The sequence below is a fragment of the Streptomyces sp. bgisy100 genome (assembly GCF_057709105.1).
In genome coordinates, this window is the sequence record NZ_JBYITE010000008.1 from 1 (window position 1) to 191,493 (window position 191,493).

Genomic DNA, 191,493 nt, shown 5'->3' on the forward strand with positions numbered 1-191,493 from the left:
GCGTGCCGACTGGTCGCCAGGAGCCGGATGCGATCGTTCAGATAGCTGTTGAGGACCCGTTTGCACTCGGCGATCAGCTGGGGGTCGCCCTGCGGATCGGCGCGGAAGGCCAGTTGCAGCCCGCCGTCCGCGCACTCAAGGGCCACCCGCACGGCGATCTCGAGTTCGGCGTCGTCCTGGACACCGGCCAGGGAGGCGGTCAGTGCGCGCAGCGATCCGGCAACCGCGGTGTTGTTGTCCCGGTTCGGCTCCAGGATGTGGTCCTGCCCCACCATGCCGAAGTCGACCGCACCGAACCCGGTGATCGTCCGGCGCATGGCGACGAACTCGTCGACGGTCACATCCACGATGCCCGGGATGCCGTCGGGCGCCTCGCGCTCCAGCCGGTCCGCGACCCGCGCCAGGAAGGACTCCAGATTGCGGGCGGCGAGCGCGCCGATCAGCCCTTCCCTGTCGGAGAAGAACTGGTAGAGGGTGCCGATGGGCACCTCGGCTCTGCGCGCCACCTCCTTGGTGGTCAGCGCGGCATAGCCGACCTCGTCCAGGAGTTCGGCGCAGGCATCCAGCAGCCGTTCGAAGCGTTCGACGCTGCGCTTCTGGACCGGCAGCCGGCGCAGCGTCCCTGCGGTGCGGTCTTGATCCATGCTTTCCATCATCCCACCGGAACGACTAACGTGAGCATGACTCATGTTTCGGGGGAGGCGTACGTGACACTGGACCATCTGCCCGCGGACTTCATCTGGGGCGCCTCGACGGCGTCGTATCAGATCGAGGGCGCCACCGAGGAGGACGGTCGCGGACCGTCGGTATGGGACACCTTCACCGCCCGCCCCGGCACGATCCGCGACGGGCACACCGGTGACATGGCCTGCGACCACTACCACCGGTACGAGGATGACCTCGCGCTGATGGCCGAGGCGGGCCTCACCGGCTACCGCTTCTCCATCGCCTGGCCCCGGATCCAGCCGACCGGCAAGGGCGAGGTCAACCTCCGGGGCCTGGACTTCTACGACCGGCTGGTCGACGGCCTGCTGGCACGCGGCATCGAACCCGTCCCGACCCTGTTCCACTGGGACCTCCCACAGGGCCTCGAGGACGACGGCGGCTGGCTGAACCGCGACACCGCGCACCGCTTCTCCGAGTACGCCGCCGTCATGGCCGACAGGCTGGGAGACCGCGTCCAGACTTGGATCACGCTCAACGAGCCGTTCATCCACATGGTTTGGGGCTACGGCCTCGGCACCCACGCACCGGGCCGCACCCTGTTCCTGGACTGCCTGCCGGTCGCCCACCATCAGCTGCTCGGTCACGGCCTGGCACTGAGAGAGCTGCGGGCGCGCGGCCTTCAGATGATGATCTCCAACAACTGCACCCCGGTCCGGCCCGCCTCGGACACCCCCGCCGACCGCGCCGCCGCGCGGGCCTATGACAACCTGCACAACCGCCTGTTCAACGATCCGATCCTCACAGGCGCCTACCCCGACCTGTCGGCCTTCGGCTCGGACGCCACTCTCGGCGGCTCCGTCCGGGACGGCGATCTCGAACTGATCTCGGCCCCCCTGGACGCGCTCGGCATCAACTACTACAACCCGACCCGCATCCAGACGCCGACGTCCGAGGGGCTGCCGTTCGAAGAGGCCCCCATCGAGGGCTACCGCCGCACCGCCTTCGGCTGGCCCGTCGTCCCCGATGGCCTACGGGAACTGCTCGTCGGCCTCAAGGAGCGCTACCCGGCACTCCCGCCGGTCTACATCACGGAGAACGGCTGCTCGACCGAGGACGTCGTCGCTGCGGACGGCACCGTCGTGGACCTCGACCGCATCGACTACCTCGACACCCACCTCCGGGCCGTCGACGCCGCCGTGGCCCAGGGCGTGGACGTGCGCGGCTACTTCACCTGGACCCTGCTGGACAACTTCGAATGGGCCGAGGGTTTCCACCAGCGCTTCGGACTCGTCCATGTCGACCACGACACCCAGGTGCGCACCCCGAAGGCGTCCTTCGCGTGGTACCGCGACCTCATCCGCGCGCAGCGCAGTTGAGCTCCCGGAATTCCGTCCGGCAGGAAGCTGCGGGTGACACCCGCGCTGGGCCGTCCTGCCACTGACGCAGATCACGCACGGCACGGTGGACCGTGCGCATACGCCTGGACGGCCGACGGCGAGGGGAAGCCGACGGTCAAGAACACCCCGGCCGTCCTGGTGCGGGTCATGGACCCGGCCCTCCGGGACGGCCCCCTGCGGGCACTGTAAGAAGCGCACAAAATCACCGCACTCGGACATGATCTTGCCCCCCGGAGAACATGCCCTGATCTGCGGTTCTTCATGACCGTGGTCCCAGAGCACCCCCGGCACATGACGATGCGTCAAGAATGAGGCGCACCCACACAAGCAAAAGGCCCGCTGACCTGGAGTTTTCCAGATCAGCGGACCTCTTTGCACCGTCGGGACGACAGGATTTGAACCTGCGACCCCTTGACCCCCAGTCAAGTGCGCTACCAAGCTGCGCCACGTCCCGGTGCCCGTGCGGCCTGGGGTTTCCCCCTGCCGACCGCGCACGAGAACAATACCGCACTTCACCGGGTGCTTGCTCACCCCAGGCTCGGACAGAAGCGTCGGACCGACCCAGGGCGGGGATGCCGACGGTCACGGTCGGGCGGAAGCAACCCTCTCGCTCTGCGGCTCCGGGCTCTCCCCATGCCCACCTGCGGGAATCGCGGGCACGGCACCTCAGCGGCCCCGAGCCGACGCCTCCCCGGCGAACCTCTCCCCCCTCCCCGCGAAGCACCCCTCGGCGAGGCCGGCGTGCGGCCCACCGGGCACCCCTGAGCCAGGGCTCAAGCACTCATATTTCACCTCATAGCAGACATGGCACCTTCGACATCGCTGCAGTCGGCTCCGGCGGCATACCGAGACCGAGACCGCGGGCCTCTGAGCGCGACCCCGGCCTTCACTGATGGAACATGCGCCGTCACTCGTAGCGATGAATTCCGCGCGAAGGAGCCGTCAGGCCGCCGGGACGTGCCCGTCCAGCCAGGTCAGCAGGTCGTGCTGCACCTCGTCGCGGTTGGTCTCGTTGAGGATCTCGTGGCGGGCGTTCGGGTACGCGCGCCAGGTCAGGTCCTCCGTGCCGAGGTAGCGGAAGTCCTCCAGCAGCTCGTAGACCAAGGTCAGCCCCTGATGACAGGGGTCCTCCGAGCCCACAGCGAGGTGGACCGGCAGCCTGGTCGGGATGCGGGCGAGGTTCCACGGCGCGTTGATCTTGCGTACGGCCCGCACCCACTCCAGGGCGAGGCCGGCGCTGAACGCGAAGCCGCAGCGCTCGTCGGCGGCATACAGGTCCACCTCCGCCTCGTCGCGCGACAGCCATTCGAACCCGGTGCGATGTGGGTACGGATCGTTGAACGCCGCGAAGAGGTCCGGGATGAAGTCGGAGGGGGCGCTGCCACCACGGTCCGCGATCTCCCGCTCCAGCGCGGCGGCCGCCCCCTCGGTCTCGGCACCGGGGAGGGAACGGAAGACGCCCGACAGGATCAGACCGTGCAGCTCGGATCCGTACTCCTGGGCACAGTCGCGGGCCAGCATGGCCCCGAGACTGTGGCCGAGGAGGACGAGGGGCGCCCCCGCGTGTTCGGCTCGCGCCCGGTCGCCGACGGCTTTCAGGTCGGTGACGATCGCCGGCCAGGCTCCGTCGCCCGCGACGCCGTAACCGCCGGTCGAGGCGGCCGTCGCGCCGTGCCCGCGGTGATCGGAGGCGACGACGGCGAAGCCGTGACCGGCGAGGAAGCGGGCGAACCGGTCGTAGCGCAGTCCGTGTTCGGCCGCCCCGTGCACGATCTGCACGACGGCCCGAGGGCGATCGCCCACCGGTGTCCAGGTGTAGGTCGCCACGCGCGTTCCGTCCGGACGGTCGAGGTGACCGGCGCGGTACGGGTGGGGTGGGCGGCCGGCGCCACCGCTCCCGTCACGGCCGACCTCGCCGGGGCTGCCGAGATGGCGGTCGCGGTTGACGTCGGAGCTGCCCTGGTCGGTGATTCCCTGATCGGCGTTTCCCTGCTTGGTGCCGCTCGGGTCTGCGATGCCCTGGTCGATACTTCCCCGCTTGGTGCCGCTCGGGTCGGCGGTGCCCTGGTCGACACTTCCCTGCTTGGTGCGGCGCGCGCCGGAGCCGCCCTGCTCGGCGTTCCCCTGCTTGGTGCCTCTCGGGTCGGTGGTGCCGCGTTCGGCGCTTCCCTGCTCGGTGCCGCTCCGGCCGGTGGTGCCCTCGTCGGTGCTTCCGTTGCTGATGGCGTGCTCCGCCATGCGGCTCGCCCTCCGTGTCGGGTGCGTCGGGTCGTCGGCTGGGACGGGCCGCCGTGGCGGCCCGGGTTTCCGTCCCGCCATGACCGTCCCCCGGCACACGGACGTCATGCACGCCCCTCACAGAGGAAGACCCCCGCACGGCCTGCTCGGCGCGCGGCGCCCCAGGCCCGGCGCCCCGTTCCGGCATCGGAGCGCGCCGGACGGCCCGTGCGGTGGGCGCGGCCGAGACACATGTCCCGGTACCTCGACCGCGCCCGCCGTACGGGCCGTGATGACGAGGATGGGCTGCTGCGCCCAGCCCCGGTCCCCCGCAGCGGACCGACTTCCCGTCAGTTCCCCCGCGTCAGTACGGGTGGTGGTTCGGCTTGTCCGCCCACGCCTTGTACGACTGGGCGCCCAGCTCCGGGTGGATCTGTTCGAGGGGCAGGCTGCGCTGCTCCGGAGGCTTGGCGAAGTCCTCGTACTGGAACGCGTCGTCGAAGCCGATCTCCTGGGTGGCCTTCCAGTCACAGCTGTAGTAGACGGCGTCGAGCCGGGACCAGTAGATGGCGCTCATGCACATCGGGCAGGGCGCGCCGCTGGTGTAGATCAGGCAGCCCTGGAGCATGCAGGCGCGTTCCGGTACGACGTCCTGGGAGCCCTCGGGGCGGGGGATCAACTGCAGCGTGTACTGGTTCTGGTGCTCCTCGGCGATGCTGGGCGCTTCCGGGTTGAGGAGCTGTACCGCCTTGCGGATGGCTTCCACTTCGCCGTGGGCGGTCGGATCGGCCGTCAGCAGGACGCGGTTCTGCCCGCGGGCGATGATCTCGCCGTCCCTGGTGATCACCGAACCGAAGGGGCCGCCCCATCCCTTCTCCACGGACTCGGTCGCCAGCCGGACAGCTTCCGCCATGAACTCCTTGTGCCCCATCGCCGCACCTCCACCGAGCCGTTACCGTCAGGCCGAGCAGCTCTCGTAAACCGGTCAATCGGTCAACCATCCACCGCCGACTGAGCAGTCAACTGAGCATCACCAGACACCATTTGTCCGATATCCACCTTTCCGCCTAGACTACTCCGTATGACTGTCGGTGCAAGCCGCAACCTCAGCGGCAACAGCGCGACCGTGGTGACCTCGCAACGGGTCCGGGACGGCCATGACGACGCGTATCAGTCGTGGCAGGAACGCATGAACCGGGCCGTGCGGCACTTCGAGGGCTTCGAGGGCACCGAGCTGTATCCGCCGGCCAACGGTGACGAGAACGAGTGGGTCGTCGTCTTCCGCTTCTCCTCGATCGAGCAGCTGACCGCCTGGCTGGAGTCGGGTGCGCGGCAGCAACTGCTGGACGAGGGGCGCCCGCTGTTCGACGGCCCCGCCACCCAGGAGGTCCTGGCCGGCGGAACGCCCGCGGCGCCCGACCGGGAAGCCGTGACCGCGGTCATCTCCCACGATGTGCGGCCCGGCCGGGAGCAGGACTTCGAGCGATGGCAGAGCAAGATCCTCAAGGCGCAGGAGCAGCAACCCGGTTTCATGGGCTCGGAGTTGTTCCGGCCGTTGCAGGGCATTCAGGACCACTGGGTCGTGGCCTTCCGCTTCGACACCAGGGAGCACCTCGACGCCTGGCTGGACTCCGAGGTCCGCGAAGAGCTCCTGAAGGAGGGGCGCAACTACTTCTCCTCCTACGACGTCCGGAAGATCGGCTCCGCGTTCAGCGGCTGGTTCCGCTTCGGCGACGGCGGGGACGAGGGCGTCCCCGCCAACTGGAAGCAGGCCATGGCCGTCGTCCTGGCCCTGTATCCCACGGTGACGGTGCTCAATCTGGCGGTGAACGACGAGCTCGGCGACGCGGGCGTTCCCGGCTACCTGAATCTCTTCATCGGGAACCTGCTCAGCGTCAGCGTCCTGACGTGGCTTCTCATGCCGTTGGTCAACCGCGGTCTCGCCTTCTGGCTGCAGCCCAGCCGGGCGAAGTCGGCCCGTACGCACATCCTGGGGGCGCTCGTGGTCATCGTGTGCTGGGGCATTCTGCTCACGATCTTCGGGCTCACCCTGGACTGACGCCCTCGGCCGGTTCGGACCGGGCTGATTCACCGCGGACGACAACCCAGCCCGGCCTGCTTCGCCTCGGCCGTTTCGCCTGAGCCGATTCCCCTTCGGCCGGCCATTCCGCGGCCGCTGCATCGGTCGGGCGCGGCGGCCCGGCCCGGGCGGTATCGCGCCCGTGGGCGTGCCCGCGTATGAACCACTAAACTGGGACATGGCCCCAACCTCGTGGCAGTGCGGCCTGAAGCAGTACGGTCTCGTCGTCCATCGCGGCACACGGCTCAAGGGCTTTCCCCAACGGAACGGCCGCTTTCCCAACGGAGCGACCGATGGAGACCGCTTGCGAGCTCGTGTCCGGTCAGCGAGGAGTGCACCATGCGCGAACACCCGCAGGCCCACGGCGTCGAGGGGCAGGTCGAAGGGCAGATCGTCCGGCGGGGGGACGCCGCGTACGAGTCCATCCGGACGAGCATGGTGTGGAACGGGCTCATGCCGGGGCGCCGTCCCGAGGTGATCGTCCGGGTCGCGTCGGAGCGCGACGTGCCGGCGGCAGTCCGGTTGGCCCGCGCGGAGGGGCTGCGGATCGCCGTGCGCTCGGGTGGCCACAACTGGTCCGGGACCTCCCTCCGGGACGGGGGGATGCTGCTCGATCTGTCGCGGCTGCGCCGGTTCGAGATCGATACGGCGTCCGCCACGGCCACCGTGCAGCCGGCCGTCCGCGGGCAGGACCTGATGCCCGCACTCGCCCGGGAGTCCCTCGCCTTCCCCGGCGGCCACTGCCCGTCCGTCGCCCTCGGCGGGTATCTGCTGAGCGGCGGTCTCGGCTGGAACTCCGCGGCCTGGGGGCCGGCCTGCGCGAGCGTCCTGGAGATCGAGGCCGTGACCGCGGACGGCGAACTGCTGCGGTGCAGCGAGAAGGAGAACGCCGACCTGTTCTGGGCGGCGCGGGGTGCCGGGCCGGGCTTCTTCGCCGTCGTGACGGGATTCCGGATCGCGCTGTACCCGCTGCCCCGGGCCATCCGCACGACCACGCACGCCTTCCCGCTGTCGGACGTCGAGCGGGTGACGTCCTGGGTCACGGACACGGCCGAAGAGCTCGCCCCCACGGTCGAGTCGGTGCTCGTCCTGGCCACCGCGGCACCGGACATGACGAGCCGGACGCCGCGGCCCAAGGTGGTCATCGCCGGCGCCACCGTGTTCGCCGGGACGGACGAGGAGGCCGACGCGTCCCTCGCACCGCTGCGGGACTGCCCGTTCGCGGACCGGGCAGTCTTCTCGGACACCGACCGGCCCACCTCCTTCGACGCGCTGTACGCCGAGTCGGCGGCCGTCTGGCCCCCGGAGCACCGCTACGCGGCCGACACCCTGTGGTCGGACGAGGACTTCACCACGCTCCTGGCCAAGCTCAGCGAGTCGGCCGCCGCGAGCCCCTCCGACCAGTCCCTGGTCCTCGCGCCCGTGCTCCCGGTCTCCACCGACGAGCGGCTGCTGCGCGACATGGCGTTCTCGGTGCTCGGCCGGAGTTACGTCGTGCCGTACGCGGTGTGGGACGACCCGGCGGAGGACGCCGTCCAGATGCGCTGGCTGCGCGAGGCGATGCACGCCGTGGAGCCGTTGGGGACCGGGCACTACATCGCCGAGGCCGACCTCACGGCCGCCGCCTCACGGGCCGAGCGGTCGTTCAGTCCGGCCGACTGGCAGCGTCTGCGGGCGCTGCGGGCCGCCTACGACCCGGACGGGGCCTTCCACTCGTATCTGACCCCGGAGGAGGGCGGGGCGTCGTAGCCGACCCCGGAGGAGGGCGGGGCGTCGTAGCCGACCCCGGAGGAGGGACGGGGCGGTCTGACGCCGGAGGGCCCTCTGACGACGGAGGAGGGCGGCGCGCTCTGACCCCGGCCGGGGCGCGGCCGGGGCGGACGGCCCCGCGGCGCGGCTCGGGCCCGGAACGCCGTCCAGGCCGGAGCCCCGGGGCAGGCCCCGCCCGGCAGGCACCCCCGCAGACACCCGGTGGACACCCGGCAGACAACCCCGGCGGAGGACCCGGCAGACCCCGGGCGGAATCCCCGGCAGACACCCCGGCAGGGCGAAATCCCCTTCGTCCGCGCCGCGTTCCGTTCTCCTGCGGCAGCGGCTGGTGCAGGGTGTGGTCCAGGACCGCACCGGTGCGTACCGAGGAGCAGCATGAGCGACGCCATGAGCACTCCCGATTCTCCCCTCCCGACCGACCTCCCCTACTACGAGGCCCCCTCCCCCGGCCACGGCACCCTCCCGCCCCGTGCCTGGTTCCCGGCCTCCGACGCGGCCCGGCTGAGTCTCGACGGCACCTGGCGCTTCCGGCTGTCGCCCACCGCGGACGCCGAGGACGAGTCCTTCGCCCGCCGCTCGTTCGACGCCTCCGACTGGGACGAACTGCGCCTGCCCGCCCACTGGGTGCTCCACGGACACGGCGCCCCCGCCTACACCAACACCGCGTACCCGTTCCCCGTCGACCCGCCCCACCTGCCGGACGAGAACCCGACCGGCGACCACCGGTTCGTCTTCGACCTCCCCGAACGCTGGGACGGCGAGAGCGTCCTGCGCTTCGAGGGGGCCGAGTCCTGTGCCCGGGTGTGGCTCAACGGGGAGGAGCTGGGGACCTTCAAGGGCAGCCGGCTGCCGCACGAGTTCTCCGTGGGGGCGCTGCTGCGGCCGCGGGGGAACGTGCTGGCCGTGCGGGTGCACCAGTGGTCGTCGGGCAGCTATCTGGAGGACCAGGACCAGTGGTGGCTGCCCGGCATCTTCCGTGAGGTGACGCTGCTGCACCGGCCGCCGGGCGCGGTCCGGGACTTCTTCGTCCACGCCTCGTACGACCACCGGGACGGTACGGGCACCCTGCGGGTGGACGCCGAGCCGGGCGACGCCCGGATCACCGTGCCCGAGCTGGGGCTCGACCTGGCGGCGGGCGAGCAGGTGACCGTGCCGGTGGAGCCGTGGAGCGCGGAGATCCCGCGGCTGTACGAGGGCGTGCTGGCCACGGCCGGGGAACGCGTTCCGCTGCGCATCGGGTTCCGTACGGTCGCTGTGGAGGACGGTGTGCTCCGGGTCAACGGCCGCCGGATCCTGTTCCGCGGGGTGAACCGCCACGAGTTCCACCCGGAGCACGGCCGCGCGCTGGACCGGGAGACGATGCGCCGCGATGTGCTGCTGATGAAGCAGCACAACATCAACGCGGTGCGCACCAGCCACTATCCGCCGCACCCGGCCTTCCTCGACCTGTGCGACACGTACGGCCTGTGGGTGATCGACGAATGCGATCTGGAGACCCACGGCTTCCACGCCCTGGGGTGGCGGGGCAACCCGGTGGACGACGCCCGCTGGACCCCGGCCCTGCTGGACCGGGCGGAGCGGATGGTGGAGCGGGACAAGAACCATCCGTCCGTCGTCCTGTGGTCGCTGGGCAACGAGTGCGGCACCGGGCGCGGGCTGACCGCGATGGCCGGATGGATCCGCCGGCGGGACCCGTCGCGTCCGCTGCACTACGAGGGCGACCCGTCCTGCGCGGACGTGGACGTCCACTCCCGGATGTACGCGGACCACGCGGAGGTCGACCGCATCGGCCGGGGCGCCGCATCCCCGGACGACACCCCGGAGGCCACCGCCCGGCACCGCGAACTCCCGTTCCTCCTCTGCGAGTACGCGCACGCCATGGGCAACGGTCCGGGCGGGCTGAGCGACTACCAGCGGCTGTTCGAGACCCACGAGCGCTGCCAGGGCGGCTTCGTCTGGGAGTGGATCGACCACGGGATCGCCTGCCGCACCGGTGACGGCCGCCGGTGGTTCGCGTACGGCGGGGACTTCGGCGAGGAGCTGCACGACGGGAACTTCGTCTGCGACGGGCTGCTGTTCCCCGACCGCACCCCCTCCCCCGGTCTGATCGAGTACAAGAAGGTGATCGAGCCGGTCCGGATCGAGGGCGACGGCCGCGCGGGCACCGTCCGCATCGGCAACGGCCACGACGTCGCCGACCTGTCCGGGCTGGCGTTCCTCTGGTCCTACGAGGCCGAGGGGCGGCAGGTGGCCGAGGGGACGCTGTCCGTTCCGCCGCTCGGCCCCGGCGAGAGCACCGAGGTGAAGCTGCCCGCGCGCCCGGACACGGAGCACGCGGGCGAGGCCCTGTGGACGGTGCGGTCGGTGCTGGCCGCGGACACCGCCTGGGCGAAGGCCGGGCACGAGGTCGCCTGGGCCCAGCTCCCGGCCGTGCCGCGGCCCGCGGCGCCGCCCGTACGGCCCACGGCCGTCCCGCGGGCGGGCGAGGGCGGTGTGCTGCTGCTCGGGCCGGGCACCTTCGACGCGGCGACCGGCGCGCTGCGGTACCTGGACGGTTTCGAGGTCGCGGCGCCCCGGCTGGACGTGTGGCGGGCGCCGACCGACAACGACGAGGGCGCGCCCTGGCAGCCCGGCCTGCGGATGGGCACCCTCTGGCGGGGCCTCGGGCTGCACCGGATGCGGCACCGGACGGACTCCGTGCGGGCCGGGGAGACGGAGCTGGAGGTCCGCGGCCGGGTCGCCGCGGCGGGCAGCGGGCTGGGCCTGGCGACGGTGTTCCGGTGGACCGCGGACGGCGAGGAGCTGCGGCTCGGGGTCTCGGTGACACCGGAGGGCGACTGGCCGTGCGCCCTGCCCCGGCTCGGGGTGCGGCTGGGCGTGTGCGGGAGCCTGGGACTCGCCGAGTGGTACGGCGGCGGGCCGGGCGAGGCGTATCCGGACACCCGCGCGGCCTCCCGCACCGGCCGCTGGAGCCTGCCGGTGGACGCCCTGCAGACGCCGTACGTGCGCCCGCAGGAGAACGGCGCGCGGGCCGATGTGCGCTGGGCGGAGCTGCGCCGGGACGACGGGACGGGGCTGCGGATCTCCGGCTCCCCCACGTTCTGGTTCACGGCCCGGCGGTGGACGAGCGAGCAGCTGGACGCGGCGGCGCACACCACGGACCTGCGGCCGGGCGGCACGGTCTGGGTGAACCTGGACCACGGGCAGCAGGGCATCGGCAGCCAGTCCTGCGGCCCCGGGGTCCTGCCGCGGTACCAGCTGCGGCCCGGCCCGGCGGCGTTCTCGTTCACCTTCTCGACGGTCGCGGCGCCGTCCGCCGGGGCAGGGGCCGGCGGGAGCACCGGGACCGCGGGAGCGGCCGGCGCGGACTGAGAGCACGGCGACGGCCGGGGCGGACTGCGGGCGCGGGGCACGCGGATGCGGATGTTCCGGACCGGGCCGACGATTGAGGGGTCCTTGCACGACGAGCGCGCGACCCGGGCTGGCATCGTGCGAGCACCCCTCAGGCAGGTTCCGTACGGCGGACGAGGAGGTAGCGGGTGTGCCCCACCGCTCCGGGCCGGGGCGGCGCCGACCACTTCTCCGACGCGGCCGCCGTCGCCCTCTCCTCGGGCGGCACCGACCATGTGCTCCGGAACGTGCTGAGCGGGACGACCGCCGGGGTGGCCATTCTCGACCCCCAGCTGCGCTACCTCTACGTCAATCCCGCGTTCGCCCGGACGATCGGGGTGCCCGCCACCAGCCTGCTCGGGCGGACCATCAACGAGGTGCTGCCGGGGATCGAGAGCCGGTCGGACGTGCTGGAACAGGTGCTGCTGGACGGCCTGCCCCGGGAGGCGACCACGACCGGCGTCACCCACACCGACGCGTCCGGCGCCCCCGGGCAGCGCCGTTGGTGGCACGGCGCGTACCACCGGCTGGAGATCGGCGGCGAGGTGTTCGGGATCGCCGGGATCGTCGTGGAGGTCACCGCCTCCCAGGAGCAGCAGCGGGCCCTGGAGCAGGCCCAGGCGCGGCTGACCCTGCTGGACGCCGCCGCCACCCGGATCGGGACCACCCTGGACATGGACACCACGTCCGGGGAGCTGGCCGAATTCCTGGTGCCGCTGCTGGGCGACGTGGCGACCGTGGAGGTCTTCCCGGAGGAGACGGGCCAGGTCAGGGGGGTGACGGCCTCGGGCGGGCTGCGGCTGCGGCGGTCGGCCCTGGCGTCGCTGCCGGAGCTCCGCGAGGCGACCCGGCAGCTGGGCCTGACGGGTGAGTACGTGGACTACCCGGCGGGTTCCGCGGTCCCGCGCTGTCTGGCGACCGAGCGACCGATCATGCGGAATCTGCAGTCGGAGGAGGAGCTGACCCAGTGGGTCGCGAGTCCCGAGCGGCTGGCCGCCTACCGTGCGGTGGGCATCCATTCGACGCTGGTGGTGCCGCTCGCCGCGCGCGGCCACACCATCGGCACGGTGTCCCTGGCCCGGGCGGGTGACTCGCCCGCGTTCACCGACGAGGACGTGGTCAACACCCAGGACCTCTCCGGGCGCGCGGCCATCACCATCGACAACGCCCGCCGCTACACCCGGTCGCAGGGCATCGCCCTGGAGCTGCAGCGCGCCCTGCTCGCCGAGCCGGGCAGCCCGCACCCCAATGTGGAGCTGGCCTCCCGTTATCTGCCGTCGGGCAGCAGCGCCCTGGTGGGCGGCGACTGGTTCGAGACGGTCCGGCTGCCGTTCGGGCGGACCCTGCTGGTCATGGGCGATGTGATGGGGCACGGCGTGGAGGCGGCCGTCGACATGAGCAACTACCGCTCGATGATCCGCTACGTGTCGGCGTCCGACCTGCCGCCGCACCGGATCCTCCGGCAGCTCGACACCAACATCTCCGAGGGCGAGACGGGCCGCCCGGCGACCTGTCTGCTCGCGCTGGTCGATCCGGCGCGCGGCATCTGCTCGTATTCGAGCGCCGGGCATCTGCCCCCGGCCGTGCTGGGGGCGGACGGCCGTCCCCAGCTGGTGGAGGTCCCGCCCGGTCCCCCGCTGGGCACCGGCTTCGGCGGGTACGACATGGTCACCCGGGAGTTCGGGACCGGCGAGGTGCTGATCCTCTACACCGACGGCCTGGTGGAGCGGCGCGACGAGGACATCGACCGGTCCCTCGCCCGGCTCACCCGGCTGCGGCTGCCGGTGGCCGGGACGCTCGACGCGCTGCTGGACCAGGTGCTGCGCCACCTCACGGACCGGGTCGCGGAGGACGATGTCGCGGTGCTCGCGGCGCGGGTCCGTCCGCCGTCCGCGGCGGGGCCGGGCGCGGCCAGCCGGGCGGCTCCGGGCCCGCCCGGCCCGGGACCCGGCGGGGCGCCCGGCGCGCCGGGCGGCGGCAGCTGACCGCGCGTCTTCCGCACCGTCGTCCGCGGTCCGCGGGCGGCCTCAGGACGCCTGCGGGGCGGCCGCCCCGGCGCTGCCGCTGCTCGCCTCCGCCGTCCCGGCCCCGCCCGGGGAGGGGGCCGCGGCCGGACGGGGGCCGCTCGGCCAGCCGTGTGCGGGCGGCACGGCGATCGGACGCCACCAGGCGTCGACGACCTGCTCGGCCGCGGGCTCGAAGGGCTCCCCGGGACGGGGCATGGCCAGCTTCGCGCCGGCCTCCCGCGCGGCGGCCAGGGTGCGCTCGGCCGGCTCCGCCCACGGGTGCGGGGCGAGGTTGAACGTGCCCCAGTGGATCGGCAGCAGCGTCCCGGCCGGGGCCCCGCCCGACAGGTCCGCGTGCGTCAGCAGCCCCTCCTCCGGCGTCATGTGGATCTCGGACCAGAACTCGCTGTACGCCCCGATCTGGATCATGGTCGCGTCGAACGGCCCGTATGCCGCGCCCGTCTCGGCGAACCCCGGGTAGTAGCCGGTGTCACCGCTGTGGAAGATCCGGTGCTCGGGCCCGGCGACCACCCACGACGCCCAGAGGGTGCGCAGCCCGCCGCGCAGCCCCCGGCCGCAGAAGTGCCGCGCCGGGGTCGCGGTCAGGGTGAGGCTCCCGACCTGCGTGGACTCGTGCCAGTCCAGCTCGATGATCTGGTGCGCCGGCACGCCCCAGTGCTCCAGGTCCGCGCCCACTCCCAGCGGTACGGCGAAGAGCGTGCCGGTGCGGGCCAGGGCACGGATGGACGGCATGTCCAGGTGGTCGTAGTGGTCGTGGGAGATGACCACCGCGTCCACCGGGTCGAGGGCGGCCAGCGGGACGGGCATGGGGTGCAGCCGCCGCGGCCCGACGAAGGTGAAGGGCGAGCAGCGCTCGCCCCAGACCGGGTCGAAGAGGACCCGGTGCCCGTCGATCTCGGCGAGCACACTGGAGTGCCCCATCCAGGTGAGCCGCAGGCCGGACGCCGGGGGTCCGCCCCACTCGGCGGCGGTGGGCCGGTGCACCGGGACCGGGCCCGTCGGGTACCGGCGGGCCCGGTCGGCACGGCTCAGCTGGGTGCGCAGCATGGGCATCGTCGAGCCGGGGAGCATGGTGCGGGTGGGGACGGGGTTGCGGAACTGCCCGTCGGCGTACTGGGGCGAGCGCCGGATACGCTCCAGCCGCTCTCCGGCAGGGTCGGCACCGAAGGAAGCGGGGCGCAGCCGGCCGATGAGGGAGCGTCGGGGGCGGGATCCGGGCACGGCACCTCCAGGTGAGGACGGTGGGGAGCCCGCCTCGGGACGGAAGCGGACTCCGGTCGATCCATTATGGGCGCAGGTAAATAATCTTGGCGTACCGGCGAGGTGTCTCCGCTGGTCACAGGCGTCCGGACGGGTCAGGCCGCCGGCCGGCGGAGCCGTACGGCACCGTTTCCTTCCGTTGCGCCGCCTTCCACCACCGCAGCAACAGCTGCGGCAGACGATCCGGTGCCGCCACCGCGGGACTGCAGAGGACAGCCGCCGCGGGGCCCCGGATATTCCGCTCCCAGGAGCGTTCCGGGGCGGTCCATGGCGGTCCGTGGCATTCCTGAGCTTTTTCATGGCAGCCCATGGTGATCCGTGGCCATCCGGGGGTCACACCCTGCCCCCCACTCCCCACCGGGCCCGCTCCCGAACCATCGACACCACGCCTCCCGTCCGGTCCTCGGCGCCTGTCCCGACCTCCCCGGATCGGCCCCGCCGGCGGCCCGTCGGGTCACCCGTGAGTGGCCCGACGGGCGTGCCGTGCCGGGGCGACGCCCCGGTGGTGTCCGCCTACGGCACGAAGCGGATGTCGGGGTGCGCTGCCGACGGCCCGTCCAGCAGATGGCTGTCCCGGTCCCGCAGCCAGCGGTCGAAGAACGCGGTGAGATACGCGCGCTCGGCGGCTACGGCGCGGCGGGGCGGGACCGTGCCGATGTTCCGGGTCACGGTCCGCTCCGGGAGGCCCAGCTGCTCGGCGATCTGCGGGAGTGCCGACGCCGTGTCGGAGAAGGCCCCGTGCTCCGCGCCCCGCAGGGTCAGGTCACGGTGCCATCCGGTGCTGTGCCGCCAGGTCGCATCCCAGGACGCGACCGTGTGGTGGTCGTTGCCCTGCTTGCCCATGAGCAGGAACGGACGGTCGAGCCCGTCGGTGCCGACCGTGGAGGGGTTCGACGGGTCGGCGTCGTCCTGGGTGTAGCCGAGGACTCCGTCGAGGTTCGCCGCGGCCTTGATCCGCGGATCGTCGTGCATGGTCTGAGCCGCGGTGAAGCCACCGGCGGACGCCCCGAACATGCCGATCCGGTCCAGGTCCGGAGCCCCGAGCAGGCCCTCGGGCAGGCGCTGCGGCCCGCCGCCGGGACGGCTTGCGACGCCCTGACCGCCCCCAGCGCGGGAACGCTTCCCGGCATCGGAAGGGCTCGCGTCTCCGGAACGGCTCGCGTCTCCGGAGCGGCTCGCGTCTGCGGAACGGAGCCCGGCACCGGAGCCGTCCCCTGCGGCGAGACCGGCCAGTCGGTCGAGGACGAAGCGGGTGTCGGCGACCCGTACCCCGCTGACCTTCTTCAGCAGGTCGGTGACCCGGTCCTCCCGTTCGGCCCGCTCGTACTCCTCCAGCATCCGGCTCCGCTCGGTCCGGCCGCCCGGGAACTCGACCGCGGAGGCCTCATAGGTGTGGTCGACGGAGACCACGAGGTATCCGCGCGAGGCCAGTTCGTCGGTGAGAGTGGTGCCCAGTGAGCGGGGATCACCGGCGCCGGGCGAGTAGAGGACCACGGGAAGCCGTCGGCCTCCCGGCCGGTCCACGGGGGCACCCGTGTGGGCGTGGGTCCGCGTGGCCGCCCAGTCGACCGCGCCCCGCGGGACGCCACCGAGGTTGTTCATGACGTCGTACCCCGCGGCCGCACCCGGCAGCATCTGCGGAGCGCGCGGGAAGCCCCGGGTGTCCCGCGCGGGGTAGCGGATGTCGACCATCAGCTCCCGGTTCTCCCGCGAGTCCACCCAGGGGTCCCGCCGCTCGTGGTCGACCAGGTGCAGCGAGACCGTGCCGACGCGGTGCGGGCCGGTCGGTTCGGGCAGGTTCAGCCGGGCGGACTGCTGCTGGGCGGCGGGAGCGGACCGGGCGGCGGCGTGCGCCACGGACTGCCCGGACGGCTCTGACGCCCCGGTCGGCCCGGTCGGCCCGGTCACCCCGGTCAGGGCGAGGCCGGCGGTGACGGCGGCCGTGGCGGCGACGGCCGTGGCGAGCAGCCGCCGTCGGCGGGGACGGCGTACTGCGGAGGCGGGGACGGAGGCGGTTACGTCAGCGGTGACGGACGGGGTTCCGGCGTCCAATGCGGAGCCCGCCCGGCCCGTGGACCGGCGAAGAGGCATGGGCACTCCCGATGCGGCTGGGTCGATGGAACGGCACGACCGACAGTGCGTCGCGCCGTGCAGCCAGCATTCCGGGGTGGGGGAAGCCGATCGATCGTGCAGACCGGCCGGTTGACAGGTGGGGACAGCCACACCCCTCTGCGGGTGGGGTGAGTGTCGTACGGACCCATCGCGCCTGACCGCGGACATGCACATGCCCGGTCATCCTCCACAGTGGGAGGATGACCGGGGCGGTCCGCGCAGGGCCGTCTATCCGTCGCCCGACGACAGGCCCGCTTGCGGGTAGCAGAGCCGGACCGTCGACATGAACTCGTACGGGCCGACGGCGCGCGCCTCCACGCTGATCGTCGAGCCGTACCTCTCCGCGACGTCAAGCGCTCGCTGAAAGATCTCGCTCAGCGCCATGTCGGACGACATGGGGCCTGGTGTGGCTTCTCCGGTCACCAGCCGACCATCCCACAGTCCAAGCACTTCTGACGGCCGTCGGGCAGCGTGATCACGCTCTTGTGCCCCGTTCGAGTAGGTGTTGCATAACGGGTGTACCTGCGTCGGCTCGTTCATGGCGTCTCGTTCGCTCAGGCGTATTCATCCGGGTTCCCTCCGTGCTGGTCCTGGGGCCAGGCGACGCGGCAGTCGAGGCAGGTGAGCCGCCAGAACAGCACGCCTGTGTCGGGGTGCTTCGCCTTCGAAAGAATCACGCTGGTGCCCCAGCACTTAATGCACTTCACGGCGGGATTTCCCGGGATGCCCTGCCGAGAGGCGTCAGGCCACATACTGTCGTCCACGCCTGACAGTCTCTCAATTTTGAGCAGACTCAAGGCAGTTATTCGGTGGGGCACCCGACCGGGCCGGCCGCACCGGGGCCCGCCCATGTGCAGAGAGGTTCTTCGGGTCCTTTTCACCACCAGAGGAATCGCCCCGATCTTCTGGCCATGGCCAAGCGGGCTGGGCTGCGGGACTGATTTCCGTTTCAGCCACCCTTGGCCGCAGTCAATGACCGGCGGAGTCGTCCAGCCCGCTGACCCTCAGGGTGATGTTGAGGCGGCCGGTCAGCCCCAGGTCCGGCGGTGCGGTGCCCGGCCGGATGCGGGGCACCCCGTGGTAGGCGAGCCGGGAGGGGCCGCCGAAGACGAAGAGGTCGCCGCTCAGCAGCTCGACATCGGTCCAGGGCCGGGTGCGGGTCCCGGTGTTTCCGAAGCGGAAGACACAGGTGTCACCGAGGCTGAGGGAGACCACCGGTGCGTCCGAGCGCTCGTCGCTGTCCCGGTGCAGGCCCATCCGGGCGGTGGCGTCATAGAAGTTGATCAGCGCGATGTCGTACGGCGCGGTGCACGGGGCCCCGTACGCCGCCTGCGCCGCCCGGCGGGCCAGATCGCCCAGCACCGCGGGGAACGGCTTGACCGGAGCTCCGTCGCCGTCCACCACCGTCCGGGCGTAGCCGTACGGGTACCAGTGCCAGCCCAGACAGAAGCTGCGCACCGACATCTCGCCGCCCCGCGGCATCCGGACCGTCCGGAGCCCGGCAGGCGGCTTCGCCCAGGTGCGGCAGGACTCCACCAGCCGGCGCTGCTCGCCCGCGTCGAGCCACCCGGGCAGATGGACGGCGCCGGGGGCCACCTCGGCGGGAGGACGGGGGAAGAGCTCACCGGTCACCCCTCCATCGTGGCAGCGACGGGCCAGTAGGGGGCCGACGGGCTCCCGGCCCACAGGCCGGAGGGCGGCCTCCGACCCGTGACGAGGGGCAGCGGGTGGACGAGAAGACCCCCCGTACAGACGCACGCACCGCCACCCGCCCCGTGACCGGCCGCCGTGACCGGCCCCCGGGCCGCGGGCCTCAGGCGGCGGGCGGCGGGCGGCGGGCAGCAGGGACCAACTCACCGCCGCGTCAATCCCTTTGACAGCCGCTCCCCAGGCTCCGGATACTGAATCGCCGTTCAGCCAGAGCCTGCCGAGGAGCACACCCGTGGCCCCCTCCCGTCCCCTGCTGTCCACGACCTGGACCGACGACGTCACCGGGCGCCAGGGCTTCCTGGTCGTCGACCGCCTGGTGCGCGGGGTGTGCAGCGGCGGGCTGCGGATGCGTCCGGGCTGCACGCTCGACGAGGTCGCCGGGCTCGCCCGCGGCATGACGATGAAGGAAGCCCTCCACTACGACCCGCGGGCCCGGTACATCCCGCTCGGCGGCGCCAAGGGCGGCATCGACTGCGCCCCCGACGCCCCGGAGGCGTACGGCGTGCTGGTGCGCTATCTGCGGGCCATGCGCCCGTACATCGAACGGTTCTGGACGACCGGCGAGGACCTGGGACTCAGCCAGGACGTGGTCGACCGGGCGGCGGCCGAGGCCGGGCTCGTCTCCTCCGTCCAGGCGGTGTACCCGCTGCTGGACGACGAGCGGGCCGCCCGGCAGCGGCTGGCCGACGCCTTCGCCGTCGAGGTGGACGGCATCGGGCTGGACGAACTGGCCGGTGGCTGCGGGGTCGCCGAGGCCGTGCTGACCGCGCTGGACCGGGCGGCGGTCCCGCGCCGGGGCGCCCGGGTCTCCGTACAGGGCCTGGGCACCATGGGCGGGGCCACCGCGCGGTTCCTCGCCCGCGCGGGGCTGGACATCGTGGCGGTCGCCGACATCAAGGGGACGATTCTCAACCCGCGGGGCCTCGACGTCGAGGCGCTGCTGGCCGCCCGGGACTCCTTCGGCACCATCGACCGGGCCGCCCTGCGCCCGTCCGACACCGAACTCCCCAGCGCTGCCTGGCTGGAGACGGAGTGCGAGGTACTGGTCCCGGCCGCCGTCTCCTACAGCGTGGACGCCGGGAACCAGCGGGCCGTCACCGCCCGGCTGGTCGTCGAGGCCGCCAACATGCCGGTGCTGCCCGAGGCGGAGGAACTCCTGACGGCCCGGGGCGTGACGGTGCTGCCCGACGTGGTCGTCAACTCCGCCACCAACGCTTGGTGGTGGTGGACCCTCTTCGGGGACATCGGCCCCGGCGCCGACGCCGCCTTCGCCCACATCCGGCGCTCCATGCGCGAGCTGACCGGCCGGGTGCTGGACCGCGCCGCGGCCGACGGCAGCACGCCGCGGGCCGCGGCCCACGCCATCGTCGCCGACCGGCTCCCGCTGATCACCGAACGTTTCGGCAGCCACCGCCGGTGATGTGAGCCGGAGATGCGTCGGCAGTAGCCGGGACCAACTCGTCCTCGCCGTCGGCAGGATCCGGGACCGGCTCGTCACAGCCGTCGGTGCGGCCGGGACCGAGGAGGAGCCCGCTCACCCCCGTGCCGGAACCTCGCAGCTGTCCTTGAACCCCTGGCTGGTCATCCCGAGTGCGGTGTTGATCCGCGAGCGCATGTTCTCGACGGCCACCATCGCGGTCAGCTCCACCACGGCGGGCTCCCCGAGCTGCTCGCGGAGCCGGGCCACGAGGGCGTCGTCGACGGTCGGCGGCGTCGCGGTCATCGCCTCCGCGTACTCCATGACGTCCCGCTCCAGCGGGGTGTACACCTCGCTCTCCCGCCACGTCGGCACCTCGTGCAGCCGGCGGTGGTCCATGCCCTGCCGACGGCTCTCCCAGTAGCCGAAGTCCAGGCACCAGGCGCAGCCGATGGACGCCGCCGAGGCCATGAGGGCGAGCGCCTTGAGGCCCGGGTCGAGCTTGTTCCAGTGCGAGAGCGACTGCTCGAAGCGGGCGTAGCTCGTCATCAGCCGGGGGTGGTACCCCATGGCGAGGACCGGGTCGAGCACCTTGCCGTAGGTGCGCCGCGAGTACCACTGAGCGATGCGGACCAGGATGCCGCGCGGCGGGTCGAGCGGGATACGGGCCATGGCGGGCCTCCATCGTGTGCGGGGTCTGCGCTGTCACCCCTACGACGGACCGGCTCCCGGAAATGTGACACCGGTGCCGCGCAGTCCTTACCCGGGCACGTCCGCGGCATCGGGGAGCAGGCGTGGCCGTCCGCGGACGCCGGCCTCCCGCTCACCCCGCGGTGACCGGGAGGCCGGCGGCCCACGGAACCCGGCGAGCGACGGCAACGGACGGCATCAGCGGCCCGACGGAACCGGAGAGATCAGCAGTCCCCCGCCGGCCGGGCTCGCCCCAGGCCCAGCTCCGCGGCGAGGGCGTCGTCCACCCAGGTCTCCATCCGCCGCCGGCTGAGGGCGCCCGGGTAGGCCGTCATCTGCACCGCGAGGCCGTCCAGGAACGCGGTGAGCCGCCAGGCCGCGGACCGCGGATCGGCGCACACGTACTCCCCCGCGTCCGCGCCCTCCGCGATCAGCTCGGCCAGTGTCGACTTCCACTGCCGGTCCAGGCCCAGGGACACCTCGCGCAGCACCGGTTCGCGCAGCGCGGCCGCCCAGCCCTCGATCCACAGCTTCCAGCCCTTGGCCTGCCCGGTGGGCGAGTACCAGCGGACCACGGCGCGGAGCCGCTTGACCGCGCTGCCGCCCCGGCCGGCCAGGGCGCGCAGCCGGGCGAGATCCGCCTCGGCGGCGTGTGCGAACGCCGCCGCGACCAGCTTCTCCTTGGTCGAGAAGTGGTAGAGCACCAGCGCGTTGCTGACCCCGAGCGACGCCGCGACGTCCGAGATCCGGAAGTCCGCGACGCCGCGCGCCTCGATCTGTTCGACCGCGGCGCCCAGCAGTTCCTCGCGCCGTTCCTCGACCCGCAGCCGGACCCTCGTCACATCGTCCCTCTGATCGTCCGCCCGGTGCACACACCGGTCGCCGGTCCGGTGCGCATGCCGTACCCGTTCACTCCTTGACGCCCACCCCGCCGTAGAAGCCGATCCTGCCCAGTTCCTCGGCGGGTGGCGGCGGGCCGTCGGGCCGCCACAGCGGCACCTGGACCAGGCCCGGTTCCAGCAGCCGGAATCCGTCGAACAACGGGAGGACGTCGGCGTGCGGGCGCGGGTTGAGCGTGGCGGTGGCGTTCTTGTAGATCTTCAGCACCTCGGGCATGCCGTCGGGGTGGAAGTCCGAGGTGGCGTGGGAGAGCACCAGCCGGCTGCCCGGGGGAAGGGCCTCGGCGAGGGTGGCGACGATGCCGGCCGGCCCCTCGTCGTCCCGGACGAAGTGCAGGACGGCGACCAGCAGCAGCGCCACCGGCCGGTCGAAGTCGATCAGTTCCCGGACGGCCGGGTGCTCCAGGATCGTCTCCGGCTTGCGGATGTCGGCCAGGGCGAACCCGGTGTCCGGGGTGCCGGTGAGCCGGGCGCCCGCGTGCGACGCCACGATCGGGTCGTTGTCGACATAGGCGACCTTCACGTCGGGCGCGATCCCGCGGGCGATCTCGTGCGGGTTGGGCGAGGTGGGGATGCCCGTGCCGACGTCGATGATCTGCCGGACGCCGTCCTCCACCACGGAGCGGACGGCCCGTTCGAGGAAGGCGCGGTTCATCCGGGCCGCGGTGAGGATCTCGGGTATCTGCCGGACCACGCCCGCGGCGGCCTCCCGGTCCACCTGGTAGTTGTCCCGTCCCCCCAGGTAGTAGTCGTACATGCGGGCCGGGTGCGGCCTGCTGGTGTCTATCTCGTCGGCGGAGAAGCCCTGGTCGGTCACGCCGCTCTCCCTTCGGTGCACAGTCCCCGTCATGCGAGCAGGAAGTCGGCTTCGCCGGCCTTCGCGCCCTGGATGAACGTCTCGATCTCGTGGTGGGTGTAGATCAGCGCGGGTCCATCCGGGTCCGTCGACTGGCGCAGTGCCACCCGGCCGTCACTCAGCTTCATGGCCTCGAGACAGCTTCCCCCGTTGCCGCCGCTCCACGGCTTGTGCCAGCCCTCGGTACCGAGGTCCTTGGCCGGCATGCCGTTGTATATGCGACCCATCTGGTCTCAGATCTCCTTGCGAATGCCACCCAGGTACCCCTCGGTGGTGTGTGCGGGCAGGGCCTGCGCGCACATCCGGTCCAGAGCCTCCAGGAACGCCGAGACGTCGTCGCGTTGGTCGAAGTAGACGCCGCCCAGAAGGCTTTCCGTGTAGGCGATGTCCGGCAGTTCCTGGATCGGGAACCGGAAAATGTGGAACGGGCCGTACATCGCGGGGTGGGGGCCGGCGGCGAACGGCATCAGCTGCAGCCGTACGTTCGGCATCGACATGGCGTCGACCAGCCGGTCCACCTGCTCCCGCATCACGCCGGGTCCCCCGATGGGCCGGCGCAGCACCGTCTCGTCCATGACGACCCACAGCACCGGCGCGTCAGCCCTGGTCAACAGGCTCTGGCGCTCGATACGGAGGGCGACGAGGCGGTCGATCTCGTCGTCCGAGGCGTGCGGCTGTCCGGCGCGCAGCACGGCCCGGGCGTATGCCGGGGTCTGCAGCAGGCCGGGGATGTAGTGCGGTTCGTAGGCCCGGATGAGGTTGGCCTCACCCTCCAGGCTCACGAACGCGCTGAACCACTCCGGCAGGACATCGCGGAAGCGGTGCCACCAGCCGCGCCGGTTCGCCTCTCGTGCCAGGGACAGGAATCCCTCGATCTCCTCCTGTTCCGTGATGCCGTAGGTGAGAAGGAGTTTCTCGACATACGGGATTTTCAGCCCGACTTCGGCCTTCTCCATGCGGCGGACCGTGGCGTGCGTGACGTCGAGGGCGCGCCCCGCGTCCTCGTACGACAGGCCCGCCTTCTCCCGGAGGTCCTGCAAGCGCTTGCCGAGCACCATGCGCAGGACCGTGGGGGCACCGCCGGGACGTGCGTCGGCCACTACCGATCCCCTCCAACTGGCTTCACAGTCACGCAGTGTGTCATGGCGTCAGTTCAGCTGACAGGCTGTCCTTACGATTCTGCAATTTACAGATTGAACCTTGCCATAGGTGTTGTGGCACGCGCATAGTTACGGCGTGGCTTCCTTCCATGACGTCCTCCGGTTAATGGACCACGGCGGCACTCTCGCCGAGGGCCGCCAGGACGCGTTCCAGCTGCCGGCGCTGCGCACCTCCGTGGCCGAGGCACGACGGCGCGTCCTGGAACGGCTGAGCGCGTGGGGAGTCGACGACGAGTCCCGCTGCAGCATGGAGTTGGTGGTCTCCGAACTTGTCACCAACGTCGTGCGGCACACCGACAGCGAGAAACTCGGCTGCGAACTGCGGTCCGACGGGCGCCGGTTGCGCCTGGAGGTGACCGACGAGGGCTGTGCGGCGACCGAGCCGCACCCCGGGTCGGGCGACGTGGACGGGGAGAGCGGCCGGGGCCTGCTCCTGGTCGACGCGCTGTCCCGGACCTGGGGCGTGCACCCGGGGACCGGCGGGCGGGGGCATGTCGTCTGGGCCGAACTGGAGTGCACGGCCGAACTGGAGTGCAACGGGGACGCGGCGGGACGGGCCTGACCCGCCACCGCACCCGGCACACGTCCTGCGCCCGAACGCACCCCGGCGCCCGGGGGTGCCGTAGCGGCCCCGGCATCCCTCACCCGCGGTCGGCGGGTTCAGCCGCAGACCGGACACCGCTGCCGCCGGGCGGCCACCGCGGAAGCCCCGCGGACTCCCCCGGCCGGCCGCGTCGGGCCGCCCCGGACCGGAGTGGCCGCCCCGGACCGGAGTGGTGGCCCCGGATCCGGAGCGGTGGCCCCGGATCCGGACGACAGCCGCGGCTCAGAGCGGCAGCAGGTCCGGACGCTTGGGCTCGACGTGGTCCCCCGAGGACTCACCCCGCAGCCGGCGGCCGATCCACGGCACCAGGTGCTCGCGCGCCCACTGGATGTTGTCCCGGCGCACCTCGGCCGCGCCCCGCTCCGGCTCCGGCGGCCACGGCTGGTCCGGGTCCGCGGGCACCGGCAGGCCGAGGACCTGGGCCGCACGGAGCGCGACCCGGGTGTGCCCGTCCGGGGAGAGGTGCAGCCGGTCGCCGTCCCAGGCCCGCCGGTCCTGCACCGAGCGCAGCGACCACAGATCCAGCACCGGGCAGTCGTAGCGGTCGGCGATGGCCCGTACGTGGGCGGTGTAGGTGGCGATCTTCCCCCGGAGGTGACGGAGGACGGGTACGCCGCGGGTGTCGAAGCCGGTGCACACCATGACGGTGCCCACCGCGCCCGCCAGGTCGGCGACCGCCGCCTCGAAGCGCTCGGCCACGTCGTCGGGGTCGCTGCCCGGCCGGAGGATGTCGTTGCCACCGGCGCAGAAGCTCACGAGGTCGGGGCCGAGCTCCTTGGCCCGGGGCACCTGCTCGGCGACGATCTGGTCGAGCAGCCTGCCGCGGACGGCGAGGTTGGCGTACCGGAAGCCCTCGGGCGGGATGCCGTCCGGGTCGGCGGAACCGGAGTACACGTCGGAGAGGAGGACGGCGAGCCGGTCGGCCCAGCCGAGGAACGCGCCTCCCGGGCCGGGGTCGCCGACCCCTTCGGTGAAGCTGTCCCCGACGGCCGCGTACGACCCGATGAGCCCGCTGGTGATTGAAGTCGAATCGTCTGCCACGTCAGCAGATGATTCACCTCCAGGAGTGACCTACGCCACCGTAACCGGGGGTTGACGAGGCGTGATATTGGCCACCGGCTGATTTTCCCGCATCCCGGAAGAGAACCTCTTCCGTCGAAATGATTGCCCCGGCAACCAATACCGTAGGGTCGAGAAGTCACCTCGTCGGCGGAGAGCGTCGACGGCCGACAGCGAGGAGCGCCCGTGACGCAGACGCCTCAGGTCCCGCAGGCCCCGTCGACCGAACCCGAGCTCGCGGGGGTGCGCAACTTCCGTGACGTCGGCGGACTGCCGGCCGCGGACGGCCGGCGCGTACGGACCGGCGTGCTGTTCCGGAGCGGCCATCTGGCGAGCGCGACGTCCGAGGACGCCACGTTCCTGGCCTCGCTCGGCCTGCACACGATCTTCGACTTCCGGAACTCCGCCGATGTGGCCCTCGAAGGCCCGGATGTGGCGCTGCCGGGCGTGCGCCACCTCAACATCCCGCTGACCGACCCGGCGCACGGCGCCGAGTTCTGGAAGATGGTGCGCGACGGCGAGCTGGACCAGCTCCGGGGCGTGCTCGGCGACGGCAAGGCCGCCGCCCGGATGACCACCGTCTACCGCGAGATCATCCGGGACCGCACCGCCGAGCACAGCCGGGTGCTGCACGCCCTCGCCGACGACAGCGTCCCGGCACTGATGCACTGCGCCGCGGGCAAGGACCGGGCCGGGCTGTCGATCGCCGTGGCCCTGCTCGCGCTCGGCGTCGAGCGCGACGCCATCGAGACCGACTACCTGGCGAGCAACGCCGCGCACCGCCGCTACCGGATGCACCGCGAGGACAAGTCCGAGGCCCGCCTGTCGGACGAGGCCAGGGAGCTGCTGAGCCCGCTCTTCGACGCCCGCGCCGAGTACCTGGCCGCGGCGTTCGAGACGATCGCCGAGACCTGGGGCACGGTCGACACCTATCTGCGGGAGGGCCTGGAGTTCGGCCCGGCCGACCGTGAGCGGCTCCGCGAACGGTTCCTCACCGGCGCGTGACCTGCGTCAACAACCCTGCGGGTCAATACATCCAGTAGCGCCACCTTCTCCAGCCCCGCGGCATCACACCCAAGATCGCCCACAAAGGCACAGTCCGCGACTCCGGCCTGGGAATTACCCGCCGGGTCGTCGACCGGACTTCGCCTGGCTCCACGAGTTCAAGCGACTCCGCATCCGCTACGAGATGCGCACCGGTCTCCAACCGGGTCTCCTCCAACTCACCTGCAGCATCATCCGCTTGAGACGACTCCGAACCTCATTCTGAAACGATCAGTCAAGGATCGCCCGCAACCATGAGGAGCTCCACCTCCGACTCGCCGACTTGCATGGACGAATGAGCAGGGTTCGACTGGGGATGAGGAGTTCATGTCGGGTAGGGACTGGCTAGTGGTATCAAGCCACTCATCTGGCAAGGTGAATGAGAATGGTTGAATATGTAATCCCGCTCGCTGCCGCACTGGTGGGCGGAACAGCCGGATTTTGGCTGCTCTCCATTCGAGACCGCGTCCGGTTGAACCTCAACCTGATATCCATCACTAAAGGCCGCCACCCGGATGACATGGCTGATGTGGGCGACAGGATGGTGGAAATCTCCGAATCATTCAGACTTTCAGATCTCGACCTGGAAAAGCATGCAACCGACAGCAAGATCCAGTGCATCCGCAGCCGCGCGAAGGACGTTCAAGCGGAAGCGCCGGGGCAAGTCGATTTCGCCCGGGAGATGAGGAGGAGGATTTGGCATTGCAGGAGCACCGAGGACAAGATCGACTTCATGACCGAACTAATGAATGACGGCGAGCTCACCTTCCGGGAAATCACAACAGGAGTTCGCAGGAACGAGCTCGTTCTGTCAAAAGAGACAGACGGGAAGAGGGGCGAGGCGTCCGACATCTGCTCTGTCGAGACCCAAACCATTGATGGATCGAAGTCTGTGGCAATTATATTCCCGCCCGATCGCCGGCATAGCTTTACCATCGACTCACCTGCCCTGGAAGATCGTGTGCTACCGCTGGTCGAGGCTATCAAGATTTTCGACAAGGAAGCTCTGGACAAGTGCCTTGGGTTTGCCATAGACGCAATCAAATACGACCAGTCGCGGGCGGATATCCTGATGGGCGGCCTGAGGGAAATTGTAGATTCAGGGCCCTTCAGAGTGGATCTGATGATCGTAAACAAGGGGAACCGAGCCGCAGTATTGAGTCCCTACGCTGCACTGACGACGAGCGGGGCAACTTCATCCCTGCCCGTCGAAATTCTGAGAATAGAGACGATCCTGGACTCCGAGAACGAGCCCACGGAGGTCCCGGCGTCTTCCTTCGTTTCCATTGGGCCGCATGCTGCCGTAACGCTGATTCTGCGCTCAGACCCAATTGAGGCTTCCGCACCTCTTGCCGCCGCTTACGACAAGGGCATCCTTAGTTGCTCAATAGCCCTTGCGAGGTTGAAGAGCGGGATCTCGGGAAACCTTAAATACAAGGTGGAGAAGACGGTTCACAAAGACTTTGGGGCCGATTTCGACGAGAAGATGCGAGAAAAAGTGCTACAGCTGGCGGATCACCATTAAAGGGACGCCGGAGTGCGCCCGTGCCGATATACCTCCGCACCCAAAAAGCGCCCGTGGTGCACAAGTAGCCGCCGGCGCATCTCCGCTTCGAGCTGCACTTCACACCCACGTACTCATCCTGGATCAACCAGGTCGAGCGGTGGTTCGCCGAACTGCAACGGCGCTGCCTCGAACGCGGCGTGTCCTGCTCCGTGGACGAGCTGACAGCCACACTTGAGGACGGATCAAGGCCTGGAACGACCAGGCCCGGCCCTTCAGATGGACCAGGACCGCAGACCGGACCATCGACCGCATCTGCCGCTACTGCCGCTACTGCCGCTACTGCCGCTACTGCGACAGGATCTCCGGACCGGCTCACTAGCGGTCGGCCCCGATGGAGAAGAGCAGGTAGAGGAAGCCGGCGAAGAGATGGCCGGCCACCAGGTAGGCGAAGAGCCGGAGGACGAGTCCGCGGGGGAAGCGGCCGTCCTCGCGCTCGACGCCCGGTTCGTCCTTGGGTGGCATACGGGAGCCTTTCCGGACGGCCCCGGGGCGCACTCGGGCACACCGGGGACGCCCTGGGTGCGCAGGGAGCGTTCCGGGAGGGGAGCGGGCCCGGGATCCGGGGCCGCGGGTCAGGACGTGCGGCGGGGTCAGAAGGTGCGGCGGGGCTGCTCACCGCCGAGGCACAGCTCGGTGGCGCCGCTCCGCAGCAGGGTGTGGACGAAGAGCAGGTCCGCGCCGCCCGCCGAAACGGCCGCGATCCGGTGCGGGGTGAGCGAGTCGAAGTGCGCGGAGTCGCCGGGCTCCAGGATCTCCGCGCCGTCCCCCAGCGTCAGCCGGAGCCTGCCGCCGAGGACGTGGATCCACTCCTCGCCGGGGTGCACCCGCACCAGGTCGCCCTGCCGACCGCCGGCCGGCACATGCACCCGGAGCGCCTGCATGGCGCGGCCCGGAGCGCCGGCCTGCCAGTACGTCCAGCCCTCGGCCTCGGCCGGCTCCGCGCGGGAGGCCCGGATGACGGAGTCCGGGTCCGGGGGCCGCTCGCCGAGCAGCTCCGAGACCGTCGTACCGTAGGCGCGGGCGAGGGCGAGCAGCACCGGGAGCGAGGGCTGCCGGAGGCCCGTCTCCAGCCGCGACAGATGTGCGGGCGAGAGGCCGACCCGGCGGGCGGCCTCCTCCAGCGTCAGGGCGCCGGCCCGCCGCAGCTCCCGCAGCCGGGGCGCGACGGCCGGCAGCTCCTCCGGCGGCGGGCCGCCGGACCGCTGTCCGGTCTCGGGTGTCATACCCCGATTGAGCCAGAGCCCCTGCCTCCGAGGCAAGCACGTTGCCCCAGAGGCAAAAGCCCAGAAGCGGCGGTCAGCGCTCCACCACCGCCTGCTTCACCAGCGTGCGGCCGAAGTCCCAGAGCAGCCCGCCGCCGCTGTGGGCGTCGTCCATGACCTCGGTGAACGCCGTGACGAAGCGGTCCACCTCACGCTCCCCGATGATCAGCGGGGGAATCAGCTTGATCACTTCGAGCCGGTCGCCGGAGACCTGGGTGAGGATGCGGTGCCGCTGGAGCAGCGGGACCACCACCATCTGCGCGAACAGCCCCTTGCGGGCGGCCTGGAGCATCGTCCACCGGCTGCGCAGCACCAGCGACTTCGGCCGCCCGAACTCGATGCCGATCATCAGGCCCCGGCCGCGGACGTCGTGCAGCAGCTCGTACCGGTCGACCAGCGCCGCGAGCCGGGAGCGCAGCAGGTCGCCGGTGTGCCGGGCGTTGGCCACGATGCCCTCGTCCTCCAGCACCGCGAGGGTGGCCAGCCCCGCCGCCATGGCCTGGGCGTTGCCGCCGAAGCTGGCGGAGTGGATGAGCACCCGGTCCATGGAGGAGTAGACCCGCCGGAAGATCCAGTCCCGGCCGAGGGTGGCGCCGACCGGGACGTAGCCGCCGGAGAGCGCCTTGGCCACGCACACCAGGTCCGGTTCGACGCCCTCCTCGTGCTGGTAGGCGAAGAAGTCGCCGGTGCGGCCGAGACCGGTCTGCACCTCGTCGGAGATGAGCAGGGCCTTGTGGCGGCGCAGCAGGTGCTGGGCGGCGAGCAGGAAGCCGGGCGGGGCCGCGTGCACACCCTTGCCCTGGACCGGTTCGACGATGAACGCCGCGACGTCGCCGCGCCGCAGCTCCCGTTCCAGGGCCTCCAGGTCGCCCAGGGCGATGGCGGTGTCGGGCAGCAGCGGGGCGAAGCCGGCGCGGAAGCACTCCTCGCCGTTGACCGAGAGGGAGCCGGTGGTCAGCCCGTGGAAGCCGTGGGTGCAGTGGACGACGCGCGGCTTGCCGGTGGCGTAGCGGGCGAACTTGAGCGCGGTCTCCACCGCCTCCGCGCCGCTGTTGCCGAAGAATACCCGGTCCAGGTGGGGGGCGTGGCCGAGGAGCCGCTCGGCGAGCAGGCCGGGCAGCGGCTGGCAGTCGAAGCGGGTGAGGTCGGCGAGGGAGGCGTCGAGGACGTCGTGCAGGGCCTTGCGGACGACCGGGTGGTGCCGGCCCAGGCCCATCACGCCGAAGCCGGCGAGCATGTCGAGGTAGTCCAGGCCGTCCTCGTCCCAGAAGTACGCGCCCTCGGCCCGCTCGTAGACCTTGTCGAAACCGATGGTGTGCAGCATGCGCGGCAGTTGGTGGTTGAGGTACCGGGTGTGCAGGCCGTAGCGCTCGGCGCCGCGCTCGGCGAGCAGCCGTCCGAGGTCGAAGTCCTTGCTCCCCCGCCCGGCGGGCTCGGCGGGGCCGGTGGGCCCGACGGACTCAGCGGATGTCATGCACTCTCCTCACGGCCCGGACCGGCCGGGGCCGACGGCTGGACGGGGCGCCGCCCGGCGGGAGGTGCCCCGGTGGATCCGGCCCGGGGCACCGGTCCGGCCCCGGGGCCGGACCGGTCGCCTCCCGGGCACCCGGCTCACCCGTGATTTCCGCCCACGGTGTCGCGGGCGGCGCGCAGCGACTCCTTGAGGGAGCCCATGGTGGCGAGCACGGCCGTGGGCTCGTAGCCGCAGTGCGCCATGCAGTTCGCACAGCGCGGGTCCCTGCCCCGGCCGTAGGCCTCCCAGTCGGTGTCCTCGATCAGCTCCCGGTAGGTGGGCACATAGCCGTCGGCCATCAGGTAGCAGGGGCGCTGCCAGCCGAAGAGCGAGTAGTTGGGGATCGCCCACGCGGTGCAGGGGAAGTCGGCCTTGCCCTCGAGGAAGTCCAGGAAGAGCGGGCTGTGGTTGAGCCGCCAGCGGCGCCGGTTGCCGCCGGCGAAGGACTTCTTGAACAGCTCGCGGGTCTGTTCCACCCCGAGGAAGTGCTCCTGGTCGGGGGCCTTCTCGTAGGCGTAGGCGGGCGAGATCATCATCTGGTCGACGCGGAGGTCGTCATTGAGGTAGTTGAGCACCTCCACCACGGTCTGCGGGGTGTCGGTGTTGAAGAAGGTCGAGTTGGTGGTGACCCGGAAGCCGCGGCGCTTGGCCTCCTTGATCGCGGCCACCGCCTCGTCGAACACACCCTCCTTGGCCACGGACTCGTCGTGCCGCTCGCGCAGGCCGTCGATGTGCACGGCGAAGGCGAAGTAGGGGGAGGGGGTGAACTTGTCGATCTTCTTGCGGAGCAGCATCGCGTTGGTGCACAGGAAGACGTACTTCCGCTTGGCCACCAGCTGGTCGACGATCTCGTCGATCTGCGGGTGCATCAGCGGCTCGCCGCCCGCGATGGAGACCATCGGGGCACCGGACTCCAGCACGGCGCCGACCGCCTGAGCGACCGGCATGCGCTGGCGCAGCACCCCGGCGGGGTGCTGGATCTTCCCGCAGCCCTCGCACTTGAGATTGCAGGCGTACAGCGGTTCGAGCTCGACGATCAGGGGGAACTTCGCCCGCCGCCGTAGCTTCTGTTCCAGAAGGTACGTCCCGACCCGGATGGACTGGCGGAGCGGCATGGCCATCTAGCTCACCTCCAGGGGAGCAGCAGAGATCGGTGCCATTCGAAGAAAGCCGGAAGGACAGCGCGCAGTACGCGGAAGGCTGATATTCCACCGCGGAGCGTCCCCACGCGGACGAGCTCATGCTCTGGAGCGTCCACGACCACCCGTACGGCCGCAACCGGACGCGGCCCGGCCTGCCCGTCCGCGGCGTCGCGGGGCACCCGGGTGGCGCTGCGCAGGGTCGCGGCCGACTCCATGTCCACCGCGATGGCCCCGGTGGCGCGCAGCGTGGCCCGCTCGGCGCCGCGCACCACGTGGTCCGAGCCGGTCAGCGGGCCGCGGTGGAGGCCGACGCCGGGCCGGTCCCGGAGCAGCCGGGTGAGCGCCCCGGCCAGCACCTCCGTGCCGGAGCAGGGGATGCTCCCCTCGGCGTCCCGGGTCTCGTCGGCGAGGACCAGGTCCCCCGGGTGCATACCGGGGGCGAGGCCGGCGCAGAAGCCGGTGGCGATGACCGCCGCGCCCCGGTGGGCCGGATCGTCACGCAGCGTGCGCAGCACGGTGCGCTCCGCCGCGGCCGGGCCCATCCCGGTGCGCAGCACGGTCAGCGGGCCCGCCGCGCCGCTGCGGTCGCCGCTGCGCAGGGCGAAGCGCTCGATGCCCAGCGCGCAGGCGATGACCAGCGGTCCGGTGGCGGGGGCGGCCATCAGGGGGCCCGGTGGAGGTCGGTGCGCCGCGGGCCGCCGGGCTCCGGCCCCGCTCCGCGGACGTCGCCGGTGCCGTGCAGGTAGCGGCCGAGGGCGGTCAGCGGGAAGACCTGCCGGTAGAGGTGATAGTTGATCGAGAAGTCCCAGGGGAAGCCGGTGCCGGTGAAGTACGGCTCGTCCCAGGTGCCGTCCTCGCGCTGGGTCCGGGCCAGCCACTCCACTCCGCGGGTGACGGCCGTGCCGTCGCGCTCCCCCGCGGCGAGCAGGGCGAGCAGGGCCCAGCCGGTCTGCGAGGCCGTGGAGGCGCCGCGGCCGGCCCACTCGGGGTCGCTGTAGGAGCGCTGGTCCTCGCCCCAGCCGCCGTCCTCGTTCTGGACGCTCTCCAGCCAGCCGACGGCGCGGCGGACGGCGGGGTGCGAGGCGGGGACGCCAGCGGCGATCAGTGCGGGGACGACGGATCCGGTGCCGTAGACGTAGTTGGTGCCCCAGCGGCCGAACCAGGCGCCGCTCGGCTCCTGTTCGGCGAGCAGCCAGTGGACGCCGCGCCGGGTGCGCGGATCGGCGGCCCGGCCCTCCCCCACCAGCATCTCCACCATGTGCGCGGTGACGTCGGCGGACGGCGGGTCGGTGACCTCGCCGAAGTCGCAGAACGGCAGCCGGCCCGGCAGGGAGCTGGTGTTGTCGGCGTCGAAGGCCGCCCACGCGCCGTTCCGGGACTGCATCCCGGCGCTCCAGCGCACCCCGCGCCGGACCGCGTCCTCGACCCGGGCCGGGTCGGGGTGCCGGACCCGGCGGAGCGCGAGGACGACCTCGGCGGTGTCGTCGATGTCCGGGTAGACGTCGTTGTGGAATTCGAACGCCCAGCCCCCGGGCGGGAGTCCGGGCCGCCGCACCGCCCAGTCGCCGGGCCGGACGACCTGTTCGGCGAGCATCCAGTCGGCGGCCTTCACCAGCGCCGGGTCGTCGGCGGGCACCCCGGCGTCGGCCAGCGCGATGACGGCGAGGCAGGTGTCCCAGACCGGGGACTGGCAGGCCTCGATCATGCGGCTGCCGTCCTCCCGCCAGACGGCGAAGCGGTCCAGCGACTCCAGTCCCGCGCGCAGCACCGGGTGGTCCAGGTCGTAGCCGAGGAGGTGCAGGGCGATGACGGAGTAGACGGCGGGCGGCTGGATGCCGCCCCAGCAGCCGTCGTTCTCCTGGCGTTCGACGATCCACCGGGCGCAGCTGTTGAGGGCGGCCCGGCGGAGCGGGCGGACGGCGACCCTGCGGTAGGCGTGCAGGGCCCGGTCCAGCCCCTGGAAGAGGGCGTCCCAGCCGGTGGCGGGGGCCCGGCGGGCGGACGCGGCGGCGCCGGCCGGGGCGTGCAGCTCGTCCAGGGGGAACGGGGCGGGGCGCACCGGCCGCTTCGCGGAGACCACGGTGAGCGGCACGACGGTCTGCCGCGCCCAGCAGCCGAAGGCGTAGATGTTGAGCGGGAACCAGCGGGGCAGAGCGATGAGCTCGGGCGGCAGCTCGGGCAGGTCCTCCCAGCGCCACCAGCCGAAGAGGGCGAGCCAGATGCGGGTGAAGACGCGGGTGGCGGCGATGCCGCCCCGGTCGCGGACCCAGGCGGACGCCGCGGCCATGTGCGGGGCGTCGGGCGCGTCGCCCGCGAGCCGCAGCGCCACATAGGCCTCGACGGTGGCGGAGAGTTCGCCGGGGCCGCCGTGGAAGGTGGGCCAGGGGCCGTCGGCCCGCTGCTCGGAGCGGATGAAGCGGGCGGCGGCCTCGGTGGTCCGCGCGTCCCGGATCCCCAGGAACTGCCGGAGCATCAGGTCCTCGGCGTCCATGGTGACGTTGGTCTGGAGGTCGCCCTTCCACCAGCCCTGCGGGTCCTGCCGGCCGAGCAGGTCCCGTACGGCCCGGCCGGCCGCCCGCTCGGCCGCCTCCCGGACCGCGGGGGCCCCGGGAGCGGCCGCCGGGGCGGGTCCGACGGGCGCCGGCGCGGCGGGTGCGGACGCGGCCCCAGGAACTGGGGATACGGGTGCGGGCGTGGCCCCGGGTGTCGGGGATACGGGTGCGGACGCGGCCCCTGGAGCCGGGGCGGCGGGTGCGGGCGGCCGGGTGGCCGAGGGCGCGCCGGGCGGTACGGTCCCGCTGCCGCCGTCGGTCGTCGCAGTCATGGCTTCCCCTTCGTGCAGTGAGTCCGGTGGGTTCTCTGCTGTGCTGGGGCCTGCCGTCGGCCGGCGCCCGGCCCGCCTGCGAACAGGGCGGGAGGGGCGGCCGGCCGGCGACTGCGCGCTATATGAGGTTGTGGTGGATCTCCGTCGGGCGGCGGCTCATCGCTGCCGGACGACCACGAAGTCCGCGAGGGCCACGAGCTGCTCGCGGACGCGCGGGGGCATGTCCACGCCGTCGAGCGCCCCGACGGCGGTGGCGTGCTGCCGGCGGGCCTCCTGGGAGGTCCACTCCCGGCCGCCGGCCTCCTCGATGAGGGCGGCGCGGTTGGCGAACGCCTGCTCGTCGAAGTTGTCGAGGTCGGTGCTCTTGGCGTCGGCGGCGAGGAGCTCGGCGAGCCGGTCGGACGCGTGGCCGCCGGCGGCGAGTGCCGCCACGACCGGCAGGGACTTCTTCCGCTGCCGCAGGTCGCTCCAGGTCTGCTTGCCGGTGGCCTCCGGGTCGCCCCAGATGCCGAGCAGGTCGTCGATGGCCTGGAAGGCGAGCCCGAGGTGGTAGCCGTAGGCCTCCAGCGAGTCGGCCATCCGGTCGTCGGCGCCGCCGAGGACCGCGCCGATGGAGACCGCGCAGGCCAGCAGGGCGCCGGTCTTGTTGCCCTCCATCTCCAGGCACTCCTCGACGGTGACCCGCTCGCGGTGCTCGTAGGAGATGTCCTGGGCCTGGCCGTCGATCAGCTTGCGGGTGGCGGTGGTGAGCCGCCGGGTGGCGCGCCCCGCGTCGACCGTGCCGAGCTCCAGCAGGATCTCGTTGGCCAGCGCGAACAGCGCGTCACCGACCAGGATCGCCTGGGCGGGTCCGTGGACCTTCCAGACGGTGTCCCGGTGCCGGCGCTGCTCGTCGCCGTCCATCAGGTCGTCGTGCAGCAGCGAGAAGTTGTGCACCAGTTCCACGGCGACGGCGCCGGGGATGCCCGTCTCGGGCGGGGCGCCGGCCGCCTCGGCGGACAGCAGGGCGAGGGCGGGGCGTACGGCCTTGCCGCCGTCCCCCGCCGCGGCCTGGCCCGCGGCGTCGATCCAGCCGAAGTGATAGGCGGCGACCGTGTCCATGGGCGGCGCCAGCCGGTCCACGGCGGCACGCAGCACCGGGGTGGCGAGCGTCCGTCCGCGCTCCAGCAGGGCGGTGACGCCCGCGGTGTCGATCGCCGGGTTTTCCGAAGACACGGTCTCTCCTCTGTGTCCTGTGGTCCCGGGGGTGTGTCCCGTGGTCCCGGGGGTTCGGGGCTCCGCCCCCGTTACGAACGCGGTCATGCCGCCTCCTGCTGCGGGTTCCCCCGCCGGAAGGCGGGGGGAGGGTCGAGATGCGGGCGGCCCTGTTCCGAGAGTGCTGCCCGCGCCGCGGTGATCCCGCTGCGGACGGCGCCCTCCATGGTCGCGGGCCAGCCTGTGTCGGTCCACGCACCGGCCAGGTAGAGGCCGGGTGCCCGGGTCCGGGCCGCGGGGCGGAGCCGTCCGACGCCCGGAGCGGGGGCGAACGTCGCTGTTCGCTCCCGGGTCACGAAGAAGTCTCTCACCTGCGCACTCCGGGCTGCGGGCAGCAGCCGCGCCAGCTCCGGCAGGTAGCGTTCACGCAGGGCGCCGGCCGGGGTGTCGATCTCGTCGTGCGCGGCGGACTGGGACAGCGCCAGGTACTGGCCGCCGCCGGTGAGCCCGGAGGCGTCCGTCCGGTCGAAGACCCACTGGACCGGGGTGCCGAGCGCGGCGAAGAACGGGCGGCGCAGCACCGGACGGTCGTAGACGACATGGACGTTGAGGATCGGCGAGGTGCCGATCGCGCGGAGCCGGCCGGGGTCGTCGAGGGCGCCCTCGGGGAGCAGCGCGGCGGTCTCGTCCTGCGGGACGGCCAGCACCACCGCGTCGGCGTGTCGCCGCTCCTCCGGTTCGCCTCCGCGGCGCAGCCCGAGGTGCCAGCCGCCGTCCGGGGCCGGGGTGACGGAGCGGACGCGGCCCTGCAGCACGGTCCTCACACCGGCCGCGTCGAGCGCGGTGCGGGCGAGGGTGTCGTGCAGCGTGCCGAGCGGCACCCGGGCCCAGCCGATGTCCGCGGCGCCCGGCCGGGAGAGCAGCCCGGTCCGGAAGACCATGGCGGCGAGCCCGAGGGAGACCTCCGCGGCGCGGGCGTTGAGCGTGGCGACGCCGACGAGGTCCCAGAGCGCCTCGACGGCGCGCTCCGACTGGCCGTGGCGGCGCAGCCAGCTCGCGAAGTCGGTGCCGTCCAGGGCCGGATCGGCCGGATCGAGCCCCTTGAGGGCGAGCGCGGCCCGGGCCACGCCGACCCGCTCGGCCGGCGAGAGGTGCGGGTAGCGGGCGAGGCCGCCGGCCAGGTGCAGCGGGACCGGCAGCGCGGTGCGGCGCAGCCGTCCCAGCCGTGGGGCGCCCCCGGTCCCGGCGTCCAGGACGGGGACGTCCAGGCGGTCCTGGAGCGGCGCGAGCCGGCTGCCCTCGATGCGGTCGAGGAACCAGCGGTAGGCGGTGCAGCAGCGCAGGTAGACGTGCTGGCCGTTGTCGACGGTGAGCTCCCCGGCCGCGCCCTCGCGGCGGAAGGAGAACGCGAGTCCGCCGAGCCGCGGCCGGCCCTCGACCAGGGTCACCCGCATGCCGGCGTCGGCGAGTTGGAGCGCCGCGGTGATGCCGGCGAGTCCGCCGCCGACGACGACGGCGGTGCGCGCGGCGGCGTCCGGCGTGCCCTGGCGGGGCAGGCCGGACGGCGTGCTGTCCGGTGTCATCTGCCCTCCTGAGCCGGTGCGGTGCCGTGGTGGTTTCCGGCCACCGCCCTCCACGACGCAGTGGGCCGCCCGAGGGTTGCCCGGGGACGGACGGCGGCCGTCCGGCGGGCCGTCGGCAGGGTGCGGTCCGGGGCCATCAGGCGCGCCCCCGGACCGAATGCCGGGTGATGTGCCGCGCGTCCAGGCCGGACAGGCCGCGGACCGCGACGTACGCCTTCTCGCGCCCCGGCAGCGAGACCCGTCCGCGCAGCACGGCCTGCGGGTCGCGGGCGATGCGGTCCAGCAGCCGGCGGTAGATGCCCGCCATCGCCGCGACACAGGCCCCGCTGCGCCGGTCGAGCAGCGGCAGCAGCCGGAACCCCTCGGCGAAGAGGGCGCGGGCCCGCTCCACCTCGAACTGGACGAGGCCGGTGAAGTCGGCGCCGGCGGGGGGCCGCTCCTGGTGGAACCCCGCGGAACAGCCGAACTTGGCGAGGTCCTCGGCGGGCAGGTACGTCCGGCCGTTCCCGGCGTCCTCCCGGACGTCCCGCAGGATGTTGGTGAGCTGCAGGGCGAGGCCGAGCGTGTCCGCGTACTCGGCGGCGCGGTCCGCCTCGGGCGCGCCGCGGCCCGCCGTGCCGAACACCCCCAGGGACAGCCGGCCGATCGCCCCGGCCACGCACCGGCAGTAGACGCGCAGGTCCTCCCAGGTCTCGTACCGCTCGCCGCGCACGTCCATCAGGACGCCGTCGATGAGTTCGTCGAGCCCGCCGAGGGGGATGGGGAAGCGGGCGGCGGCATCGGCGAGGGCCACGGCGACGGGGTCGGTGTCGTCGGGCTCGATCCGGCCGTCCCGGACGCGGCCGAGCAGCGCGCGGGTGTCCTCCAGCCGCGCCTGCTTGACCTCGGGGGCCAGGCTGCCGTCACCGATGTCGTCGATCCGGCGCGAGAAGGCGTAGAGCGCCGACATGGCCTGCCGCTTGTCGGCCGGCAGCAGCCTGATGCCGTAGGCGAAGTTGCGGGCCTGCTGTCCGGTGACGGTCTCGCAGTAGCTGTACGCAGCGAGCACCGGGGCGGACGCGGGTACGGATCCGTTCACGGTTCCGGCTCACCCCTCTCTTCGCAGTGTCGCCCCCAGCTCGCGCACGAGGTCGAGCTTGGTGGGCCTGGGCGGGCCGGGGAGGACGTCGTACCGGGCCGCGGCAAGGGCCCGCAGCGCGGCGCGGCCGCCGGCCAGGAATCCGGCGAGCAGCAGCCTGAGCCGGCCGCGGACGCTGCCGACCAGCGGGGTGCCTTCGTCCAGCAGCTCCCGGGCGCGGGCCGCCTCGAAGGCGATCAGTTCGCGCACCGCGGTGCTCGCGTGGGCGGCGCCGAGGTCGGCCTCGGTGACGCCGAAGCGCTTCATGGCGTCGGCGGGCAGGTAGATGCGGTCGCGGCCGAGGTCCTCGGCGACGTCCTGGAGGTGTTCGACGATCTGCAGTCCGGTGCAGACCGCGTCCGAACGGCGCACCCGCTCGGGGGTGGTGGAGCCGGTGACGGCGAGGACGAGCCGGCCGACGGGGTTCGCGGACAGCTCGCAGTACCCGAGGAGGTCGTCGTGGGTGGCGTAGCGGCGGATCCGCTGGTCCTGCCGGTTCGCCTCCAGGAGGCCGCGGAACGGGTCGGGGGTGAGGCCGCAGCGCTCCACGGTCGGCCGGAGCGCGGCCAGCAGCGGGTGGCGCGGCTCCCCGCCGGCGGCGAAGACGCGGTTCAGGTCGGCTTCGAGGGCGTCCAGCAGGGCGAGGCGGTCGTCGGCGCGGGCGCGGCCGAGGCCGAGCAGGACCGCGTCCGTGCCGCCGGGGGCGAGGTCGCCGTCGCCGATGTCGTCGACGAGCCGGGCGTAGCCGTAGACGGCCATCAGGTCGCTGCGCCAGGCGCGGGGCAGGAACCGGGGCGCCACGGGGAAGTTCTCCCGGCGCGCCTTGTCGAGGACCGCGCGGGTGTGCTCGGCCGTGCCCGCCGTCATCGCCGCCCGCCGGGCGCCGTGCCGTCGGGGAAGGACGTGCAGTCGGAGGAGGCCGTGCCGCCCGGGAGGGGCGCCGGGGGACGGTGCGTGCCGGAGGCCGGGGCGGTGGTGCCGCCCGTACCGGCGGCGGTGGTGGCGCCCGTACCGGGGGCGGTGGCGGCGCCCGTGCCGGATGCCAGGGGTGAACCCGGGCGGGGGACGGCGCACGTACCCCGGAGCCGGAGAGTACCCGTAGCCATAGCCGTCACATCTCCCGTTCTACACTGCCGACCCAGAACATCCTATTTCGGACACGCCGCCCGCCCGCCTGCGACGATGCACACCACCCAACAACGACACCCCGGGCGTTACGCCCGACTTGCCGCAATTGCGCACCGGCACAGCTTACGCCGTACAGCAGTCCGTCGAACGGAGGGGGTCACTCCGGTGCCGCCGCAGGAGCGGTCCCGGACCGGTACCGGGCGTGCGGAGGCCCCCGCCAGTCGGTCGTGCTCCGGCAGGGGCCTTCACCACGGGCAGAGCGTCGGACGGGCTACTTCCCCGTCTCCTTCTCGTAGGCCTTGATGACCTCGTCGGTCGGGCCGTCCATGACCAGCTCGCCCTTCTCCAGCCACAGCACGCGGTCGCAGGTGTCCCGGATCGACTTGTTGTTGTGGCTGACCAGGAAGACCGTGCCGGCTTCCTTGCGCAGCTCCCGGATGCGGGCCTCGGAGCGCTTCTGGAACTTCCGGTCGCCGGTGGCCAGCGCCTCGTCGATCATCAGCACGTCGTGGTCCTTGGCCGCCGCGATCGAGAACCGCAGCCGGGCCGCCATGCCGGAGGAGTACGTGCGCATCGGCAGGGTGATGAAGTCGCCCTTCTCGTTGATCCCGGAGAAGTCGACGATGCCCTGGTACCGCTCGCGGATCTGCTCCCGGGTCATGCCCATGGCCAGGCCGCCGAGGATGACGTTCCGCTCACCGGTCAGGTCGTTCATCAGCGCCGCGTTCACGCCCAGCAGCGAGGGCTGGCCGTCGGTGTAGACCTTGCCGCTCTCCGGCGGCAGCAGGCCCGCGACGGCCCGCAGCAGGGTCGACTTCCCGGAGCCGTTCGACCCGATCAGACCGATCGCCTCGCCCCGGTACGCGGTGAAGGTCACCCCGCGCACCGCGTGCACCTTGCGGACGCCCGGCGACTCGCCGCCCCGCTTCACGATGCGGCTCAGCGCCGCGGTGGCGCTGCCCTTGCCCGTCCGGGCGCCGTTGACGCGGTAGACGATGTGCAGCTCGTCCGCGATGACGGTGGGGATCCGTGCCCCCGTCTCCTGCTCAGCCACGGCCGTACCGCTCCTCCGCCTTCCAGAAGTACACAAAGCCGCCGACGGCGACGAGCACGGCCCAGCCGAGCCCGAGGGCCCAGACGTGCGGCGGCAGGTTCTTTCCGCTGTAGCCGTCGATCAGTGCGAAGCGGATGAGGTCCATGTAGACGGCTGCCGGGTTCCACTGCAGGACGTCGGCGATCCAGGCGGGCTTGCCCTCCAGCACCAGCGGGATCGAGAACATCACGCCCGAGGCGTACATCCACGTCCGCATGACGAACGGCATCAGCTGGGCCAGGTCGGGGGTCTTGGCCCCCATCCGGGCCATGATCAGCGCGAGCCCCATGTTGAAGAGGAACTGCAGCGCCAGGGCCGGGACGATCAGCAGCCACGCCATGGAGGGGTAGCTGCCGAAGGCGACCGCCACGACGAAGAGGACGATCATCGAGAACAGCAGCTGCTGGAGCTGCTGCAGGGCGAACGAGATCGGCAGCGAGGCGCGCGGGAAGTGCAGCGCGCGGACCAGTCCGAGGTTGCCCGAGATCGCGCGGACACCGGCCATCACGGAGCTCTGGGTGAAGGTGAAGACGAAGACACCGGTGACCAGGAACGGGATGTAGACCTTGAGGTCCATGCCCCGGCCGGCCTCGAGGATCAGGCCGAAGATCAGGAAGTAGACGAGGGCGTTCAGCAGCGGAGTCGCCACCTGCCACAGCTGACCGAGCTTCGCCTGGCTGTACTGGGCCGTGAGCTTCGCCTGCGAGAAGGCCAGGATGAAGTGACGGCGCCCCCAGAGCTGGCCCACGTAGGCGCCGAGGCCCGGACGGGCACCGCTGACGGACAGCCCGTACTTGTCCGCCAGCTCCGCCGGGGACAGTCCCTCGTCAGGTGATGGCGGGGCGCTCACCGCGACCGCACCGTCATGCGTTGTCTCACTCACTAATGGAAACTTTCGTCTTCGAGATGCGCAGCCGGATCGGGCGTGGCACCGACGCCGGCGGCTGCCGGTCCCGGGGCACGCCCGATGCTCTCAGACCCGAGCTTGTCAGATCACGGGAGGTCGGCCCAGTCGGGTCAGACGCCACACCGTACGCCACCCCATGGGACGACGGGGGCCGCACGGAGTGGTCCAGCCCTCCTTGAAGCCGCCGAACCAGGCCCGCAGCGCGGGGCGGGAGGGCCGTCGCGCCAGGGTGAGCAGCAGCCAGACCCCGAGGTAGACGGGGACGAGCGGCGCGGGGAGGTTGCGGCGGGCCAGCCAGACCCGGTTGCGGGCGACCATCCGGTGGTAGACCGCGTGCCGGCTGGGGGCGGTGGTCGGGTGGAACAGCACCAGGTCGGAGCGGTAGTCGATCATCCAGCCCGCGTCGAGCGCCCGCCAGGCGAGGTCGGTCTCCTCATGGGCGTAGAAGAACTCGTCCGGCAGGCCGCCGACCTGCTGGAAGACGGTGGTGCGCACGGCGTTCGCACCGCCCAGGAAGGTGGTGACCCGGGAGGAGCGCATCGGGTCCGAGGCGCGCAGCCGCGGGACGTGCCGGCGCTGGGTCTCGCCGGTGTCCGGGTCCGCGATCCGGAAGCTGATGATGCCCAGCTCCGGGTCGGCGGCGAACGCCTCGCGGCAGAGCTCCGCGGTGTCCACACCCGGCAGCAGACCGTCGTCGTCCAGGAACAGCAGGATGTCGACGTCACCGCCGCCGGGGCCGAACGCCTCGATGCCGACGTTCCGGCCGGCCGGGATGCCCACGTTCTCCGGCAGCTCCACCGTCCGGACGCCGTCCGGGAGTTCGGGCAGCGGGGAACCGTTGCCGACGACGACCACCTCGACCCGGTCGCCGTTCTGCTTGGCGACCGAGTCGAGCAGGGCGCGCAGCTCCTCGGGGCGGTTGCCCATGGTGAGGACGACCGCTCCGACCTTCGCGGTCTGCGGGGAGCTCTCCCCCGGGTTCCGGTGCATCGGGGCCGCCTTCACTTGAGCCTGCTCGAGGCCAGGATCGACACGAGGTGCAGCACGGTCTGCAGCACCGCGATCGCGGCGAGCAGGACCACGGCGATCCGGGTGAACAGCAGGTCACCGTGGACGAAGTCCGCGATCCCCGCGACCAGGATCACCAGCGACGCCTCGACGCCGCCGACGAGCCGGTGGAACTTCAGCGCGGCCGCGGCCTTGCGGGCCAGGGCCAGGCCGGAGGAGCGCGGCACCGACGCCTCGTCCTTGACGGCCGGGAGGCCGCTGCGCGAACGGGCGACGTCGACCAGGTCCGTCTCCGCCTTGATCAGGATGGCGCCGAGCGCGGCGAGCGTGCCGAGGAACGCCCACAGCCACTCGGTGGCCGAACCGTCCCGGTGGAACAGGTCCGCGGCGCGCAGGCCGAAGCCGACCAGCAGCGCGGCCTCGCTCAGGTAGTGGCCCACCCGGTCGAGGTAGACCCCGGTGATCGAGGTCTGCTTGCGCCAGCGGGCCAGCTCTCCGTCCACGCAGTCGAGGAGCAGGTACACCTGGATCAGCAGTGCGCCGAGCACCGCCCCGGCCAGGCCGGGCACCAGCAGTGCCGCGCCCGCGGCCACACCGGCGACGATCATGAGGCCGGTGTACTGGTTGGGCGTGATCCGGGAGTTCACCAGGTGCCGGGTGCACCGCAGCGAGATCTCCCGCATGTAGATGCGCCCGGCCCAGTGCTCCCCGCTGCGCCGGTCCTTCAGCCCACCGGGGTGAACGACCGGACGGAGTTCAGCTAGTGACGGTTTTGGCATAGTCGGCGTATGCGTCCCTGATCTGGTCGGTGGACAGGTTCAGGTGCTCGAGGATCGTGTAGCGCCCGGGCCGGGTCTGCGGTGCGTACTCCACCACCTGGACGAACTCGTCCACGCTGAAGCCGATCTCCTCCGGCAGGACGGGCAGCCCGTGCCGGCGCAGGGCCTGCGCCATCAGACCGGACTCCTCCTGAGCGCCCCGCAGGTGCATGGCGAACGCGGCGGCGAGGCCGCACTGCTCGCCGTGGCTGGCGGCGCGCTTGGGGAAGAGCAGGTCGAAACCGTGGTTGATCTCGTGGCAGGCACCGGACGCCGGGCGGCTGTCGCCCGCCACGGACATCGAGATACCGGTGAGCACCAGACCCTCGGCCAGCACCTGGAGGAAGCCGTCGTCGCCGACGCCGCCCGGGTGCCGGAGCACGGCCTCGCCCGCCTGGCGCGCCATGGCGGCGGCCAGTCCGTCGATCTGCTCGCCGGTCTCGCGGTGGGCGAGCTCCCAGTCCGCCACGGCGGAGATGTTCGAGAGCGCGTCACCGATGCCGGAGCGGACGAAGCGGACCGGGGCCTCGCGGATCACATCGAGGTCGATGACGACCGCGATCGGGTTCGGCACACCGTACGAGCCGCGGCCCGCGTCGTTGTCCAGCGTCGCCACGGGCGAGCACAGGCCGTCGTGCGACAGGTTCGTCGCCACGGCGACCAGCGGCAGGCCGATGCGCGCGGCGGCGAACTTCGCACAGTCGATGATCTTGCCGCCGCCCAGGCCCACGACCGCGTCGTAGTGCCCGGACTTCATCTCATCGGCGAGCTTGATCGCGTCGTCGAGGGTGCCGCCGCCGACCTCGTACCAGGTCGCGCCGGGCAGCGCCGGGGTGAGCCGCTCGCGCAGCACCGCCCCGGAGCCGCCGCTGATGGCGATGGCCAGCTTCCCCGAGGAGGAGATGCGCTGGTCGGCGAGGACGCCCGCCAGATCGTCCAGTGCCCCGGCCCGGATGTCGACGACGAGCGGCGACGGGATGAGTCGGGTCAGTACTGGCACGCGATCTCACGGCCCTTCGCCAGGTCGTCATGGTTGTCGATCTCGACCCACTTGAGGTCGCCGATCGGCGCGATGTCGATCTTGAAGCCGCGGTTGACGAGCTCCTGGTAGCCGTCCTCGTAGTAGAGGTCGGGGTCCCGCTCGAAGGTGGTCTTCAGGGCGTCGCCGAGCTCCTCGGCGGCCTCGCCCTCGATGAGGGTGACACCGATGTACTCGCCGGTGGCCTCGGCGGGGTCCATCAGCTTGGTGATGCGCTGGACGCCCTTCTCCGGGTCCACGATGACCTTCATCTCCTCGTCGGCGAGCTGCTTCACCGTGTCGAGGGCGAGGATGATCTTCTGGCCCTTGCCGCGCTCGGCGAGCAGGGTCTTCTCGACGGAGACCGGGTGCACGGTGTCGCCGTTGGCGAGGATCACGCTGTGCTTGATCGCGTCACGGGCGCACCACAGGGAGTAGGCGTTGTTCCACTCCTCGGCCTTGTCGTTGTCGATCAGCGTGAGCTTGAGGCCGTACTTCTGCTCCAGGGCCTCCTTGCGCTCGTACACGGCCTCCTTGCGGTAGCCGACGACGATGGCGACCTCGGTCAGGCCCACCTCGGCGAAGTTGCCGAGAGTGAGGTCGAGGACGGTGGTGTCGCCGTCGACCGGCACCAGTGCCTTGGGCAGGGTGTCGGTGTAGGGGCGCAGACGCCGTCCGGCGCCGGCTGCCAGCACGAGGCCGATCATGCGGGTTCTCCTGATTCGTCGTGTACAGCGGGTGCCCCGGAGGACACCCAGAAACGGATGCTCTCGATGAGCACCGCCAGCGCCAGGGCCACTGCAAGGGCCGTCAGCGCGATGGTGAAACCTGTGTGGTGCAGCAGGACGGCGGCGATCGTAACCACCAGGACCCGCCCCTCGTGCCCGCCGATCGCCCGCACCAGCCAGTGCGGGGGCGCGCCGGTGCCGCCGCGGATGCGGTACACCGTGTCGTAGTGATGGTAGGCGACGGCGGCCACCAGCCCGAAAGCCGCAGGCAAGGCGCCCTGCTCCTCCGAACGGGCGGCAAGCATCAGGATGGCGGTGTATTCGGCGACCCGGAAGAGGGGCGGCACCAGCCAGTCGAGGGCGCCCTTGAGCGGCCGGGCCACGGCCCGGCCCGAGCAGAGCGCGTAGACGAGCGCGGCGAGCACGGTCGTCCAGTCACCGAAGGGGCGGAAGGCGAGTGTGGCCAGCAGGGCGGCCGTACCGACCGCGGCCCAGACGGGCGCGGCGAACGAGCCCACGCGTGCCGCGCCGCCCCGCTTCCCGGCGACCGCCTCGGCGATCGGACCGGAGTCGGCGAGTTCGGCCAGGGCCTGCGCGGCGCGGTCGGTCCGCTCGGCCCGGCGGGTCAGGGAGCGCAGCACCCGGCCCGCTGTGGTGTAGCAGGCGGCTATCGAGCAGCCGATGAGCAGCGCGAGGAAGACGATGCGCGGGGTGGTCAGCGCGGTGAGGACGGCGATCATCGCCCAGCGCTCGCCGATCGGGAGGACGATCATCCGGCGGAGCCAGACCGTCCAGCCGACGCTGTCGAGCCGGCTGGAGAGGGCTGCGGTGGGGCTGGTGTTCGCGGAGGCGTCGTGGTTCGCCTCGTTGAAGGAGAAGTCCACGATGTGCCGGCAGGACTGGAGCACCATCGCGCCGAGCGCGAGCGCCCAGACGTCGTCCCCGCCGCGCGCCGCGCCGAGGGCCAGCCCGGCGTAGTACGCGTACTCCTTGGCGCGGTCGAAGGTGGCGTCCAGCCAGGCGCCCATCGTGGAGTACTGCAGCGAGTAGCGGGCGAGCTGCCCGTCCGCGCAGTCGAGCACGAAGGAGGCGATGAGCAGCACACCCGCGGCGATGTAGCCGGGGCGGGTGCCGGTCGCCGCGCAGCCGGCCGCGATCAGCGCGGTGAGCAGCGAGGCGGTGGTGACCTGGTTGGGGGTGAGGCCGCGCCGGGCGCACCAGCGGGCCACGTACCGCGAGTACGGGCTGATGCAGTAGGTGGTGAAGAAGCCGTCGCGGGCCTTCACGGCGGTGCGCAGCCGCACCTGCTCGTCGTCGACCGCGTCCAGGGCGGCGCGGGTCTCGGCCAGCTCGGCGTCGTCGGCGGGCACCCGGGCCACGAGAACGCCCAGCTCGGGGCGGTGCACGGCGACGCCCGCGGCGTCCAGGGCGGCGGCGGTGCGCTCGGGCACGGCGCCGGGTCCGGCGGCCGGCTCCGCGGCGCCGGCGGTGTCCGCGCCCACGGTCGCGGGGGCGGCGGCCTCGGCGAGCGCGCGCAGCAGGGCCGGGCGGTCCTCCGGCTGGACGGTGACCGCGCCGGTCACCGCGGCGGCCGGGAAGCGGGGGTCGGTCAGCGCCATCCGCAGGGCGTGCCGGTGGGCGACCAGCCGGGAGTCCACCACGGCGACGCGCTCGGTGGCGGGCAGCGCGGCGGCCAGCGCCGCCAGGTCGTCACCGGCCGGGGCCGCGACCACGTCGAAGCCCAGCGACCGCAGGTCGCCCTCGAGCTGCGACCCGGCGACCGGCGGACCGGTGAGGATGGCGGTCGACAGACGAATTCACTCCTTGACTGCTGGCGTGGCCGCCGCGGAGCACCGGGGTGTCCGGACAGGCGGGTCGTGACACGCCCCGGCTCCGGTACGGGCGGGCGGCACGTCGGCAGAGGCTATCGGATCCTCGGAAGCGATCGTTCATCGCCCATTTACGCCCGCACAAGGCCGCAGAAGGGTTGGCGACGACCGATGAAGATCCGTCCGGAGCATCATGGTCGATCACGGCGCCCCACGACAAACGGCACCGGCGTTACGCTGCCGCGCATGACATGGCTGATCACCGGTGGAGCCGGTTACATCGGAGCACACGTGGCGCGCGCCATGACGGAGGCCGGTGAGAACGTCGTCGTCCTGGACGATCTCTCCTCGGGTCTCCCGGAGCGCCTGCCGGAGAGCGTCCCCCTGGTCCGCGGCAGCGTTCTGGACCGCGAACTGCTGGACCGGACCCTCGCCGGGCACCACGTCACCGGGGTGGTGCACCTCGCGGCCCGGAAGCAGGTCGGCGAGTCCGTCGAGCAGCCGCTGCGCTACTCCACGGAGAACGTGCACGGGCTGACGGTGCTGCTGGAGGCCGTGGTGGCGGCCGGGGTGAAGCGGTTCGCGTTCTCCTCCTCGGCCGCGGTGTACGGGATGCCGGATGTGGACCTCGTCACGGAGGACACCCCGTGCGTGCCGATCAACCCGTACGGCGAGACCAAGCTCACGGGTGAGTGGCTCGTGCGGGCCACCGGCCGGGCCCACGGCCTGGCCACCGTCTGTCTGCGCTACTTCAACGTGGCGGGCACGGCCCGTCCGGAGCTGTCGGACCTCGGCGTGTCCAACGTCATCCCGATGTTCTTCGACGCGCTGACCCGCGGCGAGGCCCCGCTGATCTTCGGCGGCGACTACCCGACCCCGGACGGCACCTGCATCCGCGACTACATCCATGTCGCCGACCTCGCCGACGCCCATCTGGTGGCCGCCCGCCGGCTGGCCGCACAGGAGGGGCCGGGCGACCTGACGGTCAACATCGGCACCGGCCACGGGGTATCCGTCCGCGAGCTGGCCGACCTGGTCGCGGAGGTCACCGGCCGTACGGAACCGGCCGCGCGGGTGGTGGAGCGCCGCGCGGGCGACCCGGCCCGGGTGGTCGCCGCCGCCGACCTGATCGCCAAGGAGCTCGGCTGGAGCGCCCGGCACGATGTGCGGGACATGGTCGAGTCGGCGTGGGAGGGCTGGTGCCTGCGGCACCCGGAGGCCCGCACCCGCTGACGGGGGCGCCGGACCGCTGGTGACGGGGGCGGAGGCGCCTGGCTGACGAGGTCGGGCCGGATCTCGCCGGCGGGCTCTCCCGCGCCGCTGACGGACCCGGGCCGCTCGTGACGGCCGCGTCGAGACCGCTCCCGTCCCGCTGCTCCCGTACCGCCCGTCCGATCGCTCGCCGCAGGCTCGCTCCCGCCGACGGCCTTCCCCCGCCGGCGGCGGCGACCCGCTTCCGACCCCCGGTGAGGGTCCCGGACTGCCCCCGGAAGGACGTTCCCGCAGGTCCTGCGCCGATGACATAACAGCAGGTCAGAGGCAATGACAACGGTGTTCAGTGCCGTGTTGCCGGGCACGGTGCACCAGTAGTTCACTGTGATCACGGCGGGCACTCGACCGGGCCACGCCGGCACCGCACACCACAGCGTCAGCGACCCTTGGAGGCAGCGGGTATGGGGGCAGGGCACGATCACGGACACACCCACGGGCCGCCGCCCGGCGCCACCGGCACCGCGGCCGCGGCATACCGCGGGAGGCTGCGCATCGCGCTGGGCCTGACCCTGACCGTGCTCCTGGCGGAGATCGCCGGCGCGGTCGTCACCGGCTCCCTGGCCCTGCTGGCCGACGCCGGGCACATGGCCACGGACGCCGTCGGGATCTCGATGGCGCTGCTCGCCATCCACTTCGCCAACCGGCCGCCGAGCGAACGCCGCACCTTCGGCTACGCCCGTGCGGAGGTGCTGGCGGCGGTCGCCAACTGCCTGCTGCTGTTCGGCGTGGGCGGCTACATCCTGTACGAGGCGGTCCGGCGGCTGATCACGCCCACCGAGGTCGAGGGCGGGCTGACCGTCGTCTTCGGTCTGGTGGGTCTGGTCGTGAACCTCATCTCGATGGCCGTCCTGCTGCGCGGCCAGCGGGAGAGCCTCAACGTCCGGGGGGCGTTCCTGGAGGTGGTGGCGGACGCCCTGGGGTCGTTCGCGGTCATCGTCTCGGCGGCGGTCGTCATGGCGACCGGCTGGCGCCAGGCCGACCCCGTCGCCTCGCTGCTCATCGGCCTCATGATCGTCCCCCGCACCTGGAAGCTGCTCCGCGAGGCGCTGGACGTGCTGCTGGAGGCGGCACCGAAGGACGTGGACATGGCGGCGGTCCGGCGGCACATCCTGGACCTCCCCGGGGTGGAGGGGCTGCACGACCTGCACGCCTGGACGATCACCTCCGGCCTGCCGGTGCTCTCCGCACATGTCGTGGTCAGCCAGGAGGCGCTCGACGCGGTCGGCCACGAGAAGCTGCTGCACGATCTCCGGAACTGTCTCGGGGAGCACTTCGACGTGGAGCACTGCACCTTCCAGCTGGAGCCCTCGGGACACGCCGTGCACGAGGCGCGGCTCTGCCACTGAGCCGGGGCCACTGAGCCGGGCCGCACCACCGAGTCGGCCCCGCCGGTGCGCCGGCCGCTGAGCCGGCCGCGTTCCTCAGTCGGCAACGCCCGTGAGCCGGCCGCGCCCCCGGAGCCCGCCGCTCCGCCGTGCCCGCCGCTCCGCCGTGCGCGACGCCCGGCGGGGCGCGCGGCGCCTCCCGGGCCACCGATCGCGCCGCGGATCGGGGAAACGCGAGGGCGGCGCTGGAGCCTTTCCCGGCCGGTACGGCAGACTTGGAGGTTCGCAGCCCAACCGAAGGATGGCCATGCCGACCACACCAGCCTCCGCGGCGGACGTCTCACCGAACGGCGTCGCAGAACCGATCATGCTCGAACTGGTCGACGAGAGCGGCACGACGATCGGCACCGCGGAGAAGCTCTCCGCGCACCTGCCGCCCGGCCGGCTGCACCGGGCCTTCTCGGTCTTCCTCTTCGACTCCTCCGGCCGGCTGCTGCTCCAGCAGCGGGCCGAGGGGAAGTACCACTCCCCCGGCGTCTGGTCCAACACCTGCTGCGGCCACCCGTACCCCGGGGAGGCGCCGTTCGCCGCCGCCGCCCGTCGCACGGCGGAGGAGCTGGGTGTCTCCCCGTCGCTGCTGTGCGAGGCCGGCACGGTCCGCTACAACCACCCGGACCCGGCGTCGGGGCTGGTGGAGCAGGAGTTCAACCACCTCTTCGTGGGGCTGGTCCAGGCGCCGCCGCAGCCCGACCCCGACGAGGTCGGCGGCACGGCCTTCGTGAGCGCGGAGGAGCTCGCGCGGCTGCACGCGGAGCGGCCGTTCTCCGCCTGGTTCATGACCGTGCTCGACGCGGCCCGTCCGGCGATCAGGGAGCTGACGGGGGCATCGGCCGGCTGGTGAGGCCGGAGAGCGGCTGGTGAGAAGCCGGAGCGCGCCGGAGAACGGCGGGTGAGAAGCCGGGGGCGCGGTGTGAAGCCGGAGGCCGGCTGGTGGAAGTCGGCGGGCGGCTGGTGGAACGGCGGGCGGCCGGCGAGCCCGTAGGTCACGACAGCGCGGGGCCCGGGCCCGCCAGCGGCAGCGCGGCCCACACCACCTTGCCGCCGCCCGCCGTGCGCTCCGCGTCGCAGACGCCGCCCGCCTCCGCGGTGATCACCTGGACGAGCAGCAGCCCCCGGCCGCCCGTTCCGCCCTGGTCGGCGTGGAGGGCCTTGGGCCGGTAGGGGTGGTCGTCCTCCACCGCCACCCGCACCCAGCCGGCGCCGACCGCGACCTCCACGCCCACCTCGGGGGAGAGCAGCGCGGCGTGCCGGACGGAGTTGGTGACCAGCTCGGAGACGATCAGCAGCAGGCCCTCGACGATGTCGTCCAGGGCCGGAACACGCTGGTCCTGGAGCAGATCGCGGACGGCGTGCCGGGCCTGCGGCACCGAGGAGTCCAGGGCGGGAACGGTGAAGCGCCAGATCCCCTCGTAGGGCGGCCGGCTCGGCGGCCCGTCCGTCACGGGGGTCGCGGTGGGCTGTCCCGGGTCGTGCGGAACGCTCCCGCGGAACTCCATGTCCGGCACCCACTCTCGACCCAGGCGACGATTCCGCAGCTCCGCCCACCGCTCCGGCGGGACCGGCCCGCCGCGACAGCGGTCGGTTCCGCCTCACGGGTCAAGTCTTGGTAATCCATTGGTCCGTACCGAAGTGCTGACAGGAAGTCGGCGGGTATCGACGGATACTGCGCGGCTGTGTGTGACGCTGCCGGATGGCTGACTGTTCCTGCCCGTCCGCTTCCGTTCCGTCGCCCCTCCGGAATCCGCTCGTCGGCCGAAGTGTGCGCAGAGGGGCCGGGCGGAAGCCGGGCCACCGAGCGCGGTGGTGTACTCCCGGTGGCGTACCCCCGGCGGCTGATCATCCGCTGAAGCGCTCCGGATAGCATCCGGCGCATGGAGCCCGGACTGCAGCTGGACGTCGCCGACGGTGTCGCGACCCTCGTCATAGACCACCCCGCCAAGCGGAACGCCATGACCACGGCCATGTGGCAGGAGCTGCCCCGGCTGCTGGCGCGGGTCGCGGACGACGGGGAGGTCCGCGCCCTGGTGCTGACCGGCGCCGGGGAGACCTTCTGCGCGGGCGCGGACATCGGCTCGCTGCGGCAGTCGGCGGGTGAGTCCCAGGGCCTCGCGGTGGCCGCCGAGGAGGCGCTCGCCGCCTTTCCGAAGCCGACCCTGGCGGCGATCCGGGGCTACTGCGTGGGTGGCGGCTGCCAGCTCGCCGCCGCCTGCGATCTGCGGTTCGCGGCCGAGGGCTCGTCCTTCGGCGTCACCCCGGCCAAACTCGGCATCGTCTACCCGGCCTCCGCCACGCGCCGGCTGACCGCCCTGGTCGGCCCCGCCACCGCCAAGTACCTGCTCTTCTCGGCGGAGTTGATCGACGGCGAGCGGGCGCTGCGGACCGGGCTGGTGGACGAACTGCTGCCGGCGGACGCCCTGGACCGGCGGGTCGCGGAGTTCACCCGGGTCCTCACCTCCCGGTCGCTGCTCACCCAGGCCGCGGCGAAGGAGTTCGCGAACGGGCCCGCGGACGCCGGGCGGGTGGCCCACTGGGCGGAGCAGGCGCGCGGCAGCGGCGACGCCGCGGAGGGCGTCGCCGCCTTCCTGGAACGGCGTGCACCGCGCTTCACCTGGACGGGCTGAGGACGTTCGGGCGGGGCCGCCCCGGCAGGCCGGGCCCAGCCGCGCCCGCCCGGCTCCCGGTCGCTGAATCAGGCCCGTTGGCGGCTCCCCCCGGTCACTCCCCCTGGAGCTCGGTCACTCCCCCTGAAGGACGAAGCGGCTGCGGGCGCGCAGGGCCTCGACGACCTCCGGCGGCGCGGTGTCCGGCGAGCCGGCGGCGTAGGGCGGCTGCGGGTCGTACTCGTGCCCCAGCTGGATCGCCTGGGCCACGGTGTCCCCGGCGATCCGCCCGGCCAGTGCCAGCGCCATGTCGATCCCGGCGGAGACACCGGCCGCGGTGGCGTACTTACCGTCGAAGACGTACCGCTCCCGCACCGGTTCGACGCCCAGCGCGGGGAGTTGGTCCAGCGCGAGCCAGTGTGAGGTGGCGCGGCGGCCCGTGAGCAGGCCCGCGGCGGCCAGGATCAGCGAGCCGGTGCACACCGTTGCCGTCCAGGTGCTGCCTCGGTCCGCCGACCGCAGCCAGTCGTGCACCGGCCCGTCCTCCATCTGCGCGGTCTGCCCCGGGCCGCCCGGCACCACGATGACGTCCGGCGCGGGCAACTCGCCCAGCAGGGCGTCGGCGACGAGACCGAGGCTGCCCGATTCGTTGCGTACGGGCCCGGTGCGCTCGCCGACGAAGACGGGTTCGGCTCCGGGGAGGCGGCTCAGCACCTCGTACGGGCCGACGGCGTCGAGAGCGGTGAGCCGGTCGAAGAGCAGGATGGCGATCTGCATGGTCACTGTCCCTGTTCAGTAGGGGGCTTGGGGCCGGTAGTGGCCTTGGGGCCGGTCGAGGTCTTGAGGCCGGTAGTGGCCTTGGGGCCGGTCGAGGTCTTGAGGCCGGCGAAAGGAGTCATGGGGCCGGCCGGGAGCATCGGCCGGAAGCGGCGCCGGTATTCGGCCGGTGCGGTGCCGAGGGTGCGGACGAAGGCCCGGCGCATCGCCTCCGGGGTGCCGTAGCCGCAGGCGCGGGAGATCCCTTCGACGCCGTCCACCGAGTCCTCCAGCAGCCGCCGGGCGGTCTCCAGCCGCACCCGGTCCACGTACCGGCCGGGCGTGCAGCCGACTTCGGTCTGGAAGGCGCGGGCGAAGTGCCGGGGCGAGAGTCCGGCCCGCTCCGCCAGCCGCTCCACGGACAGGTCGGCGCCCGGGTTCTCGGCGATCCACTGCTGGACGTCCCGGAGGGGGCGGCGCTGGGCGGTCTGTGCGGCGAGCTGGCTGCTGAACTGGCTCTGGTTGCCCGGGCGGCGCAGGAAGACCACCAGGTGGCGGGCGACGGTCAGCGCCGCGTCCCGCCCGAGGTCCTCCTCGACCAGGGCCAGCGCGAGGTCGATACCCGAGGTGACGCCCGCCGAGGTGGCCACGTGGCCGTCGCGGACGTAGATCGGCTCCGGCTCGACGTCCACCGCGGGGAAGCGCCCGGCCAGTTGGTCGCACATCGTCCAGTGCGTCGTGGCGCGGTGCCCGTCCAGCAGGCCGGCCTCGGCGAGCAGAAAGGCGCCGGTGCAGACGGAGACCACCCGGCGGGCGCGCGGCGCCGTCTCCCGCAGCCAGGCGATCAGCCCGGGGCCGGGGCTGCGGGTGCCGTCGCCGCCGGGCACCACCAGGGTGTGCGGCGCCGCGGTCCCGGTGAGCGAGGTGTCCGGGGTGATCAGCAGGCCGCTGGAGGTGCGGACCGGGGCGCCGTCGAGGGAGGCGGTGCGGACCCGGTAGAAGTCCGGGTTCCGGGCGGCCTTCGAGGCGCCGGTGAACACCTCCAGCGGGCCCGTGACGTCGAGGCTCTGCACGCCTTCGAAGAGGACGAGGAGCACGGTGTGGGGTGCCATGACTCCATCCTGCGACCGCCCCCGCGCGTCGGCAACGACGAATTTCCCACCTTTTCTGCCATGGGGACCGCCTCTTCCGGCGCCACCTACCTGTGGGTAGCGTGCGGGCATGACGACGACTCTGCCGCCGCGCGCCGGCCGCCACTGTCACAACGCCCTCAACCCGCTGCACTCGGCCGTGTACTTCTCCCCCGAGCACAAGGAGGAGATGGCCGCCATCGGGCTGGACGACCCGTCGGCCGTCTATTTCGCGTCCCGGTCCGCGGCGCTGGGGCCGGTGGGCGCGTCCGTGGTGACCGCGACGTTCTACAACTTCCGGCACGAGATCATCGCTCAGCACCTGCCGCAGGTATGGGAGACCGTCTCGCCGGAGCAGGTCCTCGCGGCCCGGCTGCGCGCCGTCGACTCGATGCTGCGCCGGCTGCTGGGCGAGGACACCGTCGCCTCGCCCGAGATGGCGGAGGCCGCGGAGCTGGCGGTGCGCGCCACCGAGGGCTGCGTCCGTCCCGCCCGGCCGCTCTACGCGGCCCACGCCGACCTGCCCGTGCCCGAGGAGCCGCACCTGGCGCTCTGGCACGCGGCGACCCTGCTGCGCGAACACCGCGGCGACGGGCATGTGGCGCTGCTGGCGGCGGCCGGGCTGGACGCGCTGGAGGCGGTCGTCAGCCACGCCGCGAGCGGCCACAGCATGTCGCCCTCCTGGCTGATGTTCACCCGCGGCTGGACGAAGGAGGACTGGGCCGCCGCCGAGGAGCGGCTGCGGACGCGCGGACTGCTCGACGCGCAGGGCGGGTTGACCGAGGAGGGCACCGGTCTGCGCAAGCAACTGGAGCGGGACACCGACCGGCTGGACCTGGCGCCGTACGAGCACCTCGGCGCGGCCGGCGTCGCCCGGCTCACCGAACTCGCGGGCGGCCTGATCAGCGCCGCGCTCGCCGCCGGCGCCTTCCCGAAGGACCTCTTCGGCGAGGGCTGACCGCCCGCGGGCACGCGCCGGGGCCGAGGGGAACCGGAAGCGGAACCGGAGGGGTGGCGGATGTTTGCGGGCGCCGTGCAGGGCAACGCGCCGGGACACGACACCGACCGTGACGCACTCCTGGAGGAACCGTGTTCCGTGCCATCGCAGACGTACTCCGTGCCATCGGCAGCACCCTCGCCGCCGTGGTGACCCTGCCCTTCCGTGCCGTCGCCCGGCTCTTCGGCGGAGTGTCCGACTCCGCCCGGTCCCGCCGCGTCTGACGGGAGGCTCCGCCGGCCGACGGAGAGCAGGTCGGCGGAGGGCCGGCGCCGTCCGGCCGGAACGTCCGATCCCGTCCGGCGGGGCGGGCTCCCCGGGCACACCCCGGAGTCCCGCCGCGTCCCGGAGGCCGCTCACCGGCGTCACCTGCCACAATGCAGAGACCAGCGCAACGACAAGGCGGAACGGGATCGTGACGACGTCGATCGAGAGCAGGATCGCCGAGGAGCTCGGCGTACGGGAGCGACAGGTGAAGGCAGCCGTCGAGCTGCTCGACGGCGGGTCGACCGTCCCCTTCATCGCGCGCTACCGCAAGGAAGCGACCGAGATGCTGGACGACGCGCAGTTGCGCTCGCTGGAGGAGCGGCTGCGCTATCTGCGGGAGCTGGAGGAGCGCCGCACGGCGATCATCGAGTCGGTCCGCAGCCAGGGCAAGCTCGACGAGGCGCTGGAGGCGCAGATCCGGGCCGCGGACTCCAAGGCCCGCCTGGAGGACATCTACCTCCCCTACAAGCCCAAGCGCCGCACCAAGGCGCAGATCGCCCGGGAGGCGGGGCTCGAACCGCTGGCCGACGGCCTGCTGACGGACCCGTCCGTCGAACCGCAGGCGGCGGCAGCGGCGTTCGTGGACGCCGACAAGGGGGTTGCGGACGCCTCCGCGGCCCTGGACGGTGCCCGCGCCATCCTCACCGAGCGGTTCGGTGAGGACGCCGACCTCATCGGCGAGCTGCGGGAACGGATGTGGACGAAGGGGCGGGTGGCCGCCACGGTCCGCGAGGGCAAGGAGGAGGCGGGCGCCAAGTTCGCCGACTACTTCGACTTCGCCGAGCCGTTCACCCAGCTCCCCTCGCACCGGGTGCTGGCGATGTTCCGCGGCGAGAAGGAGGAGGTCCTCGACCTCGTCCTGGAGCCGGAGGAGCCCACCGAGCGCGCCGGCCCCACCTCGTACGAGCAGGCCATCGCGCACCGCTTCGGCATCGTGGACCGGGGGCGGCCGGCGGACGGCTGGCTCGCGGACACCGTCCGCTGGGCCTGGCGCACCCGCGTCCTGGTGCACCTGGGCATCGACCTGCGGCTGCGGCTGCGGCAGGCCGCCGAGGACGAGGCCGTCCGGGTCTTCGCGGCGAACCTGCGGGATCTGCTGCTGGCGGCACCCGCGGGCACCCGCGCGACGATGGGCCTGGACCCGGGCTTCCGCACCGGGGTGAAGGTGGCCGTGGTCGACGCGACCGGCAAGGTCGCCGCCACCGACACCATCTACCCGCACGTGCCGCAGCAGAAGTGGGACGAGTCCCTCGCCAAGCTGGCGCGGCTCGCCCGGGAGCACTCGGTGGAGCTGATCGCCATCGGCAACGGCACCGCCTCCCGCGAGACCGACAAGCTGGCGGCCGATCTCATCGCGCGGCAGCCGGAGTTGAAGCTCACCAAGGTGATGGTCTCGGAGGCCGGGGCGTCGGTGTACTCGGCGTCCGCGTTCGCCTCCCAGGAGCTGCCGGAGCTCGATGTGTCGCTGCGCGGCGCGGTGTCGATCGCCCGCCGGCTCCAGGACCCGCTGGCCGAACTGGTGAAGATCGACCCCAAGTCGATCGGTGTCGGCCAGTACCAGCACGATCTGTCCGAGGTGAAGCTCTCCCGCTCGCTGGACGCGGTGGTGGAGGACTGTGTGAACGGCGTCGGCGTCGACGTCAACACCGCGTCCGCACCGCTGCTCGGCCGGGTCTCGGGCATCGGCGCGGGCCTGGCGGAGAACATCGTGGCGCACCGCGACGCCAACGGCCCGTTCCGCACCCGCAAGGCGCTCAAGGACGTGTCGCGGCTGGGCCCGAAGGCGTACGAGCAGTGCGCCGGCTTCCTCCGCATCCCCGCCGGGGACGACCCGCTGGACGCCTCCAGCGTGCACCCCGAGGCGTACCCGGTGGTGCGGCGCATGGTGTCCTCCGCGGGTGCGGACGTCGCCTCGCTGATCGGCAACACGGCGGTGCTGCGCGGGCTGCGGCCCCAGGAGTTCGTGGACGACTCCTTCGGTCTGCCCACCGTCACCGACATCCTGAAGGAGCTGGAGAAGCCGGGGCGCGACCCGCGGCCCGCCTTCAAGACCGCGTCCTTCAAGGACGGCGTGGAGAAGCTCGGCGACCTCGCCGCCGGGATGATCCTGGAGGGCGTGGTCACCAATGTGGCGGCGTTCGGCGCGTTCGTGGACGTCGGCGTCCACCAGGACGGGCTGGTGCACGTCTCGGCGATGTCCACGTCGTTCGTGAACGACCCGCGGGACGTGGTCAAGCCCGGCGACATCGTGCGGGTGAAGGTCATGGACGTGGACATCCCGCGCAAGCGCATCTCGCTGACCCTGCGGCTGGACGACGAGGCCGCGTCCGGCGAGGGCGGTGGCGGCCGCTCGGGCGGCGCCCGGGGCGAGCGTGGCCGCGGTGGTCAGGGTCAGGGCCGCGGTGGTCAGGGTCAGGGCGGTCAGGGGCAGGGCGGTCAGGGTCAGGGCCGGGGCGGCGAGCGCGGCCGGGGCGGCCAGGGCCGCCGGGCTCCGCAGCAGCGTCAGGGGCGCGGCGGGAACGGCGGCCGGGACGCGGCCCCCGCCAACGGCGCCATGGCGGACGCGCTGCGACGGGCCGGGCTGCTGGACCCGAAGAAGCGCTGAACGGGTGAACGACGGGGACCGGCGGTGGTGTTCGGCCGCCGGTCCCCCTCCAGCAGCCCTGGCCGCGTCGGCTCCTGCTCCGGCTCCTGACGGAACGCCGGAATGGCTCGGTCGGCCGTGTCATCGGGTCTTCCCCGTAGCCGAGCACGGCGGTGGACTCAGCGCCAGTCGTCGATCACGTAGGCATCGGGGTGGCTGTATCCGGGTTCGTTGGGCCTGTGCATGGTCACGCCTTGCAGCCAGGTACGGAAACCGCGGTCGACCATGTGCCGGTAGGCATCCTGGCGGGCCAGGTTCATTCCGGCGTCCAGTTGCCCCATTCCCCTCTCGGTGGCCAGCCGCTCGCACGCATTCAGCAGTCGTTCGAACCGGTCCGCAGCGTCCGGACCAGGGCGTACGGCGCCGAATTTGACGAAGCACACGTCCTCACCGGCCTCCGACCCCGCTCCGCAGTGGCAGACGGCCAGACCGTCGAGGCCGGAGCCGGCGCCTTCGAGGAGGATGGTGTCGCCGAGTCCCTGCGCCTGTGTGGCCATGATCTCGCGCTCCAAGCTCAGGCCCTCGTACACGGCCCCCGTCAGTGCGCGACTGAGGCTCAGTGCGTCCGGCCGCTCAGCGGCGGTCAGCTCGCTGTAGAGCACTCGGCCGGGGACTTCGGCACTGACGGCGACCTGTTTCCTCATGATGGCTGTAAGGAATCGGGGCCAGAAACCGTACCGGCGGTAGAGCTCGAGGTGCTTGGGACTGTGCGAGAAGGTGAACAGGCCGAGGTGGCGGTTCTCCCAGGTGTCGAAGCAGGCCATGACCGGTTCCATGAGGCGCCTGCCGACGCCCTGGTCCCACAGATCCGGACGTACGGTCAGCGGGCCGAAGAACCCGACGCTGCCCCAGTCGGCGGCGAAGTTCGATCCGACGACCTCGCCCTCGACGGTCGCTGCGAAGGCCGCGTGTGGATCTGCCGCCCAGCGGGTGCGGACATAGTCGGCGGTCCCGAAGAACGTCTCCGGCTCAGGAGCCCCGAGGAAGGTCCCGAAGGCGACCCTGAAGATCTCGTCGGCCCGGTCCAGGTCCGGCTCGACCAGCGGGCGGACCGACACCGAGGCGGCGGCACTCGTTCGCTTCGCTGCGGGCATGGTCGCTCTCCTTTCCGCCCCCGGTTCCATCGCACCACGGACGGGCGCCACGGGCGAAGCGACAGGTCCGGCGGTGCCTCAAGGATCGAGCGGCCGCCTTGCCCCGCCGTGGTTGTCACCGCCGTCGACAAGCTCGCCCAGCGAACTGTTGGAGCCCGCCATGGCTACTTGACCTTCAATGCGTGATGTCGTCATGGTGGCCGGCGTCTGAGACCGGTGCCGGTGAGGCAGCCGTCGAGGACGCCGTGGCGGTACTGGAGCCGGCGGAGGCCCGCGTCGGACGGCAGTGATCAAGCCATCGGGGTCGGCGGCCCCCTGCACACACCTCATGCAGTCGGAATACCGCAGAGATCACGAGACGTCAGCCCTACGACGCCACGCTTTTGGAGGTCGGTAGTTCATCGATCCGCCAACCGACGATCCCGGATGATCCGGCAAGGCCTTCGACGTCAATCTTGATCTGTTCCGGGGCATCCGAAATACGTAGGCGGACTGGGACGTTGTCGCACGCCACGGTCTGCTTCGCTGGGCGTTTCACCGTCACGGCGAGGCGGACCTGTCCTGCTCCCGAGCAGACGACTGACAGCGTGTAGGCCTTGCCATTCGAAAGGACCGAGTAGGTGTGGATGCCGTCGCTTGCACGCTCCAACCCCGACTCCACGAACAGGTCGCCGGTGTCATCCGCCTCCCCAATCCCCAGCGCCTCTTCTGCCTTTCTTTCCAGAGCCTTCGTCCGGTCACTCGTCTGAGACGGTGAAGCGCTCGGTTCGGGATCCATTGACAGCTTGCCCCTGTCCTCGGAGTCGCTACTGCATCCAACGATGAAAGCAGCGGACAGGATTGGGACGAGGAGGGTGGCACCACGGCGTGTGAGCCATAGGTCGTGAATCATGCCCGGGTTTCCCATTAGCGCCATCCGACCTCCTTGGTGGGAAGCTTCGCGGTGCCGGACCCCAGCTTCTTCTTGGCGCAGCGGTCGGCACTCGTTCCGTTCTTGGCTCATGTGATCACGTAACCCCAACGAATGGCTGTGACCAGCACCTTGACAACCGCCCCTGGGCGAGGTTGTCGGTGGCGCTGGAGCACGGAGACCGCAGTCGCGTACTCCTCCTCCGTGATGTCGCCGAGGAGCTCCGCGCACCCGGCTCATGTGTTTCCTTCGCCGTTGCCAGGCCCTCTCGGCCCTGTTCCGTGAGGGTCAGCCAGCCGTCCGTGCCTCTATCGAGCAGCCCCGGTGCACGAGGGCATCGGCGGCGTGGACCATCACCTGAGTGCCCATGCCGTAGGGCACGGCCCAGGCACGTTCTACTCGGCAAAGGAGGCCCGGAACGGGCTGCCTCCAGCAAGCCCGCTTTGGGCAAGCGTGGGTGACCACCGGCGACCCCCGAAGCTGTACGAGGAGGGGACACCCGAGCAGTCGGTGCGGCTCAGCGCGGCCAGGTCAAGAAGCTCGCCAAGGCGTGCGCGGAAACCGGCCGGGACCGGTGGTCCAGCAGTCGCATCGCTGGCAGCACGCGAAGTCGCGGTGGAATCACATGGGACCTACGGAGAGTCAGCTGCCACGTACTCTACGACGAGGGGGCTCGCCACTACACACCGAGAGGCAGCACGGGCACCCGGAAGAAGCCCAGTGACACGCGCGTACCCAGTCATCATCGCGGACATGTTGATGCTGTCGTCCTCATCGTCCAACACATCTAGCAGCTCCTGCACGCCCTGGCCGTGTAGGCGCACTGCTTCCCGGGATGGAGTCTGCTCCGATTGCAGCGGGTCGCGGTGTTTGGTGAGCGCCTCCACAACCTGCCCGACCCTGGTGACGAATGCAGTTCCCAGGCTGAAGGCCGAGTCCTCCATTTCCAGCGCGGGACCGTCTACTGCCATTGGTGCCCAGCCCCTGAGATGACGGACCGACCCATGCATGAGCAAACGACAGCCGTCGTCCGGCATGGAGTCTGCTCTCCCTCGACCTGCAGGGTCTACGAACAGTACAAGATCTTGGTGAGCGCCACCGAGCGTCACGCAACGAAGTGGCGCTTCGAACTGCACCCACTGACCAGGGCGCAGGTCAGGTTTCGCGTACCAATCCGCGATAAGCTCAACGTGCTTGGATACATCGCGAAGGTGCCGTAATTGCCCTTGCTCCGCGTTTGCCGTCGGCGCGTCCATGTCGATGCCGCCCAACGGCGTGGTCACACGGAGAGCACCCGCTCGCGGGACACGCCGTGGCTCAGGCACGAACTGCCGCAGTTTACTTTCCGACAGATAGACGATCTCACGCACCTGCGCTCCCGTTCGGTCGGTCTGGTCACGTGCCACGCCATACTGCCACCCCATACTGACAGTGGCTGAAACAGCTCAATTCTGGATCAAAACAAGCCAGTTACCCGCCAGGCATCCAGGTGGAGTCGACAATGAGCAGGCACGCACCGCAGGTGGTGATGACACCGGGGGATGTCATGGACGACGGACTTGATCTGGACTTGACCCTTCAGCGACTCAGTGAGCGGATCGAGGGCGTAGAGGAGGGGCAAGGGCGTCACGAGGAGAAGCTAGACGGCTTCAGGGACGGGCTGCATGACGTGGAAACGAACGTCGTGAGGCTCAGCAGCGAGGTTAGCGATGTGCGACAAGAGATCGCAGGACTGGAGAGCGCAGTCGTCAACACGCGTCAGACGCTCGACACCTTCATCGAACAGTACGGACGCGACAGAGAAGTCTCCAACGCTCAAGCTGAACTGTCGCGGCTGACTACCGAGTGGCACGCGAGCTTCGCACAACGCAAGCAGGCCCGCGCCCTGGCCCGCGGCCTAGTGCATACCCTCACCGCACAGGCCGTCTACAGAAACGTTGTGAACACAGCCACCGTTCGGGCATGCTCCGAGGAGCGGCTGCTCCTCGAACCGACGTACTGGCTTGCCCCTGCCACCATGGCAGTCGCAGCCAAGTTCCGCCATGAGGAGGAGCAGGGTGAGCGCGCTCGGGCGCACGCCTGCGCCTTGGACGCCGCAAAGGCGAACCTTTTCTTCTCGTTGACGTGTTCTCGCCTCGGAGATGAGACTGAAGCCGCTGCATGGATGGACCTCTACCTTCAGTCACTCGACCCCGATGAACTGGGCCAGGACTTTTTGGTCGTTCTGGACGCGATCGCCGGCAGAGAGTTGGGAGAGGAGGCGCTTGGATACACCCAGCAGGCCATGGCGCGATGGAACCGAGGCGATTCGCCCCTCTCAACCCACAGGCGCGGTGGCACCCAACTGGAGTCCCGGCTGCTGAACCTCCGCGGTCGCCTTCCCGAGAATCGGTACGCAGCACTTCGCAAGACATGCGGAGACCAGTGGGAGGCGCTCCGCGGCGGTTGGGAACTATCGACCGTGCCTGACAGGGCCTTGACCCATTTGGAACGCATGTTCCCGGATGGGTTCGACGGAGCCGACGGAACCGACACGCCGGTCGGTATCGGCGGCCATGTGGAGAGTGCCCTCGAACGCCTCATCGACCAACTTGAGCCGGACGAAGCAGACATGCGCGAGAAGATGCGGCGACTTGAGCGTGTCATCGAACATGGCGGAGACCTTGTGACAGCCGACAGGGCACGCGAATCATCAGTCGCCCCGGACGCCGCCCCGGTCGCACTCATGACGCTCCTCGATCAGGCTGTCTTCGAGCCGGACGAAGTGCGGCTCGGCCAGCCAGCTCGCCGCATGGCCCTGCAAGCCATCTGGCCGGATCTTGAGGAGGCTGCACAGCGCCTAGTCACCGCCTCCCGAGATCGCCTTCCGCATCACATCACGTTGAGCGTCGCAGACTGGGACTGCTCCGTTCCGACGGACCCGCGGTTGACGGTGCAGCCGCGCCGGCTTGTCAATGAACTCGCCACGCACATTGAGCGGCAGACTCAGGTCCGGTCGGACGCTGTAGTTCGCAGATGGCCACGCATGATCGCCGCCTTGGTGATCGGCACCTTCACCCTGGCGCTGGTGGTGCCGTTCGTCGACGGCGCGGCACGGTGGCTCTTCGCGCTGCTCACGATCGGCCTGTTCACTTGGGCGGGGTGGGAGTTCGGGAGCGTACCGTTCCGCAAGAGGCGCGTGCGTGATCAGGGAGACCGATTGCGCCACGAGGCTGTCGCGACGATGGACAAGGCACTCCGCCAGTGCGAGAACGTTCTCGAGGATTGGCACGATGCGGTGGAACAGTTGGATCTCCTCACTCGATGGGGAGAGAGCCATAAGCGGGGCTGATCGTCTGACGTGGGGATCCGGCCAGGGATCGGAAGGAACCAGATGGACACCTCCAAGCTGATCGGCGGCCATTTCAAGGTGAAGGACGGCCCGGTCAGCGGTGCTATGGGGGACGTCTGGCCGGCCGAGGACATCAGACTCGGCCGCACCGTGGCCCTCAAGTTCCTCGCAAGACGACGCCTCCGCCAGCAGGGTGCCGCTACGGCGTTCACTGATTGGACGGTGAAAAGGTTCGGGCGGGAGGGCGTTGCCATGGCGCGGGTCAGCCACGCCCACGTTGCTCAGATCTACGACACGGGTGAACACGAGGGTGAGCTCTACATCGTCATGGAGTACATCCAGGGCAGATCGCTCGCCAGCCTTTTGAAGGAAGGGCCCACTCTCACGCTGGAGCAAACCGTGCGATGGACACGGGAGATCTGCGAGGGCCTGGACGCCGCGCACTCACGCGAGGTGCTCCACCATGACATCAAGCCCGACAACATCATGATCACGAACGAGGGCGAGGTGAAGATCGTGGACTTCGGACTCGCGTCTTTCGCCGACGTCACCCAGTCCCAGACAGGTGTGGGCACCGCGCTGTACAAGGCGCCCGAGAGATGGGTCGGCAGTTCGGGCAGCGTGCGCAGCGACCTGTACTCCGTAGGCTGCGTCCTGTACGAGATGCTGACGGGGCGCCCTCCCTTCGGCAGCCCTCAGGACGACCCAATGGCCGTGGGCAGAATGCACCAGGACAACTCGCCGGCGCCACCCAGCGCCCACCGCCCAGGCGTGCCCGATCAACTAGACCTCATCGTCCGAATTCTCCTAGCCAAGGATCCGGGAGATCGCCCGCGAAACGCCGAAGCGGTTGCCGTGGTGATGAGCGACATCCAGCATTCCCTAGGCGCTGAGGACGTAGCCGTTGCGATGGGGCGGGCACACGCGCCTGACGCCATGGGGAGCAGCACTAGCCATTCGGAGCGTATTCAGGCATTGGATCGCCGCATATTCGAATTGCAGCTCCGGTTCGGGCCGTACGGCCAGCCCGTGATCGAAACGCGCATTGAGCATGCAGAACTTACCGGCCAGTCGGGTGACACACGAGGGGCGGCAGCCCTGTACAACCGCCTCGGCCGTGACTGTCAGGACCTCTTCGGACCGTATGACACGCGGGTACTCAACGCCTTCGAAGGTGTGGCCCGGTGGATCGCGAGATCGGGTGCCGAGTGACCAGCTCGGGTCTGAGGGCATGCCCAGCTCTGAGTTGCCACTCCCGGCAGAAGCGACCTGGGGCTTGATGCCGCGCTTGTGGAGGACAAGGGCGATGGGAAGGCCAGGGCGATCGGCCGCTAGTGGCGCGTGGTGGCGCCGTTCTGCGGGGTGCCTTCCAGCCGTCGTGATCGCAAAGCTAGGACCTCAAATGTAGTTGAGGTCAAGGTCCCATTCTGTTCCGTCAGGAGCCGCCTGTGCGGGACGGGGGGTTCGGATGCGGTGGCCCGGCGCCGGTCCGCGGCGACGGTGTGTCAGACCTCGGTGACCTTGCCGTTCACAACATCCAGCCGGCGCGTGGTGTGCACCGCGTCGAGCATCCTGCGGTCGTGGGTCACCAGCAGCAGCGTGCCCTCGTAGCCGGCGAGAGCGGACTCCAGCTGCTCGATGGCGGGCAGGTCCAGGTGGTTCGTGGGCTCGTCCAGCACCAGCAGGTTGACGCCGCGCCCCTGGAGCAGCGCCAGGCCGGCGCGGGTGCGCTCGCCCGGGGAGAGCGTCGACGCCGGGCGGAGCACATGGGCGGCCTTGAGCCCGAACTTGGCCAGCAGGGTGCGGACGTCCGCGGGCTCCATGTCCGGCACCGCCGCGCCGAACGCCTCCAGCAGCGGGGTGTCCGCGAGGAACAGCGCCCGCGCCTGGTCCACTTCGCCCACCACGACGCCGGGTCCGAGGGCGGCCCGGCCCGCGTCGAGCGGCAGCCGGCCGAGCAGGGCGGCGAGGAGGGTGGACTTGCCGGAACCGTTGGCCCCCGTGATCGCCACCCGGTCCGCCCAGTCGATCTGCAGGTCGACCGGGCCGAGCGCGAACGGACCGCGGTGCGCCACCGCCCCGTCCAGGGTCGCCACCACCGCGCCCGCCCGGGGCGCCGCGGCGATCTCCATCCGCAGCTCCCACTCCTTGCGCGGCTCCTCGACGACGTCGAGCCGTTCGATCATGCGCTGGGTCTGGCGGGCCTTCGCGGCCTGCTTCTCGCTCGCCTCGGAGCGGAACTTGCGGCCGATCTTGTCGTTGTCCCCGGCCTTGCGCCGGGCGTTCTTGACGCCCTTGTCCATCCAGCCGCGCTGCATCCGGGCGCGGGCCTCCAGCGAGGCGCGGTTGCCGGCGTACTCCTCGTACTCCTGGCGGGCGTGCTGTCGGGCGATCTCGCGTTCCTCCAGGTAGGCCGCGTAGCCACCGCCGTAGAGGTTCACCTGCTGCTGGGCCAGGTCGAGTTCGAGCACGTCCGTCACCGTGCGGGTGAGGAACTCGCGGTCGTGGCTGACGACGACGGTGCCCGCGCGGAGGCCGGTGACGAAGGCCTCCAGCCGTTCCAGGCCGTCCAGGTCCAGATCGTTGGTGGGCTCGTCCAGCAGGAAGACGTCGTACCGGCTGAGCAGCAGCGACGCCAGACCCGCGCGGGCGGCCTGGCCGCCGGAGAGGGAGGTCATCGCCTGGTCCGGGCCGATGGTGAGGTTCAGCTGCGCCATGACCTCCTCGGTGCGCTCCTCCAGGTCGGCCCCGCCGAGGCCGAGCCAGCGGTCCAGGCCCTCGGCGTACGCGTCGTCGGAGCCGGGCGCGCCGTCCATCAGGGCCTGGGTCGCGGCGTCGAGAGCGCGCTGCGCGGCGGCGACCCCGGTGCGCCGGGCGAGGAAGTCCCGTACGGTCTCGCCGGGCCGGCGCTCGGGCTCCTGGGGCAGATGGCCGACGGCGGCGGTCGGCGGGCTGAGCCGCAGGCTGCCGTGCTCGGGGGTGTCGAGCCCGGCGAGCAGGCGCAGCAGGGTCGACTTGCCGGCGCCGTTGACCCCGACGAGGCCGATCACATCACCGGGGGCGACGACCAGATCGAGGCCGGTGAACAGGGAGCGCTCCCCGTGGCCGGCGGCGAGGTCCTTGGCGACAAGCGTGGCAGTCATCAGGCGTCGATCCTACGGTGCGGTCCTGCGGTGCGGTCACGGTCCGGTGGGGCGGGGCACGGGGCCGGCGTCCCAGCCGGGCGGTACGGGGGTACGGGCCCGGCGGGGGCCCGCGACCAGGCTCTCCACCGGTGCGGTGAGGACGCCGCCTGCGGCGTGGGCGACCACGAAGGACCGGGCCCGCAGCAGCCCGCGGTCCGGGGTGATCACCTGGCGGCCCGGTTCCAGGATCCCGTCGAGGACGTCGTGGTCCCGGTTCCGGCCCAGCGTGCCGAGGCAGTGGACGACCAGCCGGACCCGGCAGGCCGAGGCCACGTCGAGCGTGATCTCCCGCTCGTCGGCGGACAGCGCCGTCAGGTTCCGCGGGGCCGCCGGGTCCGGGTCGAGGGCCTGGGTCAGCTGCGCGACGAGCACGGGGAGGACCGGGGCGAGCGGGTCGAGGAGGACGGCGGCGGAACCGGCGGCCTCGAAGGCCCGGCGGACGGCTGCGCGCTCGGCCGCGTCCACGGTGTCGCCGAAGAGCACGGCGCCGTAGCGGAGCAGTTCGGCGGGGTGCGCCCGGACCGCCTCGCGGGAGATCTCGGCGCCGATGCCGATGCCGCGCAGCGCGGCGGCGAGCCGGGCGAGGAGGGCGGCGCGGTGACCGACGAGGAGCACCTGAGGGGCGGGTTCAGGCTCGTTCCGGGCGAGTAATCGTTCGAGTTCATATCGGTATTGATCGCTGTTGAAGCGGAACGGCCCGATGTCCGGGTACCCGTGGCGCACGAAGTCGGGGACCTCGTCGCACTGCCAGGCGAAGTCCCGCCAGACGACGTCCGGGCCCTGCCGCTCGATGACGGCGGTGACCGCGCCGCAGTCGAGGGCGGTGCACTCCGCGCAGCCGTAGAGGACGTACCGGCTGCCGGCCAGCGGCGGCGCGGACTCCAGCAGCAACCGCCGGACCTGCGCGGTGAACCGGGCGGGGGCCATTCCCCGGACGAGCGGGGTGACGGTGTCACCGGCGGTGAGCCGGAGCAGCAGGGGCCGGCCGTCGACCGTGAAGTCCAGGAATTCCCGGTGGCGTCGGCGGCCACCGCCCGGCAGCAGGCCACCGGCGCGCATCGCCGGTTTCAGACCGAAGGTCGCATAGGACATGTCACGAGTATCGCTATGTCGTCCGGCTTTGGAGCACAGCAGCCCATATATACACACAGTTCGGTGAAGGAATGTTGTATTCCACTTGCTGGGGCGGCGGGAGGCTGACTACGCGGTCGGCAACTCCGCGAGCAGTGCCCGGACGTGGCGCTCGATGGCGTCGCGGATCGGGCGGATCGCCTGGAGGCCTTGCCCTGCCGGGTCCTGGAGTTGCCAGTCGAGGTATTTCTTGCCGGGGAAGACGGGGCAGGCGTCACCGCAGCCCATGGTGATCACGACGTCGGCCGCCTGCACTGCCTTGGTGGTCAGCACCTTGGGGGTCTCGGCGGAGATGTCGATACCCGCCTCGGCCATCACCTCCACGACGGCCGGATTCACCGCGTCGGCGGGGGCGGATCCGGCGGAGCGGACCTCGACGCGGCCGTGGCCGAGGTGAGTGAGGAAGGCGGCGGCCATCTGCGAGCGTCCGGCGTTGTGGACGCAGACGAACAGCACCGACGGCTTGGGGGTGTCAGTCATGGGAGGCACCTTCGGGGACGGCGGCCTGCGAGGCGGCCGGGGAGGGGGTGTCGGGGAAGAAGCGCCGGGCGGCAAGGGCGACATGGACCAGGCCGATCAGCACCGGCACCTCGATGAGGGGGCCGACGACTCCGGCCAGGGCCTGTCCGGAGGAGGCGCCGAAGGTCGCGATGGCGACCGCGATGGCGAGCTCGAAGTTGTTGCCCGCGGCGGTGAACGCCAGCGTCGTGGCCCTCGGATAGTCCAGGCCGACGGACTTGCCGATCGCCATGGACCCGGCCCACATCACGGCGAAGCAGACCAGCAGGGGCAGCGCGATCCGGGCGACGTCCCACGGCCGGGAGGTGATCGCGTCGCCCTGGAGGGCGAAGAGCACGACGATGGTGAACAGCAGGCCGTAGAGGGCGAACGGGCCGATCTTCGGGAGCAGCTCGGACTCGTACCAGGCCCGCCCCTTGATCCTCTCGCCCAGCTGTCGGGTGAGGAACCCGGCGGCCAGGGGGATGCCGAGGAAGATCAGCACGCTGCGGGCGATGTCCCACACCGACACATCCAGAGCGGCCTGGTCCAGGCCGAGCCACCCGGGCAGGACGGAGAGGTAGAACCAGCCCAGGGCGGAGAAGGCGATCACCTGGAACACGGAGTTCAGCGCGACGAGGACCGCGGCTGCTTCACGATCACCGCAGGCCAGGTCGTTCCAGATGATGACCATGGCGATGCAGCGGGCCAGCCCCACGATGATCAGCCCGGTCCGGTATTCCGGCAGGTCGGACAGGAAGATCCAGGCGAGGGCGAACATCACCGCTGGGCCGATCACCCAGTTGATCACCAGGGAGGGGATCAGCAGTCGCTTGTCGCGGGTGACGGTCTCCAGCCGGTCGTAGCGGACCTTCGCCAGGACCGGATACATCATCACCAGCAGGCCCAGCGCGATCGGCAGTGAGACACCGGTGACGGTGACCTTCGCCAGCGCGTCCCCGAGCCCTGACACCAGGCGCCCCAGCCCCAGACCGGCGGCCATCGCGACCAGAATCCACACGGCCAGGAACCGGTCCACCAGGGACAGCCGGCCCGCCACCGCCGGCTCCGCGGCGGTTCGCGGCCGGCTCACGAAACGGTCCCGGCAGGCTCGTCCAGGGGCTGGGAGGCCTCGGCCCCCGGGCGGGCGAGGACCGCGGCGAGCATGTCGGTCCTCTCAGGCAGCAGCCGGTAGTACACCCACGTCCCCCGCCGTTCCGACGCGATCAGCCCTGCCTGCTTCAGCAGCTTGAGGTGATGCGAGATCGTCGACTGGGACAGGCCGAAGGCCGGCGTGAGCTCGCAGACACAGATCTCCCCGCCCTCCCGCGAAGCGATCATCGACAGCAGTCGCAGCCGCACAGGATCACCCAGGGCCTTGAACACCTTGGCCAGGTCGTCGGCCCGGCCCTCATCCATCGGTGCGGCCAGCAGTGTCGGGCAGCACCCGCTCTCGTCCTGGCCGAGCACCGCCAGCTCTTGATTCGGCATGTTTCTATGTTGACGTTTTTCGATTCAAGGCGCAAGCTTGAATCGAAGAACATCAATTCAGTGAGATCAGGGAGGATGTCATGTCACGCGTTCAGCTCGCCCTCAACGTCGCCGACCTCGAAGCGTCGGTGGAGTTCTACTCCAAGCTCTTCGGTGCCGAGCCGGCCAAGCGCCGCCCCGGGTACGCCAACTTCGCCATCACCGAACCTCCGCTGAAGCTCGTGCTGATCGAGGGAGAGGCGGGTCAGGAGACCCTCCTGGACCACCTCGGCGTCGAGGTCACCTCCACCGACGAGGTCACCGCGGCCACCGGCCGTCTCCAGGGGGCGGGCCTTGCGACCTTCGAGGAGAACGACACGTCCTGTTGCTACGCCCTCCAGGACAAGGTCTGGGTCCACGGGCCCGGCAAGGAGCCCTGGGAGGTCTACGTCGTCAAGGCCGACGCCGACCAGCTGGGCAAGGCCCCCGCCCTGGGCGGCGACGCCTGCTGCGGCAGCGAAACCCAGGCGACCGAGCCCGTCGCGGCCACCACAGGCTGCACCTGCGGCGGCTGATCGTCGGGCCCGAGCGACGGCGACTCCGCGCGCCGCCCCCCCTTCTCCCGCCGGACACGGCGCGCGGACTGCCGTCGCACACGACCAGGTCCGGCGGCCGTCCGGCCCGGACGCACCTTGCCCCGTCGCAGTAGGGACTGCTCGCTGTACCGTGCTGATGTCGAGTCAACGGAGTTGCAGCATGCCACCGAGCAACGAGGAACACACCGGGACCCGGATCGCCCAGGCACGCCGCGAACGTGGCCTGACGCAGCAGGGGTTGGCCCTGCGAGCCACCGTCTCGAAGTCCCTGCTGTCCAAGGTCGAATGCGGCCAGAGACCTGCCTCGCCGTCCCTCGTGGCCGCCTGCGCACGCGCCCTTCGCGTGACACCCGCAGACCTGCTCGGCCAGCCCTACACCAAGGAGTTGCGCCGCGATCGGCTCGATGAGGTGATACAGCCCATCCGGGCCAGCATGGAGAACTGGGACATCGCCCTCGACTGGCAGGTACCGGCCCGCCCCGTCGCACTCATCCGTAGCGACATGGAACGGGTGCTGGAGCGACGCCGTCAGGCCGACTACCTGCCGATGGCCGTCGACCTCCCGGCCCTGATCGACGAGTGCGTACAGGCCGTCCACACCACCGGCGGGGAGGAGCAGCGGCAGGCCCACGAGTGTCTGGCCTGGGCGTTCCGCTGCGTCTTCACGCTGGCATGGTCCTTCGGATACTCCGATCTGGCGACCGTTGCCCTTCTCCGCCTGTCGTGGTCGGCTCCGCGAGCCGACGAACCGGGCCTCGCGGCCATGTACGGATACCTGCGGGCCCAGACCACCTTCGCCTCCGGCCGGTACGACCTGGGCATGCGGGTAGTGGACCAGACGCTGCACGACCTGGAGGGCCAGGACTCCCGGGACGCTGCCGGACTGTCCGCGATGGCCGGTGTTCTCCAGTTGCGGGCAGCTGTGATCGCGGGACGGTTGAAGGACTCCGGCCAGGTCGAAGCCCGCGTGTCCGAGGCCCGCGCCCTGGCCGAGCGGACCGGGGAGACCGCTTCCTACGGGGTGGGCTGGGGGCCGACGAATGTCGGTGTCCACGCCGTCGCCATCGCGTGCGATCTCGAAGACTACGACCGGGCGGTGCAGTTGGCGGACGAGGTCCGGTTCCCCCGGGGATGGGACAGGTCCCGGGCCGGGCGTCACTGGCTCGATCTGGGAAGGGCCAACGTCTGGACCGGCGACGCCAGTCGGGCACTCAGCTGCCTCCAGCGAGCACGGCGGACGGCACCGCAGCAGACGCGCTACCACCCGACAACGCGCGAAGCAGTGACCGCACTGCGGTCGCGTGAACGGTCTCGGAGCAGCGAACTTGCCGCTTTCGCGGACTGGGTCGGGCTGTAGTACAGGCGGGCGGCGTTCACGCGCGAAGAGGCACCGGTTGATGCCCATGGGCCCGGCAGGCCATGACCGCCAGAACGCCTATGCCTCACCCGAACCCCTCGCAACCATGGGCAGCCCTCCGGAAGTCGCCCGGGACGCATCCCCCCTACACACATCGCCCCCGTCGCAGCAGGGACCGTTCGCTGTACCGTGCTGATGTCGAGTCAGAACGGAGCTCCCCATGCCCGAGCACACCGACACGTCCATCGGCACTCGTCTCCGCGACATCCGCAAGCGCCGCGGAATGACGCAGAGCGAACTGGCCGCAGCCTCCTCGCTGTCCGTCTCCTTGATCCGGAAACTCGAACAGGGCGAGAAGGAGAGCATCCGGCTGGAGAGCGCGCATGCACTCGCCCGCGCCCTGGCCGTACCCACCACGCGCCTGCTCGTCGCCGAGCAGCCCCCTTGGTCGCCCCCCGTCCCGTCCACGACCTGGCAAGCCGTCGTCGACGCCCTGGCCACCACCCCCGCACAGCCGACGGAACTGCCCACGTCAGCGGGGGTGCAAGGTGTGCTCGCCGGCGGACGCGCGCTCTTCGCCCGGGAGGAGTACGACGATCTCGGCGCGATGCTCCCTGCGCTGATCCGGGACGCCCACGCTCTTGACGAGAACCCCGCCGGCCGCCGCCTGCGCTACCAGACCATGCAGCTCTGCGTCTCCTTCCTCGGGCAGGTTCGGCAGTACGAGGCCGCGGCGGACGCGGCCCAACGGGCACTGGACACCGCACCCGACGGGCTGGCCGGCGGCGCGGCCGTCGTCGCTCAGTGCCAGCAGATGCTCCGGCGCGGCAAGTTGTCCGAGGTAGCCGAGCTGGCCGATCGGTGGGCTGACGATCTGGAGCCGCGGATCTCGCGTGCCACGCCGGAGGAACTCACCGTTTGGGGTGGACTCCAGCTGCGCGTCGGTGCGGCAGCGGTGCGTGACAACAGGGCGTCCGAGGCAGCCGACGCGCTGAGCCTGGCCCGCATCGCCGCGATCAGGCTGGGACGCGAGGTGATCACCGGGCCCGATCACCTGCGGCACTTCGGTCCGGCCACGGTGACACAGCAGCGCGCCGAACACGCGGCGATCCAGCAGCGGCCCGACAAGGTGTTGCAGTTGCACGGGGCCGTTCGGGCGTGGCGTCCGGCACGGGGCGGCGGATCGTCCGGGCGGTTCCGTCACCTGCTCGACGTGGCAAGCGCGCACCTCAACCTTCGCGACGAGACACGGTGCACGGAGATCCTGCTCCGCATTCAGGACGATGCTCCGCAGTGGCTCCGGGCGCAGCGGTATGCGCAGGACATCGTGGGCCGCGTGGTCGCTCAGCGGCGCACGCTGACTCCGGAGATGCAGTCACTCGCCGATGCGGTGGGACTGCCGCTCTGACTCGTGTCAGTTCGCGCTGCAGCGGGGCGAAACTGCCATGGAGGCACAGACCACTCACCCCTTACGGTCACTGCATGAACACAGAAAGTGCCGGAGGGCGGAGTGGCGAGGGCACGCTCCCACCTTCGGCTTCCATCGACGGGGCCGCCGTCCATGACGCCATCGACCGCGCCTTACGCACCAGCACCGGCCGCATCGACACGGACGAACTGACCGACCTGGAAGTGCTGTTGCGTGGCCACATCACTTCCCTTCTCCCCGCCGCCGAAGCCGTCACCGACCGGCTCTGGCGCGGGAGTCTCGCGTGGTACACCCGGCGGGCCCGTCTCGACGGCATCCGGCGGCAGGCCGAACAGGGCCTCGGTGACGGTCCGCTCGCCGCGCACATCCAGGTGACCGCCCTCGCCCACGACTGCCAGTGGCTCCTGGCCGAGCACCGGGAGAGCCGATGACGGCACTCCAGTGGTGCACCTGGTGCACCGGATACACCCCGGAAACCACCCTCATCGCGGTCATCGAGACCGGCAGCGGACCCGGCGCGATCCAGTACGCCTGTCCGGACTGCATGCGCATCTACCGGCTCCGGCCCTTCGACCCCGCCATGAGCGGCTGCCCCGTGTACCAGCGGCACCGCACCTGAGACAGGGCCCGGCGGCACTCCCGCCGACAGCCCGCACATCCCCCGCCCCGGTGCCTCAACTCCGTGGACAGATCGCGAGCCCGGGCGGGTCCTAGTGAAGAAACACCATCCGAGCAAAGGAGACAACGTGATGCCGCACATCGTCACCACCACCACCGCCACCGACGGCGGGGAGGGCGACAAGCTCCCCGGCCAGCCGTACCCCGGACCGCACCCGCCGCCCACGCCCGACGGCGGGCCCGGCGTGCCCAACCCGCCCAAGAGCGCGTGAACACGATTACGGCTCAGGAGCGCCCCGGCCGCAAGGAGCTGGGGCGCGTCCTTCTGGACACCGGGGTGATGACGCCGGACTGGGCTCCGACGTTCGCCGCCGTGGACCGGACGGCGTTCCTGCCGGACCTCATGTGGCCGTTCGACGCCGAGCAACAGGCCTCCGTCCCCGTCGACAAGGCGCGGGAGCCGGACGCCTGGTACGCGGCGGCCGACCGCGACGCGCCCATCGTGACCCAGTGGGACGACGGCGAGCACACCGGCACCGAGCCGGGGCAGGTGTCGACGAGTTCCTCCTCCATGCCGTCCGTCGTCTACGGGCTGCTCCGGGACCTGGACGTGGACGAGGGCATGGCCGTCCTCGATGTCGGTACCGGCACGGGCGAGACGGCCGGTGCGCTGACCCACCGTTGCGGCGGCCGGACGGTGACCACGGTCGAGGTGGACCCCGCCGTGTCACGGCAGGCGGGCGAACGGCTGGGCGCGGCCGGGCTGCACCCGAGGATCGTGGTGGGCGACGGGTTCGCCGGGCACAAGGACGGCGCACCGTACGACCGGGTTCTGGCCACGGTCGGGCTCCGGACGATCCCCGGGGCATGGGTGGAACAGACGCGTCCGGGCGGCATCGTGGTGGTCCCGTGGGGAACGCACTTCACTCACGCGGACGCCGTGGCCCGCCTGGTGGTGCACGGAGAGACGGCCAGTGGCCGCTTCACCCGCCCGGTGGAGTTCATGAAGCTCCGCGCGCAGCGGCTGCGTCTGCCGGGGCACAGCGCGTATGTCCCGGCCGATGCGCAGGAGTCCGCCGACCGGTCCGGTACGGACCTCACGGCGGCGGAGTTCGTCACCGGCCCGTACACCGCACTCCCCTTCGTGCTCGGGCTTCGGGTGCGGGACTGCGTGCAGGTCGTGGCCGCCGCGGACGACGGGGCGCAGCCGGTGTGGTTCTACGGGCTGACGGACCGGTCGTGGGCCTGCGCGGTGTTCCGGGACGGCGGCACAGCGCGGGTCTGGCAGTCGGGGCCGCGCCGACTGTGGGACGAGGTGGAGGCGGCTTACCGGTGGTGGGCCGCCCGAGGTGAGCCGGACCACACCCGGTTCGGCCTCACGGTCACGCCGGAGGGGCACCGGGCCTGGCTGGACACCCCGGACGACTCCTGGCCGGTTTGAGGAAGCCGTCGGCCCGGCTGTTCCGCCCCGCTCAGCGGCGAGGACCGGGCCGTCGACCGTCCCGTTCGGCGATTGGCGGCCCCCGGCCGACGGGCACAGCCTCCGAGGGCCGTCAGACCCGAGGACCGTCACCCCGAGGGACGTCACCCGAAGTCCGTCAGACCCGTTCCAGCGGCCGGTGCGGCCGGGCAGGGAGTTCGATCTCGATGGTGTCGCCGGGGCGCACCGTGCCGCCGGCCGTCACGACGCTCATGATTCCGGCCTTGCGCACGACATTCCCCGCCTCGTCGCGGCCCACGACCTGCTTCAGCAGGCCCTCCCGGAAGATGTCGATCTGCAGGCAGGGGTTGCGCAGGCCGGTGACCTCCACCACCGCCTCGTCGCCGATGTGCAGCAGGGTGCCGGCGGGGAGGCCGAGCAGGTCGATACCGCTGGTGGTGACGTTCTCGCCGAGGTCGCCGGGCGCCACCGTGAAGCCGGCGGCCCGGAGCTCGGTGAAGAGCTCCTGGTGGATGAGGTGGACCTGCCGCAGGTTCGGCTGCGTGGGGTCCTGGGCGACGCGCGAGCGGTGCTTGACCGTCACGCCCGCGTGCACGTCCCCCTCCACGCCGAGCCCGGCCAGCAGCCGGATACTGCTCCGGTTCGGCTTGGTGAACGAGTAGGCGCTGTTGCTGCTGACCGCGGTGACCGATCCGCTCATCCCCGGTTCCCCCTCCTGAGTGGCGATGACTCACCAATGCCCCACTGGTGAGCACAGGTGAGTCACTGATGATCCACTGCTGAGCCTACGCCCGCCCCGTCGCGCCGGTCCCCCGCGTGGTCCACGACGCCACGGGCCGCCTGCGCCGCCGGGGTGCCCCGCACAACAACGGCGCCGCGGCCCCCGAGCGGGGACCGCGGCGCCGCAGAAGCGGGCGGCGGGGCGACGGACAGCGGTGGTCCGCCGGCCCCGGACGCGTCAGCCGTTCTTGACGGGCTCCTTCTCGGCCGGCCCTTCGTCCGTCGGCGCGGGGCCGATGCGGATCTCGAAGTCGCCGCCGAACTTCTCGTGTCCGGCTATGACCGCGGTCTCCACGGCTTCCTCGCCGATCTCGCCACGGACGATCAGCGGGTCCGTGCGCAGGTCGCGCAGCAGGGCCCAACAGAGTCCGATCATCACCAGGGTGAAGGGCGCGGCCACGAGAATCGTGAGGTTCTGCAGGCCCGTGAGGGCGTCGCCCTCACCACCGCCGATCAACAGCATGATCGCGGCGACGGCGCCGGTGAGCACACCCCAGAAGATGACGACCGGCTTGGTCGGCTCGAAGGAGCCCCGCTGGGAGAGCGTGCCCATGACGATGGAGGCGGCGTCGGCACCCGAGACGAAGAAGATCGCCACGAGGACCATCACCAGCAGGGACATCACGCTGGCCAGCGGGTACTGCTGGAGCACGCCGAACAGCTGGCCCTCGGGCGTCGACTCGTCCTTGAGCTTGCCGAGCTGCTGCAGCTTCATGGCCGAGCCGCCGAAGATGGCGAACCAGACCAGGCTGACGGCGCTGGGGACCAGGATCACGCCACCGATGAACTGCCGGATCGTGCGACCGCGGCTGATGCGCGCGATGAACATGCCGACGAACGGCGTCCAGGAGATCCACCAGGCCCAGTAGAAGACGGTCCAGCTGGACAGCCAGTCCGCGACGCCCTTGCCGCTGGAGGCCTCGGTGCGGCCGATGAGCTGCGGCAGGTCACCGAGGTAGGTGCCGATCGTGGTCGGCAGCAGGTCGAGCATCAGGATGGTCGGACCGGCCACGAAGACGAAGAGCGCGAGAACCAGCGCCAGCACCATGTTGATGTTGGACAGCCACTGGATGCCCTTGGCCACACCGGACACCGCGGACAGGATGAACGCGACGGTCAGGACGGCGATGACGGCCACGAGGACCCCGGTGCCGACCGTGCCCATCCAGTGGAGCTCCTTGAGACCACTGCCGATCTGCAGGGCACCGAGGCCCAGCGAGGCGGCGGAGCCGAAGAGCGTGGCGAAGATCGCCAGGATGTCGATGACCTGACCGACCCAGCCGTTCGCGTGGCGCTTGCCGAGGAGCGGCTCGAAGACCGAGCTGATCAGCTGGCGGCGGCCGCGGCGGAAGGTGCTGTACGCGATCGCCAGGCCCACCACGGCGTAGATCGCCCAGGGGTGGAGCGTCCAGTGGAAGAGCGTGGTGGCCATGGCGGTGTCCATGGCCTCGGCCGCGTCGGCCGGGTTGGTGCCCGGAGGCGGGTCGGTGAAGTGCGAGAGCGGCTCGCTCACGCCGTAGAACATCAGACCGATGCCCATGCCGGCGCTGAACATCATGGCGACCCAGGAGACGGTGCGGAACTCCGGCTCCTCGCCCTCCTTGCCCAGGGTGATCTTGCCGTAGCGGCTGACCGCCAGCCACAGCGCGAACACCACGAAACCGGAGGCGGCGAGGACGAAGGCCCAGCCGGCGTTGTGCATCAGCCCGTCGAGCATGGAGCTCGACGCGCTCTCCAGGGTGTCGCTGGCGAGCGCGCCCCAGAGGACGAAGGCCAGCGTCAGGGCAGCTGTGACACCGAACACAGTCCGGTCGGTGCGGGGGCGGTGGGTCTCGTGCGGACTACCGGGGAAGTCCTGCACCACCACCGCATCGGCAGTACTCCCCGCGTCATTTTCTTGATCCGGCACGTGGTGACCCTTTCATGGCTTGAAACTTTCCTGCTCGCTGCCCCTAACCCGATTGCAGAAAATCATTCCATTGCTATTGGTAACGTTTTGGCCACCACACCTCCGGGCATCCTCGCGCGACCCCTCAGCAGCTCGGCACGGGCCTCCCCGCGGCGAGGTGGTACGCGGCCCGTTCGTCGAGCAGCAGCGGGACCAGGGCGCGCAGCGGCTGGCGCAGCGGGACCACGGCCCCGTCGCCTGCCGGCCGTGAGCGCACCCCGTGCAGGGCGAGCTCGTCCCGGACCTCGGCGTACTGGGCTCCCGTGAGGCGGTAGCCGCACGGCGGGTCCCGGAGGATCTGCTCCTCGGCGGCCGGTTCGTTGTCCGCGCCACCCAGGTACACCGGCCCGCGGTCGGCGTATCCGGCGAGCCGTGCCGCCGTGGTGGCGGTCTCGATCCGGTGCCGCCGCTCACCGGTGAAGTCGAGCATCCCCGCGAGGGCGGCCTGCTGGGAGTGGACCCGGCGCCGGTTGTTGCGTGCCGGGTCGGCCTGCTCCTCCTCGGTGAGCGGATCGGTGCGGGTCTCGACCAGGAGACCGACGGAGTGCTTGATGCCGGCGGTGTTGCGGAGGATCCGTTCCTGGCCGTCTCCGGCGACCTGCTTCACCGGCTCGCCGGTCACCGGGTCCGTCCAGATGCCGTAGATGCCGGTGCTGAAGCCGGCCGCCCCGGCGGCCGGGCGGACGTAGCGCTCGGAGAGCGTGCGCGCCTCGTGGTGGACCGGCCCGGCGGTGTTGAGGTTGCGCGGCCAGAGGGACAGCAGGTCCTTGACGTAGTACGGCGCGGTCGGGCCGTACTCGTGCAGGTCGTAGACGAGGTCGGGGCGGTGGTCGCGGATCACGGCCGCGACGGCGCGGGCCTCCGGGGTCCGCAGGGCGATGTGGTCCCGGTTGATGTCGGTGCCGTCGGCGTTGCCGCGGGTGTCCGCCGCCCGCCCGTCGGGGTTGGCCGTGGGGACGACGAGGACGGAGGTGTGCCGCAGGAAGCGCAGCGTCGCCCGGTCCTGGGTGTAGGCGAGGTCGCGCACGGTGGACAGACAGGCGTCCCGACCTGACGGTTCGTCACCGTGCTGGCTGCACAACAGGAGCACGGAACTGCCGCGGGCGGTCTGCGCGGCGTCCGGCGGGGTGTCGGCGCCGATCCGGACGAGCTGGAGCGGACGGCCCTGCCCCGTACTGCCGATCCGGTCCACCGCCACCCGCCGGCTGTCCCGGTCCAGCCGGGCCAGCAACTCCTGTTCCTCCGGCTGGGTGGTCCAGCGGGCGCCGCCGCTGCGTTCGAAACCGGTACGGGGCGGTGCCGGGGTGGAGTCGGCCCGCGCCGGGGCGACGAGCATCGGTGCGGCGAGTACGGCGCCGAGGGCGCCGAGCAGAAGGGCGCGGGGTGTCACGAGGTCGTGCCTCCCTGGCTGTTTGCGAACGGGACCGGGCGGAGGGTGTGCGGGATGCGGATGCCGCGCGACGGGGCCTTCTCCGGAGCGGCGAAGGACCCGCCCGCGGTGGCCTGCTGGAAGGCCCTGCTGCCGCCGACGAGCGGGAGCCGGGCGGAGGTCCGGGCGAGGTCGATCTCCAGGCGGGGTGTGGTGTCCGGGGGTTCGATCAGTCCGGCGTCGGTGCCGGCGACGATCAGGGCGAGCCGGTGGCCCGCCGGTACGACGTGGTCGCTCGCGTGGAGGTCCAGGGTGATCGTGTACGTGCGCCCCGGTGTCAGCGGGCGGCCGGTGTGCTCCGAGGCGTGGTTGCCGAGGTCGGCCCAGCCGCGGCTGACGACGGTGTGGCCGACGTCCGCGGTCTTCGCCCGGGTCTCCTTGAAGCAGGCGCTGTCGCCGTCGGAGCTGCTGCCCCAGCAGGTGCGCTCGGGCAGGGTGCTGATGCCTTCGCCGGCACCGGCGTAGTCGCGGACGGTGTCCGGGCCCACGTCCACCAGCACGGCGGAGAGGTGGGCGCTGCGGGTCGACGGGGTCGCGGTGACGGTGACCTTGCCGGAGCCGGAGAGCCGCAGGTCCCGGCGGAGCGGTCCGGTGCTGAAGCCGGCCTTGGCGGGGGTCGAGGTGCCGAGCTGTTCCGCCCAGTCGGTCTCGCTCAGCTTCGGGTCGTCGGTGAAGGTCTCGGTGCTGCCGGGGCGGGCGGGGCGCAGCCCGAGGGTGCCGACGCCAGGGGCGCTGCCGGTGCGGGGCCGCAGGGTGGTGTTCCGGGTGCCGGGGGCGGGCCAGACCCGGTCGGTGGACCAGCGGTCGGGGGCGCGTTCGACGTCGGCCATCGGCTCGCGCTCGACGCCGTTGTCGATGCCCAGCAGGTAGTGGTCGAACCAGCGGTGCAGGGTCTTCACCCAGGTGGCGCGGCGGAAGTCGAACGGGTCGACGTGGCCGGTCTGGGAGAGCCAGATCTTCCGCTCGACGCCGTTGCGGGCGAGGGCCTGCCACCACGCTCCGAGGTGCCGGCTGCGGACGTTGAGGTCCTGCATGCCGTGGACGGCGAAGACGCTGGCGCGCACCCGGTCCGCGTCCGGGCGGTAGTCGCGTTCGCTCCACAGCCCGGTCCAGTCGCCGGAGCGCGGGGCCTCCTCGACGAGGCGTTTCTGGACGGCGGCGCAGCGGGCCTTGGCGTCGGGGCTCTCCACGTAGTCGGACAGCCAGTCGGGGCCGCCGTCGTAGAGCGGGGCGCCCTTGGCGAAGTAGTAGTCGTACCAGGAGCTGATGGCGCCGATCGGCACGATGGTTTTGAGGCCCCGGACGCCGGTGGCGGCGACGCCGTTGGCGACGGTGCCGTCGTAGCTCTTGCCGATCATGCCGACGGATCCGCTGGACCAGCGCGCGGTGACGGCCCGGCCGCCGGTCCGGGAGCTGTAGCCGCGGGCCCGGCCGTTCAGCCAGTCGACGACGGCGCGGGCGGAGAGGACGTCGGAGCGGCCGCCGACATCGACACAGCCGTCGGAGCGGTTGGTTCCGGCGAGGTCGACGAGCACGCTCGCATAGCCGCGGGGCACGAAGTAGTTGTCGTAGAAGAGCGGGAACTGCACCGGGCGGCCGGCGGCGTCGTAGGTCTTCTTCTGGCTCTCGTTGCCGCGCCCGCAGCAGGAGTAGTACGGACTGGCGTCCATGATGACCGGGATGCGGCGGCCCTGCCGGGCCGGTTCCCGGGGGCGGACGATGTCGACGGCGACCCGGTCGGTCCGGCCGTCCGCGTCGCCGTCGAGCCCGGTGTCCACCCAGACGGACTCGCGGATGGCGCGGTCGTAGGAGTAGACGGGCCGGCTCCGCTTCGTGCCGGCCTCGGCTCCGGACGGGATGGCCTCGGCCCTGGACGGGGCGGCTTGGCCCCCGGCCGGGGTGGCTTCGGCCCGGGACAGGGTGGTGGCTCCGTCTGGGGCCGGGGCGGTCTCGGCTCCAGCCGGCTGGACGAACACGGCCATCAGGGCGGCACAGACCGCCGCAACGAACGTTCTCCTCGGGATGCGGGTGACCCGCGCACGTATCGCCACGGGCGGACGGTACTCCGGTCAACTCCCGCGCAGAAGAGGGCGAGTCGATACCGGCGAGACGGGGTGGACACGCGCGACCATGTCCCCCGTATGGCGATCATGTGACAGGAATGACCATGGACACGTCCGGTGCTCATGGTGCCGAATAGTCTCGAACCGCTCCCCCGCTTCTACGAGTTGGAGGACTCGTGCACCGCAGACTCCTCGCCCCGAGCGCTCTCGCCTCCTGCCTGCTGCTGGCGATCCCGGCGTCGGCGGCCACCGCCGCCCCTGAGCCGGCCCGGCCCGGGGCCCCGGGCATCGGCGACCGCTACTACCCGGACTACGGCAATGGCGGCTACGACGTCTCGCACTACGACCTGCGTCTGAAGTACCGGCCGTCCAACGACCGGCTGGACGGCACCGCGACCCTGGTGGCCACCACCAAGCAGGCACTGTCGCGCTTCAACCTCGACTTCGCGCTCGATGTGAGCGAGGTGCGGGTGAACGGCAAGAAGGCCTCCTTCGCCCGCTCCGGGAAGCACGAGCTGCAGATCACCCCGGCCAAGGCCCTGGAGAAGGGGCAGCGGATCAGCGTCGTCGTGCGCTACTCCGGCACGCCGTCCAAGGTGAAGGTCGACGGCTACACCGCCTGGCACCGCACGCCCGACGGCGCCGTGGCGGCGAACGAGCCCGAGGCCGCCTGGTGGTGGTTCCCGAGCAACGACCACCCGCTCGACAAGGCGACGTTCGACGTCTCCGTCACAGTGCCGAAGGGCACCCAGGCGGTCAGCAACGGTGTCCGCACCTCGGAGAACACCCGGTCGGGCTGGACCCGGAGCACCTGGCGCTCCGACAAGCCGCAGGCCACCTACCTGACCACGCTCGGCGTCGGCAAGTTCGACATCACCACCGACAAGACCGCCGACGGCCTGCCGGTGCTCAACGCGTACAGCAAGGACCTCGGCGAGAACGCGGGCGCGGCCCGGGCGAGCGTCGAGCGGTCGGCCGAGGTCGTCGAGTGGGCGTCGACGGTCTTCGGCCCGTACCCGTTCAACGCGCTGGGCGGCTATGTGCCCAACACCAAGACCGGCTACGCGCTGGAGACCCAGACCCGGCCGTTCTACAGCCCCCGGCAGTTCTCCCGGGGCGCGAACCCCTCCCTGATCGTCCATGAGCTGGCCCACCAGTGGTGGGGCGACCACGTCTCGGTCCGCGGCTGGCAGGACATCTGGCTCAACGAGGGCTTCGCCAGCTATGCGGAGTGGCTCTGGTCCGAGAAGGAGGGCGAGGGCACCGCACAGGAGGTGGCCGACTACATCTACGCCCAGCACCCGGCCGACGACCCGTTCTGGACGGTCGCGCCGGGCGACCCGGGCCCGGACAAGCAGTTCGACGACGCCGTCTACGACCGCGGCGCCCTCGCGCTCCAGGCGCTGCGCACCGAGGTCGGCGACAAGACGTTCTTCAAGATCCTGAAGGGCTGGCAGAAGGACCGGGCGTACGGCAACGCCAAGGTCGGCGACTTCGTCCGGTACGCGGAGAAGGTGTCGCGCAAGCCGCTCGCGGACCTCTTCCAGACCTGGCTCTACGACGAGTCCAGGCCGGCCGCCCCCGCGGCGGCCCGGGCCGGGCTCACCACGAAGCGCCACCCGGCGGAGCCGAAGTCCTGGAAGCAGATCAGCGCCACCCACTCGGTCCACGACCACGCGCGGCCGGGGGGTCGTCACTGAGGTGGGGCCGCCGGTGGCGTCACTGAGGTGGGGCCGCCGGTGGCGTCACTGAGGTGGGGCCGCCGGTGGCCTGGGGCAGTGGCCTCAAGGCCCCGGACCTGGGGTCACCGGCCCGAGGGCCGATGACCTGGGGAGGTCACCGACCTCAGGTCCAGGCCCCTGCGCAGACCCTCACGGCCCGCCGCGCCGCACGGCGCGGCGGGCCCGGCGCGTATGTGGTCGTCTGGCGCTCTCGCGCCTCTCATACACCTCCCAGGGACTGAGCCTTCGGCGGGTGATTCCTGGCCCCTGGTGACTCCGATTCTTCCGGGGCTGTTCCCGCGTGACCATGAAGTGCCAGTGCAGTGGGAGTGCACTTTCGGCGCGCGGATTCCTGCACCGGGGCGGCGACGAGGGGGCAGTCTTGTGGACGTGATCGAACGCTGGAGCGGCCGGTACGCCTGCCTGCTGCAGTCCGCCCTACGGCTCGGCAACGAACAGTTCGCCGCTCACCTCGGCATCGCCGTGAGGACGGTGGCCACTTGGCACTCCGACGCGTCCGTCGTGCCTCGCAGGGAGATGCAGCAGCTCCTCGACACGGCCCACGAGCAGGCTCCTCTGGCTGCTCGACAGCGCTTCGCGCTCCTGCTGGCGAAGGAACAGACCCCAGCGGACTCGACACCGCCAGGCGCGCAGGCGCTACGGGTGGCCATCGCGGTGGTCGTCCGCGACAGCGATGTCCTCCTGGTGTGCCGGCGGGACGACGACGCCGCTGGAATCACGTGGCAGTTCCCGGCCGGCGTCATCAAGCCGGGCGGCAAGGCGGAGACCGCCACCGTGCGGGAGACCTTGGACGAGACGGGTGTCCACTGCGCGGTCCGGCAGCACCTTGGGAACCGCCTTCACCCCGTGACCGGCGTGCTGTGCGAGTACTTCCTCTGCGAGTACCTGGCCGGCGAGGCCACGAACAGCGACGCGGCCGAGAACATCGACGTCATGTGGGTCCCCAGAAACTCGGTGCCCCGCTTCATTCCCGTCGATACGATCTTCCCACCCATCCTGGCCGTCCTGGAGGAGCAGACGTGACGAACCAGAACACGGACGAGCGCCCGGGCGTCGCCGCCGCCATCGTCGTGAACGAGGGACGCGTGCTGATGGTGCGCCGCCGGGTCAGCGAGGGACAGCTCTCCTGGCAGTTCCCGGCCGGCGAGGTCGAGCCCGGCGAGTCGCGCGAAGACGCCGCTGTGCGGGAGACCCAGGAGGAGACCGGGCTGACCGTGGCGGCCGTGAAGCTGCTCGGCGAGCGCGTCCACCCGAAGACCGGCCGACAGATGTCGTACACCGCGTGCGAGGTGTTGAACGGTACGGCCCATGTCGCGGACACCGAGGAACTGGCCGAACTGGCTTGGGTCGCCCATAGGGAGATCTCGCAGTACGTGCCGTACGGTCTATTCGGGCCCGTCCAGGAGTACCTCGACGGCGCCTTGGACGCCTGAGCGCAGACCACTGGCGGGAACTGTCCGAGCGCGACGAGGCCGACTATTAGTCCGTGACTCTGCAGCCCAGAGGTCAGCTGCAGAGTCACACGTTGACACCCCACTGGATCAGTGCCGAGTCAGCGCTCGCCATAAGCATTACGCTTTCGCGCGGCAGCCTGCGTCACGAGGGCCGCTTCTCCGAGCGGGAGATGGCACTGTGAAGGTCGCCTCGTGGATTGAGTTCAGCCTTAGCATCACCTAGTACTAGGTGTCAGCGGCCCCGAAAGGGCCGCGTACGGCCCGCAGCAGGGAACGTGGACTCCCTGAATCCCGGAATCCACGGGAGTCGACCCGGCCGGCGCGCTATTGCGGCACCTGTGCGGGACACCGTGAGATCTGGTGCGACGGATGTTGCGGATTTTCCGGGTGTGCACTTTGCAGCGGGACATGCAAACGACCGTGCCCCACCTGCGCCGGCGGAGACGCGGAGCGGATTCGATGATGAACCCGCGGTCCGCGCCCGCCGGTACCGACCGGCCCGCCCTCGATCGGCTCCGCCCACGCGCCATCTCCCCCGAGGCGCGTGGGTGGGGTTTCCGCCTTCCAGCGGCTCACCCTGTCCTGAGGAACGCTGGAGAACCGCCCACTCTGAGCTGTCAGGCCCCGTCACGCCGCGCGGCGCGGCGGGCCCGGCGCGCGTAGGGGAGGTAGCGCAGCCGCTCGGGCAGCAGCGGCACCACGACGCTCACCACGCGCCCGAAGCGCCGCAGCCGGCGCTCCTGCCGGTCGGTCCATTCCAGTCCGAGCGCCTCCCGGGCGTCCGGCGGCATCAGCCCGATGGTGAGGAACCGGCGCAGCCGCAGGAACGGCGGCAGCAGCAGCGGCCAGAGGGCGCGCAGCAACAGACGGGCCACCCTCGGGCCCCGGTCGGGCGCGGGCACAGGCGCGTCGGTGTCCAGCAGCTCCCGGACCACGACGGTGGCCTCCAACTGCTTGTCCAGCACCCTGCGGTAGTACGGCCAGAACTCCTCGACCGTCTGCGGCATGTCCCGGTCGGCGATGCCCAGAATCCGCCCGACCTGGAGCCATTCGGCGTACAGCCGGTGCTCCTCCGCCTCGGTGTACGGGCGGCGGGCCAGCACGCTCTGCGCGTACCGGTAGACGGGGAAGCCGGTGGCGTGCACCCAGCCGTAGTTGGCGGGGGTGAGGGCGTGGTACTTGCGCCCGTGGGCGTCGGTTCCCTGGATGGTCCGGTGCAGGGCGCGCAGCCTGCGGCCCTCCTCGGCCGCTTCCGGACCGCCGTAGACCCAGAGCTGCACGGACGCCAGCGACCGCTCGCCGCGACCCCAGGGGTCGGTGCGGAAGACGGAGTGCTCGTCCACGCCCGCGCCGATGGCCGGGTGCGCGACCTGCATGGTGAGCGCGGCGGGCAGCGCCATCACCGAACGGATCTCCCCCGCCATCTCCCACAGCAGGCCACCCACGGGCGGCGGCTCGGGATCGGCGTCGCGGGCGGAGGAGGCGGAGGCGCGATGTGCGGTGGTCACGTGTCCATGATGGCTCCCGGGGGTGCGGGACGCCTCCGCGGGGTTGGGCGGCCCGCGTTACGCCCCGCGGCCGCTGCCCACGCCGACCGGTTCGCCGAGGATCCGGTCCGCGAGCTCGGTGGCCAGCTCGGTGACCGTGCCGTCCAGCGCCGCTTCGGCCGCCGCGACCTCCGCGGCGATCCGGGCCCGGCCCGCGGCCACCAGCTCGTCCCGTTCCCGTATGCCCTCGGCGCGGGCCGCGGCGATGAGCTCGGTGCCTTCCTCCTTCGCCTCCTGGCGGATCCGCGCGGCGTCGTGCCGGGCCTCGGCCAGGGCCTGCAGGTAGCGCTCACGCACTTGCTCGGCCTCGGCCTCCAGGTCTTCGGAACACCGCAGGACGCCCTCGGTGGCCTGTTCCCGTTCGTACAGCACCTTCCCGATGCGCGGCAGCAGCACCCGGGACAGGACGCCGTAGGCGACGCCGAAACACACCAGGCCGAAGACGACGTCGAGCAGTTCGGGGTTGAGCGGTCCGACATCCGTGGGGATCAGTTTCATACTCCAGCTCTACCCGACCGGATCCCCGCGTCGAACACATGAACGCGACAACTTTTCGGCCAGCAGGGGCAGTTGCCTCCCTGAATGCCGGCGTCCACCGGGGCCCCCGGGCGCGGGATGCACGTGGCGGCCGGACTTCCGAGCGTCCGGGCCCACGGAAACCCGCCCTCTCCCGGTGCCGGGCGGCCGCCTCCTCCTCCCGGAGTGCCGCACCGATCCGCCGCCACCGCCCCTCGGGGCCCCACCGCCACACCCACGCCGCCGCCCCACCCCATCCCCACCTGGACAGAAAATCCAGATTGGACATACGATCCAGCCATGACGACCGAGAGCAGACCACCGGACCCCGGCCCCGCGCACCACGACGCGTCCCCGGCCCCCGGCACCCCGGTCGGCCACGGTGACCCCACCGGCACCGCCCCCACCGACCACCCCGACCCCCGGGTCCGCATGTGGGCCCCCGTGTGCCAGGCCGTGGCCCTGCTGCTCGGCCCGTACGCGGAGGTGGTCCTGCACGACGCCGGGACCGACCGGGTGCTCGCCCTGTGGAACCCGATGGGCCCGCGCAAGCCCGGCGATCCGTCGCTGCTAGGCGAGCTCGACGCCCTCGACCCGTCGGCGCACGACGTCTACGGCCCGTACGAGAAGCTGCTGGCCGACGGACGGCGGCTGTCGTCCGTCAGCGCGGTCCTGCGCACCGCCGACGGCGAGCCGTCCGCCGTGCTCTGCGTCAATCTGGACCGGACGCCGCTGGACCGGGCGGCGGCCGTGCTCGCCGGCTTCGCCGCGCCCACCGCGCCCCGGCCGGAGCCGCTCTTCGAACAGGACTGGACCGAGCGCGTACAGCAGATCATCGGCACGTTCGTGCGCGAGCGCGGCCGGCCGGTGGAGCGCCTCGGGCGCGAGGACCGCCTCACCGTGCTCGCCGAACTCGACCGGGCCGGCGTCTTCGCCGTGCGCCGGGCGGTCCCGGTCGTCGCCCGGGAGCTGAAGGCCTCCCGGTCCACCGTCTATGCCCTGCTCGCCGACCTCAAGGCCCGGAAGGACTCCCCATGACCCGGCTGCCGGACTTCCGTCTGGAAACCTACTTCTCCCGCTGGGAGTTCACCGCCCGCCACCATCTGACCGCCTCCGACGTGCAGACGATGACGATGGCCGAGCTGCTGTCGCTGGCGGGCGAGGAGGACCGGCGCGCCTGGGAGACCCTGTCCCTGGGCTACACCGAGACCTTCGGCGACCCGGAGCTGCGCCGGGTGATCGCCGGGACGTACACCCATGCCGACGCCGACGACGTGATCTGCTTCGCCGGTGCCGAGGAAGCCCTCTACCTGGCGATGCAGGTGCTGCTGGAGCCCGGCGACCACGCCGTGGTGATCACGCCCAACTATCAGGCCGCGGAGACGGTCCCGCTGTCGCTGTGCGAGGTCACCGGAGTGGCCCTGGACCCGCAGGATGACTGGGCGCTGGACCTGGACCGGGTCGCGGCGGCCCTCCGCCCCACCACCAGGGTCGTCTCGGTCAACTTCCCCAACAACCCGACGGGAAAGGTGATCGGCGCCGAGGACTTCGCGCGACTGGCCGAGCTCTGCGACGAGCGCGGGATCCATCTCTTCAGCGACGAGGTCTACCGCGGTCTGGAGCGCGATACCGCCCGCACCCTTCCGCAGGCGGCCGACCTGTCGGAGCGGGCGCTGTCGCTGAACGTCACCTCGAAGTCGCTGGGCCTCCCCGGGCTGCGGGTCGGCTGGATCGCCTGCCGCGACCGGGAACTCCGCTCCCGGCTGGAACGCGCCAAGCACTACACCACCATCTGCAACTCCGCACCGAGCGAGCTCCTCGCCCGGATCGCCCTGCGCGCCCGCGACCGCATCCTGGACCGCAACCGGGCCCTGATCGCCGACAACCTCCCGGCCTTCGACGCCTTCTTCGCCGAGTTCGACGACCTGTTCCAGTGGCGGGCCCCGGACGGCGGCTGTGTGGCGTTCCCCCGCTACCTCGGCGCGGACGGCGTGGAGGCGTTCTGCACCGAGCTCGTCGAGCAGGCCGGTGTCCTGCTGCTGCCGGCGAGCATCTACCGGTCGGAGCTCACCGCCACACCCACCGACCGCTTCCGCATCGGCATCGGGCGCCGCGACCCGCAGCCGGCCCTGGACACCTTCGCGGAATGGCTGCGCGCCCGGCGGTGAGACCCGGCGACAGGGGATGGGCGGGTGCCGGTCGCGGGACGGTGCCGGTCGCGGGACAGTGCCGGTCGCGGACCGGTGCGGTCGCCGACCGGTGGCCCGGCCCGGGGCCGTCCCCCGCCGACCGGTTTCACATCGGTGGTGAGACAGCAATACTGTTGCACTCGTTCGGTGCAGCAGAAGAAGGGTACGTCCGATGACCCAGCAGACCACTCCGGACGTCGGCTCGGGGGAGCCCTCCCTCACCGTCGACGAACTGGCGGCCCGCGCGGGCGTCACCGTCCGCACCGTCCGCTTCTACAGCACCCGCGGTCTGCTGCCGCCGCCCGCGATAGGCCCGCGCCGGGTGGGCCGGTACGGGCCCGAGCACCTCTCCCGGCTCGCCCTGATCGAGGAGCTCCAGCACCAGGGCATGACGCTGGCCGCCATCGAACGTTATCTGGAGCAGCTGCCGCCGGACCTCAGCCCGCACGACCTCGCCATCCACCGGGCGCTCGTGGCGTCCTGGGTGCCGGACAGCGCGGAGCGGACCACCCGGGAGCAGCTGGAACGGCGGGCGGGACGCGCCCTGACGCAAGAGGACCTCGACCGGCTCATGGCGATGAGCATTCTCGTCCGGACCGAGGAACCGGACGTGTTCCAGGCCGACCCGGGCCTGCTCCACCTCGGCGTACAGCTGCTGGACGTACCGATATCGCCGGAGGCGATCCTGACCGCCCGGGCGGTCATGGTGGAGCACACCCGCTCCGCGGCACGCGAGTTGAGTCACCTCTTCCGGCAGGAGGTGTGGGGCCCGGCCCAGGACGGGGCGCCGGATCCGGAGCGGGTTGCCCGGACGAAGTCCCTGTCGGCACACATGCAGCCGCTGGTGGTCCAGGCGCTGGTCACGGCCTTCCAGCGCTCGATGAAGGAGGAACTCCGGGGCTGGCTGGGCGCGGAGGGCGCGGAGCGCAAGCACTGAGCCCCCCGGGTGCCCGCCCGGACGCCGGAGCACCGGGACCTCCGCCCGCTCCGCCCGGCCGTCGCACTCCCGCTCGGCGGGGCCCGCCGGAGCCCTCCGTGCCTTCCGCAGTGGAGTCGGCGGAAGGCACGGGAACCGCCGTCAGGAGGGGTTCTTCACGACCACCGTCGTCACGACCTTGTCGTGCAGGCACTGGCGGAACGGTTCGTCCCAGCAGCACCACAGGACGTTCAGCAGGGGCAGCAGCGGGACGAAGCCCATGGCGAAGGTGATCCCCCAGCGGCCCATGGCGCGGCCGAAGGATATGTTCTGGCCGTCCTCCAGGCGTGCCACCCGGATTCCGCAGATGCGCTTGCCCAGCGTCGCGCCGTACTTCCAGGTCATCACGGGCTCGTAGAAGAGCAGCGCCACCCAGCAGCAGATGCCGAGGACCGCGATGGTGATCATGTAGGCGTCGCTGTCGCGCCCGGGCAGCTGGAGCAGGACGACGACGCCGAGGACCACGGCGAACGCCACGATCAGGATGAGGCCGTCGAGCAGGCGCGCGCCGAGCCGGACTCCCTGGCTGGCGAGGGCTTCCTGGGGCGGGCCGCCCATCGGCGCTCCGGGGGGCGCGTAGTACCCGGCGTACGGGGGCTGCGGCGGCGGCGCGCCGTACGGGCCCTGCTGAGCCCCGCCGTATGGACCTTGCTGCGGACCTCCGTACGGACCCTGCTGCGGACCTCCGTAGGGACCGGGGGCTCCGTACGGCGCCCCGGGCGGCTGCTGCGGGTAGCCGTACGGCGGCTGCGGATGGCCGTGGGGCTGCTGCGGAGGCTGCGGAGGGCCGTAACCGCCGTGCGGCGGCGGGTGTTCACTCATGCAAGGATCCAAGCGGACCCTTCCCCACCGTCGCAAACTCGTTCGGGTGCCGGGCGGGGATCGATTATGAACGGTTACATTCGGCCTCTCACGGGCACAGCCCGGCCACAGAACCCCGCGGCCGGACCGCCCCTGGACGCCCGTTCCGTGCCCCGGCGGAAGCCGTTGCACGGGTACGCCACTCGCCACCCCACAGCCACCCCACCGCCGCATCCGCGAGCGCGGCACGAACGGCGGGGTGGCGCCCCGGGGTCAGGCGTCCTGGAACCGCTCGCCCCGCTCCGCCTTCTCCACCAGCAGCGCCGGGGGCGCGAACCGGTCGCCGTACGCGGCCTGGAGCTCCCGGGCGCGGGCCACGAAGCCGGGCAGACCGCCCTCGTAGCCGTTGATGTACTGGAGGACGCCGCCGGTCCAGCCGGGGAAGCCGATGCCGAGGATGGAGCCGATGTTGGCGTCGGCCACCGAGGTCAGCACGCCCTCCTCCAGGCAGCGGACGGTGTCGATGGCCTCGACGAACAGCATCCGCTCCTTCAGGTCCTCGAAGGGCACGGAGACCTCGGACCGGGTGAAGTGCTCGCGCAGCCCCGGCCACAGCCCGGCGCGACGGCCGTCGGTGTAGTCGTAGAAGCCGGCGCCGCCGCTGCGGCCCGGGCGGTCGAACTCGTCGACCAGGCGGTCGATGACGGCGTCGGCCGGGTGCGGCTCCCACACCCCGCCGGCCTCCTCCACCGCGCGCCGCGACTCATTGCGGATCCGGCGCGGGAGGGTGAGGGTGAGCTCGTCCATCAGCGACAGGACCTTGGCCGGGTAGCCGGCCTGGGCCGCGGCCTGTTCGACGGAGGCCGGGTCGACGCCCTCCCCCACCATCGCCACGCCCTCGTTGATGAAGTGGCCGATCACGCGGGAGGTGAAGAAGCCGCGCGAGTCGTTGACCACGATCGGGGTCTTCCGGATCTGCCGCACCAGGTCGAAGGCGCGGGCCAGGGCCTCGTCGCCGGTCCGCTCGCCCTTGATGATCTCCACCAGCGGCATCTTGTCGACGGGCGAGAAGAAGTGCAGGCCGATGAAGTCCTCGGCGCGCTGGACGTTCTCGGAGAGCAGGGTGATCGGCAGGGTGGAGGTGTTGGAGCAGAGCAGCGCGTCCGGCTCGATGATCTCCTCGATCTCCTGGAAGGCCTTGCGCTTCACCGCCGGGTCCTCGAACACCGCCTCGATCACGGCGTCGCAGCCCGCGAGGTCCTGCGGATTCGCGGTGGGGGTGATCCGGGCGAGCAGTTCGTCCCGCTTGGCCTCGGTGGTGCGGCCCCGCTCCAGGGCCTTGGCGAGCAGCCCAGCGGAGTACGCCTTGCCCTTCTCGGCCGCCTCCGCCGAGACGTCCTTGAGGACGACCTCGATGCCGGCCTTGGCGCAGGAGTAGGCGATACCCGCGCCCATCATGCCCGCGCCGAGCACCGCGACCTTGCGGACGGTGCGCGGCTCGATGCCCGAGGGCCGGTTGGCGCCGGAGTTGACGGCCTGCATGTCGAAGAAGAACGCCTGGATCATGTTCTTGGAGATCCGGCCGGTCACCAGCTCGGTGAAGTAGCGGGACTCGATGGTCTGGGCGGTCTCGAAGTCGACCTGGGCGCCCTCGACTGCGGCGGCGAGGATGTTGCGCGGCGCCGGGTAGGGCGCGCCGGCCAGTTGCTTCTGCAGATTGGCCGGGAAGGCGGGGAGGTTGGCGGCGAACTTGGGGTGCGCCGGAGTCCCGCCGGGGATCTTGTACCCCTTGACGTCCCAGGGCTGCTGCGACTCCGGGTGGGCGTCGATGAAGGCGCGGGCCCGGGCGAGCAGTTCCTCCCGGGAGTCCACGACCTCGTGGATGAGCCCGGCGTCCAGGGCGCGGCGCGGCGGGTACTGGGTGCCCTGGAGCAGCACCTTCAGCAGCGCGTCGGTGATGCCGAGCAGCCGTACCGTGCGGACGACACCGCCGCCGCCGGGGAGCAGGCCGAGGGTGACCTCGGGCAGGCCGATCTTGGAGCCGGGGGCGTCGAGGGCGACCCGGTGGTGACAGGCGAGGGCGATCTCGTAACCGCCGCCGAGCGCCGCCCCGTTGACGGCGGCGACCACGGGCTTGCCGAGGGTCTCCAGGCGGCGCAGGTCGCGCTTGATGCCCATGCCCATGTCGAACGCGGTCTGCGCGTGCTCGGGGCCGATCCGGCTCATGTCCTTGAGGTCGCCGCCCGCGAAGAAGGTCTTCTTGGCGGAGGTGACGATGACGCCGCGGATGGAGTCCTGCTCGGCCTCCAGGCGGTCGGCGACCGCGGTGAGGGAGGTCTTGAAGGCGGCGTTCATGGTGTTCGCCGACTGGTCGGGATCGTCGAGGACGAGGGTGACGACGCCGGTCTCGTCCTGTTCCCAGCGGATGGTGGTGGACTCGCTCATTTGGTGTTCTCCGTAAGGGGAAAGGGACGGGACGGTCAGAGGCGCTCGACGACGGTGGCGATGCCCATGCCGCCGCCCACGCAGAGGGTGACCAGGCCGTACCGCTGGTCGCGCCGCTCCAGTTCGTCGATGACGGTGCCGAGGATCATCGCCCCGGTCGCGCCGAGCGGGTGGCCCAGCGCGATGGCGCCGCCGTTGACGTTGACCTTGTCCAGGCTCAGGCCCATCTCCCGGACGAAGCGCAGCACGACCGCCGCGAAGGCTTCGTTGATCTCGACGAGGTCGATGTCGTCGATGGTCAGCCCGGCCTTGGCGAGCGCCTTGCGGGCGGCGGGCGCCGGGCCGGTGAGCATGATGGTCGGGTCGGCGCCGGAGACGGCGGCGGAGACGATCCGGGCGCGCGGCGTCAGCCCGTAGCGCTCGCCCACCTCGCGGTTGCCGATCGCGACCAGGGCGGCGCCGTCGACGATGCCCGAGGAGTTTCCGGCGTGGTGGACGTGGTCGATCTTCTCGACCCAGTGGTACTTCTGCAGGGCCACGGCGTCGAAGCCGCCCGCCTCACCGATCGTGGCGAAGGAGGGCTTCAGGCCGGCCAGGCTCTCGGCGGTGGTCCCGGGGCGCAGGAACTCGTCCTTGTCGAGGACGGTGAGGCCGTTGCGGTCGCGGACGGGGACCACGGAACGGTCGAAGCGGGCGTCCTTCCACGCCTCGGCGGCCCGCTCCTGGGAGCGGGCGGCGTAGCTGTCCACGTCGTGCCGGGTGAAGCCCTCGACGGTGGCGATGAGGTCGGCGCCGATGCCCTGGGGCACGAAGCCGGTCTCGAAGCTGGTCATCGGGTCCATGGCCCAGGCTCCGCCGTCGGAACCCATGGAGACGCGGGACATCGACTCGACGCCGCCGGCGAGGATCAGGTCCTCCCAGCCGGAGCGCACCTTGGCGGCGGCCAGGTTGACGGCCTCCAGCCCGGAGGCGCAGAACCGGTTCTCCTGGACACCGGCCACCGTGTCCGGCAGCCCGGCCGCGATGGCGGCGACCTTGGCGATGTCGGAGCCCTGGTCGCCCAGCGGGCTGACGACGCCGAGGACGATGTCGTCGATGGCGGCCGGGTCGAGGCCGGGGAACCGGCCGCGCAGCTCGTGGATCAGCCCGACGACGAGGTCGATGGGCTTGGTGCCGTGCAGGGAGCCGTTCGCCTTGCCGCGCCCCCGGGGGGTGCGGATGGCGTCGTACACATACGCTTCGGTGCTCACGTCAGGCCTTTCACAAGAGGGGGCGCGGACCGGTCCTGGGGTCCGGTCCGCGGGAGAGGTGCTGGGGTCAGTCGAGCAGGGAACGGCCGATGATCTCCTTCATGATCTCGGTGGTGCCGCCGTAGATCGTCTGGATACGGCCGTCCGTGAAGGCCCTGGCGACCCGGTACTCGGTCATGTAGCCGTACCCGCCGTGCAGCTGGAGGCACCGGTCCGCGACCCGTTTCTGCAGCTCGGTGGCCCACCACTTGGCCATCGAGGCGTGCGCGGCGTCGAGCTCGCCGCGGGTGTGGTCCTCGATGCAGCGGTCGAGGAAGGCCCGGGTCACCGCGCACTCGGTGGCCATCTCGGCCATCTCGAAGCGGATGTGCTGGAGCTTGGCGAGCGGCCGGCCGAACGCCTCGCGCTCCTTCACGTACTCCGTGGTGATCTCCACCAGGTGCTCGGCGCCGGCGGCTCCGGCGACGGCGATGACCAGCCGTTCCTGGGCGAGGTTGGTCATCAGGTGGAGGAACGCGCCGTTCAGCTCGCCGAGCAGGTTCTCCTTGGGCACCTTGACGTCGTGGAAGAAGAGTTCGGCGGTGTCCTGGGACTTCTGGCCGATCTTGTCGAGGTTGCGGCCGCGTTCGAAGCCCTCCGTTCCCCGCTCGACGACCAGCAGGCTCAGGCCCCGCGCGCCGCCCTCGGGGGTGGTCCGGGCGACGACGATCACGAGGTCGGCGAGGATGCCGTTGGAGATGAAGGTCTTGGAGCCGTTGAGCAGCCAGTGGTCGCCCTCGTCGGTGGCGGTGGTGCGGATGCCCTGGAGGTCGGAGCCGGCGCCGGGCTCGGTCATCGCTATCGCCGTGATCAGCTCGCCGCTGCAGAACCCGGGAAGCCAGCGGCGCCGCTGCTCCGGGGTGCCGAGCGAGGTCAGGTACGGGCCGATGATGTCGTTGTGCAGGCCGATCGCCAGACCGGCCGCCCCCGCCCGGGTGAACTCCTCGTGGAGCACGGCGGCGTAGCGGAAGTCCGCGGTGCCCCCGCCCCCGTACTCCTCGGGCACCGCGAGCCCGAGCAGCCCCTGGCGCCCGGCGGCGCGCCACACCGCGCGGTCGACGATGCCGTCCCGCTCCCACTGCTCGTAGTGCGGCTGCACCTCCTTGGTGAGGAAGGTGCGGACGGTGTCGCGGAAGGCGTCGTGCTCGGCGGTGAAGATCTGGCGCTTCAACGGTCCTCCTGAGGGGCCTGCACGGCCCTGCCGGTGAGGTGCGGGAGATCCCAGTCGCGGGCCACCTCGGCGGTGTCCGCGCCGGGCTGGGCGGGCGGGCGGTGGACGACGCCGGGGGTGACGGAGAACCGCGGTGCCGGAGCGGGCTGGGTGATGCCGCCGTGGTCGACGAAGGTGCCGCGGGCGGCGAGGTGCGGGTGGTGGGGCGCCTCGCTCAGCGAGAGGACGGGGGCGACACAGGCGTCGGAGTCCTCGAACACGGCCGTCCACTCCTCCCGGGTCCGGGTCCGGAAGCGGGCCGCGACCAGGGCGCGGAGCTCGCCCCAGCGTTCGAAGTCCTTGCGGGCGGGCGCTTGGTCCGCGATGCCCAGGAGCCGGACGAATTCGTCGTAGAACCGCTGTTCGAGGGCGCCGACCGCCATGTGGCCGCCGTCGGAGGTCTCGTAGGTGCCGTAGAAGGGGCAGCCGCCGTCGAGGAGGTTGGCGCCGCGGCGGTCCCGCCAGCCGCCGGCCGCCACCATGCCGTGGATCATCGAGGTGAGGTGGGCGGTGCCGTCGACGATCGCGGCGTCCACGACCTGGCCGGTGCCGCCGCCGCGGACGTGCTGGAGCGCCGCCAGGACGCCGATGACGAGGTAGAGCGAGCCGCCGGCGTAGTCGCCGAGGAGGTTCGCGGGCACCACGGGCGGTTCGCCGGCGCGCCCGATCATGCCGAGGGCGCCGGTGATGGCGATGTACCCCACGTCGTGGCCGGCCCGTTCGGCGAGCGGGCCCGCCTGGCCCCAGCCGGTCATCCGCCCGTAGACCAGGCGCGGATTGCGGGCCAGGCAGTCGTCGGGGCCGACGCCGAGGCGTTCGGCGACGCCGGGGCGGTTGCCCTCGATGAGGACGTCGGCCCGGTCCACCAGCTCCAGTACGGCCGCGGGGCCGTCCGGGGACTTCAGATCGAGCAGCACCGAGCGCTTGTTGCGGTTGGTGACGTCGTACGCCGGGTCGATGCTCAGCCCCGAGCCGCCGGGGCGGTCGACGCGGACGACGTCGGCGCCGAGGTCGGCGAGGAGCATGGCGGCGAAGGGGCCCGGCCCGATGCCGGCCAGCTCCACGACGCGCACCCCGGCCAGCGGGCCGTTCCCCGATGCTCCCATCAAGCCCCCAGGACTGTGACACATTTGATGTAACATCAACGATGCTAAGAACGTGTTCCACTTCGCACAAGCCCCGGCGGCCGCGAAACGCGGTGGTCCGGATCACCCCCGCCACCCGGCCGCGCGCCCCCGCCGCGGGCCCTGGTGTCCGAAGCGGGAGCGTCGACGGGGGCCGCGCCTACGCGCGGGCGTCCAGCTCGGCGACCAGCCGCTTGGGGGCGATCACCCGGTAGCTCTCCTCCACCCAGTCGCAGAGCAGCTCGGCCGCCGGAGCGCCCCGTTCGGCCAGCGGCACCGACACCCATCCGGCGCGGCCCAGGCCGTACCCCGCGGGTTCCGCGCCCGGCGAGGTCATCGCGTGCTCGTGCACCGCGTCGTCCCTGAGCTTGACCGTGATGCCCGGCGGCCAACTGCCGTCCCCGGTGCCCAGGAAGACGAACACCTTCCGGTTCACCTTGATGACGCTCTCGCCCCAGGGGAACTCCTCCCCCGCGCCGGGCAGCCCGAGAGCGAACTCCCTGACCTGCTCCCGCACCTCCAGCGCCGCTTCCACTCGGGTCTCGGCAGGGTCCTTCGCCGCGGCCATGTCGTCCTCCGGGGTCGGCCGGCCGGAGGCGTACCCGGTGGGCCGAGCGGCCGGCGGTCGTTGGGTCGCGGTCAGCCCGGCAGCTCGCCGGACCGGCCGGTACGGCCCAAGCTAACCCCGGGCACCGACATCGGCGCGGGCAGCAGATGGTCCGCCCGGGCCCCGCTGTCGGCCAGCCGGTGCAGCCGGTGCGGGACATCGCCGCCGATCAGCACGATCACCACGGCCGTCAGCCCGAACGTCAGCACCGCCAGCGCGCTGCCCAGGGGCATGCCCTCGGCCAGGCGCGCACCGAGCACCGGGGCCACGGCCCCGCCGAGCGCACCGACGTTGTAGACGAAGCCGAGCGACGCCGCCCGGGTCCGGGCCGGGAAGTGACCCGCGAGGTACCGGGGCAGGATGCCGGAGATGCCCTGACCGAGCCCCAGCAGACAGAACAGCAGCAGACCGAGCGCGGCGGGGCTGTCCCGGACCGCGAAGACGGGGAAGACGAAGGCGAGTGAGGCGGCCGGCGCGAGGGCGTAGGCGCGGCGCGTGCCGAGCAGGTCACCGGCGTACCCGGCGAGCCAGCAGCCCGCCATCGTGCCGAACCCCGCCCAGAAGAGGACACCGGTGACCTGGCCGGGCGAGTAGCCCAGCTCGGTCTTCAGATAGGTGGGCAGCAGGGCCTGGACGGGCCAGCTGTAGAGGAAGGCGCAGAAGACCGTCACCACCAGGGCCACGTACAGCACCCAGCCGCGCCGGCCGCCCAGCTGCACCGCGAAGGCCAGCAGACAGACGGCGGCCACCACCGACAGCACGGGCACGGCGGCTGCCCCGGCGGGCGTGAAGACCCCGAACAGCGCGGTCGCGGCGGTCACCGCGAGCAGGGAGTTGACGACGGCCCGGGTGCGCCCGGCGAACAGCGGCCGGAAGGGGCTCACCGGCGCTCCGGCGGCGGCCACCTCGGCGCTCCAGTCCGCGGCCTCGGGCAGCGAGCGCCGCATCCACAGGGCCACGAGCACCGGCAGCACACCGATCCAGAACAGCCAGCGCCAGCCGAGCGCCGGGACGACCCAGCGGTGGACCTCGGCGGCCAGCACCGTGCCGAAGGCGTAGCCGGAGATCAGGAACCCGGAGGCCCGGTTGCGCAGCCGGGGCGGCCAGCTCTCCAGGACGTAGGTGGCGCTGGCGCCGTACTCGCCGGCCATCCCGGTGCCGATCAGCAGCCGGGCGACGAAGAGGCTGGTGTAGTCCCAGGCGAAGCCCGAGGCGAAGGTCCCGAGCGAGTAGAGCAGAATGCTGACGACCATCGCGGGCCGGCGGCCGTACCGGTCCCCCAGCGCGCCGAGCGCCGCGCCCCCGAGCCAGCGGGTGACGAAGGCGCCGGAGACCAGACTGGCCGCCTGCACGGGGTCGAGGCCGAAGTCGTCGGCTATCTCGGTCAGTACCAGCGTGATCAGCACGAAGTCGAAGCCGTCCAGGACATAGCCCGCCCAGGCGGCGGCCATCGCCCGCCACTGGCGGCGCGACACCGAGCGGAGCCCGCGCCCGTCCCCCGGCCGCGAAGGGGCCGGGGCTCCGGCCGGCTGCCCGGTCATCGCAGGCCCGCCTCCTCGAGGAACCGGCACACGGCCTTGGTGGCGGCGTCCCCCAGCGGGACCTGCGGCGCGGCGGTGGCCGGGCAGTCGATGACGCCGAGCAGGTGCAGCGCCGCCTTGAACGCGCCGAGCGCGGAGGAGCTGCGGCCCATGACGGACTCCTCCCCCACGTCGGTGAGGGCGAAGAGGGCGGCGAGCCGGTCCTGTTCGGCGGCGGCCTCGGCCCAGCGGCCGGCCCGGGCATGGCCGTACAGCCGCACGTATCCGGCCGGGTCGACATTGCCCAAGCCTGGTACGACGCCGTGCGCCCCGGCGAGCAGCGCGCCGTCGACGGCCAGTTCGGAGCCGGTGAGCACGGTGAAGGTCCGGTCGAGTCCGCGGCGGCGCAGGGCGACGAGGAGGCGGCGCAGCGCTCCGTCGTCGCCGCTGCTGTCCTTCAGTCCGGCGAGGGTGCCGTCCGCGGCGAGGTCCAGCACCGTCGCGGCGGGGAGCTTGGTGTGCACGGCGACGGGGATGTCGTAGGCGAAGAGCGGCAGGCCGGCGCCGGCCCGGACGCGCCGGAAGTGGTCGGCGATCTCCACCGGGTGGGTGCGGGTGTAGAAGGGCGCGGTGGCCACCAGGCCGTCGGCGCCGAGCCCGGCCGCGGTCCGTGCGTGGTCCAGCACGCGGGCCGTCGTCGTGTCGATCGCTCCGGCGAGGACGGGGACCCGCCCGGCGGCGGCCTCGACGACGGTGGCGAGGGCGGTGCGCCGGTGACCGTCGCTCAGATAGGCGGCCTCGCCGCTGGAGCCGAGCGCGAACAGCCCGGCCACTCCGGCGCCGATGAGGTGCTCGACCAGCGCGCGCAGCGACCGGACATCGATCTCGCCGTCAGGGGTCAGCGGCGTGCACAGCGGCGGGACGACGCCGGACAGCGGGGCGGGGAGGGGCATGGTGGCTCCAACGGTCCGACAACCATCACCAGGTGCTGACATTACGGACGTTGGACGTCCCACGTCCTGCACTGACAGTGCCCGAGCCGTTACGCCTCGTCAAGCCCCGGCCGGACGCGGCTGTCCGGCGTGGTGGGTGGGGGCGCGCCGGGCGCGGTAGTCGGCCGGCGGGCCCGCCTCGCCCCTCAGCGGCGCCGACACAAGCCCCCACTCCCTGTTGACCGCACCCTCCGGGGTCCCTAGCGTTGCGTAGCTTGCCGCGGCGACAGGATCACGGCCCCGGCCGCCCCGCCCCGGAAGACGGACGGCAAGAGGCGACCGCCGCATCCCGCCCGCCGCGCTCCCCCGTTCGCGGGAGTGGCGTGGCGAGCGGCGCACGACGTTGGAGTGACGAGTGACGGACACCGGAACATCGGAGCGGCGGGCCCACGACATCGTGCTCTTCGGCGCGACCGGCTTCACCGGCGGGCTGACCGCCGAGTACCTGGCGCGGCACGCCCCCGCCGGCTGCCGCTGGGCCCTCGCCGGCCGCAGCACCGCCAAGCTGGAACGGCTCCGCGACCGGCTGGCCGCCGTCGACCCCGCCTGCGCCGGTCTGCCGCTGCTGCACGCCGACGCGGGTGACCCGGCCGCCCTGCGGGACGTCGCGGGCTCGGCCCGGGTGGTCGCCACCACGGTCGGCCCGTACAGCATCCACGGCGAACCGCTGGTCGCGGCCTGCGCCGAGTCCGGAACCGACTATGTCGACCTGGCCGGGGAGCCGGAGTTCGTCGACCGGATGTATCTGCGGTACGACGCGCGGGCCCGGGAGACCGGGGCCCGGCTGGTGCACGCCTGCGGCTTCGACTCCGTACCGCACGACCTGGGCGTGCACTTCACCGTCGGGCAACTGCCCGAGGGCGTGCCGATCCGGATCGACGGCTTCGTCCGCTCCAACGCGACCTTCTCCGGCGGAACCTTCGCCTCCGCGCTCACCGCGCTCTCCCGGCCGCGGGAGACCGCGCGGGCGGCCCGGGACCGGCGGCACTCCGAGCCCCGCCCGGCGGCCGGCCGCCGGGTGCGGGCGGCCCTGGCCCCGCCGCGGCGCAGCCGGAGCGTGCAGGCCTGGGCGCTGCCGCTGCCGACGATCGATCCGCAGATCGTGGCCCGTTCGGCGGCGGCGCTGGAACGGTACGGACCGGACTTCCGCTACCGGCACCACGCCGCGGTGGCCCGGCTGCCCGTCGCGGTGGCCGGTGTGGCGGCGGTCGGCGCGGTCGGGGCACTGGCGCAACTCCCGGCGGCGCGGCAGTGGCTGTCGGAGCGCCGGAAGCCGGGCGAGGGGCCGAGCCCGGCCCGCCGGGCGGGCAGCTGGTTCGCGGTCCGCTTCGTCGGGGAGGGCGGCGGGCGCTCCGTGGTCACGGAGGTCTCCGGCGGCGACCCGGGCTACGACGAGACGGCGAAGATGCTCGCGGAGTCGGCGCTGTGCCTGGCCTTCGACGACCTCCCCGACCTGGGCTCCCGGGGCCGGGGCCAGGTGACGACCGCCATGGTGATGGGCGAGGCGCTGACCGGCCGGCTGGTGGCGGCGGGGCTGACGTTCCGGGTCGTCCGGACGGGGTGAGGCGGACGGGGCCGCGGAGGGCGGCGAACCGGCCCCGGCGGGCCGGTCGTCCGACACGGCCGTCCGGCAGCCGGAACCGGCCGTCCGCACCCCGGTCCGACGGGCGATCACCTCACCGAAGGCGGCCGACAGGGCGCACGTTCCACAGGTACAGCCCGAGCGCCGCCGGCCTACCGGTAGTGGAGCCGGCGGTGGTCGCGCCGGGTCCACTCCGCGCCCCCGCCCCGCCCCTGGAAGAGGCGGTACGCAACACCCCGCCGCCGACGACCGTCACCGGGCCAGGCGCGCGATCCGCCCCTTCTCGCCCGCGGCCCAGCAGCCGCGGTGCGCCACCCGCCCGCGGTCCGCGGGAGCGTGCCGCGCCTCCGGGAGGCGCCGTGCCGTGGCGCCGTCCCGCCCCCGGTACGCGGCGGAGCGGGCCGGGGCGCAGTCGACCGTGTCGAAGGAGCCCGGGTCGAAAGTCCGCCAGCTGCGGCCGGAGTCGGTCGTCAGGTCGCTGCCGGTGGGGCCCACCGCGATGGCGGCGGTGCGCACGCCCGGGAGCCAGGTCACGCCGGAGCGGTAGGCCGTCGGGGGACGGCGGGACGGGTTCCAGCCGCGGCCGGAGTCGCGGCTGGTGGCGGCGGCTTGCGGGGACGGCTGACCGGGCCGGTAGTCGCCGCCGACGGCGATGCCGTGCCGGCCGCGGAAGGCCACCGCGAAGACGCCGCGGGCCGGATCGCCCGCCGGGACGGTCGACTCGGCCGGCTCGAAGGTGCGGCCGCGGTCCGCGGAGTGCAGGATGCGGGCGGTCGGCCCGCCCCCGGTGGCCAGCCACACGTCCCGGGATCCGGAGACGGTCAGGCACTGGCCGCTCGCCGCGAACGCGGCGTCGCCCGGCTGTGCTTCGGGCATGCCCGCGGAGGGGAGCACCGACCAGGACCGCCCGCCGTCGGCGGTGGAGAGCAGCCGGTACCGGCCGTCGACCGGGTCGCTGAGCGCCAGTCCGTGCCGCCGGTCGAAGAACGCCATGCAGTCGTAGAAGGCCCGGGCGTCGGTGTTCCGGAAGGTCTCGGTCCAGCTCGCCCCGCCGTCGTCCGTGCGGAGGATGCGGGAGGCCTCGCCCTCGCCGATGGCCAGGACCACGGCGCGCCGGGCGTCGAAGGCCTCGATGTCCCGGAACTCCAGTGCGGCGGCGCCCGGTGGTGAAACGTTGCGCCACTGCCGTCCGCCGTTGGTGGTGCGCAGAACGGTGCCCTGGGAGCCCGCCGCCCAGGCGGTGCGCGCGCCGACGGCGGCGAGGCCGCGGAAGCGGGCGGTGCTGCCGGTGTCGGTGAGCTGCCAGCCGCTCCCGGTCGTCGCGGAGGTCTCGGTGGCTCTTGTGGCGCCGGTGGCGTCGGCCTGTGCCGGGGAGGCCGCGAGCAGCAGCCCGCAGAGCCCGGCAGCGACGATGTGCCTCACCTCGCTGGGTAACCTCATGGCGCCGGAAGTTAGCCCACCCGGGGTGCCCCGTCCACCCCGCGACCGGGGCGGCTCAGCCGACCGGCTGGGTGTGCAACTCCTCGTATCCCGGCGCCACCCGGGTGACGACGACCTCGGTCACGCGGTAGGCGCAGACCTCCTCCTGGACGAACGGGTCGCTGGCCACCACGGCCTCGATCCGGTCCCGGTCCTCGCCCACCGCGATGATGAGCCCTCCGTCGCGCGGGTTCTTCCGCCCGGAGACGACGAACACGCCCGCCTCGTACTGCTCGTTCAGCCACTCCTTGTGGGCGGGGAGCAGGGCGTCGATTTCGTCGAGGGGTGCTGTGTAGGTCAGCTCGAGTACGAACATGATCCCGAGCCTACGCTCCGGCGGGCCACCGCCGGGCCACGCCCCTCGTCCGGACTCCGGTGACGGAGGACGGACCCCGGGTACCGGCCCACCGGCCCTGCGGAGGCCGCCCACGCGGTGCCCGCCGTCAGCCCGCGGCCGCCGTCAGCCCGAAGCCGCTGCCGCCAGCGAGCGGCGGCACAGACCGTCCGCCTGCCGGGTGGTCTCCGGGAGCCGGTGCCGGGACAGCCGCAGCGTGTGGGCGCAGGCGTGTTCGAGGCTGACGGCGTGTCCGACGGAGACGAAGACCGGCTTCACCCCGTCCTGGGTGCGCAGCGCCCGCCCGACCACCTCTCCGCCGTCCACCAGCGGCGACCAGGCGCCGCGCGGAGTGTCCGGCTGCTCGTAGGAGAAGGAGAACGGCGTCTTGGCGACCCCGAAGGACGGGATGCCGGTGAGGACGCCGAGATGGCTGGCGAGCCCGAGACGGCGCGGGTGCGCGATGCCGTAGCCGTCGCAGACGACCAGGTCGGGCAGGCTGCTCAGCTTCTCCAACGCCGCCAGGACGGACGGCAGCTCACGGAAGGCCAGCAGGCCGGGGACGTAGGGGAACTCGGTGCGGCCGGTCGCGGTGGCCCGGTCCACCACCGCGAGGGTCTCCAGGTCCAGGACCACCGCGGCGGCGGCCACCCGGCCGGAGTTCTCGTCGTAGGCCACGTCCACCCCGGCGACCCGGCCCGCGGCGCCCGGCACCGGGCCGGGGCTGTCCAGATCGACGAGCCCGCGCAGCCGGCGCTGCTCGGCGACCGCCTCGTCCTCGGTACGCGGCCAATCCCCCACAGTCCATCCCATGGGGCTGTCCTATCAGGCCGAACGGGTCCGCACCACGCGCGGGTAGGGCCCGGGCGGCGGCGGGGCACGGACCGGACCCGGATCGCGGTCCGGACCTCGATCACCTCTCCCCGACCGGCCAACCGGCCAACCGGCCAACCGATCGACCGACCGACGCGGCGCGGCGCGGCGCGGTCCAGGCTCGGACGACCTCTCCCCCACCGGCCCGCCGGACTCCCCCTGCGGACGCGCGTTCGAAGGGCTCCGGAGTCCCGCCCGGTCCGCTCCGCGGGACCCGGCCGGCGTCCTTGCGGCATGCGTTCGAAGGGGGGATCCGGTGCCGCTCGGCCCGGGGCGGCACCCCGGTCGGCGGTAACCTTTTTTCCTGATCTGTCGAAGGAAAGCGGGCCGTCCGTGAGAGCCAAGAAGTGGCCCCTGATCGCCGCCGCGCTGGTGCCGGTGCTGACCGCCGGATGCGCTGGCGCCGGTGACGACGCCCGGGCCGGGGCGATGGACGCCCCCGTGGTGAGCGCACCGGTCTCCGCTCCCGCCCACACCAACCGGGAGGGGACGGCGGTGGTGTACGGCAAGGCCGACGCCGCGCACGTCCTCGCGGTCTACCTCGACCTCCGCTGCCCGCACTGCGGCAAGGCGGAGACCGCGCTCGGCCCCACCATGCGGAAGCTCGCGGACCAGGGCATGTTCAAGATCGAGTACCACTTCGCGACGTTCCTGGACGGATCGCTCGGCGGCAGCGGATCCGCTCGCGCGCTGAACGCGCTGGGGGCCGCGGCCGACCGGGGCCAGCGGACCTTCGGGGACTATCTGCACGTCCTCTCCGCCCACCAACCGGCGCGGAACGACGACGCCTTCGGCTCCCCCCGCACCCTGCTGGAGCTCGCGGACCGGGTCGACGGCCTGCGGGCCCCCGGCTTCGACCGCGCGGTCGAGCGGGAGCACTGGATGCCCTGGGTGAAGAAGGTGTCCAAGGCCTTTTACACCAGCGGGGTCTCCAGCACCCCCACGGTGCAGCTCGACGGCGCCCCGCTCACGGTGCTGACGGGCCGTGGAGAAACCGTCGGACCTGCCCGTTTCGCCCGTGAGGTCCGCAACAGCCTCTGATTTTCCCGTGACCGAGGTCACGCCCCCCTCGAATGCACGGAATGGCTTCGTCCGGCGTCTCACCCGGTGCCGCGACACGGACCCGACACGAGCGCGAGGAGCCAGGCGTTGTCCCCTGTCATTGACCAAGCCGTCCAGGCCGGTCTGATCACCGCCGAAGCGCAGGTGCTCGACATCCCGGCGGTGCTGCGCTACCGGCGCGACGACCCTCTGGCCGTCCGGATCTGCTTCCCGCCGCGGGCCTCGCTGGCCGGTTCGGACGTGGCGTGGGTCTTCGCCCGCGACCTGCTGGCCGCCGGACTGAAGGAGCCGGCCGGCGACGGGGACGTCCATGTACGGCCGTTCGGCGCCGGCACCACGGTCCTGGAGTTCCACGCGACCGTCGGCACGGCCATGGTCCGGATGGACTCCGCCGACCTGCGCCGCTTCCTCCAGCGCTCCTATCTCGTGGTGCCCGCGGGCGAGGAGTCGGCGCAGTTCGACCTCGACCGCGAGCTGGCCGCCCTGCTGCGCGAGGCGTGACGGACCCCGGGGCGCCGCCGGTGGCTCCGGGCGGCGCCCCGGCAACGGGGGCACGGCAACGGGCCGCGGCACGGCTCCGGCGCGCTCACCGCGGCACCCGTACCGGAGCCGGCGGGCCCCCGGCGGTCTCGCCGAACCGCAGGCGGACGAAGCGCGGCCGGTAGAGGGAGACATTGCGGTTGACGTGGGCGAGGGCGGTGGAGTCCGGTCCGAGCCAGTTGACGTCATAGCTCAGCAGCAGCCTGCCGCCCGCCCCCACCTCGGGGTGCGCCTGCGGGCTGTAGGCCGCGGTCTTCGGGTCCGGCGCCGAGTCGGGCGGCAGCGGCGCGCGGAAGCCGCGGTCCGGGCCGCGCCACGGCCCCTGCGGTGAGCACGCCCAGTAGGTGGCGACGGTGGACAGCCCGGCCGCCCGCGGACCCCCCGCGTCCATGGTGAGGAGCACCCAGGTGCGGCCCCTGCGCACCACGCTGAAGGCGCTGCCCACTCCGTGGCGCGCGCCGTCCCCGAGCACCGGGTGCGCCCGCGCCGGATCCCGTCGCCAGCCCGAGCCGTCCCAGTAGCGCCACGCGGAGCGGTCGGCGAGGGAGCCCGTGGGCACCCGCGCCAGATAGGCGTACGAGGACGGCCGGGCCGGGGTGGCGCCGGGGCCCTCGTCACCGCCGTAGACATAGGTCGTGCCGCCGCGGCGGACGGCCGTGGTGCCGTAGAGGACCCGGCGGCCGGGATCCGGCCCGCCGGGCCCATGGATGCGCTCGATGCCCTCCAGCCGCAGGCCGGGGAGGGAGAGGGTGGCGACCTCGGTGGCCTCGGGCACCCCGTACAGCCAGGGCGGCGGCCCCTCGGTCCGGGTCCACAGCAGGACCCGGACGACCTGCTCCGCCGCGCCGGGCGTCCGCGGCTCGACGAGCGCCTGGACCGGCCAGCGCCAGTGCCGCGGCCGGGCCGACACATCCGGGAACAACGGCGCGGGGGCGGCGGCCGTACCGCCGGTGAGGGTGCGTTCCGGCCGGCCGGACGGCGTCGTCACCACGGCGGAGTTCCGCACCCAGGCGGGCCCGCCGGGCGGCGCCTCGCGCCAGGCGTGCGGCTGGCCCGCCGGGTTGGGCGGGCCGTGGACCCGGCCGAGGAAGGAGTCCGAGAACAGCCACAGGATCCGGCCGTCCGGGAGGCGCACCGAGTGGGTGCCGTCGCCCCCGGTCCAGTCGTCGAGGCGGCCGGGGTCGTCGCCGTAGCGGGCGAACGCCCCGGTGGTGCGGTCGTCGGCGGACCAGGAGGCGATCCGCAGGCCGGGGCACCGCGACGGCGCGCCGTCGCCCGTACCGCCCCCGGCGAGCGCGGCCAGGGCCCCGGCGGTGAGCAGCAGAGCGACGAGGATCACGGTACCGGCCCGGCCGCGGACCGGACCGGCCCGCGGTGCCGCACGCCCGGACCAAGGGCCCACACCGACCACCTCCATGACGAGACGTCAGTCCGCGGCAGGTTACCGACGGGTCACCCGGCCGGTCGACAGGGCGAGGTCCGGTATCCGAGGAATGCCGGGAATGATGTCCGCTGGGCGGATGAGGACGGTGGAGCCGGCGCCGGGTGACGTTCAGGATGGGGCCACCAGCAGTCGTCCGCCGACCCCAGGGAGCCCCTGTGCCCAGCAAGAAGGCGCTGATCCGCCGCCCCAGCCCCCGCCTCGCGGAAGGCCTGGTCACGCATATCGAGCGGTCGCCCGTCGATCCGGCCCTCGCGCTGCAGCAGTGGGACGGCTATGTGCAGGCGCTGATGGCGCACGGCTGGGAGCCGTTCGAGGTGGAGCCCGCCCACGACTGCCCGGACAGCGTCTTCATCGAGGACACGGTGGTGATCCACCGGAACGTCGCCCTGATCACCCGCCCGGGCGCCGACTCGCGGAAGCCGGAGACGGCGGCCGTGGAGGAGGCCGTGGCCCGGCTCGGCTGCTCGATCAACTGGGTGTGGGCGCCGGGGACGCTGGACGGCGGCGACGTCCTCAAGGTCGGCGAGACCATCTACGTGGGCCGGGGCGGCCGGACCAACGCGGCGGGGGTGCAGCAGCTGCGGGCCGCCTTCGAGCCGCTCGGGGCGCGGGTGGTCGCGGTGCCGGTGAGCAAGGTCCTCCATCTGAAGTCCGCGGTGACGGCGTTGCCGGACGGCACGGTCATCGGCCATCCCCCGCTGGTCGACGACCCCGCGGTGTTCCCGCACTTCCTCCCGGTCCCCGAGGAGTCCGGGGCGCACGTGGTGCTGCTCGGCGGCGGAAAGCTGCTGATGGCGGCGAGCGCGCCGAAGAGCGCGGAGCTGTTCGCGAGCCTCGGCTACGAACCGGTGCCGGTCGACATCTCGGAGTTCGAAAAGCTGGAGGGCTGCGTGACCTGTCTCTCCGTGCGGCTGCGAGATCTGTACGCATAGCGGGACGAAGCCGGGCGCCGCTCCACCGGCATTGGCCATCGCCTTACCGGGGCCTTAACCTACGGATTCGTAACCTACGGCTACGTAGGTGTAGTACCTGTCCCCGTACGCCAGGAGCCGCTTTGTCCATCAGCCCTGCCCCCCTCAACGGCTCCAGGGAATGGAGTGACGCCCGGCTGCTCTACGCGCTGGAGGAGGTCGTCGAGACCGAGCTCAACCGGCATCTGAAGGTCGCCAAGGACTGGATGCCCCACGAGTACGTGCCCTGGAGCGACGGCCGGAACTTCGGCGGCGTCATGGAGGGCGAGCCCTGGTCGCCGGAGCAGTCCAAGGTCAGCGACATCGGCCGGACCGCCCTGGTGGTGAACCTGCTCACCGAGGACAACCTCCCCAGCTACCACCACGAGATAGCCTCGCTCTTCGGCCGGGACGGCGCCTGGGGCACCTGGGTCCACCGCTGGACCGCCGAGGAGGGCCGGCACGGCATCGTCATGCGGGACTACCTGCTGACCTCCCGCGCCGTGGACCCGGACGAGCTGGAGCGCTTCCGGATGTCGCACATGTCGGAGGGCTTCGAGTCCGACAACCGGCACAGCATGCTGCACTCGGTCGCCTACGTCGCCTTTCAGGAGCTCGCGACCCGCATCTCGCACCGCAACACGGGCCACCACTCGGGCGACCCGGTGTGCGACCGGATGCTGTCGCGGATCGCCACCGACGAGAACCTGCACATGGTCTTCTACCGCAATCTGCTGGGGAAGGCGTTCGAGCTCGCCCCCGACCTGACGATGTGTGCCGTCCGGGACGTCGTCGTCAACTTCCGGATGCCCGGTCACGGCATGCCCGGCTTCGAGCGCGCGGCGGCCCGGATGGCGATCGGCGGGATCTACAACCTGCGGATCCACCACGACGACGTACTGCAGCCGGTGCTCCGCTTCCTGAAGGTGCTGGAGATCTCCGGCCTCGGGCCCGAGGGCCTGAAGGCCCAGGAGGAGCTCGGCCTGTTCATGGGCGGACTCGACGACCAGGCGACCAAGTTCGACGAGCGCCGGCAGGCCCTGCTGGCCCGGCGGGCCGCCCGCGCCTCCTGACGCCCGGCACGCCCCGCACCGCGACACGGCCGGCCCCGCTCCCCCACCGGAGCGGGGCCGAGCCGTCTCCGGCGGCCCTCATCCGGCAGGGCGCTTCACCCGACGTCGCGGCGAGTCGGCCACACACAGCAGCAGGCCCGGTGCAAAAGCACCGGGCCTGCTGTCGTAGTAGCGGGGACAGGATTTGAACCTGCGACCTCTGGGTTATGAGCCCAGCGAGCTACCGAGCTGCTCCACCCCGCGTCGGTGAACCCGACTCTACGCGCTCATGGCCGTGGCACCAAATCGTTCCGGCGTCAGCCGGCGCGGAGCCTGCGCCGCTCGTTCTCGGAGAGGCCGCCCCATACACCGAAGCGCTCGTCGTTCGCGAGCGCGTACTCCAGACACGGGACTCGCTCCTCGCACGCCAGGCAGACCCGCTTGGCCTCCCGCGTGGAGCCGCCCGCCTCGGGAAAGAAGAACTCGGGCCCGGTCTGGGCGCAGAGGGCCCGCTCCCGCCACTCGGGCTCGGTGCGGCCGTCCGGGCCGCTGATCTCGATCAACATGGCATCCACTGTGCTGAGCCCCGATCAACGGACACTCAACATCCGATCAACAGCTTCGCGCATATGTGACATCCACCACATACAATCTCCCGGGTACGCGTCGTCACGGCAGCCGGCCGAGCCCCGTCGGCCGGGGAACCGGGGCAGAGCCGGAGGAATCCTGAAATGCCGGAGCTCTTCATCGATGGCCGGTGGACGGCCGCCGTCGACGGGCAGGTACGCGAAATCCGCTGCCCGGCCGACGGCACGCCGGTCGCCACCGTGGACGAGGCGGGTCCCAAGGACGCCGCCGCCGCGGTGGCCGCGGCGCGGGACGCCTTCGACCGCGGCCCCTGGCCCCGTACCCCGGCCGCCGAGCGCGGCCGGCTGCTGCTCCGCGTGGCGGAGTTCCTGGAGCGGGACAAGGCCGACTTCGCCCGGGCCGAGTCCCTCGACACCGGGAAGCGGCTGGTGGAGAGCGAAATCGACATGGACGACATCGCGAACTGCTTCCGCTACTTCGGCAACCTGGTCTGCGCGGGCGGCACCGAGCGGGTCATCGACACCGGCGACCCGGCGGTGGACAGCCGGGTGGTGCACGAGCCGGTGGGCGTCTGTTCGCTGATCACCCCGTGGAACTACCCACTGCTGCAGACCGCCTGGAAGGTGGCGCCCGCCCTCGGCGCGGGCAACACCTTCGTCCTCAAGCCGAGCGAGCTCACCCCGCACACCGCGATCCTGCTGATGCGGCTGCTGGAGGAGGCCGGGTTGCCGCCGGGCGCCGGCAATCTGCTGCTGGGGTCCGGGGCCACCGTCGGCGCACCGATCACCACCGACGAACGGGTGGACCTGGTGTCGTTCACCGGCGGGCTCGTCACCGGACGCCGGATCATGGCGGCCGCCGCGCCCACCGTGAAGAAGATCGCGCTGGAGCTGGGCGGCAAGAACCCCAACATCGTCTTCGCCGACGCGGACTTCGACACCGCCGTCGACTACGCCCTGATGGCGGTCTTCCTGCACTCCGGGCAGGTCTGCTCGGCCGGTGCGCGGCTGCTCGTCCAGCAGGAGCTGCACGACGCGTTCGTGGACGAAGTCGTCGCGCGGGCGCGGGAGATCCCGCTCGGCGGCCCGTTCGACGAGAACGCCCGGACCGGCCCGCTGATCTCCGAACAACACCGCGCGAAGATCGAGTCCTATGTCGCGGCGGGCCTGGCCGAGGGCGCGGTGCTCCGCTGCGGCGGACGGCGCCCGGACGACGCCGCTCTGCAGAATGGTTTCTACTATCTGCCGACCGTGCTCGACGACTGCACACCGGGCATGTCGGTGGTGCGGGACGAGTCGTTCGGCCCGGTGATGACCGTGGAGCGGTTCCGCGACGAGGACGAGGCGGTGGCGCTGGCCAACGACACCGTCTACGGCCTGGCGGGCGGGCTGTGGACCCGGGACAGCGAGCTGGCCCAGCGGGTCTCCTCCCGGCTGCGCGCCGGGACGGTCTGGATCAACGACTTCCACCCGTACGTACCGCAGGCGGAATGGGGCGGCATGAAGCAGTCCGGCGTCGGCCGCGAACTCGGACCGGCCGGGCTGGCCGAGTACCAGGAACCCAAACACATCTGGCGGAACACCGCGCCGCGGCCCCAGAGGTGGTTCGCGTGACCGCCGCGGAGCCGGCCGGCTCCGGCGACCGGCCCGGCGGCCACGACCACGACCACGACCACGACCACGACGACTCCTCGCTCGCCGAACTCGGATACAAGCCGGAACTCAAGCGCACCCTCGGCAACTTCCACACCTTCGCCGCCGGGGTCAGCTACATCTCGATCCTGACCGGCACGTTCCAGCTGTTCTACTTCGGTGTGAGCCACGGCGGGCCCGCCTACTGGTGGTCCTGGCCCATGGTCTTCGTCGGCCAGCTCATGGTGGCGCTCTGCTTCTGCGAGCTGGCCGCCCGGTATCCGGTCGCCGGATCGGTCTACAACTGGTCCAAGACGATGGGCGGGCCGCACATCGGCTGGCTCGGCGGCTGGATGATGATGACGGCCACCATGGTGTCCCTGGCGGCCGTGGCGCTGGCCTACCAGATCACGCTGCCGCAGATCGACGACTTCTTCCAGTTCGTCGGTGACGGCACCGGGGAGAACGACGCGGCCGCCAACGCCGTGCTCCTCGGCTCCGTCCTCATCCTCTTCACCACCCTGGTCAACGCCTACGGGGTGAAGCTGATGGCCCGGATCAACTCGGCCGGTGTCTTCATCGAGCTGGTCGCCGCCATCGTCCTCATCCTCCTGCTGGCCGCGCACATCACCCGCGGCCCGGCCGAGACGCTCACCGACACCTACGGGCTGGGCGAGGGGCAGACCCTGGGCTACTTCGGCGCGTTCCTGACGGCGTCGCTGGCGTCGGCGTATGTGATGTACGGCTTCGACACGGCCTCCTCGCTCGGCGAGGAGTCCCTCGACCCGGGCCGGAACGCCCCCCGCGCCATCCTGCGGGCGCTGATCGCCTCGTTCCTCATCGGCGGCCTCATCCTGCTCTTCGCCCTGATGTCGGTGCCGAACCTGCAGGCCAAGCAGTTGTCCGTGGACGGCCTGCAGTACGTGGTCCTCGCCACGCTCGGCTCCACGATCGGGGAGATCGTGCTGTGGTGCGTGGTCATCGCGATCACGGTCTGCGAACTGGCCGTCCAGGCCGCCGGGATCCGGCTGATGTTCGCCATGGCGCGGGACAACAACCTGCCCGCCGGTTCGAAGCTCGCCCGGGTCAGCCCGCGTTTCCAGACCCCGGTCGTACCGGCCGTGGTCATCGGGATCATCGGAATCCTCATCCTGGTGCTGAACATCAATCAGCCGCAGATCTTCTCGGTGATCACCAGCATCGCGGTCATCATGATCTATCTGGCCTATCTGCTGGTCACCGCGCCTCTCCTGGTCCAGCGGCTGCGCGGCAAGTGGACGCCGGCGAAGGGCCGCTTCTCGCTCGGCCGCTGGGGGCTGCCGGTCAACATCCTGGCGGTGCTGTGGGGCGGCGCGATGGCCCTCAACCTCGCCTGGCCCCGCGCGGAGGTCTACAACGCCACCGGTCCGCAGCACTGGTACCTGCGCTGGGGTGCCTTCGTCTTCATCGGCATCGTGGCCGGCGGCGGCTTCCTCTACTACTGGTTCATCCAGCGGCACCGCACCGGCGTCCTGGCCGAGCACCGGGCGACGGGGCCGGGCGAACCGCAGAACCCCGCCACCTGACGGGCCTCGTCCCGGCCGCCCGACTCCGACCCGACGTACCCCCGCCCCGTACCTCGACACGACGCGCCCCCGTACCCGCGCCTCGTCCCTGTACCTCGCCACGACGCACCTCGCCGTGCGCCTCGACGCGCTGCCGGGCAACCCGATGCCAGGCCGCACGGCGCAAGGCAACCCGACGCACGGCCACCCAACACAAGGCCGCCACCCGACACACGGCCACCCCACGCAAGGCAACCCGACGCTAGGCAACCCGAACCGAACGCACTGAGCACCGAGCACCGAGCTGGAGAGCGCCATGCCCGAAGAAGCCCCCGTGGACACGTTCGACTACGTCGTCGTCGGCGGCGGGACCGCCGGATCCGTCGTGGCGGCCCGCCTGACGGAGGATCCGGAGGTCAGCGTCTGCCTGCTGGAGGCCGGTCCGTCGGACGTCGGCGACGACAACATCCTCCAGCTGACGAAGTGGATGGCGCTGCTGGAGTCTGGCTACGACTGGGACTACCCGATCGAGCCGCAGGTCAACGGCAACAGCTTCATGCGGCACGCCCGCGCCCGCGTCCTGGGCGGCTGTTCCTCGCACAACTCGGCCATCGCCTTCTGGGCCCCGGCCGAGGATCTCGACGAGTGGGCCGCCATGGGCTGCACCGGCTGGAGCGCCGCCGAGTGCTTCCCGCTCTACCAGCGGCTGGAGAACAACGACGAGCCCGGCGACCACCACGGGCGGTCCGGCCCGGTGCGCATCCGCAACGTTCCGCCGAACGACCCCTGCGGGCGCGCCCTCCTGGAGGCCTGCGCCGCCGCGGGCATCCCCACCACCCCGTTCAACACCGGCACCACGGTGATCCGGGGAGCGCACTGGTTCCAGATCAACGCCCGCGAGGACGGCACCCGCTCCTCGGCCTCCGTCTCCTACCTGCACCCGATCCTCGGCAAGCGGCCGAACCTGGAGGTCCGTACGGAGGTGCGGGCCAAGCGGGTGGTCTTCGACGGCAACGGCCGCGCCACGGGCGTCGAGTACCTGGACCCGGACCTGATCCACTCCCGTACCGTCGGCGCCCGCCGCGAGGTGGTCGTCTCGTGCGGCGCGATCGACTCCCCGAAGCTGCTGATGCTCTCCGGCATCGGACCGGCCGCCCACCTCCGCGAGACGGGGGTGGACGTCCGGGTCGACGCACCCGGGGTGGGCTCGCACCTGATCGACCACCCGGAGGGGTTGATCATGTGGGAGGCGAAGCAGCCGATGGTCACCTCCTCCACCCAGTGGTGGGAGATCGGAATCTTCACCGACACGCAGCCGGGCCTGGACCGGCCGGACCTGATGTTCCACTACGGCTCGGTGCCGTTCGACATGAACACCTACCGGCACGGCTACCCGACGACGGAGAACGCGTTCTGCCTCACTCCCAACGTCACCCGCGCCCGGTCCTCCGGCACGGTACGGCTGCGCACCCGCGACTTCCGCGACAAGCCCCGGGTGGACCCGCAGTACTTCACCGATGAGCACGACGTCCGGGTGATGACCCACGGGCTCCGGCTCGCCCGCGAGATCGCCGCGCAACCGCCGCTGGCGGACTGGGCGGGAACCGAGCTGGCCCCGGGCCCGGACGCCCAGTCGGACGAGGAACTGTTCGACTACATCCGCAAGACCCACAACACCGTCTACCACCCGGCGGGCACGGTGAAGATGGGCACCGAGGACGACCCCACGGCCCCGGTCGACCCCCAGCTCAAGGTCAAGGGGGTGACCGGCCTCAGGGTCGCCGACGCGTCCATCATGCCGTTCCTGCCCGCCGTCAACCCGTGCATCACGACGATGATGATCGGCGAGAAGTGCGCCGACATGATCAAACGGGGGTGAGCTGACGGCGCCCGGGCCGGCCCCCTTCCCGAACCCGGGGGCCGGGCCCGGGGTCGGGCCCGGGGTCGGGGTCGGGGTCGGGTTCGGGGTCGGGTTCGGGGTCGGGTTCGGAGAGGCGGCCAGGCCGAAGTGTTGCCCTAGTGATGGGCCTCGTGGCCCGGGACCGTGCCGTCGGGTTCGGCGACCAGGAACAGTCCGGCCATGCCCCGGTCGGAGTGGGTCTGCACGTGGCAGTGGTACATCCAGGCGCCCGCGCCCACGTCCTCTCCGGCGATCACCTGGAAGCCGAAGGACTCCGCCGGACCGGTGATCCTGGTGTCGATGATGCGGCTCGGGTCGTCCGGTCCCTGGAGCAGGCCCGTGCGGTTGTCGGCCCAGCGGTGACCGTGCAGATGGAACGTGTGGTAGGCGTCGCCGTGCGTGATCATGATGATCTCGACCCGGTCCCCGACCGTCGCCGTGAAGGTCGGGGTGTCGGGCGCCGACGTGTTGTTGATGGTCATGTCGTTGAAGACGATGGTGAACTGCTTGTCGGGCAGGATGTCGCCCCTCCGGCGCACCACCACCGGCCCGTACAGGCCCTTCCGGATGCCGGCCGTTCCGTGATCGGTGCCGACCGCGTGATCGTGGTAGTGCCAGTAGCCCGCGCTGCCCGGACGCCAGCTGCCGTCCCGGCGCCTGCCCGGGGCGTGGGTACGCCAGGTGTACGTCCGTGTGGCACCCGGTTCCACGGTGCTCCTGTTGAGCTTGGTGCCGTCGGCGCCGATGCCGTAGTCGAGTCCGTGCACGTGGAGGCCGGTGGCGACATCGAGGGTGTTCTCGAATTCGACGTGCAGGGTGTCGCCCTCGGTCAGCTCGATGAGCGGGCCGGGGACGGAGGCCTTGCCCTTCTCGAACCCGTAGCCCAGCCGTCCGTCGGTCAGCTTCTCCGCGTAGAGCCGCAGTCGGCGGACCTCACCCTCCCCCACGGCCTTTCCCTGTGTCCGGGCCCCCACGGCCTTTCCCTGCGTCGGGGCCCCCACCGCCTTGCCCTGCGACGGGGCCTCCTCGGCCGGGGCGGCGGCTGTGCAGCCGCTCTGGGCGAACGCGGCGGCGGCAGCCCCGCCGGCCAGGATCCGCCGGCTGAAACTGCGTCTCGGGATGGTCCCGGCTGCCTCGGTCATCGTGCTCCCATCGGGCGGGATAGCGAGGGCGCCGCACGGCAGCCGTCCGCGGGATCTCCCCGGGCCGACGGGGTTCGGGCGCCCTGCCCGAACAATCTCATGGGACGCGACCCGATCTTCGGTTCTCCTGCCCGGCCGGCACCCTGTGTCGAACGCGGCCCCGGCCGGACGCACCGCTCTTCGGGTGAACGGACCTCAGTCGGACGGCGCCGCACCCGCGTGCCAGCGCTGGTCGGGCTGTCCGGACAGCGGGCTCACGTCCAGCAGGCTGCCCGGTCCGCCCTCGTCCGGTACGAGGGCGTGGTCCGGGGCGATGTTCGGCCGGATGAGGCCCGCGCGGTCGGAGATCCAGAGCAGGTTCTCGCCGTCCTCCCCCTCGACGAACTCGCAGGTCCAGATGCCGATTCCGTCGTCGACGTCGCCGCGGGTGTCGAGGCAGAAGTCCGGGTCGGCGTAGCTGTGCAGCAGGCCGATGGAGTCCAGGCGCCACTGCTGGGTGGGGGTCCCCGAGCACTGGTCGGTGACCACGTCGTTGCCCTGTTCCAGCTCGTGGTCCTCGATGTCGAGGCACAGGCCGGACGCCGCGTTGACCACCTGGGAGAACGAGTTGTGCACGATTCCGGGCGGCGCGGACGAGGCGGTGCGGGACGGAGACGGTTCCTTGGGCGGGGCCGTGGTGACGGAGACGCTGGGGGACGGCGTCCTCGCCGGTGACGACACCGTCGCGGTGACGGTGGCGGCGGGGGGCTGTTCCGGTGCCCGTCCCATGTCGGCGCCCGCCTCACCCGGCCGGGGGCCGTCGGAAGCGGCCAGCACGAAGGTGAGGAGAACGGCCGTCAGGACCGCGGCCGCCGTCGCCGCCAGCGGTACGGGGCGGGTGATCCACTGCCGTCCCGCCTCGACCCGGGACTGCCAGGGCGCGTCGGCGTGCGACGTCTGCCGGGCGGTTGCGTCGCTCGCCTCGGGTGCCGGGGGCTGCGCCGGGAGCGTGACGGTGGAGGGCGAACCGTCCGACGGCGCCGGGGCGGCCGGCACCGGCACCCGGTCCGCGGCGAGGTAGGCCGCGCCGCCCCAGCCGAGCAGACCGTCGGCCAGGACCGCCCGGGGAGTCGCGCCCAGCGCGGTGAGCTCCACCAGGGCGAGGTGGCAGCCGGCGCACTCGGCCACATGCTGCTCCAGGTCCTCGCTCCGGCGGGGGTTCTCCGGCCGGGCGGCGGCCTCGATCAGACGCCGGAACCCCTGGCACCGCCGGTCCTCGGTGCCCTGCAGATACGTCCGGAGATAGGCCGCACGCATCGCCACCAGGGCCCGTGCGGCGAGGTCCGGCACCCCGGCCGGCCGGACACCGAGGAACACGGCCGCTTCGGTGTCCGGCTCCTCGTCCACCACCGCGTACCAGAGGGCGTCCTGCTGGTGCTGGGGCAGTGCGGAGTACGCGCCGAGCATGACGGACTGCTGCTCGAGGGCGGTGTGCCGGGCCGTCACCCAGTCGGACCCGCTCTGCGTGGTGGCGTCGATCCAGTCGGCGAAGTCGGCGTCCAGCCGGTCCCGGAGACCGCCCGCGGCCCGGGTCACCGCAGCCTGCTGAACGAGCGTCAGCAGATAGTGCCGCCACGCCCCGCGCGGACCGATGCCCCTGCGCACCTCGGGCCAGGCGAGCGCGAACGCCTGGGCGGCAAGCTGATTCCCGGCGGTCTGATTTCTGCTGCACAGGCGGGCGTAGGTGAGGACGGCGGGGAGGTGGCGCCGACGGAGTTCCTGCATGGCGGGTTCGGCGGTCGGCGCGCCGGCCCGTACGTATTCGGTCAGTTCGGAGTCCGACAGGCCGGGGTGGTCGGACCCCTCGCCCACGGAGCTTCGGTCGTTGTTCCGGTCGATCGGGTGGAGCTCGGGCACCGCACGACCCCTCGTTCATGCCATTCGTTCGGTTTTTCCGCTGCGCCGCCGCAAGTGCACTCATGGGTGTAACTGCCGGGAACAGGAGTGCCCATAGTGATGCAGAACTCACTGCAGGAAAAGGGGTTTCCGCGGGTAAGCCCCGAGGGTGACCGGCCGACTACGCCCTGGTCAGCCCATCGGCGGCACGGTGGGGAGCCCGCGCGGCCGCCGAGTTGACTCTGCCCGCCTGGCGGGTGACACCGACACGAGATCGTTCGGCGTCCCGGCTGCCGGAGGCCATTCCTCCCGGCGGACAGAGCAGGCGATGGATCTCCGGCGCGATGTGCGAAGTGCGGATGGCTCCATCGAGCCGGCCGGGCCCAACTCCACTTTTCTGAACTACGGTTGGTCCGAGCTGTACGTCTCTGCCGCTGCCGCCCCGTCGCCGACCGTGGGCGACACCGCCACCCGGGGGGCTTCATGTCGCGATCCGATCTTCGCGCCTTATTCCGGTCCAACAACCGTGATCTCAAAGCGGTCGATGTGTTCGCCGACCGGGAGAGCGAATGGGCCGCGGTGACACAGAGTCTGTCGACGGTCAGAGCGCTGACGACCGCTTCGGGTTTCGATGTGGAGGACCTGGAGGCCCCGCGGCGCAACGTACTGGCCTTCTACGGGGTCGGAGGCATCGGCAAGACCACGCTGTCCCGGCAGATCGTGCACCACCTGACCGGTGACGGGGAAGCCACGGCGCAGTGGCCGGCCCTGGATCCCGAGCTGGGCCGGGCGATTCCGGTGAGGGTGGACCTCGCTGCCCCATCGGGTGTCGATTTCGAGTCCCTGGTGCTGTCGCTCCGGTTGGCCGTCGCGGAACTGGGCCGCCCGATGCCTGCCTTCGACCTCGCCCTGCGACGCTACTGGGAACACAATCATCCGGGGGAGCCGCTGGAGGAGTATCTCCGCAGCCGCTCGTTCTTCCAGCGGTTCGCCTCCTCGATGTCACTGTCCGGGCAGGTGCAGTCCGCCCTCGCGGATGCGGCTCAAGCCCTGTTGATGCCGGGCACCGTGGGGTCGCTGGTCGGCAGCGGCCTCAAGGCCACGGTCCGTGCTCTGCGCGAACGCCGGGAGGAGACGCGTCTCCTCAGTGCCTGCCGTCGGCTTCCCGATCTGCTGGAGGCCGACCCGGACCAGGATGTCCTCAGCTACTACAGCCACCTGCTGGCCTGGGATCTCGCACAGCTGCCGCCTCAGGAGAACGCCACGCTGGTCGTGCTGCTGGACACCTTCGAGGACGTGGGCGACCGGACCCACCGGGACCTGGAGCGCTTGATCCAGCGCATGGTGTGGCTGATGCCCGGAACCCTGTTCGTCATCACCGGGCGCAACCGTCTGCAGTGGGACGACGAACATCTGGAAGGTCAGCTGGACTGGGCGGGAGAGCGGCACTGGCCACATCTGGGGGCGCAGACGACGGCCGAGCCGAGGCAGCACCGAGTGGGCTACCTGTCGGCCGAGGACGCGGAGCGGTATCTCTGCCGACGTCTCACTCTCGACGAGCGGCCGTTCATGGAGGAGAGCACGCGCCGCACGATCGTGGCGCGCTCCCACGGCCTGCCGCTCTATCTCGACCTCGCGGTGATGCGGTTCCTGGACCTTCATGCCCGCGGCCACACTCCTCGGCCCGATGACTTCAGCCACGACTTTCCGGCGCTGGTGGCGCGGACCTTCCGGGACCTCACCGCGCCGGAGCGACAGGTGCTGCGTGCGGTGAGCCTGCTGGATTCCTTCTCGGTGCCACTGGCGACCGCAGCAGCCGGCCTGGACCGCGATGCCCCCGCTCTCCAGCTGGTCGACCGCCCCTTCATCGACACGGACCATGCCGCGCCGTGGCCGTACTCCCTGCACGGTCTGGTTCGCGCCGCCGTCCGGGACGCGGACTCCACGAGCGAGGACCGGTGGAGCGAGGCCGACTGGCAGCGGGCCGCGCAGCGCGCCTTCACCGCACTGGGAAGCGAGTTCCGGCAGGCCCGGGAGAGCGGAGACCGTGCCCGGCTGGTGGCCTGCCTCCAGCAGGGATTGCGTTTGGCGAGGGACCATGCGCTCGACCTCGACTGGCTGGCCGATGCCGCGTACGCGTATGTCGACGGCATGATCTGGGAGCCGGTGGAGATCCCGCGCCGAACCACGGCGTGCAGCGCCGACGCCGACGGCAGAATCCAGCCCTCGCCAGTGGGCTCCGGAGCGGCGGAAGCCCTGGCCACGACACTGACTGCCGTCGCCCGACGACAGCGTCAGCACCGGGAGCTCACGTCGGCAGCCCTGAGTGAAGTCCTCGGCTCCGGGTCCCTGCCGGCTCACCTGCGTGAGATCGCCGAGTACTTCCGGGCCGAGTGCGACCGGGACCTCGGGCGGTTCGACGCCTCGATGGCCGGCATGCGCTCAGTGGCCGAGGGAGGCGGGCGGATGGCTCTCGACGCGTCGAGAGGTCTGCTCCACCTGGCTCGCAGGCTGGGTCACTTTCCGGACGTGCAGAATGCCATCGACCACCTGGGAACGCGTGGACGGCGATCCAGGACGCTGGGTGACCTGTGGTGGCCACAGGGCCGGATCTCACTGTCGTGCGCCGGGTACGCTCGCGGCCGTGACGATGCCGAGTCCGCCGGCGAACGGGGCGAGGCAGCGCTTGCCCAGGCCTGTCTGGCGTTCGCCGCCTCCTTCGGGGACCGGACCCGGGCCCGGGAGCAGATCGCCCGCAGCGCGGATCTGCTGCGGGGGGTCACAGCGCGCTGGGCCGATCTGCAGCGGCAGAACGCGGAGTTGCTGTGCGATGCCGGAGCCGATCCCGGCTTGCCGCAGCGCGCGGCCTCGGTGGCTGCCGAAGCCGAGAGCACGGGCCTGACGTCGTCAGCCGCCTATGCGCGTCTGGCCGAGTGCTTCCACGCCGCGGTCCTGGACGACCAAGCCGCACTGGGTGACGCCCGCGAACGCCTTCGGGCCCACGTCCGCGGGGCAGAGTTCGCCTACCTGCTGGAACTGTCGTATCTGATGGCGGACGACACCCCGCCGGAAGACCTGCCGCGTGCCCAGTGGCTGGACGGCGAGGATCAGACACGCGCGCGGTGGACGAGCTGTGTGGCGGACCGGCGCCAAGAACTGATCGGGCTCATGGAAGATTGATATCAGCGTGACATGCGCAAGGAAGTATCCAAGGCGCTCATGAGCTGGGCGACGCGGCCCTTGCCGTTCGGTGCGGCCGGGTACCGGCTCAGGACGTCCCGTAGGGCCGGCGTTGCGCGTTGGCGGGCCTGTTCGATGCTCTTGTCTCCGGCTTCGGGGTCGTCGCCCGCGACCAACTCGGCCACGCGCGCCGCGTTTGCGGCCGCGCGCAGGATGTGGCCCACCTGGGTGGCCTTCGCGATCGGGTGGAGGTACGCGGCAGCTGCGGCGTCGCCGGCGGCGCGCGCGGCGAGGCATGCGGCTTCTGTGTCCGCTTCCTTCGCGGCTCGGTGGGCGTCCAACGAGGTGACGCGCTGCAGCTTGGTCCTTCTCGCGCCGTTCACGAATTCCCAGGCGGCGTCGACGGCCGCGCGAGGCCGTGGGTCACCGGGGACGGCTTCCTCGAACACCGGAAGGACTTCCTGAGCGCTCTCCGCCGCGTAGCGCGCCACGACGCGCAGCTCATCCATGGTCAGCTCGAAGTCACCGGTCGTCATGAGCCGATCCTGTCATCGACGCCGCGCGCCCGATGGCCGATCGGTCACGGAGGTGCCCGGCGGGCTCTCCCGCGCGGTTCCGCATCCCGTGGTGTCGCCGCGCGAACCGTCCCACGAAGCGTCGGCACATGGAGCGCCGTCGCATGGAGCGCCGTCACGTGCAGCACCCTCGCCTGAAGCCGCCAAACGAAACGGACCGCGACTGCTCGAGTCACGGTCCGCCGTATTCGGAGTAAGTGTCCGAGGGGGGACTTGAACCCCCACGCCCGATAAAGGGCACTAGCACCTCAAGCTAGCGCGTCTGCCATTCCGCCACCCGGACAAGGTGTCGTGCCGCAGTTCCCCGCGGCGACAGGAGTAACGATACCAGGGGTCCGGAGGTGCTTTCACCTGCGTATCCCGAGGTCCGGGGGGTCGGCCCGGCGCCGGGGGCGCGGGCTCCGACGGGCCGTCGTGGAGCATCTCGGCGCTGTGCACTTACAGTGCACGATGTGACACACGATGTGACCGAGGTGGCGGGCCGACGACGGATGAGACGGCTCTCGCCGTTGCGTGAGTGGCTGCGGGAGGCGTTCTGGTTCGCTCCGGTGGTGGGACTGCTCGGCGCGATCGTGCTGGCGCTCCTCACCACGGCCGCCGACGCCTGGCTGATCGACGTCCTGCGGGACGCGGGCGAAACCGACGAGATCGACGACCTGCTCAAGATCTCCGACGACGCCAAGACGCTGCTGAACACCGTCGGGTCGTCCATGCTGACCTTCATCGGCGTGGTCTTCTCGATCTCGCTGGTCGCGCTGCAGATGGCGAACCAGTTCTCGCCACGGGTGCTGCGCCTCTACATCCGGAGCCGGATCACCCGGGTGACGTTCGCGGTCTTCCTCGCCACGTTCGCCTTCACGCTGCTGGTGCAGTTCGAGAACGAGGGGAACAACGATCCCAGGACGGCGACCTCGGTGCCGGTGGTGTCCGGTGTCGTCGGCCTGGTGCTGGTCATGGTCAGCCTGCTGCTGTTCATCGCGTATGTGCACGCCATCCTGCGCCTCATGCGGGTGCACCAGGTGATCGACCGGGTGGCCCGCGAGTCGCTGGCCGCCCTCCGCGACCAGCCGCTTCCATCGGGCTCCGGTCCGTATCCGTCGGATGCTGACTCCGGGGCGCTTCCATCGGGTTCCGGACCGCTTCCGGGCGATTCCCGGTCGCGGCCGCCCGGCGCCCCGGCACAGCCGTCCGTTTCCGGGCCCCGACCGCCGGGGCCCGGAAACGGGGAGCACGGCCGGCCCGGGTCGCGCGGTCCGGACGGCGGTGAGGACCGGGCCGGGGTGCCGGAGGGCGGTGGGCGGATCGTGTACTCCGGTCCGGCCGGGGTGCTGCGGAGCGTGAACGCGGGGCGGCTCGTCCGGCTGGCCCGGCGGCACGGGGTGGTCCTCCGGCTGGAGCCGCGGATCGGCGACTTCATCGTGCCCGGCACCCCGGTCTGCACCGTGCACGGCGGTCCGGCCCCGACCGGGCGGCGTGTGCGGACCGCGTTCCAGGTGGGGGTGGAGCGCACCTTCCACCAGGACCCCGGATACGGGCTGCGACAGCTGTCCGACATCGCGCTGCGGGCCCTGTCGCCCGCCGTCAACGATCCGAGCACGGCGGTGCAGGCACTCGACCGTATCCACCAGCTGCTGGCGGTGCTGATGCGACGGCCGTTGGGCGACGGGGTGCACCACAGGGACCGGGAGGGCGTCCTGCGGCTGGTGCAGCCGCTGCCGACCTGGGCCGATCTGGTGGATGTGGGGCTGGTGGAGATCCGGCACGCCGGGGCCGCGGCGCCGCAGGTGTCGCGGCGCCTGGTCGCGGTGCTCGACGATCTGGTGCGGCTCGCGCCCGAGGGGCGCCGGGAGCCGTTGCTGCGGCACCGGACGCTCCTCGGGCGGGCCGTGGCCCGCGCCCTTCCGGACCCCGCCGAGCAGGACTTCTCGATGCATCCCGACCGGCAGGGCATCGGCTGAGCCGATCGACGCTCCGGGATCCGTCGGACGGACCATCGCGCCATGCCGGTACTGCGTCACTCCGGCATGACGTCACCCCGGCACCACCACGTCACACGTCCCCACGTCACCTCGACATCACTACGCCACCCCGGCACCATCACGTCACTCCGGCATCAGGTGGTAGTCCGGGAAGTTCCCCGGCGGGCGCTCCCCCTCCGGCCCCTGGGTCACGGCCCGGACCAGCAGTTCCCCGCCGACGAAGGCACCGCGCCAGGAGGCGCCGAAGCCACCGAACAGCTCGTCCCGGTCGCCGCGGGAGCGCGGCTTGCCCAGGCCGATCTTGAAGGCGCGGATCTCGGTGGCCAGCCGGCCCGCGGTCTCCTCGTCGTCGCAGGAGAGGCTGGCGACCAGGGCGCCGTTGCTGGCGTTCATGGCGGCGAGCAGCTCGGCCTCGGTGTCGACGAGGACGATGGAGTCGACCGGCCCGAACGGTTCGGCGTGGTGGAGCGGCGAGCCGGTCGGCGGGTTCAGCAGGGTGACGGGCGGGACGTAGGCGGAGGTGTCCTGTCCGGGGAGGAACAGGCCGTCGGCGAGGTCGCCGCGGTGCAGCGGTACGGCGCCGCGGTCGATCGCCTCGGCCACCTGGTCGGTCAGCTCCTTGGCCTTGGCGGCGTTGATCAGCGGGCCGAAGTCCAGCTCGGGCAGCGGGTCACCGGGGGAGGCGACGGCGAGCGGGTGCCCGATGCGTACGGAGCGCACGGCCGGCAGATAGGTGGCCAGGAACGCGTCGAACAGTGAGCGCTGGACGACGAACCGGGGATACGCGGTGCACCGCTGCTTGCCGTAGTCGAAGGTCTTGCGGATGTGCCGGCCGAGGCCCTCCCAGTCGCTGTACTCCCAGATGCCCCAGGCGTTGAGGCCCTCCTGTTCGAGGATGTGCCGCTTGCCGAGGTCCGCGACGGCGGTGGCGACCCGGGCCCCGGTGTCCCGGCCTCCCACGAACGAGACGCAGCCGATCTCCGGGGAGCGGACGAGCGCTTCGGACAGCTCGCCGCCGCTGCCGCTGACCAGGGTGACCGGGATGCCCTCGCGGTGGATCAGGGCACAGGCGAGGGTGAGGCAGGCCAGCCCGCCGTCGGTCGGGGTCTTCGCGATGACCGCGTTCCCGGCGAGGGCCTGGACGAGCATGGCGTGGACGAGCACGCTCATCGGGTAGTTCCAGCTGGCGATGTTGCTGACCGGGCCGTCGAGCGGGGTGCGGCCGTCCAGCATGGGCTCGATGCCGTCGGCGTACCAGCGGACGCCGTCCACGGCGCGGTCGACGTCGGCCCGGGCCGGCCGCCAGGGCTTGCCGATCTCCCAGACGAGGAGCAGGGCGAGCAGGTCGCGGTGGTCGGCGAGGGCGTCGAGGGCCGCGGTGATCCGGGCCCGGCGCTCGGGCAGCGGAACGTCCCGCCAGGCGCGGTGCCGGTCGAGCGCGGCACGTACGGCCGCCCGGGCGGTTCCGGAGTCGAGCCGGGGCGGTCCGGCGACGGGGGTTCCGTCGACGGGGGTGGTGGCGGGGAGCGGGTGCCCGTCGGCCTGCCAGGCGCCGTTCCAGAGGTTGAGTACGCGGTCCTCACGGAAGGCCTCGGGGGCGGCCGCGAGGCAGCGCTGCCAGGCGTCCGACCAGGCGGTTCCGGGTTTGAGGGTGAGCTTCGGAGCTGTCGGTGCCATCGAATTCTCCGCTCTCGTTGCACAGACGGGAGGGGTGGCGCTCACTGGTCCTACTGGACGGTAATCATGGCCGGTGGATAGCGATACATGCCCTGGTTCAACTATGAGTGAGGTCACTCCGGGTGGCGAACCGGCCACCCCGGCCTGCCCCGCCGCTCCGCATGCCTGTCTGCTCGTCTGCCTGCTCGTCTGCCTGCCAGTGGACACCTCCGGGCTGCCGTGCGTCCGCCTGCGGGTCCGCTGGCCTGTGTTGTACCTGTCCGCGCCGCCGGAGGCCGGGAAGGCCGACGTGTCCGGCCCGGCGTGCAGGCGGAACCGGCTGGATCCGACCGCTCAACGGGGCCTGATATCACCACAGTTAGTCTGAGGGCGCTTTTCACAGCACGGCCCGGCGGAACGGGCTTCAGGACGCGCCTTCCCTGGCCCTCACCCCACCGCCGGAGACGCCCCGTCCGCACCGGAGACGACCGCCTGTCGCCGGACCGGAAACGACCACTGGTGGGCCGGGACGACCGTCGGTACGCGCCGATGGACCGGCCCCGCAGCACAGGGAGACGCCCATGGACCAGCCGACCGCCGCCCAGCCCACGATCCGCCGCGCCCGCCCGGAAGAGCGGGATGCCATAGCCCGGTTGCTGGGGGAGGCGTTCATGGACGACCCGGTCAGCGGCTGGGTGTTCCCGGATGAGACGCACCGGCGCACCGCGCATCCGCGGTTCTTCGGGGTCATGCTGGACGCGGCGCTGCGCGAGGGGTGGGTCGACGTCAGCGAGGACGTGTCGGCTGCCGCTCTGTGGCTGCCGGTCCCCGCCGAGGAGGCTCACGGAACGGGGAGCACCGCGGACGACCCGGATGCCGGTGCCCACGACGGTAGCGACAGGGACGGGGACGGGGACGACGGAGGCGAGCCGACGGACGAGACGGCCGAGCTCCTGGCCGCGGCCGATCCCGGCAACGAACGGGTGGTCACCGTCGCGCGGTTGACCGGCGAGGCGCACCCCACCGGCACCGCGCACTACTACCTTCCGGCCGTCGTCGCGGCTCCGTGCCGCCAGAGTGCGGGGCTCGGTGGCGCCCTGCTGGCCTCCGCACTGGACCGTTGCGACCGGGAGCGGATGCCCGCCTACCTGGAGGCGAGCAACACCCGGAGCAAGGCGCTGTACGAGCGCCTCGGCTTCGTCTTCTGCGGCCGGACCGTGGACCTGCCGGGCGGGCCCTCGCTGTGGCCCATGTGGCGCGAACCCCGCGCCTGACACCCGCGTCGGGCGGCGGGCGGCGGACTTCGGGCGGCAGGCGGCAGGCCGCGGGCTGCGGGCTGCGGGCTGCGGGCTGCGGGCTGCGGGCTGCGGGCTGGCGTACTTGCGGGGGGGCCTCGCCCGGGTCCGGACCGGTCCCGCCCCCGCCCGGGCCGTCCCTCGTGGGCCCTCCGCCGCCGTCGGCCCCGTCGCCCGGTCGTCATGCGGCACTCTTCTCCCGGGTCGGCGCCCCTTCTCGGACCGGCGCCCCTCTCCCGACCTGGCGACCGGGCGGACCGCCGGTCCGCCAGGTCCCCGGGTCGCCGGTCCGCCGGGTCGCCGGGGGCCGCCCGCCGTGCCGGGCAGCCGGCCCGGGCGCGGGTGCAGGACAATGAGAGCGCGGGTCACCTCGCCGTCACCCGGCCCGGTGCCCCACGGCAACCACACTGCCGGGGCCGCACCGGCCTCCGGGACCGACGACACGGGACTGATCACATGGGACGGGTCACCGACAGGCGGCGTGTGCTGCGGATCCGCGACGGCGCGGTCAGCACGCGCCCGGACACCCTCGTCGCCGAGGAGCCCCTGGAGATCCGCCTCAACGGCAGGCCGCTCGCCATCACCATGCGCACGCCCGGGGACGACTTCGCGCTGGCCGCCGGCTTCCTGGTGAGCGAGGGGGTGCTCGGCGCGGCGGAGGAGCTGCGGACGATCGTCTACTGCGCCGGAGCGACCGAGGACGGCTCGAACACCTACAACGTGGTGGATGTGCAGCTCGCCCCCGGCGTGCCCGTCCCGGACATCACGCTGGAACGGAACGTGTACACCACCTCGTCCTGCGGCCTGTGCGGAAAGGCCAGCCTGGACGCCGTGCGCTCCACGGCGCGCTGGCCGGTCGCCGACGACCCGCGCCTGAAGGTGACGCCCGCGCTGCTCTCCGCCCTCCCCGACCGACTGCGCGCCGCACAACGGGTGTTCGACCGTACGGGCGGCCTGCACGCCGCCGGGCTGTTCTCTCCCACGGGCGAACTCCTCGACCTGCGGGAGGACGTGGGGCGCCACAACGCCGTGGACAAGCTGATCGGGCGCGCACTGCAGTCCGGCGAACTGCCCCTGTCGCAGACGATTCTGCTGGTCTCCGGCCGGGCGTCGTTCGAACTGGCGCAGAAGGCGGTCATGGCGGGCATCCCGATGCTCGCCGCGGTCTCGGCACCGTCCTCGCTGGCGGTGGACCTGGCCGCCGAGACCGGGCTCACCCTGGTCGGCTTCCTGCGGGGCAGCTCGATGAACGTGTACGCCGGGGAGGACCGGATCACCTACGCTGCGCCGTCCGGCGACGGCGGGGAGGCGGACCGGGCCGGGGCAGGGCCCGCCGTCGGCCACCGAAGCTGAGCTGAGCACGCGGCGCACTGTCGGCGGTGTGTCTCCGTGCCGTCGCTCACTTCAGGGGCGCAGAGTTCAGCGGTGGAGCGCTGCCCTGACAAGGCACATGTCACCAGTTCAGATCCGTCCATGGGCTCTTCACGTGAGGAGGCCCCGGCCATCCGCCACGGGTGGCAAACGGACGGCCGGAGGACGGAGCACGGAGGGTCAGCGGACCGAGTAGGTGTACGTGAGCAGTGCTACCGGCATGGCGGCGCACAGGACGAGACAGATTCTCCAGGCGGGAATGCCGAAGAAGCGGGTGCCTTCGCCGTCTGTGTACACCTCGCCGTTGTCCTCGATGGTGCGTTCGGTTCTGATCTTCATGTCTGCCTCCGGCTGATCATGGCAGCGGCGACGAGTAAGAGGCCGGCCACCGGCGCCACGACCATACAGCCGCTCGTCTGCCCGTTGCCCTGGTCTCCGCCGGGTCCCGGCTTCTTCCGGCCGCGTTTCCCGGCCTTGTCCTCATACTCGCTGTAGGTGCTCACGGCGTGCCTCCATTGTGATCTGGGTGGCGGGAGCCCCGGCGTGGCGCAGGGGCAGGTGTGAGGGGGCGGGCCGCCGACGGAAGGGGAACGCCGCCGACGGCCCGGTCAGGTGCGGCGGCGTTCGTAGACGGGGCCGCCGCTCGCGGCCGGGACGAGGGGCCGAAGCCGGCACATGCGCATGCAGTCGGAGCAGGCGTAGAGAATGGCGCCAGGGCCGGAGCCGCTCTCGACCAGGGACGATCAGGGTGGGCTCATGGGTGTGGCCCGGGTGCCCGGAGCAAATGCTGCACGTCAGCCTTCCCGGTGCTGGGTGAGGAGCCACTGGCAGTCGCGGGCCAAGGCGGAGACCTGAACTTGCGCGGCGAGGGGACCGCCGCCCAGGCCCTGTTCGACCTGTCGCCGGATGTTGTCGAGCGTGGCGCGACGGGTGTACCACGCGATGCTGCCGCGCCAGAGCTTGTCGGTCGCCGCGTCGGCGGCGGGGTAGAGAACGGCGATGTGGGCGAGGAGTTGCTGTTCGAGGTAGCGCAGCTCGTCCATGTCGATCCGGCCGATGGCAGTTCGCAAGGACCGCACGATGGTGTCCTGAATCGCGGTCTCATCGGTGGAGGCGAGGATGCCCTCGGCCTCAGAGGTAGGCGTGTCGGTCATCCGACCGCCTCCGTGGGCTGCGGTGCCGAGTCGATGAGCCGAACCGCGCCGGCGGCGTTCATGCCGCCGACCGTGCCAAGGACGTTTCCGGGTAGCAGCCACTCAGGCCGCAGACTGCATGTCTCTGTGCCCATGAGCAGGACCGTAGGGAAGCCCTCGGCTGACTGGCGTGCCCGATTCTTGAGTATTCTCCGGCCGGAGCCGGTGATTCTCCGATGTGCTCACGTGAGGACGAGCTGCGCCCTCGCCCGAGTGATGAGTCGGTGCGCCTTGTGCCCATACACCGCCGACCGGCTGAGTAGTTCCCACACCTTGCGGTACAGCGCGATGTTGTCGGCGTCGTTGAGCCAGAGTTCGGCGTGCCAGTCCTCTGCGATGACGAGCCGCTCGTCATAGATCCAGAAGCCGTTGGCCGGGGGGATGCTCACCGGTGCGCCGAAGGGCACGATGCCCAGCGACACCGTGTCGAGTCCGAAGACTCCGGACAGTCGGTCGAGTTGGGCGGCCAGGACGGATGGCGGACAGATCGCCGTGTGCAGCGCCGCTTCGCCCATGACGATGTGGAAGGTGCGTCCGGGCCGGTACAGCGCGTCTTGGCGCTGCACGCGGGCACGCACCGCATCGTCGATGTCCCTCACGGATTCATGAAGGTCGGCGTACCGGGTAAAGATGTGACGGGCGTAGTCGGCGGTCTGGAGCATGCCGACGACCATGGCGCTTTCCCAGGCCCGCAGGACGGTGGATCGTTCGTACTCGGCACTGAGCGCATCCTGCACCGGGCGGTGGCCGGCGGTGAGCTGACGGCGCCAGGACCGGGAGCGTGATTCGAGCCCCTGCACCCGGGCGTTCAGCTCCGCAGTGACTTCGGGACGTCCGACGCCTACGGCCCACGCACGCAGATCGTCTGCGGTGGCAGTCTGCCTGCCGGTTTCCAGCTTCGACACCTTGGATTGCGCCCAGCCCAGCAGCGCGGCGAGGTCACGGCCGGTGAGTCCCGCCTGGGTGCGCAACTCACGCAGCCGCACACCGAGGGAAGCCCGAGCCTGCTGGAAGTCGGTGGTCACGCGGTCGAAGTCACCTGGGCCGCGAAGTCGCTGTATGGCTGCGCATGGTGCCAAGCTGCGTCACGGATCTGGCAGTACCGGAGGACATCCACCGGGTCAGTGATCAACTCGACACCGGTCAGCCTGTCGGCGTCATCGAAGCCGAGCAGCGCCACAACCCGGGAGTCGAAGATCCAGAAATCTTCAGCGGGCAGGGCAAGGCCGTCCGCGGTGCCCCGCGGAAGGTTGCGGATGTCCTCGCCCACGGCCGCGTTCCGGCGCGCGTTGTCGAGGAGGTACAGCTGGCCCGTGGTTGCTGGAGTGTCCACGATGCGCACCCGCTCGAACCTCTTGCCCCGTGCCGACTGCTCCCGGCGCGAGAGGCACCAGGGGTCCTCAAGGTCCCACGCTACGGCCTGGCCTCGGGCGAACTGATGGTAGGTCTCGGTGTCCTCATCCGAGGCATAGCGCCGACGCGACTCCAGACGCCATGCGGTGTGCTCGAAGGTCTCGAACATGCCGTCGAACTCTTCGAAACCGATGAACTGCGGCACGTGTACTGCCTCCTTCGGGCCGAAGACCGCGAGCAGCTCACGCGGAACGGTGACAGCGGCTTCCCCGTCCTTGACGTTGCGGAGCTGGGCGAGCTCGGCGGGATCGGTCACCGCGTCTCCCTGTACGAGGTACTCGGCCGTCCCCTCGATCTCGTAGAGCGTGGGGCATCCGTTGTTCCCTGAGTTCGTACCGACCATACGGAGCCTGCGAGCCATGACGTGTCCCCCTTCACGGGTCTGGCGTCGGTCTCGCCCACCGTAGCCCTCTCCGCGCGGGTCACGACAGAACACAGGAAGGTGTGCCCCTTTGGGGGAGCGCCGACCGTCTGACCTGATCAGCGGTCAGGAAGAGCCCGGACCCCCGCACCTCAGCCCAAGGTCACCGGCAGCGTCCGGATGCCGTTGGAGACGATGGACGGCAGGGGCTGGAGGTCCTCCGGGGCGGCGGCGAGTCGCAGGGCCGGGAAGCGGTGGAAGAGGCGTTCCAGTGCGGTCTCCGCTTCCATCCGCGCCAGTGAGGCGCCGAGGCAGAAGTGGGCGCCGTGCCCGAAGGAGAGATGCCGGGTGGGGCCGCGGGTGATGTCGAACCGCTCGGCGTTCCGGCCGTGCGCCCGGGAGTCGCGTCCGGCGGCGGCGTACGAGGCCAGGACCGCCTCGCCCTTGGCGATGACCGTTCCGTCGATCTCGACGTCCTCGGCGGCGTAGCGCATGGGGAACTGGCCGACGGGGCTGTCCCAGCGCAACGCCTCCTCCACGACCGCGCCCCAGGTCTGCTCGCCGGCTTGGACCAGGGCGAGCTGGTCGGGGTGGGTGAGCACGGCCCGTACGGCGTTGCAGATGAGGTTGAGCGTGGTGGCGTGCCCGGCCAGGAACATCAGCAGCAGGGTGCCGACGAGTTCCTCCTCGCTGAGCCGGTCGCCGTCCTCCCGGGCGGCGATGAGGGCCGAGGTGAGATCGTCGCCTGGGTGCTGCCTCTTCCGGGTGATGATCTCCCCGAGTGCGGCGTGCAGGGCGCGGACGTTGGCGATCGCCTCGGCGGGCGGAGTGGTGCTGCTGACCAGGACCTCACAGAGCCCGTGCAGTGCGTCCCGGCGGTCCTCCGGGATGCCGAGGAGTTCGGAGATGACGCCGATCGGCAGCGGATAGGCGAAGTGCGCGCGCAGGTCGACGGGGCCGGGTGCGGCGTCGGCGAGGGAGTCGAGCAGGGCGTCGGTCAGCTCCTCGATGCGCGGGCGCAGCGCGGCGGTGCGGCGCGGGGTGAACGCCTTCGAGACCAGGCCGCGCAGCCGGCGGTGCTCGTCACCGTCGGCCGTGGTCATGCCCTTGTTCATGATGAAGGTCATCAGGGGCCAGCCCGGCGGGACCCGGCCTTCGGCGAGCGCGCTCCAGTGCTCGGGGGATTTGACGAAGCGGGGGTCGGCGAGGGCCTGTTGCAGTGCGTCATGCCGGGCCAGGGCCCAGGCCTGCACCTGCCCCGGGAGTTCCACGAGGGCCGCGCCGCCGGTGTCCCGGAGCCGGGCGTTGTCGGCGTGCTGGTCGAAACCGAGCGGGCAGGCTGATCCGGGCTTGCGGGGCGCGGTGTCCATGGGGTCCCTTCGGTGGGTGAGGACGGCTGGGCCGGCGGGCTGCGGCGGGAGGCCGGGCGCATCAGCGGTACGGAGCGGCGCGTCACGTCGTGGCGGAGGGGGGCGCCGAGGCCGACACGCGACGTAACCGCCCGGGTCGGACGGTCCCGCTACGGCGGCCGTGCCGCGGGCCACGCGCCCGCAGCCCGCACATCCCGACGGCCTTTCGGCTCCTCAGCATGACGAGACGTCAAAACATCGATGAATGACACCGATGACACTGTGCAGTTGGCAGCTGTGCAGTTGGCAGCTGTGCGGTTGGCAGCTGTGCAGTTGATGCGGATCGACCGGGCCGGGCGTCATCGAACGCTACCGCTTCGAGCGCCGTCAGGAACCCCCGTCATCGAACCCGTGACCAGCCGCCCCAGCGGGTCGGCGAGCTGCCGATCCGCACCGAGGCCATCGGGGTGTCCCTGCCGTCCGTGCAACGGGTGCGCGGCGGGGCGCCGCTGCCCGGGGTGCGCGGCGGGGATGTGGCGGGGACCGTCGCCGCGCTCTGCGCCGGCGTGACGGACTCTCCGTCGGGGACCGGGGCACCGGGCTCGCGTTCACCGGCGCCTTCGCCGAACTGTCCACCGTCCCGGCCGCACCGCCTCCCCCGTGCCCGACGGGGCCTCGGCTACTCCGGACGAGCTGATGGGCGCACGGTGCTTGTGAGGAGGAATGCCCGGCACGTACCGTCGACGCCCGGACATGGGACGTGGGATGTCCGGATTATCGGCTGAAGGGACGCGCCATGCCGTCAGTTCTCCGTCCACGCCCCGGACCCCGTCCACGCCCGCTCCGGTGGCGCCGGCTGTGGGTCTTACTCGCCGCCGCCCTGCTCGTCCCGCCGGCGGTCTCCGTGCGGGCCGCGGCCGCGGAGGACTCCCCGGCCGCGGCCTCCGGCGGCTTCGAGCAGCAGGTGCTGTTCAAGGCCTCGCAGGACCCCGGGTACGCCTGCTTCCGGATCCCGGCGGTCGTGCGGACCGTCCGGGGCACCCTGCTCGCCTTCGCCGAGGGCCGGGTGCTGAACTGCGGTGACGCCGCCGACATAGACCTCGTCCTGAAGCGCTCCACGGACGGCGGACGCACCTGGGGCCCGCTCCAGGTCGTCGACGACGGCGCGGGTGACACCCACGGCAACCCCGCACCCGTCGTGGACACCCGCACCGGCCGGATCCTCGTCGCGACCACCTACAACAAGGGCCGGGACGACTCGCTGAGCTGCGCCGTGCCCTGCGACCGCACCCCGCACCTCCAGTACAGCGACGACGACGGCGCGACCTGGTCGCCGCCCCGGGACCTGACGGAGGCGATCCGGCCCCCGGCCTGGAACTCCTGGTACGCCACGGGCCCGGTGCACGGCATTCAGCTGACGCGCGGACGGCACGCCGGACGGCTGGTGTTCGGGGTCAACGCCGAGAGCCACGACGGGGCCCGGATCACCGCGAACCACGCGGCGCTGGTGCACAGCGACGACGGCGGCCGGACCTGGCGGGTGGGCGCCGTGGACACCTGGCCCGTCGCCCCCGACGGAACGTTCCGTCAGAAGCCGTCCGAGATGACGCTGCTCGAACGGAGCGACGGCGCGGTCCACGTCAACGGGCGGGAGCAGGACGGCACGGACCTGGGTCACCGGACGTACGCCGTCAGCCGGGACGGCGGCGAGAGCTTCGCCGCGCCCTTCCGCGCCCTTCCCGACCTCACCACGCCGATGGTGCAGGGCGCCGCGCTGCGGCTGCGGAGCCGGGACCGGGACGGGTACAGCAGGCTGCTGTTCTCCGCGCCCGCCGACCCCGACCGCCGCCGGACCATGACGATCCGTTCGTCCTACGACGAGGGGCGCACCTGGGAGAGCGCCGACCGGGGCAAGCGGGTCACCCCCGACTGGTCGGGCTACTCCGACCTGGTGGCCCTCTCGGACGACGAGGTCGGCCTGCTCTACGAGGGCGGCACGGCGGATGCCCGCGACGAGATCCGCTTCGCCCGGTTCACCGAGGAGTGGCTGGGCCCGCGCCGCGCCCCCGACCCGACCACGGCGGACCGGGCCCTGTGGGCCCGCGGGGCGACCGTGCTCGGCGGGGCGGCGGAGGTGGCGGGCCGGTTCAAGGGGGCGCTGTCGTTCGACGGCGGCGACGACGCGGTGCGGCTGCCCTTCCGGGAGTCGCTGCGCCTCGGGGCGGGTGACTTCACCGCAAGCCTCTGGTTCCGGTACACCACGACCGCCGGCGACCAGCCGTTCCTGTGGATGGGCGGCGTGGGGAACCGGAATCCGCAGGTATGGATCCGGGGCGAGCCGTCCCGCGGGCGGATCACCGGGCTCATCACCACGGCCGACGGAGCGCGGCCCGCGGCGACGGCCACGGTGAGCACGCCGGGCGCGCACAACGACGGCGCGTGGCACCATCTCGCGCTGCGCCGGACCGGCGGCCGGCTGCTGCTCGCCGTCGACGGTGCGGAGGTGACCGCGCCGGACGTGCCGGGCACGGTGAGCCGGTCCTCCACGTTCGGCGTCCATCTCGGCCAGTCCGCGGACAGCCGCACCTGGCTCACCGGCGCGCTCGACGACGTACGGGTCTACGACCGGGCGCTCTCCGAGAAGGAGTTGGAACGCCTCCGCACCTGGGGCGGCCCCATCGGCCGGCTCCCGGTGCTGTGGCTGCCGCTGGACCGGGTGCGTCCGGCGGACGGCTGAGGGGACGGCTGAGAGGAGAGGTTGACGCACGGCGAGGTGCGTACCGGGGCCGGGCCGCGCGGAGGAAACGTCGGGCCGGGCCGGGGAAGCGCCGGGCCGGGCGGAGGGGAGTCGTCGCCGAGCCCGGGGCACGGCTTCGGGGTCTGCTGACCTCGGGAGCGGCTGACCTCGGGGGCGGCGGGCCGCGGGGGCGGCTCCGGGAGCGGCATCACCGCCTCCCGGAGCCGCCCGTCCGGCCAGACGCCGCCCGGCGTGACGCCCGTTCCCAGCGGGCGGGCGGCACGGGCCGGGACGAGCCGGGGCGCAGGGTCAGCCGACGCAGCCGGCGGGGACGGTGGCGCTGCCCGTGCAGTTGGCCGGGCTGTTGCCGCTGATGGTGGTCCCGACCCCGGTGAGCGGGAGGCCGAGGGCGAGCCCGCCGCCCGCCGTGCTGCCCGTGGTGGTGGTCACCTGACGGCGGTCCAGCGCGACGGAGCCGGAGACGTTCGCGTACCCCTCGGGCTGGGTCGTCGCGGTGCGGGACGTCTGCCCGGCGTCCCGGAATAGGTCCGGGACGCCGAAGTTCCAGACCGTCTGCGTGCCGGTGCCCGGGCTGGTGGTCGTGGAGCTGTTGCCGGTGACGTTGCCGGTGACGTTGTTGTGGCTGTCCCGGTAGGTCACCGAGTTCTCGTCCTCGTCGTTCGTGCTGCTCGGCACATCACGGGTGGTGGACGCGCTGCGGGTGCCGTCAGCCTTGGTGCCCCCGTCGATGGTCATCTCGCCGTTGTTGAGGATGCCACCGGCCATGCCGCCGGCGGTGGCCGAAGCGTCCGCGGCCACGGTGCCGGCGGCCGAGGCACTGGCGGCCGGGGTGGCGGCGGCGGACGCGTCTGTGGCAGCACTGGCGGCAGCGGACTCCTTGGCCGCCGGGCTGGCGGCAGCGGACGCTTCGGCTGCCGGGCTGGCGGCAGCCGACGGTGCGGCAGCCGCCGAGGGCGCGGCGGCGGCGCTGGCCGCGTCGGACGGGACAGCGGCCGGGCTGCCGGCGGCCGACGGGGCCGCTGCCGAGGCGTCGGCCACGGAGTTCTCGGTGACGGAGGTGTTGGTGAGGGCCGCCGTGCCGCCGCTGTCGACGGCGATGCCGCCGCCGTCCCCGGCGGCGGTGTTGCCGGTGATGAGGCTGGTGTCCACGGTGAGGGCCCCGTCGTTCTGGACGAGGATGCCCCCGCCGTCGGCCGTGGTGAGGCCGCCCTCGACGGTGAGCGCCTCCAGGGTGAGTTCACCGCCCGCGCCGACGGTGAAGATGCGGAACGCCTCGTCGGCGTCCACGTCGCGGCTGATCGTGACACCGTTGCCCTCGAGCGTGATCGGCTTGACGATCACCGGCAGCCCGCTCTCCCCGTCGGCCGGGGTGGTCAGGTGGTAGGCACAGCCGGCGGCCAACGCGAGCGTGGCGCCGTCGCCGCTGTTGGCGGCGTTGATCGCCGCGATCAGCTGGGCGGTGTCGCACGGTACGGCGGTGGTGGCCGCGTCGGCGGGTACGGCCAGCGCCCCCAGCATCAAGGCGGCCCCGGCGGGAGCCAGGCACAGTCGGGTGAACTTCACGGGTTCTCCTCTGTGTACGGAGCGACGGCGGCCGCTGCTGCACGACGGCCACCGCTCGGAATCGGACGAACCCAGTAACAGGCCGATCATCGCATTTACCCGGCACGTGGACCCCGCCGGACGTCCAATGGAGTACCAGATAGCACCGAATGCCGGGCATGTGGCAGAACTCCCGGACCGTCCGCCGCCCGCCGGTCGCCGGCCGAGCCGCCGGGGCGCCGCCCGGTGCCGGCGGAGCCGGCGATCCGCGGACGCCTTTCACCGCCCCGCGACGCCCCGCAACACCCCCGCTCCTCACGCCGTCTTCACCGCCCCTCCCCCGGCCGCCCGGGATCCGTCGCCCAGCGCACTCCGCCGTCCGGCACGGCCCGCCGCCCCGCCGGGCGCCGTTGCGCCGCCGTCCCGCGGTTCGACCCCCGGTGTCCGGACGCCCTCGCGAAATCTCCGGGGCTGCCGGAGCAACCCCGGTGCCCCCGACGCCGTCTCCCCGTACGGCCCGCGTCAGCACTCCCGTCCCGGGCGGCGCGACCGTCGACGGCCGCCGGCCGCGACACCCGCACACCCCGGGAGCAGGTGCCGGAGCGCACGCCCCGCGGAGAGCCGAAGCGGAAGACCTGGCTCCGCGCCCCGCGGGCCGCCCCGACCGGCGGTAACCGGCCCATCCGCCCCCATGAAGGCACGCACTGTAAAGCGTCCGTGACTTCCGCGGGCGGATTCGGTGGAGATTGCCGCGCACTCTCCTTACTCCGGAGTCAGGTTTCGCCCAAGCTGTCCCGCACAGGACCGCACATCGCGGTCTGACCAGCGCAGATGTCGCCATTTCCGATTCCGGGACGCCTCTCCCTCCCGGGGGCCGGATCGGGTACCGTCGCGGCGCTGTGCTGAGCACGCTAGGAGCAGTCATTGCGCGAGTTCACCGTCCCTCCAGTTGAGGCGGCACCCCAGGTCGGAGGCCTGGCGGACGCCGTTTTCGACCATGCCTCCGACGATCCGGACCGGGTGGCACTCGGCCGGAAGGTCGACGGGCAATGGCGGGATGTGACCTCGGGGGAGTTCTGCGCGGAGGTCCTCGCGATCGCCAAGGGGCTGCTGGCCCAGGGGGTCCGGTTCAACGACCGCGTCGCGATCATGTGCCGTACGCGCTACGAGTGGACGCTGTTCGACTTCGCGCTCTGGTCGATCGGCGCCCAGCCGGTGCCGGTCTATCCCACGTCCTCGGCCGAGCAGGTCTACTGGATGATGTACGACGCGGGCGTCTCCGCGGCGATCGTCGAGACCGAGGACCACGCCATGACGGTGGGCTCGGTGATCGACCGGCTGCCGATGCTGACCCGGCTGTGGCAGCTCGACGCCGACGCGGTGGGCGAGCTGACGGCGGCCGGGGAGCACATCGACGACGAGGTGGTGCACCGGCACCGGCTGGCGGTCACCCCCGACTCCCCCGCCACCGTCATCTACACCTCCGGCACCACGGGCCGCCCCAAGGGCTGTGTGATCAGCCATGCGAACCTGATGTTCGAGTCGGACACCCTGATCGCCCGCTGGGAGCCGGTGTTCCACTCCAAGCCCGGTGACGAGGCGTCCACGCTGCTGTTCCTGCCGCTGGCCCATGTCTTCGGCCGGATGGTGGAGGTCTCGGCGATCCGCGGCCGGGTGAAGCTGGGCCACCAGCCGAGCCTCGGCGCCAAGGAACTGCTGCCGGACCTGGCCGCCTTCCGGCCCACCTTCATCCTGGCCGTGCCGTACGTCTTCGAGAAGGTCTTCAACGCCGCCCGCCGGAAGGCCGAGGCGGAGGGGCGCGAGGGGCCGTTCGACAAGGCGGTCGACGTCGCGGTGCGGTACGCGGAGGCGCAGGAGCACAAGGCGTTCGGTACCGGTTCGGCCCCCGGTGCCGGTCTGCGCATGCAGCACCAGTTCTTCGAGAAGGTCGTCTACAGCAAGGTCCGCGAAGCCATGGGCGGCCGGATCCGGACGGCGATGTCGGGCGGTTCGGCGATGGAGCGCCGGCTGGGGCTGTTCTTCGCCGGTGCCGGGATCACCGTCTACGAGGGCTACGGGCTCACCGAGTCGACCGCCGCGGCCACCGCCAATCCGCCGCGGCGCACCCGCTACGGCACGGTCGGCCGGCCCATCCCCGGCACCACGGTGCACATCGCGGACGACGGTGAAGTGTGGCTGCGCGGCGGCCAGGTGTTCCAGGGCTACCTCAACGAGCCGAAGGCCACGGAGGCCGTGCTCAAGGACGGCTGGCTGGCGACCGGGGACCTCGGCGCGCTGGACGAGGACGGCTATCTGACGATCACCGGCCGGAAGAAGGAGATCCTGGTGACCTCGGGCGGCAAGAGCGTGTCGCCCATCCCGCTGGAGGAGCGGGTGCGGGCGCACCCGCTGGTCTCGCAGGCCATCGTCGTGGGCAACGACCGCCCGTACGTCGCCGCGCTGGTCACCCTCGATCCCGACGCCGTGGAGCACTGGCTGCAGATGCGCGGCAAGCCCAAGCTGCGGCCCGCCGATCTGGTGCGCGACAAGGACCTGGAGACGGAGATCCGGCGGGCGGTGGTCGCGGCGAACACCCTGGTGTCCCAGGCCGAGTCGATCCGGACCTTCCGGATCCTGGCGGCGCAGTTCTCCGAGGAGCACGGCATGCTCACGCCGTCGCTCAAGCTCAAGCGGAAGGTGATCGAGAAGGCGTACGCCACGGAGGTCGACGCCCTCTATCACGCCTGAGGCCACGCCCCGCGGCAGCCGATCCGAGCCGTCCGACACGGCGGCCCGGCACATCCGGACGGCTCACCGGGAATGCGGCGGCCCCCGAAGATCGTTGACAGTGGTATCCGACCGTCCACTTTCAAAGGATCGACGCGTGAGCAAGGTCCCCTTCACCACCCTGAACAACGGCGTCCGGATGCCGCAGCTCGGCTACGGGGTCTGGCAGGTGCCGAACGACGAGGCGGAGAGCGCCGTGGGCCTCGCGCTGGAGGCGGGCTACCGCAGCATCGACACGGCCGCCGCCTACCAGAACGAAGAAGGCACCGGAAAGGCGATCGCCGGCTCGGGCCTCCCCCGTGAGGACCTCTTCGTCACGACCAAGCTGTGGAACGCCGACCACGGCCACGAGGCCGCCCTCAAGGCGTTCGACACCTCGCTGTCCCGGCTCGGCCTGGACTACGTGGATCTCTACCTGATCCACTGGCCGCTGCCGTCGCGCGACCGGTACGTCGAGACGTGGAAGGCGCTCGAGACGATCCTCGCCGACGGCCGCGCCAAGGCCATCGGCGTGTCGAACTTCAAGCCCGAGCACCTGCGGCGGCTGCTGGACGAGACCTCCGTGGTGCCCGCGGTCAACCAGATCGAGCTGCACCCGCAGTTCCCGCAGGCCGAGGCCCGCGCGCTCCACGCGCAGCACGGCATCGCCACCGAGGCGTGGTCGCCGATCGGGTCGGGCAAGGGCCTGCTGGACGACCCGAAGCTCGGGGAGATCGCCCGCAAGCACGGCCGCTCCCCGGCCCAGATCGTGCTGCGCTGGCACCTCCAGCTCGGCAATGTCGTGATCCCGAAGTCCGTGACCCCGTCCCGGATCAAGGAGAACATCGACCTCTTCGGCTTCGAGCTGGACGACGCCGATCTGAGCGCCGTCGCGGGCCTGGACACCGGCCAGCGCCTCGGCCCGGACCCGGCCACCTTCGACGTGGCCTGACCGGTCCGGCACCACCGGAAGGGCCGGCCTTCCGGCCGGTTCGCCACGGCGCCGCCGCTCCTCGGGAGTGGCGGCGCCGTTCGCATGCGCCGACCCGGCCGGATGTCCTCAGGGGCCCTTGCCCTCTGCCCGCCGGGCCGCGCACCCACCGGGCAAGGCCCCCTCACGGGACCGGGGCGGCGCTCACCGGACCGGGGCGGCGTGCCCGCTCAGCTGTCCGGTCCCGGCCGCCGGGCGGCGTGCACGGTCTGGGCGCTCAGCAGGAAGACGTCCGGCCTGCGGAGGATGCCCTCCGGGTCGTCCGGGTCGGCCAGCCGGCCCAGCGTCGCCCGGTCGTCCGCGTCGATCCGGTCCGCCAGCTTCTCGCGCAGCCGCGCCAGGTCGGCGGCCACGAACTCCCGGACCCCGGGCGCCGCCGGTGCGGGCAGGTCCAGCAGGAAGGTCCGGGTGCCGACGGGTTCGAGACCGGCCGCGGCGAGCAGCGCGGACCAGTCCTCGACCTCGGACTTCGCGCCGGGGAGCGCGGCGCGCATCTCGGTGAACCGGTCGGCGTTGAGGGCGTCCAGCCGCTCCTGGAGCCCCGGCCGGCCGATCCCGATGTCGCGGGGCAGCCAGCGGCGGGGCAGCCCGCCCTCGGACACCGCCAGGATGCCGCCGGGGCTCAGGCAGCGGGCGAGCGCGGCGAGCGCGGCCACCTGGTCGCCGAGGTGGTGGACCGCCTTGCTGGACCAGACGAGGTCCACCGGCCCGACGGGGTCCAGCCCGCCGGGCAGATCGGCGAGGTGGGTGCGGACCCGCTCGGCCAGCCCCTGGCCGGCGGCCCGGCGCTCGGCCCGGTCGAGCAGCTCGCGCCCGCTGTCCACGGCGACCACCTCGGCCTCCGGGAACTCCCGGGCGAGCAGGCAGCTCATGACGCCCGGACCGCTGCCGGCGTCCAGCACCCGCCGCACCCCGCCGCTCCGGCCGCGCAGCCAGCCGGCGGCCTGCTCCAGCAGCGGGATCTGGACCTCACCCTCCAGTTCGAGGAGCGGTCCCATGGCATCCCAGTCGATCTCCGTGCCGTGCTGGTGATGGTCGGTCATCGTTGTCCGCCTCCGGTCGGTGCGTGCCGTCGCTGTCGCCGTTGAGGATGGCGGGAGCCACCCCTGGTGCACCAACTGTTGTGCCACTTCCGCAAAGATGTCCCTCCCGCGGCCAATCCGCGCCGGTCCCGGTCCCGAATGACTCGTGGAGCCTGCGCGGACGCGGGCCTGCCCGCGTGAAGGATGGGTGGCGTCACGAGCCGCCCGGTGCTTGGAGGAAACATGGGGTCCGCTGGTCTCCGCAGCCATCCACGGCCCGGCCCTGCCGGGCCCGATCTGGAGGAGCTGCTGGTCATGGTGGCCAGGGGCGATCAGGAGGCGTTCAGCCGGGTGTACGACGCGGTCTGCGGCCCGGTGCTCGGCGTGGTCCGCGGCGTGCTGCGCGACCCGGCGCAGTCGGAGGAGGTGGCACAGGAAGTCATGGTGGAGGTGTGGCGGACCGCCGCACGGTTCCGGTCGGACCGCGGCAGCGCCATGACCTGGGTGCTCACCCTGGCCCACCGGCGGGCCGTGGACCGGGTGCGGGCCGCGCAGGCCGCGACGGACCGGGAGCACCGGGCGGCCCTGCTGGACCGGACCCCCGCCTACGACGAGGTCACCGAACAGGTCGAGGCACGGCTGGAGCGGGAGCAGGTGCGCCGCTGCATGCGCACCCTCACCGACTTGCAACGGCAGTCGGTGACCCTCGCCTACTACCGGGGACACACCTACCGGGAGGTCGCCGAACTGCTGTCCCTCCCGCTCGGAACGGTGAAGACCCGCCTCCGTGACGGGCTCATCCGGCTGCGCGACTGCTTGGGGGTGACCGCGTGAAATCCGCGGATCTGCACACGCTGACCGGCGCCTATGCGACGCAGGCGCTGCCGGAGGCCGAACGCGAGGAGTTCGAGCGCCACCTCGTGGAGTGCGCGCCCTGTGCCCAGGAGGTGAGAGAACTGACCGCGACCGCCGGACGGCTGGGGCTGGCCGTGTCCATGGTGCCCCCGCCGACGATGAAGGACCAGGTCATGAGAGAGATCATGACGGTTCGCCAGGAACCGCCGCGGATCTCCCGGCGCCGGGTGAGCGGACCGTCCCGGAGGCGAGCCCGGTCGCCGTACCGGTTCGCGCTGGCGGCGTGCCTGGCCGCCGCCGCGGGGCTGGGCGGGGTGGCCGTCTGGCAGCACCAGCAGGTGGACGACGCCCGGCAGGAGGCCCAGCAGGCGGAGCAGCGGCAGGAGGAGATCACCAAGGTCCTCGCCGCTCCGGACGCGCGGGCCACCGGGGGCAAGCTGAAGGACGGCGCGTCCGCCACGGTCGTCGTCTCCCGCAGCCAGGACAAGGCGGCGTTCCTCGCCTCGGGCCTGCCGCCGCTGCCGTCGGGCAAGGTGTACCAACTGTGGTTCGCCGACGGTGGGAAGATGCGCTCCGCGGGACTGGTGGAAGCCTCCGCTCAGCCGGCGATGCTGATGCGCGGTCCGGTCGGGGATGCCTCGGGGATGGGCATCACCGTCGAGCCGGCGGGCGGCTCCGAGCAGCCGACCACCGATCCCCTCGCACTGATGGAATTCCCGCCCGGCCAGGGCGTGTAGGAGTGGCGCATGAGGGTGTCCATTGCCCTGTTCACATCCGACCTGCGGGTGCACGACCAGCCCGCGCTGCGGGCGGCGCTGCGCGGCGCCGATGAGGTGGTGCCCCTGTTCGTCGTCGACTCCGGCGTGCGGGAGGCGGGCTTCGACGCCCCCAACCGCCGGGCGTTCCTCGCCGACTGCCTGGCCGATCTGGACGCCCGGCTGAGGGACCGGGGCGGACGGCTCGTCATCCGTACGGGCGATGTGGTGGAGCAGGTCTGCCGGGTGGCGTACGAGGCCGGGGCGCGCCGGGTGCACATCGCGGGCGGCGTGAGCGGCTACGCGCTGCGCCGCGAGGAGCGGCTCCGGGCGGCGCTCCGGGAGGAGCGGTGCGACCTCCAGGTCCACGACGCGGTGATCACGGCGCTGCCGCCGGGCGCGGTGACCCCGTCCGACCGGGACCACTTCGCCGTGTTCACCCCGTACTTCCGGCGCTGGGAGAACGAGCGGCTGCGCGACCGGCTGGGGGCGCCCCGGGTCGTACGGGTCCCGGAGGGGATCCGCTCGGACGACCTGGTGTGCCGGACGGACCTGAAGGGCGTCTCCCCGGGGCTGGCCGCAGGCGGCGAGACCGAGGGCCGCAGGCGGCTCAAGGCGTGGACGGACGGCGGAATCGACGCCTACGCCGACCGGCACGACGATCTGGCGGGCGACGCGACGTCCCGGCTCTCGCCCTATCTCCACTTCGGCGCGCTGTCGCCGGTGGAGCTGGTCCACCGGTCCCGTCAGGCGGGCGGCGCGGGGGCCGAGGCCTTCGTCCGGCAACTGGCCTGGCGGGACTTCCACCACCAGGTCCTGGCGGCCCGCCCCGAGGCGTCGTACCGGGACTACCGGACCCGGCAGGACCGGTGGCGGCGGGCACCGGAGGAGGCGGCCACCTGGCGGGAGGGCCGGACCGGCTATCCGGTGGTCGACGCGGCGATGCGGCAGCTGAGCCACGAGGGCTGGATGCACAACCGGGCGCGGCTGCTGGCGGCCTCCTTTCTGGCCAAGACGCTGTACATCGACTGGCGGGTGGGTGCTCAGCACTTCCTGGACCTGCTGGTGGACGGGGATGTGGCGAACAATCAGCTCAACTGGCAGTGGGTGGCGGGCACCGGCACGGACACCCGCCCCAACCGGGTCCTGAACCCCCTGGCCCAGGCGAAGCGCTTCGACCCCCGCGGGGAGTACGTCCGCCGCTGGGTCCCGGAACTCGCCGAGGTGGACGGCCCGGCGGTGCACCGCCCGTGGGACCTGCCGGCGGAGGTGCGCGACCGGCTGGACTATCCGGAGCCGGTGGTGGACCTGGGGGACGGCTTGGCACGGTTTCAGGAGGCTCGGGGGATCGGGTGAGGGCGCCTGGGGCGCGGGGTGGTGGTGACGGCGCCTGGGGGGGGGACGGGAGCAGGTCAACACCGCCATGGACCGCGGCGGTGGAGAACGGCGAGCTGCCCGCCGGTGGCCACGTGACCGGGAACTCCGGGCCCTTGGGCCGAATCCCGCGTGGTCCGAGGCCGTGCTCAGCGATCGCGTACGGCGGCCCAGACGGTTGGCGCTCGGCCGGGGGTCAGTCGAGGCCTGCCGCCCATTCCGTCAACTTCGCCTACGGATAACCGGACCAGCCAGAGCAGGCCGAACCGTCCCGCGATCCGGGCCATGGCCTGGTCGAAGACCGCCCGCCATCGGTCACGGTCCACGCTACGGCCTGCGGCCACCGCACGGTCTTCAGGAGTCCGTCACGACTCTCCGATGATCATGCGGTGGCCGTACCCGTTCCCGGCCGGGTGCCACACCGCGGTCACGAAGCCGGAATGGCGTATCAGGCCCCCGCCCGCACCTCCCGCTCGCCCTGCCAGGTGACCGACGTCAGCATGGACAGACCGCCGTGCGCCATGCCCTTGTAGGTCACCTTCCGGTCGGGGCCGATCTCGTGCGCGACACGTCTCGCCAGTTCCGTCCCCTCACGGAACAGCCGTTGCCACTCCTCGTCGTGTGTTCCCTCGTCCCGGTCCTGAACAGTGCGGTTCACCAGTCCGTCGATGTCCTTCGCCCACGCGTACAGACCGGAGACCAGGCCGTCGGACAGGGTCAGCGCGGCGGCGGGGTCGTCGGGGAAGAAGTCCCCGAATCCGTCGGCGCGCAGCGGACCGTACTGGTACTCGCCCTCGACCGTGAGGTCGACCGGGTGCGGTGGTGCGTCGTGGCTGTCCCGCTCCCAGTGCAGGCGGTCGCAGCCCCAGCACAGCCACTTCGCCGCCCTCCGGTGCTCGTCCCAGTAGCGCACGGTCCACGACGGCCCGAGGCGGGCGGCCAGTTGCCGAGCAGTCGTCAGGCCCTGCTTGACGTGCCTGCGCAGGTCCGGGCGGGAGGTGAATCCCCCTGGTGGGCGGGACGCCGACCAGGATCGCAGCGCCGCCGCCAGATCCGCCGGGAGGGACAGCCGGTCATCGTCCAGGGCGACGTGGCGGGTGAAGGCGCCGAGGTCCTGGTGGGCACCGGGGTCCTGCGGCTCGTACAGCGGAGACGTCTCGCCCCGGGCCTGCACGAGGATGTCCCGTGGTTCTTCGAGGGTCATGCGATGTTCGCTCCGATCACGTATCCGTTGTCGCCCACGCTAACGGCCACCCGCTGGGTCCTGCCCTGGAAGACGACCTCGAGAATCGGCCTTCCCGCTCCCTGGGTGCCGACCCTCGTGCCCTGGGTCAGAGCGGCCTTGACGAGGGCCGGCACGTCCTCGATCCGGACTCCCGCTTCCGCGAACTCTCCCGCGTGCCGGAACATGATGTGCGTCAGGCCGGCGTTGACGGTGCCCTTCTCCAGCCAGGCCAGGGGCACACCGGGCTTGGCGTACTCGATCACCCAGAGCGTGTCCGCCCGGTTGAACTTCACGCCCGCGTCCTTGAGCCTGTCGAGCAGCTTGGGGTCGAGCGTGCCACGGGCGATCCTGGCTCGTTCCGCTGTGGCAGTCGCGATGCGCAGGCCCATGCCCGCCGCGCTCGCGGCGTCGCCGACCTGGAGGGCGCCCTTCTCCCCATAGATCTTCTTCAGATCCGCGAGTACCCGCGCGGCGTTCTCACCGGTCTTGATGGCGTGTTCGGCCCGCACGGCGAGCTTGGCGGCCTCGGCGAGCTTCGTGGCGACCGAGGTCGGTACGAACATCGCGGCGGCCCAGGCGCACTTGGACTTCTCGCCGTGGTAGCAGCGGGCGACGTCACCGAGCACGAGCTCGTACAGGACGGCTCCGGCCTTCTCACCGAAGAGGTTCTGCCAACCGATCCGCGTGATGTCACCGAAACTGAAGTGGTGAGTCCAGGTCTGTTCCTGGTCCTCGAAGGTGTCCGTGTAGAGGAAGAGCGTGTCCGCCTTCGGGCAGCCTGCCTCAGTGGCGGGGACGTCGGGGTTGAGGCAGTAGTAGTAGCTGACCGTGACGTCGACGTACACCTCGTAGGTGACGGTGCAGCCCTGGGGAACGTAGTCGCACGGGTTCAGTTGCTTGGCCGGCTTCGACTCCGTCATCTTGTCAACGACGTAGAAGACGCGTTCGACTCCGGTTCCGGAACCTGCGGATACCTGCTGGTTGGCCTCCTTCCGCTCGGCCGATTCCGCGGCTTCCTGGGCTTCCTTGGCGTACCGTTCGGCGTCCTTGGCGGCCTGTTCGGCCTCGGTGGCCGCGGTGTCGGCGCGGTCGGCGGCGGCGCGGGCGTCCTTGGCCGCCTGCTCGGCCGTGGCCGCGGCTTCGCGGGCGGCGGCGGCGTCGAGGGCGGCCTGGTCGGCGGAGTCGCGGGCTTCCGTGGCGTAGCCCTCGGCGCGCCCGGCAGCCCGGTCGGCGGCCTCGGCGTCCTCGGTGGCCTTGCGGTCGTACTCGACGGTGCGGGCCAGCGAGGCCGAGGCCTTCGCAGCTGCCGCGGCGGCCTCGGCCGCGTAGCCCAGGGCCTCCTTGGCGTAGGTGCGGGCGTCCGCCGCGTGTCCGGCGGCGTTGGCGGCGTACTGGTAGGCGATCTTCGCGTCGCCCGTTGCCTGGTCGGCGGTGTTCTTCGCCGCTGCGGCCTCGGCCTGCGCGTTCTCGGCGTGGGCGTCGGCGACGGCCTTCTGCTGATCGGCGATCGACTTCGAAGCCTGCCCGGTCAGCACGACCAGGCTCGCGGCCGAGTCGGTCGTCGCGTAGGGCGAGCCGAGCTGGATCGCGTCGTTCGCCGGCTTGGCGACCTGGGCGGCGGCGTTGCCCGCGTCGACCGCTGCCTGCGCGGTGACATGGGCGAAGCCTGCCGCCTTTGCCGAAGCGACCCGGGCCTTGGCGGCTTCCTTGTGCGCTTCGTCGGCGTGCGACTTGGCGGTCCTGGCCAGCTTCTCCGCTTCCTCGGCCAGCTCGACGGCCGTCCTGGCTTCCTGGGAGGCGTGCTGTGAAGCCTTGATGGCGTCGGCGGCGGCGCTGGTCGCGGTCCGCACCGCTGCGTCGGCCTTCAGCTTGGCGGCCTGGGCGGCGTCCGCGTTCGCACGGGACCGCTTGGCGGCCGCTTCGGCGCGGGTGGCCGCGGCGTCCGCCTCGGCCGCCGCCTCGGTCGCGGCATCCGCCGCCGAGCGGGCCCGGCCCGCAGCCGCTTCGGCGTTGTCCGCGTGCCGGCCGGCCTCGTCGGCGGCGGCGCGGGCAGCGTCGGCCGCGTCGCCTGCGTCCAGTGAGTCGGCGTAGGCGCCCTTGGCATCGGCCTTGGCGCGGGCGGCGTCGGCCTTCTGCTCGGCGTCCCAGGCATCGTCCCGCTTCGCCTTGGCGCTGTTGCGGGCCGTGACCGCGTCGTCCCTGCGCGCGGAGGCGGTCGCCTCGGCTGCCTCGGCCTTCTCCTTGGCGTCCTGGGCGTTCGCCGCCTCGGTCTGCGCGGTCCGCTTGTGCTGCGCCGCTTCGGCCTGCTTGGCAGCGGCGGTCTCCTTCTCCGCCTTGGCCGTCTTCTCCTCGGCCTCCGCCGCCAGGCGCTTGGCGTGCGCGTCGGCAGCGGCGGCCTTCGCATCCCCCTCGGCCTCGAGGGCTTCGGCGAGCTTCGCCTCAGCCGTCTCCTTGTCCTTCTTGGCGTTGTCCCGGTGCTCCTTCGCCGCGTCCGCCGCGGCCTTCGCCTGCAACTCGGCCGTGTGTGCTGCCTCCTTGCGGAATTCCGCGTTGACCTGTGCGGTCTGCGCCAGCGCACGCTGCGCGATCGTCGCGCTGTCACCGGCCGAGGCACGGGTGGCCGCCTCGGCGGTCTCACCGGCCTTCACCATCGCCGTCAGCGCCGCCACGGATCCCTTGGTGACCTGCGCCTTCTGCTGACCGACCAGCAGACCACGCCCTCGCGGGGCACCGGCCGCGTCCGCGATCCCGTAAGCCGCCTGCTCAGCGGCGTCCGAGGTGGTGGCCGCCTTCCTGGCGTTCTCCAACTGGGTCCTGAGCGTGGCGACGTGCTTCTTCGCCGCCGCCTGGGCGTCGGTGACGGTCTTCCTCGCCTTGTCGAACTGCGCCTTCTCCGGGTACGACGGGCCGTCCGTGCCCTGATGCCCGGACGGCTTGATCAGGAACTTCTGCGTGCCGGCGTCCTTGCAGTCCCACAGCCGCGCGTCCGTGCTCTTGGCGAACGCGCTCAGATCCAGGCATTTGCCCGTGGACACACTCTTCAGCGGCGAGGACGCCCGGACATCGCCCGCCCAGGACTGGCCCTTGGACTTGTAGCAGTCCGAGATCTGGATCTTCGTGCCGTTCGCCGACGCGTTCCCCGCCACATCCAGGCACTTCTGCGAGCCGACGTTGCGAAGGTGGAGATCGCCCTCACCGCCTTCGAGCGTCCACTGCTGCGCCGCGCCGTTGTTGCAGGTGTAGAGCTGAACCGCCGTGCCGTTGGCCTTGCCGCCGCCCTGGACCTCCAGGCAGTTGCCCTTCGCGCCCGGGACCTCGATGGTCACATGGCTGTCACCGATCCACCCCAGCCCGCCGGCGGACCAGTAGTCCTGCCAGCGGGTGGAGTAGTCCGCGAGCCATGACTGGCCGAGGACCTGCCCCAGGGTGAACGTGCCGTCCTGCAACGCCTTCGTGGCGGAGGAGCCGGCGGCCAGGATCTGCTGCCGCTGCGAGGCCTGCGAGGTGAGCTCCTGCTGCCACTCGGCGGACGCCTGCGCCACCTCCTTGCCCAGAACCCGGTTCGGGTCGATCGGGTCGTGCCAGGCACAGGACGCGTAGCGCGCCTTCAGGTCCTCGACCGCGACGCGGAACTCCGGCGTGTCCGCTGCCGGGGCCGTACGGGGGAAACCACCGGACGCGAGGAAGACGCGAGCGTCGTCGGCGAACACCCGGGGAACGAACATCTGGTTCGGTTCGATCTTCCCGGAGTTCTTCTTCCACAGGGTCCACGCCTCCCGCTCCTCCGGCGTTCCCCCGGTGGTGTAGAGCGGGTCGCCGATCGCGAGTGCGGCGGCCTTCGTCTTGTCGTCGGCGGTGGGCGACGGGTCGTAGAACGGGGAGAACAGGTCGATCCCGTTGAAGTACGCCTGGTACAGCCAGGGAAGCAGCCCGGTCCTGTCGTAGATCTTGTTCGCGTCCCGCGGTGCGCCGGGGTAGGACTCCAGGCCGCTCACGGCGCCGGACCACGCGGTTCCCTGCTTCTGGACCTTGTCGAGCCACTGGTCGGCGCTCGCCCGGTCCGCGTTGAAGGCCTGGTGCAGCGGCGTCCCGTCGTTGAAGACGTCTCGTTCGAGCTTCTGGTGGAGCTGATCGGGCGGCAGCCCGATGGCGTTCTGCGCGAGGGCGGACACGTCCGGCCCGCCCATGCGCAGGGCTTCAGCGGCCACACACTGGTCTTCGCGCAGCCGTTCGGCCGCTTTGGCGTCGTAGCCGTCGTACGAGTCCCCCACCGGAGCCATGCGCTCTGAGGCATCCCGGGGGAGCACACCGGGCTGGGCGCCGAGGCCGCCGAGGACGGCCAGGGCAACGGCGGCCGTGACGGTGGAGGTGAACGCTGCGGATAATCGTGATTCGGGCTTGAACAACCCCGGTTTGAGGCGCAAGGAAGCATCCTTCGTAGCGAACATGGCGGGCGGGGGTGACCCGCCCGGGAACGGTGGCGATGCGCGTGGGTCGGCCCGCAGTCCCGCGCAGAGGCAGCGGGCGGCGGCGACCGAGGCGGCGTTCACAGTGAGCCGGTATCGCGGAAGGGCGATGCGTCCGGCGCGTCGAATGACATGTGCGCGTCACGACCTGACCAGATCCGTGCACGCAGCATTTACTTTAGCCGCAGGCCGACAGGGCCGGGAGTGACGACTCAGCCGCTCCGAGGAGAGCAGCCGCACCGGTTCTCATGGCGCAGCGCATGCAAATGCCAAGCTCATACCCGGCTTCGCATGTGTGGATCACGTGAAGAGGGAGTGCAGGAATAGTTGATTGTCCGCCACAAATTGGCCGGAAGTCGTGCACGCGCCGAGCGTCGCGGTCGCGCTCCACGGCATGCCGGCTCACCGACTCCGTGTCAGCTCTGCAGGGAGAATTGCGCCGGGGCCGCGCCGCCGTGGTGGCAGCCCTGAGCGAGCCGCCTCGATTCGGCCGACAGCCCTCCGACCCGCCACAGCCTTCGCCTCCCGCACACCGCCGGTGCCGTACAGCTCGGCCACCACCGGGCCGCCGCCCTCACCCCCCGCGCGGCGGCCGGGGAAAGAAGCCGCTCGTGCGCGCCCGGTAGTCGGCGTAGCCGGGGCGGTCGGCCATGTGGCGTTCCAGGAGGCGCTTTCCGCTGCCGTTGATCAGGAGGTAGCTCATCACCAGCGGGGAGACCAGGGTGAGCGCGGCGGCGGCCGGGGCGCCGCAGGCGAGCAGGTACAGGCCCCACCAGACAAGGAAGTCGCCGAAGTAGTTGGGGTGGCGGGTCCAGCTCCACAGGCCGCGGTCCATGATGCGTCCCCGGTTGGCCGGGTCGGCCTTGAAGCGGGCGAGCTGGAAGTCCCCGACGGCTTCGAAGACCAGGCCCAGCAGCCAGAGGGCCGCTCCGGCGGCGGCGAGGGCGTCCAGCGGGGTGGGAACGTATCCGGCCGCCTGGACGGGGAGGGAGACCAGCCAGACCAGCGCGCCCTGCGCCACATAGACGGTCCGGAAGGCGTAGGCGCCGCGGCTGCCGGGGGCCTTGGCGAGCAGCCGCTCGTAGCGCGGGTCCTCGCCGTGGCCGCGGCCGCGCCGGGCGATGTGCCCGGCGAGCCGCAGTCCCCACACCACGGTGAGCACGGTGACCAGCAGCCGTCGCCCGCCGTCGCCGTGCCCGGCCGACATGCCGTACGAGGCCAGGGCGACGGCCGCGAGGGCCACGCCCCAGGCCACGTCGACGATGCGGTGCACGCCCTTGGCGAGGGCGATGCCGAAGGTGGCGAGCATGACGGCGAGGGCCACGGCCGCCGAGACGGCGAGGCCGGTGCCGAACGCGGCCCAGGGGAAGCCGTTCACGGTCCGTTACCTCCGGGGTACCAGGCGCGCGGCGTGGCGGGCAGCTCGCTCACCCCCTCGGGCGAGGGGCGGACGGCCAGGATCTGGTCGACGCCCATCCGGCGCTCCTCGAAGGCCAGCGCGGCGCCGACCAGGTAGAGCCGCCACACCCGGGCGGTCTGCGGGCCGACCAGGGACAGGAACTCCGGCCACCGCTCCTCGAGCGTACGGTGCCAGGCGCCGATCGTGCGGACGTAGTGCTCCCGGAGGGCCTCCACGTTCCGTATTTCGAGGCCCGCGCCCTCCAGGAGGGAGACGGTCCCGCCGAGCGGGCGCATGTGCATGTCGGGGGCGATGTACGTCTCGATGAACGCGCCGCCGCCGGGGGCGTTCGCGCCGCGGGACATCTGCTGGACGAGCGCCCGGCCCCCCGGCCGGAGCATCCGGTGCAGGGTGCGGGCGAAGTGCGGGTACTCGGCGTCGCCGACGTGTTCGCCCATCTCGATCGTGGACACCGCGTCGTATCCGCCGCCCGCCAGATCCCGGTAGTCGCGGAGTTCGACCTCGGCGAACTCCTCCAGGCCGCGGGCCCGGATCTCCTGGCGCACATGGTCGCGCTGTTCGCGGGAGAGGGTGACGGCGGTGACCCGCACCTTGTGCTCCTGCGCGGCGTGCAGGGTGAGCGAGCCCCAGCCGCAGCCGATGTCCAGCAGCCGCATACCGGGCCCGAGCCCGAGCTTGCGGCAGATCAGCTCCAGCTTGTCGCGCTGGGCGTCGGCGGGCCCGTACTCGGGGTCCTCGCTGGTCCAGTAGCCGCAGGAGTAGGCCATGGTCTCGTCGAGGAGGAGCCGGTAGAAGTCGTTGGAGAGGTCGTAGTGGTGGCTGATGGCGGCGCGGTCGCGGGCCTTGCTGTGCAGGCTGCCGCTGAGGCCGGCCGGCGTGCCGGGGGCCGGCGGGCGCGGGCCGACGGCGCCGAGCCGCAGCGCGGTTCCGGCGGCCCGGGCGAGGTCGGCCGCGGAGAGCCGGGGCGCGTGCAGACCGCGTTCGCGGACCGCCCGCCAGACGGTGCGCAGGCCGTCGGCCAGGTCGCCCTCGATGTCGATCTCGCCGGCGATGTAGGCCTGGGCGAGGCCGAGTTCGCCGGGCTGCCAGAGCAGCCGGCGCAGGGCGCGCCGGGAGCGCAGGACCACCACGGGCGCGTCCCCGGGGCCGGCGGCGCTGCCGTCCCAGGCCCGCAGGCGTACGGGCAGCCGGCCGCCGAGGAACTGCTCCAGCAGCGGCGCGAGGTGGTGTGCGGCGCCGGTCATCGGGCGGTCTCCTCCTTCGTCAGCAGCAATTGCCGCACATCGAGATAGCGGGACCGGAAGCCCGCCTCCGAGTAGGCGAGGTAGAAGGTCCACATGCGGCGGAACGTGGCGTCGAAGCCGAGCGCGCCCACCTCGTCGGCGCGCTCGGTGAAGCGTTCCCGCCACAGGCGGAGGGTCTCGGCGTAGTGCGCTCCGTACGCCTCCGAGGCGGCCACCCGCAGCCGGGTGCGGCCGGCGGTGGCCTGCTCGATCGCCTCGGTCGAGGGCAGTTGGCCGCCGGGGAAGATGTACTTCCCGATCCAGGTGAACGTGGTGCGGGTGGCCAGCATCCGGTCGTGCGGCATGGTGATCGCCTGGAGGGCGGCCCGGCCGCCGGGGGCCAGGAGCCGGTCCAGGGCGGAGAAGTAGACCGGCCAGAACTCGGCGCCGACCGCCTCGATCATCTCCACGCTGACGACGGCGTCGTACTCCCCCTCGACCTCGCGGTAGTCGCGCAGCAGCACCGTGACCCGGTCGGCCAGACCGGCCTGTTCGATGCGGCGCACGGCGAGGTCGCGCTGTTCCGCGGAGAGCGTCACGGAGACGACCTCGGCGCCGCGGGCCGCCGCACGGAGGGCCAGCTCGCCCCAGCCGGTGCCGATCTCCAGAAGCCGGGTGCCGGCGCCGGCCCGCGCCAGGTCCAGCAGCCGGTCGATCTTGCGGTGCTGGGCGGCGGGCAGCAGGGACTGCTGGGCGGGGAAGCCGCGGAACACCGCCGAGGAGTACGTCATCGTCGGGTCGAGGAAGAGTGCGAAGAGGTCGTTCGACAGGTCGTAGTGGCGGTGGATGTTGCCGCGCGCGCCGTCGACGGTGTTGCGCTGGGCGGCGGGCCGCCGCCGGGCCCACAGCCCGCGCAGCCGCTGGAGGGGCTCGGGGATCAGGGTGGCGACGTGCTCGGCGACCGCGGACAGCACGCCCACCAGGTCGTCGGTCTCCCACTCCCCCGCCATGTAGGACTCGCCGAAGCCGATGGTGCCGGTGGTGCCGACGCGCCGGAAGAAGGCGTCCGGGTCGTGGATCTCCATCAGCGGGCCCCCGGCGCCGATCGTGTCGCCGTCGCCGAGGCGCACCCGGAGCGGCAGCCGGGCCAGGGCGCGGCGCACCAGCGCCTGCGCGGCGGCGGCGCGCGGCCGGGAGCACCGGGGCACGGCGGCGACGTCGGGCCACCGCTCCGGGTCCGCGGTGCGCACGGCGGGCGGGGCCGGGCGGACGGTCGGGGCGCCGCCGGGGGCGGAGGCGCCGGGCGCGGGGACGAGGACGGGGCTGCCGGGGGTTCCCGTGATGACGGGCGGCTTCGCGCCGGCGGGTGTACTGGTGTCAGGGGACGCGGACAGGCTCAATGCAGACCCTCCTGGGTTCGGTGACGAGGACGGGGCTGGACGGGCAGCCCCCGCAGGAACAGCCGGATGCCGTGCATCCGGATGCCCAGGGACACGGCGGCGGTGGACCAGGGGTGGCGGACGGCCGCGCGCAGCAGGCCGAGCGGGCCGGCGGGCCGGCGCCGTCCGCGGAGGGTGGCGGTGAAGGGCCGCTGTCCCTCGCGTTCCAGGTGCACCGTCAGGTCGAGGGCGTCGCCGGGCTCCGGGAGCCGCATCCGGTAGCCGCCGTCGACCGGGAAGAACGGCGAGACGTAGAACTCCTTGTCCACCCGGGCCTGGTGGCGGCCGTCGGTGCGGAGCAGGTAGCAGTGCCGTCCGCCGTAGGTGTTGTGGACCTCGGCGACGACGCAGACCGGGGCGCCGTCGCGGTCGTGGCACCAGTAGAGGGTCAGCGGGTTGAACACGTACCCGAGCACACGGGCGTGGCCGAGCATGAGGACCCGGCCGCCCGCCAGGTCGATGCCCTGCGCGGCCAGGTACCGGTCCAGCCCGGCGCGGATCGTGGGGGCGGTGCCGCCGAAGTGGTCACGGGGGTCGAAGCGGGCCAGCGGGCGCAGCGGCCGGGGCAGCCGCGGGAGCCGGTCGGGGTCGACGAGCCAGAGGTAGGTGCGGTGCCGGAAGGCGTAGCGCCGCGGCCGGGTGCGCACATGCGCCACCGTGCAGGCGTAGAGGGCGGGGGCGGTCGGCGGGGCCGGGGCGGTCACCAGGCCACCCCCAGGGCGCGGGCCGCCTCGACGCCGGAGCGGCAGCCGTCCTCGTGGAAGCCCCAGCCGTGGTAGGCGCCGGCGTAGGCGGTGACCGAGCCGCTGAGCCCGGGGAGCCGCCGCTGGGCGGCGACGGACTCCGGGGTGTAGACGGGGTGTTCGTAGACCATCCGGGCCAGGACGGCATCCTCGGCGACGCGGTCGGTGCCGTTGAGGGTGACGAGGTAGTCCTCGGGGGCGTCGAGCCGCTGGAGCCGGTTCATGTGGTAGCTGACCCGCACCGCGTCCGCGGAGGCGCCGCAGGAGGGCATCAGGTAGTTCCAGGAGGCGCGCGCCCCGGGGCTGCGGGGCAGCAGGGAGGCGTCGGTGTGCAGCAGGGTGGGGTTGCGGGAGTACCGGAAGGCGCCCAGCACCGCGCGCTCGTCGTCGGTGGGGTCGGCGAGCAGCCGGAGCGCCTGGTCGGGGTGGACGGCGATGACGACGGAGTCGTGGCGGTGGGTGTCGCCGTCCTCGGTGACGATCTCCACGCCGTCGGGGAGGCGGCGCACCGCCCGCACCGGGGTGGCCGTGCGGACGGCGGTGAGCTGCTTGGCGGCCCGGTCGACGTAAGCGCGCGAGCCGCCGGTCACGGTGCGCCAGGTCGGGGAGCCGGCGATGCCGAGCAGCCCGTGGTTGGCCAGGAAGCGGAAGAGGTAGCGGGCCGGGTAGCGCAGGGCGGTCTCGGAGCTGCAGGACCAGACGCAGGAGACCACGGGGGTCATGAAGTGGGCGGTGAAGTACGCGGAGAAACGGCCCTCGGCGAGGAAGTCGCCCAGGGTGCGGTCGTCGGGGCCGCCGCGGCCCCCGGTGGCGCTGTGATCCTCGGTGGCACTGTGATCCTCGGTGACGCCGCGGTCCTCGGTGCCGGTGTGGTCCTCGGTGCCGCCGCGGTCATCGGTGCCGGTGCCGTCCTCGGCGAGCAGCTTCCGGGCCCGGCGGTGGAACGCCGTGATCTCGGTGAGCATCCGCAGGTAGGAGGGGTGGACGGCGTTGCGGGGCCGGGCGAACAGGCCCCGCGGGCCGCGCGCCCCGGCGTACTCCAGGCCGCACCCCTCGCACCGCACCGACATGCTCATCTCGGACTCCTGGGTGGTCACCCCGAGTTCGCGGAAGAGGCGCAGCAGATGCGGATAGGTGCGTTCGTTGTGGACGATGAAGCCCGAGTCGACGCGGTGCACCCGGCCGTCGGAGGACGGGACGTCGTGGGTGTGGGCGTGCCCGCCGAGCCGGTCGTCGGCCTCGTACAGGGTCACCTCGTGCGAGCGGTGCAGCACGTGGGCCGCTGTCAGCCCGGCCACTCCGCCGCCCACCACGGCCGTCCGCCGCCGTTCCACCGCCATGCCGCTGTCCCTCCACACCTGCCGCGGGCCGATCCCTCGCAGCTCATTCGGTGTGGCGGGGGTCGCGGATTGGTCGGTTCCGCGATCTTTTTCAGCCCGGGGGCACGCTCACTCTTTCGAGTGAGGAGACCCATCCGTCCGACCGGTTCGCGACGAATGCGGGGCGTGAGCGACCACCGGCGGACGGGTGTCCTTCGGTGGGCTCGCTCCGGAAGGCGGCAGCGGGCCGTGACCGGCGCCCTCACCGGCGCAGGCTCCCCTCCATCGCGGCCGCTGCCGCGGCGGCTGTCTCGGGGGCGGTGGGCGCCATGGGTCGTGGCCCCGCCGCCCGAGGGACCGGGGCAGCCGCTTCCGGTGCCGCTGACGCCACCGTCGCGGTGGCGCGGACCGCGCCCTGCCCGGGCCTACCGCCGACGCCAGGCAGCGGACCGGCCGGACCGAGGGGCGGCCGAACCCGTCAGCCCGTGCCGCCAACCCCGTGCTCGGCGGCGATCTGCTCGATGCGGTGTGCCAGTTCGAGGTCCAGCTCCGTCACCTTGCCGCCCGCGCTGTGCGTGTTCACCGACGCCGTCAGCTTGTTGTAGCCGAGCGTCAGATCGGCGTGGTGGCCCAGGGCCTCCTGCACCCGGGCGATCTGCCCGACCATCGCCGCCGCGGCGAGATGTCCCCCGCAGGTGTAGGTCCGCTCGATCCGGTCCCCCTGCAGGGACCAGTCGGGCAGCTCCGCGAGGCCGTCCTGGATCTGTGCGCGCGTCAGCGGTTCGGGTGCCATGGGTGCTGCCCTCCGTGCTCGGTGCCCGGTCGCGGCCCCGGCGGGGTGCCGCACCTCCACCCTGCCACCGGACGGGGTCGGATTCGCGCCAATGTGCTCCCGGCGCGGGACTTCCCTTCCGGGTGACCCGGGAGGCTTCTATGCTCCGCCGGACGTTGCGGTTACCGGCGGTAGTAGGGGGCGGCATGCACCGTACGGGCAGGACCAGACGGACGTTCGTGGCGGGCGCCGCGGCGGCGGCCGGCAGCGCCGCCCTCCCGGCCGGGCAGGCGGCGGCAGCGCCCCGCGGGCCGCGCGCCGGGCGGACCGTCGCCGTGCTCGGCGGCGGTGTCGCCGGCCTGACCGCCGCCCATGAGCTGGCCGAACGCGGCTTCGCGGTCACCGTCCTGGAGAAGAAGGGCCTGGGCGGCAAGGCCCGCAGCATGGACGTGCCGGACAGCGCCCGGGGCGGCCGCAAGCCGCTGCCCGGCGAGCACGGCTTCCGCTTCATCCCGGGCTTCTACCGGAATCTGCCGGACACCCTGCGCCGCATCCCGTTCCCGGGCAACCGGAACGGCTGCCACGACAACCTCGTCGCCTCCACCGAGGTCATGCTGGCCCGGACCGGGCGCGAGGACATCCGGCTGCCCTTCTCGACCCTCGGCACGCCGCCCGGCCCGCTCTCCCCCGACGATCTGCTCCGCACCGTCACGGGGCTGCTCGTCACGGCCGCCAACCTGCCCGCCCACGAGGTCGCGTACTTCGCCAACCGGGTCCTCGTCTTCTTCACCAGCTGCGACAAGCGGCGGCTGGACGACTGGGAGCGCACCTCGTGGTGGTCGTTCCTGCGGGCCGCCCGGATGTCCGCGGACTACCAGCAGCTGCTGGCCATCGGCATCACCCGCAACATCGTCGCCACCAAGGCCGAGGTGGCCAGCACCCGGACGGTCGCCAACTGCTTCGAGGCGTTCTTCTTCAACATGCTGGGGCGGGCCTCGGACGGCGAACCCGACCGGGTCCTCAACGCCCCCACGAACGAGGCGTGGATCGACCCCTGGGTGGCCCATCTGCGGAGCCTGGGGGTCCGGTTCGAGGTCGGCGCGACCGTGCTGGACCTGCCGTACGCCGACGGCCGGGTCACCGGGGCCGTCGTCCGGGACGCGGACGGCACCCGGCGCACCGTCACCGCCGACCACTACGTGTGCGCCATGCCCGTCGAGCACGCCCGCACCGTCTGGGGCCGGGCGCTGCGGGCCGCCGACCCGCAGCTGGGGCGCGCGGACCGGCTGGAGACCGACTGGATGACCGGGATCCAGTTCTATCTGACCGAGCCGACCCCGGTGATCCACGGGCACATCAACCACCTCGACTCCCCCTGGTCCCTGACCTCCGTCGGCCAGGCGCAGTTCTGGAAGGGCCGGAACTTCCCCGCCGACTACGGGGACGGGCAGGTCCGCGACTGCCTGTCCGTCGACATCTCCGAGTGGAGCCGGCCCGGCGTCCTCTACGGCCGGACGGCCAAGCAGTGCACCCGGGAGGAGGTCGCCCGCGAGGTGTGGGCGCAGCTCAAGGCGGCGCTGAACGACACCGGGCGCACGGTGCTGCGGGACAGCGCGCTGCACTCCTGGTTCCTGGACCCGGCGGTGGACGGCATCGGCACGCCCGAACCGCGCAACGACGACCAGCTGCTCATCCACCCGACGGGCACCTGGTTCAACCGGCCGACCGCCCGCACCGCGGTGCCCAACCTCTTCCTCGCCGGGGACTACGTGGCCGTGGACATCGACCTGGCGACGATGGAGGGCGCGAACGCCGCGGCCCGGCAGGCCGTCAACGCCCTGCTGGACGCCTCCGGTTCAACGGCGCCGCGGTGCGCGGTCACCCCGCTCTACCGGGCACCGGAGTTCGACGCGCTCAAGCGGCACGACGAGTTCCGCTACGGCCTCGGGCTGCCGAACCTGTTCGACCTGGGGTGAGCCGGGGACGGCCATCCGGGCGGGGACGGTCATCCGGCCGGGAAGGGCCGTTGGGGCCAGGGGCGTCAGGCGGGTGCCTCGCAGGCGATCGCCGTGAGGACCACGCCCCGCTCGGCCAGCCACCGGCCCTCCAGCATCCGGACCGGCGCCCCGGCCACCTCCAGGCCGGGGACGAGGAGTTCCACGCCGAAGGTGCCGTCCCGGCGCAGTTCGACGAAGGCGTCCTCGAAGCCCAGCCAGCGCCGGGTGAGCGGGAACCACGTCTTGTACACGGACTCCTTGGCCGAGAAGATCAGCCGCTCCCAGTGGATGCCGGCGTCCTCCGCCGCCAGGGCGCGCAGCAGCTCGCGCTCGCCGGGGAGGGTGACGGAGTCCAGCACCCCGTCGGGCAGCGGGCCGGCCGGCTCGGCGTCGATCCCCAGGCTCACCACCTCGGTGTCCCGGGCGACCGCGCAGGCCCGGTACCCGTCGCAGTGCGTCATGCTGCCCACGACCCCCGCCGGCCAGCTCGGCGCGCCGCGCTCCCCCGGCACCAGCGGGACCGGGCCGTGGCCGAGCCCGGCCAGCGCCCGCCGCGCGCAGACCCGGACCGTGGTGAACTCCCGCCGCCGCTTGTCCACGGACCGGGCCACCGCCACCTCTTCCTCGGGGAAGAGCCGGGCCTCGCCGGCCGGTACGTCGTCGCCGAAGGACTCGGCGGTCACCGCGCGGGACGGCAGGAGCCTGCCCATGAGCGCGGTGGACGTGCCACGGACGGGCGGACTCTGCACGGCGACTCCTCATGGGTCGTCGACCGCCGGGTGGACGGTCACGGTGCCGGGGCGGTGCTCGAACGGTGAACCCGAGGAGTTCCGCCGCTTCCTGCGGCAGCGAGGGAACCGGAATCCTCATGCGGCGGCGGCCGCGCCCGCGGTCGCCGTCGACGCCGTTCATCCTACCGGGGGCCGACCCGGCCGGACCGGAGCCGGAGGCGCGTGCCGCGCCGACTCGTCGCTCAACTTACTTTCAATCCGGGCCAGTTGGGCGAGATCCCAGGGACCCGCCCAGGTGGCCGGAACTGCTCACCCTGGGCGGTCCGGCCGCACCGGCCGGGCGAGCAGCACCGCGACGTCGTCCTGGGAACCGGCCGGCAGCAGGTGCCCGAGGATGCAGTCGCAGATCTCCGGCAGCGGGTCCTCCAGGTGCCGCAGCGACCGGGCGAGCTGCCGCATGCCCTCGTCGATGTCCCGGTCCCGGGCCTCGATGAGCCCGTCGGTGTACATCACCAGCAGACTCCTCTCGGGCAGCGCCACCCGCTCGGTGCGGAAGTCCTGTCCCCCGGTGCCCAGCGGCGTGCCGGAGGGGCCGTCGAGGAAGGTGATCGTGCCCTCGGTGTCGGCGACGGCCGGCGGCGGGTGGCCGGCGCGGGCGATCAGGCAGCCGCCGGCGGCGGGGTCGTGCACGGCGTAGACGCAGGTCGCCATCTCGTTCTCGCCCAGGTCGGCGACTACGGCGTCCAGGGAGCGCAGCATCTCGGACGGCGGGATGTCGTGGCGGGCCAGCGTCCGCACCGCCGTGCGCAGCTGCCCCATGACGGCCGCCGCGTGGATGCCGTGCCCCATGACGTCCCCGATGACCAGCCCCGTTCTGCCGCCGGGCAGGGCGATGGCGTCGAACCAGTCGCCGCCGACCTCCTGCTCGCTGGCGGGCAGGTAGCGCCCGGTCAGATCCAGCCCGGGGACGCTCGGCAGGGCGCTGTTGGTGAGGCTGCGCTGCAGGGTCAGGGCCGCCTCGCGCTGGCTGGTGTACATCCGGGCGTTGTCGATGTTCAGCGCGGCCCGGCCGACCAACTCGTCGATGAGGACGTTGTCCTGCTCGTCGAACCGCTCCCGGCGGCGGGTGCGGGTGGCCACCACCGCGCCGAGCACCTTGCCCCGGGCCACCAGGGGGACCATGCGCGCCGAGCCGAGGCAGGTCCGCAGGTAGCCGCGCAGCCGCTCCTCCCCCGGGTCGGTGATGAGCGCGGCGATGTCCGGGAGGTAGAGGTTCAGCGGACGGCCCTCGGAGACGACCCGTTCGTACACCGAGGAAGGCGGGATGCGGTACGTGCGGCCGACCGCCAGCTCCTCGTCGGGGGCGTCGGGGTCGGTGAAGGCGGCGGCGATCCGGCGCACCATGCCCTGGGCGGAGGCGGCGGTCTCATCGGGGTTGAGCACTTCCTCCAGCAGCTGTACGTCGGCGGAGTCGGCGAGCTGGGGCACCAGGGCCTGCACCACCTCCTCGGCCGTCTGCCGCAGGTCCAGTGTGGTGCCGATCTTGAGCCCGGCCTCGGCCAGCAGGGCGAACCGCTGCCGCGCCCGTTCGGCGTTCACATGGGCGCGCTGCCCCTCGGTGATGTCGATGAGGGAGGCGATCAGGCCGAGCGGGCGGCCGGAGCCGCCGAGCAGCGGGGCGTAGGAGCAGGACCAGACGCGGTCGTCGCCCGGGGCGGCCGGGGTGCGGCCGATGCGGCGGAAGTCCACCACGGCCTCGCCGCCGGCCAGCACCTCCCGCATCATCGTTTCCAGTTCCTCGGCGTTGACGTCCGGCGCCACCTCGGTGACCCGGCGGCCGATGTGCTCGGCGGCGGAGACGCCGTTCATCCGGGCCAGCGCGTCGTTGACCCGGACGTAGTCCAGCTCGGGGCTGAGCATGGCCAGCCCGATCGGCGACTGGGCGAACAGCCCTTCGAGTGCGGCCAGGGAGTCCCGCATCCGGACGACGGCGGAGGTCTCGGCCGCGATGACCAGGTTGCCGGTGCGGCCCTCCGGGTCCGCGGTGGGGCAGATCCACATCTCCATCTGGACGAAGTGCCCGTCCCGGTGGCGCACCGGGAGGGTGCCGACCACGGCCTCCCCGGACCGGACGCGCTGGGTCAGCTCGTCGGCGAGGCCCCAGTTCCCCTCGGGTACGAGGGTCTGCTTCACCGGGCGGCCGAGGACGTCCTCCGGTGCGTGGCCGAGCAGTTCCTCGGCGGCCAGCGCCCACTGGACGATGTGCCCGTCCGCGTCGTCCCGCCACAGCGCGATCGGCAGCAGTTCACGGAACACACCGGCATACCCGACCCCGGGCCGGGGCGGTTCCGGTGTGTCGCTCGTCGGCTCGTGTGTGTCCACCGCCATGACCATCCTGGGCCATGGGCCGCTTCCCGCCGCCGCTCCGCCGGTGCCGACGGCCGCGTTCCGGTGCGGAAAGCCGCCCACGCACCATCGGTACAGCGTCCGCGGGCGCAGGGTCCTCGGGCGCAGGCTCCTCACGACCAGCGTATCCGAGGGACTGCGGGGAGGAGCGGCGACGATCGCGGGCCCGCCGCGGCCCGGTCCCGGGGCGGTCGCGCGGCGGCATCCGACGAGCGCGGCAGCGCGCCGGGACCTACGGTCGAACCATGGACTTCAACATCACCGACGCGGAGGAGGCGCTCGTCCTCCGCATTCAGGAAAGGCTGTCCGCCGGCGGCAACCCGACGGAGGACGAACTGGCGGCCGATCTGGGCGACGACGCGCGGCGGAACCTCGAGTCCCTGGCGGACAAGGGCTGGGTGTCGCTGATCCAGCCCCCGGAAGGCGGGCCGAACATGGTCAGCGCGCTCTCCCCGATGGCTCAGGCGGCGGTGACCAACCGGCGCGACGTCCAGAAGTGACGCGGGGCCGTCGCCTGCCGCGGAGGCAGGCGACGGCCCCCGCGGGCGTCCGCCGGTGACGGCTCCGGCTCAGGCGACGCTCTCGCCGGTGGGCGCCGCCTTCGTGGTGTCCGCCGGCGCGGGTGTGTCCGCCTGCTCCGCGGCGTCCACCGGCTCCGTCGTGTCCGTCGGCTCCGCGGCGTCCGTCGGCTCCCCGCTCTCCGCACGCTTCCGGCGGGCGGACATCCAGGCGTGCACCAGCACCCCGGCGAACAGGAACAGCACGCCCTGGTAGACCGCCGCGTAGCCGGCACCCGCGACCAGCCACAGCGAGAAGCCGAAGGCGGTGAGCGCCAGCACCACGTCGCGGACGAAGCGGCCGGGGCGGACCCGGTCGCGCTGCCCGGAGATCAGGAAGTACAGCTGGGCGGCGGCGGCCAGCAGGTACGGCACGGTGGCGGTGAACGTGGTGACCAGCACCAGGATCTCGAACACCCGCGCCGTACCGGCCGTGTAGTTGTAGACGGTCAGCAGCGAGGCGAGGACGACCGTGACGAGCACGCCGAAGGTCGGCACGCCGCGCCGCTTGGTGGCGAACCGCTCCGGGAACAGCCCGTCGCGCGCGGCGGCGTACGGGGTCTGGGCGCTGAGCAGCGTCCAGCCGTTGAGCGCGCCCACCATCGAGACGAGGGCGGCGCAGGCGACGACGGTGCCGCCCCAGGTGCCGCCGAACATGGCGTTGACCGCGTCCGTGAAGGGCGCCCCGGAGGAGACCAGCTTCTCGTGGGCCACGGTGCCGAAGACGGCGAGGGTGCCGAGCAGGTAGACCAGCGCCGCACCGAGGGTGCCCAGGACGGTGGCCCGCCCGACGTTGCGCCGCGGGTCGCGGACCTCGCCCGCGCTGACCGCCGCCGACTCGACGCCCAGGTAGCTGAAGAGCAGGATCGCGGCGGACGCCGAGACCGCCCCGAGGGCGCTGCCGTCCGTCCCCTGGAACGGGCCGAGGTTCTCGGGGTCGAAGAAGAAGAGACCGCCGACGGCGACCAGCAGGAGGGGCGCGAACTTCAGGACGGTGGAGACGAGTTGCACCGCGCCCACCCAGCGGGTCCCCGCCAGGTTGGCGAGGGCCGGGAACCACTGGAGCAGCAGCGCCGCGACCGCCATCTTCCAGACCGAGCCCTCCACCGGGAGGAGCACGTCGAGGTAGCCGACGGCCGCCACGGCCAGCGCCGCGTTGCTCACCCAGGTCGTGATCCAGTACGACCAGGCGGCGAGGAAGCCGGCGAAGTCACCGAAGGCCTCGCGCGCGTAGACGTACGGACCGCCGGTCCGCGGGTCCCGCCGCGCCAGCCGGCCGAACACCAGCGCGAGGGCGATGGCGCCGATGGTGAGCACACCGAAGGCGAGCAGGCTGACCGTGCCGTACGGGGCGATGGACGCCGGCAGCAGGAAGATGCCGCCGCCGATGATGTTGCCCATCACCAGCGCGGTGGCGACCGGCAGTCCGAAACGGCTGGCGTGCCGGCTGGCCGGGCCCTGCTGCTGAGCGGAGTCCTGCTGTGTGGAGTCCTGCTGTGTGGAGTCCTGCGCCGGGGCGGTCACCGCCTGCCCGGAGGGGGCCTGGGCCGCGTCCGGGGCCGGAGCCGGCGGCGGAACGGTTCCGGTGTCGTGCATGGGGTGGTGCCTTTCCTGTGCTGCGCGCCCGTGACGGCGGTTCGGTGTGGTGGTGCCGCCGGACGGTGAGCCGGGCGGGCTGCCGGGGCGGGGCCGCTCCCGACGGTCACCCGCCGTCACCGCCCGTCCGCGTCGCGTCCGGGTGCGCAGCGTGCCGCGGCCGGTGGCGCGAAGGCGCACACCAGCCGTGAGTTTTCCGGGGGGACCCCATGGTCGGGCATCGTCCACCCGGCACCAAATCACCGATGATGTTCGCCGACGGAACCCCCTCCACCGAAAATCGGACGGTCCGGGGCAGGTTCGGCCGCGCATTCTTCTCCGGCGAGTGCTCAGGGGGGCTTCGCCGGAGGGGCGCGGTGCGGGCCCACCGGCTCCACGACGCCCCGGCCCCCGGGGCGGCGCCGTGTCCGGCCGCCACCGTGCCGGGCGGCCGGAGGTCGCTCGGCCTGCGCTCAGCCCACGCCCTCGGTGCTCAGCCCATGCGGTGCTCGGCTCACGCGGTGCTCGGCGCTCAGCCCATGCGGTGCTCAGTCCACGCGCCCGGTGCTCAACCCATCCGGCGCTCGGCGCTCAACCCACGCGCTCAGCGGCTCAGCCCACGCGCTCGGCGGGCTCCCCGGGCGACGTCAGCGGCACCTGCGGGCCGTCCGCCTCCTCCAGCCAGCGGCGCAGCACGGCGTGCAGCTGCTCCGCCCCCGCCAGCTCCCGGCCGTCGGCGACCGGCGGGGACAGCTCCACCGGCCAGAACAGGAAGGGCAGGGACTGCGCGCCGCCGAGCCCGCCGTGCGAGCCGATCTGCTCCTCGAACGCGTACACCTCGTCCGTCGCCGGGTCGTACGCCGAGTTGACCATGATGTCGGCCGCGTGCGGGAAGCCCGAGGTGCGCCGTACGGTCTCCGCGGCGCCGGGCCCGAACGGCGCGAGCGGGCTCCCGGGCCCCTCCGCCGCCGGCTCGCCCGGCCCGTCCGCGCCGGACACCGCCCCGTCCGGCCGTCGCGAGCCCGTTCCGCCGCCCCGCTCGCCCGGGCCCCGTTCTCCCCGGCCCCGCTCGCCGGTGCCCCGTCCTCCGCCGCCCGGCTCCCCCGGCACCGGCCGGTGTCCGCCGTCCGGGCCCGAGGGCCCCCGCTGTCCGCCGTCCGGCTTCGCCGCCCCGAGCCGGTGCTCGGCGCCGCCCGCGCCCAGGACCACCGGGCCGTGCCGCTCGCTGCGGACGAGCAGGAAGCCGATGCCGGGGTGTTCCGCCAGGGTGCGCAGCAGGGCCGGGTGGCGGCGGTCGATCTCCTCGCGGCTGACCCGGCCGGGCAGGCCGGGGAAGCTGATCAGCCCGAGGTTGCCGGAGCCGAGCACCAGCGGTTCGGTGGCCCGGGCCCGGCGGTGCCGCTGGTCCCCGTTCGCCTTCTCCGGGCGGTGCAGGGCGGCGCGGGCCGCCGCCCGCGCCTCGGCTCCGCTCGGCGAGCGGCCCGCCCGGCGCGGCACCGGCAGCCCGCAGCCGGCCCGGACGAGGTCCTGGAGCGTCAGCCCGTAGGCGTCCTCGAAGGTCGGGCCGAAGCTCTGCCCGTGGTCGGAGAGCAGCACGATCCGGTAGGGCCGCGGCGCGTGCTGGACGGCCTGGGCGATCAGCCGGATGCTCCGGTCCAGCCGGGCCAGGACCTGTTCCGCGTCCCGGCTGCGCGGGCCCGAGTGGTGGGCGACCTCGTCGTATCCGACCAGGTCGGCGTAGACGGCCGTCCGGCCCACCAGCAGGTCCCCGATGACCGAGGCCACCACCACGTCCCGCTCCACCACGGTCGCGAAGGCGCGGATGAACGGGTACAGCCCGCCCCGCTTGACGCGCGGCCACTCGCGCCGCAGCCGGGCCCGCGCCGACTGCGCGATCTCCCGGCCGACCTCGGCGAGGTAGGACCACGCGGTACGGGTGGCGTTGGCGGGGTCGGAGAAGTACGCGAAGTACCCGGCGCGGGAGCGGTTCTCCTTGCCGCGCCGGGCGGTCACCGACAGGACGAGCGCCAACTGGTCCGCGCCGCCGCTGAACAGATTGCCCCGGCTGGCGCCGTCGGCGGTGAGCAGACCGCCCCGCCCGGTGCGCAGCACCGCCCGGCGCTGGAGTTCGGCGACGCTGGTGGGCCGGCCGCACACCATGACCTCGCCGGTCTCCTTCTCGTACCAGCGGAACGCGGGCACGTCGTGGTTGGAGCCGTGCAGGATGCCGAGCTGGCTGGCGCCCGTCTGGCTGGACCAGTCGGTGCGCCACGGGGTGAGCCGGTACCGCCCGTCGGCGCACCAGCGGGCCAGGGTCGCCATGACCGGTGGCCGCGGCGGCCCGCCGGCCGTTCCGGGACGCTCCCGCAGCGCGTCGGCCAGCACGTCGTGCCCCACCCCGTCGAGCTGGAGGAACACGGTGCCCGGCGCCGTCGTCCCGGTACGGCCGCGGGCGTCGCCCCGGCGCCGCCGGTGGGCGAGCCGGTACAGCCGCCGCCGGTAGGCGTCGTCGTCGCGCACCGCGAGCGCGGTGCTGGTGGCGGAGGCGACGGCGGACATGACGGCGGCGACCACGACCGCCGTCTCCGGGGCGACCGCGCCCCGCTGGTCCGGCACCAGGCGCAGGGCGACCAGCAGCAGCGAGCCGTTGAGGAAGAACACCAGCAGCCCGAGCACGAACGCGGGCACCAGCAGGAGGGCCCGTACGACCACCGGCCAGACCAGGGCGCTGAGCAGGCCGAACGCTCCGGCGCCGAGAGCGGCGGTGACCGCTATGCGAGTGGCGCTGTCACCGGCCGGGGACTGCAGGCGGAAGTCGGGGAGGAGGGCGGCGAGGACGAGCAGCGTCAGTGTGCTCGCGGCCCAGACGACCAGCATCCGCAGGACCGCGCCCCCGACCGCCCGCCATCTGCCGTCCACCACCACGCTCCTGCCTGCCGCCTCCCGTCCGGACTCCGCCGGGACCGCGGAGCCGGGTTCCGGTCACCGGTCATCGGTCACCTGGCGCCGGTCACCTGGCCCCGGAACCGGTCACCCGGCACCTGTGCGGCTTCCCCGGAAGGCTTCGTGCACCCGCCCCGTCCCGGGCATGCGGGTGCGTTCCCCAGCGTGGCACAGGAACCGCGGTACGGGCCCCGGCCTGCCGCGCTTCGTGCCGGTGTGCGGATGCGGTCCGGACGCGGGCGGCGATGGCTCGGGGCTTCGGGGGCCGGCGCCCCTTGCCCAGGGGGCGGTGGTGCCGCGGTGCAGGCGTTTCAAGGAGTTCAGGTGCGGGGGTTCAAGGGGTTCAAGTGATTCGGGAGTTCACCAACAGCGGCCGGCAGGAAGGTCCGCGAGCTGCGGAGCCGAGAGGTGCAGGACCTCGTAGCGATCGCCGGGCCGGTCCTCGGGCGGTGTCCGCTCCCACAGGGTGAAGTGCACCGACTCCCAGTGGTGGGGGTCGACGGCCAGCGCCGAACTGTGCACGCCCGGCAGCGCGGCCGTGGCCCGGACGGCTTCGAGCGCCCGGCCCACCGCCGCCTCGGGCTCGATGTCCGCCGGGAGGACGGACGTGTGACGGGTCGCGGCGCGCGGGACCGCCCGCCGGGCCGGGCCGGGCTCGAAGGCCGCTCCGGTCCAGTGCCGGACCGGCGGGCGGCCGAAGTCGGCGACGATGCCCTGGAAACCGCCCCCGCCCCAGAGGAAGTCGTTCATTCCGGCGAGGGTGTGCCAGAGGTAGAACGGCGCGTACTGGTTCACCGCCGAGCCCGCGCTACCGCGTTCCCGGATGAGGTACGCCTTCAGACCGAGCCCGGCCCGGTCGTCCAGGGCGGAGCCGCGGGTGGCGACCCGGTGCCGGATGATCCCCATGTCGTAGTCGGCGGGCAGGGTGATGTCGTACTGCATGGCGTACACGGGCGACGGTCTCCTGTCGTGGCATTCCTGAGAGGTCGCGAGCCTGAGAGATCGCGGGCCTGAAAGATCGCGGGCATCAGCGGTCGCGGGCCTGAGAGGTCCGCGGGCATCAGCGGGCGCGGGCATCAGCGGGCGGCGCGCCTCGGCGAGGCGCTGACCGGCCCGGCCGGCTGCCGTGCGTCCCCCCTCGCACCGCGCCTGCGCCCGCTCGTCGGTCAGGCGCGGGTCCGGGCGGTGAGCAGGTCGAGGGCGCCGTTCACGGCCCGGTGGAACGGTTCGGCGGAGCCCGCGGCGCGCGCCAGGACGTAGCCGCCCTGGACCACGGCGGCCAGCGCGGCGGCGGTGTCCACCGGGTCGAGGTCCGGGGCCAGTTCGCCGCGCTCCTTCCCCTCCGCCAGCACCTCGGCGAGCCGGCGCCGCAGCCAGTCGAACGTCTCGTCCAGCGGTTCCCGCAGCCCGGGTTCGGCGATCACAACGGGGTCCTGGGCGAGCCGGCCCACCCGGCAGCCGCCCAGCACGTCGCGCTCCTGCCGGAGGTAAGCGGTGATCCGCTCGACTGCCGTGCCGGGAGCGGACAGTTGCTCGTCCACCCGGGCGCGGATCTCCTCGGCGTTGCGGCGGATCGCGGCGAGCGCGAGATCGGGCTTGCCGCGGAAGTGGTGGTACATGCTCCCCTGGCCGGCCTCGGCACGCTGCTGGATGGCCTTGGGGCTGGTGCCGACGTAACCGCGCTCCCGGAGCAGTTCCTGTGTGCTGCGGATCAGCCGTTCCCTGGTGTCCATGCAGCAAGTGTACCGACTGGTATGTACAGCGTCGGGGCCGCACATTGCTGCCCGGTCCGCCGCAGGGCGTGCAGCCGGCCGGGGACGGGGAAGAAGCGAGCGAGGATGGTAGGGACCGGAGCAGCGGGGACGGCCGGTGGACCGGCCGTGGGCCCGGCGGCGCGGGGCGGAGCGGCAGGAGGTGGCGCGTGCCGGTGGAGATCACCTGGTGGGGCCATGCCACCGCCACCGTGGCGGACTCCGGTCTGCGGTTCCTCACCGATCCCGTGTTCGTACCGCGGCTGGCCCATCTCCGGCGGCGCCGGGGCGCGCTGCCGCCGCCGGAGGCCGCCGTGGCGGACGCGGTCCTCGTCTCCCATCTGCACGCCGACCATCTGCACCTGCCCTCGCTGGCCCGGCTGCGGCCGGGCACCCGGCTACTCGTGCCGCGGGGTGCCCAGCGGGCCCTGCCCGGACTGCGGCGGCTGGCCGAGGGCGGGCTGCGGGTCACCGAGGTCGAGCCGGGGGACGAGCTGGCCGTGGGCGGGGCCGTGGTCCGGGCGGTCCGGGCGGCGCACGACGGCCGGCGGCTGCCGTACGGCCCGCACCGGTCGCCCGCGCTGGGCTATGTGATCAGCGGGGAGGCGCGCACGTACTTCGCCGGGGACACCGGGCTGTTCGAGGAGATGGCCGACGAGGTGGGGCCGTGCGACGTGGCGCTGCTGCCGGTCGGCGGCTGGGGCCCGTTCCTCGGGCCCGGGCACCTGAACGCCCGCCGGGCGGCCGAGGCCCTCGTCCGGCTGGCGCCGCGCAGCGCGGTGCCGGTGCACTACGGCACGTACTGGCCGATCGGGCTGGACGCGGTCCGCCCGCACGAATTCCACGCGCCGGGCGAGGAGTTCGTCCGGCATGCGGCCCGGCTCGCCCCCGGGGTGGCGGTGCACCGGCCAGCCCACGGGGAGCGCGTACGGCCGGAGACCGCGCGGTGATCCGGGAGTTGCTGGGCACGGTGCCCCCGGAGACCACCCAGCAGGCCGTCGGTTATCCGACGCTGTTCCTGCTGATCGTGCTCGGTTCCCTGGTGCCGGTGGTGCCGACGGGGGCCCTGGTGAGTTCCGCGGCGGTGGTGGCGTTCCACCGGACGGCCCCGCTCTCCCTGCTGCTGGTGTTCGCGGTGGCGGCGTCCGCGGCGTTCCTGGGGGACCTCGGCCTGTACTGGCTGGGGCGGCGCGGAGCGGAGTCCCGCAACGTCGCGCGCCGGCTGGAACGGCTGCGCCACCGGGCCGCTCCCGACCGGCTGGAGACGGCACAGCGGAAGCTGGACGCGCACGGGGTCACGGTGCTGGTCCTCTCCCGGCTGGTTCCGGCGGGACGGATTCCGGTGATGCTGGCGTGCCTGCTGGCCGAGAAGCCGATGCGCTGGTTCGCCCGCGGCGACGCGCCGGCCTGTCTGGCCTGGGCTGCGACGTACCAGCTGATCGGCATCCTCGGCGGTGCGCTGTTCGGCGAGCCGTGGCAGGGCGTGGTGGCGGCCGTGGCGCTGACCCTGGCGATCAGCGCGGTGCCCGCGGGGTGGCGGAGGCTCGCCGCCCACCGGTCCGGCCCGGACTGAGCCGCGCGCGGACCGGGCCGGACCGAGCCGGAGCCCGTCGCCGGCTCCTGCGGCCGGCCGGCCGCGTGTCGCCGGCTTTCGGTCCCGTGCATGCCGGACTCCGGTCCGTTACGTGCCGGCCTTTCGGTCCCGTGCATGTCGAACTCCGGTCCGTTACGTGCCGGCCTCTCGGTCCCGTGCGTGCCGGCTTTCGGTCCCGTGCGGGCCGGACTCCGGTCCCGTGCGTGCCGGACGGTCCGCGGGCGTCGGACGCCGGTCCGCGCCTGGACCGCCGGCGCGGCGGCATGCGGTCAGGCGTCGGCGCGCTGGTCGTCGTCCAGTTCCACCAGGGTGTCGCGGAGCAGGGTCAACGCCCGGTCCACGTGCGGGAGCAGGAGCGGATCCTCGGCGGCGAGGGTCCGCAGCCGCCGGTCGTCCGAGCCGCCCAGCAGCGGACCGGTGGAGAGCCGGGCGCGGAGCGCGTCGGGGCCGTCCCCGAAGCGGTGTCCGCCCGGCACGGGCTCGCCCAGCCGTTCGCTGAGGTGGTTCTCCAGGTCGACCGAGTCGCTGATGCCGCGGGCCTCCAGGGCATGGCGCAGCGGGTCGAGGTCCACATACACATGGCTGCCGGCCTGGGGCGGACGGCACAGGGCCCCGGCCGCGGTGACCGTGCGGTGGACCGCGGCGGCGAGGGTGCCGTGCAGCCGGGCCGCGGACGCGGTCCGGGCGGCGACCGGCTGGGGTTCGGTGAGGGCGTGCGCCACGGCCGCGGCCACGGGTCCGGCGAGCACCGTCCGCAGCCCGGCCATGATGTCGAGGGTGGCGGCGTGCAGTTCGCCGCCGCGCCAGGTGTTGGGGAAGCGGACGACGGCGGCGGGCCAGCCCGGGGGGACGAGGGCCGCGCCGAGGTCGGTGAGGACGACGACGTCGTTCGGATGCATCTCCGCGGGGCTGAACAGCACGGTGCCCGGGTCGTGCAGGGTGTCGCGGTAGGTCTCGTCGCTGACGATCAGCAGGCCCTCGCCGAGCGCCGCCTCGCAGACCTCGTGCAGCAGCTCGGGCGGGGGCACGGTGCCGCACGGGTCGTCGGCCACGGACAGCAGCAGGACCCGGGGATCGCCGCCCTCCGCCCGCACCCGCCGTACGGTTTCGAGCAGCGCGAACGGGTCGGGGACGCCGCCGCATTCGGCGGGTGTGGGCGCGTGGTACGCGGGGCGGCCCAGCAGCACCGCCGGGGCGGCGTACCAGGCCGCGCAGGGGCGGGTGAGGAGCACGTCCCCGCCGATCGCGGCGAGCAGGGCGAGCAGCAGCGGCTGGGCCCCCGGTCCGGCGGCGACGTGGTAGGTGTCGGTCTCCAGGCCCCGCCGCGACCAGTAGCCGCACGCCGCCTCCAGCAGGTCCCGGCTGCCGCCCACCGGTTCCGGACCCGCGCCCGTGGCACACCGGAAGAGCCGCTCGGCGAGCTCGGGGAGGACCGGCAGGCCCGGGGCGGGTGCCGGCGGCCCGAACGAGGCGGGGCCGCGGCCTTCCGATGCGGTCGGCTGCATCCGTACCTCCCGACGTGGGTCGTTCCGGCGCCTGACGGACCCCCGGGTGGCACCGGAGGCCGGGTACCCACACCTGCGCAGATCACCCGGGGACGGCCGAGGGGACGACACGGTCGGGACGAGGTCGGTCGCGGACGGGGCCGCCCGAGGCCTGCCGGTCGTGCGCCGTCGGCGCGCCACGGCTCGTGGGCCGGGCTCGCGGGTCGCGTGCTCGTGGGGTTGTGCTCGTGGGCGCTGCTCTTGGGCACTGCTCTTGGGCGCTGCTCTTGGGCGCTGCTCTTGGTCAGTTGCGCGACTCGGCCATCACCTGGTCGCAGAGGGCGGTGCAGGTGCGGCTGATCAGCCGCGACACATGCATCTGGGAGATACCGAGCTGTTCGGCGATCCGGCTCTGGGTCATGTCGCAGAAGAACCGCATGTACAGGATCTGCCGCTCCCGCTCCGGGAGCTTGCTGAGCTTGGGCTTCAGGGCCTCCCGGTCGACGATCAGGTCGTAACCCGGCTCCTGGTCACCGAGGGTGTCGACCAGCGCGTAGCCGTCCTCGGAGCCGGGGAGCTCGGCGTCCAGGGAGAGCGGTGTGTAACTCTCCAGGGCCTCCATCCCGAGCTTCACCTCCTGCTCGGTGAGGCCCGTGTGCTCGGCGATCTCCCGGACATCGGGGCCCCGCCCGTCGAGGGAGTGGGAGAGTTCGCGGTGGGCGGTCCTGACCCGGTTGCGGAGTTCCTGGACCCGACGGGGCACATGGAGGCCCCACATGTGGTCGCGGAAGTGGCGCTTGACCTCGCCGACGACGGTCGGGACGGCGTAACTCTCGAACGCCGTGCCGCGTTCGGGGTCGTACCGCCGGACCGCCTTGACCAGACCGAGCGCCGCGACCTGCTCCAGGTCCTCCAGTGATTCACCGCGATTGCGGAACTGCCGGGCGAGGCGTTCGGCCATGGGAATCCAGGCACGGACGACCTCCTGGCACAGGGCGTCCCGCTCGGGCCCGTCGGGCAGGTGGGCGAGTTCCTCGAACTCGGCGGTGGTGTCGGGGGCGTCGTCGTGAGGGTGCTTCGTGGAAGGGCGCTTGGCCGAAATTTGTGCGGTCGTCATGATGGACAGCTCCCAGGACGGCGGACTGGATCACCGCAGGAGCACGCGCACGACCGAAGGGATACGCGCCACCGGGGCATACACGGCTGCTCCCGCGGGCGTGCCTTCGGTCCGAAGCACGTCTTGCGCCTGCCCGTCGGGCCTCCGGCCAAACCGGCGCCCCCGTCGGTCCCACGGGCACTCTCCACGGTAAGCCCGCCCCGTGCGGCCCCGCATCCGGCACCCGCGGCCGCGCCCGGGGCCGCCCTTCGGGAGCTGCCCTCCGGGCCGCCGTCCGGAGGCAGGGGGTGGTCCGTCGACCCGGGTGCCGTATCCGGACGAACCGCGAAACGAACCGTGGGAGCAGGCAGCACGAGGACGGGCCCCGAGAGACGGGGCGGCGGAGGCCTGCCCCGGTGGGAGTGGGAGCCGAGGGGTGGCCCGGCAGGGGCTCGAGACCAGGATCCAGGAACTCCTGCCGGGCGGTATGAGGTGGGCTTGCTACGGGGAGGCGAGCGGCTGCCCGGAGACAGCGGCCCGCAGGCCACCGCGGTGGGGCTGCGGTGGGGCAGCGCGGGCCGGAAGGCCGGTGGGAGCGGGCGGAGGCACTACTCGGCGCCGCCGCCCCGCTCACCCGCCGCTACCCTGCTAGGCGCCGCCGCCGCGTTCAGCGCCGCTGGTTCCTGCTCGGCACCGCTGCCCCGGTCGGCGTCGCCGTATTCCGGCAAGCCGGTGCCCGCACCGGGGCAGTGCCTCCGGGGCCGGCCCGTCGGTTCCCTCCCCGGGTGCCCCTCCTGGGCCCCGGCCCGCCGCACCGGTCACCGCACCGGGGCAGGGCAGCCAGGTCGAGGAGCCGGGTCAGTGCCGCCGGGCCAGGGCGTGCCAGTAGCCGGCGGCGAATTCCCGGCCCCGCACGTACCGGTTCGCCGCGGGGGCGTGGCCGTGCCGGCCGCGTACGGCCAGGGCCGCCACCAGCACCATGCCGAGCGCCGCGGCGGCGACCGGAACCGGGCGGCGCCGTCCCGTCTCCGCGGCCGCGTGCGCGGCCGTCCGCAGCTGCTCGGGGGTGTCGTGGACGACGTCGGCGGCATACGCGGCGGTGTGCTGCATGTGCTCCTTCATCTCGGCGACCTTGTGCTGCGCCAGGGCCTTCACATCCGCCCGTGCCGCGAGCTCCTCCACCGTGGCGCCCAGCCGCTCGCGGGCCTCGGCCACCTGGCCGCGCAGCTGCTCCGGGGTGTTCGTCATCGGTGCACCCTCTCCTTGATCACTTCGACGTCGGCCTTGAGACCGCGGATCGCCTGCTGCGGTTTGAGCGGTGAGGCGTTGCGGGTCTCCCGCCTCGCCAGCAGGGCGAGCACCGCGGCCACGACGAACAGCGTGCCCGTCACGATCAGAGCGGCGGCCCAGACGGGCAGCGCCAGCGCGATGGCGGCGATGCCGGTGGCCACCATCGCCTGCAGACCGAGGAAGGCGACCAGTCCGGCGCCTCCGTACAGGCCGCCGCCGCGTCCGGCCCGTCTGCCCTTCTGCACCATCTCGGCCTGGGCCAGGCGCAGTTCGCTCCGGACCAGGTCGGACAGCTGTTCCGAGGCCTGTTTGACGAGCTCGCCGACGGGCTGCTGGTCCCCGGGGCGCGCCGCGCCGCGGGCCGCCCGGACCGGCCCGGGCGCCGCGCCGTCCGTTCCGGGGCCGGTGCGGGCATCTCCGGGCCGCGTACGGTCCGTTGCGGTGTCCGGGCGCGGCTGTTCGCCGGTGCCCGTCCGCCCGCCGGTGTGTCCTCTGCGGCCGGTGCGATCGTTACGGTCCTGCACGGTTCCGGTCACCGGGCTGCACCTCCCTTGTGCGACCTGGCCACGGGGGCCCTGGTCAGTCGCCGGGCATGACTGCCGCGTGCCGCCGTCGGCGTCAGGATGAAGTCCTCGTACCGGCCCAGTGCCAGGACGACACCGAGCATGGCTATCGGCATGAATACGGCGAGTACCGCCATGGCCCTGTCCTCTCCTGAGGCCGGGTGCTCCGTCGAACGCGCCGGCCTCCGCTTCGGGTGACCCTCCTCGCCGGAGCCAAACGCGGGGACAGCGGAGGCAGGGTGCACGGGAGCGGTCGGGGCGGGCCGGAAGCACACCGGCCCCGGGCCCGGGGTCCCTGATGTCCCGGGCCCGGGGCCGTGTTTTCCCCACTCACGACCGCTCGGCCGGTCTTCGGGTTGCCGCAATGCCCCACGCCAAACCTCCGCCGCGCGGCCGGGCTGCGGAAGGCTTGATTCCGCAGGCCGACGGCGAGCGGCAAGCCTCCGGCCGGCCCCGTGAACGCGCGCGGGCCAGGCCGGCCGCCCCCGCTCCGGCGCCCCCGCTCCGGCGGCCCCGCTCAGGATCTGCCGTGCGCGTGCGGGGAGTCCCCGTTGCAGTTCCGGCTCCGGGCCCCCTCCCGCGTCCGGCCGGCCGCCACCTGGCGGTCCGGGTGACGTCGCAGGTACTCGCCCTCCAGCTGCGCCATCCGGGTGTTGTGGGCGGCGAGGGCGTCCTGCGAGCCGTACAGCAGGGTCTCGTGACGCGTGCGGTGGATGGTCTCCAGCTCCTTGAGCAGCTGTGGTTCGTCGAGTGCGGACGGGTCGACACCGCCGTCCCGCCGTCCCTGGTCGCCCATGGTGCACTCCCTTTCGTCACCTGCGTGGTCCGCCGGACACGCAGTGCAGCCGTGTTGCTGCCCGGTCACCGGGTACCCGGCCCGCAGGACCGACACAGGTCCGCCCCGAGCAGTACGGAGGTAGCAATGGAGCGAGGAAGCAACCGGCTCAATGTCCACCGCGACGAGGAGATGAAGCACGAACTCCAGGGGCTGCTGCGATCCGGCCACCCGACCAGGGCCGACGAGTGGCACGACCCGGAGCCGGGTGCCGACGACGACCCGCCGGCCGCCGCGCTGGGGGCGGTGCCCCGGCCGGGGACTCCCGCCGGTGAGGAAGCGCTCCGCTTCGAGCTCGGCCGGCACCTCGCCCGCACACCGTTCCCGGCGAAGCGCCGGGAGCTGCTGCGCACGCTGCACGAGCGGCACGCGCCGGACGGGCTCATCGACGTGGTGACCGAGCTGCCGCCGGACGAGACGTTCCACAACGTGCAGGAGATGGTCACGACCCTCGGGCGCGGCATGCCCGCGTAGCGAGGACCGCACCGCGAGACCCGCGGAGCGGGGTGTGACGGCCCGTTCCCGGTGGCGTCCGGCCGCCGGGAACGGGCCGTCGCCCGTGTCCGCCCGCTCACCGCCGGTGCAGGGTGGGGGTACCCACCGGTGTGCGGCGGGGAGACCCACCGGCATACGGCCGGGAGCCCCCCGACGTGCGGCCGTCCGGGATCCGTGCGGCGGCCCGTTCGGCCACGTGACGTACGGCTCCCCCATCGCACGGCCGCCAGCGGGTATGCGGTCGGCATGGATGAACAGTTGAGGCACCGCGTCCGCAGCCTGCTCAGCGCGCGGGACCGGTCCGTCTTCGAGCTGGTGGCGGCCCGCGAGTGGCCGGGCGCCGAGCGGGTGCTGCCCCGGCTGAGCCGGAGCGCCAACCACGGTCTGCTGTGGTTCGGCCTCGCGGCGGGCATGTGGGCGGTCGGCAGCCCCCGGGGGCGGCGCGCCGCGGCGCGGGGCGTGGCGTCCCTCGCGCTGGCCTCGGCGACGGTCAACACCGTGGGCAAGCGCTCGGTGCGCCGGGCGCGGCCGGTGCAGGACTCGGTGCCGCTGATGCGGCAGCTCCGGCGCCAGCCGGTCACCACGTCCTTCCCGTCCGGACACTCCGCCTCCGCGGCGGCCTTCGCCGTCGGAGCGGCGCTCGAATCGCGCCGCTGGGGCGCGGTGCTGGCGCCCGTCGCCGCGTCGGTGGCCTTCTCCCGCGTGTACACCGGCGTCCACTACCCGAGCGATGTGGTGGCGGGCGCGGCGCTGGGGGCGGGCGCGGCGTTCGCGGTGCGCGGACTCGTGCCGTCGCGGACCCAGCTCCCGCCCCCGGCGCGGCCCCGTACGGGTGCGCCGGTGCTCCCCGACGGCGACGGCCTGGTGGTCGTGGTGAACCCGGGCTCCGGCGCCCAGCCCACGGTGACCGACCCGGTGCGCCAGCTGCGGACGGCGCTGCCGAAGGCGGAGGTGGTGCTGTACGAGGAGAGCGCCGGTCCGCTGCCCGCCGTGCTGGAGGAGGCGGCGCGGGACGCCGTGAAGCGCGGCGGCGCGCTGGGCGTGTGCGGGGGCGACGGCACGGTGAACGCCGCGGCGACGGCGGCCCTGCAGCACGACGTGCCGCTGGCGGTCTTCCCCGGCGGGACGTTCAACCACTTCGCCGTGGACCTGGGGGTGGAGACGATCCAGGACGCGTGCGCCGCGGTGGCGGCGGGCAGCGCGGTGAAGGTGGACGTGGGCCGGGTGACCCCCACGGGCGCCGGCGGAGAGCCCCTGCACTTCCTCAACACCTTCAGCCTGGGCTCCTATCCCGAGCTGGTCCGGGTGCGGGAGCGCTGGTCGCCCCGGCTGGGCGGGCCCCTGGCGAGCATGCTCGGAGTGATCCATGTGCTGCGGACGTCGCGGCCCGTGCGGGCCGAGGTGAACGGCCGGCGGCGGTCCATGTGGCTGCTGTTCGCGGGCAACGGCGCCTACCGCAGCGTGGGCGTCGCGCCGGTGCGCCGGTACGACCTGGCGGACGGCCTGCTGGACGTCCGCATCGCCCACGGCGGCCACTTCGCCCGGACCCGGCTGCTCGCGGCGGCCGTGAGCGGTGCGCTGCGCAGTTCCCCGGTGTACGCGGCCATCCGCACCCAGCGGCTGCGGATCTCCGGTGTGGCGCCGGGCACCCATCTGGCGTTCGACGGCGAAGTGGCGCCCGCTCCCCCGGCCTTCACCCTCGACAAGGCGGAGGAGGCCCTGACGGTCTACCGGCCGGACTTCGACTGAGCCGCCGGGCGGTGGACAGCCGCCCGGCGAGGAGAGCCGTCCGGCGAGGAGAGCCGCCGCCGGCGGGGCGGCGCCCGGCCGGGCAATCCGCGGATGACGCCCGCGGGGCGGTGGAGAGCCGTCCGGCGAGGGCCGGGACCGGCCGTCCGGCCACTCGCGTCACCCGCCTCCGGCCACCCTCCCGGCTGCCCGCGCCACCCGCGTCCGGCCGCACCCCCAGTCGGCGGCGTCACCCTCCTCACCCGGCCCGCCCTACCTCCCGACCATATATTGATACGCCCTTCTCGCCATGCGGAACGCGGCTCTAGGCTGCCCGTGACGCGCCCGACCCGCCGTCGAGAGGGGACCGCCATGTCCGAGAAGGCCGCCGTCTACACCCATGGACACCACGAGTCCGTGCTGCGCTCGCACCGTTGGCGCACCGCCGCCAACTCGGCCGCGTACCTCCTGGGCGAGCTGCGGCCGGGCCTGTCCGTTCTCGATGTGGGCTGCGGGCCGGGCACCATCACCGCGGACCTGGCCGGACTGGTGGCCCCCGGCTCGGTGACCGCGGTCGACGCGGCCCCGGACGTCCTCGGCCGGGCACGCGCGGCCGTCGCCGAACGCGGCCTGACGAACGTCGAGTTCACGGTCGCCGATGTGCACGCCCTGGGCTTCCCCGACGACTCCTTCGACGTGGTCCACGCCCACCAGGTGCTCCAGCATGTCGGCGATCCCGTGCAGGCCCTCCGGGAGATGCGCCGGGTGTGCCGCCCCGGGGGCGTCGTGGCCGTCCGCGACTCCGACTACGCGACGATGACGTGGCACCCCGCCGTTCCGGGCATGGACGACTGGCTGGAGCTGTACCGGCGGGTGGCGCGCGCCAACGGCGGGGAGCCGGACGCCGGACGGGTCCTGCTCTCCTGGGCCCGCCGGGCCGGCTTCACCGAGGTCACGGCCACCGCCTCCGCCTGGTGCTTCGCCACACCGGAGGAACGCGCCTGGTGGAGCGGCCTCTGGGCGGACCGGACGACCGCGTCGGACTACGCCCGGCGCGCGGTGGACGGCGGGCACGCCACCGAGGCGGAGCTGCACCGGATCGCCGCCGCGTGGCGGCAGTGGGGGCAGGCCGGGGACGGCTGGTTCGCCCTGCTCCACGGCGAACTGCTGTGCCGGGTGCCGGAGGTGCGGTGACCTGCGACGCAACACTTCCTTGCGGGTGGATGCGAGCCGCGAAGCCACCGCCGCATCCCGCCGAACCGCCGAACCTCCACGGGAAAGAGGGCCCCGGCACTCGTGCGACGGCCCTCAGCGCACCGTTCCGTCCCATTGCCACTCCACCCGTCGCGCCAGGCCGGGAAGCGCGCCACGGCCCGTGCACCACAGCAGGGTGTCGAACGGGCCGTGCCCGGGCGGAGCCTCGGGGAAGAGGCGTCCGAGCACGGCGGCGCTCGGGACGTCGGGCAGGCTCCAGGACAGGCCGAGAGCGCGCGTGATGTCGTAGGTGTGGACGGCCAGTTCGGTGACACCCATGGCGGCGAACCCGGTTGCGTCGGAGTGACCCCAGGGGTGCCAGGCCCGGACGTCGGCGGCCGTCTCCCGGACGGTGGCCGTCAGCAGGGACGCGGCGATCCGGAGACCGTCGAGACAGTCGGGGACGGAGGCCTCCGGATCGAGCGAGGCGAACAGGGTGATGTAGCGGTCGTCGGGGCGGGCGATGAGCAGACCGGCGTATCCGGTCAGGCCGAGGGCGAGATGGTCGAGGGTCCGGCGGCAGGTCCAGTCCAGACCGTGGGCGTCGCGTGACCAGTCCTGGTCGGCTCCTTCGAGGAGAGCTGCCAGGCAGTCGTCGGTGACGGCGGCCAGAACGTCCGTCCACGGCGGGGTGGCGGCGGATGTCATCGGGCCCGGCACGTCGTGCTGGGCAGCCGCGGGCGTCACGGTCACGCGCCGACCGCCGGCGGCTTCAGGACCTCGATCACGCTCGCGAAGCTGTCGGAGCCGTGACCTGCGGCCTTGGCCCGTTCCATGGCGGACTTCAGGAGTTCTGGCAGGGCGTTGTCGACACCGCGGGCCGTCGCGGCGTGGAGGAGATGGCCGATGGCGGCGATCTGCACGTCGACCGTGGCGTCGTCGCCCGGGTAACGGCCTGCGTCCACCTGGGGTGCATAGGTGGTCAGGAAGCCGGCGACGGCGGTCAGCCAACGGATCGCGACCGGCGTGAACGCGGTGGCCGGTGTCCGCTCCGCGCCGACCAGCGCGGTGCCGTGCAGCCAGCCGGTCATGGTGGACCACATCAGGCCCAGCAGCGCGGCGTCGTAGAGGGAGGCGAGGCCGGGGTCCGCGCCGAGGTGCAGGGGGTCGCCCAGGGAAGCCAGCGTCGGACGATGGGCGGCGAAGACCGCGTCCGGACCGCTGTAGAGGAACATCATCTCGGAGTCGCCGACCCCCGGCGGGGTGGTCATGATCGCACCGTCGAGGTAATCGGCGGCGTGCCTCCGGGCCCACGCGGCAGTCTCATGGGCCTGTTCCGGGGAGCCGGAGGTGAGGTTGACCAGGACCTTGCCCGCCAGGGAGCCGACGACGGGGTCCAGGAGGGCGTGCAACACCCCGTAGTCCAGCACACACACGACGGTCAGTGGGCTCGCCTCGATCGCCTCCTCGGGTGACGCGGCCAGGCGGGCACCCCGGTCGACCAGCGGCCCGGCCTTGTGCGCCGAACGGTTCCACACGGTGGTTTCGTGGCCCGCGTCCAGCAGGGCGGAAGCCAGCGCCGAGCCCATCGAGCCCAGCCCGATGACGGATACTGCCGGTTGATCGGAACGCATGTCGCAACTCCCCATGTCTGCACCTGCGGCGGTCGGTCAGGTACGGACCAAGATCGCAGCCCGCGGGGGCCGGGAACAGTGACAGAGCTGACGACGACCACCAAATTCCTGCCATACTCTTCGAGGCATGAATGCCGGTTCCGTCGCCGTGGTCGTGCCCGAGGGCATCGGAGTGCCCTCCTGGGATCTGTACGAGATGAGCATCCCCTGCACCGTCTTCGGGAATCCGCAGCCCGACCTGGCCGACCCCTGGTACGACCTGCGGCTGTGCGGTACGGGCGAGCGAGGGCAGGACGACTCCCCGACCGGGACGGGGCTGTCCCTGACGACCCGCCACGGGCTCGACGACCTCGCCGGCGCCGACACGGTCATCGTGCCCTCGGTACCCGACCCCTGCGTCGAGGAGGGCAGACCGCTGCCGCAGGAGCTGATCACGGCCCTGCGCCGCGCCTATGACGCAGGTGCCCGCATGGTCTCGCTGTGCACCGGCGCCTTCGCACTCGCCGAGGCCGGACTGCTCGACGGACGGCGCGCCACCGCCCATTGGATGCACACCGGGCAACTCGCCGAGCGCTACCCGAAGGTGGACGTCGACGACTCGGTGCTGTACGTGGACGACGGCGACGTGCTCACCAGCGCCGGACTGACCGCCGGTCTCGACCTCTGCCTCCATCTGGTCCGCCGGGACCTGGGCGCGCACGTCGCCAATCAGCTGGCGCGTCGCATGGTGGTGCCCGCCCATCGGCCGGGCGGCCAGGCGCAGTTCATCGACCTGTCCGTGCCCACGACCGACGGTGGCGGCCTGGCGCCCGTGCTGGACTGGGCCCGTGCGCACCTGGACCGGCCTCTGACGGTCGAGGACCTGGCACGGCGCGCCGCGATGAGCCCCCGGACCTTCCACCGCCGCCTTCAGGCGACCACGGGGACGACTCCCCTGCAGTGGCTTCTCGACCAGCGCCTGGGGCGGGCCCAGAGCCTCCTGGAGTCGACGGACCTGCCGATCGAGAAGATCGGCGAGCTGAGCGGCCTCGGCACGGCGAACAACCTGCGCCACCACTTCCTCAAACGGATCGGGGTGTCGCCGAGCGACTACCGACGGGCCTTCCCCCGGGCGGCGCCCGAGTCGCCCCGCGCCTGAGATCCGGCACCCGCCGAAGCAGGAACGCAACCCTCCATCCGCCCCTCGCGTCCATCGCGTTGCGCGGCGGGCAGGGCGTTCGCCGCGGGGCAACGGGAGGAGCAGCACGATGCGGCGAGGCGGACGTACCGGCTTACTCACCGCAGTGGTGGCAGCCGTGGTGGGGGCCACCGCGCTCGGCCCGGCCCACGCCACCACCGGACCGGACCGGGCCGGCGCACCGGACCGGACCACCGCACCCGACCGGGCCGACGCGCTGCGCCGGGACGGTGCGCGCGACCGGGACGGTGCGCGCGACCGGGACGGTGCAACGGGCCGGGACGGTGCAACGGGCCGGGACGGTGGGCGCGACCATGCGGCCACCCGTGCCGCGCTGCGCCGCGCGGTGGAGGCCGGGGGCCTGCCCGGCGTGGCGGCGGAGACCCGGGACGGCAAGGGAGGCTGGTTCGGTTCGGCGGGGTTCGCGGACACCACGACCCAGCGGAAACGTTCACCCGCTGACCACTTCCGGGCGGCGAGCATCACCAAGCCCTTCATCGCGACGGTGCTGCTGCAACTGGAGGCGGAAGGGAAGCTGAGCCTGGACGACACCGTCGAGACCTGGCTGCCCGGCATGGTGCACGACAACGGCTACGACGGCAGCCGCATCACCCTTCGGCACCTGCTCAACCACACCAGCGGGCTGTTCAACTACACCGAGGACACCGCGTTCGTGGACAAGGCGGCCGGTCCGGGCTTCCCCGAGCACCGGTACGACACCCACACCCCGGAGGAGCTGGTCGCCGTCGCGCTGCGGCACCCTCCGACATCCGAGCCCGGCGGGAAGCCGCGGTACTCGAACACCAACTACATCCTGGCCGGCATGGTCATCGAGAAGGCGACGGGGCGCTCGTACGCCGCGGAGGCCACACGGCGCATCATCAAGCCGCTGAAGCTGCGCGGGACATCGTTCCCCGGCACGGTGGCGCGGATGCCGTCACCGCACCCGGTCGGCTACTCCCGGCTGCACAGCACCGCTCCCGACGCCCCGGTCCACGACGCCACCGAGCAGAACATGACCTGGCTGGGTGCGGCGGGCGACCTGATATCGACCACCGGGGACCTCAACCGCTTCCACCGGGCCCTGCTGCACGGCACGTTGCTGCCACCCGCCCAGCAGCGGGCGATGTTCGACACCGTGGAGGCGGGCGGGACCGGCTACGGGCTCGGGGTGGAGACCACCACGCTGTCCTGCGGGGTGTCCGTGGTGGGGAAGTCCGGCCGGACCAACGGCTCGCTGTCCGCGATGGTCGGCACGGCGGACGGCAAGCGCCGGATGACGTTCAACATCAACGGTGACTGGCTGACCGACCCGTCGGTGTACTTCGACATCATCGAGGCGGAGTTCTGCGGCAAGGCCCCCGGCGCAGCCGACGGGACTGACGGGGAGGAGCGGCGCGCGTTGCCGCCGGCAGCTGTCAACGCCATGGCCGATACGGGCTTCTGACGGCGTCCGGAGCCTGCCCCGGCCGTTCACCGGTGCAGGTTCCCGCTGTGCCGTCCGTCGCGTGCCTGGCGGCTGTTCCGGCGTCGGTTCCTCCGGCGCACGGCATTCCGGAACGGCTCCGCGGGTCGCCGGGTGCCCATTAGGCTCGTTCGTATGGAGATCTTGGGAACTTCGCTGCGGGTGTGCGTCGACGACCTGGAAGCCGCGGTCGGCGTGTACGAACGTCTGACGGGCGTCGAGGCACTCCGCTTCGAGCGCGCCGGTGTGTCCGTGGCGGCCGTGGGCGCCTTTCTGCTGATGAGCGGGCCGGAGAGCCAGCTGGAGGTGCTGCGCAAGGTCACCGCCACCATCGCCGTGAAGGACGTGGACGAGGCGCACGCGGTGCTGAGCGAGGTGGGCGCCCAGATCATCGCCGGCCCGCTGGACACCCCGGTCGGCCGCAACCTGCTGGCCCGCCACCCCGACGGCTCGGTCTTCGAGTACGTCGACCGTGGCGGGGCGACGGGTTGACGACGCCTCACGACCGGACGTCGGGCCCTCACGACGTGGACGTCGAGCCCTCACGACGGACGTCTACGCCTCACGACCGGACTGCGGGATTCTGACGATACGCCAGCTCCCGCAGTCCGGGGTCGCCGGGACGGTCCCGACCGTCAGGAGACGGTGAGGACGATCTTCCCGCGGGTGCGGCCCTCCTGGCTGATCCGGAACGCCTCGGCGGCCTCGGCCAGCGGAAGCTCCTGGTCGACATGGACGGTCAGCTTCCCGGCGTCGGCGAGCTCGCCCAGGGCCGTGAGGTCGGCCGCGTCCGGGCGGACGAAGACATAGCGTCCGCCCACGGCGGCCACCTGGAAGTCGGCGATGGAGACGATGCGCTCCGGCGACCCGGTGACCTCCTGCGACTGGGCGACCGCGGCGCCGCCGACGAAGTCGAGGGCGGCGTCCACCCCGTCCGGCGCCAGTGCGCGCACCCGCTCCGGAAGCCCGTCGCCGTAGGTGACCGGCTCCGCTCCCAGAGAGCGCAGGAAGTCGTGGTTCCGCTCGCTGGCCGTACCGATCACGCGGGCGCCCCACGCCACGGCGATCTGCACGGCGAGCGACCCCACACCACCGGCTGCGGCGTGCACCAGGACGGTGTCGCCCTTGCCGACACCGGCGGCGCGCAGCGACTGGTAGGCGGTGAGCCCCGCCAGCGGCAGGCCCGCGGCCTGTGCCCAGCTCAGCGAGGACGGCTTACGGGCGAGGGTGCGCACCGGGGCGGGCACCAGCTCGGCGTACGTCCCCTGCTGCACATGGTCCTGGCGGTTGTAGCCGATCACCTCGTCGCCGGGGGCGAATTCGGTGACCGCGGGCCCGACCTGCTCCACCACACCGGCCACGTCCCAGCCCGGGACGAACGGGAAGTGGACGTACAACACCTGGTCCAGGTACCCGGCGGCGACCTTCCAGTCCACCGGGTTGACCCCGGCGGCCTTGGTGCGGATCAGCACCGAGTCCGGACCGACCTTGGGCTCGGCCTCCTCGGTGAGCTGCGGGGTCTCTCCGTATGCGTTGATCGTGACTGCCTTCATGTCCGGGAGAACAGTGGACCGGAGGCGATCATTCCCTCCCTGGGCGGAACGGTCCGCTTTCCGGATGCGGCTCGCCGCGCTCTGTTCCCGGGGTGGCCGGAGGGCCGCGGTGAGCCGCCGCCCTGCCGCGTCGCCGCCGGGCGGCCCGGCGCCGGGTCCGGAGAAGCGGGCCGGGCCGTATCCCGCCGCCGTCAGTCCCGGGGGCGCATACGGTAGTCGTACCGCTCGGGCAGCGGGTGTGCGGCGCGGGCCCGGGACCGGACCTCCTCGGTCACCACGGCGCCCCCGGAGACGAGCTGCTCGGCGACGGCGTACCAGGTGTCCTCCAGTGTTTCCTCGCCCTCCCGGAGGTCGGGGATCTCGAAGCCGTCGTCGAAGACGGCCCGGGCGGCCCGCGCGTCCCCCTCCGCCAGGAGAATCCGCGCCAGCAGCAGCCGGAACCGGCCCCGGGCGCGGATCTCCGGGGCCAGCGCGTCGAGGAGGGCGTGGGCATCCGGCGCGCGGCCGACGGCGAGCAGGGCCTCGACGGCCTCCCGCCCGAGCGCGGCCAGCGCGGCCGCCGGCACCGGACCCGCGGTCGGAGCCGGATCCGTGGTCGGAGCCGGATCCGTGGTCGGAACCGGGTCCGTCGGTCCCGGAGCCACGGTGGGTCCCGCCTCCCTCGCCGCCGGGACCGGTGCACGGCGCTCCACGGCCGACCGCCCCGGACCGGTGCCATCCGTCCCATCGGCCGGGCCCCGCGCTGTCAGGAGCGCCGCGTCCTCCGGCCAGAAGCCACCCTGTCGTCCCGATACGGCTCGGCCCGGGGCCCGGCTCCGCTGACCGGCGGCGCCGCCGGCGCGTACGGCCGGCCCGGGCCGGCCGGCGGGCTCCGTGTGCCGCTCCCCCGGGTCCGTCCCGTCACCCGGTGCGGCAAGCGCGAGCCGTACGGCGTGCAGCCAGCGGTCGGCCGCCCGTTCCGGATCCCCGGATTCCTGCGCTGCCACCGCCAGACAGCGCAGCGTCCAGGGGCTCCGGGAGGCGTGCAGCGAGCGTTCCCAGCTGCGCGCCGCCTGCGCCCGGTCGCCCGCGTGCCACTGGGCCACCCCCAGGTGGTAGTCGACCGCCGCGCTCGGCGTGGCCTCCTCCAGGAGGTCGCGCCAGGCCGGTGCGACCAGCGAGGGCCCGGGGTCGGCCGACGGTCCCCGGGCCGGCATGCCGCCGGTGCGCAGCAGCTCCGTCCACGGCCGCTGCTCCGCCCCCAGCGTGGACGGTTCGAACGGGGTGCCCGGCAACGCGTAGCCGGCGCGCGCCACTTCGAGCGCGCCCCAGCCGGACCCCGTCGCCAGCCGCTCCCCCGGCTCGTGGTCGGCCCGGGCCAGCCAGGCTGTGTGGGCGGCGTCGACCCCGGCGCGCGGCAGCGCGGCCTCCAGGCCCGCCGCCGCGGCGGTGCGCGCCGCACCCCAGTCGGTGCCGTGCACCGCCGCCGGGTCCGCGGACAGCGGACCGTACGCCTCCAGCCAGGCGAACTCCGTGTGGGCGTCCAGCCGGACGTGTTCCAGCTGGGTGCGGGCGAGTCCGGCCTGGATCTCGGCGTAGCCGCCGGTTCCGGGTTCGGTCAGCCACTGCTGCCAGCGGCGTCCGCCGCGGCCGGTGCCCCAGAGGAAGAGCTTGCGGCCGCGCAGCAGATCGGTCGAGGTCTGGACCAGCCCGTGCCCGTCGTCGTCCAGGGCCGCGATCCAGCGCCGGGTGCCGTCCGGTACGTCGTAGAAGTAGTCGGCCGGGTACGCGCTGCTCAGCGGGTAGGTGCGGTCGGTGCCCTGCCACTCGGGGACCGGTACGCGGCGCAGGCTGCGCTCGTAGCCGAAGTGCCAGGCCTCCTCGGCGGGGGCGAGCACCCGGCGGCCGGTGCCGCGGGAGCCGGGTCCGCCCTCCGGAACGGCGATGTTGGACCACCAGTAGACGGGCACCGGGCGGTCGTGCGGGTTCCGGATGCGGACGCCGACGAACAGGAAGTCCGACCCCTCGGGCAGCCACAGGTCGATCTGGAACGGGGTGTCGCGCAGCCGCTCCCACTCCCAGAGCCGCAGCATCTCGCCCCCGGCGGCGACGGCGCCCGGCCCGTCGGGGGCGGGCACCCGGGCCGCGTGCAGCGGGGCGCAGGAGAGGGTGGTGTGGCCGGTGGCGCCGATGTTCCATTCGATGCCGCCGGAGAACCAGGCGCCGTTGAGGGCGAAGGCGGCGGGCTGGAAGACCGGGTTGCGGTAGAGGAGTTCGCGCCCGGTGGGCTTGTGCAGCAGGGAGTGGATCCGGCCGCCGAGACCCGGCAGGACGGTGGCCCGCAGCCGGTCGTTCTCGATGACGATCGCGTCGAGGTGGACGGGGCCACGACCGCGGCCGTAGCCGTCGCGCAGCCGTACGGGCAGCACCGACTCGAGGGCGCCGTAGCCCGTTCGACGGGCCATCTCGGCGGGCAGCGCGGCGCGTTCCCGCTCGCCGAGGCGGTGGAGGCCGGCCGACGGCCGCAGGGCGGGCAGAGGGTTCTCGGGCCCGAGGCGCACACCGGGCAGGGTCAGTACGGTCCGTCGCACGGTCGTGGGCATCGTGGGCACGGCAACCTCGCTCCCTGGTACGGGCCGCCGCCTCTCCGGCGCCCCGATGACCATGGAACACGCTCCTGAGCCGGCTGAACAGGCCCGCCCCTGGTCAGGGTTGTGCAAAGGGCCGGTGGGAGCGGGCCTGTCCGTGGCAGGTCCGGTGGGTGGGGGCGGTCCTGGTGGGTGGGGGCGGTCCTGGTGGGCGGGGTGGGCCTGGTGGGTGGGGTGGGCCTGGTGGGTGGCCGGTCATGGCCGGCGGCGGTCCTGACCGGCGGCGGGCAGGGTCGGCGGCGGGCAGGGTCGGCGGCGGGCAGGGCAGCTCGGCTCCGGAGTGGCCCTGGAAGCCCGCCTCGGTTGGTCGCGGCAGCCCCTGGGAGTCCCGGCTGCCCCAGGGGCCCCGGTGGTCCGGCCGTCCGACGGCTCTGGTGGTGCCGCACTCCGTCCGGCACCCTCAGGACGCGGACCGGTCGGAGTCCCCCGAGGAAGCGCCTTCGGTGAAGGAGCCGTTCGTGGTGGAACGGTTGGTGGGAGCGCTCTCCACGGATTCCGCCGGCGCGGCCGGCCGGTCCCGGAACAACGCGCTGGTGATGGCCCAGCGCTCGTGGTCCCGCCACTCACCGCCGATGTACAGGAAATCGGGCGAGAACCCCTCGTGGCGGAAGCCGAGCCGCTTCACCAGCTTCAGTGAAGCAACGTTCCCGGGCTGGATGTTGGCCTCCAGCCGGTGCAGCCCCAGAGCGCCGAAGGCATGGCGGATGACGAGCCCCAGCCCCTCGGTCATCAGACCGCGGCCCGCGGAGTGCGCGAAGGCCCCGTACCCGACGGCCCCGCACTGGAACGCCCCGTACACGATGTTGTTGATGGCGATGCCCGCCTCGATCCGGCCGGTCTCCCGTTCGCAGACGACATAGCCCTCACCGGACGGCACCTGGAACTTCGCGCTCCACATCTCGAACTCCTCCGCGTTCGAGGGCAGGAACGCGTACGGGTGGAGCAGCGCCGTGCTGGCCCGGACGGCGGCGGTGAACTCCTCCATGTCCTCGGGCCCGATGTGCCGGATGGCGACCCGGGGGCCGGTGGCGAGGTAGTGAGTGTCAGGCATCGGGACATCGTAGGAACGAGGGCCCGTCCGGCTCCAGTGGCGACCCTCGCCAGCGCCGGACGGGCCGTCCGGTGCCCCTCGTCAGCGCCAGGCGGGCCGGTCGGTGCCCCAGACGCCGGGCGGGCTCGCCCAGTCCTCGGGGGAGCCGTCGAACGCGACCGGCGACCGCGCGTAGCGCATCGTGCCGAGTGGGCCCGTGGTCTCGGCCGGCCGGCTCCGGGTGTCGTCGGCGGGAGCCGACCGACCCGTGCGGTCCGCTTCCCGCGCGGCCCCGACCGGCGCCGACCCGCCGATGCCGGTCAGCAGCCAGGCCGCCGTGCGGGCGAGCGCGAGGGTCGCCAGACGGCTGCCGCCCTCGTCCTGCTGCTCGGTGAGCGCACGGAGTACGCCCGCGGCCAGCAGATAGCCGCTGCCGTGGTCGAGGGCCTGGGCCGGGAGGGCACCGGGGCGGCCGTCCGGCCCCGACTCGGTCGCGGCGATCCCGGACGCCGCCTGCACCAGGCTGTCGAACCCGCGACGCCCCGCCCAGGGCCCCTCCGTCCCCCAGGCGCTCAGCCGGGCGACCACCACTCCGGGACGGCGTTCGGCCAGCGCGGCGGGGGCCAGCCCATGACGGTCGAGGGCTCCCGGACGGTAGCCGGTGACCACGACGTCGGCGGTGGAGAGCAGATCCTCGAACGTGTCCCGGTCGGCGCGGCTGCCGAGATCCAGCACCGCGGACCGCTTCCCGAATCCCGTGTCGGCGTGGTGGTCGGCGATCTCGGGAAGCTGCGGGGCGTCGATCCGCAGCACGTCCGCGCCGAGCAGCGCGAGCGTCCGGGTGGCGACCGGGCCGGCCAGGACCCGGGTGAGGTCCAGGACGCGTACTCCGGAGGCGGGCAGCACCGGTCCGGTCGCCGGCAGCGCGGAGAGCGAGCGCACCGGGCCGTGCCCGAGGCGTTCCCGGTGCACCAGCGGCAGCGCGGCGGCGGCCAGGCCCTGCGGGTGTGCGGCCCACTCGACGGGGCCGCGGACGGCGATGGCCAGCCCCCCGGCCGCGTTCACGGTCTCCTCGATCTCCTCCGCGGCGCGGAGCGTGAGCTCGCTGGCGAGCCGGCCGACGGTTGCTGCGTCGTCGCCGGTCTCGCCGCCGGGGTCGGGGATCCCGAGGGCGTCGAGCAACCGGGCCCGGTGGTGCGGATAGTTGGCATGGGTCCGCACCCAGCCGTCCTTCGCCCGCCAGAAGCGGGAGAGCGGCGCGAAGGTATGCGGCACCCGGCCGTCCACGAGCAGTTCGCGCTCGCTGACGAACGCGGTGGCGACGGCCGCGTCGTCCACGATCACGCGGGGAAGGGGGCCGCCCGTCCGCCGGGCGGCGAGTTCGGCGGCCGCCAGCGAGCATGCGGCGACGCAGGACCGCGCCAGCTCCATGACCGGGAGCGACGAGGGCAGCGCACCCTCCACGGTCCGGTACTCGATCCGCGAGGGCATCGCACGGTCACCACCGAGCGCGGACCAGGCGTAGGCCGTTCCGTCCATCACATGATCCATAACGGGATTCTGGCACTCCGTGCCAGGGCGCGAGGGCCGGATGAGGGGATCGTGTCGCCCGGACGATCGAGCCATCCGGGACTGGCGGGAGGGCGGGGCATCCGGAGGGGCAGTGAGCAAAGGCGGCGGGCACGGGCTGCGGGCACAGGCAGTGGGGACAGGCAGTGGGCAGCGGGCACGGACACGGGCAGCGGGCGGAGAGACCCACCATTCACCCCTGGGCCACAGGGCAGGTCTCCTCCAGTTGGACGACGGCCAGCGTGATCTCGGCCGTGGTCTCGACCTCGCCCGGCCGCGGGTCCTGGGCGCACACCGTCCAGTGGTCGCCCACCGTCACCGCCCGGCCCAGCCCGAGCGCATCGTAGGTACGGGGCGTGAGGAAACCCGCGACCCGCGCCGTCTCCTGGGCGGCGGTCACCGTCTTCCCCACGAGGTCGGGCAGGGGTCTGCGATCGGCGGGGGAGGGCCCGTCCGGAGTGCGCCCGGCAGGAGCGGCCGCGGTGGCGGCGGAGCTGAAGGCAGGTGTCGCGACGGCCGCGGGTCCGGTGGGCGCGGGAACGGTCGGTGCAGGTCCGGCGGACGCGGGTCCGGCAGACACGGGCCCGGCAGACACGAGTCCAGCGGATGCGGGCTTTGTGGACGCGGGCTCCGTGGGGGCGAGCTCCGTGGGAACCGGCCCGGCCGCGTGGGCCGACGGGCCGGTACGGGCTGACGGGCCGGTACGGACTGACGGAGCGGTACGGAATGACGGGCCGATGGGGGACGACAGGCCTGAGCCCGGGACGACCGCAGCTCCCCCCGACCCGGGGGTGACGCCGGACGGCCCCCGGGTGAGGGCGACCGCCGGGGCCGGTGGGACTGCCCCGACGAGGGCGGTGAGGGCGGCGACTCCGGCCATGGCCAGGACGGTGGTCAGCCGCGGAACCGGGGTCCCGCCGGGTCTCACCCCCGCCTCCGGAAGAGGTACGCGCCGCACAGGATGCCGATGAGCACCATGGCCAGCAGGGCGACCCACAGCGGCATGATCACCTCCGGCACGATCAGCCTGATCTTGGTCTTGGCGGTGTTCTCGAGGATGAACACCAAGGCGAGGACCGCTACGACGATCACCGCAACCCGGCCGGGCGTCATGGACGCACTGAGGCGTCCCTTCGCGCCGCGACTCCTTCCTCCCCTGCTCGTGGACGTCTTGGGACTCATGTCCGGACCCTCCTCCAGGGACATCGGCAGACCCTCTGTGTCCAGCATGTGCCTCCGGCGCGTGCTTGGCCTGCGGGTCCCGTCCCTCCGGGGAGGTCGGCTGACCCGTCCGGGTGAGCCCACGGCGGTCTTCCGGAGCCCGGCCCG

The 191,493-nt window shown here is 72.6% G+C and carries 159 protein-coding genes, 3 tRNA genes and 1 pseudogene; 59 read left to right on the plus strand and 104 right to left on the minus strand.

From position 1 onward, the window contains the following. A partial coding sequence (locus AC3EQ1_RS07590; protein WP_432093519.1) for a TetR/AcrR family transcriptional regulator occupies nt 1-644 on the minus strand: 644 nt, incomplete at its 3' end. Between the two features lie 36 nt (nt 645-680). On the opposite strand from AC3EQ1_RS07590, the gene AC3EQ1_RS07595 reads away from it, so the two are divergent. After that, on the plus strand, nt 681-2,042 hold the full coding sequence (locus AC3EQ1_RS07595; RefSeq protein WP_432093520.1) for a GH1 family beta-glucosidase: 1,362 nt from the start codon (nt 681-683) through the stop codon (nt 2,040-2,042). A gap of 401 nt (nt 2,043-2,443) precedes the next feature. Here the strand turns inward: AC3EQ1_RS07595 and AC3EQ1_RS07600 are convergent. The 3 genes from AC3EQ1_RS07600 to AC3EQ1_RS07610 all read right to left on the minus strand — a co-directional run bounded on the left by AC3EQ1_RS07600 (nt 2,444) and on the right by AC3EQ1_RS07610 (nt 5,193). Continuing rightward, nucleotides 2,444-2,517 (minus strand) — tRNA-Pro (locus AC3EQ1_RS07600). Nucleotides 2,518-3,005: 488 nt separating this feature from the next. Beyond that, nucleotides 3,006-3,890 (minus strand): alpha/beta fold hydrolase, encoded by an 885-nt coding sequence (locus AC3EQ1_RS07605; RefSeq protein WP_432093656.1) that lies wholly within the window; start codon nt 3,888-3,890, stop codon nt 3,006-3,008. A 754-nt stretch (nt 3,891-4,644) separates the two neighbouring features. Beyond that, nucleotides 4,645-5,193, minus strand: a complete 549-nt coding sequence (locus AC3EQ1_RS07610; protein ID WP_488187148.1) for a nucleoside deaminase — start codon at nt 5,191-5,193, stop codon at nt 4,645-4,647. 168 nt (nt 5,194-5,361) lie between these two features. Here AC3EQ1_RS07610 and AC3EQ1_RS07615 point away from each other — a divergent pair, with 168 nt between their 5' ends. The 4 genes from AC3EQ1_RS07615 to AC3EQ1_RS07630 all read left to right on the plus strand — a co-directional run bounded on the left by AC3EQ1_RS07615 (nt 5,362) and on the right by AC3EQ1_RS07630 (nt 13,505). Beyond that, nucleotides 5,362-6,339 carry an antibiotic biosynthesis monooxygenase gene (locus AC3EQ1_RS07615; protein WP_432093522.1) on the plus strand — a complete coding sequence of 326 codons (978 nt, stop codon included), beginning with the start codon at nt 5,362-5,364 and terminating at the stop codon, nt 6,337-6,339. A gap of 360 nt (nt 6,340-6,699) precedes the next feature. Beyond that, nucleotides 6,700-8,109, plus strand: coding sequence for an FAD-binding oxidoreductase (locus AC3EQ1_RS07620; protein ID WP_432093523.1), 1,410 nt, complete (start codon nt 6,700-6,702; stop codon nt 8,107-8,109). Nucleotides 8,110-8,505: 396 nt separating this feature from the next. Continuing rightward, nucleotides 8,506-11,502 (plus strand): glycoside hydrolase family 2 TIM barrel-domain containing protein, encoded by a 2,997-nt coding sequence (locus tag AC3EQ1_RS07625; protein WP_432093524.1) that lies wholly within the window; start codon nt 8,506-8,508, stop codon nt 11,500-11,502. A gap of 167 nt (nt 11,503-11,669) precedes the next feature. Then, complete coding sequence (locus AC3EQ1_RS07630; protein WP_432093525.1) at nt 11,670-13,505, plus strand: PP2C family protein-serine/threonine phosphatase; 1,836 nt, start codon at nt 11,670-11,672, stop codon at nt 13,503-13,505. 42 nt (nt 13,506-13,547) lie between these two features. On the opposite strand, the gene AC3EQ1_RS07635 is transcribed toward AC3EQ1_RS07630, so the two are convergent. The 5 genes from AC3EQ1_RS07635 to AC3EQ1_RS07655 all read right to left on the minus strand — a co-directional run bounded on the left by AC3EQ1_RS07635 (nt 13,548) and on the right by AC3EQ1_RS07655 (nt 18,551). Then, nucleotides 13,548-14,768 (minus strand): MBL fold metallo-hydrolase, encoded by a 1,221-nt coding sequence (locus AC3EQ1_RS07635; protein WP_432093526.1) that lies wholly within the window; start codon nt 14,766-14,768, stop codon nt 13,548-13,550. A gap of 552 nt (nt 14,769-15,320) precedes the next feature. Further along, on the minus strand, nt 15,321-16,898 hold the full coding sequence (locus AC3EQ1_RS07640) for an alpha/beta hydrolase family protein (RefSeq protein ID WP_432093527.1): 1,578 nt from the start codon (nt 16,896-16,898) through the stop codon (nt 15,321-15,323). Nucleotides 16,899-17,147: 249 nt separating this feature from the next. Beyond that, nucleotides 17,148-17,315 carry a hypothetical protein gene (locus AC3EQ1_RS07645; RefSeq protein WP_432093528.1) on the minus strand — a complete coding sequence of 56 codons (168 nt, stop codon included), beginning with the start codon at nt 17,313-17,315 and terminating at the stop codon, nt 17,148-17,150. Nucleotides 17,316-17,473: 158 nt separating this feature from the next. Then, nucleotides 17,474-17,596, minus strand: a complete 123-nt coding sequence (locus AC3EQ1_RS07650) for a hypothetical protein (protein WP_388860123.1) — start codon at nt 17,594-17,596, stop codon at nt 17,474-17,476. 292 nt (nt 17,597-17,888) lie between these two features. Next, nucleotides 17,889-18,551 carry an alpha-ketoglutarate-dependent dioxygenase AlkB family protein gene (locus tag AC3EQ1_RS07655; RefSeq protein WP_432093529.1) on the minus strand — a complete coding sequence of 221 codons (663 nt, stop codon included), beginning with the start codon at nt 18,549-18,551 and terminating at the stop codon, nt 17,889-17,891. Nucleotides 18,552-18,861: 310 nt separating this feature from the next. Between AC3EQ1_RS07655 and AC3EQ1_RS07660 the strand changes: the two genes are divergently transcribed. Further along, complete coding sequence (locus tag AC3EQ1_RS07660; protein WP_432093530.1) at nt 18,862-20,049, plus strand: Glu/Leu/Phe/Val dehydrogenase dimerization domain-containing protein; 1,188 nt, start codon at nt 18,862-18,864, stop codon at nt 20,047-20,049. Nucleotides 20,050-20,163: 114 nt separating this feature from the next. Here the strand turns inward: AC3EQ1_RS07660 and AC3EQ1_RS07665 are convergent, their stop codons facing one another. The 5 genes from AC3EQ1_RS07665 to AC3EQ1_RS07685 form a co-directional block, all read right to left on the minus strand. After that, nucleotides 20,164-20,718 (minus strand): carboxymuconolactone decarboxylase family protein, encoded by a 555-nt coding sequence (locus AC3EQ1_RS07665; protein WP_432093531.1) that lies wholly within the window; start codon nt 20,716-20,718, stop codon nt 20,164-20,166. A gap of 242 nt (nt 20,719-20,960) precedes the next feature. Next, the gene (locus AC3EQ1_RS07670) at nt 20,961-21,578 is read right to left on the minus strand and encodes a TetR/AcrR family transcriptional regulator (protein WP_432093532.1); all 618 of its coding nucleotides are present in this window, start codon (nt 21,576-21,578) and stop codon (nt 20,961-20,963) included. Nucleotides 21,579-21,645: 67 nt separating this feature from the next. Next, nucleotides 21,646-22,485 carry an SAM-dependent methyltransferase gene (locus tag AC3EQ1_RS07675; RefSeq protein ID WP_432093533.1) on the minus strand — a complete coding sequence of 280 codons (840 nt, stop codon included), beginning with the start codon at nt 22,483-22,485 and terminating at the stop codon, nt 21,646-21,648. Next, nucleotides 22,482-22,718 (minus strand): DUF397 domain-containing protein, encoded by a 237-nt coding sequence (locus AC3EQ1_RS07680; RefSeq protein WP_432093534.1) that lies wholly within the window; start codon nt 22,716-22,718, stop codon nt 22,482-22,484. Before AC3EQ1_RS07680 ends, AC3EQ1_RS07675 begins: the two co-directional genes overlap by 4 nt. A gap of 6 nt (nt 22,719-22,724) precedes the next feature. Further along, nucleotides 22,725-23,591: a helix-turn-helix domain-containing protein gene (locus AC3EQ1_RS07685; protein WP_432093535.1), complete on the minus strand. Its 867-nt coding sequence runs from the start codon at nt 23,589-23,591 to the stop codon at nt 22,725-22,727. A gap of 136 nt (nt 23,592-23,727) precedes the next feature. Between AC3EQ1_RS07685 and AC3EQ1_RS07690 the strand changes: the two genes are divergently transcribed. Then, nucleotides 23,728-24,213: an ATP-binding protein gene (locus tag AC3EQ1_RS07690; RefSeq protein ID WP_432093536.1), complete on the plus strand. Its 486-nt coding sequence runs from the start codon at nt 23,728-23,730 to the stop codon at nt 24,211-24,213. Nucleotides 24,214-24,477: 264 nt separating this feature from the next. On the opposite strand, the gene AC3EQ1_RS07695 is transcribed toward AC3EQ1_RS07690, so the two are convergent. Beyond that, the gene (locus AC3EQ1_RS07695; protein ID WP_432093537.1) at nt 24,478-25,296 is read right to left on the minus strand and encodes an SGNH/GDSL hydrolase family protein; all 819 of its coding nucleotides are present in this window, start codon (nt 25,294-25,296) and stop codon (nt 24,478-24,480) included. A gap of 204 nt (nt 25,297-25,500) precedes the next feature. Here AC3EQ1_RS07695 and AC3EQ1_RS07700 point away from each other — a divergent pair, with 204 nt between their 5' ends. Further along, nucleotides 25,501-26,319: a tyrosine-protein phosphatase gene (locus AC3EQ1_RS07700; RefSeq protein WP_432093538.1), complete on the plus strand. Its 819-nt coding sequence runs from the start codon at nt 25,501-25,503 to the stop codon at nt 26,317-26,319. Nucleotides 26,320-26,743: 424 nt separating this feature from the next. Then, complete coding sequence (locus tag AC3EQ1_RS07705; RefSeq protein ID WP_432093539.1) at nt 26,744-27,883, plus strand: hypothetical protein; 1,140 nt, start codon at nt 26,744-26,746, stop codon at nt 27,881-27,883. A gap of 357 nt (nt 27,884-28,240) precedes the next feature. Here AC3EQ1_RS07705 and AC3EQ1_RS07710 read toward each other — a convergent pair whose 3' ends face one another. The 17 genes from AC3EQ1_RS07710 to AC3EQ1_RS07790 all read right to left on the minus strand — a co-directional run bounded on the left by AC3EQ1_RS07710 (nt 28,241) and on the right by AC3EQ1_RS07790 (nt 47,071). Beyond that, entirely contained in the window at nt 28,241-28,387 is a 147-nt protein-coding gene (locus AC3EQ1_RS07710; RefSeq protein ID WP_432093540.1) for a DUF6126 family protein, read from the minus strand. A gap of 128 nt (nt 28,388-28,515) precedes the next feature. Then, nucleotides 28,516-29,148, minus strand: a complete 633-nt coding sequence (locus tag AC3EQ1_RS07715; protein WP_432093541.1) for a helix-turn-helix domain-containing protein — start codon at nt 29,146-29,148, stop codon at nt 28,516-28,518. Nucleotides 29,149-29,221: 73 nt separating this feature from the next. Next, a complete protein-coding gene (locus tag AC3EQ1_RS07720) occupies nt 29,222-30,661 on the minus strand; it encodes an aspartate aminotransferase family protein (RefSeq protein ID WP_432093542.1) in 1,440 nt (479 codons plus the stop codon). A 137-nt stretch (nt 30,662-30,798) separates the two neighbouring features. Then, complete coding sequence (gene hpnH, locus AC3EQ1_RS07725; RefSeq protein WP_432093543.1) at nt 30,799-31,821, minus strand: adenosyl-hopene transferase HpnH; 1,023 nt, start codon at nt 31,819-31,821, stop codon at nt 30,799-30,801. Between the two features lie 5 nt (nt 31,822-31,826). Further along, nucleotides 31,827-32,507, minus strand: a complete 681-nt coding sequence (locus tag AC3EQ1_RS07730; protein ID WP_351514337.1) for a phosphorylase family protein — start codon at nt 32,505-32,507, stop codon at nt 31,827-31,829. Next, nucleotides 32,504-34,666, minus strand: a complete 2,163-nt coding sequence (shc, locus tag AC3EQ1_RS07735) for a squalene--hopene cyclase (protein ID WP_432093544.1) — start codon at nt 34,664-34,666, stop codon at nt 32,504-32,506. The genes AC3EQ1_RS07730 and shc overlap by 4 nt, the downstream gene beginning before the upstream one ends. A gap of 156 nt (nt 34,667-34,822) precedes the next feature. Next, nucleotides 34,823-35,881 (minus strand): polyprenyl synthetase family protein, encoded by a 1,059-nt coding sequence (locus AC3EQ1_RS07740; RefSeq protein WP_432093545.1) that lies wholly within the window; start codon nt 35,879-35,881, stop codon nt 34,823-34,825. 83 nt (nt 35,882-35,964) lie between these two features. Next, the gene (gene hpnE, locus AC3EQ1_RS07745; RefSeq protein ID WP_432093546.1) at nt 35,965-37,443 is read right to left on the minus strand and encodes a hydroxysqualene dehydroxylase HpnE; all 1,479 of its coding nucleotides are present in this window, start codon (nt 37,441-37,443) and stop codon (nt 35,965-35,967) included. A gap of 136 nt (nt 37,444-37,579) precedes the next feature. Continuing rightward, nucleotides 37,580-38,521: a presqualene diphosphate synthase HpnD gene (gene hpnD, locus AC3EQ1_RS07750; RefSeq protein ID WP_432093547.1), complete on the minus strand. Its 942-nt coding sequence runs from the start codon at nt 38,519-38,521 to the stop codon at nt 37,580-37,582. A 9-nt stretch (nt 38,522-38,530) separates the two neighbouring features. After that, complete coding sequence (gene hpnC / locus AC3EQ1_RS07755; protein WP_432093548.1) at nt 38,531-39,427, minus strand: squalene synthase HpnC; 897 nt, start codon at nt 39,425-39,427, stop codon at nt 38,531-38,533. A gap of 532 nt (nt 39,428-39,959) precedes the next feature. Continuing rightward, nucleotides 39,960-40,742 (minus strand): ABC transporter ATP-binding protein, encoded by a 783-nt coding sequence (locus AC3EQ1_RS07760; protein ID WP_388846471.1) that lies wholly within the window; start codon nt 40,740-40,742, stop codon nt 39,960-39,962. Further along, the gene (locus tag AC3EQ1_RS07765; protein WP_432093549.1) at nt 40,735-41,664 is read right to left on the minus strand and encodes an ABC transporter permease; all 930 of its coding nucleotides are present in this window, start codon (nt 41,662-41,664) and stop codon (nt 40,735-40,737) included. The genes AC3EQ1_RS07760 and AC3EQ1_RS07765 overlap by 8 nt, the downstream gene beginning before the upstream one ends. A 105-nt stretch (nt 41,665-41,769) precedes the next feature. Further along, complete coding sequence (locus AC3EQ1_RS07770) at nt 41,770-42,678, minus strand: glycosyltransferase family 2 protein (protein ID WP_432093550.1); 909 nt, start codon at nt 42,676-42,678, stop codon at nt 41,770-41,772. An 11-nt stretch (nt 42,679-42,689) separates the two neighbouring features. Next, complete coding sequence (locus tag AC3EQ1_RS07775; protein WP_432093551.1) at nt 42,690-43,475, minus strand: CDP-alcohol phosphatidyltransferase family protein; 786 nt, start codon at nt 43,473-43,475, stop codon at nt 42,690-42,692. Then, complete coding sequence (locus AC3EQ1_RS07780; RefSeq protein ID WP_432093552.1) at nt 43,453-44,514, minus strand: iron-containing alcohol dehydrogenase family protein; 1,062 nt, start codon at nt 44,512-44,514, stop codon at nt 43,453-43,455. The genes AC3EQ1_RS07775 and AC3EQ1_RS07780 overlap by 23 nt, the downstream gene beginning before the upstream one ends. After that, nucleotides 44,502-45,239 carry a phosphocholine cytidylyltransferase family protein gene (locus AC3EQ1_RS07785; protein WP_351514288.1) on the minus strand — a complete coding sequence of 246 codons (738 nt, stop codon included), beginning with the start codon at nt 45,237-45,239 and terminating at the stop codon, nt 44,502-44,504. The genes AC3EQ1_RS07780 and AC3EQ1_RS07785 overlap by 13 nt, the downstream gene beginning before the upstream one ends. Further along, a complete protein-coding gene (locus AC3EQ1_RS07790) occupies nt 45,236-47,071 on the minus strand; it encodes a DUF5941 domain-containing protein (protein WP_432093657.1) in 1,836 nt (611 codons plus the stop codon). The genes AC3EQ1_RS07785 and AC3EQ1_RS07790 overlap by 4 nt, the downstream gene beginning before the upstream one ends. A 264-nt stretch (nt 47,072-47,335) precedes the next feature. On the opposite strand from AC3EQ1_RS07790, the gene galE reads away from it, so the two are divergent. The 3 genes from galE (at nt 47,336) to idi (ending at nt 50,587) form a co-directional block, all read left to right on the plus strand. Beyond that, nucleotides 47,336-48,322 (plus strand): UDP-glucose 4-epimerase GalE, encoded by a 987-nt coding sequence (gene galE / locus AC3EQ1_RS07795; protein ID WP_432093553.1) that lies wholly within the window; start codon nt 47,336-47,338, stop codon nt 48,320-48,322. A 440-nt stretch (nt 48,323-48,762) separates the two neighbouring features. Beyond that, complete coding sequence (locus AC3EQ1_RS07800; protein WP_432093554.1) at nt 48,763-49,707, plus strand: cation diffusion facilitator family transporter; 945 nt, start codon at nt 48,763-48,765, stop codon at nt 49,705-49,707. Between the two features lie 286 nt (nt 49,708-49,993). Beyond that, nucleotides 49,994-50,587 carry an isopentenyl-diphosphate Delta-isomerase gene (gene idi / locus AC3EQ1_RS07805; protein ID WP_432093555.1) on the plus strand — a complete coding sequence of 198 codons (594 nt, stop codon included), beginning with the start codon at nt 49,994-49,996 and terminating at the stop codon, nt 50,585-50,587. A gap of 142 nt (nt 50,588-50,729) precedes the next feature. On the opposite strand, the gene AC3EQ1_RS07810 is transcribed toward idi, so the two are convergent. Next, a complete protein-coding gene (locus tag AC3EQ1_RS07810; protein WP_432093556.1) occupies nt 50,730-51,242 on the minus strand; it encodes an ATP-binding protein in 513 nt (170 codons plus the stop codon). A 375-nt stretch (nt 51,243-51,617) separates the two neighbouring features. Here AC3EQ1_RS07810 and AC3EQ1_RS07815 point away from each other — a divergent pair, with 375 nt between their 5' ends. Next, nucleotides 51,618-52,367 (plus strand): enoyl-CoA hydratase/isomerase family protein, encoded by a 750-nt coding sequence (locus AC3EQ1_RS07815; RefSeq protein ID WP_432093557.1) that lies wholly within the window; start codon nt 51,618-51,620, stop codon nt 52,365-52,367. Nucleotides 52,368-52,481: 114 nt separating this feature from the next. Here AC3EQ1_RS07815 and AC3EQ1_RS07820 read toward each other — a convergent pair whose 3' ends face one another. After that, nucleotides 52,482-53,123, minus strand: coding sequence for a DJ-1/PfpI family protein (locus AC3EQ1_RS07820; RefSeq protein ID WP_432093558.1), 642 nt, complete (start codon nt 53,121-53,123; stop codon nt 52,482-52,484). A gap of 134 nt (nt 53,124-53,257) precedes the next feature. Next, nucleotides 53,258-54,214, minus strand: a pseudogene (locus AC3EQ1_RS07825) (GlxA family transcriptional regulator); the annotation flags it as partial. A 109-nt stretch (nt 54,215-54,323) separates the two neighbouring features. On the opposite strand from AC3EQ1_RS07825, the gene AC3EQ1_RS07830 reads away from it, so the two are divergent. From AC3EQ1_RS07830 to AC3EQ1_RS07840, 3 genes are all read left to right on the plus strand, one after another. Beyond that, nucleotides 54,324-55,190: an SCO6745 family protein gene (locus AC3EQ1_RS07830; protein ID WP_432093559.1), complete on the plus strand. Its 867-nt coding sequence runs from the start codon at nt 54,324-54,326 to the stop codon at nt 55,188-55,190. Nucleotides 55,191-55,321: 131 nt separating this feature from the next. Further along, the gene (locus tag AC3EQ1_RS07835) at nt 55,322-55,453 is read left to right on the plus strand and encodes an LPFR motif small protein (RefSeq protein WP_351514305.1); all 132 of its coding nucleotides are present in this window, start codon (nt 55,322-55,324) and stop codon (nt 55,451-55,453) included. A 191-nt stretch (nt 55,454-55,644) separates the two neighbouring features. Continuing rightward, on the plus strand, nt 55,645-58,101 hold the full coding sequence (locus AC3EQ1_RS07840) for a Tex family protein (RefSeq protein WP_432093560.1): 2,457 nt from the start codon (nt 55,645-55,647) through the stop codon (nt 58,099-58,101). A 158-nt stretch (nt 58,102-58,259) separates the two neighbouring features. Here the strand turns inward: AC3EQ1_RS07840 and AC3EQ1_RS07845 are convergent, their stop codons facing one another. From AC3EQ1_RS07845 to AC3EQ1_RS07855, 3 genes are all read right to left on the minus strand, one after another. After that, entirely contained in the window at nt 58,260-59,234 is a 975-nt protein-coding gene (locus AC3EQ1_RS07845) for a GNAT family N-acetyltransferase (protein ID WP_432093561.1), read from the minus strand. Between the two features lie 367 nt (nt 59,235-59,601). Continuing rightward, nucleotides 59,602-60,150 carry a DUF6023 family protein gene (locus AC3EQ1_RS07850; protein ID WP_432093562.1) on the minus strand — a complete coding sequence of 183 codons (549 nt, stop codon included), beginning with the start codon at nt 60,148-60,150 and terminating at the stop codon, nt 59,602-59,604. 626 nt (nt 60,151-60,776) lie between these two features. Next, the gene (locus tag AC3EQ1_RS07855; protein WP_432093563.1) at nt 60,777-61,568 is read right to left on the minus strand and encodes an SAVMC3_10250 family protein; all 792 of its coding nucleotides are present in this window, start codon (nt 61,566-61,568) and stop codon (nt 60,777-60,779) included. A 77-nt stretch (nt 61,569-61,645) separates the two neighbouring features. On the opposite strand from AC3EQ1_RS07855, the gene AC3EQ1_RS07860 reads away from it, so the two are divergent. Together AC3EQ1_RS07860 and AC3EQ1_RS07865 are read left to right on the plus strand one after the other, a co-directional pair. Beyond that, nucleotides 61,646-63,475: a hypothetical protein gene (locus tag AC3EQ1_RS07860; RefSeq protein ID WP_432093564.1), complete on the plus strand. Its 1,830-nt coding sequence runs from the start codon at nt 61,646-61,648 to the stop codon at nt 63,473-63,475. Nucleotides 63,476-63,517: 42 nt separating this feature from the next. Continuing rightward, nucleotides 63,518-64,687, plus strand: a complete 1,170-nt coding sequence (locus AC3EQ1_RS07865) for a serine/threonine-protein kinase (RefSeq protein WP_432093565.1) — start codon at nt 63,518-63,520, stop codon at nt 64,685-64,687. A gap of 293 nt (nt 64,688-64,980) precedes the next feature. On the opposite strand, the gene AC3EQ1_RS07870 is transcribed toward AC3EQ1_RS07865, so the two are convergent. The 5 genes from AC3EQ1_RS07870 to AC3EQ1_RS07890 form a co-directional block, all read right to left on the minus strand. Next, on the minus strand, nt 64,981-66,618 hold the full coding sequence (locus tag AC3EQ1_RS07870) for an ABC-F family ATP-binding cassette domain-containing protein (RefSeq protein WP_432093566.1): 1,638 nt from the start codon (nt 66,616-66,618) through the stop codon (nt 64,981-64,983). Nucleotides 66,619-66,654: 36 nt separating this feature from the next. Then, on the minus strand, nt 66,655-67,752 hold the full coding sequence (locus AC3EQ1_RS07875) for an oxidoreductase (RefSeq protein ID WP_432093567.1): 1,098 nt from the start codon (nt 67,750-67,752) through the stop codon (nt 66,655-66,657). Between the two features lie 108 nt (nt 67,753-67,860). Then, complete coding sequence (locus tag AC3EQ1_RS07880; protein WP_432093568.1) at nt 67,861-68,271, minus strand: arsenate reductase ArsC; 411 nt, start codon at nt 68,269-68,271, stop codon at nt 67,861-67,863. Further along, a complete protein-coding gene (arsB, locus tag AC3EQ1_RS07885; RefSeq protein WP_432093569.1) occupies nt 68,264-69,382 on the minus strand; it encodes an ACR3 family arsenite efflux transporter in 1,119 nt (372 codons plus the stop codon). The genes AC3EQ1_RS07880 and arsB overlap by 8 nt, the downstream gene beginning before the upstream one ends. After that, nucleotides 69,379-69,780 carry an ArsR/SmtB family transcription factor gene (locus AC3EQ1_RS07890; RefSeq protein WP_432093570.1) on the minus strand — a complete coding sequence of 134 codons (402 nt, stop codon included), beginning with the start codon at nt 69,778-69,780 and terminating at the stop codon, nt 69,379-69,381. The genes arsB and AC3EQ1_RS07890 overlap by 4 nt, the downstream gene beginning before the upstream one ends. 80 nt (nt 69,781-69,860) lie before the next feature. Here AC3EQ1_RS07890 and AC3EQ1_RS07895 point away from each other — a divergent pair, with 80 nt between their 5' ends. The 7 genes from AC3EQ1_RS07895 to AC3EQ1_RS07925 all read left to right on the plus strand — a co-directional run bounded on the left by AC3EQ1_RS07895 (nt 69,861) and on the right by AC3EQ1_RS07925 (nt 75,200). Then, nucleotides 69,861-70,334 (plus strand): ArsI/CadI family heavy metal resistance metalloenzyme, encoded by a 474-nt coding sequence (locus AC3EQ1_RS07895; RefSeq protein WP_432093571.1) that lies wholly within the window; start codon nt 69,861-69,863, stop codon nt 70,332-70,334. A 181-nt stretch (nt 70,335-70,515) separates the two neighbouring features. After that, entirely contained in the window at nt 70,516-71,712 is a 1,197-nt protein-coding gene (locus AC3EQ1_RS07900; protein ID WP_432093572.1) for a helix-turn-helix domain-containing protein, read from the plus strand. A 220-nt stretch (nt 71,713-71,932) separates the two neighbouring features. Beyond that, entirely contained in the window at nt 71,933-73,120 is a 1,188-nt protein-coding gene (locus tag AC3EQ1_RS07905) for a helix-turn-helix domain-containing protein (protein ID WP_432093573.1), read from the plus strand. Between the two features lie 74 nt (nt 73,121-73,194). Beyond that, nucleotides 73,195-73,572 carry a DUF6415 family natural product biosynthesis protein gene (locus AC3EQ1_RS07910; protein WP_432093574.1) on the plus strand — a complete coding sequence of 126 codons (378 nt, stop codon included), beginning with the start codon at nt 73,195-73,197 and terminating at the stop codon, nt 73,570-73,572. Beyond that, nucleotides 73,569-73,760 (plus strand): hypothetical protein, encoded by a 192-nt coding sequence (locus AC3EQ1_RS07915; protein ID WP_432093575.1) that lies wholly within the window; start codon nt 73,569-73,571, stop codon nt 73,758-73,760. Before AC3EQ1_RS07910 ends, AC3EQ1_RS07915 begins: the two co-directional genes overlap by 4 nt. A 130-nt stretch (nt 73,761-73,890) precedes the next feature. Beyond that, on the plus strand, nt 73,891-74,031 hold the full coding sequence (locus AC3EQ1_RS07920; protein ID WP_432093576.1) for a hypothetical protein: 141 nt from the start codon (nt 73,891-73,893) through the stop codon (nt 74,029-74,031). Nucleotides 74,032-74,099: 68 nt separating this feature from the next. Continuing rightward, nucleotides 74,100-75,200, plus strand: coding sequence for a methyltransferase domain-containing protein (locus AC3EQ1_RS07925; RefSeq protein ID WP_432093658.1), 1,101 nt, complete (start codon nt 74,100-74,102; stop codon nt 75,198-75,200). A 157-nt stretch (nt 75,201-75,357) separates the two neighbouring features. Here AC3EQ1_RS07925 and AC3EQ1_RS07930 read toward each other — a convergent pair whose 3' ends face one another. From AC3EQ1_RS07930 to AC3EQ1_RS07945, 4 genes are all read right to left on the minus strand, one after another. Continuing rightward, the gene (locus AC3EQ1_RS07930; RefSeq protein ID WP_432093577.1) at nt 75,358-75,900 is read right to left on the minus strand and encodes an MOSC domain-containing protein; all 543 of its coding nucleotides are present in this window, start codon (nt 75,898-75,900) and stop codon (nt 75,358-75,360) included. A 258-nt stretch (nt 75,901-76,158) separates the two neighbouring features. After that, the gene (locus AC3EQ1_RS07935; protein ID WP_432093659.1) at nt 76,159-77,841 is read right to left on the minus strand and encodes a BCCT family transporter; all 1,683 of its coding nucleotides are present in this window, start codon (nt 77,839-77,841) and stop codon (nt 76,159-76,161) included. 172 nt (nt 77,842-78,013) lie between these two features. After that, entirely contained in the window at nt 78,014-79,264 is a 1,251-nt protein-coding gene (locus AC3EQ1_RS07940; RefSeq protein WP_432093660.1) for a M14 family metallopeptidase, read from the minus strand. Nucleotides 79,265-79,314: 50 nt separating this feature from the next. Next, the gene (locus tag AC3EQ1_RS07945) at nt 79,315-81,408 is read right to left on the minus strand and encodes a Xaa-Pro dipeptidyl-peptidase (protein ID WP_432093578.1); all 2,094 of its coding nucleotides are present in this window, start codon (nt 81,406-81,408) and stop codon (nt 79,315-79,317) included. A gap of 188 nt (nt 81,409-81,596) precedes the next feature. Between AC3EQ1_RS07945 and AC3EQ1_RS07950 the strand changes: the two genes are divergently transcribed. The 3 genes from AC3EQ1_RS07950 (at nt 81,597) to AC3EQ1_RS07960 (ending at nt 84,595) form a co-directional block, all read left to right on the plus strand. Continuing rightward, entirely contained in the window at nt 81,597-83,120 is a 1,524-nt protein-coding gene (locus AC3EQ1_RS07950; RefSeq protein WP_432093579.1) for a M1 family metallopeptidase, read from the plus strand. 405 nt (nt 83,121-83,525) lie between these two features. After that, nucleotides 83,526-84,185: an NUDIX hydrolase gene (locus tag AC3EQ1_RS07955; RefSeq protein WP_432093580.1), complete on the plus strand. Its 660-nt coding sequence runs from the start codon at nt 83,526-83,528 to the stop codon at nt 84,183-84,185. Next, nucleotides 84,182-84,595: an NUDIX hydrolase gene (locus AC3EQ1_RS07960; protein WP_432093581.1), complete on the plus strand. Its 414-nt coding sequence runs from the start codon at nt 84,182-84,184 to the stop codon at nt 84,593-84,595. The genes AC3EQ1_RS07955 and AC3EQ1_RS07960 overlap by 4 nt, the downstream gene beginning before the upstream one ends. Before the next feature lie 638 nt (nt 84,596-85,233). On the opposite strand, the gene AC3EQ1_RS07965 is transcribed toward AC3EQ1_RS07960, so the two are convergent. Together AC3EQ1_RS07965 and AC3EQ1_RS07970 are read right to left on the minus strand one after the other, a co-directional pair. Beyond that, the gene (locus tag AC3EQ1_RS07965; RefSeq protein WP_432093661.1) at nt 85,234-86,040 is read right to left on the minus strand and encodes an oxygenase MpaB family protein; all 807 of its coding nucleotides are present in this window, start codon (nt 86,038-86,040) and stop codon (nt 85,234-85,236) included. A 141-nt stretch (nt 86,041-86,181) separates the two neighbouring features. Then, nucleotides 86,182-86,661, minus strand: coding sequence for a F0F1 ATP synthase subunit B family protein (locus tag AC3EQ1_RS07970; RefSeq protein WP_432093582.1), 480 nt, complete (start codon nt 86,659-86,661; stop codon nt 86,182-86,184). A gap of 318 nt (nt 86,662-86,979) precedes the next feature. Between AC3EQ1_RS07970 and AC3EQ1_RS07975 the strand changes: the two genes are divergently transcribed. The 3 genes from AC3EQ1_RS07975 (at nt 86,980) to AC3EQ1_RS07985 (ending at nt 89,805) form a co-directional block, all read left to right on the plus strand. Then, nucleotides 86,980-87,717 carry a helix-turn-helix transcriptional regulator gene (locus AC3EQ1_RS07975; protein ID WP_432093583.1) on the plus strand — a complete coding sequence of 246 codons (738 nt, stop codon included), beginning with the start codon at nt 86,980-86,982 and terminating at the stop codon, nt 87,715-87,717. Further along, on the plus strand, nt 87,714-88,847 hold the full coding sequence (locus AC3EQ1_RS07980; protein ID WP_432093584.1) for an aminotransferase class I/II-fold pyridoxal phosphate-dependent enzyme: 1,134 nt from the start codon (nt 87,714-87,716) through the stop codon (nt 88,845-88,847). The genes AC3EQ1_RS07975 and AC3EQ1_RS07980 overlap by 4 nt, the downstream gene beginning before the upstream one ends. Before the next feature lie 193 nt (nt 88,848-89,040). Then, on the plus strand, nt 89,041-89,805 hold the full coding sequence (locus AC3EQ1_RS07985) for a MerR family transcriptional regulator (protein ID WP_432093585.1): 765 nt from the start codon (nt 89,041-89,043) through the stop codon (nt 89,803-89,805). Between the two features lie 141 nt (nt 89,806-89,946). Here AC3EQ1_RS07985 and AC3EQ1_RS07990 read toward each other — a convergent pair whose 3' ends face one another. The 8 genes from AC3EQ1_RS07990 to AC3EQ1_RS08025 all read right to left on the minus strand — a co-directional run bounded on the left by AC3EQ1_RS07990 (nt 89,947) and on the right by AC3EQ1_RS08025 (nt 99,793). Beyond that, complete coding sequence (locus tag AC3EQ1_RS07990) at nt 89,947-90,666, minus strand: RDD family protein (RefSeq protein WP_432093586.1); 720 nt, start codon at nt 90,664-90,666, stop codon at nt 89,947-89,949. Between the two features lie 252 nt (nt 90,667-90,918). Further along, entirely contained in the window at nt 90,919-93,090 is a 2,172-nt protein-coding gene (locus AC3EQ1_RS07995; protein WP_432093587.1) for a 3-hydroxyacyl-CoA dehydrogenase NAD-binding domain-containing protein, read from the minus strand. 35 nt (nt 93,091-93,125) lie between these two features. Further along, complete coding sequence (locus AC3EQ1_RS08000; RefSeq protein WP_432093588.1) at nt 93,126-94,340, minus strand: acetyl-CoA C-acetyltransferase; 1,215 nt, start codon at nt 94,338-94,340, stop codon at nt 93,126-93,128. A gap of 67 nt (nt 94,341-94,407) precedes the next feature. Then, on the minus strand, nt 94,408-95,550 hold the full coding sequence (locus AC3EQ1_RS08005) for an acyl-CoA dehydrogenase family protein (protein WP_432093589.1): 1,143 nt from the start codon (nt 95,548-95,550) through the stop codon (nt 94,408-94,410). Then, entirely contained in the window at nt 95,547-96,695 is a 1,149-nt protein-coding gene (locus tag AC3EQ1_RS08010; protein ID WP_432093590.1) for a CaiB/BaiF CoA transferase family protein, read from the minus strand. The genes AC3EQ1_RS08005 and AC3EQ1_RS08010 overlap by 4 nt, the downstream gene beginning before the upstream one ends. Before the next feature lie 178 nt (nt 96,696-96,873). Next, nucleotides 96,874-97,281 carry an MmcQ/YjbR family DNA-binding protein gene (locus tag AC3EQ1_RS08015; RefSeq protein ID WP_432093591.1) on the minus strand — a complete coding sequence of 136 codons (408 nt, stop codon included), beginning with the start codon at nt 97,279-97,281 and terminating at the stop codon, nt 96,874-96,876. A 71-nt stretch (nt 97,282-97,352) separates the two neighbouring features. Continuing rightward, complete coding sequence (locus AC3EQ1_RS08020) at nt 97,353-98,861, minus strand: sialate:H+ symport family MFS transporter (protein ID WP_432093592.1); 1,509 nt, start codon at nt 98,859-98,861, stop codon at nt 97,353-97,355. Then, nucleotides 98,858-99,793: a dihydrodipicolinate synthase family protein gene (locus AC3EQ1_RS08025; RefSeq protein WP_432093593.1), complete on the minus strand. Its 936-nt coding sequence runs from the start codon at nt 99,791-99,793 to the stop codon at nt 98,858-98,860. The genes AC3EQ1_RS08020 and AC3EQ1_RS08025 overlap by 4 nt, the downstream gene beginning before the upstream one ends. Nucleotides 99,794-100,187: 394 nt before the next feature. Here AC3EQ1_RS08025 and AC3EQ1_RS08030 point away from each other — a divergent pair, with 394 nt between their 5' ends. Further along, a complete protein-coding gene (locus AC3EQ1_RS08030) occupies nt 100,188-101,396 on the plus strand; it encodes a saccharopine dehydrogenase family protein (RefSeq protein WP_432093594.1) in 1,209 nt (402 codons plus the stop codon). Nucleotides 101,397-101,666: 270 nt separating this feature from the next. On the opposite strand, the gene AC3EQ1_RS08035 is transcribed toward AC3EQ1_RS08030, so the two are convergent. From AC3EQ1_RS08035 to AC3EQ1_RS08045, 3 genes are all read right to left on the minus strand, one after another. Continuing rightward, nucleotides 101,667-102,854, minus strand: coding sequence for a WD40/YVTN/BNR-like repeat-containing protein (locus tag AC3EQ1_RS08035; protein ID WP_432093595.1), 1,188 nt, complete (start codon nt 102,852-102,854; stop codon nt 101,667-101,669). 55 nt (nt 102,855-102,909) lie between these two features. Then, nucleotides 102,910-103,209: a YciI family protein gene (locus tag AC3EQ1_RS08040; protein WP_432093596.1), complete on the minus strand. Its 300-nt coding sequence runs from the start codon at nt 103,207-103,209 to the stop codon at nt 102,910-102,912. A 144-nt stretch (nt 103,210-103,353) separates the two neighbouring features. Next, nucleotides 103,354-104,040, minus strand: coding sequence for an endonuclease V (locus tag AC3EQ1_RS08045; RefSeq protein WP_432093597.1), 687 nt, complete (start codon nt 104,038-104,040; stop codon nt 103,354-103,356). Nucleotides 104,041-104,433: 393 nt separating this feature from the next. Between AC3EQ1_RS08045 and AC3EQ1_RS08050 the strand changes: the two genes are divergently transcribed. Both AC3EQ1_RS08050 and ssgD read left to right on the plus strand, forming a co-directional pair. Beyond that, entirely contained in the window at nt 104,434-105,141 is a 708-nt protein-coding gene (locus tag AC3EQ1_RS08050; RefSeq protein ID WP_432093598.1) for a thioredoxin domain-containing protein, read from the plus strand. Between the two features lie 108 nt (nt 105,142-105,249). Continuing rightward, on the plus strand, nt 105,250-105,663 hold the full coding sequence (gene ssgD / locus AC3EQ1_RS08055; RefSeq protein ID WP_432093599.1) for a spore wall synthesis regulator SsgD: 414 nt from the start codon (nt 105,250-105,252) through the stop codon (nt 105,661-105,663). A gap of 85 nt (nt 105,664-105,748) precedes the next feature. On the opposite strand, the gene AC3EQ1_RS08060 is transcribed toward ssgD, so the two are convergent. Continuing rightward, nucleotides 105,749-107,119, minus strand: a complete 1,371-nt coding sequence (locus AC3EQ1_RS08060; protein WP_432093600.1) for a DUF5005 domain-containing protein — start codon at nt 107,117-107,119, stop codon at nt 105,749-105,751. Nucleotides 107,120-107,301: 182 nt separating this feature from the next. On the opposite strand from AC3EQ1_RS08060, the gene ddaH reads away from it, so the two are divergent. Both ddaH and AC3EQ1_RS08070 read left to right on the plus strand, forming a co-directional pair. Further along, on the plus strand, nt 107,302-108,078 hold the full coding sequence (ddaH, locus tag AC3EQ1_RS08065; protein ID WP_432093601.1) for a dimethylargininase: 777 nt from the start codon (nt 107,302-107,304) through the stop codon (nt 108,076-108,078). A gap of 122 nt (nt 108,079-108,200) precedes the next feature. Then, nucleotides 108,201-109,169, plus strand: a complete 969-nt coding sequence (locus AC3EQ1_RS08070) for an acyl-ACP desaturase (RefSeq protein WP_432093602.1) — start codon at nt 108,201-108,203, stop codon at nt 109,167-109,169. Between the two features lie 169 nt (nt 109,170-109,338). Here AC3EQ1_RS08070 and AC3EQ1_RS08075 read toward each other — a convergent pair. Both AC3EQ1_RS08075 and AC3EQ1_RS08080 read right to left on the minus strand, forming a co-directional pair. Beyond that, a tRNA-Met gene (locus AC3EQ1_RS08075) sits at nt 109,339-109,412 on the minus strand. 53 nt (nt 109,413-109,465) lie between these two features. Continuing rightward, complete coding sequence (locus tag AC3EQ1_RS08080; RefSeq protein WP_388846575.1) at nt 109,466-109,714, minus strand: WhiB family transcriptional regulator; 249 nt, start codon at nt 109,712-109,714, stop codon at nt 109,466-109,468. Nucleotides 109,715-109,879: 165 nt separating this feature from the next. On the opposite strand from AC3EQ1_RS08080, the gene AC3EQ1_RS08085 reads away from it, so the two are divergent. From AC3EQ1_RS08085 to AC3EQ1_RS08095, 3 genes are all read left to right on the plus strand, one after another. Then, a complete protein-coding gene (locus AC3EQ1_RS08085; protein WP_432093603.1) occupies nt 109,880-111,349 on the plus strand; it encodes an aldehyde dehydrogenase family protein in 1,470 nt (489 codons plus the stop codon). Next, nucleotides 111,346-112,932, plus strand: a complete 1,587-nt coding sequence (locus tag AC3EQ1_RS08090) for an APC family permease (protein WP_432093604.1) — start codon at nt 111,346-111,348, stop codon at nt 112,930-112,932. Before AC3EQ1_RS08085 ends, AC3EQ1_RS08090 begins: the two co-directional genes overlap by 4 nt. Before the next feature lie 295 nt (nt 112,933-113,227). Beyond that, nucleotides 113,228-114,790 carry a GMC family oxidoreductase gene (locus AC3EQ1_RS08095; RefSeq protein WP_432093605.1) on the plus strand — a complete coding sequence of 521 codons (1,563 nt, stop codon included), beginning with the start codon at nt 113,228-113,230 and terminating at the stop codon, nt 114,788-114,790. A gap of 137 nt (nt 114,791-114,927) precedes the next feature. Here the strand turns inward: AC3EQ1_RS08095 and AC3EQ1_RS08100 are convergent, their stop codons facing one another. Next, nucleotides 114,928-115,932 (minus strand): multicopper oxidase domain-containing protein, encoded by a 1,005-nt coding sequence (locus tag AC3EQ1_RS08100; protein ID WP_432093662.1) that lies wholly within the window; start codon nt 115,930-115,932, stop codon nt 114,928-114,930. A 216-nt stretch (nt 115,933-116,148) separates the two neighbouring features. Beyond that, complete coding sequence (locus tag AC3EQ1_RS08105; RefSeq protein WP_432093606.1) at nt 116,149-117,849, minus strand: ricin-type beta-trefoil lectin domain protein; 1,701 nt, start codon at nt 117,847-117,849, stop codon at nt 116,149-116,151. A gap of 462 nt (nt 117,850-118,311) precedes the next feature. On the opposite strand from AC3EQ1_RS08105, the gene AC3EQ1_RS08110 reads away from it, so the two are divergent. Next, a complete protein-coding gene (locus AC3EQ1_RS08110) occupies nt 118,312-121,008 on the plus strand; it encodes an ATP/GTP-binding protein (protein ID WP_432093607.1) in 2,697 nt (898 codons plus the stop codon). A gap of 2 nt (nt 121,009-121,010) precedes the next feature. Here AC3EQ1_RS08110 and AC3EQ1_RS08115 read toward each other — a convergent pair whose 3' ends face one another. Further along, on the minus strand, nt 121,011-121,544 hold the full coding sequence (locus tag AC3EQ1_RS08115; protein WP_432093608.1) for a putative immunity protein: 534 nt from the start codon (nt 121,542-121,544) through the stop codon (nt 121,011-121,013). Between the two features lie 237 nt (nt 121,545-121,781). Then, nucleotides 121,782-121,866, minus strand: a tRNA-Leu gene (locus AC3EQ1_RS08120). A 169-nt stretch (nt 121,867-122,035) separates the two neighbouring features. On the opposite strand from AC3EQ1_RS08120, the gene AC3EQ1_RS08125 reads away from it, so the two are divergent. After that, entirely contained in the window at nt 122,036-123,541 is a 1,506-nt protein-coding gene (locus AC3EQ1_RS08125) for a DUF2254 domain-containing protein (protein WP_432093609.1), read from the plus strand. Between the two features lie 144 nt (nt 123,542-123,685). Here AC3EQ1_RS08125 and AC3EQ1_RS08130 read toward each other — a convergent pair whose 3' ends face one another. After that, the gene (locus tag AC3EQ1_RS08130) at nt 123,686-125,239 is read right to left on the minus strand and encodes an aldehyde dehydrogenase family protein (protein ID WP_432093610.1); all 1,554 of its coding nucleotides are present in this window, start codon (nt 125,237-125,239) and stop codon (nt 123,686-123,688) included. A 560-nt stretch (nt 125,240-125,799) separates the two neighbouring features. On the opposite strand from AC3EQ1_RS08130, the gene AC3EQ1_RS08135 reads away from it, so the two are divergent. Continuing rightward, entirely contained in the window at nt 125,800-126,492 is a 693-nt protein-coding gene (locus AC3EQ1_RS08135) for a GNAT family N-acetyltransferase (protein WP_432093611.1), read from the plus strand. A gap of 477 nt (nt 126,493-126,969) precedes the next feature. Further along, nucleotides 126,970-127,866, plus strand: a complete 897-nt coding sequence (gene fdhD, locus AC3EQ1_RS08140; protein WP_432093612.1) for a formate dehydrogenase accessory sulfurtransferase FdhD — start codon at nt 126,970-126,972, stop codon at nt 127,864-127,866. Between the two features lie 198 nt (nt 127,867-128,064). On the opposite strand, the gene AC3EQ1_RS08145 is transcribed toward fdhD, so the two are convergent. From AC3EQ1_RS08145 to AC3EQ1_RS08170, 6 genes are all read right to left on the minus strand, one after another. Then, nucleotides 128,065-128,223 carry a hypothetical protein gene (locus tag AC3EQ1_RS08145; RefSeq protein WP_351505565.1) on the minus strand — a complete coding sequence of 53 codons (159 nt, stop codon included), beginning with the start codon at nt 128,221-128,223 and terminating at the stop codon, nt 128,065-128,067. Next, complete coding sequence (locus AC3EQ1_RS08150; RefSeq protein ID WP_432093613.1) at nt 128,220-128,387, minus strand: hypothetical protein; 168 nt, start codon at nt 128,385-128,387, stop codon at nt 128,220-128,222. The genes AC3EQ1_RS08145 and AC3EQ1_RS08150 overlap by 4 nt, the downstream gene beginning before the upstream one ends. Nucleotides 128,388-128,678: 291 nt before the next feature. Then, complete coding sequence (locus tag AC3EQ1_RS08155; RefSeq protein ID WP_432093614.1) at nt 128,679-129,038, minus strand: DUF6415 family natural product biosynthesis protein; 360 nt, start codon at nt 129,036-129,038, stop codon at nt 128,679-128,681. A gap of 221 nt (nt 129,039-129,259) precedes the next feature. Beyond that, nucleotides 129,260-130,102: a helix-turn-helix domain-containing protein gene (locus tag AC3EQ1_RS08160; RefSeq protein WP_432093615.1), complete on the minus strand. Its 843-nt coding sequence runs from the start codon at nt 130,100-130,102 to the stop codon at nt 129,260-129,262. Continuing rightward, nucleotides 130,099-130,851: a DUF6879 family protein gene (locus AC3EQ1_RS08165; RefSeq protein ID WP_432093616.1), complete on the minus strand. Its 753-nt coding sequence runs from the start codon at nt 130,849-130,851 to the stop codon at nt 130,099-130,101. The genes AC3EQ1_RS08160 and AC3EQ1_RS08165 overlap by 4 nt, the downstream gene beginning before the upstream one ends. 152 nt (nt 130,852-131,003) lie before the next feature. After that, nucleotides 131,004-132,221, minus strand: coding sequence for a cytochrome P450 family protein (locus AC3EQ1_RS08170; RefSeq protein ID WP_432093617.1), 1,218 nt, complete (start codon nt 132,219-132,221; stop codon nt 131,004-131,006). A 775-nt stretch (nt 132,222-132,996) separates the two neighbouring features. On the opposite strand from AC3EQ1_RS08170, the gene AC3EQ1_RS08175 reads away from it, so the two are divergent. Further along, entirely contained in the window at nt 132,997-134,937 is a 1,941-nt protein-coding gene (locus tag AC3EQ1_RS08175; protein WP_432093618.1) for an exo-alpha-sialidase, read from the plus strand. 309 nt (nt 134,938-135,246) lie between these two features. On the opposite strand, the gene AC3EQ1_RS08180 is transcribed toward AC3EQ1_RS08175, so the two are convergent. Continuing rightward, nucleotides 135,247-136,521 carry a right-handed parallel beta-helix repeat-containing protein gene (locus AC3EQ1_RS08180; protein WP_432093619.1) on the minus strand — a complete coding sequence of 425 codons (1,275 nt, stop codon included), beginning with the start codon at nt 136,519-136,521 and terminating at the stop codon, nt 135,247-135,249. Between the two features lie 903 nt (nt 136,522-137,424). On the opposite strand from AC3EQ1_RS08180, the gene AC3EQ1_RS08185 reads away from it, so the two are divergent. Next, nucleotides 137,425-139,248: an AMP-dependent synthetase/ligase gene (locus AC3EQ1_RS08185; RefSeq protein WP_432093620.1), complete on the plus strand. Its 1,824-nt coding sequence runs from the start codon at nt 137,425-137,427 to the stop codon at nt 139,246-139,248. Nucleotides 139,249-139,384: 136 nt separating this feature from the next. Continuing rightward, on the plus strand, nt 139,385-140,218 hold the full coding sequence (locus AC3EQ1_RS08190) for an aldo/keto reductase (RefSeq protein WP_432093621.1): 834 nt from the start codon (nt 139,385-139,387) through the stop codon (nt 140,216-140,218). Between the two features lie 209 nt (nt 140,219-140,427). Here the strand turns inward: AC3EQ1_RS08190 and AC3EQ1_RS08195 are convergent, their stop codons facing one another. Further along, on the minus strand, nt 140,428-141,300 hold the full coding sequence (locus AC3EQ1_RS08195) for a class I SAM-dependent methyltransferase (RefSeq protein ID WP_432093622.1): 873 nt from the start codon (nt 141,298-141,300) through the stop codon (nt 140,428-140,430). Between the two features lie 222 nt (nt 141,301-141,522). On the opposite strand from AC3EQ1_RS08195, the gene AC3EQ1_RS08200 reads away from it, so the two are divergent. Genes AC3EQ1_RS08200 through AC3EQ1_RS08210 form a run of 3 tightly spaced genes read left to right on the plus strand, consistent with a single transcriptional unit; the run spans nt 141,523 to nt 144,245 of the window. Continuing rightward, nucleotides 141,523-142,113, plus strand: a complete 591-nt coding sequence (locus AC3EQ1_RS08200; RefSeq protein ID WP_432093623.1) for a sigma-70 family RNA polymerase sigma factor — start codon at nt 141,523-141,525, stop codon at nt 142,111-142,113. Further along, on the plus strand, nt 142,110-142,871 hold the full coding sequence (locus AC3EQ1_RS08205; RefSeq protein WP_432093624.1) for an anti-sigma factor: 762 nt from the start codon (nt 142,110-142,112) through the stop codon (nt 142,869-142,871). The genes AC3EQ1_RS08200 and AC3EQ1_RS08205 overlap by 4 nt, the downstream gene beginning before the upstream one ends. Nucleotides 142,872-142,880: 9 nt before the next feature. Then, a complete protein-coding gene (locus tag AC3EQ1_RS08210) occupies nt 142,881-144,245 on the plus strand; it encodes a cryptochrome/photolyase family protein (RefSeq protein WP_432093625.1) in 1,365 nt (454 codons plus the stop codon). A gap of 466 nt (nt 144,246-144,711) precedes the next feature. Here the strand turns inward: AC3EQ1_RS08210 and AC3EQ1_RS08215 are convergent, their stop codons facing one another. From AC3EQ1_RS08215 to AC3EQ1_RS08250, 8 genes are all read right to left on the minus strand, one after another. Then, a complete protein-coding gene (locus tag AC3EQ1_RS08215) occupies nt 144,712-145,467 on the minus strand; it encodes a hypothetical protein (RefSeq protein WP_432093626.1) in 756 nt (251 codons plus the stop codon). Further along, nucleotides 145,464-149,936: an RICIN domain-containing protein gene (locus AC3EQ1_RS08220; RefSeq protein WP_432093627.1), complete on the minus strand. Its 4,473-nt coding sequence runs from the start codon at nt 149,934-149,936 to the stop codon at nt 145,464-145,466. Before AC3EQ1_RS08220 ends, AC3EQ1_RS08215 begins: the two co-directional genes overlap by 4 nt. Before the next feature lie 592 nt (nt 149,937-150,528). After that, the gene (locus tag AC3EQ1_RS08225; RefSeq protein WP_432093628.1) at nt 150,529-151,332 is read right to left on the minus strand and encodes a DUF1295 domain-containing protein; all 804 of its coding nucleotides are present in this window, start codon (nt 151,330-151,332) and stop codon (nt 150,529-150,531) included. Further along, nucleotides 151,329-152,618, minus strand: coding sequence for a class I SAM-dependent methyltransferase (locus AC3EQ1_RS08230; RefSeq protein ID WP_432093629.1), 1,290 nt, complete (start codon nt 152,616-152,618; stop codon nt 151,329-151,331). The genes AC3EQ1_RS08225 and AC3EQ1_RS08230 overlap by 4 nt, the downstream gene beginning before the upstream one ends. Next, complete coding sequence (locus tag AC3EQ1_RS08235) at nt 152,615-153,847, minus strand: class I SAM-dependent methyltransferase (RefSeq protein ID WP_432093663.1); 1,233 nt, start codon at nt 153,845-153,847, stop codon at nt 152,615-152,617. Before AC3EQ1_RS08235 ends, AC3EQ1_RS08230 begins: the two co-directional genes overlap by 4 nt. Nucleotides 153,848-153,993: 146 nt before the next feature. Then, nucleotides 153,994-154,740, minus strand: coding sequence for a DUF1365 domain-containing protein (locus AC3EQ1_RS08240; RefSeq protein WP_432093630.1), 747 nt, complete (start codon nt 154,738-154,740; stop codon nt 153,994-153,996). Then, nucleotides 154,737-156,119: an NAD(P)/FAD-dependent oxidoreductase gene (locus AC3EQ1_RS08245; RefSeq protein ID WP_432093631.1), complete on the minus strand. Its 1,383-nt coding sequence runs from the start codon at nt 156,117-156,119 to the stop codon at nt 154,737-154,739. Before AC3EQ1_RS08245 ends, AC3EQ1_RS08240 begins: the two co-directional genes overlap by 4 nt. 457 nt (nt 156,120-156,576) lie before the next feature. After that, nucleotides 156,577-156,891 carry a 4a-hydroxytetrahydrobiopterin dehydratase gene (locus tag AC3EQ1_RS08250; protein WP_351505614.1) on the minus strand — a complete coding sequence of 105 codons (315 nt, stop codon included), beginning with the start codon at nt 156,889-156,891 and terminating at the stop codon, nt 156,577-156,579. 185 nt (nt 156,892-157,076) lie between these two features. Between AC3EQ1_RS08250 and AC3EQ1_RS08255 the strand changes: the two genes are divergently transcribed. After that, nucleotides 157,077-158,846, plus strand: a complete 1,770-nt coding sequence (locus AC3EQ1_RS08255) for a hydroxysqualene dehydroxylase (protein ID WP_432093632.1) — start codon at nt 157,077-157,079, stop codon at nt 158,844-158,846. A gap of 65 nt (nt 158,847-158,911) precedes the next feature. On the opposite strand, the gene AC3EQ1_RS08260 is transcribed toward AC3EQ1_RS08255, so the two are convergent. Beyond that, nucleotides 158,912-159,577 carry a 4'-phosphopantetheinyl transferase family protein gene (locus AC3EQ1_RS08260; protein ID WP_432093664.1) on the minus strand — a complete coding sequence of 222 codons (666 nt, stop codon included), beginning with the start codon at nt 159,575-159,577 and terminating at the stop codon, nt 158,912-158,914. 330 nt (nt 159,578-159,907) lie between these two features. Beyond that, nucleotides 159,908-161,986 carry a SpoIIE family protein phosphatase gene (locus AC3EQ1_RS08265; protein WP_432093633.1) on the minus strand — a complete coding sequence of 693 codons (2,079 nt, stop codon included), beginning with the start codon at nt 161,984-161,986 and terminating at the stop codon, nt 159,908-159,910. Between the two features lie 263 nt (nt 161,987-162,249). On the opposite strand from AC3EQ1_RS08265, the gene AC3EQ1_RS08270 reads away from it, so the two are divergent. After that, nucleotides 162,250-162,504: a hypothetical protein gene (locus tag AC3EQ1_RS08270; RefSeq protein ID WP_351505620.1), complete on the plus strand. Its 255-nt coding sequence runs from the start codon at nt 162,250-162,252 to the stop codon at nt 162,502-162,504. 69 nt (nt 162,505-162,573) lie between these two features. On the opposite strand, the gene AC3EQ1_RS08275 is transcribed toward AC3EQ1_RS08270, so the two are convergent. From AC3EQ1_RS08275 to AC3EQ1_RS08290, 4 genes are all read right to left on the minus strand, one after another. After that, on the minus strand, nt 162,574-164,157 hold the full coding sequence (locus tag AC3EQ1_RS08275; RefSeq protein WP_432093634.1) for an amino acid permease: 1,584 nt from the start codon (nt 164,155-164,157) through the stop codon (nt 162,574-162,576). A gap of 591 nt (nt 164,158-164,748) precedes the next feature. Further along, a complete protein-coding gene (locus tag AC3EQ1_RS08280) occupies nt 164,749-167,013 on the minus strand; it encodes a phage holin family protein (RefSeq protein ID WP_432093665.1) in 2,265 nt (754 codons plus the stop codon). Nucleotides 167,014-167,439: 426 nt separating this feature from the next. Beyond that, nucleotides 167,440-168,030, minus strand: coding sequence for a DUF4865 family protein (locus AC3EQ1_RS08285; protein ID WP_432093635.1), 591 nt, complete (start codon nt 168,028-168,030; stop codon nt 167,440-167,442). A gap of 215 nt (nt 168,031-168,245) precedes the next feature. Then, nucleotides 168,246-168,812 (minus strand): TetR/AcrR family transcriptional regulator, encoded by a 567-nt coding sequence (locus AC3EQ1_RS08290; RefSeq protein ID WP_432093636.1) that lies wholly within the window; start codon nt 168,810-168,812, stop codon nt 168,246-168,248. 188 nt (nt 168,813-169,000) lie between these two features. Between AC3EQ1_RS08290 and AC3EQ1_RS08295 the strand changes: the two genes are divergently transcribed. Together AC3EQ1_RS08295 and AC3EQ1_RS08300 are read left to right on the plus strand one after the other, a co-directional pair. Further along, nucleotides 169,001-169,780, plus strand: coding sequence for an MBL fold metallo-hydrolase (locus AC3EQ1_RS08295; RefSeq protein WP_432093637.1), 780 nt, complete (start codon nt 169,001-169,003; stop codon nt 169,778-169,780). Continuing rightward, complete coding sequence (locus AC3EQ1_RS08300; protein WP_432093638.1) at nt 169,777-170,403, plus strand: DedA family protein; 627 nt, start codon at nt 169,777-169,779, stop codon at nt 170,401-170,403. The genes AC3EQ1_RS08295 and AC3EQ1_RS08300 overlap by 4 nt, the downstream gene beginning before the upstream one ends. Before the next feature lie 290 nt (nt 170,404-170,693). Here AC3EQ1_RS08300 and AC3EQ1_RS08305 read toward each other — a convergent pair whose 3' ends face one another. The 6 genes from AC3EQ1_RS08305 to AC3EQ1_RS08330 form a co-directional block, all read right to left on the minus strand. Continuing rightward, nucleotides 170,694-171,929: an aminotransferase class I/II-fold pyridoxal phosphate-dependent enzyme gene (locus AC3EQ1_RS08305; RefSeq protein WP_432093639.1), complete on the minus strand. Its 1,236-nt coding sequence runs from the start codon at nt 171,927-171,929 to the stop codon at nt 170,694-170,696. A gap of 283 nt (nt 171,930-172,212) precedes the next feature. Continuing rightward, the gene (locus tag AC3EQ1_RS08310) at nt 172,213-173,025 is read right to left on the minus strand and encodes an RNA polymerase sigma factor SigF (protein ID WP_432093640.1); all 813 of its coding nucleotides are present in this window, start codon (nt 173,023-173,025) and stop codon (nt 172,213-172,215) included. 837 nt (nt 173,026-173,862) lie between these two features. Continuing rightward, nucleotides 173,863-174,252: a DUF3618 domain-containing protein gene (locus AC3EQ1_RS08315; protein ID WP_432093641.1), complete on the minus strand. Its 390-nt coding sequence runs from the start codon at nt 174,250-174,252 to the stop codon at nt 173,863-173,865. Next, nucleotides 174,249-174,830 (minus strand): phage holin family protein, encoded by a 582-nt coding sequence (locus AC3EQ1_RS08320; RefSeq protein ID WP_432093642.1) that lies wholly within the window; start codon nt 174,828-174,830, stop codon nt 174,249-174,251. Before AC3EQ1_RS08320 ends, AC3EQ1_RS08315 begins: the two co-directional genes overlap by 4 nt. Next, complete coding sequence (locus AC3EQ1_RS08325) at nt 174,827-174,994, minus strand: hypothetical protein (RefSeq protein WP_351505636.1); 168 nt, start codon at nt 174,992-174,994, stop codon at nt 174,827-174,829. Before AC3EQ1_RS08325 ends, AC3EQ1_RS08320 begins: the two co-directional genes overlap by 4 nt. Nucleotides 174,995-175,374: 380 nt before the next feature. Continuing rightward, entirely contained in the window at nt 175,375-175,653 is a 279-nt protein-coding gene (locus AC3EQ1_RS08330; protein WP_432093643.1) for a DUF6158 family protein, read from the minus strand. 126 nt (nt 175,654-175,779) lie between these two features. Between AC3EQ1_RS08330 and AC3EQ1_RS08335 the strand changes: the two genes are divergently transcribed. From AC3EQ1_RS08335 to AC3EQ1_RS08345, 3 genes are all read left to right on the plus strand, one after another. Continuing rightward, nucleotides 175,780-176,166 (plus strand): DUF2795 domain-containing protein, encoded by a 387-nt coding sequence (locus AC3EQ1_RS08335; RefSeq protein WP_432093644.1) that lies wholly within the window; start codon nt 175,780-175,782, stop codon nt 176,164-176,166. A 267-nt stretch (nt 176,167-176,433) separates the two neighbouring features. Continuing rightward, on the plus strand, nt 176,434-177,936 hold the full coding sequence (locus tag AC3EQ1_RS08340) for a bifunctional phosphatase PAP2/diacylglycerol kinase family protein (RefSeq protein ID WP_432093645.1): 1,503 nt from the start codon (nt 176,434-176,436) through the stop codon (nt 177,934-177,936). Nucleotides 177,937-178,287: 351 nt separating this feature from the next. Further along, nucleotides 178,288-179,109 (plus strand): methyltransferase domain-containing protein, encoded by an 822-nt coding sequence (locus AC3EQ1_RS08345; protein WP_432093646.1) that lies wholly within the window; start codon nt 178,288-178,290, stop codon nt 179,107-179,109. Between the two features lie 114 nt (nt 179,110-179,223). On the opposite strand, the gene AC3EQ1_RS08350 is transcribed toward AC3EQ1_RS08345, so the two are convergent. Next, the gene (locus AC3EQ1_RS08350; RefSeq protein ID WP_432093647.1) at nt 179,224-179,862 is read right to left on the minus strand and encodes a maleylpyruvate isomerase N-terminal domain-containing protein; all 639 of its coding nucleotides are present in this window, start codon (nt 179,860-179,862) and stop codon (nt 179,224-179,226) included. Beyond that, nucleotides 179,859-180,743, minus strand: a complete 885-nt coding sequence (locus AC3EQ1_RS08355; RefSeq protein ID WP_432093648.1) for an NAD(P)-dependent oxidoreductase — start codon at nt 180,741-180,743, stop codon at nt 179,859-179,861. Before AC3EQ1_RS08355 ends, AC3EQ1_RS08350 begins: the two co-directional genes overlap by 4 nt. A 148-nt stretch (nt 180,744-180,891) precedes the next feature. On the opposite strand from AC3EQ1_RS08355, the gene AC3EQ1_RS08360 reads away from it, so the two are divergent. The 3 genes from AC3EQ1_RS08360 (at nt 180,892) to AC3EQ1_RS08370 (ending at nt 183,877) form a co-directional block, all read left to right on the plus strand. Then, a complete protein-coding gene (locus AC3EQ1_RS08360; protein ID WP_432093666.1) occupies nt 180,892-181,881 on the plus strand; it encodes a GlxA family transcriptional regulator in 990 nt (329 codons plus the stop codon). Nucleotides 181,882-181,990: 109 nt separating this feature from the next. Continuing rightward, entirely contained in the window at nt 181,991-183,367 is a 1,377-nt protein-coding gene (locus tag AC3EQ1_RS08365) for a serine hydrolase domain-containing protein (RefSeq protein ID WP_432093649.1), read from the plus strand. A gap of 153 nt (nt 183,368-183,520) precedes the next feature. Then, a complete protein-coding gene (locus AC3EQ1_RS08370) occupies nt 183,521-183,877 on the plus strand; it encodes a VOC family protein (RefSeq protein ID WP_432093650.1) in 357 nt (118 codons plus the stop codon). A 143-nt stretch (nt 183,878-184,020) separates the two neighbouring features. Here the strand turns inward: AC3EQ1_RS08370 and AC3EQ1_RS08375 are convergent, their stop codons facing one another. From AC3EQ1_RS08375 to AC3EQ1_RS08400, 6 genes are all read right to left on the minus strand, one after another. Next, nucleotides 184,021-184,938 carry an NADP-dependent oxidoreductase gene (locus AC3EQ1_RS08375; RefSeq protein WP_432093651.1) on the minus strand — a complete coding sequence of 306 codons (918 nt, stop codon included), beginning with the start codon at nt 184,936-184,938 and terminating at the stop codon, nt 184,021-184,023. Nucleotides 184,939-185,129: 191 nt separating this feature from the next. Beyond that, entirely contained in the window at nt 185,130-187,520 is a 2,391-nt protein-coding gene (locus AC3EQ1_RS08380) for a DUF5107 domain-containing protein (RefSeq protein WP_432093667.1), read from the minus strand. A gap of 445 nt (nt 187,521-187,965) precedes the next feature. Beyond that, a complete protein-coding gene (locus tag AC3EQ1_RS08385) occupies nt 187,966-188,616 on the minus strand; it encodes a GNAT family N-acetyltransferase (protein ID WP_432093652.1) in 651 nt (216 codons plus the stop codon). Nucleotides 188,617-188,697: 81 nt separating this feature from the next. Then, nucleotides 188,698-190,146, minus strand: a complete 1,449-nt coding sequence (locus AC3EQ1_RS08390; RefSeq protein ID WP_432093653.1) for a CoA transferase — start codon at nt 190,144-190,146, stop codon at nt 188,698-188,700. Between the two features lie 211 nt (nt 190,147-190,357). Then, a complete protein-coding gene (locus tag AC3EQ1_RS08395; RefSeq protein ID WP_488187149.1) occupies nt 190,358-190,564 on the minus strand; it encodes a hypothetical protein in 207 nt (68 codons plus the stop codon). Between the two features lie 524 nt (nt 190,565-191,088). Then, nucleotides 191,089-191,346 carry a DUF1049 domain-containing protein gene (locus AC3EQ1_RS08400; RefSeq protein ID WP_432093655.1) on the minus strand — a complete coding sequence of 86 codons (258 nt, stop codon included), beginning with the start codon at nt 191,344-191,346 and terminating at the stop codon, nt 191,089-191,091. Between the last annotated feature and the right edge of the window lie 147 nt (nt 191,347-191,493).

Excerpts from the sequence above, each read along its gene's own strand:
- AC3EQ1_RS07770 (WP_432093550.1), bottom strand. The coding sequence starts at position 42,678 with ATGCACCGGAACCCGGGGGAGAGCTCCCCGCAGACCGCGAAGGTCGGA.
- AC3EQ1_RS07905 (WP_432093573.1), top strand. The coding sequence starts at position 71,933 with ATGCCCGAGCACACCGACACGTCCATCGGCACTCGTCTCCGCGACATC.
- AC3EQ1_RS07665 (WP_432093531.1), bottom strand. The coding sequence starts at position 20,718 with ATGGCCCGTATCCCGCTCGACCCGCCGCGCGGCATCCTGGTCCGCATC.
- AC3EQ1_RS08330 (WP_432093643.1), bottom strand. The coding sequence starts at position 175,653 with ATGGGCGACCAGGGACGGCGGGACGGCGGTGTCGACCCGTCCGCACTC.
- AC3EQ1_RS08390 (WP_432093653.1), bottom strand. The coding sequence starts at position 190,146 with ATGGATCATGTGATGGACGGAACGGCCTACGCCTGGTCCGCGCTCGGT.
- AC3EQ1_RS07710 (WP_432093540.1), bottom strand. The coding sequence starts at position 28,387 with ATGCCACCCAAGGACGAACCGGGCGTCGAGCGCGAGGACGGCCGCTTC.
- AC3EQ1_RS07895 (WP_432093571.1), top strand. The coding sequence starts at position 69,861 with ATGTCACGCGTTCAGCTCGCCCTCAACGTCGCCGACCTCGAAGCGTCG.
- AC3EQ1_RS08245 (WP_432093631.1), bottom strand. The coding sequence starts at position 156,119 with ATGGCGGTGGAACGGCGGCGGACGGCCGTGGTGGGCGGCGGAGTGGCC.
- AC3EQ1_RS07985 (WP_432093585.1), top strand. The coding sequence starts at position 89,041 with ATGACCCAGCAGACCACTCCGGACGTCGGCTCGGGGGAGCCCTCCCTC.
- AC3EQ1_RS08260 (WP_432093664.1), bottom strand. The coding sequence starts at position 159,577 with ATGGGCAGGCTCCTGCCGTCCCGCGCGGTGACCGCCGAGTCCTTCGGC.
- AC3EQ1_RS07705 (WP_432093539.1), top strand. The coding sequence starts at position 26,744 with ATGGTTGAATATGTAATCCCGCTCGCTGCCGCACTGGTGGGCGGAACA.
- AC3EQ1_RS07595 (WP_432093520.1), top strand. The coding sequence starts at position 681 with ATGACTCATGTTTCGGGGGAGGCGTACGTGACACTGGACCATCTGCCC.
- AC3EQ1_RS07940 (WP_432093660.1), bottom strand. The coding sequence starts at position 79,264 with ATGCTCGTCGCCCCGGCGCGGGCCGACTCCACCCCGGCACCGCCCCGT.
- AC3EQ1_RS07815 (WP_432093557.1), top strand. The coding sequence starts at position 51,618 with ATGGAGCCCGGACTGCAGCTGGACGTCGCCGACGGTGTCGCGACCCTC.
- AC3EQ1_RS07930 (WP_432093577.1), bottom strand. The coding sequence starts at position 75,900 with ATGAGCGGATCGGTCACCGCGGTCAGCAGCAACAGCGCCTACTCGTTC.
- AC3EQ1_RS07975 (WP_432093583.1), top strand. The coding sequence starts at position 86,980 with ATGACGACCGAGAGCAGACCACCGGACCCCGGCCCCGCGCACCACGAC.
- hpnE (WP_432093546.1), bottom strand. The coding sequence starts at position 37,443 with ATGACACCGGACAGCACGCCGTCCGGCCTGCCCCGCCAGGGCACGCCG.
- AC3EQ1_RS08010 (WP_432093590.1), bottom strand. The coding sequence starts at position 96,695 with ATGGGAGCATCGGGGAACGGCCCGCTGGCCGGGGTGCGCGTCGTGGAG.
- AC3EQ1_RS08155 (WP_432093614.1), bottom strand. The coding sequence starts at position 129,038 with ATGACCGACACGCCTACCTCTGAGGCCGAGGGCATCCTCGCCTCCACC.
- AC3EQ1_RS07965 (WP_432093661.1), bottom strand. The coding sequence starts at position 86,040 with ATGGCGGGGGAGATCCGTTCGGTGATGGCGCTGCCCGCCGCGCTCACC.
- AC3EQ1_RS08015 (WP_432093591.1), bottom strand. The coding sequence starts at position 97,281 with ATGGCCGCGGCGAAGGACCCTGCCGAGACCCGAGTGGAAGCGGCGCTG.
- AC3EQ1_RS08115 (WP_432093608.1), bottom strand. The coding sequence starts at position 121,544 with ATGACGACCGGTGACTTCGAGCTGACCATGGATGAGCTGCGCGTCGTG.
- AC3EQ1_RS08335 (WP_432093644.1), top strand. The coding sequence starts at position 175,780 with ATGGAGCGAGGAAGCAACCGGCTCAATGTCCACCGCGACGAGGAGATG.
- AC3EQ1_RS08355 (WP_432093648.1), bottom strand. The coding sequence starts at position 180,743 with ATGCGTTCCGATCAACCGGCAGTATCCGTCATCGGGCTGGGCTCGATG.
- AC3EQ1_RS08080 (WP_388846575.1), bottom strand. The coding sequence starts at position 109,714 with ATGTTGATCGAGATCAGCGGCCCGGACGGCCGCACCGAGCCCGAGTGG.
- AC3EQ1_RS07900 (WP_432093572.1), top strand. The coding sequence starts at position 70,516 with ATGCCACCGAGCAACGAGGAACACACCGGGACCCGGATCGCCCAGGCA.
- AC3EQ1_RS08250 (WP_351505614.1), bottom strand. The coding sequence starts at position 156,891 with ATGGCACCCGAACCGCTGACGCGCGCACAGATCCAGGACGGCCTCGCG.
- AC3EQ1_RS08345 (WP_432093646.1), top strand. The coding sequence starts at position 178,288 with ATGTCCGAGAAGGCCGCCGTCTACACCCATGGACACCACGAGTCCGTG.
- AC3EQ1_RS07720 (WP_432093542.1), bottom strand. The coding sequence starts at position 30,661 with ATGACATCCGCTGAGTCCGTCGGGCCCACCGGCCCCGCCGAGCCCGCC.
- AC3EQ1_RS07620 (WP_432093523.1), top strand. The coding sequence starts at position 6,700 with ATGCGCGAACACCCGCAGGCCCACGGCGTCGAGGGGCAGGTCGAAGGG.
- AC3EQ1_RS08200 (WP_432093623.1), top strand. The coding sequence starts at position 141,523 with ATGGGGTCCGCTGGTCTCCGCAGCCATCCACGGCCCGGCCCTGCCGGG.
- hpnC (WP_432093548.1), bottom strand. The coding sequence starts at position 39,427 with ATGACGGCGGGCACGGCCGAGCACACCCGCGCGGTCCTCGACAAGGCG.
- AC3EQ1_RS07995 (WP_432093587.1), bottom strand. The coding sequence starts at position 93,090 with ATGAGCGAGTCCACCACCATCCGCTGGGAACAGGACGAGACCGGCGTC.
- AC3EQ1_RS08170 (WP_432093617.1), bottom strand. The coding sequence starts at position 132,221 with ATGGACACCGCGCCCCGCAAGCCCGGATCAGCCTGCCCGCTCGGTTTC.
- AC3EQ1_RS07640 (WP_432093527.1), bottom strand. The coding sequence starts at position 16,898 with ATGCCTCTTCGCCGGTCCACGGGCCGGGCGGGCTCCGCATTGGACGCC.
- galE (WP_432093553.1), top strand. The coding sequence starts at position 47,336 with ATGACATGGCTGATCACCGGTGGAGCCGGTTACATCGGAGCACACGTG.
- AC3EQ1_RS07875 (WP_432093567.1), bottom strand. The coding sequence starts at position 67,752 with ATGTCCTATGCGACCTTCGGTCTGAAACCGGCGATGCGCGCCGGTGGC.
- AC3EQ1_RS08145 (WP_351505565.1), bottom strand. The coding sequence starts at position 128,223 with ATGAAGATCAGAACCGAACGCACCATCGAGGACAACGGCGAGGTGTAC.
- AC3EQ1_RS08040 (WP_432093596.1), bottom strand. The coding sequence starts at position 103,209 with ATGTTCGTACTCGAGCTGACCTACACAGCACCCCTCGACGAAATCGAC.
- AC3EQ1_RS08385 (WP_432093652.1), bottom strand. The coding sequence starts at position 188,616 with ATGCCTGACACTCACTACCTCGCCACCGGCCCCCGGGTCGCCATCCGG.
- AC3EQ1_RS08045 (WP_432093597.1), bottom strand. The coding sequence starts at position 104,040 with ATGGGATGGACTGTGGGGGATTGGCCGCGTACCGAGGACGAGGCGGTC.
- AC3EQ1_RS07980 (WP_432093584.1), top strand. The coding sequence starts at position 87,714 with ATGACCCGGCTGCCGGACTTCCGTCTGGAAACCTACTTCTCCCGCTGG.
- AC3EQ1_RS07680 (WP_432093534.1), bottom strand. The coding sequence starts at position 22,718 with ATGGGTCGCATATACAACGGCATGCCGGCCAAGGACCTCGGTACCGAG.
- AC3EQ1_RS08380 (WP_432093667.1), bottom strand. The coding sequence starts at position 187,520 with ATGCCCACGACCGTGCGACGGACCGTACTGACCCTGCCCGGTGTGCGC.
- AC3EQ1_RS08085 (WP_432093603.1), top strand. The coding sequence starts at position 109,880 with ATGCCGGAGCTCTTCATCGATGGCCGGTGGACGGCCGCCGTCGACGGG.
- AC3EQ1_RS07865 (WP_432093565.1), top strand. The coding sequence starts at position 63,518 with ATGGACACCTCCAAGCTGATCGGCGGCCATTTCAAGGTGAAGGACGGC.
- AC3EQ1_RS07855 (WP_432093563.1), bottom strand. The coding sequence starts at position 61,568 with ATGGGGTGGCAGTATGGCGTGGCACGTGACCAGACCGACCGAACGGGA.
- AC3EQ1_RS07775 (WP_432093551.1), bottom strand. The coding sequence starts at position 43,475 with ATGCCAAAACCGTCACTAGCTGAACTCCGTCCGGTCGTTCACCCCGGT.
- AC3EQ1_RS08255 (WP_432093632.1), top strand. The coding sequence starts at position 157,077 with ATGCACCGTACGGGCAGGACCAGACGGACGTTCGTGGCGGGCGCCGCG.
- AC3EQ1_RS07990 (WP_432093586.1), bottom strand. The coding sequence starts at position 90,666 with ATGAGTGAACACCCGCCGCCGCACGGCGGTTACGGCCCTCCGCAGCCT.
- AC3EQ1_RS08165 (WP_432093616.1), bottom strand. The coding sequence starts at position 130,851 with ATGGCTCGCAGGCTCCGTATGGTCGGTACGAACTCAGGGAACAACGGA.
- AC3EQ1_RS07845 (WP_432093561.1), bottom strand. The coding sequence starts at position 59,234 with ATGCCCGCAGCGAAGCGAACGAGTGCCGCCGCCTCGGTGTCGGTCCGC.
- AC3EQ1_RS08020 (WP_432093592.1), bottom strand. The coding sequence starts at position 98,861 with ATGACCGGGCAGCCGGCCGGAGCCCCGGCCCCTTCGCGGCCGGGGGAC.
- AC3EQ1_RS08195 (WP_432093622.1), bottom strand. The coding sequence starts at position 141,300 with ATGACCGACCATCACCAGCACGGCACGGAGATCGACTGGGATGCCATG.
- AC3EQ1_RS08035 (WP_432093595.1), bottom strand. The coding sequence starts at position 102,854 with ATGAGGTTACCCAGCGAGGTGAGGCACATCGTCGCTGCCGGGCTCTGC.
- AC3EQ1_RS07715 (WP_432093541.1), bottom strand. The coding sequence starts at position 29,148 with ATGACACCCGAGACCGGACAGCGGTCCGGCGGCCCGCCGCCGGAGGAG.
- AC3EQ1_RS08210 (WP_432093625.1), top strand. The coding sequence starts at position 142,881 with ATGAGGGTGTCCATTGCCCTGTTCACATCCGACCTGCGGGTGCACGAC.
- AC3EQ1_RS07920 (WP_432093576.1), top strand. The coding sequence starts at position 73,891 with ATGCCGCACATCGTCACCACCACCACCGCCACCGACGGCGGGGAGGGC.
- AC3EQ1_RS07925 (WP_432093658.1), top strand. The coding sequence starts at position 74,100 with ATGACGCCGGACTGGGCTCCGACGTTCGCCGCCGTGGACCGGACGGCG.
- AC3EQ1_RS07625 (WP_432093524.1), top strand. The coding sequence starts at position 8,506 with ATGAGCGACGCCATGAGCACTCCCGATTCTCCCCTCCCGACCGACCTC.
- AC3EQ1_RS08175 (WP_432093618.1), top strand. The coding sequence starts at position 132,997 with ATGCCGTCAGTTCTCCGTCCACGCCCCGGACCCCGTCCACGCCCGCTC.
- AC3EQ1_RS07860 (WP_432093564.1), top strand. The coding sequence starts at position 61,646 with ATGAGCAGGCACGCACCGCAGGTGGTGATGACACCGGGGGATGTCATG.
- AC3EQ1_RS07810 (WP_432093556.1), bottom strand. The coding sequence starts at position 51,242 with ATGGAGTTCCGCGGGAGCGTTCCGCACGACCCGGGACAGCCCACCGCG.
- AC3EQ1_RS08110 (WP_432093607.1), top strand. The coding sequence starts at position 118,312 with ATGTCGCGATCCGATCTTCGCGCCTTATTCCGGTCCAACAACCGTGAT.
- idi (WP_432093555.1), top strand. The coding sequence starts at position 49,994 with ATGCCGACCACACCAGCCTCCGCGGCGGACGTCTCACCGAACGGCGTC.
- AC3EQ1_RS08265 (WP_432093633.1), bottom strand. The coding sequence starts at position 161,986 with ATGGCGGTGGACACACACGAGCCGACGAGCGACACACCGGAACCGCCC.
- AC3EQ1_RS08340 (WP_432093645.1), top strand. The coding sequence starts at position 176,434 with ATGGATGAACAGTTGAGGCACCGCGTCCGCAGCCTGCTCAGCGCGCGG.
- AC3EQ1_RS08325 (WP_351505636.1), bottom strand. The coding sequence starts at position 174,994 with ATGGCGGTACTCGCCGTATTCATGCCGATAGCCATGCTCGGTGTCGTC.
- AC3EQ1_RS07870 (WP_432093566.1), bottom strand. The coding sequence starts at position 66,618 with ATGACTGCCACGCTTGTCGCCAAGGACCTCGCCGCCGGCCACGGGGAG.
- AC3EQ1_RS08270 (WP_351505620.1), top strand. The coding sequence starts at position 162,250 with ATGGACTTCAACATCACCGACGCGGAGGAGGCGCTCGTCCTCCGCATT.
- AC3EQ1_RS08215 (WP_432093626.1), bottom strand. The coding sequence starts at position 145,467 with ATGACCCTCGAAGAACCACGGGACATCCTCGTGCAGGCCCGGGGCGAG.
- AC3EQ1_RS08400 (WP_432093655.1), bottom strand. The coding sequence starts at position 191,346 with ATGAGTCCCAAGACGTCCACGAGCAGGGGAGGAAGGAGTCGCGGCGCG.
- shc (WP_432093544.1), bottom strand. The coding sequence starts at position 34,666 with ATGACTGCGACGACCGACGGCGGCAGCGGGACCGTACCGCCCGGCGCG.
- AC3EQ1_RS07645 (WP_432093528.1), bottom strand. The coding sequence starts at position 17,315 with ATGTCGTCCGACATGGCGCTGAGCGAGATCTTTCAGCGAGCGCTTGAC.
- AC3EQ1_RS08060 (WP_432093600.1), bottom strand. The coding sequence starts at position 107,119 with ATGGAGGTGGTCGGTGTGGGCCCTTGGTCCGGGCGTGCGGCACCGCGG.
- AC3EQ1_RS08275 (WP_432093634.1), bottom strand. The coding sequence starts at position 164,157 with ATGCACGACACCGGAACCGTTCCGCCGCCGGCTCCGGCCCCGGACGCG.
- AC3EQ1_RS08365 (WP_432093649.1), top strand. The coding sequence starts at position 181,991 with ATGCGGCGAGGCGGACGTACCGGCTTACTCACCGCAGTGGTGGCAGCC.
- AC3EQ1_RS07800 (WP_432093554.1), top strand. The coding sequence starts at position 48,763 with ATGGGGGCAGGGCACGATCACGGACACACCCACGGGCCGCCGCCCGGC.
- AC3EQ1_RS07970 (WP_432093582.1), bottom strand. The coding sequence starts at position 86,661 with ATGAAACTGATCCCCACGGATGTCGGACCGCTCAACCCCGAACTGCTC.
- AC3EQ1_RS08315 (WP_432093641.1), bottom strand. The coding sequence starts at position 174,252 with ATGACGAACACCCCGGAGCAGCTGCGCGGCCAGGTGGCCGAGGCCCGC.
- AC3EQ1_RS08095 (WP_432093605.1), top strand. The coding sequence starts at position 113,228 with ATGCCCGAAGAAGCCCCCGTGGACACGTTCGACTACGTCGTCGTCGGC.
- AC3EQ1_RS08230 (WP_432093629.1), bottom strand. The coding sequence starts at position 152,618 with ATGACCGGCGCCGCACACCACCTCGCGCCGCTGCTGGAGCAGTTCCTC.
- hpnH (WP_432093543.1), bottom strand. The coding sequence starts at position 31,821 with ATGGCCATGCCGCTCCGCCAGTCCATCCGGGTCGGGACGTACCTTCTG.
- AC3EQ1_RS08290 (WP_432093636.1), bottom strand. The coding sequence starts at position 168,812 with ATGGACACCAGGGAACGGCTGATCCGCAGCACACAGGAACTGCTCCGG.
- AC3EQ1_RS08130 (WP_432093610.1), bottom strand. The coding sequence starts at position 125,239 with ATGGCACCGACAGCTCCGAAGCTCACCCTCAAACCCGGAACCGCCTGG.
- AC3EQ1_RS07830 (WP_432093559.1), top strand. The coding sequence starts at position 54,324 with ATGACGACGACTCTGCCGCCGCGCGCCGGCCGCCACTGTCACAACGCC.
- AC3EQ1_RS07915 (WP_432093575.1), top strand. The coding sequence starts at position 73,569 with ATGACGGCACTCCAGTGGTGCACCTGGTGCACCGGATACACCCCGGAA.
- AC3EQ1_RS07890 (WP_432093570.1), bottom strand. The coding sequence starts at position 69,780 with ATGCCGAATCAAGAGCTGGCGGTGCTCGGCCAGGACGAGAGCGGGTGC.
- AC3EQ1_RS07675 (WP_432093533.1), bottom strand. The coding sequence starts at position 22,485 with ATGACGGGGACTGTGCACCGAAGGGAGAGCGGCGTGACCGACCAGGGC.
- AC3EQ1_RS08135 (WP_432093611.1), top strand. The coding sequence starts at position 125,800 with ATGGACCAGCCGACCGCCGCCCAGCCCACGATCCGCCGCGCCCGCCCG.
- AC3EQ1_RS07910 (WP_432093574.1), top strand. The coding sequence starts at position 73,195 with ATGAACACAGAAAGTGCCGGAGGGCGGAGTGGCGAGGGCACGCTCCCA.
- AC3EQ1_RS08025 (WP_432093593.1), bottom strand. The coding sequence starts at position 99,793 with ATGCCCCTCCCCGCCCCGCTGTCCGGCGTCGTCCCGCCGCTGTGCACG.
- AC3EQ1_RS08280 (WP_432093665.1), bottom strand. The coding sequence starts at position 167,013 with ATGCTGGTCGTCTGGGCCGCGAGCACACTGACGCTGCTCGTCCTCGCC.
- AC3EQ1_RS08310 (WP_432093640.1), bottom strand. The coding sequence starts at position 173,025 with ATGACGACCGCACAAATTTCGGCCAAGCGCCCTTCCACGAAGCACCCT.
- fdhD (WP_432093612.1), top strand. The coding sequence starts at position 126,970 with ATGGGACGGGTCACCGACAGGCGGCGTGTGCTGCGGATCCGCGACGGC.
- AC3EQ1_RS07785 (WP_351514288.1), bottom strand. The coding sequence starts at position 45,239 with ATGATCGGCCTCGTGCTGGCAGCCGGCGCCGGACGGCGTCTGCGCCCC.
- AC3EQ1_RS07615 (WP_432093522.1), top strand. The coding sequence starts at position 5,362 with ATGACTGTCGGTGCAAGCCGCAACCTCAGCGGCAACAGCGCGACCGTG.
- AC3EQ1_RS07820 (WP_432093558.1), bottom strand. The coding sequence starts at position 53,123 with ATGCAGATCGCCATCCTGCTCTTCGACCGGCTCACCGCTCTCGACGCC.
- AC3EQ1_RS08375 (WP_432093651.1), bottom strand. The coding sequence starts at position 184,938 with ATGAAGGCAGTCACGATCAACGCATACGGAGAGACCCCGCAGCTCACC.
- AC3EQ1_RS07610 (WP_488187148.1), bottom strand. The coding sequence starts at position 5,193 with ATGGCGGAAGCTGTCCGGCTGGCGACCGAGTCCGTGGAGAAGGGATGG.
- AC3EQ1_RS08220 (WP_432093627.1), bottom strand. The coding sequence starts at position 149,936 with ATGTTCGCTACGAAGGATGCTTCCTTGCGCCTCAAACCGGGGTTGTTC.
- AC3EQ1_RS07850 (WP_432093562.1), bottom strand. The coding sequence starts at position 60,150 with ATGGCGCTAATGGGAAACCCGGGCATGATTCACGACCTATGGCTCACA.
- AC3EQ1_RS07880 (WP_432093568.1), bottom strand. The coding sequence starts at position 68,271 with ATGACTGACACCCCCAAGCCGTCGGTGCTGTTCGTCTGCGTCCACAAC.
- AC3EQ1_RS08370 (WP_432093650.1), top strand. The coding sequence starts at position 183,521 with ATGGAGATCTTGGGAACTTCGCTGCGGGTGTGCGTCGACGACCTGGAA.
- AC3EQ1_RS08305 (WP_432093639.1), bottom strand. The coding sequence starts at position 171,929 with ATGCAGCCGACCGCATCGGAAGGCCGCGGCCCCGCCTCGTTCGGGCCG.